Consider the following 222,602-nt stretch of genomic DNA (forward strand, 5'->3'; position numbering starts at 1 on the left):
GCAGGGGCTCACCCTCGCCTGGTACGGCAAGATGCTGGGCGACCCGTCCTACGTCTCGGCCTTCATGACCAGCACGCTGCTCGCGATCGCCGCGACCATCGTCGCGGTCGTGCTGGCGGTGCCCGCCGCGATCGCGATCGCTCGCTATCGCTTTCCCGGCCGCCGCCTGCTGTCGGAAATCCTGATGTCGCCGCTGATCCTGCCGCATGTCGTGCTCGGCGCGGCGCTGCTGCAATATGGCAGCGCGATCGGCCTGGTGCGCAGCTTCACGGCCCTGCTCGTCGGGCATGTCGTGATCATCATGCCCTTCGTCCTGCGCGCCGTGCTGCCGCAGCTCAGCGACGAGCAGCGCAGCCTGGAGGAGGCGTCGGCCGATCTCGGGGCTAGGCCGCTGACGACCTTCTTCCTGGTGACGCTGCCGCAGATCCGCAGCGGGCTCGTCAGCGGCGCGATCTTCGCTTTCATCGCCTCCTTCATCAATGTCGAGCTCAGCATCTTCAACACCACGGCCGAGCTGACCACGATCCCGGTCAAGCTGTTCAACTACGTCCAGTACACGATCGACCCGATGATCGCGGCGGTCTCCGGCCTGACGATCATCGTCGCCGCGATCGTGATCGTGCTGCTCGACCTCACCATCGGCCTCGACGTGCTCTCCGAGCGCCGCTGATCCCGTCCACCCCGTTTAGTCCCAAGGAGCCCGCACATGCGCCAGCAGAATGTCTTCGACGTCGTCTACACCCATACCGAGGGCGAGCCCCTCTGCATCATCCATAGCGGGATTCCCTATCCCGCCGGCTCGAACATCCTGGAGAAGCGCCGCTTCCTCGAGGAGAACTACGACTGGCTGCGCTGCGCGCTGATGCGCGAGCCGCGCGGGCACAAGGACATGTTCGGCGTGTTCCTGACGCCGCCGTCGAGCCCGGACTACGATGCCGGCCTGATCTATATCGACGGCACGCAGTACTCCCATATGTGCGGCCACGGCACGATCGCGGTCGGCATGGCGATGGTCGCGCTCGGGCTCGTCCGGCGCGGCGCCAATGGCGTCACGACGATCCGCTTCGAGACCACCGCCGGCCTGGTGACGGCCGAGGTCGCCAATGACGGGCCGGACGTGCTGTGGACCCGATTTGAGAACGTGCCGGCCTATGTCGCGGCGCAGGACGTGCCCTTCGACCTGCCGGGCATCGGCCAGCTCAAGGCCGACATCGTCTGGGGCGGCAATTATTTCGGCATCATCGACCTGCGCGGCACCTCGCTGCGGATCTCGCCGGAGAATGGCTCGGAGCTCTCCCGGCTCGGCATTATCGCCCGCGAGCAGCTGCGCCAGAAGGTTGCCATCCAGCACCCGGCGTCGAGCCACATCAACAATTTCAACTTCGTGACCTTCTGGCACGAGCCGACGATCGAGGGCGCTTTCTACAAGAACGTCCACGTCTTCTCCGCCGGCCAGCTCGACCGCTCGCCGGGCGGCACCGGCACGAGCGCGATGATGGCGATGTATGAGGCGCGCGGCCTGCTCGCGTTGCACCAGCCGATCCGCTCGGAAGGGCTGCTCGGGTCGGGAACCTTCGAAGGCTGCCTGATCGGCGAGGCGAACCTGAACGGCACGCGCGCCGTGCGCCCGACCGTGAAGGGCACCGCCGGGTTGCTCGGCACCGCACGCTGGACGATCAACCGCGACGATCCGGTCGACGCCGGCTTCCTCGTCGCCTGACCGGCATCGCGCCGGGACAGCCAGGCCAGGCCGTCCCGGCGCGACCGGCTTCATGGCTCCGCAAGGCCCCGGCCCGCGCCAGAGCCGCGCGCCCCTCGCCCGGCCCGAATGCGCAAAATGCCGGGCGAATGAGCCGAGGCGCCGCTGACCCGAGCGGTGCCGTGACCTGCACGTTTTTGTCGAAGCCAGCGCGACGTAAGCCTGCGAGACAGCGTGGACGGTAGCGGGCTTGGTGCATGGCAAGCCCCGTGCAACAAAGGCCAGAGCTTGCCAGCCGGGCCATGTCCCGGCAATCTTAGCTCAGGAAGACGCTCAGCGGGTGTATGCCCGAGTATTCTCTCGTCGGGCAGCAAGACATGGGAAGTCCAAAATCATGATCATGGACGGTGGCAATGCCGATGCCGGCAAGATGGACGAGATCGCTCTGATCGGGCGTCGCACGGGACTTATCAACCGCCGGTCGTTTCTGGTCGGTTCTGCCGCCGGCGTCGGCGCGCTCGGACTCGCCGGCTGCACGACCGACGGCATGAGCCTCGCCGAGGCGGCCAAGATCTACGGGCCGGTGCCCGAAGAGAAATTCCCGATCCCGGCTGTCGATGTCAGCAAGGTCGATCCGAAATATTATCGCCGGACCGTTCGCTACGAGACCAAGGAAGCGCCCGGTACGATTATCGTCGACCCCGGCAATTACTACGTTTACCGCGTCGAGGACGACGGATCGGCCACCCGCTATGGCGCCAATGTCGGCCGCGACGGGTTCCGGTGGAGCGGGGACGCCTATATCGGGCGCAAGGCGGAATGGGCGACCTGGACACCGCCCAAGGAGATGATCAAGCGCCAGCCCGAGGCGGCCAAATACGCCCGCGGCATGCCCGGCGGCCTCGAAAACCCGCTCGGCGCCCGCACGCTCTATCTCTATCAGAACGGCGCCTACACGCTCTACACGATCTACGCCTCCAGCGACCCCGAATCGATCGGGAACGGCATCACAAGCGGCTGTGTCGGCCTGCTCAGCCAGGACATGATGCACCTGTACTCGCGTACGCCGGTCAAGACGAAGGTCGTCGTCCTGCCGGCATAGCAACGGTCAGTCCCCGGTCCAGGCGCCGCCCGGCCCCGAGAACAGCGACGGCGCGCATTGGTGGAACTTACCTTCGCTGAAGGCTTCCACTGCCAGAAGAACTGAGCCCGTCGGCTCGCCGCCGCCTGTGAATGCATACGCCAGGTGCGGGCTCCAATCCGGAAGGAGGCGAGCATCGCACCAGGTTGCAGCCAGAGCGCCAGTTCTCCCACATTCGCGCCATCTGTCGCGGCGATGGCGCCGGACTCGGCCGCAGCAAATGGGTGCCGAGCCCATCGGGCCGCTCGGCGCCACACATGTCCCGTCGCTCGCATGTCTCCAATCCGACAGAGGCCGCCGTTGAAACTCGCCAGAGATCGGCCCTGACGGCGCACCACGTTCACCTTGGAACACCCGCGATCGCTGCCGCCTGCATTCAGCCGATTTCATCCTCCGTTCGCCCCTCGCCGAGCACGGCTCTGCGCCTCCCGGCAAGCCCTCGCGCCGGGGATCAATCGTCTCCGTCGATCATTACGTCGCCATGGTCGGCCTCGCGTCGTCAGCGTGCGAAGCCCAGCCAAGTCGCTGATCGTTCTTTCCACCACCTTCCTCCTCTCGATGGCGCTGGCCGCGATGGGGCTCGAGACCGATATCGCCAAGCTCAGGGCCAAATGCCTGCGCCCTCTCCTGCTCGGCCTTGCGGCCTTTCCTTTCATCGCGTCATTCAGTCTGATGCGGATGAAGCTCACGATGTGAAGGATCGCGATGACGCTCGAACAGCTCAGGATCTTCGTCGCGGTCGCCGAGCGCGAACATGTCACAAAAGCCGCGACCGAGCTGAACCTGACCCAGTCGGCGACGAGCGCCGCGGTCGCGGCCCTGGAAGCGCGCCATGCGGTCAAACTGTTCGATCGCATCGGCCGGCGCATCACGCTGACCGATGCCGGCCGGCTCTTCCTGGCCGAGGCGCGCGCCGTGCTCTCCCGCGCCGCCTCGGCCGAGGCCGTGCTGGCCGATCTCGCCGGGCTGAAGCGCGGCCGGCTCGCCTTCGCCGCGAGCCAGACCGTCGCCAATTACTGGCTGCCGCCGCTGCTGCACGCCTTTAGGGCGCGCCATCCCGGCATCGAAACGCCGCTGACGATCGGCAACACGCAAACTGTCGCTCAGGCCGTCCATGACGGGCTCGCCGATCTCGGCATCGTCGAGGGGGAGATCGACGACCCGCATCTGGCGATCTCGCCGGTGGCCGAAGACGAGATGGTGCTGGTCGTCGCCCGCGGGCATCGCTGGGCCGGCGCAGCCGCGCTCGCAAGCGCGGCCTTCGCCGAGGCGCCCTGGGTCCTGCGCGAGCCGGGCTCGGGCACGCGCCGGCTGTTCGAAGACCTGCTGGCACGCGACGGCCGGAGCCTCGCGGAACTCGACATCGCGCTTGAATTGCCCTCGAACGAAGCCGTCAGGGCGGCGGTGGAGGCCGGTGCCGGGGCGACCGTGGTCTCGCGCCTGGTGGTCGCGGCGGCGCTGCGGGCCGGGTCACTGGTTGCGGTCGCAGCGACCGTGCCGCGACGCCGCTTCTACGCCCTACAGCACAAGGAGCGCTATGTCGGCCGGGCCGCGCAGGCCTTTCTGTCGCTCCTGCGCGAGCAGGCCGGCGCGGCCGAACCTGGCAGCGGGCGCATCTGATCCCAGACCGCTCCCGGCCCGAACCGCTGCCGGCCCGGCGGCTCCATCCGAAGCGTCAGCGCTGGCGTGGCTGATTGTTGTCGACGACCTGCTGGTAGGCGACGAGGTCGAGGAACGCCTCGGCCTCGGCGACCTTGCCGTCCTTCATCCGGAACAACCAGGCGAACTGGTTGCGATAGGGATGTCCGCCAGTCGTCGTGGCCGTCGCGTCGAAGCGGACGATCACCCGGTCGCCGACGGCCCAGATGTGCCGGACCTGGGGAACGAGCGGGGTCGCGAGGCGGCTGACCAGCGGCACGGAGGCCCGCTCAATGAAATCCGTCATGCCGCGATAGGTGCCCGCGACGGAACCGGAGCCCGGAATCGTCCAGACGATGTCGGGGGCCAGCAGCTGCTGGAAGACATTGTCCCCGGCGGCCCAGCGCTGGAACGCGTCGCGCACGATGGTCTCGTTGCGTGCGGTGTCGGCCTGGGCCGGCGCGGCGATGGCCGGCGCGATGGCCAGGGCGACGATGGCCGCAAGCCCGATGCGCCGGGCGGCGGTCGCAGGTCGATTGAATGGGGCAGCAGAGTTCATTGAACGTCTCCTTCGCTTCAGGGTGGTTGGGAAAGCGGCCCGGGCGACCACCGCGCGGGCCGCCACTGCCGGAAATCCGGCTTACGGGGCCGTCGCGGAGGACGGCCGGACACGCCGGCGAAGAACCATGCCGGCATGGTGGAGGGTGTCGTTGTCGACGAAGTCGCCGTCGGCGGTGAAGCCGGTATCGTCCCAGTATTCGATGTGTCGGCCTGTCACTTCGTATCGCCCGCGATAGGCGCCCTCGCGGTTGCCGCGCGCCTCGACATAGCGGCCGTCCGGCAGGAGTTCGTGGCGGATCCGGTTGTCGTCGGTGACCCACATGTCGACAAAGGGATGAGTGGCCTGCGTCATGGGTTTCTCCGCGAAGGCAGCACCTGCAAGCGCCGCCACGACACCCGTCGCGACGGTAATGACCCCGGCCCGCATCAGTGCGGCGCCCTGGTCGAGCGGACGACGATCTCGTTGACGTCCACGTCCTCGGGCTGCTCCAGCGCGTAGCGGACGGCCCGACCGATGGCGTCAGGCTGGAGCGCAATGCTCCGGTAGGTCTTCATGGCTTCGGCCGCCGCGCGATCGGTGATCGTACCGGCGAGCTCGCTCTCGACGACGCCGGGATGGATGCAGGTGACCCTGATGTCGCTGCGCTCCTGGCGCAGGCCGTCCGAGATCGCCCGGACGGCATATTTCGTGGCGCAGTAGACGGCCGCCGTGGGCGAGACGCTGAGCGCACCGATCGAGGCGATGTTGACGATGTGGCCGGAGCCCCGGGACGTCATATCCGGCAGGACCGCGGCGATTCCGTAGAGGACGCCCTTGATGTTGACGTCGACCATGCGGTCCCACTCGTCGACCTTCAGGGAGGCCATCGGCGAGAGCGGCATCACGCCGGCATTGTTGACGATGACGTCGATCCGCCCGAACTGCTGACGGGCTGCGTCGGCGAAGCGCAGGACGTCGTCCTGCCGCGTCACATCCAGGCGGCGATAGTCGACCTTCGCGCCGCCCTGCCGAAGCTCTTCGGCGAGGGCATCGAGTCGCTCGACCCTGCGTGCGCCCAGCATCAGACGGGCTCCGGCGGCGGCGAGCTCGCGGGCGATGCCGACGCCGATGCCGCTTGATGCCCCGGTCACCAGAACGGTCTTGTCCATAGCCATGGTCCAACTCCTCTCGCTTGGTCCGCTGCGTGATGCGGAACCCGTGATCGAGGAGATAGGCGCCCGGCGCTGTCGCCGGTATCTAGCCAGGAGGCGACGCTATGGTTAGACTTTCTAACCAATGGCGACCGACCTCAACGCGCTCGCGACCTTCGTCCTGGTCGCCGAGGAACGAAGCTTCCGGGCAGCCGCGGACCGGCTAGGCGTGACGCGCTCGGCCGTCAGCCAGACGATCAGGCGGCTCGAGGACGCAATGGGCATTGCCCTCGTCCACCGCACCACCCGCAGCGTCGGCCTCACCGAAGCCGGCGAGCGTCTCCATGCCGACATCGCCCCGTCGCTGGCCGATATCCGCGCGGCGACCGAGGCTGCTCATCAACTCGGCTCCGGACCGCGCGGCCAGTTGCGGCTGGCGGTCTCCTCGATCGCGGAGAGTTTCCTGTCAGGCCCGCTTCTCACCAGTTTCGGGGTGGCATGCCCGGACGTGCAGCTGGACGTCCTGGTGACGGATGACGAGATCGACATCGTCGCCTACGGCTATGACGCGGGCGTGCGGCTCGGCGAGGTCATCGAGCAGGACATGATCGCCGTTCCCGTCTCCGCCCCGCAACGGCAACTCGCCGTCGGCGCTCCCGGCTACCTGGCGCGCCGGGGGACGCCGATCCATCCGCGCGAGCTCGCGGCGCATCGCTGCATCGGCTGGCGCCCGGCGCCACGAGCGGCTCCCTACCGGTGGGAGTTCACAGAGGCGGGCCAGGATTTCGCGGTTGACGTGAAGCCGGAGGCCACCACCAACGATATGGCGCTGATGATCCGCATGGCGGTCGCGGGCGGCGGCATCACCATCGGGCTGGAGGAAACATTTCGACCGTCCATCCAGCGCGGGGAGCTCGTTCCCGTGCTCGAAGAATTTTGCCCGTTCTTCCCGGGGTTCTTCCTGTATTATCCGAGCCGCCAGAACATGGCGCCGAAGCTGCGTGCCTTCGTCGATCACATCCGCAAGAGCCGAAGGCGCTGAAGCATCGGACCGAAAGGTGGAATCCGGTTTTCGGAAAAATCCGATGCTTGAACAAAGAGCTGGATCGCCGCTCCTGCGTCCGAACGGACGCACGGCGATCTAGCCCGCTTGGGGAGCGCATGGCTGGTATCAGCCGCGCCCTCGCTGTCGATCAAGCGCACCCTGCAATTGTTCGACGCGGATGGCCAATGCCTCCTTGGTCAGATTGATCCCTTCGGGTGCTCCATCAATCGACAAGAGCACGCCGCGCTCAGCCATTTCGAGCTGCTCCTGCGCAAGTTCCAGGTGCTTCTGCATGATCTGCGTGACGCGGTCCTTGGCCTCCTGGTCCGTATCCATAGGGCCCTCGCTTCTTCGCTCCTGATCAGGCGACGATCTCACAACCGGGGCGACGCGCCAAATAGTCTGCGGCTTCGCCATCCCGGTCCAAGCCAAGGGGACAGCGTGGCGCCGTGAGGAGGCCGTGGCCCATGTCCGGCCCGGTCCCCGGGGTGTCAGGCGGAATAATCGGCGGCCATCGTCTCGTCGGCCGCGATCGAATGGGCCTTCAACGCCCGGAAGAGCAAGGTCAGCACGACGGCGATGACGAGGTTCAGGACCAGCGTGTAGACGGCGGTGTAGCCCGGGAAGACATGCCCGCCAAAGCTGAGCGGAAAGGTCGGCGTCAGATTGGACGCGAAGGCCATCAGCGTGCCGGCGACGATCCCGGCCAGCCAGCCGATCACCAGCGCCCAGCCGTTGAACCAACGCGTATAGACGCCGAGCATCACCGCCGGCAGCGTCTGGATGATCCAGATGCCGCCGAGCAGCTGCAGCTGGATGGCATATTGCGTCGGCACGAACAGGATGAAGACGAGCGCACCCAGCTTGACGACCAGCGAAACCCATTTCGCCATCTGGGCCTCCTGCCGGTCGGTCGGGTTCCGGTTGATGAACTCCCGGTGGATGTTGCGGGTATAGAGATTGGCGGCCGCGATCGACATGATCGCCGCCGGAACCAGGGCGCCGATGCCGATGGCGGCGAAGGCGATGCCGACGAACCAGGCCGGGAAACTGTGCAGGAACAGGGCCGGCACCGCGAAATTATTGCCGAACTCGGCAAAGCCCGCCGCATATTCCGGCATGCTGCGGACGCCGGCGGCGATCGCGAAGAAGCCGAACAGCGCGAGAATGCCGAGTAGGAAGGAATAGGCCGGCAGCATGGCGGCGTTGCGCCGGATGGCCTTGCCGCCATTGGCGCTGAGAATGCCGGTGATGGAATGCGGATAGAGGAACAGCGCCAGCGCCGATCCGAGCGCCAGCGTCGCGTAGGTGCTGTAGGCCCCGGTCGAGCCGGGGGGCGGCGTTTCGAGCAGGACCTTCGTGTCCGGCACCGCGGCGAAGATCTTGGCAAAGCCGCCGAGCTGGATCGGGATGATGATGATCGCGGCAAAGGCGGTGACATAGATCAGGATGTCCTTGACGATCGCGATCGAGGCCGGCGCGCGCAGGCCGCTCGAATAGGTGAAAGCCGCCAGGACCAGGAAGGCGAAGATCAGCGGCAGGTCGGCGGCAAGGCCGGTCCCGGAAATGCCGAGCGCGCCAATGACCACCTGGATGCCGACGAGCTGCAGCGCGATATAGGGCATGGTCGCGAGGATGCCGGTGATGGTCACGGCGAGCGCCAGCCAGCGATTGCCGAAGCGGCCGCGGACGAAATCAGCGGCGGTGATGTAGCCGTGCCTGTGGCAGACATGCCAGAGCCTGGGAAAGACGAGGAACAGGATCGGGTAGATCACGATCGTGTAGGGCACGGCGAAGAACGCCACCGCCCCGGCGCCGAAGGCGAGAGCCGGCACGGCGATGAAGGTATAGGCGGTGTAGAGGTCGCCGCCGACCAGGAACCAGGTGATCCAGGTGCCGAATCTGCGGCCGCCGAGGCCCCATTCGTGCAGCTGGTCGAGATCTGCCTTGCGCCAGTTGGCGGCGGCGAAGCCGAGCCACGTGATGAAGCCGAACAACGCCACGAACACCGTGGTGGCGGTCCAGTTCACGTCATGCATGACACGCTCCTGTCGGAGCTCGTCGTCGTCAGGCACAGGGTCTGGTCGGGCGAGCTAGTCCTTGGTCCCGAAGTAGACGGTGGCGGTGAAGGCGGCTCCGATCAGCACCCAGAGCATCTGGTACCAATAGAAGAACGGAACGCCTGCCCAGACCGGGTCGAGCCGGTTGTAGAACGGCGGCCAGAGTACCGCGATGAACTGGACGATGAAGAGCAGGTACCACCAGCTCCATCCGCCCCGACGTTCCCCGGAGCCGTTCATTCCGAACCCTCCCGACATCGTGCCTTTGGGCCAGATTAGACAGTATGCTCCTCTCGGGCATTGTCTGGCAATCACTCCCCGAATACCTGCGACAACGAGAACAGATGCTTGCGGGCTTTGGAAACGAACAGCATCCGGGTCACGGCCTCTTGCTTGGGCATCGCCCCCGGAGGCTGGTATAAACGGGTCCTGCGCAAGCGACGGGTCGCGGAATACGGCCGCCAAGGACAGGTCCGTCGACGAACAGCATGTCCATGCGGGCCGAAACGGCAAGATCGAGGTCCCCGATGACGCGACATCAACCGGCCAAGCCGCAGCTTCTGTCCCGTGCCGAGCGCTACGCCGCCGGCAAGGCCCTGCGCGGCAAGGTTCCGCGCGAGAGCCATGCCGACTGGGCGCCCCGCTCCAGCAGCGACGCTGTCGCCATTCTCGCCGGGACCGATGACAGCCGCATTCCGGAGCTTCTGCCGATCCGCTACGAGCGCATGATGCTGAGCCCGTTCGCCTTTCTGCGCGGTGCGGCGGCCGTGATGGCGGAAGATCTGGCCGGCCTTCCATCGGCCGGCCTGCCGGTTCAGGCCTGCGGCGACTGTCATCTCATGAATTTCGGCGCCTTCACCACGCCGGAAGAGAACGTCCTGTTCGACATCAACGATTTCGACGAAACGCTGCCGGGCATCGACTTCGCCGTCGATCTCAAGCGCCTGGCCGCCAGTGTCGCTGTGGCAGCGCTCGACGCCGGATTTTCCAGGAGGACCGCCCGCCTCACCGTTGCAGCGACGGTGAGCGCCTATCGCCGCCGGCTGCGCAGGCTGGCTAAGCTCACGCCGCTGGAGGCCTGGCATGCGCGCACCGAGCTTGGAGAGGAACTGGAGCGGATCGACGATCCGGCGCTGCGCAAACATGTGCAAGGCCTGCTCACCAAGGCGTCGCGCAATTCGCAGCAGGACAGCAACTTTCCCCGCCTGCATGCCGGGGCGGACGGCTCCTGGGGCATCGAGGACCGGCCGCCGCTGATCTACCATCTGCCCGAGGAACGCGACAGCACGCGGTCGCTGCAGGCCCACAAGGTCTTCCATCACTATCGCGAGACCCTGCCGCCCGAGCGCCGCGTGCTGGTGACGCGCTACGGCCTGCGGGATCTCGCCTTCAAGGTCGTCGGCGTCGGCAGCGTCGGCACGTTCTGCGTCGTCGGCCTGTTCATGACGGCCGATGACGAGCCGTTGTTCCTGCAGGTCAAGGAAGCCCAGACCTCCGTCCTCGCCCGGCTGACGAAGAGCAAGAACCCGGGGCCACCGCATCAGGGACAGCGGGTGGTGGAAGGCCAGCGCATGCTGCAGGCGGCGAGCGACGTCTTCCTGGGCTGGGCTGATGACAGTGCCAGCGGGCGTCATTTCTACGTTCGGCAACTCAAGAACCGTCGCCTCGGATCGATCGCCGAAGTGGTGGAGGGCCAGGCCCTGACGGCCTATGCCGAACTCTGCGGCCGCACGCTTGCACGCGCGCATGTCCGCTCGGGCGATGCGGCGACCATCGCCGGCTACATGGGGGCGTCGGGGATCTTCGACGACGCCTTGACGAGTTTCGCGATGGCCTATGCCGCGCAGACCGCACTGGACCACGAGGCGCTCGTTGCAGCCAAGGGGCCCGTCAAGACAGCGCAGGAGCGAGCCAAAGCAGCATGAAGGGCCGCGCGGCCGGGAGCTTCGCTTCCGGCATGCCCTGACCTGACATGCCACATGGTGGCGGAATAGCTTGCCTCCACGATCTGGCGCCGGCCCGCCCGCCTGATCTCGTCGCGCATCCACGGAGCCCGTGCAGGTCATTGCCGGATCGACGACCGGCGCTCGATCACCCGTCCCAGCCATCCATGCCATCGCGGTCATGGCTCTTGCCTGCACCCGGGGCATTGCACCCTGACCACCTCATCTTGCCTCGGCGGGCCACCGACTGTGCAGGTCGTCGATGATGATGGAATGGGAATGGCGCGAACCATGCTCTGCAAGATGAGGATGTCCCGGTGGAAGCTCGGGATGGTCATGCGCAAGGGCATCCGCACTGCCAGCCGGCCAAAGCTGCGATGCGAAGAGCACTGCCGCCAGCGTCGCCAGCGCGAATAGGCCTGCCAGTGTCGCCAGTGGCAGTATCGCGCCGAGCCAGCCCGCAAGCGGATAGGTCACCAGCCAGCAGGCATGCGAGAGCGCGAACTGCGCGGCGAACACCGCCGGACGATCCTCGGCGTGAGTTGAGCGTCGCAGCAACCTGCCTGACGGTGTCTGTGTCGCGGAGTAACCGATGCCGAGCAGCGCCCAGGTGACCAGGAGCGCGGCCCAGCCCGTACCCGTCGCCGCCGGAGCGAGTGCCCAGCCGCTGGCCCAGAGGAGTGCAGCGAAGCCGCCAAGGACAGCAGCCAGAAAGGTCGCCGCCGTCAGCATCACCGTTCGATCTGCGACCCGTTCCAGCACACGCGGCAGCGTCAGCGCCGACAGCATGGACCCGCCGCCGAAACAGGCCAGCGCGAGCGCAACCGCGTTGTCGTCGAAGCCGAGGCGCCCCTTCACGATCACCACGGTATTTACGATGACGAGGGCGCCCCCCATCGCCACCGCCATGTTGAGCGCGAGCAGTCCGCGCAGCCTCGGCGTCGCGAGATAGATCCTGATCCCTCGCGTTGTCCGGCCGTAGATCCCGCCCTCGCGTTTCCTGGCTGGAGAGGCCGGCAATGTAAGGGAAAGGACGAGTGCTGCCGAGACGAGGAAGCCGATGACCGTGCCACCGAAGAGCCAGTGAAAGTTGATGACCGTGAGCAAGGCGGCCGCAAGCATCGGGCTGACGATGCTTTCGAGGTCAAAGGCCAGGCGCGAGAGCGAGAGGGCTTTGGTGTAGTCGTCCTCGTCCGGCAGCACGTCGGGAATCGTGGCCTGGAAGGTCGGCGTGAAGGCGGCTGAGGCCGACTGAAGCAGGAACACGGCCAGATAGACCTGCCAGATCTCGGTGATGAAGGGCAGCGTGAGCGCGATGGCCGCGCGCACCAGATCCATGGCGATCAGGAAGGCGCGGCGCGGCAGCTGTGCCGCAAACGCACCGACAATGGGCGCGACGGTGACATAGGCGATCATCTTGATCGCGAGCGCCGTACCGAGGACGCCGCCGGCCCTCTCGCCGGCGAGTGCGAAGGCGAGCAGGCCGAGCGCGACCGTGAGGAGACCGGTGCCGACCAGCGCGATGATCTGCGCAGCAAACAGGCGACCGTAGACGCGATTGGACAGGACCTTGAGCATTGTGAGCCTCAGAGGAACTTCGTGATCTGCTTGAATTCGTCGATCGGCCGGCGACGCTCGGTCGGCAGGTCGCCAAGGACCTCGTCGAGGCAGTGATCGAGATGATCCTGCACCAGCGTCCGCTTTGCCTGCCTGATGGCGCTCTCGACGGCCTGGAGCTGCGTCGCGATGTCGAGGCAGGAGCGTCCGGCCTCGATCATCTCGATGACCTTGGCAAGGTGACCACCAGCGCGCTTCAGCCGCTTGATGATCGCGGGATGGGATTCATGGATGTGAGGTTCCGACATCTTTTGCCTATATCCCCCTAGGGGGGATAAGGAAAGGCGTCCTCCATTTCGACGCGAGGTGTCGGAGTTTCGTCAAGAGTAGACCGCAGATTGCCTCTTCTCACGGCGCTTATCGGTCGTTTGCGGCGAAACCAGCCTCGCATCTCCCGCTTGAAGCACTGCCAATCCGATATCCCGAAGGGGTCAGATCGGCCTTGGACGCGAGCGCAAACGCCAGGCCTATCCTGGCCGACGGTGCAGGATCTTATCGATCGCCCTCCCCTGGGCGAGTTCATCGATGAGCTTGTCCAGGTAGCGGATCTCCCGCATCACCGGCTCGGCGATCTCTTCGACGCGGACGCCGCAGACCTTCCCCCTTATGTCGGCTCGCGCAGGATTGAGCGCGGGCGCCTGGGCGAAGAAGGTCTCGTAGTCCGTGTCCTTCGCCAGCTGACAGGCGAGTGCCTCCTGGCTGTAGCCGGTCAGCCAGTGGATGATCTGGTCGACCTCCGCCTTCGTGCGGCCCTTCCTCTCCGCCTTGGCGACCAAAAGCGGATAGACCTTGGCGAAGCTCATTGTGTAAATGCGGTGCTGGGTCATCACGTCCACTACCCCAGGTCGGCACCGGCGCTGGTGGCGCCCGAATGCTAGCCCAAGCGCCAACAGAGCAAACCTGACGCCATCGTTCAAGGTTCGGGGCGGCCAGAGCCGCCTCCAGCTCGCAGGCGTCCTGTCTGCGCAAGGATCAGCTTCGTCTGCAGGCACGCCCTACCGAAGGACCCGCATTCCGACGCCTTGCGGGAGCGGCTCTGGCCGCCGCGCACCTTGAACCATGGCGTCAGGTTTGCTCTCTTGACGCCTGGGCGCCCCTGGTGGCCGGCGGCAAAGGAACTGCGACCCCTCGGCGGCACCGTCTGAGCCATCCCTTCACCCTGACCAGCCCCCCAGCTCGGGAGAACTTGCATGCGCGCTCTTGGCGTCGGCCTCATCGGCACCGGCTATATGGGCAAATGCCACGCTTTGGCCTGGAATGCCGTTGCTCCGGTCTTCGGCGATGTCGCCCGCCCAAGGCTCGCCATGCTGTGCGAGGTGGACGATGCGCTGGCTGCAAGACGGGCGCGCGAGCTCGGCTTCGCCGGGTCCACCGCCGACTGGCGAGCGCTCGTCACCCATCCCGAGGTCGACATCGTCTCGATCACCGCGCCCAACGCCTTCCATGCCGAGATGGCGATTGCGGCGCTCGAGGCCGGCAAGCATGTCTGGTGCGAGAAGCCGATGGCAACGAGCCTCGCCGATGCGCAAGCGATGCTGGCTGCCGCCCGGGCGGCCGGAAAGGTCGCGGCGCTGGGCTACAACTACATCCAGAACCCGGCCATCCGGCTCGCGGCGCGGCTGATCGGCGAAGGCGCCATCGGGCCGGTCAACCATGTCCGCATCGAGATGGACGAGGATTTCATGGCCGATGCCGAAGCGCCTTTCTCCTGGAAGAGCGCGGCACAATCGGGCCATGGCGCGCTCGACGATTTCGGCGTGCACGCCTTCTCGCTGCTCAAGGTACTGGTCGGCGAGGTGGCGCAGGTCATGGCCGACATGGCCAGGCCCTATCCGACGCGTCCGCTGCAGGAGGGCGGCGCGCGGCCGGTCGAGACATACGACATCGCGACCCTCTTGCTGCGCTTCGCTTCGGGCGCGTCCGGGCTCGTCGCGCTCAATCGCTGCGCCTGGGGCCGCAAGGGCCGGATTTTCGTGCAGGTCTTCGGGGCGAAGGGAACGATCAGCTTCGACCAGGAAAAGATGAACGAGATCGAGCTCTACACCACTGAGGGACGCAGCGATCTGCAGGGCTTTCGCCGCATCCTGACGGCGCCTGTGCACGAGCCCTATGACCGCTTCATCCCTGCGCCCGGCCACGGGCTCGGCTTCAACGAGCTCAAGATCATCGAATGCCGCGAGCTCATGCGGACCATCGCCGGCGAGCCGGCTCATCTCATCGATTTCGAGACCGGCCTGCGCATCGAGCGCACGGTCGATGCCGCCGCCAGGAGCTTCCGCGAAGGAGGCTGGAGGGCGGTGTAGTTCCCCGGCCTCGGCGCCGCAATCGGCCGTCGGGTTTGCGGTGGGTCCAAGCCGCGAATTGACATGCAGGCATTTACCTGCATAACTTGCCCTCGCGGATTGAGTGAGGACGATGGACGCTGACGACGTGTTCAAGGCGCTGGGGGACCCGACGCGCAGAAAGCTGCTGGACCTGCTCTTTGAAAGGAACGGGCAGACGCTCGGCCAGCTCTGCGAGAACCTGGACATGGCCCGGCAATCCGCGACGCAGCATCTCGGCATCCTGGAGGCGGCCAATCTGGTGAGCACGGTCAGGCGCGGCCGGGAAAAGCTGCATTTCATCAATCCGGTGCCGATCCACGAGGTCTACGAACGGTGGGTCCGCAAGTTCGAACGTCACAGGCTCAGCCTGCTCCACGACCTGAAGAAAGACATCGAAGGAGACGAAGAATGACCACGGAAACGACCAGCTTTGTCTATGTGACCTATATTGTCGCGACGCCGGAGAAGGTGTTCGAAGCCATCACCAAACCCGAGGTCGCACGGCGCTATTGGGGCCATGAGAACGTCTCCGACTGGCAGGCCGGATCGGGCTGGCAGCATATCCGCGCCAATGACGCGCGGACCGTCGAGCTGGTCGGCAAGGTCGTCGAGGTCTCGCCGCCGTCACGCCTCGTCATCACCTGGGCGAGCCCCGCGCAGGCCGCCGATCCGGCGAGCCATAGCCGGGTCACCTTCGAGATCGACGATTATGACGGAATGACCCGGCTGACCGTCAGCCATGACGAGCTCCAGGCCGGCAGTAGCATGGCGAAGGGGATCAGCCAGGGATGGCCGGTGGTTCTTTCCAGCCTGAAATCCTTCCTGGAAACCGGCCGGGGGCTCGACGTCTTCGGCAAGAAGAAAGCGGCCTGAGCCCTTAAAGCATCGGCCCGAAAAGTGGATTCCGGTTTTCGGAAAAGCCGATGAAAACACAAAGAGTCAGAGCATCGGACCGAAGGGCGGAATCTGGTTCTCGGAAGAATCCGATGCTCGGACAAACATCTGGATCGCCCATCCCCGCGTCCGAACGGACGCGCGGCGATCCAGTGCCCATCGGCAACCTGGCAGCAGGAGAACGACGATGACCAGGCACTTTGCCGGCGGATGCGCCTGTGGCGCGATCCGTTACGAGACAAGCAGCGAACCCATCGTCGAGATCCACTGCCAGTGCAGGGATTGCCAGAAGCGAAGCGGCACGGGGCACAGTTCCTATCTGACCTTCGCCGGGCGCGCCGATGTGGCCATCGCAGGCGAAGCGAAGAGCTGGCGGGTGGCGGGCGACAGCGGGAACGACAAGATCCACGCCTTCTGTCCCACCTGCGGAACGCCCGTTTACCTGACATTCCAGGCCATGCCGGAGCTGATCGCGGTGCACGCGGCAAGCCTTGACGACCCCGGCCAGTTCAATCCGCACATGGTCGCCTATGGCATTCGCGGCCATGGCTGGGACAGGATCGACCCCGCGCTACGGGTCTTCGAGCGCATGCCGCCGGGGTGACCGGCGGCGGACGCGGAGCTTCGATGGACAGCCGGCGCCACCTTGTGAGGCGCATGGCGGCCGCCCAGCTGGACATATTACCGCCCGGACAGCGCCGCGGTCTCGGCAGCACAATCCGGCATCGGGTTCAAGCGCTTCACCTTCGCTGCCTTCACTTCCGCCTTCGCCGCCCTGAGGTCGGCAAGGAAGGCCGGATTGGTCTGCAGCCGCGCGACGGTCGCCGCCCCCATGATGCGCCCGGCATCGACATCGCTCTGCCAGTGGGCGTCGCAGATGACGCGGCTCTGCCCGAATTCGATGCCGCGCTTGAGCAATTCATTCGAGCGCTCGGGATTGATCTGCGCAAAGACCAGGGCCCATCCCCAGCCCGCGGCGGTGTGGCCGGACGGATAGGAGCCATCGGTCCTCAGAATCGCCTCCTGATCCGCCCTGCAGGTCGATTCGTTGTGAACGACGAAGGGCCGGATGCGGTTGTATTTGTTCTTCACGCCATAGGTGGAGAGGCCGAAATCGGACAGCATCTTCTGCGTCATCGCATAGAGGCGCGGGGTCTGCTTCTTGTCGATCCTGACACCCATCGCGCAGGAGAAATTGTCGGCTGCCTGCGGAAAGGCGAGATCGGCATCGGTAGAGGCGAGCTTCCAGCGGCTCGTGTTCCGCAGCGGGAGCGTCGCCTTGCGCGCTTCCTCGTCCCTGGCCAGCGCAGCCGAGTCCTTCTCGGGCGGCGGCCCCAGCAGGACCAGGCTGTCGGGCAGTTCGGACGGCTTGAGATAGCCCGGCGCGATCTTGAAATGCGGATCGGTGACCTTGGGCTGGGCTTCGCCCGCTTGCGCGAAGGCCTGCCCGCAGAGCGCGATGAGCGCAACCATCGAAACACCTGCGGCCCGAACCGCGCTCGCCGTCATAGACATATCCATTCCTTTCGCCATCGTCGAACTCATAGGCAGACCGGTCAGAACCGGTATGTTGCCGCAACCGCGGGACCGTGCTGCGTCACATCGTAGGAAAAACCGCCCCTGCGATAATCGACATGGAGCGCCCTGTAACCGGCCTTCAACGTCAGGCTCTCGCTCCAGGCGTAATTGACGCTGCCCAAGCCCTGCCAGGTCAGGTGCGAGCCGACGCCGAAGCCCCCGACATCGCCTGCAACCGTCACGCTCCATGGGCCACCGAGCTTGATTCCGAGCCGGGCGCCGAGGATGGGGTCGGCCCAGATCTCGGAGTCGCGGTGGTCGATCCGGAGATTGGCCGGGCCCGGCAGGACCTCCAGCTTATTGTTCAGGTTCCAGAACCGGACGCCGCCGCCCAGGTCCAGCGAAACGGCCGCGTCCTCATAGACGCGATAAAGGGCGGAGCCCTGCACGATCGTGCTCTGCGAGCGTAGCTTCAGCGCGGAGAAGAAGGGCCCGGGCAGGTTGCCGCCGGTCGTCACCTGCGAAAACTGGCCATCGACCAGGAAGCCCCAGCGGTCGATACGCATCTCTGCGGAGGCCATCATCGCGCCGTTCAATTCCTTCAGCACGTCGCGGAAGCGCAGGTGGATATCCGCGGCCGGCAGCGGCGGGAAGGTTGCGCTCTTTCCGTCGATCGCCGTCGCCCAGAGATAGCTCGTGATGGAGAAGCTTGGCCCTGAAGCAATGACAGGGGCTGGCGGCCGGGCTGGCTGCGGGAGATCGGACGCCCAGGCGGGCATGTATAATGCTGCCGACGTCAACGCGATGATGAGAGAGCGCACCGTTTCCCCTGACATTGATCTCTGGTCTCGTGGCCTGTCCGTGGCCTGTGTCGACCCGCCGCACGGGCGGAGCGACGGCGTTGCCGACCCTTCGTGCAGGCGGACCGTCCGCGGAAGCCGACGCCTCCGTGCCGCCGATCATGTCCCGACCGGCAGGCGAACTCCGTTCCCAGCATTTCGTGCATGGGCCGATCGCAGTCTTGCCATTTCGCGCCAATCGCGACCGGCTATTCTGCGCGTCGTTGGCGAATCCTGGGGTAGCCCTGCCCCAGGAAACGCGGCGCCCCGATGATCACGGCGAGATCCGATGGCTGATATCCCTTTGACGCGCGGCCAGTTCCTTCTGCCCTTCGTCGGAATTCTCGACGAGATGGGGGCGCCGACACATTCGCTCCTGGAGAAGTTCCGGCTTCCCTCGTCCCTGGAGGAGAAGAGCGACTTCTACCTGCCGCTCCTGCCGGTGCTGCGCTTCGCGGCAACCGCCGGGAGAACCCAGGGCATCGAGGATTTCGGCTTCCTCGCGACCCAGCGGCTGCATTTCCTGCATTTGAGAGAAAGGACCCGGGCGCTGATCGCGCACGCCCCGACACTGCTCGTTGCGCTCAGGCACGCCTGCCGCTGGGCGTCACGGGAGGATACGATCCTGAGCATGTGGATCGAACACCATGACGATCATGCGCGCGTCTGCAGCAGGCTCGCCGGGACAGATGGGCTGCTCAATCTGGAATACGCACAATGGATCCAGAATATTTTCCCGGTCTACATCATCCGGCAGTTTGCAGGGCCCGACTGGATGCCGGGAACGATCGCCTTCGAGACGAGGTACACGCCGGGTCCTGCGACGCGGGCCGCCTGGCCCAATGTGCAGTTCCTGTCAGGCCAGCACGCTGCCTGGATCAGCCTGCCGGTCTCCCACCTTGGTCTTTCCAACCGTTCGACCGACTCATTTGCCCCCCCGCACGATCACGCGGATGGTCCCTCGGCCTTTGACATCGTCGAACTGCTCAAGCTGATGTTGCCGGCCTATCTGGATGAGCGAACCCCGGCTCTGGCCGAGGTCGCGGAGATGGCAGGCGTCAGCGCCCGCAGCTTTCAGCGCAAGCTCGCCCATGTCGGCCTGACCTATTCGGACATCCTCGACACGGTCAGATATGAGAATGCGGCCAGGCTTTTGCGCGACACGGATTCCAGGATCATCGATGTCGCATTTTCGACCGGCTACACGGACCCGGCGCATTTCAGCCGCGCCTTCCGCCGCATTGCCGGCGTAACGCCGCGTCAGTTCCGTGAGCAATCGCGGCTGGGATGAGCGCGTTTCGAGGAGCCGATGGCGCGCCTTCGGCAATGCAGCATGGTTGCGATCCGGCCTGGATCGTCGCACCATCGCACCCGTCCTCACCGTCCGGATCGCATCTTGGCCCGCATCGACCTCCGCAACTCCTCGCGCTACTGGCACGACCCGCGGGTTCCGGGCCTGAGCTGCCTCGTTGCCGATTTCACCAGCCATGATTATGCGCCCCATAGCCATGACGGCTTCGTCGTCGCCGTCACCGAAGCCGGCGGCGCCGAATTCAAGAGCCGCGGACGCAGCGACGAGGCCAGGACCTCGAGCCTCTTGGTGTTCAACCCCGACGAGCCCCATTCCGGGCGGATGGGCTGGAGCCGGCGCTGGCTCTATCGCGGGTTCTACCTGACGCCACCGGCGATCGAGACGCTGAAGACCGCGCTGGGCCTGGATGAGACCGCCTATTTCAGCCGCAACACCGTCCACGACCCCGATCTGATCGAGGCTTTCCTCGGCCTGCACCGCATCCTCGACCAGGGCGACGATCCGCTTGAGGAGCGCGAGCTGCTGCTGCGCAGCTTCGGTGCCCTGATCCGGCGCCATGCCGCGGGCGAACCCCGGCTGGTGCTGCCGGCGCGGGACCGCGCCAAAGCCGCCCGCATCCGCGAGTTCATGCGGGAGCGTCATGCCGAGGACCTCACGCTGGAGCAGTTGGGGCTGGAGGTCGGTCTGACGCCGTTCCAGCTCATCGCCCTGTTCAAGCGCAGCACGGGGTTGACCCCGCATGCCTATCTCACGCAACTGCGCCTCAAGGCGGCGATCAGGGCGCTCGGGCGCGGCGCCACGATCGCCGCTGCTGCGCTCGACGCCGGCTTCTACGACCAGAGCGCGCTGACGCGGCATTTCAAGCGCAGCTACGGCATTACGCCGCTGCAATGGGTGCGCGCCGCGTCCGGCTGAAGCATCGGCAGGAAACGTGGATTGCGGTCTTCGGCAGAGCCGCCGCACACGGGCGATCTGATCGCGCTCTCAATTTTCGCCAATAGACACGCGCCGCGCCGCGCCACTCTCGCCTGCAGGCAAGCCCCTCGTCGGGGCTGCCCGCAAGGTGAGTTTCATGTCCCGCTATTACTGCCTCGATCATCCCGATGTCCTGACGCTGGCGACGGAGGTCGTAGAGACACGGCCAGGCCGGGTCGCGCTTTCAGAGAGCCCGTTCTATCCCGGCGGCGGCGGCCAATTGCCCGATCGCGGCACGCTCGCCTGGACTGGCGGCGAAGTCGCGATCGCGGGTTTCGAAAACGAGGGCGGCCGGCTCTGGCACATGCTGGCGGAACCGCTCGAACTGCCGGCGGCGCCCGTGGAAGCGAGGGTCGACGGGCCGTTCCGGCAGCTGATGCGGGCGCTGCACACCGATCTGCATATCGTGAATGCCGTGGTCTTCCAGGATTTCAATGGCGCGCTCGTCACCGGGGTGCAGATGAACGAGGACGGCACGGCGCGCATCGATTTCGACTTGCCCGAGGCGGATAACGAGCGCCTGCGCGCCATCGAAGGCACGGTCAACGATCTGATCCGGCGGGATTTTCCGGTGCGGCAAAGCCATGTCGCGGAAGCCGCGGCCTTCGCGGAGCCCGGCCTGATCCGCTCGCGCTCTGTCGCCCCGCCGCCGACGGCGGACGGGCAGGTCCGCATCGTCGAGATCGTCGGGCTCGACCGGCAGGCCTGCGGCGGCACGCATCTCGCGTCGACCGGGGCCTCGCCGCCGATCAGCATCCTGAAGATCGACAACAAGGGCCGGCATAACCGCCGGCTGCGCATCGGCCTCGCCGGCGTCGCGTAAGGCGCTCGCGATGTATCTCTTCCAGCGTCTCTGGTCGCAGCCCTTGCTGCTCCTGCCCCTGCCGCCGCTGTTCTGGGCCGGCAATCTCGTGCTCGGCCGGGCGCTCGCAGGATCCTTTCCGCCTGTCTCGCTGGCGGTCGGCCGCTGGCTCGTCGCGCTCGCCTGCCTGCTGCCCTTCGTTCTCGGCACGCTTCGTGCGCAGCGGCAGGCGCTCATCCGCGCGCGTGGCCTCGTCTTCGCCTGCGGCGCCTTCGGCATCGCCGGCTACAATGCGCTGGGCTATCTCGCCCTGCAAAGTGCACCGGCCGCGAGCGTCGCCTTCCTGAACTCGACCCTGCCGCTGATGGTGCCGCTCGCCGCCTTCATGCTCGGCGTCGAGCGTGTCTCGGCCCGCACGCTGGCCGGCATCGCCATCTCCTTCGTCGGCGTGAGCTGGATCGTCGCGCGCGGTGCGCCTTCGACGCTGTCGGGCTTGAGCCTCACCGGCGGCGAGCCGCTGGTTCTAATCGCGGTCGCCAATTACGCGGTCTATTCGGTGCTGCTGCGCCGCCGCCCGGCCGATCTCGACCCGCTCCTCTTCCTAGCCGCGACGATGGCGGCGGGGCTCCTGGTGCTGCTGCCGTTCTGGATCTGGGAGCTCGCCCAGGGCGCGACGATCCCGATATCGCCCGGCCCGATCGCGGCGGTTCTCTATATCGGCGTCTTCGCCTCGCTGCTCGCCTTCATCATCTGGAATCGCTGCGTCGGTGCGCTGGGGCCGAGCGTGACGGGCGCCTCCTTCCATCTCGTCGCCCTGTTCACCGCCGCCCTCGCCTTCCTGCTGCTCGGCGAGCCCGTGCAGCCGTTCCATCTCGTTGGCGCGGCCTTGATCCTCGGCGGCTTCGGCCTCGCCGCCGCTGGCGGCCGCCCGTCCGTATCCCGACGCCCCGGAGAAGCCAGATCATGACCGTGTTTGCGCAGGAGGATTTCGCCGATCACGAGCAGGTGGCGTGAACGGCGATGACTGCGACGATCGCCCTGCTCGCGGAACTGGTCGGCTTCGACACGACATCGAGCCGCTCGAACCTGGCGCTCGTCGAGCGCGTCGCCGACCGCCTCGACGGCATCGGCGCCCGTGTCCGGTTGAGCCATGACGAGGGTCGCGGCAAGGCCAATATCCTCGCGAGCTTCGGCCCCCGCGCGCCGGGCGGCGTCGTCCTCTCCGGGCATACCGACACTGTTCCGGTCGACGACCAGAGCTGGTCCTCCGACCCCTTTCGGCTGAGCGAGCGCGACGGCAGGCTCCATGGCCGCGGCGCCGCCGACATGAAGGGTTTCATCGCGGCCTGCCTTGCCGCGGCGGAGAGTTTTGCGGCCACCGATCTCGCGCGGCCGATCCATATCGCGCTGTCCTATGACGAGGAGGTCGGCTGTCTCGGCGTGCCCGACCTGATCGCCGATCTGCTCGCCCATGAGGAGATGCCGGAGCTCGCCATCATCGGCGAGCCGACCCTGATGCGGCTCGGCGACCGCCATCGCGGCTTTCTCGGGTTCCGTACCCGTTTCGAGGGCAAGGCCGCGCATTCGAGCGATCCGAGCGCGGGGGCGAGCGCGATCTATCCCGCGGCCGATTTCGCCGGCTTTCTCAGGGCGGTCGGGCACCGCGCCGGGGCGATAGACCGCACGACCGTCAATCTCGGCCGGATCGAGGGCGGCTCGGCGATCAACATCGTGCCCTCCGCCTGCGAGCTGCTCTGGGAATTCCGGCCGGTCACGCCTGAGGATGCCGAGGAGACCGAACGGCTGGTCGCCGCCTATCTCGCCCGCGCAACGCCGCCCGACATCCGCCAGTCGACGCGAAGGCATTTCCATGTTCCGCCTCTGGCGAGCGCCGGCGACGAGCCGGCGCTCGCTGTCGCCGCCGCGCTCGGCGGCATCGGCCCGCCCTTCGCGATGCCCTTCGGCACGGAGGCCGGTTTCTTCCAGGCCGCCGGCATCTCCGCGGTGGTGTGCGGGCCCGGCTCGATCGCGCAGGCGCACCAGCCCGACGAGTGGATCGCGCCCGCGCAGCTCGAGGCCGCCGACGCCTTCCTGGCCCGGCTCGCCGGCTGGGCCGGCCGCCGTCACTCCTGAAGGGCCGCGCCCACGATGCCGGTTTCGCCGGCGCAGGCGACCGGAGCCGGCGCGCTATTCGATCACGCGATCGGCGCGTTCGATCAGAGCTGGCTTGACCTCGATGCCGAGCGCATCCCAAGCGATCGTCATCTCAAGGTGGCGACACTTTGGGAAACGGATGCCGCGGCGGCCATGACGAGGGGCGCGAAGCGGGTTCTCGCCTCCTCCGGCGTGTAGCGCGTGCTCGACACGCTGATATTGAGGGCGCAAAGCGGCTGTGCCTTCGCATCGAGCACCGGGGCGGCGATCGAGAGATCGCCATGATAGAACTCCTCGAAGGCCGTCGCATAACCTTGCGCAGCCGAGATTTCGAGTTTCTCCAGCAAGGCTTCGAGAGTGCAGGTCGTGGAGGGCGTATAGGCCTTCAGGTCGCTCTGCTGCAGGATGGCCCTGGCTGCGGCCAGAGGCATGCGCGAGAGCATGGCGATGCCCGGCGCCGTGCAGAAGGCCGGCATGTTCGTGCCCACGCCCACGTCGCTCGCCAGGACATGCCGACTCAGGAACCGTGAAACGAAGGTGATGTCCGTGCCGTCCAGGACGGTGAGATTGATCGTCTCCTCGGTCTCCCGGCTGAGATGGAGCAGATACGGCATGGCTCGTTCGATCAAGGGGCTCGATCTGACGTAGTTGTTGCCGATGTTGAGCGTCTTCGAGGTCAACTCGAGATGCCGGTTCTTGTCGTTCTTCTTGAGATAGCCGAGCTTCGTCAGCGTATGCGCGAAACGCTGGGCGGCGCTCTTGTCGAGATCGGCGACGCTCGCGATCTCCGCCAGGCTCAGGCTCGGACGAGCCGGGCTGAATGCGGCCAGCACCCTGAACGCCTTTTCGACCGAGCGCACCATCAGCGGATCGGTCCGCTCCCCGGCCGCCGCCGCCCCTTCGCCCTTCGCATCCCCGTCTCTCGATCGCTCAACCATGGACCGCCTCCCCGACTCGATTGACACCTGGCATCGAAGCATAATACAATACGATGTATTAGATTGCAATACGAAAATACAGAGGTTTCGCCGTGACTGTGGGAGTTGTGGAAGAACGACGGGGAGAGATCGCGCTGATCACCCTCAACAAGCCCGAGATCCTCAACGCCTGGGACACGCCCATGAGGGCGCGCCTGCTCCAAGCATTTCGCAGCGCAGCGTCCGATCCGGAGGTGCGCGCCATCGTCCTGACCGGCACCGGCGAGCGCGCCTTCTGCGCGGGGCAGGATCTGCGCGAGGCCCGGAGCTTCGATGCCGACCGGGCGGAGAGCTGGATCGGGGAATGGGAGACGCTCTACGACACCATCCGCTCCCTGCCGAAGCCGCTCGTCGTCGCCCTCAACGGGCTTGCGGCCGGCTCGGCCTTCCAGGTCGCCCTGCTCGCCGATTTCCGCATCGGACATGCCGGGGTCCGGATGGGGCAGCCCGAGATCAATTCCGGCATCGCGAGCATCACCGGTCCCTGGATCATGCGCGAGATGCTCGGGCTAGCGCGGACGACGGATCTGACGCTGTCCGGGCGGATGATGGACGCTGAAGAGTGCCTCCGCATCGGCGTGATCAACCGCCTGGTGCCACGAGAAGCCGTGCTCGACGAGGCGCTGGCGCTGGCGAATGACCTCGGCGGGAAGGCCCCGCTGGCCATGCGCCTGGACAAGCACTGGCTTCGCGAGATGACCGAACCCGGCTTTCGCGCCTGCATCTCCGCCGCCGTTCGCTTCCATCGCGAATCCTACGGCTCCGGCGAGCCCGCGAAACGGATCGAGGGCTTCCTCAATCGCGGAGAGCAACGGTGAGGGCCGCTGCCTTGCATCTCTCCCGGGCCCTCCCCGGCATCGCCTTGCGGACTTTCCCATGACGGGCGAACTTCAGGGTTTCACCGCCCTCCTCCGCCAGCGGGCCGAAGCGGAGCCGGAGCGCATCTTTGCCCGCTTCGACGGCGTGGCGTTGACGTTCGGCGAACTCGAGCGCCAGTCGGCCTCATGTGCTGCCGCGCTACGGGGCTGCGGGTTGAATCCGGGCGAGCGCGTCGCCGTCATGATGCGCAACGCAGTTGCGGTCCTGCCGCTGCTCTTTGGCCTGGCCAGGGCGGGCGTGATCTGGGTTCCGGTCAATCCCCGCCAGCGCGGCGAGGGACTGAAATATCTCCTGGAAGACAGCGCGCCCCGGCTCGTCTTCGCGGATGCCGACCTCCTGCCCGAGATCCGGGCAAGCCGGGCGGAACTCGATGGCACCGCATTCGTCACGGACGCCGCTGTCGAAGGCGCCTTGCATCTCGGCGACATCCTGTCCACCGAAGCGACCTTCGCGGAAGAAGAGCCCGATCCCCTGGCGCCTTTCGCGCTCATGTACACCTCCGGCACCACCGGGCGGCCAAAGGGCCTGGAGGTTTCGCACTCCATGCTGCGCGTGGCGGGAGAGGCCGCCGCCATCGTCTCGGCCGTGCGCCGAGATGACGTCCTCTTCGTCTGGGAGCCTCTGTTCCATATCGGCGGCGCCCAGCTCCTCGTGCTGCCGCTCTTGCACGACGTCACGCTGGCAATGGTTCCGCGGTTCAGCGCGAGCCGCTTCTGGGACGAGATCCGCCACGCCAAGGCCACCCATGTCCACTATCTCGGCGGCATCCTGCAGATGTTGCTGAAGCAGCCTCCCGACAGTCGCGATCGCGACCACGGGGTCCGGATCGCCTGGGGTGGCGGCTGCCCGGCCGATATCTGGGTGGCCTTCCGGCAGCGCTTCGGCATCGAGATCCACGAATGCTATGGAATGACCGAGACCTCCAGCATCGCCACCTGCAATATCGCGGGGCCGGAAGGGGCGGTCGGCAAGCCCCTGCCCTGGTTCGACGTCGTCCTGATCGACGACAAGGGCCGCACCGTGACGGAGCCCGGGCAGCGCGGGGAGATCGCCGTTCGCTCGAAGCGACCGGGCGCACTCTTCACCGGCTATCTCAACAATGCCGAAGCGACGGCGGTGGCGTTCAGGAACGGCCTGTTTCACACCGGCGACGTCGGCAGCTGGGACGCGACAGGCCATCTGCATTTCCAGGGGCGCATCAGCGACAGTGTGCGCTGCAGGGGCGAGAACGTATCGGCCTGGGAAGTGGAGCATGTCGCCGCCCGGCACCCGGCCATCGAGGATTGCGCGATGATCGGCGTGCCGAGCGAATTCGGCGAGCAGGACATCAAGCTTTTCATCAAATCCAAGCCGGGCAGCGTGATCGATCCCGCCGCCCTTTCCCATTGGCTCGAAGCGCGCCTCGCGCCCTATCAGAACCCGCGTTTCATCGCGCAGGTCGATGACTTCGAGCGTACTCCCAGCGAGCGCATCATGAAGCACAGGTTGTCGAAGGCCACCACGGACTGCTGGGATCGCGGCACGCGCTCCGATGCAAAACAATACGCCAATATCGGTTCGGAGGTGCGCACGTGACCCGGTCCCAACTCCCAGAAATCCGCATCGGCGTCGATATCGGCGGCACGTTCACCGACCTCGTCGGGGTGCGCTCGGACGGCGTCCTGTTCGTCGAGAAGGTCCTCTCCTCGACCGACGACTATAGCCGCTCGATCGCCAAGGGCATCGCGATCATCCTGGAGCGGGCTCAGTTGCCCGCATCGGCGGTGACGGAGATCGTCCATGCGACGACGGTTGCGACCAATGCGATCCTCGAAGGACGCGGCGCCCGGACCGGCCTGATCACGACTGCGGGCTTTCGCGACGTGCTCGACATGCGCCGGCATCGCCGCCCCGACATGTACAATCTGGACTGGGTCAAGCCGCCGATCCTGGTGGAGCGCTACCTGCGCCGCGAGGTCGGCGAGCGCATCGATGCGCAGGGCAGCATCGTGCGCCCGCTCGACGAGCGCTCGGTCCATGCGGCGATCGACCGGCTCCTGGAGGAGAAGGTCGCGTCCTTCGCGGTCTGCCTCATCAACGCCTTCGCCAATCCGGTCCATGAGCAGCGCATCGGCCAGATCCTGCGTGAGCGCGTGCCCGGGGCCTCGATCTCGCTCTCGTCCGAGGTGCTTCCCGAGGTCAAGGAATACGAGCGGACGAGCACGACCTGCGTCAACGCCTATGTCCGGCCGGTGATGCAGCTCTACCTGGCGAGCCTCCAGGAACGCCTGGCGGAGATGGGCATCGTCGCGCCGCTGCTCACCATGCAGTCGAATGGCGGCATCATCAGCGCCAGGATCGCCGGGGAACGGCCGGTCAACATCATCGAATCCGGGCCGGCAGCCGGCGTGATCGGCGGCGTCTCCACTGCATTCAGGGCCGGAGAGCGCAAGGCGATCACCTTCGACATGGGCGGCACGACGGCGAAGGCCGCGCTGATCGAGAACGGCGAGGCGAGCCGTATCGGCTCGCTCGAGGTCGGCGCCGGCATATCGAGCTTCAGTCGCCTGACCACGGGTGGAGGCTACACCATCGGGACGCCGTCCATCGACGTCGCCGAAATCGGCGTCGGCGGCGGCAGCATCGCCTGGCTCGACGAGGGTCGTTCGATCCGTGTCGGCCCGCGCAGTGCGGGCTCGAATCCCGGCCCCGTCTGCTACGGGCTGGGCGGCACGGAGCCGACCGTGACGGACGCCAATCTGGTACTCGGCCATCTCAACCAGACCCACCTGGTCGGTGGAACCCTGCCGGTCGACCTCGAAGCCGCGCGCCGGGCGATCGCCCGCGTCATCGCCGAACCGCTCGGCATGAGCGTCGAGGACGCAGCCTACGGCATCGTGGCCGTAGCCAATGCCGGCATGATCCGCGTCATCCGCGCGATCTCGTCCGAGCGCGGCCAGGACCCGCGCGACGCGGCGCTGATCTGCTTCGGCGGCAACGGGCCGGTGCACGCCGTAGAGCTCGGGCGCCAGCTCGGGATGCGCAAGGTCGTCGTGGCCGTCACGCCCGGCGTCTTCAGCGCCTACGGGCTGCTGCATACGCCGATCGAGCACAGCTACTCAAAATCGACCTATTGCGCACTCGACGAGGCCTCCCGCGCCGGGGTCGCGTCCAAGCTGGCAGAACTCGTCGCCATGGCAAGCCGCGACATGACGGATGCCGGCTACGGCGAGATCCGCGTCAGCTATCGCGTCGAAGGCGACCTGCAATACCGCGGCCAGGGCTCCACGATCGCGACGCGGATCACCGACGGCGTCGCGGAGCTCGGCGATCTCGCGGAGGTGCTGGGCCGCTTCCATGACGAGCATCAGCGCATGTTCGGCTATTGCATGCGCTCGGAAGCCGTCGAGATCGTGACGCTGCGCCTCTCCGCGCGCATCGTCCAGGACGACCATGAGGCGCTCCACCGCTATACCGTCGACCGTCCGCACCAGGTCGCCGAAGGCGAGATGCGCCGGATCTATTGCGGTCCCACGGCCGGCTATCTCGATGCTCCCGTGACGACGCGCGAGGCTCTCGGCAGCGAGCCCCTGCCGGGGCCGGTGATCGTCGAGCAATACGACACCACCATCGTCGTGCCGCCCGGCGCCTCGATCAGCCGCGACGACACCAATACGCTGACGATCGATATCTGGACGGAGGCAAGCGCCTCCTTCGGCGACGAGCGTTTCGACGGCGTCACCCGGGAACTCGTGCGCCACGGCCTCGAGACCCTGGCCGACGAGATGGCGCTGACCTTGATCCGCACCTGCCGCTCGCATCACGTCAAGCATACCGGCGATTTCTCGACCGCCCTTGCCGACGCGCAGGGCCGGCTGCTCGCGCAGGGCATGACGATCCCGCTCCATCTTGGAGCGATGCCCGACGTCATCGAGGCGGTCATTGCCCGCCATGGCGGCGACATCCACGAGGGCGACGTCTTCATCATGAACGATCCGTTCGGCGGTGGCATGCACCTGCCGGACATCTTCCTGGTGAAGCCGGTCTTTGCGGAAGGCCAGCATGTCGCCTTTACCGCGGCGATCGTTCACCACCTCGACATCGGCGGCAACACGGCCGGCGGCAACTCGCCGCTGAACACCGAGACCTTCGCCGAGGGCCTGCGGATCCCCGTCCTCAAGCTGTTCCGGCAGGGTAAGCCCGATCCTGCAATCCTGCCCATCCTCCTTGCCAATGTGCGCGTGCCCGACAAGGTGCGCGGCGACATCGATGCCCAGCTCTCGGCATGCGAGCGCGGTGCGCATGACTATGCCGCCCTGGCCGCGCGCTACGGCGTCGCCAATCTCAAGCGCTACGAGAACCAGCTCCTCGAAGCCTCGGAAGCGGTCGCGCGGGATACGATCCGTGCGATTCCGGACGGAAGCTATTCCTTCGAGGATTTCCTGGACGATGACGGCATCACCGAGGATGCGATCCGTATCGCGCTGACGATTACGATCGACGGAGACGAAGCGCTGGTTGACTGCACCGGCAGTTCGCCCCAGGTGGCGGGCGCGCTCAACGCGACCCTGTCAGCGACGAAGAGCACCGCCTATCTCGCCTTCCGCTGCCTGATGCCGCCTCATGCGGCAACGAATTCGGGCTATATGCGGCCGATCACGGTCATCGCGCCGGAAGGGACCGTGCTCAACGGGGTCAGCCCGGCGGCGGGCGCGGCCCGGGCCATCACCACCTACCGGCTGATGGACGCGCTGTTCGGGGCGCTCAGCAAAGCCCTGCCGGGACGGATCATGGCGGCGGGCGATGGCGGATCGCTGCTTCACACCTTCTCGGGGCGTTCGCCGAACGGCAAGCCGTTCATCTTCGTCGACATGCTGCGCGGCTCCTGGGGTGCGCGGCCGGGCGCCGACGGCCTGGACGGCACCTCGCTCGCGCTGGCCAACGCATCCGCCGTCCCCGCCGAGGTCGTCGATCTCGAGGGCATCGTGCGGCTCGAGCATTGGAGCTACGTGCCCGATACCTGCGGCGCCGGACAGTTCCGCGGCGGCATGGGCGTGATGCGGGAATACCGTTTCCTCGCCGATGCAGGCAAACTGCAATACCGCTCCGAACGCCGGAAATTCCTGCCCTATGGCCTCGCCGGGGCGCATCCTGGCACCCCGTCCTTCGTACTGCTCGATCCTTATGGCGAACCGCAGCTCCTGCCCGGCAAGGGCGAGGTGCACCTGCGCAAGGGCATGGTGATCAGGGTCTGCCAGTCCGGCGGCGGCGGCTATGGCTCCCCGCTCGACAGGACGCCGGACGCGGTCGGGCGCGACATCCGTGACGAATTGCTCGGCGTCGAGGCTGCGCGCGAAATCTACGGCGTGGTCGCGACCTCGGCCGGCGCCGTCGATAGTGCTGCGACGACGGCGTTGCGCGCCCAGATGAGGCCGGCCAGGCCAAGCGTCGGCGAGGCGCGTGTCCTGCCCGCCGCTGATGCCGATCTATCGGCGATCGTCGAGAAGGCCGGCCGGCTGATGGAGCATTCGGCCCCGGTGATGCTGAGGAGGGCACGCGGATGACCGGTGCGACTGGCGCAAGGCCGCTCGCCGCACTCGGCGCCGGCGTGGAGATCAGAAACCTGAGCCTGGCCTATAGCGGCTTCAAGGCGGTGGACGACGTCTCGCTCGACATCGCCTCGGGCGAGTTCGTGACCCTGCTGGGGCCGAGCGGCTCCGGCAAGACGACGACGATGATGGCGATCGCCGGCTTCGTGGGCGGCTATTCCGGAACGATCTCGATCGGGGGCAACCCGGTCGACGATCTGCCGCCGCACCGGCGCAATCTCGGTGTCGTCTTCCAGCATCTCGCCCTGTTCCCGCACATGACCGTCGCGGACAACATCGCCTTTCCGCTGCTGATGCGCGGTGTTCCTAAGACGGAGATCGCGGGCCGTGTCCAACAGGCACTGGATCTCGTCCGGCTCAACACTCTGGGCGACAGGCTGCCTGCCCAGTTGAGCGGTGGCCAGCAACAGCGCGTGGCGATCGCCCGCGCGCTCGTCTTCTCGCCTCCGGTCCTGCTGCTCGACGAGCCTCTCGGTGCGCTCGACCGCAAGCTTCGGGATGCGCTGCAGCTCGAGCTGAAGGAACTCCATCGCGAGCTCGGCATCACGATCATCCTCGTCACGCATGATCAGGTCGAAGCCATCATCCTGTCTGACCGGGTCGCGGTGATGAATGCCGGCCGGATCGCCCAGATCGCCACGCCGAACGAGCTCTACTTTTCTCCGGTCAATCGCTTCGTGGCCGATTTCGTCGGCGAGTCCGTCTTCGTTCCCGCCGTCGTGCGCTCGGTCGAGGCGGGGCGCTGCGTCGTCGAGGCCATGGCCGGCCAGCACTTCCATGCCCGCCACATGCACGGGCCGGGCGTCGGCGAGGAGGTGCAGATGATGCTCCGGCCCGAACATATCCGCCTCTCGCCGCAGCCGGGTGACGAGAACGGGGTCGTTGGCACCGTGACCGGCAGCATCTTCCTCGGCGACCACACAAAGGTGCGGATCGCGCTTCCGGGCGGCAGCACGATCGCGGCTGTCGAAGACAATCGCGGTGCCCAGCGTGAACCGGGCGCCACGGTCCGCATCGGCTGGGGCGCGGCAGATGCGCTGGTTCTGCCTCCCGGCTAAATTCGTATCGAAATACAATACGAAGTAATTTATTGCAGTACCAAAGGCACTCACGTAGCCTGAGTGCTCAATCAAGAAAAAGCAGTGAGGGGATGAAGGAATGAGATTACCGAGTTTCACCAGGCGCGGGGTCCTCGGCAGCTTCGGTGCCATGGCCTTGACGACACCCTCGGCCCTGCTCGCGCAATCCGGCGAGCGGATCATCGTCGCCTCCTATGGCGGGCGCATGCAGGACAGCCAGCGCGCCGCCTATTTCGAGCCCTTCACGAAGGAGACCGGGATCGGGGTCACCGATGCGACCGGAATCACGCTCGCCAAGGTCCGGGCGATGGTCGCCAGCAGGAATGTCGAGTGGGACGCGTTCCTGGCGACGCATGAGGAGCTCGAGGCGCTCGCGGAAGCCGGGCTCCTGGAAAAGCTCGACTACAGCCTTCTCGACAAGGCGACCATGGCGGAAATCGACCCGCGCTTGCTGCATCCCTACGGCGTGGGCTCGCAATATTACGCCTCGGTGATCGCCTACAACACCAGGAAGTATACGGCTGACAATCATCCCCGGACCTGGGCCGATGTCTGGGACACGGCCAAGTTTCCCGGACCGCGCGTGTTCCCGGCCGGCAGCTACCAGCTGCGCCCGATCGAGCCTGCCCTCCTCGCGGGCGGAACCACGGCCGAGAAGCTCTATCCGCTGGATCTCGAAAAGGCCTATCGCAGCCTGGCCAAGATCCGGCCGAGCGTGATCAAATGGGTCAGTTCCGGCAACGCCGCGCCGCAGGCCCTGGTCGATGGCGAGGCCGATATCGCGATCGCCAATCATGGTCGCATTTCCCAGTTGCGCGACGAGGGCGCACCTGTCGACTACGTCTGGGACGGCGCCGTCGTGACCGCCTCGTTCTGGGCGATTCCGAAGGGCGCAAAAAACTACAAGAACACCCTGAAATTCATCGAGTTCGCCTCGCGCGCCGAGCGTCAGGCGGATTTCGCCAGCCGCATGCCCTATGGGCCCTCCAACATGAAGGCGTCTGCGGCACTGCCGGCAAAAATCGCAAGGGACAATCCCGTTTCGTCCGAGAACCTGCCGAAGGTGGTCTTCATGAACGCCCAGGCCTGGTCCGAGAAGACAGGCGGAAAATCCGCCCTTGAGCGCAATGTCGAGATGTGGAACCGCTTCATCCGCGAATGAACGCGCCTCTTGAAGCGACCGGCGGCTGAAGGCCGCCGGTCAAAGGACCCAGGCTGTCGCCTGGGACGCAAGGCAACAGCTTGAATGCGGACTGAACAATGAGTGTCGCTCGTTCCTCGTCATTTCACGTCCGGCTTTCGAAGCCCGGATTGCTCTTCGTCCCCGCGCTCGCCTTCCTGATCATCACCTATATCGTCCCGATCCTGGGCTTGCTGACGAAGAGCTTCGGCAGCGACGGCTGGACGGTCCGATATTATGCCGAGGTGCTGTCGGACACCCTGCTCTGGCGTGTCTTCGCCGACACGTTCATCCTGGCCCTGCAAGTGACGCTCATCTGCGCCGTGGTCGCCTATCCCCTCGCCTATGTGGTGCTACGCCTGTCCGAGCCCATGCAGAAATGCGTGCTGCTCCTGATGCTCATGCCGCTCTGGACGAGCGTTCTGGTGCGCGCCTATGCGTGGATCGTTCTGCTTGGCCGGCAAGGGATCGTGAACGACGCACTTCTCAAGATCGGGGCCGTGCCGGAGCCGCTGCAGATGCTCTACGGCCGCTTCGCGGTGGCGCTCGGCCTCGTCCATCTTCTGATCCCGTTCGTATTCTTCCCGCTTTTCGCGGTCATGCGCCGTTTCGACGGAAAGCTCCTCTCCGCAGCAGGAAGCCTCGGCGCCAACCCGTTCATCGCATTCCTGCTGATCTTTCTGCCCCTCACCCTGCCCGGGCTGCTGTCGGGCAGCCTGATCGTCTTCCTCCACGCCATCGGATATTTCGTGACGCCGGCCATCCTTGGCGGGTTGAAGGAGGTGACCTACGTGATGTTGATCGAGGAGCAGGTCAACAACCTGTTCAACTGGGAACAGGCCTCGGTCATGGCCGTCATCCTCCTGGTCGCGACGCTCGTCATCGTGCTCGTCTGTGCCCGCTCGCTGGGCCTGATCGAAGGCAGCGGCGACAAGCCGGCGAAGCGATCAAAAGCCTTTGCGCTGATGCTGCGCGGAGTGGGAGCCCTCCAAGCGCTTCATCGCCCGTCGCCCGGCCGAAAGCCGGGGCGCCGCCTCGCGCAGGGCTCCACTGTCGCAGCCGACCTACTCGGCAAGGGCTTTGCCGTGGTGACGCTGCTCTTCCTGCTCACCCCGATCTTCATCCTGCTGCCGCTGAGCTTCAGCGCCTCGCCATTCCTGCAATTCCCGCCCTCCGACTGGTCGCTGCGCTGGTATGCGACGTATTTTTCGCGGCAGGACTGGATCGGGCCGACCATCACCAGTTTCCAGGTCGCCTGCGTGACGGCGATCCTCGTCACGGCCCTGGGGCTCGCCGCCGCGATCGGCGTGACCCGCTCGCGTTCGCGCTGGGCCCCGATCGCCCTGGCGCTGATGCTTTCGCCGGCGATGATCCCGACGCTCATCATTGCCGTCGCGCTCTATTTCCAGATGTCGGCCATCGGGCTGGCCGGGACCAGGGCCGGGCTCGTCATCGCCCATCTGGTCATCGGCCTTCCCATCGTCGTGCTGATCCTGATCGGTGGATTGCGCCGTGCGGATCAACGCCCGGAAATGGCGGCGCGAAGCCTGGGCGCCTCTCCGGTCCGTGCTTTCATGAAGACGACCTTCGTGATGATCCGGCCCAGTATCGTAGCAGCCGGGCTCTTCGCCTTCCTCGCTTCCTTCGACGACGTGACGGTTGCCCTGTTCATCAGCGGCACCAGCGCGATGACGCTGCCGGTGAAGATGTGGGAGAGCGTGCGGCTGGAGCTTGATCCAACACTGGCCGCGGTATCGAGCGTCCTGGTCCTGATCTCGATCGCCTTGCTGTCGCTATCGGAAGTCGCGAAGCGGTGGGGGCCGAAACGGGTTTGAGCCCTGACCGGTTCGGCGGCAACGCGTTTGGAGTCGAGGATGCGCGGTATAGGAGCTTCAAGCCGTCTCGGACTGCTGACGCTGACATTTGCCGCGGCGCCAGGACTGGCGCCGGCCTCCGCTCAATCCATCCCCGAGCGGGCGAATTTCGACCCGATCGCCGTGGTCGATGGCATCAGGATCAGCCGGACCGAGTGCGCGGCGCTGGAAGCCAAGAATACCGCGATCTGGCTCGAAACCCAGGCGACATGCCTGCGATATTATGCGGCCGGGCTGAAACCTGGCTCCGGCACGATCCCCATCGCCGCGATCTGGCTGAACGGCGACGTACTGGGACCGAAGGGGGCGAATGCGGACAAGCGGCAAAGCGGCTTCGGCCCGACGGAGATGGTCGCGCTGCAGCAGAGGCTTTCGGCCCGCTTCGGCATCCCCTCGATCTTCCTGGGGCGGCCCGGAACCTATGGAAGCGCCGGCAAGCACTACACGATGCGCGGTCGCCCCATCGAAGCGCAGCTCATCTCGGCTGCGCTCGACGGTCTCAAGGCGCGGTATCACATCCAGTCATGGGCGCTCGGCGGGCATAGCGGTGGCGGCACGCTCGTCGCGGAGATGCTGGCGCAGCGCGACGATCTGCGCTGTGCGGTGATCTCCTCCGGCGCAGCCGCCTATCGCGCCTATCTGGAAGCACGCGGCCTCGTGAGGCCGGGGCAGAGATCGGAGCGTTTCGACCCCTCGGCTGCGCTCGACAAGGTGCCGACCGATCCCGCACGGCGCGTCTTCGTGATCGGTGATCCGCGCGAGACGAATGTGCCGTTCTCCTCCCAGAAGCTCTATTTCGAAGGCCTTGCGCGCCGCGGCCATGCGGCCTGGCTGATCCCGCTGGAGCGCGCCACGGATGCCCGCCACCATGATCTCGTCGATTTCGGCGAGACGGCGAACGCGCTCTGCGCGGCAGGCGCGGGCACCGACCGGATCGTCGGCACGCTCACCTCCATGCCGGCACAGGGACCTCGCTTGTCAAACTGAGCTGTTGCAAGTGCCAAGCGGTGGCTCAGATGGCGCGAGATTCCCGTTGGCCGCCTTGGTCGGGAGTTGACAGGTCGGCGCCAGACCCTGCCCTCGCCCTCAGATTGAGATTCATCCCTGTCCTCTATCGCATTGGAAAGACGAGGTTTCCAGAAGAGGGCAGGCGGTACCCGGAGATCGGCGACGCGCGATGCTGGAGCTCTTTCCCGAACGGGATGGCGAGCGGGCTACTCCAGATCGGGACACCGGTCGCGCGCGCTCCAGAAATCCTCCGTCGTCCCCAAAGCCACTCTGCCGAAGGACGCGTATTGCGACGCGAACGGCGGATGCTGCGCCTCGCCACCATGCGAGCTGGCCGAGATTGGGGCCGGGGCGTACCGGGCCCGGGCGCCCTCCCCGGCGATCCGGCCCCGGGCTGGCGAGCCTCGCAAAGTAGCTCCCGGATATGGCCGAGACTAATCTGGAAATTCTCCAGTCTATATCTGCCCATTTTCCAGACCGTCGGCACTCAGAGCGAACCACGACTCAGCGATCATCAATTCACCTATCGTCATCGCGGCATGCAATTGGGGCGTGCCCTCGGATAACGGCATATCGCGCCGCATCCGGCGGCCTATCCTCTTGCGTAAGACTTTTCGTCATCTCCAATATTGACGCTCGCGTTAGCCAAGCAAGCTTAGCGCTGCCCCAGCGTCTCTGCCGCGGAATCGACGCACCACCTCGACGCGAAACGATGTTGCACGACATTGGACGCTCGCATAACAATCGACCTGTCGAACAATGCTTTCGGCCCAGGATCCAGCGGATCGCTGGCCTTTACAGGGATGCACAATAACTCGGAGGAGACATCGATGACTCGACGTATTCGCTTCGTGTTGCCTTATACGTTACTGGCCTCATTCGCCCTATCCGGGGCGGCGACGGCCCAAAGCCCCGGCGGAACGCCCGGGCTCACCAGCACCACGGTGATGTCCGGACGCGAGCTGACCTGGGACATGGCCTTCCTGCCCGACGGCACGATGTTCTTCACCGAGAAATGCGGTGGGCTCTCGGTCCGGCTCCCCTCCGGCAAGATCAACGCCCTGCTCGGCATCAAGGATTCCAAGAACTACCCCCAGACCGCGTCCGACCTCTTCTGCAGCGGCCAGGCCGGCATGAGCGGCGTCGCGATCGACCCCGACTTCAACAACAACCGCTTCATCTACGTGTCCTCGGCGTCGAACATCACCGCGCCGGGAACCAATCGGGTGCTGCGGCTCGTGGTCAGCCCCGATCTGACCAAGGTCTCGAACCGGCAGGATATCGTCACCGACATCGCCTACAAGGCGGCGCCGAGCAACCATCCCTTCGGCGATGCCGGCGCGCATAATGGCGGACGCCTGCGCTTTGGCCCCGCGGACGGCTTCCTCTACGTGACGACGGGCGACACCCATAATGGCGAGGTGCCGCAGGGCCCGACCCGCATTGGGGGCAAAGTGCTGCGCATCGACCGGGACGGCAAGGCCGCGCCCGGCAACAACCCGCCACAGGGCTTCGATACGCGCGTCTTCACCTACGGCCACCGCAACCCGCAGGGCATCTGCTTCCGGCCCGGCACCAACCAGCCCTACACGGCGGAGAACGGCCCCTGGCATAGCGACGAGGTGACGGCGCTGACCGCCGGCGGCAACGCGGGCTGGGATCCGCGCCCGAACATCGCCGGGCGCGCCGACTGCCCCGACAATTATTGCGGATACTCGCCGAACCAGATGGGCGCAGTGGATCCGAAGGAGCGCTCGGCCTTCATGCCGATGACCGACACCAAGACCTATCCCAACGCGATGAAGCCGGCCTGGAACAACGACACGCTTTCGCAGGGCATGTCGTCATGCGTATTCCTGAACGGCCCGCAATGGAAGGACTGGAACGGCCGGATGGTCGTGACCTTCATGGGCATCGGCATCCACGGAACGCCGGTCGGCAACCGCCTCGACGTGCTCAACATCGCGCCCGATGGCGCGTCCGCCACGCGCAGCACGGTGTCCCTGCCGATGCCGGCCGGACGCTTCCGCTCCGTCGTGCAGGCGCCTGACGGCAGCATGTACGTGGCCACCGACCAGGGCGACGTCTACCAGCTCAAGCCCAACTGAGCCTGATGGGCAGCCGCGCCTGCCGCAGCGGCGGCGCGGCCGACCTTCCGTCTGCGGGCCCAGCCTGGCCGCGCCCGCAGACCTGACGCGATCAGCATTCGCAACCGCTTCGGACAGCGACCAGCACGAGACGATACGGACAGATGGAGCTTGGGCTTCTCGCCTGGCGGCGGACAAGTGCCGGCTCCGGCAGCGCTCGCGTTTCAGCGCATGTCCCGCAGATCATCGCGTGCCTGGCCGCCCCGACCGGAGAGCCGATGATGATCCTTGCGTTGGTGCTGTCCGCTTCGTTTCGACCACTGTTCCGCGATACCGACCGATCCGGATCGCGCATGATGGGAAGCCTGGTCCATGGTTGACTTTCGCCACCTCGCCGCAGCCGCTTTCGTCGCGCTTCTGGCATCCTCGCCCGCTTTCGCAAGCCCCGAACTGGCCAGGAGCAAGAACTGCGTCGCCTGCCATTCCATCGAACGCAAGATGATCGGTCCAGCCTACAAGGCCGTGGCCGAGCGTTATGCCAAGGACGAAGCCGCGCTCAAGACCTTGAGCGAGAAGATCATGAAGGGCGGGGGCGGCAATTGGGGTCAGATGCCGATGCCGCCTCAACCTGGCGTCTCGCCCGAGGAGGCCGAAGGTCTGGTGAAGTGGATTCTGTCCCAGCAATAGGGACCGTCGTCGGCGGCAGCGGCGGCCTCCGGCACCGGTGCCGCCAGGTACTGGAGCCGCTCAGCGGGTCACCCCCCCGTCGATTAGGACGACTTCTGCTTCCAGCCCAACTCTGACAATCTCGGCGGAGTGTCGCGACGTCGACAGCCGGTCTGCTGCGCGACCGACAGCGGAGAGGAATGCAAGTGATGAAGCGCATCTTCGTAGCCACGGCCCTTGCGGCAAGCTTCGCCGGGCCCGGCCTGCTTGCCGCCCAGGATCTCCCGCGGTCGATTGTGGAGCTCGGCTTGACCGACATTCAGACCCGCCCGAAGCCGCACATCGCCTATGGCAGATATGTCTACGGCACCCTGCCCGGCGGCGCTCGCATCAAGGTCGAACTGGAGCAGAACGGGGAAATCGATGAAATCGAAGCGCGGGGGCGCGGCCTCTTTCCCATTGACCAGATCCGCTCGCTGGTTCCAGCCCCGGCGCTGCAAAACCCGTCCTGGCCGGCCGGTGCTACGCTCGAAAGGATTGAGTTCGAGCGAGACGGACGCATCAAGATCGAAGGCCGCCTTGCCGACGGGATCAAGTTCGATGCCGAGTTTGCAGCCGATGGACAGCTGATCGATTTCGATAGGGACGGCTGAAGACGCGGCCAGCGCGCGCGAGTGGCCTCCTGCCAAAGGTCGATGCTACCAAGATGCAGGAATCGCCGCGCAGCCACACGCCGTCCGTGTCGCGAAGCATTTGCGACGTGAGACGCGCCAGCTTCTGTCATTCCGAGGCTATGCGGCCACCGTCCGTATCTGGGAAAGCTGCCCAAACAAAATGGGGCTCGGTTCCCTTTCGAACCGTCGGAAGCCTGAGGAGGGCTGATTGAAAGGCAGGGGGTTCTACGTATGGCTTACCGTCTTCGTCGTGGTCGTGGGCGTTCTGGTTTGGAGCCTCAGCCCCGGCCCTTCGGAACATCCATCGATCGGAGGGGGCGGTTATGACCTCTCCGGCCCAGTTTACACCTTGGTGCTTCTGGCATTCACGGGCCTCTGGACGCTTGCAACACTGCTGACCGGCCTGAACCACAGCGAGGCAGGGACCCGTCGTCGCGCGTTCATCCTGGCGGTCATCGGCCTCATCACCTTCTCGCTGTCGATCATGATCTGGGGCAACAACCTGAGTTAGCGGGCACGCGGGCGTGACACTGGAAACAGGCTATTCGCGAGGCGCRGGTCGATCGTCGATCCCACCGGCGTGCCTATCTCGAGTCGAGCAAATTGCGTCCCACGTCTGCGGGAAGCGAAGTGCGCCCCGATCCAGTCTGAGGCGCATCGCTCGACATGACCGATCGCTATCGTTGCATGTGATGCCCAAACGGTTGCAACTATAGCAGTTCGCGAACCTTCGCGCGGGCTGCTTCGCAGCAGCTCAACAACGGGCAGAGGTCTCGCGAGGATGAAGACCCTCATTGATTCCACCAATGCGCTGATCGGTGGAATGGCGGCGATACGCCGCCAATTCGGCGTGCCGGAGCAGTTTCCGCCCGCGGTTCTTGCAGCGGCGGAAACTGCTGCCCATCGCGCGCCGACCGCGCATGTCGACCGCACGGACCGGCCTTTCGTCACGCTCGACCCCGCGACATCGACGGATCTCGACCAGGCCTTCACGATCGAGCGCAGCGGCAACGACCTTTTGCTGCATTACGCCATCGCCGATGTCGCTTGGTTCGTCGACGATGGCGACGCGGTCGACCGGGAAGCGTGGCAGCGCGGCACGACGCTCTATCTGCCGGACGGCAAGGTCGGGCTGTATCCGCCGGTTCTCGCCGAGGGCGCCGCGAGCCTCCTGCCCACCGGACCTCGGCCGGCGGTGATCTTCACCACCCGGATCGACACCGATGGCAACGTCCATCTCGACAATGCAGAGCGGGCTGTCATCCGCAGCACCGCCAAGCTCGCCTATGACAGGGTCGGCGCGTCTGATCTGCCGCCCGATTTCGATGAACTGGCCCGCCGCATCGAGGCTGCCGAGAGCCGGCGCGGCGCAGCGCGCGTGGACCCACCTGAACAGGAGGTCGATGCTCTCGGCGACGGCCGCTACCAATTGATCTTCCGCCCGCGCCTGCGCGCCGAGGAGCAGAACGCCACCCTGTCCCTGGCCAGCAATATCGCGATCGCGGCTGCACTCCTGACAGCCCGGACCGGCCTGTTCAGGGTCATGCAGGAACCGGATCAGAAGGCCGTCCAGCGCCTGCGCCAGACCGCGCGCGCCCTGGGCCTGTCATGGCCGGAGATGGAGACGCTCGTCCAGTTCGAGAAGACGCTGAATCCCGCCGACAGCAGCCACGCGGCCTTCATGCTGGCGGTGCGGAGGGCTAGCGGCGGCGCGAGCTATGTTCCCTATCGCGAAGGCATCGTGCCGTGGCATGCGCCGATGGCGGCGACCTATGCGCATGCCACGGCACCGCTGCGCCGTCTCGCCGATCGCTATGTGGTGCGCGCCGCCCTGGCGGTGGCGAACGGCCAGCCGGTTCCGCCAGCGGTATCGGCCGCATTCGAACAACTGCCTGCGGTGATGGCGCGGGCCGATGCGCGCGACGGTCAAGTGGACCGGGACGTCATCGATCTGGCCGAAGCTCTTATGCTCCAGGGCAGCGAAGGAACCGCGTTCGAGGCGGTCGTGACCGACGCGGATGAGCACGGCCTGCGCATCCAGCTCTGCGAGCTGCCGGTGGTCGCGCGGGTTCGCGGGCAGGACAGCAAGCCGGGCGATAGGATCCGGGTCAGGCTGACATCTGCCGACCCCCTGCAGAACATGATCACCTTCGAACGAGCAGGTTGAGGGCGATGACGCTCCGAGAACCCGTCCTACAGCCGGTGCGGATCGCAGAGCTGCGGGGTACTGCGGAACGGTGCGCGACTACATGTCCGAGCGAAACTCCCGGGGTGTGCGGCCGGTCGCCTTCTGGAAGGCGCGCGCGAAATTGGCGGGAGAGGAATAGCCCATCTCCGCCGCAACACGGGTGATCGAGCCTTTCATGTGCCGAAGCAATTCGGTCGCGCGCTGGAGCCGTGCCGCGTTTGCCAGGCTGCGGAAATCGGTGCCGGCCCGGTTCAGCTCGCGCTGCAACGTCCGGACGCTGGTCCCCATCGGTCGCGCAGCCCGATCAATCGAGACGCTGCCGGTGAGAACCTGGGCCCGGACCTGTGCCATGACGACGTCGAGCAGATCGTGTGGCGCTCCGCCGGGCCGGTCTCGCGCCACGTCCTCGATGGTGACAATGGGCCATGACCCGCGGTTCGGAGCAGCCGACAAGAGATGGCGTTCGATGACGATCGTGACGGCCGGCGCGTTGAACAGGACCGGGCAGTGGAAGAGATCTTCGAACAGGCCGGTTTGGCGCGGCCTCTCGATATTGAGCTCGATGCGCAGCGGCCGCCAGTCGAACGGCAAATAGGCCCTGATGACGCTGAGCAGAACGCCGGCCGCCGCACCGGCGATCATCTCGTAGCCAGCGTGGCCGGCAAGCGCAAAGACATAGCTGTAGCGCGCCTCGTCGCCGGTGATCGCGAGCGACATCCGGTCGTGGGTGCTGTGATAGCCAAGGGCCGCAATCGCCCGCTCGATGGAGTGGCCGAGCGTCTCGGCTCCCAGGATATAGCGCCCGAAACAGCCATAGTTGCCGGCGTTCATCATCGGGGCGATCAGGAACCCGAGATTGGGCTCGCCGGCGACTCTCGCGGCGGCATTCACGAAGCCGAGCACTGCGGCATGCGGGATGAAGCAATTGCGGCCCTCGGTCAGCTCGATATCGAAGCCTGCCGCACGGTTCGCCCGCAGAAGCGCCCTCTCCCCGAGTTCATGCCGCAGGAATGCTGGCAGGCCGTGCAGGATATGGCTGGAGATGACGGGGATTTCAGACACGCGCTGGACACTCCGGAATACCGTAAAGTTGGCGCAAAATGAGTGGTCTCGAAATCCGATTGCTGTTTTGTCGCACAGTATAAGTGCCGCGGGCAAACGGGAAACCGGTTTTGGCCGTCGGCAGCTTTATTGTCGATGAAGGAATTTCCGGCCGTGAGCGCGAGGACGTTGTTCAGCTTAGCCAGACTGACACTCTTCGCGACCTTGTCGTGTTCGGGAGGAGCGCTGGCGGAGGCTTCGACGAACAGCACGGCCGATCTGGCCAAGGCGGCGCAGAACCCCGTTGCCGACATGATCAGCCTGCCCTTCCAGAACAACTTCAACTTCAATGTCGGGCCGCATARGCAGCTGCAGAACGTGCTCAACATCCAGCCCGTGATCCCGATCACGCTGAACAAGGACTGGAACCTGATCACGCGCTGGATCACGCCGGTGATCTCGCAACCGGCCCTGACGGTGAATGGCGAGCGCGAGTTCGGCCTCGGCGACATCAACCCGAGCTTCTTCTTCTCGCCGAAGCAGCCGACGCACGGCATCATCTGGGGCATCGGCCCGACCTTCGTATTCCCGACCGGCACCGACAAGACCCTGACCAGCGGCAAGTACTCGGCCGGCCCCGCCTTCGTCGCTCTGGCCATCGAAGGCCCCTGGGTCGTCGGCGTYCTCGTCAACAATGTCTGGTCCTTCGCGGGCAAGAGCAACCGCAGCGCGGTCAACGCGATGACGCTGCAGCCCTTCGTGAACTACAATTTCCACGGCGGCTGGTACCTGACCTCGTCCCCGATCATCACCGCCGACTGGGAGGCCGGCCATGGCGACCGCTGGACGGTGCCGATCGGCGGGGGCTTCGGACGGGTGTTCAAGATCGGCCATCAGCCGGTCAATGCGCAGCTTGCAGCCTATTACAATGTCGCAAAGCCCAGCGGAGCCGCCGATTGGCAACTCCGGGCCCAGCTCCAGTTCCTGTTCCCGAAATAGAGCCAGTAGACCGCACTAACGAATTCAAACGAAGGAAGTGCGCCATGCAAACCGCGCGAAATACAATCGCCCTATTCTTTCTTCATGCTGTCGCGGCTTCTGCCCTGACATTGATGTCCAACTCTGCATCAGCTCAGGCGACGCCGGCCGTTCCCCCGCATGTGCCGCTGCAGAAAGCGATCGGCACGCCCGCGAAGCCCGAACTCGTGCCGTCCTTATTTGTCCTGAGCGCGCGCGGCGCCACCTTGCAGGGCGGAAAGCTGGTGCTGAGCGGTCTGTCGCCGAACTCCATCGTCTTCGCCGACCGCCCGGTGAGGTCCGCTGGTCACGAACTCACGGCGCATATCCTTGAGGAGTGGCTGCCGGGCAACCTGAGCCCCGACAGCTTCTACAAGGACCCGCCGAACGCGACCGTGTCAGCTTTCACAAGGGATGGCTCGGGTATTCGCGACGCGGTTGTGGTCCTGAAAACACCAAAACTCGAAGGCGACCAGGTCACATTCGACGTCGACGTGATGGAGGGAGACCTTGCCGGCGGCGACGGCCCTGCGTCGATCTTTATCGACCTGATCGGCCGGCCATTTACGCCGTTGTCCTTCGCCGGCGTGGCGCGACGCAGCGCATTTCGGGGAGCCTATTACAGGGGCGCGGTCGCCGCCGGCGCGCTGGGTGCCGCAGCGTATTACGCCCCGTATGCCTATCGACCGGCCTGCGGATATTATCCGTACCCGCCCTGCTACTGACCCTCGGCTGTCGAATTCGATGTCCGCTCCAAGGATCGGTCATCCCTGCATTGTCAATCATCGCCGAGGTCGCGTAGCGTTCACCTGCGACCTACGCGCGCTTGACCACACGTTGCGAACCAAAAGGAAGCTCCTCACATGCTGACGAAACGCGATCTGCTTGGCTCTGCTGCGATGGCCGCATTCGCCGCCGCCACAGTGAGGTCCAGCCCCGTCTTTGCGCAGTCCAAGCCCGAATGGCCCAATGTGTTCGAGGCCAAGGACATCGCCGAGGAAGGCTTCATCTACGGCCTGCCGCTGGTGATGAACTATGCGGTCATGCAAGAGTTCGCCGTTGACAAGAACTCCGGCCAGTTCAAGGCACCGTTCAACCAAATCGAAAACCAGCACCACGTCGCCACCCCGGCGGACACGGCCGTCATCACGCCGAACAGCGACACCCCTTACTCGTTCATCTGGCTGGATTTGCGGGCTGAGCCGATGGTCGTTTCGGTGCCGGCGATCGAAAGGGAGCGCTACTACTCGGTCCAGCTCATCGACGGCAACACCTATAATTACGGCTATATCGGCACGCGCGCCACGGGCACGGAGCCCGGCGACTATCTCGTGGTCGGTCCCGACTGGAAAGGCGAAAAACCGGCCGGGATCAAACAGGTCTTCCGATCGACGACGCCGTTCACACTCGCACTGATCCGCACCCAGCTCTTCAACCCCGGCGACATGTCAAATGTCGAAAAGGTCCAGGCCGGCTACAAGGCGCGCCCGCTTTCGGCCTTCCTCAAGCAGCCCGCCCCGGCGGCTGCGCCGACTATCGCCTTCGTTCCCGCCACCACGGCCGGGATCAAGGACAACTTCTTCGAGTATCTCGACGCGGCCCTGCAATTCATCCCCGAGACGGCGCGCGACAAGGCGGTTCGTGCAAAACTTGCGAAGATCGGCATCGGTCCCGGCAAGACCTTCGCGTTCAAGGATCTCTCGCTCGAACACAAGGCCGCAATCCTGATCGCGATGAAGCAGGGCGACGACAAGGTCGACAAATGGCTGGCCAGCGGAAACAAGAACATCAACGGCTGGAATGTCGGCGCGTTCTTCGGCGACGAGGCCTTCTTCAACGGCGATTGGCTGATGCGGGCCGGCGCCGCCAAGGGCGGCCTTCTCGGCAACGATGCCGTCGAAGCCATGTACCCCTATACCCGGACAGATGCTGCCGGCGAGGCGCTCGACGGCAGCAAGCACAAATACACCATCACCTTCGCACCTGGCCAGTTGCCGCCAGTGAACGCGTTCTGGTCCGTGACGATGTATGACGGCAAGAGCCAGTTCCTGGTGAAGAACCCAATCAATCGCTACCTCATCAACTCTCCGATGCTTTCGGCGATGAAGAAGGACGCGGACGGCTCGCTGACGCTGTACCTCCAGAAGGACAGCCCCGGCGCCGACAAGGAAGCCAATTGGCTTCCGGCGCCGGATGACAAGATTTATCTCGTGATGCGCCTCTATTGGCCAAAGCCGACGCCGCCCTCGATCCTGCCGGCGGGCGCAGGGACATGGCAGCCGCCGGGAATCAAGCGGGTATCATGACGTAGAACGCATGCGCCGCGCCCGGCGCGGCGCACTGCCATCCGTATCCCTACGACCGACCGCCACAGCGGCGGCCATCGGCATCCTCAACGGATGCCGGGATGAAAAAGACGCGACCGCAGTGAGCAATGCGGTTGTGTGACCTTCTGAACGGACGAACTGCATCTTCATCGTTCTGACAAAGACGGGTATACGTCATGAAACTCCGCCAGAGTAAGCTTCCCGCAATTGCAGGCATCTTGGCCGCAACGCTCGCCGCCGATGCAGGGTCAGCTATCGCCCAGGCGCCGATACCGCCGTCGCTCAGCACGCCGGACAAGGCCGAAACGCGTCTCGGCCCGCTCGAATTCAATGACGGCGTGCCAAGCAAGGCCACGGCGGAGAAGCTCTACGACAACCTCGACTTCACCTACGCTTATCGTGCCTTCATGGACAACCTGCGGGGCGTCAGCATTCACGCGCTGCGCAAGGGCATGCACGACATCGGCGTGAAGGACAACGAGGTGCTCGTCTTCTCGCAGCTGATGGACGCCAAGTCGCTGTTCCTGACGGCCAACGCCGACACGATCTATGTCATGGGCTCGCTCGATCTGACAAAGGGCCCCGTGGTGATCGAGACGCCGCCCAAGTTTCTCGGCGCGGTGCAGGACGCCTGGTTCCGCTGGGTCGTCGACCTCGGAGTCCCTGGCCCCGATCGCGGAGAGGGCGGCAAGTACCTGATCGTGCCGCCGGACTACAAGGGTGAACTGCCGGAGGGCGGCTTCTTCATCTCGCGCGCACGCACAAACACCATCGTGTGGTTCGGCCGGTCGTTCCTGGAGAACCACGGTGATCCCAAGCCGGTGGTCGAAGGCATCCGGAAATCGACCAAGGTTTACGCCTACGAACCGGGCGGCGTCGGCACTCCGGTCGCCGAGTTCCTGGCGGGCAAGGCCCGGCTCGGTCGGGTCACGCCTCCGCCGCCGACCGTGTTCCACGAAGGCAGCGGCAAGGTGATGAACACCATTCCGCCGAACGACTGGACATTTTACGAAGTGCTCAACGAGATCGTGCAGCGGGAGCCGGCCACCTCGCTCGATCCGGAATTGATGGGACCGGTCGCCGCCATCGGCATTGTCAAAGGCAAGCCTTTCGCTCCCGACGCGCGCATGAAGAAGATCATGAGCGACGCGCTCGCGCTCGCCAACGCGACCTCCCGCACCCTGCTCATGAGTGCGCGCGATCCAAGCTGGTTCTACTATCCAAACTCGTCATGGCAGAACTATCTGTTCGAGACCGGCTACGAGTTCGAGACTCCCATTCCGTTGATCACGCCCGAGGGCGTCAAGCCCTTCCCGCCGACCGGCTATCGGACGATGGATGCGCGCGCGAACTTCTTCTACGGCGTGACCGGCATCACGCCCGGCATGGCGATGCGCCTGCCCGGCATCGGCTCGACCTATCTTTGGTCCATGCTGGATGCGAACAAGCAAAACCTCGACGGAGCCAAGACTTATACGGTGACACTGCCCAAGGGTATCCCGGAGGCGAACTTCTGGTCGTTCACCGTTTACGACAACATGACGCGGTCGATGCTGGACACGCCGCAGCGCTTCCCGCGCGCTGGCAGCCAAAGCTACCCGTCGCCGGCCGCAGAACCGAACGCCGACGGCTCGACAACTGTCTACTTCAGCCCGGCTCAGCCGGCCGGGGTGAAGCGCGGCAACTGGATCCAGACCATGCCCGGCAAGGGCTGGTTCACGGTCCTGCGCCTCTACAGCCCGCTCGAGCCGTTCTTCGCCAAGACCTGGCAGCCGAGCGAGATCGAGCTGGTGAAGTAGTCATTGCACCGGGAAATCGGTGGCACCTGTCCGCACCCCATACACTTCGAAATAGGAGATCATCATGTCCAGAATTCTTGCCGCCATGGCGGTATCGGTCGTCTGCGCAGCCTCGTCTGCGGCGACGGCCCAGGTTCCGCTCACCAGCTATGTCGATGCCAACGGCTTCATCGATGTTCAGGCCCTGACCTGCGCACAGCTGGCCGGAACCTTTCAGGAGGACGCCGATGCGCTCTCGGCCTGGTATAGCGGCTGGTATAACGGCCTCGCCAAGAAGCATTTCCTTGACCTGAAGAAGGGCAAGGTCGTCGAGCACGAGGTCATCGTGTACTGCAAGGCCAATCCCGGCAAGAAGATCATCGAGGCGCTTGCCGTCGTGTTCAAGGATGAGCGCGCCAAGCTGGGAATCGAGATGAAATAGGCGCCTGTTGGCGGGCGATCGGATCAGCAACGGGCGGGCGMTTGAATGGAGCGTCCCCCCTTGATGACATTGGCACATCTCCAGGCCCTCAATCGACAGGGAACGACATGAACACGCCTATCCTGGCTGGGATCGCAATATCGATTGGACTGATCCTGGCAGGCTGCCAGTCGTCGCAATCGCGGCAGGCACAGCTTGCCGCAATCTGTGCCGATCCCGCCAATCGGCAGCCCAAGACCTTCTACTGGTCGGAATGCCAGACACTGTATCCGTCGTCGGACCAGGCATTGCAGAAGGATTATCTGCTCGGCTCCGCCGTCGGCAACTAGATCATCGGACCGGATATCGTATCCAGTCCGATGATCTAACCCTTTGTCTTTGCATCGGCTTTGCCCCGAAAACCGCAATCCACTTTTCGAGCCGATGCTTTAAGTCCCGAACTCCTCCCTTCGCCGGTCAGACCTCCGACGCGCGCGGCGAATGCCGCTGCGTGCCGGCGTCAACACGCCGCCTAAGTCGAACCTATCTCTGGAGAATGTCATGACATCGCGCGTCGTCGCTGCGCTTGCAGTCTCGCTCGGGCTGGCCCTGGCCGGGTGCCAGTCCACGCCCCAGGCCGTGCAGCAGAAGGAATATCTGCTCTCGGCCGCCGGCTTCGTTCCACAGCCCGCAAACACCCCGCAGCGCCTTGCGGCCATGAAAAAGCTGCCCCCCAACAAGTTCGTTCAACAGGCGAAGAACGCTGAGATCGTCTACGTCTACGCCGATCCCATCGTCTGCCAGTGCGTCTACTTCGGCAGCCAGGCGGCTTACGCCCAATTTCGCCAGATGGTCTTCGCGCAGAAATTGGCCAACGAGCAACAGATGACAGCGGTGATGAACCAGGACGCCTTCGATTTCGGGCCCTGGGGTGGGCCAGGACCATTCATGTACTGAAAGCGCTGTCGAATCTGAACTGAATAGACCCGAACTCCACGAAAGCTGATCGCCCGCACCCATTTGCGGGCCGGTGCATGCAATCGATCCGATATTCACGAAGGGCGCGTTGACGATGTCTACCTCATCTACAGTATTCGGTGCCGGACTTGCTTTCGCACTGTTCTCGTTCGCCGCGCAGGCTGCCGACCTGCCGTCGCGGCGGATCGAGCCTGCCATTCCCATGCCGCCTGCCTTCACATGGACCGGTTTCTATGTCGGTGCCCAGGCCGGCTGGGCGCAGACCAGAACCGAACTGACGCCGGGCGCCGTGATCGCCGGTCGGGCCGCCGTTGCTTCATTGCCGAGCCTGAACAGGGACGGCGCTACGGTCGGTCTGCTGGCGGGCTACAACTACCAGATCGGCCAACTTGTCCTCGGTGGCGAGATCGACGGCGCAGCCCTCATCACCGGCAAGCAGCGCTTCACCGCGCTGACCGGCGATTTCATCACCGCCCATACCAACTGGGCCGGCTCGGCCAGGCTACGCGTCGGTTATGCCTTCGACCGGTTCATGATCTACGCAACCGGCGGCCTCGCCTTGGCCGACGCCCAGTCGACGGTGACGGGCACGGGTTACTCCTATGGCGCAGGCGACAGCACCCGTCTTGGCTGGACGCTCGGCGCCGGCGCCGAATACGCCATCACGAACAACTGGATCGCTGGCCTGGAGTATCGGTACTCACAATTCCAGGAGGATACCTACACCTATCCGGTTAGCGTCGGCGGGCTCGGGATCGTCGGTTTCAAGCAGCAATTGAGCACCAACCAGGTTGTCGGGCGGCTGCTCTACAAGTTCTGACTCTCTCGACGACTTCCTCCGGGGCAGGCTGCGTGCCGGCCGTCGGAGATCCGTCCTCCCTCCAGTTCCGAAACGGGGCTACGACATGAAATATGCCATTTTCGGCTTGGGCGCCCTGGCTCTGGCCGCCGCCCTCGCCCCGACAGAGGCCAGCGCCGTGGTTTGCGCACGCGGGGTCGTCCGGGCTGGTTGTGCCGGGCCCAATGGTGCGGTCGCGGTGCGACGCCCGGTTGCCCCGCGCGCCGTGGTCGTCACGCCGGCGCGCCGCGGCTGTACGATCATCAACGGCCGGCGCGTGTGTCGCTGATAGCGCGCTGCTGCATGGGCGAACGGCGCTCGCGCTAGCGGGCGATCCGGCTTCGACCGCGCCCTGCCTCACGGCGCCAGGCCATGCCAAGCCTGGAGCCTGAAGGACCACGGTGAGCCTCCGGTCGTCCGACGATCAGATCGTGGGTGCCATCACAGTTTCGGGGGAAGTCCAGCACGTTCGAAGACCGGCACCGACTCCGTCCTGCCGGCCAGCGAGCCCCCCGTCGGCACATCTTCGGCTGCTTGCCGGACGGCCTCTTCGGATTCCGTCAAGCCGTCCGGCGTGTCGTTGGCATCGCTGCCTTCGTCATGGATATTGGTGCGGTCGCTGACGCGACGGCCCGTGGTAGCCGGGTCCGCCTCGATCGGACTTTCGGTCGGAGCGAGCGTTGCGCGCTCGTCCTCGAGCAGCGCAGGGTTTTCGCGGGGCTTTTGCATGGTTTCCTCCTGTCGGGGAGGAAGCCGCCGGGGCGGGATTTGTTCCGGAATGGGCTCGGCGCGTGGAGCGCAAGCATCGCAATTGCCGATCGCGGAGCCGCCGGAGTCGGTGCTCGGGCATCGTGGCCAACGAAGCCGCCGACCGCCCTCGCCGCAACCTAGGCGGGAGTATTCCGCCGGAAAATACGGCGCGGTGACGCCATTCGGGGGTAGCGAACGGCCCCTCGACACTTAGTGTGGGGCGGGGTGCACCGTCCAACAAGCCGGAGCCTTGCAATGACCATCACCATCACCGCCTTTGAACGCTCCCCCGATCGCGGCAGAGGGCTGGCGCGTGACATGCGCGTTCGCTGGGCGCTCGAAGAAGTGGACCAGCGCTACGACGTTCGCCTGCTTTCCTTGCCCGCGATGAAGGAGCCCGCGCATCGTGCGCTTCATCCCTTCGGGCAGATCCCGACCTATCAAGACGGCGATCTCGTCCTGTTCGAGTCGGGAGCGATCGTTCTCCATATCGCGGAGAGTCACCCGGGCCTGCTGCCCGCCGATGCGAACGCCCGTGCGGGCGCGATCGCATGGATGTTCGCCGCGCTCGCCACGGTCGAGCCACCGATCGTCGAGCGCAGCATGGCGGTGCTCCTGGAACGCGACAAGCCCTGGTACGAGGCGCGCCTGCCTGGCCTCGAGGATCGGGTCCGTGTCCGGCTCGGCGAGCTTTCGCAGCGGCTTGGCGAGGCCGATTGGCTCGATGATGGGTTCAGCGCCGGCGACCTGATGATGGTGACGGTGCTGCGCCGGTTGCACGGCTCGGGCCTCCTCGAGGAATGTCCAAACCTCTCCGCCTATGTCGCCCGCGGCGAAGCCCGGCCCGCCTATCAGCGCGCCTTCGCGGATCAGCTGGCGGTCTTCACCGCCACCCAGCCGCCCGGCTGATCAAGACCCCGCGGCCGGTCGGTTCCCGCATTGGCCGCTCCGGGCGGGACATTGGTGGGCCGGCTTCGGCCCCGCCGAAGATGTTGCGCTGCGACGCCATGGGGATGACGCAGATGCTGCGCATCATCCGCCGTGGCGCGTTGCCCGGGATTACGGCTGGGCGCGCGTCGATGCTGCAATCAGACAGGAGACGACCATGAAGATCGTGACCAGCCTGAGCTTCCAGGGCCAGTGCCGCGAGGCGTTCGCATTCTATGCCAAGGTCCTGGGCGGAAAGATCACCGCCGCCATATCCTATGGCGACGCGCCTCCGGGCATGCCGATCGCGGACGAGAAGTTCAAGACCTGGTTGATGCATTGCTGGCTCGAGGTCGGCGACCAAGCCTTGATGGGCGCCGACATGGACGTCAAATGGGCTCCCAATATCGACAAGCCCAAGAACGGCTTCGACGTCACCCTGCACAGCGACGACAAGGCCAAGGCAAAGGGCTGGTTCGAGCAATTGTCGGAAGGCGGCAAGGCCGTCATGCCGTTCAGCGAGACCTTTTGGTCGCCCGGCTTCGGCTCGCTCGTCGACAAGTTCGGGGTGCCCTGGATGATCAACACCATTCCCTCGGCCGGCTGGAAGCCGCCGCAGGGCTGATCCTCCGGACGAAGCGACAGCAGGACAAGAGCGGAGACTTGGTGCCGGCCCGCGTCCGGGGACTTCCCCTGGTGCGGCCGGTGGTCATTTCATCTCTCTGACCCACTCCTCCAACACCCGTCTGATCGCCTGTTCCGCCGGCGCGTCACGCGTGAAGGCCCACCATGTATGCGCGCCTTGCCAGAGGCTCGCCATCTGCCACCCGAGGCGTTCGCCCCGCGTCCGGTCGCTCGAGAGGCGGCGGCCGAGGATTTCGGCGAGGCGACGGCCCCAGGCCGCGCCGCGGGTGCGCAGCGCGGGATTGCGGATGTCTTCCCTCAGCAGCAGCAGGCCGTTGGTGGCGTCGCGTTCCGCGGTTTCGGACGGCATCAGCCGGATCAGAAGCTCGATCGCGCCCTCAGGCGTCGGTGACTCTTCCGCGTCCGCTGCCTCGGTCTCCGCGTCGAGCCGATCCCAGGCGTGCAGGAGAATAGCCTGAACCAGGGCCTCGCGATTGCCATAGCGCTGCACCAGCGTCGCCGGTGAGAGGCCGCAGGCCTTCGCGGCGCGGGCGAAGGTGAGACCGTCGGGGCCCATCTCCAGCATCGTCCCGAGAAGTGTCTCGAGAACCTGCTCGTCAGGGATCGTTTTGCGTCTTGCCATGGATATATATAAACGTACGTTCATTTATTATTCAACGGAGAAGCCGCCATGGCCAGGATTCTGGGATATATCGCCGCCAGCCTCGATGGGCGGATCGCCGCCGAGGACGACAATCTCGACTGGCTGTTCAAATACGACGACATGAACCTCGGGGAGCACGACTACCGCAGCTTCCTCAAGCGCATGCGCACCGTGGTGATGGGGCGGAGCACCTATGATTTCGTAGCGGGAGACGCTTCCGCCTGGGCCTATGGGGACAAGCGCGTCATCGTCGTCACATCGCGGACGATCGACGATCCGAAGGGTCCGCTGGAGGTCCGCAGCGACGTCGATGCGCTGATCCACGAACTTCGCGGGCTGGACGACGGCGACGTCTGGATGCTGGGCGGCGGGCAGCTGCAGATGGCCTTCCTCGAGCGCGGCGCACTCGACGAGATCGAGATCTATGTCATCCCGGAAATGCTCGGTGGCGGCCGGCCGCTCTTTCCACTCACCGGCTTTCGGGCGAGCCCGACGCTCATCAGCGCGCAGGCGGTCGACAAGGGATGCGTGCGGCTGCACTACCGGTTCTAGACGCATCGCCGAGGCCAGATCGCAAGTTCCGATGCCCCTGCGGTCGGCCGGGAACCAGACGCTCTGGCAAGGGAGTCCGACGGCAGTCACAGCTGACACCGCTCCTTCTACATCGCCTTTCCGCAAAGGCGTTTTGCGCTGAATTGGCATGAGCGCGATCGTCCAACACGATGCAAATAGTGATGGAATCCTCGATGGCCATCTGATCGCGCTCTACAGAATAGGCCCCGGACAGAAGTCGGAGAGACCTGTCTAACCGCGTTCTGCGCGGGCTCGCGAAGTGCGCCGACACAGGCCGCAGCCTCGATCGAGACCCGCTATCATTCAAACGCATGATGAAGCGGTTCTAGTGGCATCCGATAAATGCCCCTAACCTTAGGCGGGGCTGGCCATGGTTTCGGAGTCATTTCAAGCACCGGCGTCAGGTCGAGAAAGCCGGAGTGATGCAAAGCGCGCCGGTGTTTCCATCGGGCAAAACGTCTCTGACTACACTTCGAATCGCGATTTTCTTCCTCTTCGTCAAGACGAACGCATGGGGAAGAACCCTGCCGGCGCGCCCGCGGTCGCCCCCCTGGGCAGCGTCACCGGGACGGATAACCCTCCCATCCTGTTCCTGCTCCCGGGGTCGGTCGGTTACGGCCCGAGCCTGGCGGCCTTCGCCGCGGCCATGGGCAAGGTCACCCGGGTGGTCCCGATCAAATACCCCGGTCTGCGGATGATATTGAGCGGACAGAACACGCTCGCCGCCATGGCGGCCGACGCGATCCAGCAGATCGGCCGGGCCCAGCCCTCGGGCGATGTTCGCCTTCTCGGCCATTCGCTTGGTGGCGCCGTTGCTTACGAGGTCGCGCAGCGGCTGCTCAGCGCCGGACGGTCGGTCAGGTTCCTGGGATTGCTGGACACGAGCCTCGAGGGCGAACGAAGCAAGTATCGGGAGATCATCACCCGCACGTTCCATCGAATACGGACCAATCGCGTGGCGGCCTCCCGGATGGCCTGCCGCGCCCTTGCGAAGGGGACGGCCGCGATGGGCCACGAAGCGCGCCTGGCGGGGATGCTCGACCGCTATACCAAGGAGCAGTTCAATGCGACCTGCTTCAGAATCCAGCTGGAGCTGCAGGAGGTCTTGCGGGCCCGCGCCTTCTTCGCGTGGCTGGCCGAGCCGAAGCAGCAGCTGCCCCTGGCAGGCACGCTGTTCCGCTGCAAGCGGGAGGGAATGACGAGGGAGCTCGGCTGGGACAGCGCCCTGGCGGGCGTGGAGGTCATCCCGATCGCAGGCGGCCATCTCGACCTCGTCATGGAGCCCCATCTCTCGGCGAACCGCCCCCTGATCGAGCAGGCCGTGGCGCTGAGCTATTCGCCAGCCGCGTCCCACCTGCACGAGCGGAGATTGCCGACGTGACCGCGCCAGCACGACCTCTGGCCGCCGCCGAAGGCCGACCGTCTCGGGCGGGGTCGCAACTCCTTCCCCAGCGCTTTGGATCACGCCGTCCGATCGCGGCGCATCCGCCCAAACAGCAGGTTCTGAATTGAGCACGAGGCCAATGATGATCATCGAGAAGACAAGCGATATTTACACGGGGGCCATTCGCGCATTCCTGGCGGCAAATTTCTTCCTGGACGATGCAGATGATCTGGAGGCCAGCGCCTCGCTCCTCGAGCATGGCATCATGGATTCGACCGGGGTGCTCGAGGTTGTCGGCTTCATCGAGCACACATTCGGGATTACCGTCGAGGATAGCGAAATCCTGCCCAGGAACCTCGATTCCATCCAGGCGATCGCACATTTCGTCACCCGCAAGAAGAACGGGCAGTCGGCACTGGAGCTTTGAGCCGGAGCTCGGGCCGCCGCACGGCAGGGCCAGAGCGAGCGACCTCGTGCGGCCAGTCGGCATGCTCCCCCCGGCGAACTGGCCCATCCATGCGAAGCCGAGCAAGATGCTGGGGGCGATCGCCAGCCCCCCTGCGAGGCGCGCCAGCATTCAAAGCGATCTTGCAGGTCCCGCGCAATGTCGGGCGGAGCCGATGAGGCCGGGCGGGCAAGGCACGGATCGGGCTCTTCAGGGCCCGATCCGTGCATTGCCCGCCCGCGCGGCCTCCACGACCTCGCGGATCGCATCGATCACGAGTTGCGGAGAATAGGCATAGATGTTGTGGCCGCTATTCGTGTTCGCGACGAGCCTGGCGTTGAGTGACGTTGCGAGCAAGGTCTGCGATGCCCTCCAGTCCGCGAAGGAGACGCCGCCGACCGGGTCGCGCTCCGGTGGGGAGGATGGCGGTTGCCATGGCTTGTCGCCGGCAAGCACGACGGCCGTCAGTTCCCGCAGTCGAGGGGCAGCCTCGATCTTGGCGAAGGCATCGAGGAGCATGATCGCTTCGGGAGCCGCCGGCGCGGACTGCCTGTTGAGCGCGTCCCATTTCGCCACATGCTTCGGGCTTGCCACCTCGCGCATCAGGGGTGTCGCAGCGTCGACCATGACGAGCCCGCTCACCTCATCGGGCCAAGTCCGTGCAAAAAGCGTGGCGATCAGACCTCCGTAGGAATGGGGCACGAGCACGTAAGGGCGCGGTTCGCCCGCTGCCGTCAGCAGCCGATGGAGATCGTCAGCCGCCTGGTCGGCCGGATGCGGCTGGGCGACTGGCGTGGACTGATCCGGTCCGTCGAGCCTCACCCCTGGCCGGTCATAGGCGCAGACGCGGGTGAAGCGGGACACCATCGGAAAGACCGCCGACCCGCCCCTGCGAAGATTGCCCTTCCCCCAGGCCACGGCGTCATAATCGGCCTGGTGGGCCGGGTCGGCGGGATCGAGTGTCTCGCTCCAGTCGGCAGCGCCATTCCCCTTGCCCGAGATCAGCACGACCGTCGGCGATCCGGCGCCAGTGCATTCGAGATAGATCTTGCGGCCAGCGCCGATCGCAACCGAGCCGGAGAAATCTTCGGCAACCGACGCGTCGGCCGCGATGAGGATGAGCGCCGCGGCCAGAGAAAGGCACGAGCGAGATCGTGCTGCAGTGGGCATGACGATCTCCGGTCACTTCAATAGCCCTGCTGGATCGCGACGACGACGGCCGCCACATCGGCCCGGGCGGCGGAATAGTCCTGCAGCGATGGGAAGGGGATGTTGTTGACCATCAGGCTATAGACAAGCCGGCGCCCGCTCCTGGCGTCGATATATCCGGTCTGGGTGGTGGCAAGCGCGACAAGTTGCCCGGCAGCACTTCCGGCGACCATGTCGCCATCCTTGATCCGGACATGCGCGGCCGCCGGCGACCCCGCGCCGTTCAGTGCCTGCGAGCCGTCGACCCCGAGCACGGCCATGCCATCATGAAAAGCGCTGCCCCAGGGCGTGGTCGTGATGTCCCTGAGGAAGGTCGCGAGATCCGACGGCGTCGTCCGGCTGTTATGGCTGCTTCCGGCACCGTCGAAGACATAGGTTCCGGTTGACGACACGCCATGCCGGGCGAGCAGCTTCAGCACCTCGGCCAGCCCATCGCCGCAATCGGGACTTCCGGCCTTCACCGCGGCAAGACAGACCATGAGGTCGGCGCCGCGGTTGTAGCTCACCTTCAGGATCACCTTGACGAACTCGGACAGCGGCGGCGAGACATATTCCGCCACCCGGTTGGCTTCGCGATAGCCGCCCGCGTCGGGCAGCGGCCTGGCGGGGCCGAGCGCAGGCGCGGCGACCTTGACCCCCGCCCGCATGAGCGCCTCGATGAAGACCGTGCGCGCGAAAGCGGCAGGATCGGCGATCTGGGACACCGTCAGGATCGGTGGTCCGTCCGAAGCGATCTTTCCGCTGACCCGAACCACCCCGGCGCCCCGTGTCGTCACCTCAAGCGGCCCGGCCGTGCCGGCAACCGTGGTGACGTCGTTCTCGACGGTGATGGCAGCGCTCTTGGGACGCCAGTCGAGCTTAGGTTTCTCGCCGGGCTTCGTCGGCGTCACCATGATGTCGATGACGTTCTCGTTGACCCAGATCGGAGCGATCGGCCCGGACGAGAACCCCCGATAGGTCTCGAAGAGACGATCGTCGATCATCACATCGCCGGTGATTTCGCGGATACCCGCAGCCTTGACCTGCGCGGCCAGGGCATCGAGCGCCGCGAGCGGATCGCTGTTCCCGACATAGGCGCCGCCCGGGAAGCCGGTAGAGGTGGTGTTGTGGTCGACCTCCGGCAGGCTGTTGAAGCCAAGCTTGTCGTTGGGCTGCTCGCGGAGCCCGAAACTGAAATCACCGGACGCGACGAGGACGAGATCTCCGTCGAGCACGTCGCCCTTGAGGTTGCCGAGCCTGTAGACCGGTGTCCGGAAACGGTAGTCGGCGCCATAGCGGTCAAGGGCGGTCGCAACGCTGTAGGTCTTCATGACCGAGGCTGGCAGCAGCGACTTATTCCCAGCCTGATCGATCAACGTCTTGCCGGTAGCGAGATCGGCGAGGTGGATGCCCCAGCTCATATGGGCAAAGATCGGCTTGGCTCGGAGGCGCTCTATGGCCTGGGCAACAGAGGCAGGAACCTCTCCGGCCCCCCCCGCGGCGGGATCAGCGGTCGCTCCGCCCCCCGCCGACAGCACCGCCAGGAGCGCGATCGCGACATGTCTGATCACGGTCATTGCCTGTCCCTGCCTCGCCAGCCGCGCTGTTGCTTCATCATCCGCTTCGGCACCACTTTCTGGCGGCGCCAGTCGTCCATCCCGCCGTCCCGCCGCATCCGATCGACATGCACCGGAACGACTGCAATCCTAGATCGCCGTGCGTCCGTTCGGACGCAGGAGCGGCGATCTAGCTCTTTGTTTAAGCATCGGATTTTCCGAAAACCGGATTCCACTTTCCGGTCCGATGCTCTAGCGCTTGGGGCAGCTCAGGGTTCGCCGTGGCTACAGCACCGCTTTCGGCGTCTGGATCAGTCGCGCCCATGCCTTCGCATGGGCCGCCGCAATAGCTTCGGCTCTTGAGAACAATGGGCATCTAGGGGGAAATCGCGGTCGATCGCCATGACCTCGCATCCCAATCTGATGACTGTCCGTCTACGACCGCCGGCTGCGCCGGCGAGCCCGTCCGCGATGCAACGCCGGATCGTCGTCTCGAACAACGCGCTCTGTCGGCCGATGAGCAGCGTCCGGATCATCAGCTCCCGATCGATCGAAGGCCGCCCCGTCTCGCTGTAGAACGGACGCAGAAGCGTGCGGAGATTGCCCTGGCGCCCCCGAAATCATGCGTCGGATCACATCAGCGGCGCGTGCTTTTTCGCCGCCAGCCATTCAGCAGTGCTGCGCAGGCCATCAAGCCAGGCGCGTCTGGGTCTCCAAGGCGTTTCCCGGGTGATCAGCGAGATATCGAGGATGTTGACGGGCACGTCCGCGGCTCGGCCGGCGCGATAGATCCTGGACCGGCCGGCAGTGCCGGTGATGGCCTCGATATCGCTCGCCACCTGATTGATGCTGAGCCCTGCCCCCGATCCAACATTCATGACGCGGTGAGGCCCGTCATAGGTCGCGGCCCAGAGAAAGGCCGAGACGACGTCGTCGATATGAATGAAATCGCGCACGATCTCGCCCGTGCCCCAGATTTCGAGCGGCTTGCCGGCGAGCGCGTGACTGAGCATCGCGGCGACGACGCCTTGGCGCTTCAGAGCCGATTGCAACGGGCCATAGGCGTTGGCGATGCGCAAGGCGAGATATTCGAGCCCGTAAAGGTGGTGATACAGGGCGAGGTATTTCTCGATCGCAAGCTTGCCGACACCATAGGCCGATATCGGATGGGTCGGCGCGGTTTCCGCGATCGGATGCCTGTCGGCCGGGCCATAGACGGTACCGCCAGACGAGGCGAAGACGACCCTTCTGACGGCGGCATCGTTGCAGATATCCAGGAAGCGCAACGTGCCCAGCACATTCGTCTCGAGATCGGAAACAGGCTTTTGCCCGGGGCTCCCCGGCACCGAACTGCTCAGGAGATGGAACACGATCTCCTGCCCCCGCGCGGCTTCGGTGATCGCCGCTTGATCCTCGAAATATCCGCTGCTCCAATGGACCCGCTCGTCCAGCGCCCGCCGATCGACCGGCGCGCGCCCGAAGGCCCGGACGACCGCGCCTTGACGGGCCAGAGCGTTGGCCAGGTTGATACCGAGAAATCCGCCGCCACCCATGATCAGGCAACGGGTGCCATCGAGCCTCGGAATATCAACAGTGGCAATTGGCATGTCTACTCGTTGGGTCAGGATAGAAAAAACGTAATCAATCAAGCAAATCGAAATCGATGCGGTTTTATTTCGAATTTACGAATGAATTTATCCGATATAAATAAGCAACAATCCCATGCCATGGCGCCATAAAACCTCATTTGTCGGGATTATCGAACGGAACAATCTAATATCCATGACAAATCTCAGGATTAATATGGCATGAATATGAGCAACGTGCCGGGTGAACCATGGCTCTTCCCGCCTGCAGGCGACCGGTTGCACGATCCGTCCAGCGATGGGGCCGATGTCAAAGTCGCCGTCATTGTCCCAGCTTATGGCCAACCCTCGCTGACAGCCGAGGCGCTGAATACGGCGTTGGCACAGGTCACTGATTTCAATTTCGCCATTGTCATTGTGAATGACGGATGTCCTCACCCTGAAACGGACGAGGTCTGCCAGACATTTGCTGCGACCTACCCGGGGCGGATCTTCTATTTGCACAAGCGCAATGGAGGTTTGAGCGCCGCACGCAACACTGGAATTGACTTCGCTCTGGCGGCCTTCCCGGATCCGGAGGCCGTCTACCTGCTCGACTGCGACAACCGCATCGGCCCCCATCTCCTGCAACGGCTTCTGGCCGCCTTGCGCAATGCCGATGCGAGCATCGGCTGGGCCTATCCGGATGTCGACAAGTTCGGCTTCGCCGAATTCGCCGATACCTCGGGACCCTATTCGCCGCTGGAGCATCTGTTCCGCAATTTCTGCGAGGCAGGCAGCATGGTCTCACGGCGCATGCTTGACGCCCCGATCCGTTTTGACACCGAGATGCGCCAGGGCGTCGAGGATTGGGAATTCTGGCTGCATGGCCTCGAGCGCGGCTTTCGCGGGGTCCACGTGGCCGATGCGGGTTTTGCTTACCGCCGCCGGGGAGAAAGCATGCTGGTGGCCGCAGAACGGGATTTCACCCCGATCCTCCGCTATATCCGCAACCGCCATCCGCTCCTGTTCGGTATTCGCAACGTCCTGGCATTTGAGACCGAGGCTCGGTCGCGTTATGCGATCTATCACCCCGATACAGGGCTGGTTCGGTGCTTCACCGGTGAAAACGACGTCACCACCCTGACGGTCAGTGACTATGTCATCCGTCTGCTGCGCGCCCGGCTGCGCCCTGCTTACGGTCACTGCCCCGGGCAGCTTGTCGTCATGAACAGCTCATTATGCGAAACGCTTGCCGCGCAATCGCTGCTGGCTGGCGTCTTGTGGACGCTCGAGCGCGGGCTTGCCCGATCGACCGTCGTTACGTGCTCAATGCGGGATCGATTGCACGATGATCGTCTTCTGGCCTGGAGCGAGGGGACGATTGTCCAGGAGCAGACGGACAGGTTCCGGCTGACATCTGATCGGACGCATATCCTGGCCGTCGAGGCATCCTTTCTCGTCGAGCACGCATCGCTGCGCGCGCTCGATCTGCATGCCCTGCCCCGACAGCCGGGCAAGCGTCAGCATGCTATCGAACTCGATCTGGCCGTGAGGGAAGCGCCGGCCGATCTCGCGCCAATCGATGAGGCCTTTACGCGGCTGTGCCGGGATATCGCCACTGCCGGAGACGGGGCCAACCCTGCCGATTGGAAGTCGGCGATGCCGAACACGTACCGGCTCCAGGCGGCGCTGCCGCGCGATCTGTACCCGGAACTCTTCAATCTCTCGTCGGCCTTCCCCGGCGGATCGTCCGATGCCAGGCCCCTTGCTGCCCTGGTGCTCGCCTCGGGGCAGCCCGAGAGCGTTGCGACCGCCGAAAGGCTGGCACTGACGCTCATCGAAGCGGGGTGGGAGGTTCATCTCGTGGGGATCGCGAGGGAATTCGCCCTCGCTCCCGGCCGCGCAAAATGCTTTTCGCAGATCATTGCATTGCCCCTGCCGGAGCTGCTGTCCCGCGCATGGACACGGAGCTATCAGGGGACGCCGATGCCCTGCTTCGAGCATCTGGATACCGATGACGCCATTTCCACATTGGCCGGCTATCACCGCGCCGTATCGGTGGATGGCGGGGTTTCACACACATTGATGGGCGCGTTGCGTCGACTGAAGGTGGAGACATGGGCGCTGCTCGGATACGCTGAAGGGGATCAAGCAACGAGCCAGGCCGTGAATGCATGCTCAGCGTTCGAGCAGGCTTACACGCATATTGTCGTGGGCAATGCGGAACTCCTGCGCCTGTGCCGGGCTTTCGGCATGCCAAGCACGAAGATGCGTTATTGGCCCGATCGAAGCACTGATCTGGAAGACTTCGGCATCAAACCGCTGTTCGAACCCGCAACGGCACCGAAATCCAGGCAGGCTGTATGATGGCACTTCAAACGACAAAAAACCTGCTGCGGCGCCTCTACTCCGCCGATCCCAAGGTCATCGTGCTGAGCGGCCCGGGAACATCGCCTGCGCGCGCCAGGCCGGCATCGGCTCTTCACTGGTATGGCTGCAAGCTGGTCGCGTGCGACCACTATGTCCTGACCGACTATGGACAGGCGGAAGACGCGTTGCCGTCAGCGCTGTGCAGTCTGGAGATCCCGCCCACGAATGTATGGGCCTTGTGGGCTCCCGATCCGATCGAAGAACGCTCTCTGCGTGCCTTGCAGGCGTGGTGGACCAAGACCGGGGGGTCAGAGACGCCTGTACCCTGCATTGTGGGGAACAGAGCAGAGCTCGATGCAGCCATACTCGAGCGCTCGCTGCGTGAGACAAGCCGATTGCAGCATAGCAACCAGCTACTGATGCGTGACCTGGCGGCCTTGCGGGAGAGCTGGACCCATCACGTTCGCATTCCCCCGGAACTCGAGGAATTGGTCGCCACCCTGCGAATGGGGCGTCCGCAGCTCATCTTCAACAGCCCCCTTCCCCGTTCGGATGTCGAAATTCCCGCCTCTCCCGAAGAGCCCGACGTCAGCGACACCGGGCCATGCCTCTCGCAGCGGCTACCCAGCTCCGCGAGGGGATGGCTCGGCATCGATCTGCATATCGCCGATCCCGGGCGGGGCGCCGGGCATCTGTGCGCGCAGATCGAGGCCTCCGATGCGGGGACGCTTCTGGCGCAGTGGCGCGTTCCCTTCGATGTGCTCTGCAGGGGCTGGCTTCCTCTGCGCCTGCCCAGCGCATCGACTTGCACGTCGCGTTCCCTGACACTCAAGCTCTGGGCCCGTGGCGGCGAGGTGGCGCCTCGTCTTTCGACCTGTTCGGCCGGTGTCATGCACGAATACCGGCTTGCCCCGCAAAGCCTGGCGCAGCCGGACGAGCGAAATGCTGCGACCATGCTGGCGATGAAATTATGGGGCGGACTGCCGGGAATCCGGTCTCTTTCATCCGAAGATGATGGCGAATTCCGACATGAAGCAGGAGCGATGATCCCGGTCCCCGACTCCGTCGTCGGCAAGGCGCATCTTACCAGGGAACAATCTGCTGCTTACCCGGTGTTTGGCTATATCGAGCAGGGAAAGGTCCTCCTGCGTCCCCTGAAGACAACGTCATCTGCGGCTGTCATCAACTTGCCTGCCACGCCGGGCCTGATCGAGATTTCATGCGAGGTCATGATCGACGACAAGCGCTGCCAGACACGCCGCCTCGGAGCCCGCCTGGTCGTCACTCCGCACGAGATCGGCCCAGACGATGCAGAAAGCGGCCAGAATGTCCTCGCGGCAACCGAATGGACGGAACTGAACGGGCCGCTTGCACCGTCGCGACTGGTTGCGCGGCTGCCCCTTGCACAGAACAGGCCGGTTGACGTTCATCTGTTCACGCGCTTGCCCGAACCGGGTCCAATCCCACCGCATGGCCGGGTGGTGTTTGGTCGGTTCGAAGCAGAGATTCATACCGCATCAGCCTGGGGCATGGCCGCTGTGCTGCCTGTCGCAGATGGTCGAACGGCCCTGCTATGAGGCGGCAAAGCTCCTCCGGGCTCCCGGTGCGAGCCCCCTGCACATCGCTTCGAGACAGCGCGATGATGCGACACAGCCACGTTCCCGGACGCGATCCGGAGGCGGGCAACTCACGCCGTCGCGTCCGCGCCCACCGGCATCAGCACGCCGCCTGACACGAACCGACACAGCCGGGCGAAGCGAACGCGGGACCGTGGCCGGCGCGGAGAACCTCCGCGCCGGGTCGAGCTCGATCCAGTCGCTGGTGCCATAGGCGAACAAGGCAGGCCTCATCGCAGCAACGGCCCCGCGGCCGGTTGGAAGCCGCCCAGAGCTGAGCCTTGCACCGGCGCGACAGCCGCGGATGCAACGATGCCGGCTGAAATCTCCAACTCGCGTGGTCGCCGCCGCCACGGCACGCCCTCCCCCTCGCCTTTCCCGCGATCGCCGTTCCACAGGCGGCTGCAAGGCCCGGCGTTGACGTCCGGCTCTGGTCATCGTATTGGTCTGACCAGAACAAAAAACAAGTGATCTTGGGATGGACGCTCAGGCTGCAGGAGACCCGAAAGGGTTCGAGAAGGTTTTTGCGTTTTTGCGCGAACAGCTTCTCGACGGCACACTCAAGCCCGGCGACAGGTTGATCGCCGAGCGCGAACTCGCCGTGCAACTCGGCGTCAGCCGGCCGATCGTGCGCGAGGCGCTGCGAGCCCTGCATATGCTGGGCATCGTCGAGATCCGCGATCGCATCGGCACGATCGTCAAGCGCCCCGACATCTCGATGCTGAAGGATTTCTTCGCGCTGGCGCTCGCTCAGCAGGCCGACCTGATCGACGACGTCATGGAGGCGCGCATCGCGATCGAGTGCCAGGCGATCCGCCTGGCCTGCGAGCGCGCGATGATCGCCGATTTCGAACGCCTGCAGCGCGCGCTCGTCCGCATCGTTGCGACGATCGACGAGGCCGRGGCCGGGAGCCTGGCCGATTACGATTTCCACCGGGCGATCGTGCTGGCCTCGCGCTCGCAGACGCTCGCCGTCCTGCACGATTCGATGTCGACCTTGCTCGCCCGCTCGCATCGCAGCCGGCGCGAGCTGGTGCAGATGTTCGGCTCGATGAAGACCTATCTGATCGACGACCATAAGAGGGTCTTCGACGCCATCGTCGCGCGCGATCCCGATCGCGCCGAAGTCACCTTGCGACGGCATTTCGCCATCGGCGACGAATACCGGCGCCGCGCGGCGCTTGGCGACGGGGACAGCAGCGAACCGGCCACCGGCTAGAGCCTTTCAGAAGAAGAGAAGCGCTATGGGACGAAACGACAAGGGGCGCGTCGGCTTCATCGGCCTCGGCACGATGGGGCGGGAGATGGCGTGCAATCTCCTGAAGGCCGGGCACAGCGTCACGGCCTTCGACATCGTCGGCAGCGCCGTCGAAGAGCTCGCCTCCGCCGGCGCGATCGCGGCGACAAGCCCGGCGCAGGCCGCCGTAAACGCGGATATCGCCATCACGATGCTGCCCGACACGCCGCAGGTCGAGGAGGTCGTCTACGGCGCGCAAGGACTGCTCGCCTCGCCGCCCGCCGGCCGCCTCGTCGTCGACATGAGCACGATCTCGCCGGTCGCCGTGCGGCGCATCCATGCCGACCTCAAGGCGACGGGCACCGATTTCATCGATGCGCCGGTATCGGGCGGGCCGATCGGCGCCAAGAACGCGGCCCTCTCGATCATGGCGGGCGGCGAGGCCGAGGCCTTTGCCCGTGCCGAGCCCTATTTCAGGGCCATGGGCACGACGATCACCCATGTCGGCGCGCCGGGAGCCGGCCAGGCGGTCAAGCTCTGCAATCAGCTGATCTGCGGCATCAATATCCAGGCGATTTGCGAGGCGATCGCGCTTGGCCGCGCCTCGGGCGTCGATCTCGAGCAGCTCCGGAATGTCCTGCTCGGCGGCTCGGCCGCGTCCTGGATGCTCGAAAAGCTCGGCCCGGCCATGATCTCCGGCAATGTCGGGGCCGGCTTCCGCATCGACCTGATGCTGAAGGACCTCAGGCTCGTCCAGGAGCAGGCCCAGGCCCTTTCGGTTCCCCTGCCCGGAACCGCGCTCGTCACCAGCCAGTACATCGAAGCGCGCGCCCATGGCGAAGGCGCCAATGGCAACCAGGCGCTCTTCCGCGTCTATGACCGCATGACGAACAGAGCCTGAGGCGGGCGGCGGCGATGGGCCTGAACCTCGACTTTTCCGTCGTTCTGGAGCGCTGGCCCCTGTTCTGGGACGGCGCGGTGATGACGCTGAAGCTCGCCGCTCTCGCGATCCTGTTCGGCGGCGCCATCGGCACCTTCTGCGCCGTCGGCCGCAACAGCGGAAACCGCCTGATCGCGCGGGCCTGCACGCTCTATGTCGAGGCGATCCGCAACACGCCGTTGCTCGTCCAGATCTTCCTTGTCTATTTCGGCCTCGCCAGCGTCGGCTTCAAGTTCTCGGCCTTTTCCGTCGCGGCCGCCGCGCTCGCGATCAATGTCGGCGCCTATACCGCGGAAATCATGCGCGCCGGCTTCGAATCCATCCCCGTCGGTCAGATCGAGGCGGCCGAGGGCCTGGCCCTATCGCGCTTCCAGATCTACTGGCATGTCATCCTGCTGCCGGCCACCGAGAAGGTCTATCCGGCACTGACCAGCCAGTTCGTGCTGTTGATGCTGGCCTCGTCCGTAACGTCGCAGATCTCGGCGGAAGAGCTGACCGCCGTCGCCAACTACATCCAGTCTGACACCTATCGCGCCTTCGAGACCTATATCCTGGTCGCGATCGCCTATGTCGTGCTCTCGCTCGTGCTGAGAGCCGGCTTCTGGGCGCTGGGGCTTGCGCTGTTTCCGCGCCGCCGGCGCCTCGGCACGGCGTTGTGACGGCGATGGGTGGGTCTCTCAACGCCAATCACCTGTTGTTCCTCGGCCATGGCGCACTGTGGACGATCGGCCTGTCCACGATCGCCCTGGTCGGCGGTGGTCTGCTCGGCTTCCTGATCGCGCTCGCGCGGGTGTCGCCGAGCCGCACGATACGCCTGCTCAGCGGCGGCTACGTCCAGCTGATCCAGGGAACACCGCTGCTGGTGATCATGTTCCTGGGCTATTTCGGCCTTTCGGCGCTGGGCTTCTCGATCTCGGCGCTGATGGCGGCCAGCGCCTCGCTGACGATCTATGTCGGCGCCTATTTCGGCGAGATCTGGCGGGGCTGCATCCAGTCCGTGCCGAAGCCGCAATGGGAAGCGGCCGAAGGCCTGGGCTTGAGCCGGACGCAGCGGATGATCAAGGTCATCCTGCCGCAGGCGATGCGGATCGCGACGCCGCCGACGGTCGGCTTCATGGTGCAGATCATCAAGAACACCTCGCTGGCCTCGGTCGTCGGCTTCGTCGAACTCGCCCGCGCCGGCCAGATCATCAACAACTCGCTGTTCGAGCCCTTCCTGATCTACGCGATCATCGCGGTGATCTATTTCGCCCTCTGTTTCCCGATCTCGGCGCTCAGCCGTCGCCTGGAGCGACGCATGGGCAATGGTCGCACGAAACTGATGCCGGCTTGACCAGGCAGGAGACGCAGATGACCCAGGACAGCCCGGTCGTTTCCCTCAGGGATGTTCACAAGAGCTTCGGCAGCCTCAAGGTGCTGGACGGCGTCGATTTTTCGGTGGCGCGCGGCGACGTGCTCGTCCTGATCGGCCGTTCCGGTTCCGGCAAGAGCACCGCACTGCGCTGCATCGACCGCTTCGAGACGATCGACAGCGGCGAGATCCATGTCTGCGGCCACCGTGTCGATGCCCCCGACATCGATCTGCGGGCGCTGCGCCAGGATGTCGGCATTGTCTTCCAGAGCTACAATCTCTTTCCGCATCTGACGATCGAGCAGAACATCACGCTGGCGCCGGTCTCGGTGAAGCGGATGGCCAAGGCCGAGGCCCGCGAACGCGCCCAGGCGGTGCTGGCGCAGGTCGGCCTAGCGGAAAAGCTCCATGCCTATCCCGAACAGCTCTCCGGCGGCCAGCAGCAGCGCGCGGCGATCGCGCGCTCGCTCGCCATGCAACCGAGGGTGATGCTGTTCGACGAAGTGACCTCGGCGCTCGACCCCGAACTGACCGGGGAAGTGCTGAAGGTCATCGAAGCGCTCGCTGCGGACGGCATGACCATGGTGATGGTCACGCACGAGATGGGATTTGCCAGGGGCATCGCCGACAAGGTGGTGTTCATGCATGCCGGCAAGGTTCACGAGACGGGAACAGCCTCGATCCTTGCCGCCCCGGCGACGCCGGAACTGGCCCAGTTCGTCGGAACGGGCTTTTAAAAAATCCAAGGCAAGGGAGATCCAGGGATGAAACGCAATGCAATCGCCACCATGCTGCTCGCGGCTGGGCTGGCAACGCTGTCCGGGCACGGCGCACGCGCCGATGTGCTCGACGACGTCATGAAGGCGAAGAAGATCCGGATCGCGACGGATCTGGCGATACCGCCGTCGGGCATGATGGACGGCACGATGAAGCCGACGGGCTCGGATGTCGAAACCGCCGAGCTTCTCGCCAAGGACTGGGGCCTGCAGCTCGAATTCGTGCAGACGACCGGCGCGACGCGCATTCCCAATGTGCAGACCAACAAGGCCGACATCATCATCTCGACGCTGTCGGTGACGCCCGAACGCGCCAAGGTGATCGACTTCTCGAAGCCCTATGCCGCCCTGCAATCGGTGGTCGGCTGCCTGAAGTCCGATCAGGTCAAGAGCTGGGACGATCTCAAGGGCAAGACGATCGGCGTCTCGCGCGGCACCACGCAGGACACCACGCTCACCAACATGAAGGAACGCGACCTCAAGCTCGCGCGCTATGACGACGATGCGACCATGGTCACGGCAGCGATCTCCGGGCAGGCCGACTGCATCGCGACTTCGGCGACGATCGTCAGCCAGATCGGCGTCAAGGCGCCGGCCCGCGCCTTCGAGCCGAAGGTCTCGATCACCAATTTCGATCTCGCCATCGGCGTGAAGAAGGGTGAGCCGAAGCTGCTCGAAAAGCTCGATGCCTGGGTTCAGGAGAACCTCAGGAACGGCAAGCTCAACGCCATCTACAAGAAGTTCCACGGCACCGAACTGCCCGAGAATATGCGGGGCTGACGTCAGACAGGCCGGCGGTGCGCACTTGCGGCCGCCGGCTCCCACTTCGAAACAAGGATACTACCCATGCGCCTCGTCATTGGTTCGGACCACGCCGGATGGTCTCTCAAGAAGCACGTCATCGACCACATCAGGACGCTCGGGCACGATGTGCTCGATGTCGGATCCTTCGATGACCAGCCGGTCGACTTCCCCGACATCGCACGCGAGGTGGCGCGCAAGGTCACGTCCGGCGAGGCCGAACGCGGCATCATGGTCTGCGGCACCGGTGTCGGCGCCTCGATCGCGGCCAACAAGATGAAGGGCATCCGCGCGGCCGTCTGCCATGACGTTCACTCGGCCCATCAGAGCGTCGAGCATGACGATGTCAACGTCATGTGCATCGGTGCCAAGATCATCGGCCCGTGGCTGGCGAGCGACCTCATCGACGCCTATCTGGCGGCAGAGTTCTCCACCGACGAGGACTTCCGCCGCCGCGTCGACAAGCTGCACGCGATGGACGCGGAAGGCTGAGCGAACCCGCCGATGATCCTGGTCTTTGGCTCCATCAATGTGGATCTGGTGGCAAGGGTCGCCACCATTGCGGGACCGGGCATGACGGCGCTCGCCCGCTCCCATGAGCAGCATTTCGGCGGCAAGGGCGCCAATCAGGCGGTGGCTGCGGCGCGCCTCTCGGCGCCCGGCACCTTGGTGATGGCGGCTTGCGTCGGTGCCGATGCCTTCGGGCGGGATTCGACCGAAAACCTCGGTCGCAACGGCGTATCGACGGAGCTGGTCCGTGTCTGCGACACCTCGACCGGCTGCGCCTTCATCTCGGTCGATGCGCAGGCGGAGAATGCGATCACCGTCGCGAGCGGCGCCAATGGCGCGTTGTCCGCGGGGGATGTGCCGGACGCCATGCTCAGGAGCGGCACCGTTCTCGTGCTGCAGATGGAAGTGCCCTTCCCGGCCTCGCTCGACGTGGCGCGCCGCACCCGCCAGGCCGGCGGCCGCGTCATCTGGAACTGCGCCCCGGTTCCTCCCGCGATGACAGGCGACGAGGCCACGGCTCTGCTGGAAGCGAGCGATATTCTCGTCGTGAACGAGCATGAGGCCAGCGACATCGCCCTGATCCTGGGCGTTGCCGCCGACGACATCGCGCAGCTCGCGACGCGCTCCGCCACGACCTGCATCGTCACGGCCGGTGCGCGAGGCGCCTTCGCCTATACGGCCGATGGACAGGTTTGCACGGCAACGACGCCAGCCATCGTGCCAGTCGACACCACGGGAGCCGGCGACACCTTCGTCGGCGCGATTGCGGTTGCCCTTCACGAAGGCTCCCCCCTCGCCGATGCCCTTCGTTTCGGCTGCAAGGCGGCCGCGCTCTCCTGCCTGTCGGCCGGCGCGCAAGGCGGAATGCCAGTCCGCGACGCGCTCCACGTGGTGCGCGCACTCTGAGCGCGCCCTCATGGCAATCGCTTACATCATTGGCTACCCAGCGGCTTCGCGGGAAGCTGCATCATCGTCGGCCGGAAGAGTTCGCCTTTCTTGATATCGTCGTCCTTTGCGGCAAACCCTTTGATAGGCCTGGCGCGCCCCGGTCCGTGTCGGAGATCTGCGGCTTCTCGAAGCGACCCAAGCGGCCCCGACTGCTTTCTGAAGTCAGGACAGCATGTAGAGGCCGATCGCTAGCGTGGCGATGGTCAGTGGCGCGCCGATCTTGAAATAGGTCCAGAAATCGATCGAGATGCCCTCCTTGGCAGCGCGCTCGGCGACGATGAGGTTGGCGACGGAGCCGAGGAGCGTGAAATTACCCGCGAGCGTCGAGGCCATCGCCACGACGAGCCAGGCGCGCTGCGGATCCTGCAACTGCTCGACGAAGGGCTTCAGCACCAGCACGGCCGGGACATTGCTGACGAGGTTGGACAGGACAGCGGTGACCCCGGTAAGCGCCGCGACATTGCCGAGGTCGAAATGCGCGGCCTGGGCCAGGACCTCCTTGGTCAGCACCGCGTGCTCCAGCCCGCGCACGACGACGAAGAGGCCTGCGAACATCAGCAGGAGCTGCCCGTCGATATCGCCATAGACTTTGCGCGGCTCGATGCGCCGCGTCAGCAGCAGCAAGGCCGCCGCGCAGATCGCGACCTTGGCGACCGGCTGGCCGAGGAAGAACAGCACGATCATTGCCAGGGAGATGAGCGCCGATTTGAGCGCCAACCAACTATGGAAATGGGCGGGGATCGAGACCGTCGGCAGCCTCTGGCGGGTGAAGTACTCGCGCGGGTTGAGGAGGAGCACGAGCAGGATCGTGACGATTAGTCCGAGTGCTGCCACCGGCGCCAACGCCGCAGTGAAGGCGCCGTAGGAGATCCCCGAGAGATTGCCGATGATCATGTTCTGGGGGTTACCGGTGATCGTCGCGGTCGAGCCTACGTTCGAGGCGAGCGCGACTGCGATGAGATAAGGCACCGGGTTGCGGTCGAGCGCGCGGGTCAGCGTGATGACGATGGGTGTCATCACCAGGCAGATCGCGTCGTTGACGAGAAACGCCGAGAGCACGCCGGTCGTCACCACGATGGCCGCGAGCAGCAGCGCCGGGTGGTACGCCTTGCCGACGGCCCAGCCGGCCACCATGCGAAAGAAGCCCGTTAACCGCAGATTGGCGACGACGATCATCATGCCGAGCAGGAGCGTGATGGTGTCGAGGTCGATCGCGCGATAGGCGTCCTCCAGCGAGAGCACGCCGCAGCCGACCATGAGCGCGGCCCCGACCAGCGCCCCCCCGGCCCGGTCGACGCGCAGGCCCGGCATCCGGCCGATGGCGATCGCGACATAGGTCGCGACGAAGATCGCGACCGCGAGGAACTGCGTCGCGTTGAGCCCCCAGCCCGTCATGAAGGTTACGCCGCTCTTTCGCCCGTCATCGCCGGCGCCGGAATGGCGCGGTGGTCGGTCGGCGGCTCATAGCCGCGGGTCTCCGGCATGGCAACGAGATAGAAGACGAGGCCGCAGGCGGGGAGCCTGACGAAGGCCGTTGAGTAACCGGCGTTGACGATGATCACGCCCGCCAGCGAAGCGGAGATCGAGGCGCCGACGCCCCAAGCCATTCGAAGCCCGAAGCAGACATGCCCCAAGCGGGAAATGGCTCCGGCTATCGGGCGCGTCGCCTTTCAACCTCAATAAGCGCATCCGATCGATTCCACGCCATTCCCTTGGCAGAAGGGAGCCGGGAGCTACCAAACGAGCGCAACCAGATCTGGTGGTTTTTGCGACCTGATGCCGGCCTCACGCCTCACTCGGCTGAACCTTCTGCCTCTTGCGCAGCGCCTGGAAGAGCGAGGCGCCCTTCACGGCAAGCAGCAAGGCGAAGGTCAGGATCATGATGATGAAGGCTGCGGCCGCGATCGCCGGGCTGATGTTCTCGCGGAGCGAGGAGAACATCTGACGGGCGAGCGTTGTCTGGTTGGGGCCCGCGACGAAGAGCGTGATCACCACCTCGTCGAGCGAGGTCGCGAAGGCAAAGACCGCGCCGGTCAGAATGCCGGGCATGGCCAGCGGCAGCGTCACGCCGCGGAAGACCTTGACCGGCGAGGCGCCGAGACTGGCTGCGGCACGCTCCAGCGCCGGGTCGATGCTGGCCAGCGAGCTCGCAACATTGACGAGCACGAAGGGCACGCAGAGCACCGCATGCGCAATGATGACGCCGAGATAGCTCGAGGCCAGCCCCATGCGGGCGTACAGGATCTGCATGCCGACGCCGAGCACGACCGCCGGCACCACCATCGGCAGCAGGAAGACCGAGCGCAACAATCCGGAAAACGGCAGGAGCTCGCGCCTGAGCCCAAGCGCGGCAAGCGTTCCGACCACCGTCGCGACGACGGTCGCGCCCGTGCCGATGATCAGCGAATTGACGATCGCACGGGTCCAGGCCTGGCTTTCGGCCAGCGCGCCGAACCAGCGCAGCGAGGGGCCGCTGATCGGATAGACCAGGAAGACGCTGTCGGTGAAGGCGAGCGGCAGGATCGCGACGAGCGGCAGTAGCAGGAAGGCGACGGCGAGCGCGGCGAAAGCGAGCCGCACGGCGTTGAAGGCCGCAGCGCCGGGGCGAGACACGCCGCTCATGTCTGCACCAGCGGCGTGCGCGAGAGCCGGCCGTAAAGGATGTAGAGCACGGTCGTCGGCACCAGCAGGAACAGGCCGAGCGCGCCCGCCATGCCCCAGTTCGCCGTTCCCGTCGCATAGAAGGCGATGACCGAGCTGATCATCTGGTCGCCGGCCCCGCCTGTCAAAGCCGGGGTGATGTAGTAGCCGAGCGCCACCATGAAGACGAGCAGCGAGCCCGAGAGCAGGCCCGGCATGGCGAGCGGTAGCAGGACATGGCGGAAGGCCTGCAGCGGGGCTGCGCCCAGCGCCGCGGCGGCCGGCATCAGGTTGCGCGGGATCGCGATCAGGCTGGCATAGATCGGCAGCACCATCAGCGGCAGCAGGACATGCGTCATGGCGATCAGCACGCCGGTGCGATTGTAGATCAACGAGAGCGGCGTCTCGATCAGCCCGAGCGCGCGCAGCGTCTGGTTGATCAGCCCGTTATCCTGCAGCAGGATCAGCCAGGCCGCCGTGCGCACCAAAAGCGATGTCCAGAGCGGCAGCAGCACGGCGATGAGCAGCGCATTGCGCTTCCAGCCCGACACGCTCGCCGCCAGCATCGCGAAGGGCAAGCCGATCGCCGCGCAAAGCAGCGTGACCTGGCCGGCAATGACGAAGGTGCGCAGCATGATCGCGCGGTTGACGGCGAAATCGGCTTCGACGGGCTCGATCCGCGCCTCGTCATTGCGCTTGAGGTCGACCGCCGCCAGCAGATTGGCATCCGTATAAGCCGGCATGCTGCGCTTCAGCGCCAGCCAATAGCCCTGCTCGCTCCAACGCGGGTCGAGGGCGACGAGATCGAACGCGTCCGCTTCGCCGGCCTCGCGCACGGCCCGCGCCGTGCGGGGGAGCAGCGTGCGGAAACCGGCCTGCTGGCTGTTCAGCGTGCGCACCGCATCGCCGAAGCGCTCCTGCGGCGTGTCGGTCCGCAAATCCCGGACGAGCGCCGCCTGCAGGGCAGCCGACGGCGGGCCTGCTCCATCCCAGTTCGCGATCGCGGTCGCCGTCTGTGGAAAGGCGAGGCGCACCGTGCCGCCCTGCACCGCCGTGGAGACCATCATCCAGAGCGGCCAGAGGAAGAACAGGCCGAGGAAGACGACCAGCGGCAGGACCAGGAGCAGAGCCTTGAGGCGCGCGCTCATGGCGCCACCAGCGAGCAATCGCCGGGCGCGAAGCTGGCGAAGGCCGTGCTGCCGACAGGTGGTGCCGCATCGCGCCGCCCGGCCCGTGCGACCAGACGGCTCTCCCCGAAGGCGAGATGCAGGCGGATATGATCGCCATGATAGACATGGTCCTCGACCGTCACCGGCAAGGCGTTCGCGGCAGCAGCGTCCTGCACGAGATGCAGCATTTCGGGACGAACCGAGACCATCACCTCGCTGTCGGGTTCAAACGACCCTGCCCTGTCGCAGGTCACGCTCCCACCGGATGCGAGCGCCACCGTCGTGGCCTCGCCCTGGCGCTGCGCGACGCGCCCCGCCAGCAGATTGGTCTCGCCGATGAATTCGGCGACGAAGCGCGTCCGCGGCCTGTCATAGAGGCCAGACGGCGTATCGAACTGCTCGATCTTGCCGCGGTTCAGCACCGCGACGCGGTCCGACATGGTCAGCGCCTCGCCCTGATCATGCGTCACGAAGATCACGGTGAGCCCGAGCTCGCGATGCAGCGCGCGGATCTCGAGCTGCATATGCTCGCGCAACTGCTTGTCGAGCGCGCTCAGCGGCTCGTCCATCAGCACGACCTTGGGCTCGTAGACCAGGGCGCGCGAGAGCGCGATGCGCTGCTGCTGGCCGCCGGAGAGCTGCGAGGGCCGGCGGTCGGCGAGATGGCTCAGGCGCACCAGATCGAGCGCGCGCTTCACCCTCGCCTCACGCTCCGCCCTGGCGACGCCGCGCATCTTGAGGGGAAAGCCGACATTCTCGGCGATCGTCATATGCGGGAAGAGCGCGTAATTCTGGAAGACGACGCCCATCTCGCGCTTGTGCGGCGGCAGATGCTCGACGCGCCGCCCGTCGACATGGATACGCCCGCCGGACGGCGCCTCGAAACCGGCGAGCATCATCAGGAGCGTCGTCTTGCCCGAGCCCGAGGGGCCGAGAAGGCTGACGAACTCGCCCCGCGCGACATGGAAGTCGAGCGCATCAACCACCGTGACCGTGCCGAATACCTTGCTGATGGCCTCGAAATGAATGAACGGATCCAGATCTGGCAAATGATCAATCTTCCCGTGAGGATGAGGCGAAGCCGTTGCGGCCGCGGCGAGGAACCGTTCGGAGACGGCGCCAGGCCGGGCGGCTGACGGGGGCGGCCCCGGGCACGATCTGGCGTGCCCGGGACGCGTCGCATGACGAGCGGCGATCCCAAGGCGGCGAACTGCCGCCCCAGTTGCAGCTCTGCTTGCCGGCTTACTTGCCGACCCAGGCGTTGAAGCGCTTGGTCAGGTCCTCGATATTGTCGTTCCAGTAGTCGACATCGATCGCGATCGCATTCTCGAGATTTTGCGGCGCGGTCGGCAGATCCACGGCGAGATCGGCCGGGACGGCGGCCGCGGCAGCCTTGTTGGGCAGGCCATAGGCGATGTCCTGCGGCAGCTTGGACTGGTTCTCCGGCAGGCTGGCGAAGGCGATGAAGTCCATCGCCTGGTCCTTGTTCGGGCTGCCCTTCAGGATCACCCAGCTGTCGACGGCGTAGATGGAGCCCGGCCAGACGGTCTTGAACTTGGTGCCCTCGGTCTTGTTGATGCCGCTGATGCGGCCGTTATAGGCAGAGGTCATCACGACCTGGCCGGATTTCAGCAGCTGCAGCGGCTGCGCGCCCGATTCCCACCAGACGATATCGGACTTGATCTCGTCGAGCTTCTTGAAGGCGCGGTCGACGCCGCCCTTCTCGCGCAGCGTTTTGTAGACGTCCTTCGGCGCGACGCCATCGGCCATCAGCGCGAATTCGAGCGCATATTTCGGGCCCCGGCGCAGGGCGCGCTTGCCCGGAAAGGTCTTGGTGTCCCAGAAGTCCTTCCAGGAGGTCGGCGCCGTCTTCAGCTTCTCGGAATCGTAGGAGAGCAGCGTCGACCAGACGATGGCCCCGACGCCGCAATCGCTCACCGCACTCGGCAGGAACTTGTCTTTGCCGCCGAGCTTGCTCCAGTCGAGCTTCTCGTAAAGGCCGTCGGCGCAACCGATGGCAAGTTCATCGGCCTCGACCTGCACGGCGTCCCAGTTCGGCGTACCGGCCTTCACCTTGGCCTGGACGACGCCGACGCCGCCGTCCCAGGATTCGTCGAGGACCGGCTTGCCGGTCTTTTCCGCGAAGGGCTTGAAGTAGATCTTGCGCTGCGCGTCCTGGTAGTTGCCGCCCCAGGATACGACGGTGAGATCGCGGGCCGACGCCGCGCCGAGGCCGGCGATGACAAGCCCCGCCGCGAGCGCGGTGCTGCCGAGTATGGACTTCAGAAACGTCATGGATCTTCTCCCTGCTTCTGCTGCAGCGATCCCCCCGCCCCTCGCGGTTGGGATCGTCGTTGCCCCTATTGGAGCCCCCTTTATCGCGGTGCGATAGAGGGGTTTCCGGAAAAACTTCGCGTCGATCAGGCTCCGATCTCTCGCAGCAGCTGTGCCGGCGCGAGCCGCAGCGCTGCCGCCCGCCGGTGGCCTTCCAGGCCCTCGCTGGCGCTCTGTCGCATGGCCGGCGGGGCGACTGCCGCGACGCCGCGCTCGTCGAGCCATTGATGCGTGCAGGTCTTGAGATAGGAGCCGACCCAGAGCCCGCCGGTATAGCGCCCGGCCGCCATGGTCGGCAGCGTGTGGTTCGTACCGCAGCACTTGTCGGAATAGACCACGCTGGCTGCGACCCCGATGAAGATCGAGCCGAAATTGCGCAGCTTTGCCGCCGTGGCATGCGCGTCGCGGGTATGCACCTCGAGATGCTCCGCAGCGATATGGTCGGAATAGGCCAGCATCGCGGTCTCGTCGGCGCAGACGACGATCTCGCCATAGTCGCGCCAGGCTGCGGCGGCGACCGGGGCGGTCGAAAGATTGCCGAGCTGCCGCTCGATCTCGACGAGCACTTCCTCCGCCAGGGCGCGGTCCGTGGTGATCAGGCCGACGCGGGTGCGCACGTCATGCTCGGCTTGCGCCAAGAGGTCGACCGCGATCGTCACGGCATCGCCGGTCTCGTCGGCGACGACGAAGATCTCGCTGGGACCGGCGAGCTGATCGATGCCGACCAGCCCAAAAACCTGGCGCTTGGCCTCGTTCACATAGGCATTGCCCGGGCCGACGATCTTGTCGACGGCCGGAATGCTCTCCGTGCCGAAGGCCATCGCGGCAATCGCCTGCGCGCCGCCGATGCGAAAGATGCGGTCGGCGCCGGAGAGATGGCAGCCGGCGATCATCGCGGGATGGGCGCCGGGCGGCAGGCAGGCGATGACCTCGTCACAGCCCGCGACCTTGGCCGGCACGATGGTCATGATCGGCGCTGAGAGCAGCGGATAGCGCCCGCCCGGGACATAGGCGCCGACGCGGGCGATCGGGATGATGCGGTGGCCGAGATGCAGGCCGGGCAGCGGCTCGATCTCCAGGGGCAGCAGGGTCTGGCGCTGGGCCTCGGCAAAGGCCCGCACGCGCTCGATCGCGAACTCGGTATCGGCCCGGGTCTGCGTCTCCAAGCCGTCCAGCGCGGCGGCACGCTCCGAGGGCGAGACTTCGAAGGCGTCGATCTCGAGCTTGTCGAACTCGCGGGAATAGTGCCGCAGGGCCGCGTCGCCATCCCGCCGCACCGCCTCCAGAACCGCCTTCACCGTGGTCTCGACAGGGGTGTTGTCGCTCCAGGCGCTGCGCTGGGGCGCCTTGATGCGCGTGATCCGGGCTTCCAGGGCGGGATCGGATTTGGACATGCAGACTGCTTCCGGTGAGCGGGATCGAGCTGGCCAAGCTTCTGCGCGGTGCGGCGACAAGGCAAGGAGGCCAGCAGGGGCGTTGAAGATATTCACCAGCTGGGCTCAGATGCGGCGCTCAGCTGAAGGAGGCCTTCCATGAAGATCGGCGACCGTTTGAGGGAGCTACGGCTCCGCCGCCAGCTCAGCGTCCGCGCCGTCGCCTTGCGTTCAGGGATTTCCCACTCGTCGATTTCGCTGATCGAGCGGGACCTGATCAGCCCTTCGCTTGATACTCTGCATGCCGTGCTCGACGCGCTCGGCACGACCATGTCGGGCTTCTTTCTGGATTTTCATGCCGCATCGCCGCCAAATCCCTTCTGCCCGGCCTCTGAAATGACGGAAATCGGCCGGGCCGACGCGATCTCCTACCGCGTCATCGGAACGGGCTTTCCCAACCGCTCGATGCTGATGCTGCACGAGACCTACGCCCCCGGCGCCGATACGGGCGAGGCCTTCTCCCATTCGGCCCAGGAAGGCGGCCTCGTCATCCGCGGCGCGGTCGAGGTCACCGTCGCGGGCCGGTCATCGGTCCTGCAGCCTGGCGATGGTTATTATTTCGACAGCCGGGAGCCGCACCGGTTCCGGAATGCCTCGGCGGAACCGAGCGAGATCATCAGCGCCATCACGCCCCCGACCTATTGATCCCTGGACGCTGCGGCTCGATACCCGGGCATGGTTCCGAGGCAGGCGCTCTTCATTGGGTGGGCCTGCTTCCGTTCTCGCCCCCTGGATCGTCTGACCGGATAGCGTATCCAGTCCGATGATCTAACACTTTGTCTTTGCATCGGCTTTGCCCCGAAAACCGCAATCCACTTTTCGGGCCGATGCTTTAGCTGCCCGTCCGTCCGCCTGTTCGCGACACTCCGGCGTTTGCGCAGAGGCGAAAGCCCAGATCGTCTATCCGGAAGGTGGGATGGCTTCGACGGCGATTGGTTGCCAGGCAACCTCTTTCGCCGTCTGCCCAACCGCCGCCACGGAAGATGCGGTAGGCGCCGTAGACCTGCGGGTCGTACTGGTCGGAGCACCACTCCCATACGTTGCCGAGCATATCGTAAAGACCCCAGGCATTGGATTGCTTGCCGCCAACGGGCTGGGGCCGCTCGCCCGAGTTATCGGCGAACCAGGCGATATCGCCGAGGTCGCCATAGCGAGGCCCGCGCGTTCCCGCACGGCAGGCGTGTTCCCACTCTGCCTCGGTGGGAAGGCGATATCCGTCGGCATCGGCGAGGAGATCCGCTCCTTGCGCGTCGTCGTGGATGACATAAGCCGCAGCGAGGCCCCGTCTTCCGGACAGTTGATTGCAGAACGCAACCGCGTCGAGCCAGGAGACGCTTTCTACAGGGCATCTGGCGTCCACATGGGAGGAAGGCCAACTCCCCGTGACCTCGGCGTAGAGTGCCTGCGTCACCGGGGCGGCTCCAATCCTGTAGGATTCCAGCGCGACATCCCAGCGCCGCTGGATGCGGTCGTCCCTCAGCGCCACGATGCCGGCCGGGATCGTGAGCATCCGAAGGCTTAGCGATTCCTGAAACTCGTCCACGATCTCTCGTCAGCAATTGCGGTACGCGGCAATCTGCTTGATGATCCGATCTTCCGCAAACCACCTCGAGCCTGTGTCCGCATCGGCTTTCCCCATATCCGCAATCCGCTTTTCCAGCAGATGCCCGAACCATCCTGCCAACCCCATGAAATCGGCGAGTGTCGGCCGCCCCTTCCACGCAGATGACGAATGCGAGCCGGAGCCCGATCAGCCGGTCGGTTGCTGGGCGGTGTTCACGACCCGTTGAGCCTCAAAGGCATGCCGATAGGCGGGCCGCGCTTCGCTGTTGGCCAGGTGGGCAGCCCGGCTATCCCTCCAGCAAAGCATTGTCCTGCCGGGCGCCGCCCCAGCCATACTCGGAATAGGCGACGGCCTGGCTGACGTTCAAAAGGGCCTGCCGGACATAGGGAATGGTCTCGGGCGGCAATGATTCGAACGGCCACCAGCCGAGATCGGCGTGCTTTCCGGTTTCCATCAGCCTGGGCGTGCCGTCCCATCGTGCTGCGGTGAAGACGTGACCGACCCAGTCCCGGCCCTCCGTCAGACTGTGAAATGTATGGACGTAGACGAGATCAGCAGGCGCGATGTGCACGCCGACTTCTTCCAGGGCTTCCCGGATCGCCGCCTGGGCGATCGTCTCGCCGGCCTCAAGCCCTCCAGCGGGAAGACTGAAGGCACCGTCCATCCACCCTGTCGCCGTCCTCCGCAGCAAGAGGACCTCGTCGCCCCTGCATAGGGCGACGAAGACGGAGGCTGAGAGGGTGTGACGATCGCGAGCGGACATGGCCAAGGCTACCTGACGGGGTGGACGGTCGCGGCACTCTGAGAATGCCGAGCGACAGCAGATGTCAGCGGCCTGTCATCGCCCCGCTTCGGAGGCGGCCTTCAGCTCGCGCAGCAATGTGGCGACGAGTTCGGCCGCCGGCATGGCGCGGGCGAGCGGAGCGCCCTGCCCGGCCCATTGGGCGCCGAAGCCGTGCTCGCCCTTGGCCTTTGCGGCGGCATGGAGGGCCTTTCCTGCGTCATAGGCGATCGGGTAATCCGGCGGCAGCCGGTCAGCCACGCTTTGATGGAGGTCCGTGAAGCGATTGGCGAGGCAGCGCGCCGGCCGGCCCGAGATCAGCGCTGTCAGCCGGGTGTGATAGGCGCCGGGGCCCGCGAGCGCCGCACGATAGGCATCATCAGCAGACGATTCCTGACAGGCGATGAACGCCGTGCCGAGCTGAGCGGCGACAGCACCGAGGTCGAGTGCGGCAGCAATGCCGGCCCCATCCATGATGCCGCCGGCTGCGATGACCGGCAGCGTGCTGTCCGCCACGAGAAGCCGTGTCAGGGCGACGGTTCCCAGGGCGTCATCCGAAGCCGCCGGATCGAACACGCCGCGATGCCCGCCGGCCTCGATGCCCTGTGCCACGATCGCATCGATTCCGGCGGCCTCGATCTGCCTTGCCTCTTCGAGATTGGTCGCCGTGGCGAAGAGTGTGGTGCCCGCCCCCTTCAAGCGCTGAATGGCTTGCGGCGACGGCAGGCCGAAATGGAAACTGACGACCGGCGGCCTCGCCTCGACGAGCATCGAAAGCATGTCGGCATCATCGGCAAAGCTCTTGTAGATCGTGCGCAGCGCCGCCGGAGGCACGGCGCCAAACTCCGAAAAGAGCGGCGACAGCCAGTGCAGCCACGCCGCCTCGCGCTCCGGATCCGGCTTTGCCGGGCCGTGCACGAAGACATTGACGTTGAACGCGCGCTCGGTCCGCGCCCTCAGATCCGCGATCATCGCGCGGGCGCCTGCGGCATCCGTCGCGCCAACACCGATCGAGCCGAGCCCGCCCGCATTGGACACGGCGGCAGCAAGGGCGGGGGTCGAAACACCCGCCATCGGCGCCTGCACGATCGGCACCTCAACGCCCAGCTTGCTCAACATCCCGGCCTCCCGCGCTCCGCAACATCGTTGACTTGAATTCTCGAAAAGAGAATACACATTCAAATTGATTTCTCAATGGAGAATTGAAATGGATTTCGCCGCGCTCGCGGTCTTCCGGACCGTCGCCAGGGAGCAGAGCATCACCCGCGCCGCGGAGCTGCTTGGGCGTGTGCCTTCGAATGTCACGACCCGCATCCAGCAGATCGAGGAGGCGGTCGGCGTGCCGCTGTTCCTGCGCGAGCGGAAGGGCATGACGCTGACCGCGGCAGGACGGACCTATCTCGATTACGCGGACCGGATACTGAATCTGGCCGATGAAGCCATTCAGGTCGTCAATCCGGCGGGGCCGGCCGGCGTGCTGCGCATCGGCTCGATGGAATGCACCGTCGCAAGCCGGCTGCCCGTGCCGCTGGCCCGCTTCAACCAACGCTGGCCCGAGGTCACGATCGATCTGTCGACGGCGCCGACCCGGCAGCTGATCGACTCTCTCCTCGCCCATCGCATCGATGCCGCACTGATCGCTGTCCCATCGGGCGAGTGGTGGCTCGGCCCGCAGGATCTCGACACGGTGCCGGTCTTCCGCGAGGACCTCGTGCTCGTGCTTCCGCCGGGGCATCCCGAGGTACGGCACGCAGCAGACCTCAAGCCCAAGGCGCTCGCCGCCTTTGCGCCGGGCTGCACCTACCGCATGCTCGCCGAGGAATGGCTGACCGGCTTCGGCACGGTGAAGGGGCGTTTCTCCATCCATGAGGTCCGCTCCTATCACGCCATGTTCGCCTGCACGGCCGCAGGCTCCTGCTTCAGCATCATGCCCCGCTCCGTGCTCGATCTCCTGCGCCATACAGGCGCCGTCGAGGAGAAGGCGCTGATGCGGGTCGATACCTATCTTGCCTGCCGGCCGGGATTTTCGACGCCCGCCTTCACCGCATTCCGCGACATGCTTGCCGCGTTCTCCGACATCGAGGTTGGGGCCATCGAGGTTCGGGCCGATGCCGAGAGCCCATGAACGAGAGGCCACGATCGCGGCCGCGCTCGTGCTCGTCATCGGCATGGGCTTTGGCCGGTTCGCCTTCACCGGCCTCTATCCGCTGATGATTTCCGATCACACCATCTCCGTACAGGCCGGCTCCTATGCAGCCGCAGCCAATTATGCCGGATATCTGGCCGGCGCATTGCTGAGCGCGGTCCTGACCGGCATCCCGAGCCGGAGGCTTTGCGCTCTCGCCGTCGTTTCAACCGTGGCCCTGCTCGGCGCGCTCGCCCTGCCATTGCAGGAATGGGCGATCGTCACCGTGCGCGGCCTTGCCGGCATCTCGAGCGCGTTTGCCATGGTGGCCGCCTCGCATTGGCTGATTCACGATCGCAAGCACCATCAGGGAGCGCCCGCCCTCTTCGCCGGCGTCGGCATCGGCATCGTGGTGTCGGCGGAGCTGATCGCCCTTGCGCATCTCAACGCGCTGTCGAGCCGGGCGATCTGGCTCACCCTTGCCGTCGCGGCAGCGGCTCTCGCAGCTGCTGCCCTGACCCTGCAGCGGCGCAGCGACCGGGCACCGGCGGTGGCGCCCCAGCCGCTGTCGGCGCATGGGCAAGCCCATAGCGCGCAGTTGCTCGCTCCCCTGCGGCTGATCGTGATCTATGGGCTGGCCGGGCTCGGCTACATCATCACCGCGACCTATCTCCCCCTTCTGGTCGGACAGGTGCTCACCACCACCGATCCCGTACATATCTGGGCGGTCTTCGGACTTGGCGCCGTGCCGTCCTGCTTCTTCTGGCATGCCATGCACGAGCGCTTCGGCACGCGTCGGAGCCTGGCGAGCAATCTGGTCGTTCAAGCGATCGGCGTCGCGCTGCCTGTGCTGCACACGCCCGCAGCCTACGTGCTGAGCGCATTGCTCGTCGGCGGCACCTTCATGGGCACGGCGACGATCGCCATGCCGGCCGCGCGCAAGGTGGCGGCGGCGGTCCGTTTCAATATGCTCGCGCTGATGACCGCCTCCTTCGGCATCGGGCAGATCATCGGCCCGCTCATGGCCAATACGATCTATGCCCGTACGCAGGCGTTCGACATCTCCCTGACCCTTGCTGCGGCGTCGCTGGTCGCCGGCGCCGTTTTGTGTGCAGATCTCCCCGGCAATAGGGCGCAATCGCATCCAGTCTGACTGCGCCGCCGGGGCGATCATCTCTCGGATCGCGTCACGGTCCCGACCCGGCTCTTGCGATCCCCGAGGGATCGAGAACAGGCATTCTTGCCGCTGCTTGACAAGCTGCATAACATGGTGATGCCGGCGAGGTCGTTCTGCTGATTGTCATGAGGCGCGGCGCATCCTCGATGGAGCACTCATCGGCAAGAAGACTCGGCAAGAATACGAGAAGCGATACGCACGCATCGCAAGCCCCGGCCGCCAGAAACGACGTTCTTCGATCCATCCGACCGGCTTAGTGTGCGCCATGACCAAAGGGCGGAACGCGACTATGCAAGCTTTATTGATCGCATTTCTCTGCGTGGCGACATCGGCGGCAAGCCTGGCGGCGGATACCCTGGCGCGGGCCCGCGAGACCGGGACATTGCGGCTTGGCTTCCGGGTCGATGCGCCCCCGTATTCCTATCGGACGACCAGCGGCKAACCCTCCGGCTATATCGTCGATCTCTGCCGCGAAGTCGCCGCCGGCGTGAAGAAGGCGCAGGGTTTGCCTGCGCTCAAGATCGACTATGTCGAGGTCTCGTCCACGGCTCGCCTGGAAGCGTTGCGCGACGGCAAGATCGATATTCTCTGCGATCCGACATCGATGACCATGTCGCGCCGCGCCATGGTCGATTTCTCGCTCCCGACCTTCATCGATGGCGCCGGCGTCCTGCATCGGACCAATGAACTGACGCGGCTCGAGGACCTGCGCGGCAAGAAGATCGGCGTGCTCCGGGGCACGACGACCGAGGAGGTTCTGAAGACGACTTTGACGCAACTCGGGATCGAAGCCGAGATCGTTCCGATGCTGGCTCATCCCGACGGGGTCCGCAGCCTGGCGGCGGGAAAGATCGACGCCTATTTCGCCGATCGCGGGATCCTGAGCTATCACCTGCTCAACAGCGAGAACCGCTCCGGCATGAAGCTCTCCGACCAGTATTTCACCTTCGAGACCTATGCGCTGGCTCTGCCGCGCGGCGATGAAAAGCTGCGCCTGCTTGTCGATGCCACGCTGGCGGAGCTCTATCGCACCGATCGCGTGAAGCAGATCTATGCCCGCAGTTTTGGAAGCTTCCCGCCGGATCAGTTCATCCGTGCCCTCTTCGTCATCAATGGCGTGCCGAAATGAGGGGATTGGGTGCCTGACCTGACAGGTCTCGAGGCTCCGACAAAAGTATTCGCCGGCGGAGACCGATCGCGAAGGAGGCCAGCTCCATGCAGGACTACACGCTCTATTACTGGTCGGTCCCGTTTCGCGGTCAGTTCGTGCGGGCGGTGCTGGCATGGGCCGGCAAGACCTGGCGCGAAGCCGGCGACGGCGAGATCGCAAAGCTCATGGACGAGCCGGTCGAGCTCGTGCCGGTCCCGTTCATGGGGCCGCCGCTGCTGATCGACAACGCGGACGGCTTCGCCATCGCGCAGATGCCCGCCATCATTCTCTATCTCGGCGAGACGCTCGGCCTCATGCCGGCCACGCCGCCCTTGCGGGCGTTGACCATGAAGATCGTCAACGACGCCAATGACGTCATCGACGAAATCACGCTGCAAGGCGGCCAGTCGATGTGGACGCAAGAGCGCTGGCGCGAATTCGTGCCGCGCCTCGAGAAGTGGATGTCGTTCTGGGAAGAGACCGGGCGTCGGCACGGGCTGACGGCAGAGGCTGGTTTTCTCCTCGGCGGCAAGGCGCCGGGCATCGCCGATGTCGTGACCGCAACCTTGTGGACGACGATGGCCGATCGCTTCCCGGTCCTCGCATCGATCCTCGAGGAGACCGCGCCGCTCACGAGCGGGCTCGCGCGCCGCGTCTCCGCCCTGCCCCCCTTGGCCGCATTGGCCGAGAAGGCCCGCAGGGACTATGGCGACGAAACCTATTGCGGCGGTCAGATCGGAATGGCTCTGCGCAAGGTCGCTGGCGAAACCGCGCATCGCTGAAGATGGCGGAGCCGTCTCCCCTCTCCGGAACAACGGCGAAGGCGCGCAAGCTCTCGGAATAGCCAAGGCAACGGCGCCTCAGGGAGCCCGCATTGACCTCGGAAGCCAGCGGCTGTCCGTCTCAGGTTTGCCGCTTGCGGAACAGATTCCGATTGGATCACGTCCTGGTCTTGAAGCGCGCCGCCTCTTCCGAACCATGGGTGGCGTCGCCGGCGCTATAAGAATGCGCGCCAGCGCCCGCGAGCTTGCCGCCATCGACGATCAGATATTCCTCCCGGATCGGCCGGCCTTCGAACCAGCATTCCAGGATTTCGCGCGTGCCTGCGGCGTAGCGGGCTTGGGCGGAGAGCGTAGATCCCGAGATATGCGGCGTCATGCCGTGATGCGACATTGATCGCCAAGGATGGTCCTGGGGGGCCGGCTGCGGGAACCAGACATCGCCAGCATAGCCGCCGAGCTGCCCGCCCTCCAGAGCGCGGGCCACAGCGTCACGATTGCAGATCTTGCCGCGCGCCGTGTTCACCAGATAGGCGCCGCGTTTCATCCTGGCGATCATCGCCTCGTCGAAGAGATTCTCTGTCTCCGGATGCAGAGGTGCATTGATCGTGACGACATCGCAAAAGCCAACCATGGATGCCGCGTCCGCGTGGAAGGTAACGCCAAGTTCCTGCTCGACCGCCAGCGGAAGACGGTGGCGGTCGGTGTAGTGCAGCTTCACGTCGAACGGCTTCAACCGGCGCAGCACGGCGCTGCCGATCCGGCCGGCACCGACGGTTCCGATCTGCATCCCCTCGACATCGTAAGAGCGCGCGACGCAATCGGCGATGTTCCAGCCCCCACGGAGCACCCACTGATAGGAGGGGATGTAGTTTCGCACGAGCGCCAGGATCATCATGACCACATGTTCAGAGACGCTGATCGAGTTGCAGTAGGTCACCTCGGCAACCGTTACACCACGATCCATCGCGGCTTGAAGGTCGACATGGTCTGATCCAATGCCGGCCGTGATCGCAAGCTTCAGTTTGCTCGCCTTGGCAATGCGCTCTTCGGTCAGATAGGCCGGCCAGAAGGGCTGCGAGATCACGATTTCGGCGTCGGGGAGCTCGCGTTCGAAAACGCTGCCGGGACCGTCTTTGTCCGAGGTCACAACCAGGCTGTGCCCGGCGCTTTCGAGAAATTTCCTCAGGCCGAGTTCGCCCGACACACTGCCGAGCAGAACCCCCGGTTCAAAGTCGATCGCCTTCGGCGTGGGAAGTGTCTGGCCGCCGGGGTAGCGGTCGAGTTCCGGCAGACCGTCCCGCGCATATCCTGCCGGGTAACCGTCGGCTGGATCGTCATAGAGGACGCAAACAACCTTTGCCATTTTATATCTTCCTTCGTCAGGCACGAAGAGGAAGACGCTTGATTGTCACTGCTGCCCGCCAAGACGATGATCATCGGCGGCCCGCTCTGAAGTGTCGGAGGCCAGCTGATCCTGGCGCTTCCTCGATCGGAAAGTTGCGCGCTAGTCCAAATAAGATGGAGAAGCCGGACATGGTTTCAAGACCGGAGGACAGTGGCCTGCCTCCCTGAAAAGTGGTCCTCCCGGAGGTATGGCTTTTGAGCCGACGGAGGACTGAAGAAATGGCCTGTCTCTCTTCTTCGGCATAATGGGCATCCTCCAAGGCTCAAAAAGCCTGGTGGATTGGTCGGGACGGAAGAGTCCTGGTTGGAATTCCCCGCGCCGCTGCAGCATGCGACATTGCGGGATGCATACCGGTATCAGCATCGACATTACGGCTTCGGACAGGGCTCGGCTTGAAGCGATCGTCGCTGGGGCCACAAAGCTGTCCCGGTAAATTTGGCGCGACTGTCATATTTCCAACAGGGCACTAGCGCTTCTTGCAAGGCGGGGGACTTCTAGAAGGAGGTCGTGACCATGAAACTCTGTTTTCCGATCGCACTCGCCGCTTCAACTATCGTTTTGGCAGGCCAAGTAATGGCGGCGGAAGTGGACATGTCGAAGCTCACTTGCAAGGAGGTTGGCGCTATGCCTGCCGCGCAGACTATTGGCGTCGCCATGTGGGTGAACGGCTATGTCCATGGCAAAGCCGGCAATGCCATGGTGGACGGTGACAAGGCGCATGCCAATGCCCAGAAGATCGCTGACTATTGCAAAGCGAATCCCGCTGCCACGCTGACGAGCGCGATAGAGGCGGTCGCCAAGTCGTAGCAGCATATTAAATGATGGCCAGCTGAGTGGCCCCATTCCGGGACCACTCTTCTACGATGGTCCGAGGACTGAAACTCTGAAACCCTCACCACCAAAGATCTCAATCTAGTGGATTGATCGGGACGGAAGAGTCCTGTTTGGGTTTCCCCGCGCCGCTGCGGCATGCGACATTGCGGGATGCGTACTGGTATCAGCATCGACATTACGGCTTCGGACAGGGCTCGGCTTGACGCGATCGTCGCTGCGCGCAGTTCGCCCCAGAAGCAACCAGGACCGCGACGCGTGCGCTGATGCCCTACAGGTGTTGGAGATTTACCAGCGCCTACCGTAGTACCCAACAACTGGTCGGTTATTGTAGTATGCGGCGCGGCGGATGCCCGCACGAACGACAGGCCGGCCATAATAGCCGCCGCCATAGTAGCTTCTCCCGTAGTATCCGCCGCCATAATAGCCGCTACCGCCGTAGTAAGTTGAGGCCGGTGTGTTGTAATAGACGGTCTGCGGATAGCCGCTCGCGATTCCCGGATCGCAATATGCACTGCCGGAATATGTGGTGACATAGGAAGCGTCGCCATAGCCGCCATAGGCATTATAGCCGTATGCTGCGGGAGCTGCGTAGCCATAGCCTGAACCGTAGCCATAGCCCGAACTGTAGCCGCTGCCGTAATAGGCAGCACCTGCTGCGAGACCGACGCCCGCTGCGAGCGCCCGACCACCGTAGTAACGGTTGCCGTAGTAACCGCCACGGTATGCCGCCCCACGGTAAGCTCCACGATATCCGGCACGGTACGCGCCACGATATCCAACGCGATAGCCACCGCCAATGGCAGTGCCTCGGTATCCACCGGCGCCGATACCACGGTGTTGGGCTTCGGCATCACGCGCGGTGAAGACGAGACTGCCGACGCCAATCAGAGCGACAACAGGGAGGGCAAGGAGCGTATTCATGACTTCACCTGCGCAAAGCCCACCACTGGATTGCAGACGCGGCTGGGCTTCTCCGCGAGGCAATTCGGTGAATTCCTTAACGGAACGATAACATGTTTGTTTCGATGAGTCCCAGAGGGGCCTCGCCGCGCCGGGCTGCCTTCCTGTGCTGCGACGCCAAGTCCGCAGCGCGCCCAGATCAGCGACGCCTGCGTCTGCGACTTTACCTAAGGGCATGCTGACAATATCCGGGCGTCCCCCGCACTTGATGGCCAAGGGCCGGGATGACGTGCCTCGCCATCAGCGAAGCTCCGAACCGCGCCCTCATGATTGGTTCTGATCGACGCAGCGCCACCCCGACGTCGCCACGATCAATGGCTCATCAAACAGCAGATCGACGCATGATCGAGGAGATCACGCGTGACGCCGCCGAATATCCACTCGCGCGTTCGGCTGTGACCATAGGCACCGGACACCAAGAGGTCCGCGCCTTCCTGCCGGGCCCGGTGTATCAGTTCGTCGGCGATGCGGGCTTCCCGTATCGCGCTGTCCTGGACAAGATCGGCGGTGATGCCGTGATGACGCAAATAGTCCCGCAGGTCTTGCGCGCTCGAACTCTCGGCGCCTTCTCCGGCGGTGACGACGAACACGCCTTCGGCAGTCTTCAGGAAGGGCAACGCATCGCAGACCGCGCGGCGCGCTTCACGCGTGTTCTTCCAGGCAATGACGATACGCTGCGCCGAAAGGCGGTCAGAGGTTGGCGGCACGAGCAGGACGGGGCGCCCGGCTTCCAACACGATCGCCCCGGGATCGACGGCGAAGCGCCAGTCCCGGTGGTCGCCGCTCCCCTGTCGGCCGACGATCAGGAGATCGGCCGCAGAGGCCTGCTCGAGAAGAAATGGTGCCGACTCGTCCATACCGGTTCGCAACGAGGTGCTTTCGCCGGACTTGGCGACCTTGATGAAATTGGCCTCGATCTGCTGCAATTCTTCCGCAGCGATCTCGCGCCATTGCTCGATCAGCGTCTGGGCGGAAAAACCGGCCTCCAAGGGGAGAGCGGGAATGATGCAGCGCGATGCCGAGCCGATCAAGCGCGCATGGAAGCGCTCTGCCAAGCCGACCGCAAGCGCAGTCCGGCTGGCCGCATGTGGGCCGAGATCCAGATTCACCATCAGGCTCGCGTAGGATGACATGACAACGCTCCTTGCAATCGATGTCGCTGTGCCACCACGGCCAAGACAGGTTTGCGTTGACCTACCGCAATAACGGCACGATTTTACTCGTCGGTCAGCTCTATGCGTAGACCTCCTGCCTGTATCGCGTTCCTGCGCGGCCAGCACTTGGCCGGCAGCAACAGACTTGGCGGAGAGAGGCTCAACATGACCCGACGGCGAGCAATCCGAGACGTCACGCGTCAAGCAGTGGCTTGCGGTGACATTGCTCTGTCGCAAAGCCGAGCAGCCACACGTGCAGTAGCATCAGTTGAGGATACCCCACTGTCGGACATTCTGAATCGCGGAGGCGGCAATGAAAACGACAATCAAGCACGGGCCGGAATCCTGCAGGTCGGACCCGCCTATGTTCACGATCGAGACTGTTGAAGATTATAAGATCGCAAGGCGGCGCCTCAAAGCGCTCACCGTGCAGGACGGCAGCAGCTACCGCGAATCGATAGCGCTCACGGAGGCTATTCGGATCTGGGAAGCGGACCACGCTAGCGTGACTGAGCCGCCGGCTCGGGCGCCTTGACCGCGCGGCAACGGAACTCCCTGCGTTCACCGAACCGCCGCGCCACGGCACCGCGAACGCGCCGTCGCCTTCCGGTCGCAGGTCCGCCAATTTTGATTCGTTTGACTCGTCAAGCCCCCATTCCGTCGCTAGCCTAGGAAGCGAGGATCTTGAACGGGAGGTGGCTATGCCGAACGTGACGATTGGCTCCCTGGAAGACCGCAAGGCTGCCGTCCTGAGGGCGGCCGCGCTGCTCCAAAGCGCGATGGGCTCCGACGAAGACCATGAATTCGAGATGCTGACCGAGGCCATCGCCGAGTTCGACATCCTCCAGGAGGCCCTGGCGCCGGTCGAGATTCCGCCCGCCTTCATGCCGTTCATCCGCGAAGTGGCGCGGCAGCGGGCTGCCAACCAGCGTTCCTAGGCACCTGCGCACTTTCGGCAGCGCGGGCCTTTGCGTAGCGCTGCGGCGATTGCCGCGAGAGCAGGCTGCTCCATGGCCGGGCGACGACGCACCCGACGCTTCGTGGGCCGCCGCTGCCCTGTTTCAAAAGCCGACCCCGAATGCCATGCTCGCATCCTTCGCGCCGGTCGCTGCCCTGCGGCAGGACGGGACGGCTGGGGGTTGGCGACACGACATGAATGATACCGGCCTATGAATGATACCGGCGTGGCGACGATCGATGTGGTTTCGCATGCGGCAACAGATCCACGATCGCTGCGTCGTTTCGAAGATGAGCGCTTCCTCACGGGTCGGGGTCAGTACCAGGACGACGAGCACGTGCCCGGCGCCCTGCACGCCGTGGTGCTGCGCTCACCCCATGCCCATGCCGACATCCTTGCAATCGATGCGCAAGCCGCGAAAAGCCTGCCTGGGGTCACAGCCATCTATACCGCAGCGGAGATCGAGGATCTCGGCCCACTGCCCTGCTCGCTCACGCTGAAGGCCGAGCCGCCGCTGATCGTGCCGCCGCGTTTCCCCCTGGCGCGCGGGCGCGTCCGCCATGTCGGGGACCCCGTCGCCTTCGTCGTGGCCGAAAGCGCGGACGCGGCGCGCCAGGCCTGCGAGCTGATTGCCGTCGACTACGAGATCCTGCCTGCGGTCACGGAGCTCGCCGCAGCAGCCGGGCCCGCCGCTCCAGAGATCTGGCCGCAAGCCGCGGGCAATCTCGCCCTGCGCTACCGCCTCGGCGATGACGATGCGGTCGCCGCCGCATTCCGCCGCGCCGCACATGTCGTGACCTGCCGGCTCGTGAACAACCGGATCACGGCTGCCGCCCTGGAGCCGCGGGCGGCGCTCGGGCGCTTCGACGCGGAGAGCGGCCGCTACAGGCTCTCGCTCAGCGGCGCCTCCGTTCACGACATCCGCCGCGAGCTTGGCCTCGTTCTCAAGGTCGGGCCCGAGCGGATCGATGTCGCCTGCCCCGATGTCGGCGGCGGCTTCGGCATGAAGAATGTCACCTATCCCGAATATGCGCTTGTGCTGATCGCGGCGCAGCGCCTGGGCCGGCCGGTGCGCTGGCTTGCCGAGCGGATCGAGGATTTCGCCGGCGGCGCCCATGCCCGCGACAACCTGACGACGGGCCGCCTCGCCCTCGATGCCAGAGGCCGTTTCCTGGCGCTGGCCGTGGAAACCATCGCCAATCTCGGCGCCTATGTCTCCTCGCTCGGGCCCGGCAGTTCGACGACCGCGCCGACGCCCGCCATGGGTGGGCTCTATGACATTCCGGCGATGAGCATGGATGTCCGCTGCGTCTTCACCAACACCGCGCCGGTCGACGCCTATCGCGGCGCCGGCAAGCCGGAGGCGAACTACCTGATCGAACGCCTGGCCGATGAGGCGGCGCATCTGCTGCGGATCGATCCGGCCGTGCTGCGCAAACGCAATTTCATCCGCAGCTTCCCCTATCGAAAGCCCTTTGGCGCTGTCCTCGACTGCGGTGCCTTCACGGGGAATCTCGAGCGCGTGCTGGCGGCGGCCGACCGCGCCGGCTTCCGCCGCCGCCGCGCCGTCTCGCGCCGGCGCGGACAATTGCGGGGCTTCGGCATCGGCTGCTTCCTGGAAACCGCGCGCGGCGGACCGAATGAGGATGCCTGGCTCAGCTTCCGCGCCGACGGCCGGGTCGAGATGGCGGTCGGCACCCAGTCGAACGGCCAGGGGCACGAGACGAGCTTTGCGCAGGTCCTGTCGCAACAGCTCGGCCTGCCGGCCGAGCATTTCCATCTCGTGCAGGGCGACACGGCGCGCGTCCCCACCGGCGGCGGCCATGGCGGCGCCCGCTCGCTGCATATGGGGGGCGGCGCCCTCTTCCTGGCGGCGCGTGCCTTGATCCGGGCCGCCAAACCCGCCGCCGCAGAGTTGCTCCAGGCCCCAACCGAGGCCGTGCTCTTCCAGGACGGCTGGTTCCGTGCGCCCGGCGCCGGCAACGTCGCTCTCGCGACGGTCGCGCGCCATATCGGGGAGACGACCGGCCGGGCGCTCTCAGGCCATGGCGCCCATCGCGACGCCCCCCTCACCTTCCCGAACGGCGCGCAGACGGCCGAGGTCGAGATCGATCCCGAGACCGGCGCAGTGACGCTGCTGCGCTATGTCGCCGTCGACGACTACGGCACCCTGATCAACCCGCTCCTGACAGAGGCCCAGGTCCATGGCGGCCTGGCGCAGGGCATCGGCCAGGCGCTGATGGAGGACATCCGCTACGATCCGGAAGGCGGCCAGCTGCTGAGCGCGACCTTCATGGACTACGCGCTGCCGCGCGCAGCCGACCTACCCTGTTTCGAGCTCTCGCTGGTCGAGCTGCCGACGACGGCCAACCCGCTCGGCGTCAAGGGCGCCGGGCAGGCCGGCTGCATCGGGGCGCCGCAGACGGTGATCCACGCGATCCTCGATGCGCTGCGCCCGCTCGGCGTCAGCCACATCGACATGCCGGCGACCCCGGCCCGGATCTGGCGCGCGATCCAGGAGGCCAGGACGCCCGTAGCGAATGAACCATGACGTCACGTGGGCCTGAGATTTCAGGCCCACGTGACGTCGTTACAGCGGACCGCCCTGCGCCAGGGGGCTCCATGCGTGTTCCCGGTCAGCCTCGGTGGAGAGGTCGATCGTCACCTGCGTACCCGTTCTGATACGCCGCTTCAGGATGTCGGTGCGGTCCGGACTCGTCCGAAGCGCGCCGCCCTCGTGAAGCGTTTGGAGCCGTGCACGCGAGACCCGCAGCTCGGACGCCAGCAGCCGGTCAAGGCGCGTGCTGGTCGGAAGCGTAACCTTCAGGTCGATTTCCAATGTCGTCCAATTCAGGGTGTCGCGCAGGACCTCCTTTTGGATATCAAACTCGGGGAATTCTTCGACGCGCTGCGCCTTGCGCCTCAATGCTTCGAGATTGAAGGTCTCTCTCCGGATCCATTGCGGATCGTTCGCGTGTAGCGCTTCCAGCACGGCAGGATCGATGTCGCGGACATTCTGCCGCTCGAAGATCGGTCGGTTCCATGTCTTATCGCAGCTCAGGCATTTGTAGATCAGCCACGCATCAAGCTTGCGACCGTTGGCGTTGAGCCGGATCTTGCCGCTGGATTGGAAGGCTCTCAAGCCCCCGCATCCGCTGCAGGCAATCCAAGGCTGGGGAGCAGTCTGGGGGATGATGGTCCATCGAACCCGAAATGCATTGCACATGACGTCTTGGTCTTCCGTTCGGAAGTCCACCAAGAGGGTGCATGAGACGACCCTTGCGGGCACGGTGTGGCGATGTTTCGGGCGGCTGAAGAGCTGAGACAGCGGCGCTGCTCATGGCACAAAATAACAATGCCAAACCGGTCTCTTGCCGCCACCCGATGAACACGATCATACGCGGACAGCGCGTTGCTATCCGACAGTACGGGTGAAACTGGATTGAGACCGGTGTTTACTTAGGCAAAGTCGACCTCGGTGCGCCAAAGCTCTTCACCCACAGCGATACCAAATCATCGGTCCGAGATGGAGTCCTCCGGCGCGCCGGGAATCCGAAAGCTGCCAGGTGCGGCTTCCATGCAACTTTGTGGTGCAGAGAGCCGAGATCGCCCTCGCTCGGTCGTCGATACGCGGCCTATCGGCTTGTCACAAGGGCCGGTGGGTCCGGCTTGATGATCGGGATGGCGAAATCCGAGGCACGCCTTCCCTCCAGCTGGCACGGCGCAGGCCGCCCCCGTCCGTCATTGAGCCGAGAGTCCGCGCCCCAGCTAAAGCGGCGGACCTGTCCTCGAGCGCCTTCCAGTTCCGCCCACGGACGGCAATAGCCCGAAGAAGGCCGATTTCACCCGATGCTGACCGGCAGTGCGCCGCAGGTTTGGCACCTCACTGAGAGCTGCGGTCATGGCGCGGGTGATATTCACCGCCCCAACTCCCGGCAAACAGCCCTGCCATGGCCGGTGGCGGCGACCACCGAAGCGCACTGCGTTGACCCTGCAATCAATTGGGCGTAGCAGTAATATGTTACGCCTTACGCCTTAGCGCCACTGCGACGGGAGATCCCGTTAAGGCATGGCGCCTCGCACAGCTTGAAGATTTCTGCCGTCAGGAGATTTCGCACATGCAGATCCGATTTTTGCGGCCGCTTTCCCATGTACTCGGCCTCGCGTTCCTTAGCGGAATCGCCGTCGCCGGCCTGATTAGCCCGTCTTATGCCCAGAACACCCTTGAGCGGATCAAGAGCCAGAAATCGGTCAGGGTCGGCTTCTCAAATTTCGCTCCGACGTCTTTCGTTGGGCCTGGGGGTGAGATCACTGGCTCCTCCCCCGAATTGGCGAAGGCGTTCTTCAAGAGCCTCGGCGTCGAAAAGGTCGAAGGAGTGGTCGGCGAATTCGGCTCACTGATCGGAGGCCTGCAGGCGCAGCGGTTCGACATGATCGCGGTCGCGATGCAAATCCAGCCGCGGCGCTGCGAGCAGATCGCCTTCGGTGACCCGGAGATGCAGTTGCTTCAAGGATTTGTCGTCAAGAAGGGCAACCCACTTGCGCTGAAGAGCTTCAAGGATGTGGCTGACAACAGGAACGCCCGGCTGGGAATGCTGACCGGCGCCGGGCAAATCCGTTTCGCTGACATTGCTGGGGTGACCAGGGATCAGCAGATTCTGTTCCCTGACTTCGACAAGTCGGTTGCAGGGCTGCAAGCAGGCCGCGTCGAGGCGGCGGCCGGTGCCAGCGTTGCACTGAAATACATTCTGTCGAAGATCAACAGCCCGGAGGTCGAGTTTGCCGAACTCTCCCAGCAACCCGTGGATGAAAAGGGCCAGTCGGTGACCGCCTATGCAGGCATGGGCTTCCGGCAAGGCGATACCGAGCTTCTGGGCGCATGGAACGCCTGGCTGCGCGCGGCCCGGCAATCAGGAGAGGCGCTGAGGATCATGGCGCCATTCGGCCTTGGCGAGAATGACATCGCCCCGGTCAGCGTGACCGCGCAGTCGCTCTGCCAGAACCGATAGGGTCGGGCCTGCCATTTCGCGGGAATGGCAGGCGCACATCAAACCTGAGGCCACGGGGATACCTGGGCTCGTCTTCCCGTGAGGTTGATTTCGATGACGCTCACCTATGCCGCTGCCGAAGGCCTGTCTGGGGTCAGCCTTCGACAGCAGGCGATCCAGATTCTTCGCACCCAGATCCTGATTGGCGCGCTTGCGCCCGGCCGCCTCTATTCGATCGGAGAGATTGCCGAACAGCTCAAGGTGTCGCCGACTCCAGTGCGGGAAGCCCTGCTCCATCTCGCCGGCGAGCGCCTGATCGTCATGGTCCGGAATCGAGGCTTTTCGGTTCGCGAGATCGATGACCACGACCTCGATGAACTGGCCGAATGTCGGCATTATCTCGAAGTGCCGGCAATCGTGAGCCTCACGCAGAAATCCAGGCTCGCCGGACGTGCCCTCCTCGTCGACTTGGCGTCGCAGACCGAGAAAGCGGCAGCCGAGGGCGACCTTCTCTCGTTTCTCACCGCTGACCGGCAATTTCACGTGCTCTTGCTCTCAGAGACGGGCAATTCCCGGTTGGTGGAGATGGTTGCGACCCTGAGAGATCAGACACGCCTCCACGGCCTGACGCGCTTGCGAGGCTCGCACGAACTGCTGTCCTCGGCGAAGGAGCACCGCGCGCTGATCGATCTCATCGAGGCTGGCGATGTCCCGGCAGCCCGGGAGCTCATGGCGCGGCACCTTCGGCATACCCGCGGCCTCTGGGCCGGAACAGCCAGCATTCCCGCGGAACAGAGCGTCGATCGCTGTTGACTTACAGTATGTAACCGGTAACATATTACTAAGATCAAAGCCCGTTGGAGGCTTGCAATCTCGGCCATGGAGAGCAGCTTGTCTGAGCAGAATAGACTTAAGGTCGCCGAGGCGGCCAAAGCGTTGCGCGCAGAAGCGCTCGTGATGCTGAAAGACATGACGGCCATTCCGGCCGATGCGACGACGGGGACCGGCTACCCCGAAACAGTTGCCTATCTGAAGAAGCAGCTCGCCACCTTTGCTCCCACCGAAGAGATCGACGTTCCACAAAGCTATCTCGATGACCATTGGGGAAGCGATCTGTCGCTTTCACGCGAGTATCTGCCGGTGTACCGCGCTGCTCCGCGCGTGCTTGTCACGGCGATGCTGCCGGGTCGAAGCGACGAGATCGGCATCCATCTGAACAACAACTACGATCTTTACTGGGGACCGCGAAAGGAACGCGCCGGCTCGATCGCCCAAATTCTGGCGCTCAAGGCCATCGCCAAGAGCGGTGTGAAGCTCGACAAATCGGCTTTCCTCTCTGCCACGCCCGACGCTTATATCGGCGGGGAGACCGGCGCGGGCTATCTGGTGCAGCAGGGCATGGGTCGCAGCCCGGTCGTTCTGGCCAGCAGCCTGGGCGGCCCGGATATCGTCACGGCCGGCTATAAAGGCCACTTCTGGGCGAAGATCACCGCTTTCGGCAAGGCAACGCATGGTTCGCGGCCAACGGAAGGCGTGAATGCCATCGAAGGCATGATGGCGGTACAGGACAGAGTTCGGAAACTCGCTCAGGAATTTACGGCGATCAAGACGCCCCTGGAGATCGTTCCGGCGCATGCCAACACGCCGACGATCGTCATGTGCCGCATCGCGGCCAACCTGGACGTGACGTTCATCCCGGACGAATGCGCACTCTATGTCGATCGGCGCATGAATCCCGAGGAGAAGCTGGACGATGCGATGGCGGTGCTGAGGGAACTCGTCGCTGACGCTTCGCGCGAGACCGGAATGCGAATGGAGGTCTCCTTCCCCCACACTGTTTCGAGTTCGTACACGCCACCTGAGCATCCCTTGCACAAGGCGCTGAGCGACAACCTGAAGGCCGTCACCGGACGCGAGCCCCGTTCGATCGTCTGGTCGCATTATCTTGGACTTCACTATTTCACGGCGGGCTGGGGCAGCGCGGCCGTCGCATACACCCCCGGCGCCGTCGACCACGGCAAGGTCGTGATCGAGGCGGGCGATCCCACGGTCTCGGATGACGAGCTGATGGCCGCGATCGAAGTGATCGCGCTGACGATCTACGATTTGACCACATCCGGCGCTGTCGACGCCTGACATCGATATCGGCCAAGGAGGCGGATATGCCATCTCTTCAGAAGGTAGCGCTCGTTACGGGCGCCGGATCCGGCATCGGCCGCGCCACGGCGGTAGCGTTTCTCAAGAGCGGCTATCACGTGGTGCTGACTGGCCGCAGGCTCGATGCCTTGCAGGAAACGGCCGATCTCGGCGGGTCGCCCGGGAACGCCTTGTGCGTCTCGTGCGACGTCACGCGGCCTGAGGCCGTGAGGGATCTGTTCGCTCAATGCAAACAGCGCTTTGGCCGGCTTGATGTGCTCTTCAACAATGCTGGCGTCACCCGCGGAGGATCGATCGAGGATATCGCCTACGAGGATTGGATGACGACGGTCTCGACCAATCTCACCGGCCCGTTCCTCTGCACCCAGGAGGCGTTCAGGCTGATGAAGAGCCAGACGCCTCAGGGTGGCCGGATCATCAACAACGGCTCGCTGTCCGCGCATGTTCCGCGGCCAGCCACGGCTCCCTACAGCGCCACAAAACACGCGATAAGCGGCTTGACCAAGACGACCGCGCTGGACGGCCGCCCGTACAACATCGCCTGCGGTCAGATCGACGTCGGCAACGCGTTGACCGAGATCGCGCGTGATATGATCGAGCGCTCCAAGGCAGCAGGCACCTACGCCCAGGCCGAGCCTGTCATGGATGTCGAGCACGTTGCCCAGTCAGTGCTCCACATGGCGAACCTGCCGCTCGAGGCCAATATCCTGTCGATGACTGTCATGGCGACCAAAATGCCATTCGTGGGTCGGGGATAGGAGGAGCCTCAGCCGGCCTCGGACCAACGAGTCTTCGTGGATTCGACGTGGTTGGTGATGATCTTGTGGAGCAGCGCCTCATCCCTCGCCAGGGCAGCATCGACGAGCGCGATATGTTCCTTCGATGCCGCCACGATCTCGCGACTTCCCAATCTGGCCCGCAATCCCCTCAGCCGAGCGCGATCGCGATAGTTCATGATGAGCTCGGTGAGATGCGGCATGGCCAACGGGGCCAGGAAGGCCTGGTGGAAGCGGCGGTCGCCTTCGACATAGCTGACCAGGTCGTTCGACTGCGCGGCCTGAACAGTGGCCTCGGCGATCGCCCGGGTTTCTTGCGCGTGCTCCTCCCCCATCTTCAGTCCGGCCTCGACCGTGGAGGGAACCTCGAGCAGGAGCCGGATCTTGTGGAGCTCCTCGAGCTCTTCCGGTGTGGTCGCAGGAACGGAGAATCCGCGGTTCTTGTGGATGACGAGGAGATCCTTGCTCGCCAGATCCAGGACCGCTTCGCGAATGGGCGTCGGAGATACATCGAGACCTGCCGCCAGTTGTGCGACCGAATAGATCTCTTCGGGAACGAACTCGCCCGACATGATCTGGGCCAGCAAAAGCTGCCGGACGCGTTCACGCAGGCTGACCGTCTGCGGAATTGAGAATTGGCTTAGACGTAGCTGGGACATCGACAGTCGCCCTTGTGACGGCACGACGCTTGTAGAGACGGGGCTCCGGCGGGTCGAGAAAAATGTTGACGGCTACAGGTAATATGTTACACCTCAGCTGCATCGGACGTGATGTCTGACGCTCTCTTGCTCTCCTTACAAAGGCTTAGGCACATGCGTGAAGCAATCACCCTGCCAGGGCAGCACGCCAAGTATTATTCCGATATCGTGAAGGCGAAGGGGACGCTCGTGTTCCTCGCCGGGCAGGTCGGCTGGGACGAGAACGGCACGTGGGCGCCTGATTTCGCGAGCCAGCTGGAACTTTCCCTCGAGAATATGAAGACCGCTCTGCATGCGGCAGGCGCGACGATCGACGATGTCGTCAAAGTCAACGCCTATCTCGTCGACGTTCGGTACGGCGACGAATTCAACGAGGTCTACGCGCGTTATTTCAAGACCGACCGGCCGGTACGGACCCGTGTCCAGGCGGCGATGCTTGCGCGCGATTGCCTGGTCGAAATCGACGTCATCGCGGTGATCGACGACGCTTGAACGCGATCCATCAGAGGGGCAACGGCAATGGGATTGAAAAACTCGGATCATCTCTCGCGGCGCCTGCTCCTTTGCGGCGCGCTGGCGAGCTGGGCGGTGGTGGGAGCGTCAGCAGCGCTGTCTCAGCCGCAGGACGACAGCCTGGCGCGCATCAAGTCTCAGGGCAAAGTCCGGATTGGCTTCGCCAATATCAATCCCTACGGCTACGTGATGCCCGATGGACGGGTCACCGGGCAGGCTCCCGAACTCATCCGCGCCTTCTTCGCGGATATGGGCGTGTCCTCCCTTGAGCCCGTCGTGACGGATTTCGGTTCGCTGATCGGAGGGCTTGTAGCCAAACGCTTCGATATCGTCGCAACGGGCATGCTGATCCAGCCCGAGCGCTGCAAGATCGTGTCCTTTGGCGACCCCGAATATCAGATCAACCGCGCCTTCGCGGTCAAGAAGGGAAACCCCAAGGGCGTGACGAGCTTCGTCAGCCTGGCAAGGCACGCCGACGCGAAGATCGGCTTGTTGACGGGCGCCGGCGAGATCCGCTTTTCGGAGCTGGCCGGCATCCCCCAGGAACGCCGCCTCCTCTTCCCCGATCTTTCAGCGGCAATCGCGGGTCTTCAGGCCGGCCGGGTTGATGCCGTGGTGGCGTCGACCGTTACGATCCGCGGAGCGCTTTCGCGGGCGAATGATCCGCGCCTGGATTTCGCCGCCCTGTCCGAGCAACCCCGCGACGAATCCGGCAATGAATCGATCGGATACGGCGGCATGGCCTTTCGCAAGGACGACATTTCACTCCGTGAGGCCTGGAATACCTGGCTCGCCAAGGCCCTGAAGAGCGGCCGCGTCACGTCGATCATCGAGCCGTTCGGCTTCGGGCCGGAGACGTTGCCGAAGGAAGGCACCACTGCCGAATACGCCTGCGCGGAACGCAAATAACCGCTCGCCAAGACAAGGGGGAACACCATGAAGATCACGTCCCGGACGGCCCGTGTCGCGAATGCGCTCGCAAGCGCCCTGATCGTCAGCGCTGCGCTGTCGTTCCCGACGATTGCCCATGCCGACAGCCTGTCTTCGATCAAGAGCGAAGGCTATGCGCGGGTCGGCTTCTCGAATTTCACCCCGTGGGGCTATGTCGACGACAAGGGAGAGCTTTCAGGGGTCGAGCCGACGCTCGTCCGAGCGTTTCTCAAGTCGATCAGCGTAGACAAGATGGACGGCGTAGTCACGCAGTTCGTCTCGATCATCCCCGCACTAGATGCCAAGCGACTGGATTTCATCGGCGCCGGCATGCAAATCCGGCCCGGTCGCTGCCAGCAGATCGCTTTCGGCGAGCCGGAATGGGTCAGCACGCAGGGTTTCGTTACAAAGGCCGGCAATCCGTCCAAACTGACAAGCTTGGATGATGTGAAGAGCAATGCCGCCACCCGTCTTGCTGTTGTCGCCGGTGGCACCGAGCGGGAGTACGCCAGGATCAACGGCATCCCTGATGCTCAGGTCGTCATCTTCCCAGATCTGCCCACCGCGGCGTCTGGCATCAAGGCGGGCCGGGTCGACGCCATGATGCAGACCTCGATCACCATCCGCGGCTTGCTGGCGGGCGACAAGCATCCTGAGCTCGCCTATGTCGCAATGTCGAAGCCGCCCCTCGACAAGGATGGCAATCCGGTCATCGGATATGGGGCAGTTGGTTTCCGCAAATCGGATCCGGAGCTTCTCGCCGCCTGGAATGCCTGGCTCAAAGGAGCCAAGCAGTCGGGTGAAATTGTGCGACTGCTGGAGCCGTTCGGCTTCACGGCGGCAGATATCGCACCTGACACGATCAAGACGGCAGATCTCTGCGCCGCAAAGAACTGACCGTCGCATGCTCCAGGATGAATCGTGAACCTCCTGCTTGAAATCAGTCCGGTGTTGCTGCGGGGAGCATACACAACCGTGTTGCTCACGTTGGTATCTGGGACCTGCGCGCTCCTGGTGGGCTTCGCGGTTGGGCTCGCTCGCCTGGCCCGGACCCGGTGGCTGTCCATTCCGCTGGCGATCTACATCGAGGTATTTCGCAACACGTCCTCGCTGGTCCAAATCTTCTACTTCTTCTTCGTGCTCCCTCTCATTGGGATTCGGCTCGAGGCATTCACGACAGGATGCCTCGTGCTGGCACTGAATTTCGGGGCTTATATTTCCGAGGTTGTGCGCTCAGCCATTCTTTCGATTGACCGCGGACAGCACGACGCCACCATCGCCCTGAATATGCCCACCAGCCTGAGCTACCGGCGGATCATCATCCCCCAGGCCATTCCGGTCATGCTTCCTGCCTTTGGGAATTACGCACTGGAATTGTTGAAGGCCACCTCGCTGGTTTCGCTCATAACAATCACGGAGCTGACGTTTTCCGGGGCTCAACTTGTCCAGTATTACGGGCACCCCACCCTCATCTACATGTCGATCTTCGTGATCTACCTGCTTCTGGCCTTGCCTCTAGTTGCTCTCAACAAGGCTCTTGAGCGGCACTCCGGAGGCCAGTGGAAGCCAAAGGTGCCGACGACATGAATTTCAGCCCTCAAATCACGGCGGAACTCCTCCCGGCACTGCTCAGAGGGACTGTCGTCACTCTGTACGCTACGGCCGCTGGCATGGCTGTCGCATTGGCCGTCGGGCTCTTGATCGCCGTCGCCCGCCGTGGCGGCAATCCTGTCGCCGTCCTGATCATCGACAGCTTCGTCACCGTCGTACGCAGCACGCCTCTCCTGATTCAGCTGTATCTGCTTTTCTATGTGCTTCCACTTTACGGGCCGTCGTTCAACCCCTTGTTTACGGGCATCCTGGGCCTGGGGTTGCATTACAGCAGCTACATCTCCGAGGTCTTCAGGGCTGGCATCGATGCTGTCCCCCGCGGGCAGTGGGAAGCCTGCATCGCCCTTCAATTCTCGCGTGTAAAAACCTGGACGAGAATAATCCTACCGCAGGCTTTTCGCATCGTCCTGCCGCAAATCGGCAACTACCTCATCTCAATGTATAAGCATGCGTCCCTTCTCGCCACGATCACAGTGGTCGAGCTTCTCGGAGCGGCATTGAACTTTGCCGGTGAAACGTTCCGATACTTCGAAGCCTTCACGCTTGTCGGCATCATATACTTCGTGATCGGCTTCGCATTTTCACGTCTTGTCCGTTACCTGGAGCAGAGAACGACTTACGGCCGGGCCTGAGTGCAAAGGTCGTTTGTATGCTTCCTGCTCCTTATCGAGTGCTGAGAATGGACCATCAGAGCGCAACTGCCTCCCAAACGCCGCTGGCGGCTGAATTCGTCAATGTCTCGAAGTCGTTCGGTGCATTCACGATCATCGACGATCTGAACCTGCAGATCAGGCCGTCAGAGCGCGTCTCGCTGATCGGCCCGAGCGGCTCCGGGAAAACCACGATCCTGCGTCTTCTGATGACCTTGGAGCGACCCAACGAGGGTGAGATCAAGGTGTTTGGAGACATCCTTTCGGCCGGCGGCGAAGGATCTGCGAAAGCTCGACCGGATCGGGAATTCAGAGCGATCCGCGGCAAGATCGGCATGGTGTTCCAGCAGTTCAACCTGTTCCCGCACATGACCGCGCTCGAAAACGTCATGGAAGCGCCGGTGCAGGTGCTCGGAATGCAACGCCAGGAGGCCCGAGACCTTGCCGAGAGTCTCTTGAAACGGGTCGGCCTGGCCGAAAAGGGCGCCTCCTATCCATCGCAACTGTCAGGTGGCCAGCAGCAGCGCGTCGCGATCGCGCGGGCCTTGGCCATGAAGCCCCAGATCATGTTGTTCGACGAGATCACGTCTGCGCTTGATCCCGAGGTCATCGGTGAGGTCCTCGAGGTTGTCCATAATCTCGCCCACGAGACCAAGATGGCGATGTTGGTTGTGACGCATGAAATGGGCTTCGCCCGTGACATTGCTGATCGCGTGATCTTCATGGAACGAGGAAAGATCGTCGAAGACGGCTCTCCGGGCGAGATCTTCAACGCTCCAAGAAACGACAGAACCAAGGCGTTTCTGAACGCAATCAAGCGATAGCCGACAAAGACATCACAGCAAAACCGGCCTGATTGGACTCATGCAGTCGGGCGACGGCCGTGCATTGCCGCGAGCAAGGGAGATCACAATGTCCTCACCTACGATAATCGGAGCCCCCGAGACCGCTTCGGCTCTCGCCTACCGTCCTCTCATAGATGCATTGGCAACCGGTTTTGCGGCGGGATGTCAGGCGCCGCTGCGCCATCACCACGCGATCGATCAGGCCGGGCAGCCGCAAGCCACGCTGCTCCTGATGCCGGCGTGGAGCCATGATGGCGACGCAGACAGCCTTCTCGGCGTCAAGATCGTGACCGTATACCCCGGCAACGCCGCGAAGGGACTGCCGGGACTCGCCTCGACCTATGTGCTCTATGATGGCTCGACGGGCCAGCAACTGGCGATCATTGACGGGAACACCATTACAGCCCGCCGAACCGTCGCGACAGCGGCGCTGGGCGCCCGGTTCCTGTCGCGTGAGAACGCACGAAGCCTACTGCTGCTCGGCTCCGGTCGGGTTGCCAGCCTCGTCCCCGGAGCGATGCGAGCCGTTCGACCGATCGACAAGGTCGCGGTCTGGGACATCGATGGCGTCGGCGCGCGCCGTCTGGCAGACAACCTCACCGCCAATGGTTTTCAAGCAACCGTCGTCGACAATCTCGAGCATGCGGTCGGCGAGGCCGACATTATTTCGGCAGCGACGTTGTCGACGCACCCTCTCCTTCGCGGTGATTGGGTTCGCCCGGGTACGCATGTGGATCTGATCGGCAGCTTCACGCCGACAATGCGTGAAGCGGACGATCGTCTGATGGCGGCTGCGATGATCTATGTCGATACAAGCGACGCGCTGCACGAGTCCGGCGATCTCATTCAGCCGATTGATGCGGGGGTCATCACCGCTTCCGACGTGCGGGCAACACTGACGGAACTGTGCAGGGGCTCCGCTTTCGGGCGCCAATCCGCCGAGCAGACGACCGTGTTCAAGGCCGTCGGATCGTCATTGGCCGATCTTGTCGCGGCCCGCCTTGTCTACCGTACCTTGAAGGCTCCCGAGCAGCAGATGCGCCTGAACACCGCCTCCTAATGGGTCGCGCGGCCCCATCGGGGCGACCTGGTGAGAAACCCTGTGATCTTCCGAGGAATCCCATGCAAAGCAACCGCGTTATTCATGTTGTCAGTTGTCATGCCGAGGGCGAGGTCGGCGACGTCATCGTGGGCGGCGTTCTGCCGCCGCCGGGCGAGACGATCTGGGAGCAGGCGCAGTTCATCGCCCGCGATCAGGGATTGCGGAACTTTGTGCTCAACGAGCCTCGAGGCGGCGTATTCCGCCATGTCAATCTCCTGGTGCCCCCCAAGGACCCCAGAGCCCATACCGGCTGGATCATCATGGAACCCGGCGATACCCCACCGATGTCCGGCTCAAACTCGATCTGCGTTTCGACCGTCCTGCTCAACAGCGGCATCGTCCCGATGCAGGAACCAATCACACGCCTCATCCTTGAACCTCCGGGAGGGCTGATCGAAGTCGAGGCCGAATGCAGGGACGGCAAGGCCGAGCGCATCCGGGTCCGGAACCATCCCTCCTTCGTGGACAAGCTCGATGCGCAACTCGAGATCCCTGGCATCGGCACGATGGCGGTCGACATTGCCTGGGGCGGCGACAGCTTCGTCATCATCGATGCGCCGTCGCTCGGGCTCGCAATCCGGCCGGACCAAGCCCGTGACATTGCCGAGATTGGCGTACGCGTCACGAATGCAGCCAACGAACAGCTGGGTTTCTCTCATCCGACCAACGGCTGGGACCATATCTCCTTTTGCCAGATGACCGAGCCGGTGACACGAAGGGACGGCGTCATGCACGGCACAAGCGCCGTGGCGATCCAGCCGGGCAAGATCGATCGATCGCCGTGCGGAACGGGGTGTTCGGCGCGGATGGCGGTCCTTAACGCACGCGGCGAATTGGCTGTTGGCGAACGGTTTGTCGGGCGGTCGATTGTCGATACCGAGTTCGATTGCCTGCTGGAATCGGAAGCGGGCCTGGGCGGCAAGCGAGCGATTGTCCCGGTGATTTCGGGCCGTGCCTGGATCACCGGCATCCATCAGCACATGCTCGACCCCACGGACCCATTCCCGGCCGGCTATCGGCTGTCCGATACCTGGCCAATGCAAAAACTGCAGAGATAGCGGAGCGAGCTCTTGCCCGGGGCTTTCTTGAATCCAATCGTAAAGCATTACGCGTAGCACCTTAGTTGCCCGCAAATGGGCATTCCGCGAACCTATGAACAGAGGATACCGAACATGCGCGAGTCGATTACCCTGCCCGGCCATCCCGAAAAATGGCCCTGCTTCTCCGATGTCGTGAAGGCGAAGGGGACACTGGTCTTCCTGGCGGGCCAGGTCGGCTGGGACGACCATGGCGTTTGGGCCGAAGGCTTTGAGAAACAGGCCGAACTTGCGCTCCAGAACATGGAGAGGGCTCTGGCAGCGGCCGGCGCCACGATCGACGACGTCGTCAAGGTCGTCGTCTTTGTGGCCGATGCCCGGAACGGCGACGCGGACTATCGCACCGGCAACAATTTCAACGAGATCTACTCCCGGTTCTTCAAGCGCAACTTTCCGGTTCGCACGCGGGTGCAGACCGGCATGCTCGCGAGAGATTGCCTCGTGGAGATCGATGTCATCGCTGTCATCAGCGACGATTGAACGATGGGCGGCCGATCCAACGCCGCCCACAAGCGTGCGAAAGGGAAGGCAGAGGTCTCCCCTTTCGCCCCAGTTTTGCTTGGACGGCCTTTGCCAAACATGGGCAATAGCGACTAGGCCCTGCTTGCTTCGCCTTGTGGCAGCGAGACTTCCCGACAGTTGGAAAGGGGAAGTCGCGAGAGGCGAAAACTGCGCGAAGCCTGTGTGCCAGACGCGAGACCCCGGACGTGGAAGCCTTGGTGCGCCCCCCTCTGTCCAGCCATGAGGCGTGTGGCCACCTTCATGTGTCCAGCCGGGACGTGGCTGCCCATTCCAGCCTCCTGGACGGGCCAGATACCCGTTGCGGCCGGCGCCCCAAGCGTCGCATCAAGGCCTTGCGCTCGCCCCCCAGATGCGATCGAGGAACCGGTCGGCATAGGGCTGCCAGAGTGCGCGGCCCTCCGGCGTCGGAAACAGCCTGTGCCCGTCTTCGCCGAATGCGCCCAGGAGATGATATTCGGCATCGCCGCCGGCGGAGCGATAGGCCCCTGCCATGCGGGCGGTCAGGGCGCTGTCGAAGAAGCGGTCGTTCCGGGTATAGATCCACAGGGTCGGGATCTTCGATGAACGGCCGAAGGTCGCCGCCGCGTCGACAAGGCTGTCCGGCGCGCAATTGTTGTTCGGCCGGCCGCCGGCATAGCCACCGCGGCCACCGGCGAAATTGATGACGGCGCGCACGCTCTCGGGGCCGCGGCTCGCTGCGGCCAGCGAGCCCCAGCCCCCGGCCGACTGGCCCACGAGCAGGATGCGGTCGGCCCGGATCGTGGGAAGGGTCGCGAAATAGCGCGCGACATTCTGGATATCATCCGCAGTCGCCAGCCCGCCGCGAACGTAGTCCGGCTGGCTGCACGGTCCGTAGGCCTCGGCCCATTCGCCTCCGCGCGGGCCATATCCGCGACGCAGCGGCAACACGACCATGAAGCCACGCGAGACCAGCCACTCCGCCCCCGCCCGGTATTCGGGCGGCGCCATGGTCTTGCGCGCAGCCGCATTCGCGGGCGAGCCGTGGCTGACGACCGCGAGCGGGAACGGGCCGGGCCCGACCGGACTGAACACGCGCGCCGGCAGCAGGATCTCGGCCCCCTGCGCATCCCGGCCCACCGGGACGAACCAGGCCTGCTCGCCGGGGCGCTCCAGATCGGCCGGCAACCGGCCCGGCCGGGGATGCTCGACCGCCTCCCAGGGGTTTGACGGCTGCGCCTGAGCCGGAGGGGCAAGCCCCAGCGCCAGGGTCGACGCCGCAACGGCACATTTCAACGGCAGCATCCAATCCCCGACAGAGGCGACGCTCGATGCAAACAGAGACATATTCGCGTTCCATCCCTAGATAATTTTCCAAACTGAAGTATCTTGCAGTATGATAGTCAAGCGATATCGCAAATATGCGGGGTGTATCGAATACTTATTGCAATGTATTCGAAAATGTATTGAGTTTATGCAATTAACTCATAACTGTTATCTTGATACCGCTCGTCTTTTCAAACATCCTGCCCTCAAGAATATCGTGATCGAGGCGGCCCTTCCGCTGATGTCGATCCGCATGGGGAGCGTTCGCTATGTTACGCAGATTGACCCGAGCCGCTCTCGCGGGCTCGTTCCTGCTCGGCCTTGCCGTGGCTCCGGGACAGGCCGCGACGCCCAAGGACGTATTCGTCATGGCGAGCGACCTCACCACCTTCATCACGTTCGATCCGGCTGCAGCCAACGAGTCGTTTCCCAACGAATTGTTGCGGCAGATGTGCACGCCGCTGCTCTCGCTGGATCACAAGGATCCTTCGAAAGTCGTCGCCGGTATCGCCGAGACATGGTCGAGCTCCCCGGACGGGAAGACCTGGACGTTCGCGCTGCGGCGCGGCATGGTTTTCCCGTCTGGCAATGCGGTCACCTCGTCGAGCATCGCCTGGGCCATGCGCCGGTCGATCAAGCTCAACCTGGTCAGCGCGAGCCTGATGCGCGACTGGGGGCTCACCTCGCCGGATCAGATCGCAACACCGGACGACCACACGCTCGTCATCACCCTCGCCAAGGATCTGGCGCCCTCGGTGACGCCCTTTGCCTTCACCAACCACCGCATGGGGTCGGCCCTCGACCGCGACACGATCATGGCGCGCGAGAAGGACGGCGATCTCGGCGCCGGCTGGCTGAACACGAATGTCGCCTGCTACGGCCCCTACCGCCTGAACACGCTGCGCGCCCAGGAAGTCGCGATCCTGGAAGCCAATCCGACCTACTGGAAGGGCGCGCCGGCGATGAAGCGGATCATCGTGCGGCATGTCCCGGAACCGGGCGCGCAGAGGCTCCTGCTCGAAAAGAACGACATCGACTACGCCAAGTCGGTCGAAGCCTCGTCACTGGCGGCCATGGTGGCCAATCCGGAACTGCGCTTTCAGTTTCAGCCGCGACTCGACAGTGTCTATCTCGCGCTGAACCAGAAGGACCCGATCCTCAGCAACCCGAAGGTCATCGAGGCCTTTCGCTACCTGATCGATTATCAGGGGCTGAAGGAGACCGTGCAGAAGGGGCGCGCCGAAATCCGCCAGAGCTTCGTGCCGGCCGGCGTGTTCGGGGCGCTGCCGAAGGGCGAGGACCCCTATCGGCTGGACATCGCCAAGGCAAAGGCCCTCCTCACCGAGGCAGGCTATGGCGACGGCTTCAAGAAGACCGTCCTGACGATGACGAATTACCCGTTTCCGGATCTCGCGCAGAACTTCCAGCAGAATGCCGCGAAGGTCGGCGTGACGCTGGATATTCGCACCATGGCGACGGCGCAGCTCTACACCCTGATGCGCAGCCGCGACTTCCAGATGCTGATGGCGGTCTATGATTACGATTATCCCGATGCCAACGATATGGCGCTGCGGATGGCGTATAACCCCGACAACAGCGATGCCGCGAAGGCGACGAATTTCCTGGCCTGGCGTGCCGCATGGGCGCCCGACGCCTGGTTCAAGCAGCAGGTCGAGGCCGCGCAGGTGGAGCGCGACCCCGCCAAGCGCACCGCGCTCTATGCCGAGCTGCAGCGCCGCCACATGCGCGAGGCGCCGATCATCGGCATCTTCCAGCGGCTGGGCGCGATGGCCCTGCACAAGCGGGTCAAGCGCTTCGAATATAACGGCTCGGAGTTCTTTTACGACACGATCGAGAAGGAGTGAGGCGTGAGCTCCCTGACCGGTCTCGCGCCGCGCCGAAACGCCCGCCTGCGCCTGCCGCGCTGGGCAGCGCCGGCCCTGCGCGGCGGGCTTTCCGTCGCGCTCACCCTGCTTGGCCTGCTGGCCCTGACCTTCTTCATCGGGCGCGTGCTGCCGTTCGACCCGATCGCCGCGGTCGTCGGCGAGAAGGCCGATGCCAGCGTCTACGAGAACGTGCGCATCAAGCTCGGGCTCGACCAGCCGCTCTACATCCAGTTCGTCATGTTCCTGCGCGACATGCTGAGCGGCAATTTCGGGCGGGCGATCTTCACCGGCAATCCCGTCGCCGACGATCTCAGACATGTCATTCCCGCGACGGTCGAGCTTGCCACCGTCGCCATCGTGATCGGCAGCGGGCTCGGCATCCCCTTCGGCGTCGCCGCTGCGGTCTATCGGGGAAAACCGATCGACCACGCCGTGCGGCTCCTGTCGCTGATCGGCCATTCCGTCCCGATCTTCTGGCTCGGCCTGATGGGGCTGATCGTCTTCTATGCCTGGCTCGGCTGGGTCGGCGGCTCCGGCCGGGTGGATATCTTCTATCTCGACGCCGTGCCGAAGCGGACGGGGCTGCTGCTCGTCGATTCAGCACTGGCGGGCGACTGGGACGTGTTCGTCAGCGCCGCGCGGCACATCATCCTGCCGGCTCTCCTGCTCGGCTATTCCTCGATGGCCTATATCAGCCGCATGACCCGGAGCTTCATGCTCGATCAGCTGAGCCAGGAATACATCACCACGGCGCGGGTCAAAGGGCTCTCGCGGCGGCGCGTGGTCTGGGGTCATGCCTTCCGCAACGTGCTGGTCCAGCTCGCTACGGTCATTGCGATTTCCTATGGCGGGCTGCTCGAAGGAGCGGTGCTCACCGAAACGGTCTTCGCCTGGCCCGGCTTCGGTCAGTACCTGACGACCGCCCTGATGATCGGCGACATGAACGCCGTTCTCGCCTGCACATTGATCGTGGGTCTGGTCTTCATCTGCCTGAACCTGATCACCGATCTCCTTTACCGCTTCCTGGATCCGCGCACCCGATGACGGCTCATTCCTTCGAGCGCAACGCTTCGTTGCGATCCTGGCTTCTCGCCGAGGCACCGCAATCGGGCTTCCAGGCCTGGATGCAGAGCTTCTACCTCGCCTGGCTGCGCCTGGCCGCGAACCCCCTCGCCGTCATCGGCGTGGTCGTCCTGCTGGTGATCGGGCTGGTCGCGCTGATGGCGCCGTGGATCGCCACCCACTCGCCCTTCGACCAGGTCCTGGCCGAACGGCTTCAGCGCCCGAGCGCCGCGCATTGGCTCGGAACGGACGAGCTCGGCCGGGATGTCTTCAGCCGCATCGTCTATGGCGCCCGCACCACGCTCTACATCGTCGGCCTCGTTGCCGTGATCGTCGGGCCGATCGGCCTGTGCATCGGCGCGACGGCCGGTTATCTCGGAGGCTGGGTCGAAGCGCTGCTGATGCGGATCACCGACATCTTCCTGTCCTTCCCGAGCCTGATCCTGGCGCTGGCCTTCGTCTCCGCCCTGGGCCCGAGCCTGGACAATGCGATCATCGCCATCGCGCTGTCCTCCTGGCCGGGGATCGCCCGTCTCGCCAGGGCGGAAACCCTGACGATCCGCTCCAGCGACTATGTCGATGCCGTCCGCGTCATGGGGGCCTCGACACCGCGGATCATCTTCAAGCACGTCATGCCGATGTGCCTGCCCTCGGTCGTCGTGCGGGTGACGCTGAGCATGGCCAGCGTCGCGTTGACCGCAGCCGGCCTCGGCTTCCTCGGCCTGGGCGCCCAGCCCCCGACGCCGGAATGGGGCGCCATGCTCTCGACGGCGAGACAATACCTGCTCGAGCACTGGTATCTCGCCGCCATGCCCGGCCTGGCCATCCTGACCGTCAGCCTCGCCTTCAACCTGTTCGGAGACGGGTTGCGCGACATGCTCAACCCGCGCTCGTGAGGGAGGGGACGATGTCCGGGACCACAAAGAGCCCCATCCTCACGGTCGAGGACCTGCGCGTCGGCTTTCCCGGCCCGCGCGGCCTGGTGGAGGCCGTGCGCGGCATCAGCTTCGAGGTCGGCCGGAACAAGGTCGGCATCGTCGGCGAGTCCGGCTCCGGCAAGTCGATGACCGGGCGGGCGATCCTCAACCTGTTGCCGTCGGGAGCGACCTCCACCGTCAAGTCCATGAAACTGGGCGAGACCGAGCTCGCAGGACTGAGCGAAAACGAGATGCTCGGCATCCGCGGCAAGCGCGTCTCGATGATCCTGCAGGATCCGAAATACTCGCTCAATCCGGTCATGCGGGTGGGGCATCAGATCGCCGAAGCCTTTCGCGTGCATCATCGCGCCTCCCGCGCCGAGGCGAACGAGCGGGCGCTGGAGATGCTGGCGGCGGTCCGCATTCGCGATCCCAAGCGCGTCTTCGCGCTCTACCCGCACGAGGTCTCGGGCGGRATGGGCCAGCGCATCATGATCGCCATGATGCTCATTCCCGAGCCCGAGCTGATCATCGCGGATGAGCCGACCTCGGCGCTCGACGTCACCGTCCGGCTCCAGGTCCTGGCCATTCTCGACGAGCTCGTCACCACCCGCGGCATCGGCCTGATGTTCATCAGCCATGACCTCAACCTGGTCTCGACCTTCTGCGACGAGGTCTTGATCATGTATGCCGGGCGCATCGTGGAGCGATGCCCCGCCGCGGACCTTCACCAGGCGAAACATCCCTATACGCGCGGGCTGCTGGCCTCACTGCCCCGGCTCGAGGACGGCCACAAGCGCCTGCGGGTGCTGGAGCGCGACCCGTCCTGGCGCAACGAACCCATTCCGGCGGAAGCATGATCGAAGTCAGCCATTTGCGCGTCGCCTTCGGCGCGGGTGAAAACCAGTCCGTCGCCGTCGACGACGTCTCCTTCTCGATTCCCGAAGCGACCGTCTACGGGCTGGTGGGCGAGTCCGGCTGCGGCAAGACGACGATCCTGCGGTGCCTTGCCGGCCTCAACCGGCAATGGTCGGGGACCATCAGGATCGCCGGCAAGACCGTGGGACCGGTGCGCGATCTCGCGTTCTACCGGATGGCCCAGATGGTGTTCCAGGATCCCTATGGCTCCCTGCACCCACGGCACACCGTCAACACCATTCTCTCGGAGCCGCTGGTGGTGCACGGCATCGCCGGCATCGGCCCGCGCGTCTCCCGCGTGCTTGCCCAGGTCGGTCTTGGCGAGAGCTACCGCTACCGCTACCCGCACCAGCTCTCCGGCGGCCAGCGCCAGCGCGTGGCGATCGCGCGGGCTCTCATCCTCGAGCCCCGCATCCTGTTTCTCGACGAACCGACCTCGGCTCTCGACGTCTCCGTCCAGGCCGAGGTTCTCAACCTGCTCCGCGACATCCAGGTCGAACAGGGCCTCACCTGCGTCCTCGTCAGCCACGACCTGCCCGTCGTCGCCAATCTGTGCAACCGGCTCGCCGTGATGAACCAGGGCAAGCTGATCGAGGAGCTCGGCGTCGCCGACCTGATGTCGGCGCGCGCCCATAGCGGCTACACGCAGAGGCTCATCGCAGCCAGTGCCGGCTATGATCGTGCGCTGGTCGGCCTCGATGCGGACTAGCCCGGCCGTGGGGCGGACGGAGGTGGATGTCGACGCGGCATCGCCCTGGACGCGGCCGGGCGCTGCGACCCTGTCGCGTTAGGGAGGACGCCATGGAGGTCAAATGGTTGGAGGATTTCCTCAGCCTTGCGAGCACGGCAAGCTTCTCCCGTTCCGCTGCCGAACGCCATGTCACCCAGTCCGCCTTCAGCCGCCGCATCAGGCAACTCGAGGATTGGGTCGGCTTGCCCCTCGTCGATCGGGCCTCCTATCCGGTCCGGCTGACCTCGGCAGGCGAGAATTTCCGCGGGACCGCGCAGGAGCTGTTGCAGGACCTGTATCGCGCCAGGGACAAGCTGCGGGAGAAGCAGGGCCTGCGTGCAAACACCCTGTCCTTCGCGGCGCTCCACACGCTGTCGCTGACCTTTTTCCCGCAATGGCTGCGGCGCATCGAGCCCCGCTTCGGCGGGCTGCGGACGAGAGTGAGCGCGGACAATAACGGGATCGATTCCCTCGTGACCTCGCTGCGGGAAGGCGGCAGCGATTTTCTGCTGATCTACTCGCATAGCGCGGTGCCGGTTTTCATCGGGGACAGCGACATCATCCATATGCGATTGGGCGACGAGCGCGTCGTCCCGGTTTCGGCCCCCGACGCCAGCGGTCGCCCGCTTCACCGGATCGAGCCGGGAGCGACCCCGGCGCGGCACCTCGCCTATGGCGCCGGATCGTTCTTCCATCACGTGCTGGCGGATCTCTTCGCGAGACGAGCGCTCGAACGCATCACGATCCACGAGAACACGATGTCGGAAGGCCTGAAGGCGATGGCTCTGGCCGGTTGGGGGCTGGCCTGGATACCGGAGAGCATCGTGCGGCTCGATCTTGCCAGCGGGCAACTCGTGCGCGCCGCCGATGCCAGCTGGGACCTGACGGTCGATATCCGGCTCTATCGGTCCTTGTCGAATTCCCGTCCGGTCGTTGAGCAATTCTGGCGCACCGTCAGCGAGGACGAGCAGGACGCGGTCAGTGCAAAGCCGCAACTGGTCCGCTGCTAACGGGTAAAGGCAGCCGCTTGCCCATGCCCGTCAGATCTCGATCTCGGTTCCGAGCTCGACCACCTGCTTGGTCGGCACGCCGAAAAACGCAGCCGAGCGCTCGGCATTGCGCTGCAGGAAGGCGAACAGCGTTTCCCGCCAGACCGCCATGCCGGCGATCTGCTTGGTCGGGATGATCGTCTCGCGGCTGATGAAATAGGTGATCTGGGTGGGGTCCACTCCGGGCAGCCTGCCCTGTTCGCAGGCCATACGAAGTCCGTCGGCGATGCTCGGATACTGCATGAAGCCGAAATGCAGGATGATCCGGGTGATGCTCTCATGGAGTTCGATCACCTCGACGCGGCCATCCTCCTCGACGCGGGGGACCTCTGCGATGACGACCGTGACCAGCAGGATGCGCTCATGCAGGACGCGGTTGTGCTTGACGAACTGCGTCAGCGCGAGCGGCACGCCATGGGGAGCCGAGGCCATGAAGACGGCGGTTCCGGGCAGCCGCGAGCAGCAGGTCGCGACCGCGCTCTCGATCAGCTCCTCCTCCGGCTGGCGCAGATTGCGGCGGGCGCGCTCGACCAGTTTGACGCCGCTGCGCCAGGTCAGCATCACGAAGGCGGCCGCGGCCGCAAGCAGGAGCGGGAACCAGCCGCCTTCGAACAGCTTGGTCGTGTTCGCGGCGAAGAAGATGCAGTCGATGACGAGGAAGAAGCCGTTGACCGCAATCACGATCAGCGGCGGGTAGCCCCAGTGCAGCGCAACGAGCGCGGCCAACAGGGTGGTGATGGCCATCAGCAGGGAGACGGCGATGCCATAGGCGCCTGCCAGCGCATCGGACGAGCCGAAGCCGATCACCGCGCCGAGCGTCGCCGCCGCCAGCAGCCAGTTCACCAGCGGCACATAGATCTGGCCGATCTCGTGGCTTGCCGTGTGCTCGATATGCATGCGGGGCAGGAAGCCGAGCTGGATCGCCTGCTGCGTCAGCGAGAACACCCCGGAAATGATGGCTTGCGAGGCGATCACGGTCGCCACTGTGGCAAGGGCGACCAGCGGGTAATGCGCCCAGTCCGGCGCCAGCTGGTAGAATGGATTATCCAGCGCGGCGCTGTCGGTGATCAGGAGTCCGGCCTGACCGAAATAGTTCAGCACGAGCGCCGGCAGGGCAATGCCGAACCAGGCGAGCCTGATCGGCAGGCGGCCGAAATGTCCCATGTCGGCATACATGGCTTCGCCGCCGGTGACGGCCAGGAATGCCGCGCCGAGAATGGCGAAGCTGACATGGAAGTCCTGGTGGATCAGGAAATTGACGGCGTAGAGCGGGCTCAGCGCCACAAGCACGCCGGGCGCCTGGGCGATGCCGTGGAGGCCAAGCAGCGCGATGATGATGAACCAGCCAAGCATGACCGGACCGAAGATCGCGCCGATGAAGCCTGTGCCCTTCTTCTGGACGGCAAACAGGCCGATCAGGATGACCACGGTCAATGGCACCACGACATGCTGCAGCGCCGGCGCGTCGAGCTTCAGGCCTTCGACGGCGCTCAGCACCGAGATGGCCGGGGTGATGGCGCCGTCGCCGTAAAGCAGCGCCGCACCGATCAGGCCGACGATCAGGAGATAGGCGCGCCAGCTCCCCGGCTCGGCGTTGCGGGCCGAGAGCAGGGCCAGCATGGCGACGATGCCGCCCTCGCCGCGATTATCGGCACGCAGGATCAGCAGCGCGTATTTCATGGAGATGATCAGGATCAGCGCCCACAGGATGAGCGAGACGATGCCGAGCACCGCATCCTGACTGAGGCTGCCGCCCTGGGTCGCCGCCCTCGCCGCTTCCCGCAAGGCATAGAGCGGACTTGTTCCGATATCGCCATAGACGACGCCGAGAGCGCCGAGCGTGGCGGCGACCGGCAGGGCAGCGGGCGGTCTCGTTACCTGAGCGCTGTGGGCAGTCATGGTTCGATCCCAGCTGCAACCCAGTACATAATCTGCGAGCATTGGGGGCAAATTGCTAGGGGGCGAGGATGCCGGTCGCGCGGGTCGGAAGGACCATCGTCGTCCCGCAGGTCAGGCGCCCGTCCAAAGGGCTGCGCTTCCTCGCCGTGCGGGATGCCGTGCGCCCCTGGTCTGATCCTCACGATCGGCCAGAACGGAGGTCAAGTTGGACCAGAACCATGGGGCCGCGTCTGAGTCACCCAAACGCCTTCAGGGGCCCTGGCCGGTTCAGGTGAAGACCGACGATTGCGGTTCGCGATCAGGCAGGACGAGCTCCGCAAGGCGCGGAGGCCGCGCCCCCTCAGTGACGGGGAGGCAACAGGGCCGAGGGCGTCACCAAGTCCTCCAGAGCCAGGCCACGTTCCTTCAGCAGGGCTTCGAGCAACGGGCGCAGCTCGCCGAGGCTTTCCGCGACGGTGTCCCGCACCGTGTCGACAACCACCTGAGTCCCCCGTTCGATCTCGACATTGACCGCGTCACCCTCTCGCTTGGCGTCGAGATTCGTCACCCGGCGCGTCTCGGGGATAAGCCAGATCTCGAACCAGCCCTCGGCCTTGTTGCACTCCGAGACCGTCAGGCTGCATCCGTTGATGGCGATGTAGCCTTTCGGGAAGATGTACCGCTCGAAGGGCCGAGGGATGGAGAACCGGATGGCCTTGTTGCCTCCGTATTCCTTGATGAGGTCGATCCGCGCTGCGAAGTCGATATGGCCCGAGAGAGGGTGCCCACCGATCTCTGCGCCATCCTTCGCCGCCCGTTCGACATTGACCATGCTGCCCGGCCCACAATCCCCCAGCGTGGTGACCGCGAGGCTCTGGAGCATGACGTCGAAGAGCACCCGCTCAGTGGACATGATCGTCGTTGCCGTCAGGCAGACGCCATCCACGGCGACGCTGGCCCCGATGCCGAGCCCATCGGTAAACCCTGCGGGGAAATCGAGCGTGAAGGTCCGGATGCCATTGTCGTCCTCAATGGCTGCAACCCGCGCTACGGATTGAACAATGCCGGTGAACATCGCTGTCCTCATCCTCTCGAGCCGCGCCTTATAGCGCTCGCCGGATGCGGCAGGCCAGTCGATCAGGGCAAGGCCTGCGAGCGTCCGCGATGGGTCGGAGTTGGCTGTCGGCCGCTTTGACCAGGACAGCCCGGATGAACGGGCGCAGGGGCGATGGACCATGCCGGTCCGAAGGCTCAGCGCCGCCGCGCTGGGAGCGAGCGGGCAACGTAGCCCAGAGCAAACGTCACCATGGCGACCGCGAGCCCGGAGCAGATCAAGCCAGCCGGAGTGATCCGCGCCCGTCCCTGCAGGGTGATGTGCTTGCCGACACGCAGGTCGAACTCGGATCTGATTTCCTCGGGATGAGTCGGAGCCTCGTCGGCAACGGGGTTCCCGGCGCTGGCATTGGTCATCAGGCGCTCCACGTCTGAATGGCAAGGCTCGGATCGTGCCATGAAGCCCGATGACATCGCCAGCCCGGAGACTGGAAGGCCGAGGTCGGGCCGCCATGGCGAAGGCTCCTTCGGGCGCTTGACCTCGCCCCAAGGGCTGACTCTAGAGATGGATTCATGAGCGATTCCTATCTTCTTGCCGGACGTTTCGGCGCCGCCACGCGGCTGTCACCGAAGGCCTTGCGGCTCTATGCCGAACAGGGCCTGCTCGTGCCGGCCCATGTCGATCCGCAGACCGGGTACCGCTATTACGCCCCCGAGCAGGCGCCACGGGCGCGGCTGATCGCCAGGCTGCGGCGGCTCGGTCTGCCGGTAGCGCGCGTCGGGCAGCTTGTCGCGCTTGCGCCCGAGGCGCGCGCCGTCGAGTTGCAGACATGGCTCAGCGCGCAGAACGAGCTTCTGGCAGAGCAGACCGAGGGTGTTCGGGCGCTTGCCCGACACGCCGACGGTGGTGAACCCGCCTTGGCCACGGCGATAAGCTTGCGCGAGATCGAGGCCAGCAAGGTCGTGTCCCGCCAGCGCCACGTCGGCGTCGAGGCCCTCGACGATTTCGTCGCCAGCGCCGAGGCCGATATCCGCGCCCATCTGCGGGGCTCGGGCCTGCCGGGCGACGGGCCGATGAGCGTGCATTGCCACAGCCTCGTCAGCCGCGACAGCGAAGGTCTGGTCGAGGTCGCCATCGCCTATGAGGGCAGCCTGGAACCTGCCGGCGACCTGCGCCTATGGCTGCAGCCGGCGCGGCGCGAGGCCTATCTGCCGGTGCCCAGGGCTTATGAAGATTTCCCGCTCGTCCTGCGCGTCTATGACGCGATCGAGGCGTGGCTCGACGCACGAAGCGATCTGAGCTGCAGCGACAGCCCCTGCGAAACCTATCCCGGAACCGGCGGCGCACGTTTCGATGTCGCCTATCCGATCACCCTGTAAGCGAGCCCGCCATGACGCATTTTTCCTATACGGGCTCCGGCCCCTATTGCTACGCCAATTCCTTCGCGATGATGTTCGGGGCCGACGCGCCCTCCACCGCGGTGATCGAGATCGCCATCGGCAGTCCGTTCGGCATGCAGTTGATCGGCGGCACGCTGCCATTCTTCGATCCCTATGGCTGGGACCCGGAGAAGGGCTTTGAGGACGCGCTTTCGTCGCTCGGCTGGACATCGACGGTCACGCAGGGCGGCGAGGCCGAGGAGGCCCTCGCCCGGCTCAAGGCGGCGCTGGCTGGCGGACCGGTCTGGATCGGCCCGGTCGAGATGGGGCATCTGCGGCACCAGCCGGGCATGCGTGGACCGATCGAGGCCGACCACTACGTCGTCGTCCTTGAAGCGGATAATGAGCGCGTGGTGATGCATGATCCGCAAGGCTATCCCTATGCCACCCTGCCGGTCGCCGATTTCATGGCCGCCTGGAGCGCCAGCACGCTGATCTATGGCGCGCCCTACACCATGCGAACCGCCTTCAGGCGCGTCGCAGAGGTCAGCGAGGTGGAGACGATCCGTGCGTCCGTCCCGGCGGCGATCCGCTGGCTGTCGATGGACGGCGATCTCGGCATGCCGGCCGGAAGCCTCGGCAATGGCGAAGCAGCCGAAGCCCTGGCGGCACGGATCGAGGCGCGATGCGACGAGGCGCTGCGCGGCCATATGGTCCATTTCGTGGTCAGGGTCGGCGCCCGCCGCGCGGTCGATGCCGCAGCCTGCCTGGCGCGCGCCGGCTATGCCGAGGCCGCGCGGATTGCCGACAGGCAGGCGCGCCTGATCGGCGCGATGCAATATCCGCTGGTTGTCGGCAACGACGCCGTTGCGGCGACCGCCCTTCGTGACCTGGCGCCCACCTACGACATGCTGCGGACGGCCTTGGAAAACCAAAGCTGAATGCCTGCCTGGGAGTGGACGCGCCTGGACGTTTGGCCGCTTATCCCGGCGATTTGCAGCTACCCTCAGCGAATCCCGGCGGCGCTGTCATGCACCGGGACCTCGCTTGACCGCGCCCGGAGGACAATACCGAATGGCGAATGATGATCGCACCAGGTTCATTCCCAGGAGAACGCCGGAATCGGCGGCGATGTCGGCAAACGTCAAGCGGGCGATGACGATCACCGCCACCCTCAACCGTTTGACCTATAACGATGCCGATGAAGTCCGGGCCTTGTTCAGCGATCTCATCGGCAAGAGGGTCGACGACAGTTTCGTGTTGATACCGCCGTTCTATACGGAAAATGGGGTCAATATCCGTGTCGGGCGCAATGTCTTCGTCAATCAGAACTGCACCTTCTATGATCTCGGCGGGCTCGATATTGCCGACGACGTGCTGATCGGGCCGAATGTGAGCATCATCACGACCGGCCGCCCCCTTGAGCCGTCCCAACGGCGCGCCCGCGTCACCGCAAAGCCCATCGCGATCGGGAGAAATGTCTGGATCGCAGCCGGTGCGACCATCATCGGTGGCGTGACGATCGGAGAGAATTCGGTCGTCGCGGCGGCTTCGGTCGTCACCAGAGACGTTCCTTCGAACACCCTTGTCGGTGGCAATCCGGCGCGGGTCATTCGTTCGATCGCCGACTGAAGAACCGCCCGTATAATGGGCAGTCAAATGCTCCTTCGCCCGCGATCCCCTGGCGAATGCCGGGCCGGTTAAAGTTTACGCGGCACGGCCGGTCCATCGGCATTGCGTCAGCGCCATTGGTGGCGCAGAGGAAACGAGCGGGCTGCAGGTCACATGTGTCACCTGGCTCTTGAGAACTCTCCCATGTCTATCGCCCGTCTCTGCCTTGCGGCTTTCGCCGCCGCGCTTCTGTGCGTCGTGCCTGCCGCCGCCAAGAATTTCGCGGTTCCCGACAAGAACCCGGCCATTACGCTGACCGTTCCGAACAACTGGAAGACGCAGGAGATCGAGTTCGGCTACTCCGCGCGCCCGCAGGACGAGGCGATCTTCTTCTCGGTCGAGTTCGCGCATGCCCGCGAGATCGACAAGATGATGGCCACGAACGAATCCTGGATGAAGGAAAACAAGATCAAGCAGGTGAAGCCGATCCAGGCAGAAGTCCCGATCAACGGGATTTCCTCGACCGTCTTCCAGTTCCGCACCACTGACGCGAACGGCCCGACGACAGTCGATTTCATCCTGATGCCGGCCGGCAGCGGCCGGATGATCATGATCACCGTCTGGGGCAATGACGAAGAGCGCGAGACGCACGCCAAGGCGCTCGACGATATCTTCGGCAGCATCAAGTCGATCAACTGAGAAGACCCGGCGCGTATCGGACCTTCCGATACGCGTCTCTCCGCAACGGCCGCACGACGGACGGTGCAGCACGTGTCGGCAATTGCCGCGCAGCGCGACAAGGCGCTAGTCATTGTCCGGGATTTCCGCGTGATCCGCGCTCTCTCCGCATCGGACGCCTATCTCCGCAGCGCTCTACCCGACATCCTCTGCCTGCAGGAAGTCGTGCATACGCCTTCGTCGTCAAAGGACTGGCTGACCTACCGCGACGGCGATCATGTTCTTCCCCAGCGTGCAAACTTTTTCCGCGATATTGGCGCGGCTCTGCCCGACCATACCGCGATGTTCTTCCCGGCGGCGCAGGGCGTTCTCTGGGACGACGGCAAACCCGTGCCCTCGCAATGGGGCCTGGCGACATTCGTGCGATCTGCCTATCCGATCATCGGGCAGGCACAAGGCTTCGTGCACAGGGCGTTCTCCTGGGATGGCTACGGAGACCATCCCAGGTCGCGCAATGCTCATGTCATCCGACTTTTCGATTTCGAACGGGGGTGGCCGATCACCATCGCGCATATGCACGGGCTTCGCGACCTCGCGGGCAAGCAGGACACACAAGAGCGCCTGGAGCAGGCGACGCGCTTCGCGCGCTTGATCGCGAATGTCGCGCCGCCCGGGGAGCGCCTGGTCGTCTGCGGCGATTTCAATGTCGAACCTGGCAGCCGGACGTTCGACATCCTGGCCGAGATCGGCCTGCACGACCTCGTCACGGCGACCGGATGCACCGACACCCGAACCTCGCACTACAAGAAGGCGGGTCGCTACGCCGACTATATGCTCGTGCGCAGCAGCATCGACGTGATCGAATTCACGGTGGTCGAGCATCCCGAGGTCTCGGACCATCGACCGCTTCTTCTCACGATATGACAGACGCCGCCGGAAATCCGCGACATGCTGCGGGAGCGCTTGTCGGAAGCGGATGGCGCGCCGCGTCGCCCCCATTGCCGGCTTCGATCCTTGGCGCACAAATTCCATTCTGCGATGGTGCTGGAATCGCGGACAAGACTGTCGCGTTCATCGGAAGTTCGCGACAGGACATAGATCTGGCCATGACAACTGCAAGCCGCCCGGACTTGAGCGACATCCATCAGGGCGATTGGGTCGATCGCCGGCTGCCGGCCGCATGGCGGCCCTATACGCGGCTGGCGCGGCTCGATCGCCCCGTGGGCATATGGCTCACGCTGTTCCCCTGTTGGGCCGCCCTGATTCAGGCCTCCGATGGCGTTCCCGACCTCGGGCTCCTGGCCATCTTCTCTCTCGGTGCGTTGCTGATGCGAAGCGCCGGCTCCACCATCAACGATATCGCCGATCGGAACTTTGACGGCCATGTCGAGCGAACCCGCTTCAGGCCGTTGGCAAGCGGGCAGATCGGCACGCGACAAGCTTTCGTCTTTCTGGGCGTGCAGCTTGCGCTGGCGGCTGCGCTGCTGCTTGTCCTTGCCCCATACACAGCTCTGGTCGCGCTGTGCGTACTCCCACTCGTGTTCATCTACCCGCTTTGCAAGCGTTTCACCCATTGGCCGCAGGCCGTCCTGGGCGCGGCCTTCAATTGGGGGATGCTCATGGCATGGGCCGAGGTCGCGGGGCATATCCCGCCCGGCGCGGTGCTGATGTGGGCCGGGGCCATCGCCTGGCAGATCGGCTACGATACCGTCTATGCCTATGTCGACGTGAAGGATGATAGCCGCCTCGGCCTGAAATCGACGGCGATCCTGTTCGGGCGGCACGGCAAGGCGTGGATTGGGCTGTTCTATGCCCTGACGCTTTCAGCCTGGTCGCTCGGCGGTTGGCTGCTGGGCATGTCGCCGCCTTACGCCATCGGCATGCTGCTGATCGCCGCGCATCTGGCCTGGCAGACCTGGCGGATAGACCTTGCCCGCCCGGACGTGAATTTTGGCTTGTTCCTGGCGAACATCCTGACCGGGGCGCTGCTGGCAGCTGCAGCCTTGCTGGGGACGATGTGAGGCCAGGCGCGGTCTGTCGTGAAACTCGCTCGCTAAAGCCCGCGGTTCCCGACTGACGTGCATCCTCATGCCCCTCGATCTCCGCCCTCGCCAGCAGCTGCCCCCCTTAAGCGGACGTTCGACCCGCTTAATTTGCTCCTGCCGGCGGTGAGCTCAATGCAATAGGACAGCGCTTTGAAACGTCTCCAGCTCCGGCGTGCGAGGCCGGGCGAGCGTCGCGGCCGCGGGACCTTCCTCCCAGATCAGGCCCTGGTGCATGAACGCCACGCGGTTGGCGACCTTGCAGGCAAAGCCGATGTCGTGGGTCACCAGCATGATGGTCATGCCGTCGCGCACCATCTCCTCCAGCAGTTTCGGCACCTCGCCGACCAGCTCCGGATCGTCGAACAGGATGAGTTGCGGCGACATCGCCAGCGAACGCGCGATGGCCAGACATTGCTGCTGACCGCCGGAGAGCTGATCGGGATAGACGTCGATCTTCTCGGCCAGTCCCACCTTTCGCAGCACGGTTTCAGCCAGGTGCCGTGCCTCGGCCAGCGGCACCCCCTTCACCACATTGGGCGCGAGCGTGATGTTCTCCTCGGCGCTGAGATGCGGGAAGAGATTGAAGCTCTGGAACACGATGCCGACATGCTGGCGCAGCTTGCGCAGATCCGTGCCGGGATCGTTGACCACGGTGCCGTTGAAGGAGATGGTGCCGCCCTGGATAGGCTCCAGCCCGTTCACGCAGCGCAGCAAGGTGCTCTTGCCCGAGCCTGAGCGGCCGATGACGGCGACGATCTCCCCCTTCGCGACGGTGAGCGACACGCCATTCAAGACCGTGTGCTGGCCGTAGCGCTTGACCACGTCATTCAGATCAAGGAGCGACATGCAGCCTCCGCTCGAGCCGCCGGCTCCATTGCGTCAGGTCGAAGCAATGCGCGAAGTCAATGATAGTGATCATGACATAGATGGGGATGAGCCGGAAGGTGGTACAGGCGCCACCTCCAGTGTCTCCGAACACCCCGTCCCGGTCTCCACGAAACCGGCGGCGCGCGCGGGGCGGCGTCGCTGCTGGCCTGGAGGCCAGGGCGATGACGTCCCCAACCCCAGACCATCGGCGACGCCTCTCTATTTCTTGAGAGCCGGGCAGGCGCCGTCTGCGAGCGAGCGGAAGGCCTGGTCTCCGGGGATGGTCGCGACGAGGTTGTAGAAGTCCCAGTCGCCCTTCGACTCTTCCGGCTTCTTCACCTGGAAGACGTAGAAGTCATGGACCATGCGTCCGTCCTCGCGCAGCTTCGCGCTGCGCACGACATCGTCCTCGATCGGGATCTCGCGCATCTTGGCGATGACGGTCTTGGCGTCGTCGGATTTCGCGGCTGCGACCGCCTTGAGATAATGCCGGACCGCCGAATAGATTCCGGCATGGATGGCCGAGGGAACGGTGCCGTTCTTCGCCTTGAAGCGCTCGGAGAAGGCGCGCGTCCGATCATCCAGGTTCCAGTAGAAGCCTTCCGTCAGCACGGTGCCCTGCGCGCCCTGGAGGCCGACGCTCTTCACATCCATCACGGTCATGAAGAAGGCGACCAGCTTCTGGGCGCCCTGGCCGACGCCAAAGTCCCGAGCCGTCTTGATCCCGGCGATCGTGTCGCCACCGGCATTGGCCAGCGCGATGATGTCGGCGCCCGAGCCTTGCGCGGTCAGGAGCTGCGACGATAATTCGGTTGCGGGAAAGGCATGCCGGACCGAGCCGAGATAGTTCCCGCCCTTGGCCGTCACCAGGGTCTTGGTATCGGCTTCGAGCTGGTGTCCCAGCGCATAATTCGCCGTCACCAGATACCATTTCGAGCCGGGCTTCGTCAGCGCATTCGCGACCCCGGAGACCTGGACATAGGTGTCCCACATCCATTGCACGATATGATCGGGCTGGCAGGCGTCACCGGTCAGCCGCGCCGTGCCGCCCGGAAACAGGCCGACCCGGTTCTTCTCCTTCAGCAGCGGCGGCAAGGCGAGCTGGAGCGAGGCGTTCGACATGTCGGCGAGGACATCGACCTTCTGCTGGTCGATCCATTCGCGCGCGATCACGGAGGCGACATCGGCCTTGTTCTGATGATCGGCCGAGACGGTTTCGATCGTCATGCCGGCGCATTCGGCCGCAAGGCAATCATCGATCGCCATCCGGGTCGCCAGCACCGATCCCTTGCCGGTGATGTCGGAATAGACGCCGGACATGTCGGTGAGGACGCCGATCTTGACGACTCCGTCGGAGACCTCCGCCTTGGCCGCGAGACCCGGCCACCCGAGCGCCAGCGCGACCGTCGCTGCTACGAACTTGATCCGCATTCCAAATCCTCCCAATCCGTCGACCGTCAGGCGGGTCGATCGTTCCCGTGCCAATGAGCCAGCGGCAATCCGGCAACAGGTGACCGGAATGTCGGAATGCGCGTGCCCCTCAGGCTGCCGATATAGGCGGTGCGCAGATCGGGACCGCCAAAGGTGATGCTGGCGAACCAGGGGGCGATGCTGCCGCCACAGGCGAGCATCAGCTCGGGCGTCGCCTCGTCGCGGGCGAAGGCCGCCATCAGCGCCCTGCCCGCCGCGCTGCCGCGATCATCGTCGAGCAGGATGCGCAGGTCGCCGTCGGGCGTGATCGCAAAAATGCGGTCGGTCATGACATGGGTGCCCCAGAGATTGCCGTGGGCGTCGAAGGCGATGCCGTCGATGAAGGCGCCATGATCGCTGGGGCCGAATGTCTCTCGCTGCGAAAGGCTGCCATCCCCGCCGACACGCAGCCGCGTCACGCGGCGGCCGCAGGTCTCGACGACATAGAGCCACTCCTCGGCGGCATCGAGCCTGATCTCGTTGGTGAAATGGAAGCCGTCGGCGACGACGCGCAGGCGCCCGCCATCATAGAGCGCGACATAGCCGTCCCGGATCGCGGGGCTCATCGCCTTCATCCAGTTCTTCGTCCGGGTCGAGATCGTCAACCAGATCCGGTCCCGGCTGTCGCGCAGCACGAAATTGACCTTGCCGATCGGCTCGCCGTCGATGTTGTCGATCAGGACGCGCGTCTGCCCGTCCCGGGTCATGATCTCGAGCCGGTCGGTCCCGAAATTCGAGATCAGGATGTCGCCATTGCGGGCAAAGGCCAGCCCGTTCGGCAAGGTGCCGGCGACGAAGCGGTCCTCGTCGTTTCCGGCCTCGGCAAAGCCGCGGCTCGCCTGCTGCACGATCAGCCGCTGGCGCCCGTTCGGGACGATGCGCACGACACCGCCGCGCGCATCGGCTGACCAGAGCGTGCCGTCCGGCTCGGCCAGGATGCATTCCGGGCGCTGCAGGCACTCGCCGACATAGCTGATCGCCGCTGGATCGACCGTGAAGCCGTCGATCGGATTGGGTGTCCCCGCCATGGCGCGCCTCAGAAGTTCACCTGGTCGCCGCCCTTCAGCCCGAGCGTGGCGCGTGCTTCCGCCGGCGTCGCGATCTCCATTCCGAGTTCCTCGACAATGCGCCGGATCTTGGCGACCTGCTCGGCATTGCTGCGGGCGAGCTGCCCGCGGCCGATGAACAGGCTGTCCTCGAGGCCGACGCGGACATTGCCGCCCATCATCGCAGCCTGCGTGCAGAACGGCATCTGGTGGCGGCCCGCGGCCAGGACGGACCACTGATAGTCCTTGCCGAACAGCTTGTCGGCCGTGCGCTTCATGAACATCAGATTGTCCATGTCGGCGCCGATGCCGCCGAGAATCCCAAAGATCAGCTGCAGGAAGACCGGAGGCTTGAACCAGCCCTGATCGAGGCAATGGGCGAGGTTGTAGAGATGGCCCACATCGTAGCATTCATGCTCGAACTTGGTGCCGTGCCCCTCGCCGAGCAGCTTATAGATCCGCTCGATATCGGCAAAGGTGTTGCGGAAGATGAAATCCTTCGTGCCGGAGAGATAGGGCTCTTCCCAGCCATGCTTCCAGTTGCTGTAGCGCTTGGCGAGCGGATGCAGCGCGAAGTTCATCGAGCCCATGTTGAGCGAGCACATCTCGGGCGCGGCCTGAAGCGGCGCGGCAAGACGCTCCTCGACGGTCATGTTGAGACCGCCGCCCGTGGTGATGTTGATCACCGCATCGGTCGCCTGCTTGATCCGCGGCAGGAACTCCATGAACACGGCCGGATTGGGCGTCGGCCGCCCATCCCTGGGATCGCGCGCATGCAGATGCAGGATGGCGGCGCCGGCCTCCGCCGCCTCGATCGCCTGCTGGGCGATCTCGCCCGGCGTGATCGGCAGGTGCTCGGACATGGTCGGCGTATGAATGCCGCCCGTGACCGCACAGGTGATGATGACCTTGCCCATATGCCCCTCCCCGGGATCGGCCGTTGTGTTTCGACCTATGCCTGCGATGTCATGCGTTCAGAATGGCGACAGCCCGGGTCCAGCCGGCCGAGCCGCCCTTCACCTTCACCGGCAGGCAGGAGATGGTGAACCCCGTCGGCGGCAGCGCTTCCAGATTGTGCAGCTTCTCGATCTGGCAATAGCCCGCCTCCCGGCCGGCCTTGTGGCCTTCCCAGATCAGCGAGGCGTCCCCGGTCTCGGCGAAGCGGCGCGCGGTATGGCTGAACGGGGCATCCCAGCTCCAGCCATCGGTGCCGACGACGCGGATGCCCTGCCGGACGAGATGCAGCGTGGCCGCCCGCCCAAAACCGCAGCCGGAATGGATATAGTCGGACTCGCCATAGCGCTGGCCGGCGCGGGTGTTGGCGACGACGATCTCGAAGGGCTGCAGGCGATGGCCGATGCGCCGGAGCTCGGCGTCGATTTCGTCGGGTGTCACGACATGCCCGTCCGGCATATCGCGGAAATCGAGCTTCACGCCCGGCCTGATGAACCAGTCGAGCGGCAATTCATCGATCGTCGCGGCACGCACGCCGCCATCCATCGTGGGATGATAATGCCAGGGGGCATCGACATGGGTGCCGTTATGGGTCGAGATATTGACCTGCTCGACCGCCCAGCCCTGGCCGTCCGGAAGCTGTTCGGGGCGCAGACCCGGAAAGGCAGCGGCGATTTCCGTCGCCGTCTCACCGTGATGGCGGTAGTCGATCCTGACCTTCTGGAAGGGCGGATCGGCCGGGACGTCGTTTTCCAGGGGAATGGACAGATCGATCAGGTTCATCGCCGCCAGCCGCATGCCGGGCTTGCCGGCGTCGGGAATGGGATAGGATATCTTGGACGATCGTACAAGATCATCGACGAGGAGTGCTGATGGAGGGGGCGGCATGACCGGACCGGTCGAGGCAAAACGTTCGCGGAAGGCCGAGGCGGCGCAAGATCGGCGGCTCGCGATCCTCAGCGCGGCCGAGGCCCTGTTCGCCGAACGTGGCTATTCCGGCGTTTCGGTCCGCGACATCGCGGGCGCGGCCAAGGTGCCGCTTGCCCTTGTCGGCTATCACTTTGGGCGCAAGGAGGACCTGTTCTCCGCGGTCTTCGCGCATCGCAGCGGCTACGTCACCGAGCGCATCGACAGGATTGCCGCGGTCGATATCTCCGGCACCAATCCCCATGCGGTCGAGGATCTGGTCCGGGCCTGGGCCGAGCCGGTCATTCGCCTGCGGGAAGCCGGCGCAGACGCATTCTCGCTGCTCGTGGCCCGCACCGCCTGGGATCCGGGACCGGAGGCGAGCGCGATCATCGAACGCGTCTACGACCGCCTGGCCCATAGTCTGATCGATGCGATGATGCAGGCCCTGCCCGGCCGATCACGGGAGACGATGGTCTGGGGCTATGAATATGCGCTCGGAGCGCTCCTGATGCATGTCGCCGACCGCCGGGTCGAACGGCTCTCCGAGGGCCGTGCGCAATCGGGCGATCCGCGCATGTGCGATTTCTTCGTCCACATGATCGCGGCCCTGTTCCGCGCGCTTCCCGTTGCGAGTGACGAAGCCGCGTTGCGCGAGGGTAAGGCGCCATCGGGACTGAGAGCGTGACTGGTCGCGTGCGACGCAAGATCCATCGGAGCGAGCTTGAACCTCAGCAGGATCCGATGCCGGAACCCATGGGAGTCGCCATGCCGAACCAGACCAAGCTCCAGGACCGAATGTTGCGCCTTCGCGAGGCTTTGGAGGCGTCCTGGGACGGACGAACCTCGTACAAGGCGGCTGTGAAGCCCGGCAATCCCGCCCTTGGTCAGTGTTACCCAACCTCACGGGTCGTGCAGCACTATTACCCGCAAACGGAAATCATCAAGGGAATGGTGTGGACGGGCGAAAGTGACGAAACCCATTTCTGGAACGGCCTGCCGGTCGGCGAGGATTGGTATCACATTGACCTCAGCTGGCAGCAATTCCCGCCGGGATCGATGATCAGGGAGTTCGCGGTGCTCGACCGCGAGAACCTTGGAGACACGGAAGCAACGCTCCAACGCTGCGCGCTGTTGCTGAGCCGGGTCGAAGACTATCTTAAAACATCAGCCCGCTGACCGGCGCATGGCGCAGACACAAGGGGGAATGTCCGGGCGAGCCAGTCGGACGCGTCGTGAGCAGCCGAGATCAGATGGATTCCTGATCCCTCTTCTTTTGGACGGAAACTGCCTCCCTTGCTACGCAAGGGTCGGACCGGATGCGAGATCCGGTCCGGTGAACTGGTTGCCGGATGGTCTTCTACTGCTTGAAGCCGATCAGCACGCCATCTGCGCCGAGCGAAAGCTGAAGCCCTTGCCGGCGCGTCGCCAATCGCAGGGTCACGCCCTTGTCGTTGCGCAGATAGACATTGCCGCCGCCCTGCCTGCCAACCGCCCAGCCTTCCTTCAGCTGGACATAAGCGCCGGCGAAATCAGACACTTTGCGCAGCCCGTAGACCGTCCCGGTTGCGACCGTGCGCGATGCGCCGATGGAGCCGATGCCAAGGCCGCCGACCGAGATCGGATAGGAGCGGCCCTGAAAGCGCAAGGTGCCGCCGCCCGCCTCGCCCGAGGCGATGAAACCGGCGGAAACCTGCTCGATGCGAACAGTGCCGGTCGAAGGCCCGAGCGGCGGCGACTGCGCCAAGGCGGGTGATGCCAGCATCAGAAGGGCCGCGAAAGAAACGGCTGTCTGCCTCATCGTCGTCATCGTCTACTCCTCGCGCTCGCTTGGTGGCGCAGAGGTTTAACGCGCGAAGGGCGATTTCGATCCCGATGCAGCGATAAGTTGTGTCGGAGCCCCCTAGCGATCGCCCCGTCCCCTTTGACAGCGGCGGGGAGCGGCCTCCACCCTTGCTGGTTCAGGGGGCTGTCGGCCCCGGCGATTCGGTGAGACGCAATGACCGACGAACACCCCACCCGGCATTGGCGGACCAGGCTCGTGCACCCCCGGGTCGCCGCATCGCAGGATTTTCGCGCCCTCGTCCCCGCCATTCATCGCGGCCCGACCGTGCTGTTCGAGCGCGTCGCCGAGGCTCGCGACGACTGGCGGGGCGAAGGCTACTCCTACGGCCTCTACGGTACGCCGACGACGCGGGAACTCGCGCTGCGCATCGCCGACCTCGAAGGCGCGCGCGCGGGCTTCGTCGTGCCGGGCGGCCAGGCGGCGATCGCGCTGATCTATCTCGCCTTCTGCCGTGCGGGCGATCACGCCCTCCTGCCCGAGACCGCCTATGGGCCCAACCGCGAACTCGCCGATGAGCTGCTGGCCGGGCTCGGCATCACGGTCGAGACCTATGATCCGCTGATCGGCTCCGGCATCGCTGCGCTGATCCGGCGAAACACGCGGCTGATCTGGTGCGAGAGCCCCGGCACGATCACCATGGAGGTGCAGGACGTGCCGGCCATCGTCGCCACAGCGCATGCGGCGGGCGTACCTGTCGCGCTCGACAACACCTATGCGGCGGGCGTGTTGTTCGATGCCTTCGCGCTTGGGGTCGATGTCAGCATGCAGGCGCTGACCAAATATGTCGGCGGCCATAGCGACATCCTGCTCGGCACCGTCTCGGTCGGGACGGCGGAGGCGCAGGAGCGGATCGGCGCGACACACCGCCTGCTCGGCATGGCGGTGTCGCCGGACGATTGCGCGCTTGCCCTGCGCGGGCTGGAGACGCTGGCTGTTCGCCTCGACCGCCTGGAAAAGACGACGCTGGAGGTCGCCCACTGGCTCAAGGCGCGCCCCGAGGTCGCGCTCGTGCTCCACCCGGCCCTGCCGGACTGTCCGGGGCACGAGATCTGGCGGCGCGATTTCACCGGCTCGGCGAGCGTGTTCTCGGTGGTGTTCGAGCCGGGCTGGGATACGCAGCGCGTCACAGATTTCGTCGAGGCGCTGCGCCTGTTCCGGCTGGGCTTCAGCTGGGGCGGCACGCATAGCCTGGCGATGGCCTACCCGCCGTTGCCGCGGAACGCAGCGCGGCTATGATGGCCGGATCGTCCGGCTGAATGTCGGCCTGGAGGAGCCCGCCGACCTCATCGCCGACCTGGAGCAGGCCCTGAAGCAGGTCGCGTAGCGTGACGTGAATTTGTCTTACCTGGACGCGCACGGCCATCCACACGGCCTCCGTGCACGTCATCTCTGGCGACAAAGCCATGGCGATCCCCCTCTGGCGATCGCCCCTCTTGGCGATTACTTGCCAGACGAGGCACTGTTTCGCACGCGATCGGCTGAAGAAGGAGAAGAGCAATGACTGGCGCAACTGAACGGGCCGTGCTGGCCGGTGGCTGCTTTTGGGGCATGCAGGATCTGATCCGGCGTCGCCCGGGCGTCATCTCCACACGGGTCGGCTATTCCGGCGGCGACGTGCCGAATGCGACCTATCGCAATCATGGCACCCACGCCGAGGCGATCGAGATCGTCTTCGACCCGGAGAAGACGAGTTTCAGGGATATGCTCGAATTCTTCTTCCAGATTCACGACCCGACCACGAAGAACCGGCAGGGCAACGACATCGGCCTGAGCTATCGCTCGATGATCCTCTACGGGTCCGAAGAGCAAAGGAAAGTGGCGGAGGAGACGATCGCCGATGTCGATGCCTCGGGCCTGTGGCCGGGAAAAGTCGTCACCGAACTGGTGCCGGTCTCCGACTTCTGGGAGGCCGAGCCGGAACACCAGGATTATCTCGAGCGCCAGCCCGGGGGGTACACCTGCCATTTCGCCCGCCCGGACTGGAAGCTGCCGCGCCGCAGCCACGCCGCCTGACGATCGCAGGCAGGGGCATGGAGAAGGGCTCGGCGCGACGAGCCCTTCGGCGGGTTGGCGGATCAGTTCCAGAGCCTGGCACTGCCTGAGGCCGTGTCGATGACCATGCCGGGGCCGAGTGCAGGACCAGGCCGTCGGCTTTGGCCGGCCGCAGAGACGCCTTCGCGCCCGGCCTGATCACGATCCCTCTCCTCGGCAGCCCGGGAATGGCGTTCGCTTCGGGCCCGTTCCCGGCGTCCTGGTCCTGGTCGGGACGATAGCGACGGTCCGCACGCGCCCCGGCGCAGACCCGCCCCAATGACAGCCACGCGCCGATGCCTTGGTCGTGAACGCACGCGCCGGGTCCTAGCGCGAGCCGACGATCACCCTTGCAGTCGACATCAGGCCCAGTTTGCCGTCCCGGATGGACTGGCGCGCCAGGTCGAGGACTTCGCTGCGGATCCGCTCCGCCGTCTCAGCATCGGCCTTGGCGAGCCCGGCAACGACCGGGGCGGCGATGTCGTTCATGAACTGCCAGTATTGCTCCGGCGTCTCGTGAACCATCTCGGCCGACACCTCCTCTTCGGTGATGTCGTGCAAGCCCGCTGCGGCAAAGGCGGAACGCATCAGGCCCTCCGGCGCGCAGCGAAACAGGCCTGGCGAACCCGGTGGCGGCGGCGGCATCTCAACATCGCGCGCAATCGTGCCCATGATGGTCGTTGCCCAGGGATTCTTCTCCGGGGCGCCCCACACGGCGGCGCAAATGCGAGCGTTCGGCTTTGCCACGCGTGCGAACTCGCGCACTGCCGCATCGATGTCGGGGAAGAACATGAAGCCAAAGCGGCAGAGTACGGCGTCGAAGCTCGCATCGTCGAAGGGCAATGCACCGGCATCGCACGGTCTGGTGTCGAAATTCCGCAGGCCGCGACGCGCAGCGTTCTCTGCCGCCACCGCCAGCATGGCTTGCGAGAGGTCGGTCACGGTCACGCGACCACGCGGGACCAACGCCGCCGCCGTGAGCCCCGGCTCGCCGGTGCCGGCAGCCACATCCAGGACATGGGAATCGTCATGGAGATCGGCCTGTCTGATCATCGCCGCACCGAAGGGAGCAAGCCAACTCAGGACCAGGCGATCCCATGTCTTCCAGCCGGCGGAAAAACGATCCCAGGTGTCGCGCTGCTGGTCGCGGATCTGATCGAGGTTCGTGGACATGCACGTTTTCCTTCCGTGATGCACTTCCGACCCGAAAACTGAGACCAGCATGGACCGACTGCGGCAGGTTTCAACCCGTTTCGCCGTGCAACGGTGCTCGCGGGGGCGAGACGTTGACCTCAGCGCCTCAGGCTGCCTGCTCTGCCATGCCCGTTCGAAGGGCCAGCACGGCGGTGACGAGCTGGTCCAGATCCTCCAGCCTCGTCCTGTGATTGCAGATCGCCACGCGCAGGCAGTGCCGCCCCCGGAGCGTCGTGTCGGACAGGGCAGCAATGCCGGTCTCCTGGAGGCGAAGCATGATCTCGACATTGATCTGCTTGACGCGCTCCTCGTCACGGCCCTCCGGAGCGACACGAAAGCAGACGATATTGATCTCCGGCTGGGCAACCAGCTCCAGGGCCGGCTGCGACCGGATCAACTCGGCGAGATAGGCGGCCTGCGCGAGGTTCTGGTCGATCAGGCGGCCGAATTTCGCAACGCCGTGCTCCATCAGCGCCATCCAGACCTTGAGGGCGCTGAAACCGCGCGTCGTCTGCAGCCCGTATTCGTATAGCCAGTCCCCAGACGCGATGCCCCGCGCAGTGGTCTGCAGATATTCCGGGGAGACGGCAAAGCTGTTTCTGTGGCTTCCCCGGTCACGGATCAGGGCGCAGCCGACCTCGAACGGAGCGTGGAGCCATTTGTGCGGATCGAGCGCCACGGAATCGGCGCGCTCGATGCCCCTCACCCGCCAGGCGTTCTTCGGTGCGATCGTCAGCAGGGCGCCGATGCAGCCGTCGACATGGAACCAGATGTTTTCATCGGCCGCGATGTCGGCGAGCGCCGCCAGATCGTCGACAGCCCCGGAATTGACGGTGCCGGCCGTGCCGATGATGCAGGCGGGATGAAAGCCCTCGGCCCGGTCCTGCGCGATCGCGGCCTGCAGCGCATCCAGGTTGATCCGGCAGCTGGGGCCGGTCGGAATCCGGCGCAAGGCCTTGTTGCCGAGCCCCAGCGCCTCGACGGCCTTGCGGTGGCAGGAATGGACCTGATCGGAGGCATAATAGCGCAACGGCAGATCCAGCGCGGCGACCCCGTGCTCGCGCAGATCGATCCCCGCCGCCGTGTTGCGCGCGACGGTCAGCCCGATCAGGTTCGCCACCGAGCCGCCGCTGACAAGAGTGCCGCTGGCCGAAGACGGCAGGCCGACCATATCGCGCAGCCAGCCGACGACCTGCTGGTCGAGCCGGGCAGCGGCATGGCTCCCGCCGCCCAGATTCGAGCCCTGAACGGCGGCGATGAAGTCGCCGAGCGCACCGGAGAAATTGCCCGCCCCCATGAACCACGACCAGAAGCGGGGATGGATATTGCCCATCGGATAGGCCAGCACGCTGTCGTGCACCAGGCCGTAGACCTGCTCGATCGGCATGGGCTGATCGGGCACGGGGGCGCGGAACAGCGCCTCGACATCCCCCGGCATCGGCCGCCAGACCGGCCGTTCGCGCAGATCCCTGAGATGGCGGACCGCGTCGTCGACGACGCGATGCGACAGTTCGGCAACCGCGTCCCAATCCTGCGGATCGAGCGTTTCCTCCCCGCCATATCCGTCGGGATCCGTCTGCATCGATGGGAACACGCGCGCGTCCATGGCTGTCTCCTCAGCGCTATTCGGCCGCGATCTGGAAACCGGGCGTCGATTGCGACAATGCCAGCTCCTCCGCATCCATCCCGGGCTGGATCGCGTCGAACATCGGGGTCGAGAGGTAGCGCTCGCCGGTGTCGGGCAGCATGCACAGGATGACGGAGCCCGCCGGCGCCGTAGCAGCGACCTCCCGGGCGACGCCAAAACTCGCTCCCCCCGAGATCCCGGTGAAGATCCCTTCCTTCTGCGCCAGCAGCCGGGCCCACTCGATCGCCTGCGGTCCGGCAATCGGAACCACGTCGTCATAGTAATGCTCGTCGATCGCCTCCTGCAGCACGTCGGGGATGAAATCCGGCGTCCAGCCTTGGATCGGATGCGGCTCGAAGGCGGGATGGCTGACCGATGGCGCGCCTCCCGCACCACGCTGCTGGCTCTGGCCGCTGCCGATCAGCTGCGCATTCGCCGGCTCGCTCAGTATGATCTTCGTCTCCGGACGCTCCCGCCTGAGCACGCGCGAGACGCCGACCACCGTACCGCCGGTGCCATAGCCGGTGACGAAATAGTCGAGGCGCGAGCCGGCGAAATCGCCGACGATCTCGCGGCCCGTGGTGGCCTCGTGGATGGCGGCATTGGCCTTGGTCTCGAACTGCCGGGCAAGGAACCAGCCATTCTTCTCGGCCAGTTCGACGGCCTTCAGATACATGCCGAACCCCTTTTGCGCCCGCGGCGTCAGCACGACCTTCGCGCCGAGCATCCGCATCAGCAGCCGACGTTCGACCGAAAAACTATCCGCCATGGTGACGACGAGCGGATAGCCCTTCTGCGCACAGACCATGGCGAGGCCGATGCCGGTATTGCCGCTGGTCGCCTCGACGACCGTCTGCCCGGGCCGCAAGGCGCCGCTGCGCTCGGCCTCCTCGATGACGGCCACCGCCAGCCTGTCCTTGACCGAGGCGGCCGGATTGAAGAATTCGGCCTTCACATAGATCGTGGCGTGATCGACGCCGAGATTGTTGATGCGGATGGCCGGGGTGTCGCCAATCGTGTCGAGCACGGTTTCGAACAGGCGGCCCCGACCTTGCGTCGTCCTCGAAATGTCCATCGAAGGCATGGTTTCCCTCCTTCATGACTGACTTCCGGCGGTGGCCATCCCGGCCGCCGCAGCTTCCGGCTGTGCGGATAGTCAGGGGATGCTAGGATGGCGGTGGGGTACTCCGCGTGGGAGCCACCGTTGGAGTGCGCATGGAATCGCAGGGTTCCGATGCCGATTTTTCAAGGCCCGGGCTCGAGCTCCGGCTCCTCGGTCCGCTGAAGCTCCTGCGCGCCGGTGCGGCCGAGACGCTTCCGCCCTCGCGCAAGGTGCGGGCGCTGCTTGCCTATCTCGCGCTGGCTTCGCGTCCGGTTCCCCGCGAGCGCCTCTGCAGCCTGTTATGGCAGGTCCCCGACGATCCGCGCGGCGAGCTGAGATGGTGCCTCAGCAAGCTGCGAGCGCTGCTCGACGACCCCGCTCATCGTCGCGTCTTAGCCTGCGATGACGGCATCGCGCTCGATCTCGCGGGCTGCGATGTCGATGTCCTGCGCCTGCTTGCGGCTGCCGAAGCCGGCTTCGGGCGGCTTGGCGACACGGAGCTGCAGTCGCTCACTGCCGCGGCGGAGCAAGAATTCCTGGAAGGCACCGAGCTCGCCCAGAGCATCGAGTTCGAACACTGGGTGGCGAGCCGCCGGAGCGAGTTCCGCTCGTGCGAAATCGCATTGGTGGCCGAGACGGCGCGCAGGACAGCGAGGGGAACGCCAGCAGGCTGGGCCGCGGCCCGCAGATGGATCGAGCTTTCGCCGTTCGATATCGGCGCGCACGCCCGGTTCCTGGCCGAACTCTACGATCGGCGCCTGATCGACGACTGCACCCGGCACCTCGAGAGGACCGCCAGGAGTTTCGCGGCCGACGGCATCGATTTCGCCCCCATCGCAGCCGCCTGGAGGGAGTTGAGGACGACGCCCGCGTCCGCCGCCGCCGCCGAGGCCGCCGGCCATGAGACGACAGAGCCTTCGGCGCAGCACCGGATTTCCGTTGCGATCATGCCGCTTCAGGAAGTGAGCCCGGACGGCATCGGCCCCAGCGATCTCGGCAACGCTCTGACACATGACGTGATCAGTCGCCTGGCGCGTCTGCGTGGGCTCTTCGTCATCGCGCGCGGCTCGGTCTTCGCGATTGCGCCGGAGCAGCTGGGATATCGCGAGATCGGCGAGCGGCTGGGCGTCCGCTATGTCGTCACCGGGCTGCTGGAGCGGCACGAGAGCGCCACCACCGCCGTCATCGAAGTCGTCGAGGCGGCGAGTGCGCATATCGTCTGGACGGACCGGTTCGAGGCCTCTTCGCTCGATCGGCTCGCCGTGCTCGACGAGATCGGCAACGGCATCGTTTCGGCGATCGCTTCCGAAATCGAGACCGCGGAGCGCAATCGCGCGATCCTGAGACCTCCGGAGTCGCTCGACGCGTGGGAAGCCTATCATCGCGGGCTCTGGCACATGTACCGCTTCACCGCCGCGGAAAATGAGCAGGCCGCGGCGTTCTTCCGCCGCTCGGCGCAGCTCGACCCGACCTTTTCGCGCGCCCAGGCCGGCCTGTCCTTCACGCATTGGCAAAGGGCCTTCCAGCGCTGGGGCGAACGGAATGACGAAGTCCGACGGGCCATCGAAACCGCCGAACAGAGCCTGTTGATCGACGAGCAGAATCCCGCCGCCCATTGGTCGATGGGACGAGCCATGTGGCTCGTCGGCGATCAAGCCGAAGCCATCGGCGCGCTGGAACGGTCCGTGGCGCTCAGCCCGAATTTCGCGCTCGGGCATTACGCTCTCGCCTTCGTCCACTGCCAGGCGGGGGATCCCGAGACCGCGATCGCGGCGTCCGACCACTCCCGTCTGCTGAGCCCGCATGATCCCTTGCTGTTTGGCATTCTGGGCACGCGTGCGATGGCGCTGGTCAGGCTGGGCGCCTTCGCGGAGGCGGCGCATTGGGGCGTGAAGGCGGCCGCGCGCCCCAATGCGCATGTGCACATCCTGGCCATCGCCGCGCATTGCCTCGCGCTTGCCGGCCGTATCGAGGAGGCGCGCACCCACGTCGCACGCATCCATGCCCTCAACCCGGGTTACCGGCTCGACGATTTCCTGACTACGTTCAGGTTCGAAGCGGATACCCAGATGCGCTACCGCAAGGCTGCGGCAGCCATCGGCCTGGCCCCGTGAAAGCGCGAGGTGCAGACAGTCGCGCTCAGCCCCAAAATCCGGAAATGCCGTCCCACAGCAATTTCAGCGCCGTCACGACAAGAAGCGCGTAGCAGGCGCGATAGATCTGGCGCTGGTCGAGCGCGCCGTGCAGCCGCCAGCCCAGCCCGACGCCCATGGGAATGGCGAGCAGGCAAAGCGCCATCAAGGTCCAGACATGGGCGCTCGGCTTCACCAGCAGCAGCCACGGCACCAGCTTGGTCGCGTTGCCGACCGTGAAGAACAGGCTCGTGGTGCCCGCATAGATCTCCTTGCCGAGGCCGAGCGGCAGCAGATACATCGCCAGCGGCGGCCCGCCGGAATGGGCGACCATGGTCGTGACACCCGAGGCGAGACCAGCCGTGATCGCCTTCGGCGTCGAACGCGGCCGGATCGTCACCTCAGCGCCTCCGACAAGCCAGAGGCCGACGAAGATCAGGGTGATCACCCCCATCGCGAGCGTGACAGTCCGGTGGTCGAGAGAGCGGAACAGCAGAAAGCCCGCCCCGATGCCGATCACGAGCCCCGGCAGGAGCAGCACGAGATCCGGCTTCGACCAGGTCGAGGGCTTGAAGTAGCGCAGCGCATAGAGATCCATCGCGATGAACAGGGGCGCGAGCAGCCCGCCGGCAGTGACCGGGTCCATCACGAGGGACAACAGCGGAATGCCGATGATGGCGAAGCCGCCGCCAAAAGCTCCCCGCATGAAGCCAATCAGAAAGACGCCGGCAAAGGCGACCAGGATCGTGGCCCAGGTCAGGTCCATGTGGCGGCCTCCATGGAGGACGCGTGCCGGTCTCCGCCTGCGCAAGGGCCCATCGCGGCCGAGGAGGCCATCATCCCCTCCTCGCTCCACCGGAAGGGCTGACGAGGCCGCGGACCGCGCCTTCGATCTCGCTCCGCGCCAGGCCGATATCCCGCAATGCCGCGTCATCACATTCGCGAAGCCATGCAATCGCGTCGCGGCGGACGAAATAGCCCGCGATCCAGCGGTAACAGGCGCCGAGCAGCCGGAACGGTGCGCCGGGCGTCCCTGCGACCGCAGGCCGGGCGAAGGTTGCAGGAATGGGCGTCACGGAAGGTGAGATTGAAGGAATTGCAGACATGTCCTGTCTCCCAATGCTCGATCCGGGCAAGGCGACACCACAGCCGCAAGCGCTCGCCGAGCGGGCCACCTGCTGCTTTGAGTCCCGAAGACGTCGCGGCTCCCGGTTCAATCACGTTGATGCGGACAAAATGATCCGACATAATGCTCCGAGCAATCGAAACATTGACCTCGGTGCAATAATGTCGAAATCCGATTATCTGAAGCTCGCCGACGCGATCGCCGCGGAGATCGCCGACGGCACGCTCAAGCCGGGCGACCGCCTGCCGCCGCAGCGCAGCTTCGCCTATGACCGCGCGATCGCCGTCTCGACGGCGAGCCGCGTCTATGCCGAGCTGTTGCGCCGCGGCCTCGTCGTCGGCGAAGTCGGCAGGGGCACCTTCATCTCAGGCGATGCCAGGCGTGGCGTGGCGGCGCCAGGCGAGCCGCATGGCAGCCGGATCGACCTCGAGTTCAATTACCCGATCCTTCCCGACCAGACCGTGATGATCGCCAAGAGCCTGGGCGGCCTGGACAATCCTGCCGCGCTGGATGCCGCGTTGCGACAGGCGACCAGCATCGGGACGCCGGCCGTGAGAGGCGTCGCGGCCGCGTATCTGTCGCAGGGCGCATGGTCCCCCTCGCCCGAACAGCTCGTGTTCACCGGCAATGGCCGCCAGAGCCTTGCCGCAGCGCTCGCTGCGGTCGTTCCAGCGGGCGGTCGCTGCGGCGTGGAGGCCTTGACCTACCCTTTCATCAAGAGCATCGCCGCCCGGCTCGGGATTTCGCTGGTGCCGCTGGCGATGGACGAAGACGGCCTGCGGCCCGACGCGGTGCAAAGGGCGCATCGCGAGGCTCAGCTCTCGGCCATCTATGTTCAGCCAGCGGTCCAGAATCCGCTGGGCGTGACGATGAATGCGGCGCGCAGAGCCGATCTCCTGCGCGTTGTCGAGGAACTCGCGCTTCCGGTCATCGAGGACAATGTCTACGGCTTCCTCGACGATCAGCCACCGCTTGCCGCGTTGGCGCCCGCGTCCTGCATCGTCATCGACAGCCTCTCCAAGAAGGTCGCGCCCGGCCTGACGCTTGGCTTCATCGCGTCGCCCCCGCGCCTGCGGGAAAGCGTGGCGGCCTCGGTGCGCGCGGGCGGCTGGACCGCCTCGGGATTTGCGTTTGCGGCGGCGCAGCGGATGCTGGGCGACGGCACCGTTGCCGCGCTTGCGAGACTGAAGCGCCTCGACGCGCGGGCGCGCCAGAGATTGGCGGCCGACCGTCTCTCCGGCTTCGACATCCGGACCAACGGAAAATGCTATCATCTCTGGCTGACCTTGCCGGCGCATTGGCGCTCGCAGGCCTTCGTCGCGGCGGCAGCCAGGCGCGACATCGCGTTGACGCCGTCCTCGACCTTCGCCGTCAGCCCCGGCCATGCGCCCAACGCCGTCAGGCTGGCGCTGGCCTCCCCGACGATGGATCAGCTCGATACCGGCCTGCGCACACTGGCCGCGATGCTGAATGGCGGGGAGGACGACTTCGACTCGACGGAATGAGCGACGCGCGGCCGCTCATACGCACTCCGTGTCCAGGGACCGGCGGGCAGGCCCGGCCAAGCCCCCCTCTCCGTCAGATCTCGGCGCCTCACATCCTGCAGCCGTTATAGAACACCTCGGCGCATTGCCGGGCGCGAAGTGCGATCTCGTCGCGATGCGGTGCGGCGCGCTGCCCCATCATCGCGGTGCGCTGCGGCTCCATGATCATCATGCCGCGCAGCATGCCCGACGCGATATGGACATCGTCGATGCGAAGCGTGCCCTTGTCCTTCTGCTGCGTCAGCCAGGCCTCGATGACGCCGTTCACCGGCACGATCGCCAGTTGGTAGAACGCGCGCGCGACCTCGGGGAAGCGCCCGCATTCGCCGATGACGAGCCGGTTGATGGCGATCGTCTCGGCGCTCAGCGTCAGCACGCCGAAGGCGAACAGGATGCGTTCCAGCGCCTCGCGCGGGTCGAGCTCCTCGCCGACCTCGTCGTCCAGATCGAGCAGGAAGCGGCTGATGCGAAGACGGATCGTCGCCTCGAAGAGCCCGGCCTTGGTCGGCACGAGCTTGTAGAGCGTCTTGGTCGAGACGCCGGCCCGGTCGGCCACCGCCTTGATATTCGTGCCGGCATAGCCGTTCGACTGGAACTCACGGTCCGCAGCCTCGACGATCAGGCGCATCGTCTCGTCGTCGGGCCGGGTCTGTGGCCGTCCGCGGCAGCGTTTCACTGTTTCGTGAATTTGTACCATGACGGTTTTCCAAATTATCGTTGACACAGGAAAGATAGATACTATTTTAGAAAACATCAAGTTTCCATATTGCAGGAACGGCTGATCGCCCAACCCTGCAGGAGATGAAGCGATGAGCACCCATCAGGATCGGATTTCCGCCGAACGCGCCATCCCCGCCAACGAGGCAGTGCCGGGGATCGTCGCGGAGAAGCTGGCCGAAGCGGCTGCCTCCCCCGCAGCCCCCGTTCAGCCGAAGCGCAGGCTGCGCCAGGCGGCGCTTGCTGGCGTCGCGCTGGCCGCACTGCTTGGCGCCGGTTTCTGGGGCCATGATTACTGGACAACCGGCCGTTTCGAGGTCTCGACCGACGACGCCTATGTCAAGGCGGACAGCACCACGATCGCCCCCAAGATCTCGGGCTATATCGGAGCGGTGCTGGTGCGCGACAACGAGCCGGTGAAGGCCGGCCAGGTCCTCGCCCGGATCGACGACCGCGACCTCCGCGTCGCGCTGGACCAGGCCAAGGCCGAGGTCGCGGCTGCCCACGCCGCCGTCGCCAGCAAGCAGGCCCAGCTCGACGCCCAGCAATCGCTGATCGACACCGCCCGGGCGACCGTCGAGGTCGACAAGGCCAACCAGACCTTCGCCGAGCAGGACAATGACCGCTACACGAACCTGGCCAGGACCGGCTACGGCTCGGTGCAGAACGCGCAGGCCGCCGTTGCCAAGATCGCGGCTGCCCGCGCCGCAACCGACCGCGACACGGCAGCGCTCGCCGCAGCGCAGAAGCAGGTAGACCTGATCAAGGCCGATCTCGCCCAGGCACGGGCGACCGTCGCGCGTGACGAGGCCGTGCAGCGCCAGGCCGAACTCAACCTGTCCTATGCCGAGATCACCGCCCCGGTCGACGGCGTCGTCGGCAACCGCACGCTGCGCATCGGCCAGTACGTGCAGGCCGGCACGCAGCTCATGGCGGTCGTGCCGCTCGCCGGCACCTATATCGTCGCGAACTTCAAGGAGACGCAGCTCACCGGGGTGAAGCCCGGCCAGGCGGTCGAGGTCGAGGTCGACATGTTCCCGGGCGTCAAGGTCGAGGGCCATGTCGACAGCATCGCGCCGGCCAGCGGCCAGGAATTCGCCCTGCTGCCCCCGGACAACGCGACCGGCAACTTCACCAAGGTCGTCCAGCGCGTTCCGGTTAAGATCGTGCTCGACGCCGGCCATGGCCTGGCGGGTGATCTGCGCCCGGGCATGTCGGTCGTGCCGACGATCAACACCAAGGTCTCGAACGCCGATGTCGTGGCAGACGCGCGCTAGCCGATCCTGAGCATGTCGCAAGGCCGCGCCCCGGTCTTGCGGAGCATGCTTCCGGGACGCGCGCCTGGCTTGCAAGGAGCTGGGTCATGCCGAACCAAACGCCGACTGCCGCCCTCCCCCCGCAGGCTCTTCCCGCGCAGGACAAGGCCAGCCTCTCCACCTGGATCGCGATCATCGCCGGCGCGATCGGCGCCTTCATGGCGATCCTCAACATACAGATCACCAATGCCTCGCTGCTCGACATCGAGGGCGGCATCGGGACCGGCGTCGACAACGGCGCCTGGATCTCGACCTCCTATCTGATCGGCGAGATCATCGTCATCCCGCTGACGAGCTTTCTCAGCCGGGTGTTCTCGTTCAAGCGCTACATGATCTGGAGCACGGTCGCCTTCGCGCTGTTCTCCATGGCCTGCGCCTTCGCCACCACACTTGGCCAGATGATCGCGCTGCGCGGACTGCAGGGTTTTGCCGGCGGCGTCCTGATCCCCATGGCCTTCACCATGGTGGTGACGCGCCTGCCGAAGTCGCAGCAGCCGATGGGCCTGGCGATGTTCGCGCTGGCCGTGACCTTCGCGCCCGCCATCGGCCCGACCATCGGCGGCTACCTGACCGAGAATTACGGCTGGCAGACCATCTTCTTCATCAACACCATCCCGAGCATCGCGATGGTGTTCGCCCTCGCCTTCACGCTGGAAAACCAGCCCATGCAGCTCGGGCTATTGCGCGAAGGCGACTGGGCGGGCATCGCCACGATGGCGATCGGCCTGTCGGCGCTGCAGACCCTGCTCGAGGAAGGCAACAAGGAGGACTGGTTCCAGTCGAGTTTCATCATCCGCCTCACCGCGATCGCGGTCGTGTTCCTGGCGGCCTTCATCTGGATCGAGCTCCGGGTGAAGAAGCCCCTCGTCGACCTCTCCTTGCTGAAGAACCGCAATTTCACCGTCGGCACGATCGCCAATGTCCTCGTCGGCTTCGGCCTGTTCGGCTCGGTCTATGTGCTGCCGCAATATCTCGGCCAGGTGCAGGGCTATAATGCCGAGCAGATCGGCAAGGTGCTGGCCTGGACCGGCCTGCCGCAGCTCCTGCTGATCCCGCTCGTCCCGATGCTGATGAAGCGTTTCGACGTGCGCTACATCACCTTCGTCGGCATCTCGCTGTTTGCGGCCTCCTGCTTCATGAACATCCACATGTCGCTCGACTATTCCGGCGACCAGCTGTTCTGGCCCAATGTCGTGCGCGCCGTCGGCCAGTCCATGGTGATCACGCCGCTGACGGCGATCGCGATGATGAGCATCCAGCCGAAGGACGCCGCCAATGCGTCGGGCTTGTTCAACATGCTGCGCAATCTCGGTGGCGCGGTCGGCACCGCGGTGCTCGGCACGATCATCACCAAACGCGAGCAGTTCCACTCCAACATTATCGGCCAGGCGGTCACGCCCTTCCGCGAGGAGGTCCGCACCCGCCTCGACCAGATGACGAACTACTTCATGGCGCATGGCATCTCCGACCATGCGGCGGCGCAGCAGCAGGCGATCATCGCGCTCGGCAAGACGGTCAAGCGCCAGGCCCTGGTGCTCGGCTTCAGCGACACCTTCGCCGTCATCGGCATCATCCTGGTCCTCGCCGCGATCGTGGTCCTGTTCGCCAGGAAGGGCCAAGGCGGCGGTGCAGCGGCCGCGCATTGAAACGCCCTGCCCCGAAGCAGTGGATGCCGACGCCCATCTCCCTCTCGTCCTCGGCGCGTGTGAAGCTCGGGCTCGGCCGCCTCGCTCAGCTGCGCAGTGCCATGCCCTGGCTGTCGAAGACGTGGCAGATCGACGGGTCGATGCGCAGCGGCACGTTCTCGCCGTGCCGGACCCGCAATTGCCCGGCGGCCGAGATCGTCAGATTCTCGCCTCCCGCCGTGGTGGCGTAAAGCACGGTCCCGCCGCCGAGATGCTCGACGAGCTGGACCTTGACCTCTCCGAGCACTTCGCCCGCCTCGCCGCCGACCGCGATATGCTCGGGGCGGACGCCGAAGGTCAGCGGCTCGTCCTGGCGCACGGCCAAAGCCGCATCGAGGGAGACATTGCGGCCGGCGACCTCGATCATGTTGGCCGCAGCGCTGGCGCGCGCCGCCAGGAAGTTCATCTTCGGCGAGCCGATGAAACCGGCGACGAACTGGTTGGCCGGCCGGTTATAGAGTTCGAGCGGCGCGCCGGCCTGCATCACGATGCCGTCGCGCAGCACCACGATCTTGTCGGCCATGGTCATGGCCTCGACCTGGTCATGGGTGACGTAGATCATCGTGTTGCCGAGGTCCTGGTGCAGCTTGGCGATCTCGACACGCATCTGCACGCGCAGCTCGGCGTCGAGATTGGAAAGCGGCTCGTCGAACAGGAAGATCTTGGGCTCGCGCACGATCGCCCGGCCGATGGCGACGCGCTGGCGCTGGCCGCCGGACAGGGCGCGGGGACGGCGCTGCAGATAGCTCTCGATCTTCAGGATCCTGGCGACACGCTGCACGCGCTCGTCGATCTCGGCCTTCCTGTAGCCGGCCGTCTCCAGGCCAAAGGCCAGGTTCTTGTAGACGGTCATGTGCGGGTAGAGCGCATAGGACTGGAACACCATGGCGATGCCGCGCTGCGAGGCCGGGACATCGTTCATGCGCTCACCGTCGATCAGGAGGTCGCCGCCGGTGATCTTCTCCAGCCCGGCGATCATCCGCAGCAAGGTCGACTTGCCGCATCCCGAGGGACCGACGAAGACGACGAACTCGCCCGGATCGATCGCAAGGTCGATGCCGTGGATGACCTCGACTGCGCCGTAGCGCTTCACCACCTTGTTGAGCTTGATGCTCGTCGCCATCTCGTCCTCCCCATCTTGCCGATCGCCCCGCCGTTCCGGCCGTGTGACAGCGATCGGTCCTGGTGTTCTTGTCCCGGTTCAGTGCCCGTTCGGGCGCCAGCTCGTGTATTTCGGGTGATCCGGCCCGATCGGCAGTGAGACATCCGCGCCGGTCTGCGCCGACTGGTAGAAGGCCGTCGCCAGTTCCAGCGCCCGGCGCGCATCGGCGATCGTCACCGGAACCGGCGCCCGCCCGTTCAAGGCCTCGTGGAACGCATCCATCTGGCCGAGGAAGCGCCGTCCGACCGGCTGGTAGTCGGCCAGCAGCCCCTCGATCCGGGCCGCCACGGCGTCATTCGCCGGCAGGACCGTCCAGGGATCGTCGCCGGGCGAATAGCAGCCGCCGCCGCTCTCGAAGGTCACGTTCTCGAAGCAGAGCCGGAAGCGGCTGATCTCGTTTTGCGCGCCCAGCGTCGCGCTGGCCGCGACCAGGGCGCCGCTCTGCATCTCCAGCGAGGCGGCGACGCAATCCTCGACCTCGATCGCGTTGACCCGCGTCACGGCGCGGGCGAACAGCTTCGCCACCGGCCCCATAAGATAGGTCAGCATGTCGTGGATATGGATGGCGTGGGTCATCAGCACGCCGCCGAGCTCGGTCTCCCATTTACCGCGCCATGGCACGTCGTAATAGGCGGCCGTGCGCTTCCAATGGGTCTCGACCGTGCCGAGATAGGGTGTGCCGGCGATGCCGGAATCGATGATGCGCTTGGCCTTCTGCACCCCGTCGCCATAGCGGTACTGGAAGACCGGCATCAGGATGCGCCCGCTCTGCGCCTCCGCCGTAAGCAGGCGGTCGGCGTCGAAGAGCGAACCGACCAGCGGCTTTTCGCAGACGACATGCTTGCCGGCGGCGAGCGCCCTCGTAACGAGCTCGAGATGGGTCGCCGGCGGGGTCGCGATATCGATGACGTCGATATCGTCGCGGCCGAGCAGCTCGTCGAAATGCTGCGTACGGCTTTCGACTGAGAACTCGTCGGCGACCTTGTCGAGCCGCTCCTGATTGAGGTCGCAGACCGCGGCAAGGCGCCAGCGCTCGGGCCGTGGCGCATAGCCTTCGAGGATATGCGAGCGGCCGATATTGCAGCCGACCACCGCGACGGATTTCACTTCACTCATCAGGCAGCCTCTTGGGACGATGCGCTCGGCAGCCTGCCGGTCTCGGCAAGGTGCTGAGCCTTGAGGGCGATCTCCATCGCCTTGAAGCAGCGCGCCTGCGGCATCGCCGTCTCGGTCCGGTCCAAGACGTCGGCTACGAGCTGGCGGCCATAGGGCAGCTCCACAGCCGAGCAGTCGATATGCTGCATGCCGCTGCGGTCGACGAGGAAAAGATGGTCCTTGCCCGGACGGCCGGCGATGTCGACATACTTGCGCAGCTCGATCGTGCCCTGCGTGCCGATGATGGTCAGCCTGCCATCGCCCCAGGTCGGCAGCCCGTCGGGCGTGAACCAGTCGACGCGGATATAGCCGGTGACGCCATTTTGCGTGCGCAGGTGCATGTCGCCGACATCCTGCAGGCCAGGCCGGTCGGCATTGGCGCGGTTGCCGACCGAGGCGGAGAGGATCTCGGCGTCGTCGGCTGCGGCGAAGAACAGGAACTGCTCGCATTGATGCGAGGCGATGTCGGTCAGGATGCCGCCATAGCGCTCGCGCTCGAAGAACCAGCCCGGGCGCTCGGGCTTGCGCAGCCGGTGCGGGCCCATGCCGATCAGGTTGACGACCTCGCCGATCGCGCCTGCCGCCACCAGCTCGCCGGCCCTCACCGTCGCCGCCACCTCGAAATGCTCAGAATACATGATCGAGACGATCCGCCTGGTCTCGGCCTGCACCGCCTTGACCTCATGCAGCTGGGCCAGACTGGTCACCCCCGGCTTGTCCAGCATCACGTCCTTGCCGTGGCGCATCGCGGTGATCGCGATCGCGGCGCGGTCGGCGGGAACAGCAGCGCTCACGACCAGGTCGATCGCCCGGTCCTCATAGAGCCGGGCCGCCTCAGTGACACGCGGGATCTCCGGGTACCTGGCCATGAACGCGGCCGCGAGATCGTCCTCGGCCGCGTAGAAGCCGGCGCAGGTGGCACCGGTGCGCCGGAGCGCGCCGATCTGACCATGGATGTGGTCGTGGTTGATGCCGATCACGGCGAAGTTCAGCACTCTCATCGCAGGCATCCTCAGCGCTTCATGCCGGTGGTGGCGATGCCTTCGATCAGCAACCGCTGGAAGAACAGGAAGATCAGGAAGATCGGGATCAGCGACAGCACCGACATCGCAAACAGCGCTCCCCAGTCCGAGGTGCCGCTCGAGTCGATCAGCGAGCGCAGGCCGATCTGCACGGTGTAGCTGTGAATGTCGCCGAGATAGATCAGCGGCCCGAAGAAATCCTCCCAGGTCCAGATGAAGGAGAAGATCGCGGCGGTTGCCAGAACCGGCAGCGAGAGCGGCAGCACGATCTTCCAGTAGATCCGCCAGGCGCTGCAGCCATCCATCATCGCCGCCTCGTCAAGTTCACGCGGCAGGCCACGGAAGAACTGGACCATCAGAAAGATGAAGAAGGCGTCGACCGCGAAATATTTCGGAACGACCAGAGGCAGCCAGGTGTTCACCCAGTCCATCTTCAGGAAGAGGACATATTGCGGGATCAGGGTCACGTGATAGGGCAGCATCAGCGTGCCCAGCATCAACGCGAACCAGAAGTTCTTGCCGAAGAACTCGAGCCGCGAGAAGGCAAAGGCCGTGACCGAGGCGGCCATGACGTTGCCGATCGTCGCCAGCACCGAAATGGCCAGCGAGTTCAGGAAAAACGTGCCGAAGCTGACCTGCAGGCCGAACCAGCCGGTCTTGTAGGCCTGCAGCGTCACCTGCGACGGGATCAGCGAGGTCTGCCCGCCGAACATGTCGTCGGCCGGACGCACCGAGCCCGATACCATCCAGAGCAGCGGATAGAGCATCAGGAACGAGACGCCGATCAGCAGCGAGTGGATCAGCACGGATTGGAGGATGGACCGCTCCGGCGTATCGCCGGGCGGGGCGGCATGCGCGGCGTCATTCATCATAGTGCACCCAGTAGCGCGCCGACAGGAACGAGAAGGTCGTGAAGACGGCGATGATCAGCACCAGCACCCAGGCGAGCGCCGAGGCATAGCCCATGCGGAAGAAGCCGAAGGCCTCCTGATAGAGGTAGAGCGTGTAGAACAGCGTCGAGTTGATCGGCCCACCCGTGCCGGCCGAGATGATGAATGACGGCGTGAAGGCCTTGAACGCGTCGATCGTCTGGATGACGAAGTTGAAGAAGATCACCGGCGTCAGCAGCGGCAAGGTGATCCTGAAGAACTGCCGCGCCTTCGAGGCGCCGTCCATATTCGCCGCCTCGTACATGTCCTGCGGAATCTGGCGCAGGCCGGCGAGGAAGATGATCATCGGCGAGCCGAACTGCCAGACCGAGAGCACGACCAGCGTGTAGAGCGAGTAGTTCGGGTTGGAGATCCAGCTCGGACCGTCGATGCCGAAGACCGAGAGCACCGAGTTCACCAGGCCGTCGGCAGCGAAAAGCTGGCGCCAGAGCACCGCGATCGCGACCGAACCGCCCAGCAGCGACGGCAGATAGAACACCGCGCGGTAGAATGGCAGGCCCTTGATGCCGCGGTTGAATGCCATGGCCAGCGCCAGAGCGAAGATCAGCTTCAGCGGCACGGAAAGGATGACATAGATGAAGGTCACCTTCATCGCCGCCGCGAATTTCGCGTCCCCCGTGGCCATGCGGACATAGTTGTCCATGCCGACGAATTTGGGCGACTGCAGCAGGTCGTAGTCGGTGAAGGACAAGTAGAGCGAGGCCAGCGCCGGGCCGAGGGTCAGGCCGAGGAAGCCGATCAGCCAGGGCGCGAGGAACATGTAGCCCGCGCCGTTGCCGGCGAAAAAGAAGCGGCTGAGACGCCCGGGCTTCGCCGGGCGCCTTTCTACCGCGTCACCTGCGGTAAAGGACACCATCGCGTCACCCGCGCTTGAGGATCGATGCGGCCTCGGTGACGAACTTCTTGCCGCCCTCTTCCGGTGAGACACCGAAGGCGACTTCCTGGCTGACCCGCTCCAGGACGAAGGCGACTTCGCCGGCACCCTTGGGTGGAGATGGCGGCAGCTTGGCCGTGTAGGGGCCGAGCTTGCCGATATAATCGACGACCTTCTTGCTGACCTCGTCCAGGTCCGGTCCGAGGAGTTCGCGCATTCCGGAGGATGCCGGCACGCCGCGCTCGACGCCCAGGATCTTTGCGCCGCCCGCCTCCGCCACGGTGAAGTTCGCCAGTTTGACCGCGATCTCGGGGTTCTTCGAATCCGAGGCGATCGACCACATCTGCGACGGCTTCAGATACTGCCCCGGCTTGCCGCCCGCCGTGACCGGGAAGGCGGTGATGTCGAGCTTGGCCTTGTTGAGCTGCTGGAGGCCGACGAATTGGTTGGAATGCGGGAACGCGGTCGCGGCATAGCCGAGCGTCAGGGTCGAGGTGTCGAGCGTCGACTTGTCGAGGGCCTGGACATCCGGCGGTACGCAGCCGCCCGATTTGCGCAGTTCGGCCCAGAGCTTGAACCAGTTGCCCGCGTCCTTTTCGTCGAAGGCGAGCTTTCCATCCTCGCCATAGAGCGCCTTGCCGTTCTGCACGAGCCAGAGCTCGAAGCCCGGCTCATGGCCGCTGGCATCCATGGTGGCGTAGAATTTCTTGCGCTTGTTGCCCTTTGCGAAGGCCGCGCATTTGCTGACGAACTCGTCCCAGCTGTTGCCGAACGCCAGTGGCGCGACGCCAGCCGCCTCCCAGGCAGCCGGATCGAACACGGCGCAGGACGAGTTCACGCCGAGATTGATGCCGAAGAGCTTGCCGTCGACACTGCAGGATTCGAGATTGGCCTTGCCGAAATCCTCGATCTTCAGCGCGTTGCCCATGTACTGGTCCAGCGGCACGATCGCGCCGCGGCGGGCGTATTCGAACATGTACCGGTAGTCCATCTGGAGCAGATCCGGCGCATTGCGCCCGGCGACCCGTGTGGCGAGGCGCGGCCAGTAATCGCTCCAGCCGGCGAACTCGGTCTTGGCTTCGATGCCGGCATTCGCCTTCTTGTAGGCATCGACGGCCCGGTTGGTACGGTCGGCACGCTCCTGCGAGCCCCACCAGAACACCCTGATGTCCTTTTGCTGCGCAGCTGCGGGCTTGAGGCCCAGCAGCGAAGCAGCAGCGATACCGGCGCCGGCGCCAAGCAACCCTCGACGGCTAACAGAATAGGCGCTCATCGACTTTCTCCCTCGATTGGTGCGTTTCCAGATTTTGTTTTTGTTTGAACTTATTGTTCTTGGCGCGCCGGTGCGCGCGGAAGTCTTCGGACGTCAAACCTACTTCGGGCGTCAAAGATACTTCAGGCATCAAAGCGTCTGCAGTCGTCGGAGCTGGTGTCAGGCGGCGAGCTGTATCCGCCCATGCTTGCACGAGCGCGGCCCCGATCCCAGCCCGCAAGTGCAGCGAACCCTGCCCCGTCATGCCCAACAGACGGATGAGCGCGGACGGGCATGCGCTTCGAGCGGTAGCGAGCTGGTTTTGTGGCGTTCCAACCAAGCGCCTTCCTTTGAGCCTTGATAAACTGATACACTAAGATACTAGTATGTCAAAACCGCCTTGAGCGGTGCTGCACAGGCCGAACAGGCGAGAGCGATGGAACGCCAGGGCGAGCATGAAACGGCGGAGGGGCCCGTCCCGCGGGGGCGGTCGGCGAAGTCCGGCCTTCGTCCGCCGCAGCGACGCGTCACCACGGCGACGGTGATCTACGACGAGCTCTACGAGGCCATCGTCAACATGCACCTGGCCCCCGGGACCCCCCTGCAGGAGAAGGCGCTGACCCAGCAATTCGGGGTCAGCAAGACGCCGGTGCGCGAGGCGCTGATCCGCCTCTCGGAGGACGGACTCGTCGACATCTTCCCGCAATCGGGCACCTTCGTCTCGCATGTGCCGCTCAGCGCAATCCCCGAGGCGCAGGTCATCCGGCTGGCCCTTGAAGACACGGCGATCAAGCGCACGGCCGAGATCGCGACCGTCGCCGACATCGCCCAGCTCGACGCCAAGCTGGCGAACCAGCGGATGCTGGCCGAGATCGGCGACATGGACGCCTTCCACGCGGCGGACGAAGCCTTCCACGAGGCGATCGCGCTGATCGCCGGCTATCCCAGCATCTGGAAGCTGCTGCGCCAGGTGAAGGTCCAGATCAACCGGGCGCGCCGGCTGACCCTGCCGGTCCCCGGCCGCATGCACCAGGTCATCGGCGAGCACGAGGTCATCCGCGACGCCATCGCGCGGCATGACGTCGAGGCCGCGCGGGAGGCCATGCAGACCCATCTCAACGTGGTCATCCCCGACCTGGCCCGGCTGCGCGTCGCCCATCCCGACTATTTCGTCTGACGGCCGGTCATTGCAGCCGGCGATCAAGCCCGGCGCGGTGATCCGGAGGGTTTCAAAAAACAAGAGACTGACGAGGAAATGCAGACATGACGGATGCGGCGATGACCTTGAGTGACGAACGCCATCGCGTGGCCCTGGTCGGCACCGGCCACCGCGGCGCCGGCATGTGGGGGCGCGAGCTCCTCGCCGGCTGGCGCGATTGCACCGAGTTCGTCGCGATCTGCGATATCAACGAACGACGCGCCAGCCATGCCCGCCAGGAGATCGGCACCAATGCGCCGATCTATACCGATGTCGACACGATGCTCGCCGTGGCAAAGCCCGAGATCGTCATCGTCTGCAGCCGCGACGACACCCATGACGACATCATCATCAAGGCGCTGGAGGCCGGCTGCCGGGTCATCACGGAAAAGCCGATGACCACGACGCCGGAGAAATGCCGCCGCATCCTCGAGGCCGAGATCCGCACCGGACGGCAGATCGACGTGACCTTCAACTATCGCTTCGCGCCGACTGCCGCCCGGATCAAGCAGCTGCTGCTCGAGAACGCCATCGGCACCGTCACCTCGGTCGATTTCCACTGGTATCTCGATACCAAGCACGGCGCCGACTACTTCCGGCGCTGGCACGCCTATGAGAAGAATTCCGGCAGCCTGTTCGTGCACAAGTCGACCCATCATTTCGACCTGCTGAACTGGTACCTGGACTCGACGGCGCTCGAGGTTTCCGCCTTCGGCACGCAGCGCCATTACGGCCGCAATGGCCCGTTCCGCGGCGAGCGCTGCCAGACTTGCGCGCATGCTGGCGCATGCGACTTCTATCTCGACATCCGCAAGGACCCCTGGCTGACGGCGCTCTATGACGAGCCCGCCGAGGTCGATGGCTATTTCCGCGATGGCTGCGTCTATCGCGAGGATATCGACATCCCCGACACGATGACGGCGATGCTGCGCTACGAGAACGGCGTGATCGCCTCCTACTCGCTCAACACCTTCATGCCGATCGAGGGGCACCACCTCGCCTTCAACGGCACCAAGGGCCGCATCGAGATCCGCCAGTACGAGCGCCAGGCCTTCGAGGTGCCCGACCACGACGAGATCATGCTGATGCGGAATTTCGGCAAGGCCGAGCGCATCCGCGTGCCGCATGCCAGCGGCGGCCATTTCGGTGGCGACGACCGCCTGCGCGACATGCTGTTGCGCCCCGGCCTCAAGGACCCGCTCGGGCAGCGCGCCGGGGCACTGGCCGGCGCCATGTCGATGCTGTGCGGCGCGGCCGCGATGGCCAGCGTCAAGCAGGGCCGGCCGATCACGCTCAAGGAACTGGGCGGATTGCCGGACGGCATCCAGATCTGATCCGCGCGAGGTTGGGCAGACTGCCGGGCCGTGCGCCGCAACCGGACATCGGGCCTCCCAGCGATGGCCGGCATGCGGAGCGGTGCGGCGCCTACCCCCAGCGGAGCGCGGCCGTATGGACGGGCGCGTCCCAGAGCTGGATCAGGCTGTCGTCCAACGCCGTCACCGTCAGCGAACAGCCCGCCATGTCCAATGAGGTGACGTAAGAGCCTACCAACCCGCGCGCGATCGAGAGACCCCGCCCCGCCATGACGCGCCTTGCAGCATTGGCCATCAGATAGAGCTCCATGGCAGGAGTCCCGCCGAAGCCGTTGACGAGCAGCAGGCAGGGCGTGCCGCTCTTCAGGGAGAGATCGTCGAGGATCGCGCCCATCATCTCGTCGGCAATGGCATCCGCGGTTGCCAGCTTCACGCGCCGCCGGCCCGGTTCGCCGTGGATGCCGACGCCCATCTCCATCTCGTCCTCGGCGAGTGTGAAGGTCGGCTTGCCGGCTGCGGGCACGGTGCAGGAGGTCAGCGCCACGCCCATCGAGCGGGTGCGCCGGTTGACCTCGTCGCCGAGCGACTTCAGCGCGTTCAGATCACGGCCCTGCTCGGCGGCCGCGCCGACCATCTTCTCGACGATCAGCGTGCCGGCGACGCCACGCCGGCCGGTGGAATAGGTCGAGGCCGGGACCGCAACGTCGTCATCGGTGATGACCGTCGCAACCGGGGTCTCGGCCATCTCGGCGGCCATCTCGAAATTCATCACGTCGCCTTCATAGTTCTTGACGATGAAGAGCGAGCCCGCCGAGGTGGCGACGGCGTTGACGGCCGCAAGCATCTGGTCTGGCGTCGGAGAGGTGAAGACCTGGCCCGGGCAGGCGGCATCGAGCATGCCGGTGCCGACGAAGCCGGCATGCAGGGGTTCATGGCCCGAGCCCCCGCCCGAGATCAGCGCGACCTTGCCCGGCATCAGTGCCTTGCGCCGAACGAACTTCTCCTCTTCGCCAAGCATGAGGATATCGCCGTGGATGGCGGCAAGTCCCTGGAGGCTCTCCGACAGGATGCTGTCGACCGCGTTGATCAGCTTCTTCATGGGCTCTCCCCCCGCATCTCGGCTTCGTCGTCATCGGCCCCGACCGGAATCAGCGAGACCAGGCCGCGCGCGACCCCCAGCACGATATGGTCGGCCCGGGCATTCAGGTCGGCGCTGCCGAAATCCGGCAATTCGACCACGAGCCGGCGCATCGGCCGGGCGGTGTCGACCACCTCGAGACGCCCGGGATGGGCGGCCCGGTAAGCATTCAGGAAGGCCTCGCGTTCCGGGGGCGCGAAATGGCAGACATGGAAGATCGTCTCCAGATGCTGGACCGGCACGGGCGTGACATAGGCCGGGTTGACGATCTGCGAGATGAAGCTGCGGTTCTTGCCGAGGGCTTCCGCCAGTCGCTGCCGTGTGCCGGAAGGACGGTTCTCGATGACCGCGCGCAGGATCGCCTTGTACTCGGCCAAGGGCGAAGGCACGCTGGCAAGGGTTTCCAAGCCTGTCATGCGTCCGCCCCTGGCTGCGAGAGATCGACCGCGCGGATCGCTTCCTTTGCCAGCGCCAGCTGCCCGGGAGAGACCGATACAGCCCGGACGCCGGCCCGCAGCAAGGCGGCGATGGCGCGCGGATCGCCTCCCGCGTCGCCGCAGAGGCTGACCTCCCGACCCTGCTCCACACCATGGCGCGCGACATGCGCGATCATCGCGAGCACGCCGGGATGCAGAACATCGGCATAGGCCGCGACCTCCGCCCCATCGCGCGCGGCAGCAGTCGCGTATTGCGTCAGATCGTTCGAGCCGATCGAGAAAAACGCGGCGTCGAAGCTCGCGACCGCCACGGCGGCCGCGGGAATCTCGACCATGATGCCGAGTGCGGGCGCGCCATGCGGCACGCCGTCGGCCGCAAGTTCCGAGAGAACGCCGTCCAGCAGCCCCCTCGCCTCCTCCAGTTCCCGCGCTGCCGTCACCATGGGCAGCATGATCTTGAGCGGGCCGAGGCTCGCCGCCCGGGCCAATGCGCGCAACTGGACGCGAAAAATTCCGGGATGGCGCAGCGACAGCCTGATGCCGCGCAGGCCGAGAAAGGGATTGGTCTCGCCATCGAGCGTGTAGCCGGCGATGGGCTTGTCGCCGCCGGCATCGAGCGTGCGGATCGTCACCGGCCGGCCGGCCGCCCAGTGCAGCAACCCGGCATAGGCCTCGAACTGGCGCGCCTCATCCTGCAACGCCTGCTCGACCAGAAACTCCGTGCGGGTCAGGCCGATGCCGTCGCAGGCGTCGGCCGGGAAGCCGGCGACATCGGCCATCCCCGCGACATTGACCATCACGGTAATCGGGGTCCCGTCGCGGGTCAGCGCAGGCTCGCGCTTGCGGGTTTCCGCCTGGGTCCGCACTTGGCCGAGTTCGTCTGCCCGCTGCCGCGCCGCGTCGATGCTCGCACGCGACGGTCCGGTCAGGACGAGGCCCGCCATGCCGTCGACGACGACCGTGCCGGAGACCGCCTCCCAGTCGGAGCCGATGCCGACCACCATCGGCACGCCACGCCCGCGCGCCAGCATGGCGACATGGCTGGTCGGGCTGCCGGCCCCGAGCACGATGCCGCCACCTTGCGACCAATCGATGCCGAGGAAGGCGGAGGGCGGCAGGTCCTGAGCCAGGATGACGGCGCCGGGCGGCGCATCCGTCAGCTCGGGCAAGCCGAAAAGCTGGCGCAGAACCCGGTCCCGGATATCTGCCAGATCTGCGGCGCGGGCGCGGAAATAGGCGTCGTCGGCCGCCTCATAGCCTGCGATCTCGTCCGCCAGCGCCTGGCGCCAGGCCGCGTCGGCCGGCACACCACTCTCGATTGCGGCAAAGGCCCCCTCGGTCAGGGCATCGTCCTCAAGCAGCGCCACCTGGAAGCCCACGATATCGGCGGCCTCGCCGTGAAGGCTGGCAGCCAAACCCGTGACCGCCTGGAGGGAGGCGGCAACCGCATCCGCCAGGGCCTGTCGCTCGCTTGCGACCGGCCCCGTCTTGCGCTGCATCTCGCCGACGGCGCGAAAGACCACCGCCGGGCCGAAGGCGATCCCGGTCGATGCGGCGAGGCCGGAAAGGCGGCGTTCCATCACGCCTCACTCCTCGTCGAACTTGCGTGCGACGATATCGACGAGCGCGGCCAGCGCCGCGGACGCATCGTCGCCGCTGGCCTTGAAATGCAGCACTTCACCCTTGGCCGCCTTGACGCGCATGATCTTCACCGGGCTCTTGGCATCGGTCCACGGGCCGGCCGCGCTGGTGGCCACCTCGATACGGGAGCCGAAGCGCTTGGCGGTCTGGGTAAGCTTCACCGAGGGCCGGGCATGAAGCCCGATCTTGTTGGTGAGCAGGGCGCTGGCCGTCACCTCCTGCATCCCTTCATTCCTCTCGCTACCTTGCCTCTGGCTGGCATTGGCCGACATCTCGTTCATGCCGACATCAATTCCTCGGCGGTCGCCTGCACGACTGCCAGCGTCGAGCCGCCGGACGCTTCGGTCGCGGCCATCACGGCGCCTTCCACAATGGGTGCATTACAGATGACGATGCGCTCGCGCCGCTCCTCCGGCATCATTTCCACCGCCATCTCGCTATTGGTCTCGGCCCCGCCAAGATCGACCAGGATGGCGACGCCCGCCTCCGACCATGCCTTGTCGATCGCTGCCATGATGGCGGCGACATCGGTGCCGAGGCCGCCTTCGGCATTGCCCCCGGCCGCGGCGAGCGGGACATTGTCGCCGACCATCTGGCGGACCATGTCGGCGGCGCCTTCGGCGACCTTGGCCGAGTGCGACACGATGACGATGCCGACATTCTTGCTGGCTGGCATGGTTTCAGGCTCCGATGGTATTGCAGATTGCGGTGGCGAGCAGCGCCGATGAGCGTGCCCCGGGGTCCATATGGCCGACCGAACGCTCGCCCAGAAACGAGGCGCGTCCGCGAATGGCCCTGAGCGGAACCGTCGCCTCGGCCGCGTCCTTCACGACCTCGGGAAGGCGCTTCGTGAGATCGGCGCCGCCCTGAGCGAGGGCGACCTGGAGCGGCGCCAGCACGTCGAGCATGGTCTTCTGGCCGAAATCGGACTTGCCGCGTGCCTTCACGGCCTCGATCGCCGCGGCCAGCGCTCGCGCCAGATCCGCAACCGTCGGCTCTGACGGCAGCTCCTTGCCCAGCGCCATGAACAATGTGCCGTAGAGAGGCCCCGAGGCGCCGCCGACCTTCATCACCAATGTCGTGCCGATAGCCTTCAGGGCGTCGGGCAAGGGCTTTGCCGCGATCGGATCCATGTCCGCCAGCACGGCCTCGAAACCGCGCTTCATGTTCAGGCCGTGGTCACCGTCGCCAATAGCCTGATCGAGCGCCGTCAATTCATCGGCATGGCCGACGATCGCCCCGGTCATGGCCTCGATCAGCCTCTTCTTCAGCGCGCCATCCATGGTTCACCTCACCCTCTGGCCGTCGGCATCGAAGAACAGCGGCCTGAGCAGGCTCACGCTGACCTCGTCGCTGACATCCAGTCCTTCATCGGGATCGACCAGGCTGACGATCTGCTGCTGGTTCACCGCGATATGCAGGTGGTTCTGGTCGCCGAGCCGCTCGATCCAGTTGACCTTGCCCGTCACCGCGCCGTTGCCCGCCTTGGCGATGGCGAGATGCTCGGTGCGCACGCCGATCGTGGTCGTGCTCGCCGGCGCCTCCAGATTGGGAAAGAGTGCGCGCGGCAGCAGGTTGATGCCGGGGCTGCCGAGCCGGGTGGCGACATAGATGTCGGCCGGGTCCTCATAGATGCTGCGCGGCGTGCCGATCTGCACGAGGCGGCCCTGGTTGATCACGCCGATCCGCGAAGCCAGCGTCATCGCTTCGGTCTGGTCATGCGTGACGTAGAGGATGGTCGCGCCCAGGTCCTGCTGGATATGCTTCAGCTCGATGCGCAATTCCGCGCGCAGCTTGGCATCGAGCGAGGAGAGCGGCTCGTCCATCAGGTAGATGGACGGGCTGCGCACCAGGGCGCGGCCGATCGCGACGCGCTGCATCTGGCCGCCGGAGAGTTGTGTCGCGCGGTTCTGCAGCTTGTCCTCGATCCTGAGCAGCTTTGCGACATGGCCGACCGCGCGCCGGATCTCGTCCTCCGGCGTGCGCCGTGTCGGCGAACGCAAGGGGAAGGCGAGATTGTCGAAGACGCTCAGATGCGGATAGAGCGAATATTGCTGGAACACGAAAGTGACGTCGCGCGCCGCCGGCGGCAGCGCGGTGACGTCGACGCCGCCGATGAAGATCCGGCCGTCATCCGGGGTTTCCAGCCCGGCGACGAGGCGCAAGACTGTCGTCTTGCCAGCGCCTGTCGGCCCCAGCAGCACCACGAACTCGCCATCGGCGATGGTAAGCGACAGGTCGCTCGCGGCCTGCACCGCGCCGAACCGCTTCGAGACCTGCGTCAGCGTGACTTCAGCCATGGGTGCGCCTCGTCGTGCCGGCCTCATGCAAGGCGGAGCGGATCGCCTTCCCCGTCGCCGCATCGAACAGCGACAGCCGCTCCGGCCTGAACGAGAGGCTGACGCGCTCGCCGGCGACAACCGGCATATGGGCGGGCAAGCGCGCCTTGAGCTTGCCGCGCGGGGTCGCGACCGTCACGATCTGGGTCGTGCCGAGATATTCGGTGCCGAAGATCTCGCCCGGAAGGGCGCTGCCTTGCCGGCCGGGATCGCCGATGACGATCTGCTCCGGCCGCACCCCCAGCGCCAGCGGCCCGGGCGCGTGGCTCTCGCGCAGTTCCGGCAAGGTCACGGAGGCGGCATCGATGCTGACCGAGGTCGAGCCCGCAATCGCTGCGCCGTCGAAACGAACGAAGTTCATCGCTGGCGAGCCGATGAAATCCCCGACGAACATCGAGTTCGGCCGGTCATAGATCTCCTGCGGCGAGCCGAGCTGCTCGATCACGCCATCATTCATCACCGCGATCTTGTCGGCCATCGACATGGCCTCGAGCTGGTCGTGGGTGACGTAAACCGTCGTCGCCTTCAGCCGGTCGTGTAGGGCGCGCAGCTCGCCGCACATCAGATGGCGGAACTCGGCGTCGAGCGCGCCCAATGGCTCGTCCATCATGAAGGCCTTCGGCTCGCGCACGATGGCGCGGCCGAGCGCGACCCGCTGCCGGTCGCCGCCGGAAAGGCCGGATATCGATTTGTCGAGCAGATGCTCGATGCGCAGCACGCGCGCCGCTTCCTCGACGCGCCGTCTCGTCTCGTCCCTGGGCACGCCCATCGAGACCAGCGGAAAACTGATGTTCTTGCGCACGTTCATATGCGGGTAGAGCGCAAAGAGCTGGAACACCATGGCGATGTCGCGTTCGCGCGCCCGCTTGAAGGTGACGTCCTCGCCGTCGAGCTGGATGCTGCCGGAGGATGGCAGTTCCAACCCCGCAACCATCCGCAATGTCGTGGTCTTGCCACAGCCCGACGGACCCAGCAGGCAGAAGAAATCGCCATCCTCGACCGTGAAGCTGGTATCGCGCACCGCCATGAAGGCGCCGAACCGTTTCACCAGATTGTCGACCCGGATCTCGGCCATGGCTCACTCCGGGAACTTGGTGACGAAGGTGAACATGACGACGCCGATCAGGGTCGTGACGAAGGAATAGCCGTAGAGCGCAAGCGAGAAGGGCTGCAGCAGCATCAGCACGCCGGCCGAGATCAGCACCGTTGCCAGTGTTTCCATCGGTCCGCGTCGCAGCGCCTTCGGCCAGCGCGACGCGGCCGCGCCTTCGCGCTCCCGGGGATGGCTCAGATGCCGGTTCATTTGCAGGTTCATTTGCGCACCGCCCCGAAGGTGATGCCGCGCAGGAGGTGCTTGCGCAGCAGCACGGTGAAAACCAGGATCGGTATCAGGAACAGCGTCGTTCCGGCCGCCACGGCCGGCCAATCCTGCCCGCCCTCCCCGATGATGATCGGGATAAAGGGCGGCGCGGTCTGCGCCGTGCCCGAGGTAAGCAGAACGGCGAAGGCATATTCGTTCCAGGCGAAGATCAGGCAGAAGATCGCGGTCGCGACGATGCCGGTCGTGGCCTGAGGCAGCACGACCTTGCGGAAGGCCTGCAGCCGCGTATAGCCGTCGATCATCGCCGCTTCCTCGTATTCGCGCGGGATCTCGTCGATGAAGCCCTTGAGCAGCCAGACGGCCAGCGAGACATTGACCGAGGTGTAGAGCAGGATCATTCCCAGCCGCGTGTCGGAAAGGCCGAGTTCGCGATACATCAGGAAGATCGGGATCGCGACGGCGATCGGCGGCATCATCCGTGTCGACAGGATGAAGAACAGCAGGTCGTCCTTCAGCGGCACCTTGAAACGCGAGAAGGCATAGGCCGCGCAGGTACCCAGGCCGACCGAGAGCAGCGTCGAGCCGAAGGCGATGATCAGCGAATTGACGAAGCGCGGCACGTAGTTCGACGGGCCGACGACCACCATGCTGCGCGAACGGGTGATCTCCTCGCAGGCGGAATTCGCAGGCGGGAGCGAGGCAAGGTAGTCCGCCGTCTGGCGCGAGCGCGTGTTGAACAGGTTGCAATAGCCTTCGATCGAAGGCTCGAAATGCAGGAAGGGCACGACCTTGGGTGGGTAGGAGATCGAATCGGGCGGCGTCTTGATGCTGGTCAGACCGATCCAGAGCAGCGGCACGATCGCCACCAGCGCGTAGAGGGCGACGATGGTGCCGGCCAGCAGCTTGACGCGACCGCTCGGCGCGACGACGGAATGGGCCGTGGAGAGAGCGCCGCTCATCGTGCCTTCACCTTGTTCAGCGCCTTCACATAGATGTTCGCCAGCCCGAACACGGCGACGAACAGGATAATTGCGAAGGCGGAGGAATAGCCGGTGCGCCAGGCCTCGAAGGCGGCGCGCTTCAGCGTGATCGAGGCGAGTTCAGTGGTCGAGCCCGGTCCGCCGGAGGTCAGAAGATTGACCATGTCGAACATCTTGAAGTTCTCGATACCGCGGAAGAGTACGGCCAGCATGATGAAGGGCAGGCACATCGGCAGCGTGATCGAGATGAATTGCCGCCAGTTGCTGGCCCGGTCGACCTCCGCTGCCTCGTAGATGTAGTCCGGGATAGAGCGCAGGCCTGCGAGGCAGATCAGCATCACGTAGGGCGTCCACATCCAGGTATCGACGATGATGATCGCCCAGGGACTCAGGGTCACATCGCCGAGCATCTGGAAGGAGGACGGCGGAATGCCGGAGAAGAACGAGACCACGTAATTGAACAGGCCGATCTGCGGCTGGTACAGGAAGGTCCAGAAATTGCCGACCACCGCCGGCGAGAGCATCATCGGGATCAGGATCAGCGTGGTCCAGAAGCCATGGCCGCGGAACTTGCGGTCGATCAGATAGGCCAGCGCGAAGCCGATGACCATCTGCAGCAGGATCGTCCAGAACACGAAATGCGCCGTCGCCTGCATGCGCTGCCAGATTTCGGGATCCGACAGGATCGTCTGGTAGTGCTCGATCCCGACATTGCGCAGCGGCGCATTGGGGCGATTGGCGCGGTAATTGGTGAAGGAGAGCTGGATCGTCCAGATCAGCGGAAACAGGTTGATCACGAGCAGGAGGATCATCGTCGGCGCGATGAAGATCCAGGCGATCGCCCTGTCGCTGAGGCCCCGGACCCGGTGGGCGATCGGGGGATAGGCTGCGCGCATCGCTGCCGCGCTCCTGATGCCGGTGACGTCGCTCGCATTCATGACTCAGCACCGTTCAAAGGCAAGGTCGGGAACTGGCTGCGCCGCCTGTGAGAGGCGCAGCCCCGGTTCGGCTGGGGGGAAAGCCCCGCTTGCGTCAGAACTTGCCGTCTTCCTTGAAGACCTTGGTCCAATCCTGGATCAGCAGGTCGAGCGCCTGTTTGGCTGTGCCCTTCTCCGCCACGACATAGTCGTGGATGCGCGCCTGCTCCGCCTGCATCAGCTGCGCGTAGGAGGGCTCGGCCCAGAAATCGACGACCTGGCCCATGGCGACGAGGAAATCGGCCGCGAAGGGCGCAGATTTGGCGAAGCCGGGATCGTTCAGCACGCCCTTGTGGCAGGTATAGCCGCCGAGCTCCCACCACTTCTTCTGCACATCGAGCGAGGCGAACCATTTGACATAGGACAGCGCCTCGGCCTGGTTCGGCGAGTAGGCGACGACCGAGAGGCCCTGCCCGCCGAGCTGCGAGCCCTTCTCCTTCTCCGGCGGATTGACGAAGAAGCCGATCTTGTCGCCGCCGACATTCGGATCCTTGTACAGGCCGGGGAAGAAGGCGAACCAGTTCATCTGCAAGGCCGCCTGCCCGGATTTGAAAGCGTCCAGACCCTCCTGCATATAGGCGTTGGAGTAGCCCGGCGGGGTGCAGCACTTGTACAGGGACTTGTAGAACTCCAGGCCCTTCACGGCGTCCTCGGAGTTGACGAAGCCGGCCATGGCGTAGGGCTTCTTCGGGTCCTCATATTTGAAGCCGAACGGATAGAGCGCGTTGGCGACGCCCATCGTGATGCCTTCCGAGCCACGCTCGGTGAAGATGGCCGCGCCATAGACCTTCTTGCCGTCGATGTCGCGGCCCTGGAAGAACTCGGCGATCTGCTTCAGCTCGGTCTGGGACTTCGGCGCCGCGAGCTCGCGGTTGTACTTCGCCTTGAATTCGGCCTGCAGCTCGGGCCTGGAGAACCAGTCCTTGCGGTAGGTCCAGCCGAGCGCATCGCCCATGGCCGGCAACGCCCAGTAGTTTGGCGTGTTCTTCGGCCATTCGGCATAGCCGGTGACTGTCGCCGGCATGAAGTCGTCGATCTTGATGCCTTCCTTGGCGAAGAAATCGTTCAGCTTCACATAGTGCTTGTTCTCGGCGGAGCCGCCGATCCACTGCGAGTCACCGATGATCAGGTCACAGAGCTTGCCCTTTGAATTGAGCTCGTTGAGCATGCGGTCGGCGAAATTCGGCCAGGGCACGAACTCGAACTTCATCGCGATATTGGTCTTGGCGGTGAAGTCCTTGGAGAGTTCGACCAGCGCATTGGCCGGATCCCAGGCCGCCCAGCAGAGCGTCAGCGACTTGCCCTGTGCCTGGGCCCCGGGGGCAGCAAGTGCCGCGCTCCCGGCAATGGTCGCGGCCAGCATCCATGTCCTGAATTGTGTCATGTGCTTCCCTCCCTTGGCGTGCCGTCACCAGCCGTCATTGGGGTGACGGGCGAACCTGCGCGACCGCGAAGGGCACAGCCGCAAGATAGGGCACAGCCGACGCGGGATGTTTCCTCACGCCGCCCCGGAACGAGCCGTCCAAGTTCAGCGATTTGTTTAGTGAACTCTCAATCACTAAACATGTCAAGCAACGACGACCCCGGACAACATATTGCAATGCAACCGTTTTTATTGCGATGCACAAGTTCAGTGAACTGTTGGGCATGGCCGATTCGAGGCCGCGCTGGACAATCTCGGCGGCGCGGTCGGTGCCGCCGTGCTTGGCACGATCATCATCAGGCGCGAGCAGTTCCACTCCAACATCATCGGCCAGGCGGTCATCGCGCGCGGCAAGACCGCGAAGCGCCAGGCCCTGGTGCTCGGCGACAGCCTCGCCATCATCGGCATCATGCTGGTCCTCGCCGCGATCGTGGTCCTGTTCGCCAGGAAGGGCCCAGGCGGCGGCGCAGCGGCCGCGCATTGAAAGGCTCGGCCCTGCCGGTTGCGATTGCGGCCAGGGTGAGAGCCTTCAGTCGGCCGCGTGGCCGGAGCCGGATTGCCGGATCGCCGCCTGCAGGGCGTCCGGCGCGACGGGCTTGTGCAGCACGCGGTATCCGGTCGCGTTCAGCTCCCGCAGCCGCTCCGGCATGGTGTCGCCGGTGACGATCAGCGCCCGGGCACGATATCCCAGTTTTTCCGCCAGGCGTTCGACGGCCTCGCTGCCGGTCAGCCCGGCCTTGAGCCGATAATCCGCGATGATCAGGTCCACCCTGCCTGCGCCCACCTTGGCATGGCGCCGGCAAAGCTCCTCGACGTCCGTCCCGGCGATGGCCTCGTGGCCCCAGGCCGTCAACAGGCTGACATTGGCGTCAAGCACCTGAGGATCATCGTCCAGGACCATGATGCGAAGACCGGGCGGGAAGGCCTGCGCCCGCGCCGGCGCCAGCCCCGAGGCCGGCGGATCGATCCGCGGAATCCGCACGGAGAATGTCGAGCCCTTGCCGGCTGTGGAGCGCAACCCGATGGGATGCTCGAGCAATGCCCCCAGGCGCCGAACGATGGCGAGACCGAGGCCAAGTCCCTGCTCGCGGTCGCGTTCCGGATTGCCGAGCTGGGTGAACTCCTCGAACACGGCCTGATGCTGCTCCTGGGGAATGCCCGGCCCGGTATCGACCACGAGAATCTCGATCGCCTCCCCGCGACGGCGACTGCCGATCAGCACGCGGCTGTCGGGGGCGTGGCGGAGCGCGTTCGACAGGAGATTGTCGAGGATGCGCCTGAGCAGTTCCGGATCGCTATCGCCCCAGGCATCGCCCGGCACCGCGCGCAGATCGATGCCGCGCTGGCGCGCCTGGGGTGCGAAGACCTCCTGCAGGTCCGCCAGCATCCTGCCGAGATGAACCGGCTGCCGTCGCACCGGAACGAGGCCGGCATCGAGTTGCGAAACGTCGATGAGGCCGTTCAGCAGCCCGCCGAGCGAGCCAATGGCCGCGTCCAGCTTGTCGGCGATCCCACTGGCTTCATGGCTTCCGACAGCGCCGCGCCGGGCGAGCGTTCCGAGCGTCGCCGCAAACAAGGCGAGCGCGTGGACCGGCTGCCGCAGGTCGTGGCTCGCCGCCGCGAGGAAACGCGTCTTGGCCTTGTCGGCAGCCGTGGCGCGGTCCCGCTCGCGCTCGAGCCCGCGCACCAGCGCCAGATTCTCGAAGCGCAGGGCGACGGTCTCCTTCAGGGTGCGGTAGGTGACCCGGCAGCAAAAGAGATAGGCCCCGATCAGGAAGAGCTGGAACAGGGCATAGACCGAATAGATCGACCCTTCCTGCATGAGACAGCGCAGGGCGAAAGGCAGGTGCATGGCGATCAGCAGGCCGATATAGGCCGGCGGATAGGCCGAGAGGGACGGCACCGCTCCGCCCGACAAGCCGGTCAGCACGATGCAGACGAAGGCGATCAGATGCGGCTGGGTCGGTTCGAAGCCGAACCAGCCGAGCGCTCCCCAGAGCAGGCTCGACAGGATCGACAGGACCGTGAAACGTCGGGCCCAGTTCGTCGCCTCGGCCTCGCCGTCAGCCCGGGCGAAATAGCGCCGCGACAGCAGCAGGCGGGCTCCGGTGAGGAGATAGGTCGCGCCGATCCAGCCGATCAGCAGGCCGACCGGCACCACCTCGCGCATCACATAGGCGACGGGCCAGGGGATCACGAGATTGGCGAGCAGGATCGAGCCGGACTGGCGATAGAGGAGTTCGACCAGAGCCGCACGCAGATGGGTGCTGGTGTCAGGCGTCAGCGCCGGGGCCCGCATGATTGCTCCTTCCTGCGCCGGCAAGCGCTCACCGCGCAGGGGTGATGCCGCAGGGCCCGTAGCCAGTGACGCGCGCCCAAGGAATAGTCACGCATCATGATTCCTCGCCACACGTCCAGGACGCCGGCCGCTCCAGCCGAAGAAACCGCCTGCCGCATCATTCTGGCCGACGACCATGCCCTGATCCGCGAAGGGCTGAAGCTTCTGATCGCGACGCAGCAGGACCGTACCGTCGTGGGCGAGGCCGCGGACGGCGCAAGTCTTGCCGCATTGCTGAAGGACAGGCCGGCCGAGCTTCTCGTGCTCGACCTGGGCATGCCCGGGCTGACGGGCCTGCGCTCCATCGGCGAGCTGCGCCAGGCCTATCCGCGCCTGAAGATCCTGATCCTGACGGCGAACACCGATCCGCAGATGGCCCAGGCGGCGCTGGCGGCGGGGGCCGACGGTTATGTCGTGAAGGGCAGCGATCTCGACGAGCTGTTCGACGCCCTCGCCGCCCTGCAACGGGGCCATCCCTATGTCAGCCTCCCGCTGCGTGACGCCAAGCTCCAACAAGGGGTGGGCACGCCGGGCGGCATCCCGTTCGATGCGACCACATCTGTTGCGCTGACGCGGAGGGAAAGTGAATTGCTGGTCCTGATCGCCGGTGGCGCCACGACCCGCGCCGTCGCCGCACGTCTTGGCATCAGCCCCCACACTGCCCGCAAGCACCGGGAGAACCTCATGCGCAAGCTCGATCTGCACAGCGCTACGGAACTTGCAGCCTATGCGGTGCGCGTCGGCCTGCCTGTCGGTTGACGCGGCACCGGACCGCCGCCAACGCTGCCGCGGTCCCCAAGCTCCCTGCCCGCCTGCCCTAGCGGGCATAGCCCGGCCGTCGCCGCGCGGGCTGTGACGGCTGCGTAGCCGGGGCCTCGTCAGCAGCAAGGCGGCAACAGAACGGCTTGAACGGACAAGGGCGACCTCGGGCGGGACCAGAAACCCTCCTGGCGAAGGATCGGGCCCCGCACTGTCACGACTCCGCAGGCGGCGTTCAATACGGCAGATGCCGTATTTCATCTCTTCGGCGCTGCTGCCGCGACCTGGAAGGCGGCCGATGCGCCGCCTCGACCGGCTTCGTCAGCGCAAGCCTCGCGCATGGTCGGCAAACGATCGCCCTCGCGCGGCGCCGAAATACGGCATCCGCCGTATTTCTCCGAGGCCTCGCCATCCATACAGTCCCGGCTTTCGGCGACGGCATTGGCGGCAAGCCGCAGGCTTCCGGGATCGCACGAGAACCTCATGATTGGCGGACAGAGTGATCGACCATTTGCAGCGTGCCTTGTCCCGGACCACGGCCCTTGTCGGACCGCAGTTCGCAATTGCCGTGGCGTTTTCGGCCGCCCTGTCGATCCCAATGGCCCGGGCCGACGGGGGCCAGGGCGGAGGTATGAACAGAAGCCCAGGCGGCGGGGACAGCTATAGCGGACCAGGCGGGAACGGAGGCGATTCCGGCGCCGGCGCAGGTGGCGGCGGGGCAGGCTGGAGCGGCGGCAACGGTGGAGCGGGCGACGGTGTGCCAGGGTCCGGCGGAGCCGGCGGCGTGGGCGCAGGAGCATCGGGACAAGCGGGACGCAACGGGGCCAATGGCGGCGGCGGCGGTGGCGGTGCGCACGGTTTTCTCGATGCGGGGGCGAGCTTGCCCGGCAATGCGGTTTCCGGTGGCGACGGCGGCGCTGGTGGTGCTGGCTATTCCCCCAACGGTGGGAACGATGGCGGCGGCTTCGGTGCAGTGCTTGGCGCCGCGACCGGCGCGATCAATGCCGCGACGACGGGCGGTACTGGCGGCGCAGGAGGATCGGGCCACAATGATTGGACCTACTTTTACGGCCATGGCGGCAATGGTGGCTCCGGCGGCATCGGCCTGGTGTTCCTGAGCAGCGGAAGCTTCGTCCTCAATGCCGCAGCGACCGGTGGCATGGGTGGAGTCGGTGGTACGGCTACCGGGTTGAACGGTCCTATTGGTGGGCACGGCGGCGCAGGCGGGGTGGGGCTGCAGTTCCTGACCGGCGGCCATGCCGAGATCAATGCGTCGGTCGTTGGCGGCAATGGCGGAGCCGGCGGTACGGGGAGCAGCGGCGCCGGCGGCATCGGCATTGTCGGTTCCAGTCTCGACCTGATCCTCGGCAGCGGCGCGACGGTGGCGGGCGGTCTCTCTGGCGACGGAGCGAGGCGCGCCGATGCGATCCATCTGACGGGTCCCAATAACCGGGTCGAGCTGCAGGCTGGCGCGACCGTGACGGGCAATGTCGTGGCCGGCGGCATCGCCGGCAATGTGTTCGCGTTGGGTGGCTCGGGCAATGGCGGCTTCGACGTCTCCTCGATCGGCGCGAGCGCGCAGTTTCGCGGCTTTACCGCTTTCGAAAAGCTCGGCACGAGCATCTGGACACTCACCGGATCCGGCAACCAATCCTGGTCAATCCAGGCCGGCACTTTGCGGGCTGGCGCATCGGGCGTTTTCGGTGCGTCCTCGCAGATCACGGTGGCGTCGGCTGCGACACTCGATCTCGGTGGCTTCAACCAATCGATCGACACGCTTGCGGGCGCGGGGATGGTGACGCTGGGCGCAGGAACCTTGAACGCGGGCTCCGGCAACGGCGGTTCGACCTTTGACGGCGTCATCTCGGGGACCGGTGGTCTGATCAAGGCCGGAACGGGAACGCTGACCCTTTCGGATGCCAATACCTATACGGGCGCGACCTCGGTCACCTCAGGTTCCCTGATCGTCAACGGCTCGATCACGGCATCGTCGGGGGTGACGGTCGCAGCAGGCGCGACCCTCGGCGGCTCCGGCACGCTGCCGACGACGGTGATCAACGGCGGCACGCTGTCGCCGGGCAATTCGCCTGGCACGCTGACGGTCAACGGCAATCTGACGCTGAACCCCGGCTCGACCTATATCGCCGAGGTGCAGGGCGCGTCGCCGATCGGGTCAACGTCACCGGCACGGCCGCGCTGGCCGGCGCGCTGCGGATCGTGCCGCTCGGCGGCGCCTATCGGCTCAACAGCCCCTACACGCTCCTTTCGGCGACGGGCGGTCGAGCCGGCAGCTTCAGTCCGGTCGACACGACCGGCAGCTTCGGCGACGGCGTCACCACGGGGGTGAGCTACACCAGCACCGATGTGCTGCTGACGCTCACCCCGAAGCCGCTGGCTCCGATCGTGAACCCTATCGACCCTGTCGCGCCCACACCTGCACGCCCGCGCCTTGCCCTCGGTCGTCCGGCCAATGCCCTTGCAATCGCCTCGGCCATCGATGGCGCGGTGGCCGCTGGTGGCGACCCATCCTCGCTGTTCGGGATCTACAACCAGCCGGCGGTTGCGATCCCGGCCGCGGTGAACAGCCTGTCCGGCGAGATCCATACGGCCGCAGCGGCAACGGCGGAGGTTGCCGCCGACCAGTTCCTGCGGGCGATGCTCGATCCCTCGGCAGCAGGGCGGCTCGGCGCTGTCCTACCCGGCCCCGGCGCAGCCGCCTTCTCCGGCACGGTGCGCAAGGGCGCCGACCAGCCTGCTGGACCCTCACGGCTCGAGGCGCCGACCTATTCGGTCTGGGGCTCGGCCTTCGGCTCCTATGGTCGCACCGATGGCAACGCGGCGGTGGGCTCGAGCCGCCGCAAGATCGACGATGCCCATCTCGCGACGGGTGTCGATCTCCGGCTGATGCCCGGCACGGTCGCAGGCTTCGCCGTCTCTGCCGGCAGCGCGCGGGCCTCGCTGCCCGGTCTGCTCGGGAAGATCGATGCCGATGTCTTCCAGGCCGGTCTCTATGGCGTCACCCAGCTCGGCCCGGTCAGGCTCGGCGCGGCGGCGAGCTATGCCCGGCTCGACAATGAGGTCAGCCGCGGCATCCCGGCGCTCGGCAGCAGCCTGTCCTCGTCTTACGACACGACGGCCTGGAGCGGGCGCCTGCAGGCGAGCGCCACTCTGCTGAACTGGAACGGCTTTGGTCTCTCGCCGCTGGCCGCGCTCCAGGCGACGCGGGCGCAAAGCCCGGCCGTGCGCGAGAGCAACTGGGCCGGCGCCACTGCCGGCGCGCTGGCTTTGGCCAGGCGCAACGACGTCACGAGCCGCAGCGAACTCGGCCTGCAGCTCGACGCCGACACGATCCTCAATGGGGTTCCCGTCACCGGCTATGTCCGGGCGGTCTGGGCGCATTCCTTTCAGCGCGATGCCGACCTGACCGCGAGCCTGGCGGGTTTTCCGGGCGCGGCCTTCAGCGCGACGGGCGCGCAAGCCGATCGCAACAGCGCGCTCGTCGCCGCCGGCCTCAACGCCAGGCTCAGCGAGCGCATCACGCTCGGCCTCAACCTCGACAGCGAACTTTCCGCGGGCAGCAGCCGCCTCGGTGGTTCCGCGCAGCTCAGGGTCGGCTTCTGAGGCCAGGCTGCGCCGTACGGCGCTCCGTCCGCTTCGGACCCGGCGTCGATTCCATGTGAGTGGAGCAGATGCAGCGGATGTTGCGCCATGAGTGCCGCTCGGGCCGCGGCCGGCATGGCCCAGCCGCGACCTGCAGCCCAAGGATCGGCCCGATTTTGCCGGAACCTCAGCGCCGCAGCCTCGTTGGTTCAGCAAGCCCCCACTGTCAGGGAGACCAACAGATGATGAAGACACTTGCATTCGCTGCGGCGCTCGCCGTACTGCCCGCCTCCGTTTTCGCCCAGAGCAGCGGGCCGGTCATTCCCGACCCGGCCGGCGGCACGACCCGCGATCCGGCGCTCGGCGTCGGGACGGTCGAGGTTCCGCTGAGGCGCGATCCTGCCGGCGGCACGATGATCGACGACTCGCCGCGCTTCCGGACCTATGTGATCGAGCAGCGCCTGCCGTCCTATAGCTATGGCCGCCCGGTCGTGGTGGGAACGATCCTGCCGGATGAGGGCATCGTCTATCGCGAGGTTCCGGCCGAATATGGCGCGCCGGGCTATCGCTACACCGTGGTGAACGAGCGCGCCGTCGTGGTCGAGCCGCGCACGCGCCGCATCATTCAGGTGATCGACTGACCCTCCGCGGAGTCGCGAAGCCTGACACCCCAGACTCCGCTGAACCGAGGCCCGCTCCGGCAAGGGGCGGGGCCGATCCATGAGCCCCTCCCGCGAGACGATCTCAAAGTCACGCAGAGAGGCTGAACAAAAATCGCAAGGCGCGGCGAACAAAGCCGCGCCCGATGCGTTGTGGCTGGGAACAGCCGGAGCCCAGTCGTGAGAAAATGCGTTCTCGTCGTCGAAGATGACACTTTCATTCGTATGGATACCGTCGATACCGTCGAGGATGCCGGCTTCGAAGCGATCGAGGCCGCAAATGCCGACGAGGCCATCAGCCAGATCGAAGCCAATCCGGCGATCGAGATCATGATCACCGATATCGAGATGCCCGGCTCGATGAATGGCGTCCGGCTTGCACATGCGGTCAGGGACCGCTGGCCGCCGGTCGAGATCATCGTGGTGTCCGGACAAGTGATGCCGGGTCGAGGCGCATTGCCCGAGCGCGCGCGCTTCATCGCTAAGCCATTCCGGCCAAGCCAGATCGAGGCAGCGTTGCGCGCTGCTGCGTAGATCACCGGACCGGGTTCGTATCCGGTCGGATGATGCGACGTCTGGGTTAGGGCCGGCTTTGCACCGAAAACCGCAATCCAGTTTTGAGGCCAACTTTCCAGGGGGCGGGATAGCCAACCGCATGGAGATGGAAGACGACAACGCGCACAGGCAGCGACCGCATATGTCGCGGCCACCGAAATCGTGTCGGGATGGAGACAACCGGGCGGCTCCGCTATGGCGGTCAGCCAGGTCTTGCTGGCTGATGAGAGCATAAATGAAACGAAGCCACCTGCCCGGGGCCTCCAGGCGAACTTTGGGCCTCGAGCCTGTCGTCGCGCTCGGCCTTGCCGGCGCGATCGCATTTTTCCTGATCAGCGGAATCGTAGCCTTTCTCAATCTGCAGGCCCTGCGCAACGGGAGCGAACGGGTCATTCAGACCCATCAGGTCATCGTCGCGCTCGAGCGATTGATGTCCCAGGCGCAAGACGCCGAAACAGGCCAGCGCGGCTTCCTCCTGACAGGCGATGAACGCTATCTCGCCCCCTACAATGCCGCCGTATCGGCGATTCCAGCCCAGCTCGACGAGATCTCGGAGCGAACCCGCGAAAATCCGTCACAGGGCCCGCGGATCGCTGCGCTGAGACGACAGGTCGGCAGCAAACTCGCAGAACTCAAGGAAACGATCGAGCTGCGGCGAGTCCAAGGGATCGACGCCGCGATGGCCGTCGTCAGCTCGGACCGCGGAAAACTGGCCATGGACGCCATCCGCTCGCAGATTGCCGCGATCTCCCAGGAAGAGGGAGAAACGCGCGCGAAGCGCCTCGTTGAAATGGCCGACGCCCAGAAGACCGCGCTGGTGAGCGGCCTCCTTTCAGGGCTGCTCGGGTTACTCCTGACGCTGACCATCGGCTTTCTGGTCCGCAGGGCAACGCTCGCCCGCAGGCAGGAGGAGTGGCTTCAATCAGGCCAGGTCGGCCTGGCCGCCGCCATGATGGGCGATCCGCAGGCCGAGCAGCTCGGAAACAGCATTCTCGCATTTCTGGCGCAGTATCTCGGCGCAGTCGCAGGAGCGCTCTTCGTCGTCGATCGCACGGTTTTCCGGCGCGCAGCGACCTATGGCATTCCCGAGGACGCCCCGATTGTCACGCAGTTCAAGCTGAGGGAAGGCTTGCTGGGCCAGGCGGCGAGCGAGAAGCGGCCCATGCTGATCGGCGAGGTTCCCGACGGCTACCTCGCCTTCGGCTCCGCCCTGGGACAGGACAAGCCGAAACATCTCGTCATCCTGCCCGCCACCGTCGACGGAACCGTCAATGCCGTGATCGAGCTTGGGTTCCTGCGCCCGGTCGACGACGGAGTCATGAAGCTGCTGCAGTTCGCCTCCAACGCGGTGGCGATCGCAGTCCGTTCGGCCAAGTATCGCGGCGAGCTCCAGGACCTGCTCGAGGAGACGCAGCGCCAATCGGAGGAATTGCAGACCCAGAGCGAGGAATTGCGCGTCTCGAACGAGGAACTGGAGGAGCAAGGCCGGGCGCTCAAGGAGTCGCAGATGCGGCTTGAGCAGCAGCAGGCCGAGCTCGAACAGACCAATTCGCAGCTGGAGGAGCAGACCCAGCAGCTGGAGACGCAGCGCGACGATCTGGAACAGGTCAATGCGGCCATGCAGGTCAAGGCGCGGGAGGTGGAGCAGGCGAGCCGCTACAAGTCGGACTTTCTTGCCAACATGTCGCACGAGCTGCGCACGCCGCTCAATTCATCGCTGATCCTGGCCAAGCTCCTGGCGGATAATCCCGACGAGAACCTGAGCGAGGAGCAGGTCAAATATGCCCAGACGATCCAGTCCTCCGGCAATGACCTGCTGAACCTGATCAACGACATCCTCGATCTTTCGAAGATCGAGGCCGGCCATGTGGAGATCAGGCCCGAAACCGTTTCCCTGGAGCGGTTGACCGGCAATCTTCGGCAGCTGTTTCAGCCCGTCGCCCAGGGCAAGACGCTGGATTTTCTGGTCGACGTGGCGGCGGACTGCCCCGCGAGCATCGAAACCGATCCGCAACGGCTGGAACAGGTTCTGAAAAATCTCCTGTCCAACGCCTTCAAGTTCACGGAACGCGGACAGGTCCGCGTCTCGATCCAGCGGGCCGGCGAAGGGCAGATCGCCCTCTCCGTATCGGACACCGGCATCGGCATCGCCGAGGAGCAGCAGCGCAGCGTCTTCGAAGCGTTTCATCAGGCCGATGGCACCATCAGCCGCAAATATGGGGGCACCGGCCTCGGCCTTTCGATCTCGCGACAGCTCGCCCACCTGCTCGGCGGCTCGATCACGCTCAAGAGCCGCGAAAGACAGGGAAGCACCTTCACCATCACCATTCCCGAAATCTATGACCCGGCGAAGGTCGGCCCCCGGGTGGCGCGCGAAACCATTCGCGCCGTGCCCACGCTCGTGAATGCGGAGGCGCCCCGGGCCGCGGTGCAGCCACGCAGGCACAAGGTGGAGGACGACCGCGACGCGCCATCCGATGCCAAGCGCGTCCTGCTCGTGATCGAGGACGACGATTCCTTCGCCGCCATCCTGCGCGATCTCACGCGCGAAATGGGATTCCGTTCGCTGGTCGCGGGAACCGCCGCGGAGGCCCTGGGGCTGGCCCGGGAGTTCATGCCGAGCGCAATCATCCTCGATGTCGGCCTGCCCGACCAGTCCGGCCTTTCCGTGCTGGACCGGCTCAAGAGCGACGTCCAGACCCGCCATATTCCGATTCACATCGTCTCGGCTGGAGATCACGCCGAAACCGCGCTCGCGCTGGGCGCGGTCGGATATGTGCTCAAGCCGGTCAAGCGCGAGCAGCTGGTCGAGGTTTTCGAGAAGCTAGAGAACAAGCTGTCCCCGCGGGTGCATCGCGTCCTCATCGTCGAGGACGACCTGGTGCAACGCGAGGCGGTCGCAAAGCTGCTGACCTCCCATGATGTCGAGACCGTGACCGCAGGGACCGCAGCCGAATGCCTCAAGCTCCTCAAGGAAGAGACATTCGATTGCATGGTGCTCGACCTGTCGCTGCCCGATGCGTCCGGCTATTCGCTGCTGGAGACGCTGAGCCAGGAGAGCGCCTACGCCTTTCCACCGGTCATCGTCTATACCGGCCGGGACCTCTCGGCGGATGACGAGCAGCGGCTCCGCCGCTACTCGAAATCGATCATCATCAAGGGTGCGAAATCGCCCGAGCGCCTGCTCGACGAGGTCAGCCTCTTCCTTCACCAGGTGGTCTCCCAACTGCCGGCCGAGCAGCAGAAGATGATCCGCAAGGCGCGAAGCAGGGATGCCCTGCTCGAGGGGCGGCGCATCCTTGTCGTCGAGGACGACGTGCGCAACGTCTATGCGCTGACCAACATCCTCGAACCCCGGGGGGCGATCGTCGAGATCGCCCGCAACGGCCGCGAGGCCCTGGAGGCGCTCGAACGATCCGAGAAGCAATCCGGCCCCAGGATCGAGCTCGTCCTCATGGACGTGATGATGCCGGTCATGGACGGGCTCACCGCCACGCGCGAGATCCGCAAGAACCCGGACCTGGTCAAGCTGCCGGTCATCGCGCTGACGGCAAAGGCCATGCCCGACGATCAGCAGCGCTGCATCGAGGCAGGGGCCAATGACTACATGGCCAAGCCCCTGGATGTCGAAAAGCTCCTGTCGCTCGTGCGGGTCTGGATGCCGCGATGAAGGAGGCGCTCGCATCCGAGGCGATCGAAGCGATTGAGATACGACTTCTCCTCGAGGCGCTATACTCGCGGTATCATTATGATTTCCGCAATTACGCGATGGCTTCGATCAAGCGCCGCCTCAAGCAGGCGCGGGACCAGCTCGGCTTCGCCAGTTTTTCGGCGTTGCAGGAGAGCCTGCTGCATGACGCGGCCGTTCTGCCGCGGCTTCTCGGATACCTGACGGTTCAGGTCAGCGAGATGTTCCGCGATCCGACCTATTTTCGCGCGATCCGGGAAAAGGTCGTGCCGCATCTGCGGACCTATCCCTCGCTCAAGGTCTGGATCGCCGGCTGCAGCGGCGGCGAGGAGCTCTATTCCCTGGTCATCCTGTTCCGGGAAGAAGGCCTGGAGGACCGCACGCTGTTCTATGCCACCGACATCAACCAGGAGGCGCTCCGTTCGGCCGAGGCTGGCGTCTTCGCCATGGAGCGGGTGCCGCTGTTCACTGAAAATCATCGCCAGTCCGGGGGAAAATCATCCCTGTCCGACTATTATCATGCCGCCTATGGCAGGGTTTCGTTCGACAAGAGTCTGCGCCGCAATGTCGTGTTTTCCGACCATAGCCTGGTGACGGACGCGGTCTTCGCCGAGATGCAGCTGATCTCGTGCCGTAACGTCCTGATCTATTTCGATCGCACCTTCCAGGACCGGGCGCTGGGCCTGTTCAAGGACTCGCTCGCACGAAAGGGCTTCCTCGGGCTCGGCGCCAAGGAGAGCCTGCGCTTCTCCGAGCATGCGGGGGCCTTCACGGATTTCGTACGCGAGGACAAGATCTATCAGAGGCGCGGCGAATGAGCGCGGACCGAGCCGAGGCCGTGGTGATCGGCGCCTCCGCAGGGGCGCTGGAGGCGCTGTCCGTGATCCTTCCCGCACTGCCTGCCGGATTTCGATTGCCGGTGATCGTGGTCGTCCATGTGCCGCCGAACCGGCGCAGCATGCTGGCCGAGCTGTTCGACGCCAAGTGCCGGATTCCTGTTCGCGAGGCCGAAGACAAGGAACCGATCGCGGCCGGCACGATCTATTTCGCCCCGCCCGACTACCATCTCCTGGTCGAGATGGATCGGTGCCTGTCGCTGTCCAGCGACGAACCCGTGCTGTTTTCGCGCCCCTCGATCGATGTCCTGTTCGAAAGCGCGGCCGATGCCTACGGCCCTGCCCTGATCGCCATCGTACTGACTGGCGCCAATCAGGATGGTGCGAACGGGATGCAGGCCATTGTCAAAGCGGGCGGCACCGCGCTCGTTCAAAACCCGACCGGCGCCTTTGCAGCTGCGATGCCCGAAGCGGCCATCGCAGCCTGCCCCAGCGCACACATCATGACACTCGACGCCATCGCGGCGCATTTACAGGAGATTTGAGTTCGATCATGGGTCCTGTCTCATTCCTGCTGGTCGACGACCTCGAGGACAACCTCGTCTCCCTGGAAGGCCTTTTGCGGCGCGAAGGCCTCGTGCTGCTGAAGGCGCGGTCGGGCGACGAGGCGCTTGAACTGCTGCTCGAGAACGACGTCGCGTTGGCACTCGTGGACGTCCAGATGCCGGGCCTGAATGGTTTCGAACTGGCCGAACTGATGCGCGGCAACGAGCGAACCCGACGCATCCCGATCATCTTCGTCACCGCCGGCACCGCCGATGGTCGCCGCCGCTTTCGCGGCTACGAGGCCGGCGCGGTCGATTTCATCCAAAAACCGATCGAGCCCGACATCCTGCGCAGCAAGGCCGAGGTCTTCTTCGAACTGTACCGGCAGCGGCAACAGATCGCGGTACAGCGAGACGAACTGGCGGCGCAGGCCAAGGCCCTAGAAGAGGCCGGGCATCGCAAGGACGCGTTCCTGCTCACCCTGACGCAGGATATCAGCCTGCATGAGCATGCGCGGGCGCAGCAGGACGTGCTTCTGCGCGAGGTCAATCACCGCATCAAGAATCTCTTCAGCCTGACGGCAGGACTGATCTCCCTCAGTGCGAGATCGTCCAGGAACGTCCAGGAACTCGCCGCCGATCTGACATCGCGACTGCAGGCGCTCGGTCGTGCCCACGACCTCACCCTGCCCGACCTGAGCCAGAATGGCGTCTGCGAAGCCGGGACGACGGTTCTCGCCCTGACGCGGGCGATCCTGGCGCCTCACGAGCACAGTCAGGACTCGCGCATCACGGTGACCGGTGCCGACGTGGAGCTCTCCGGTAATGTATTGTCGTCGCTGGCCCTATTGCTGCACGAGTTGACGACGAACGCCGCGAAATATGGCGCCCTGTCCACCCCTGGGGGGCGATTGACCATCGATATCAGCGCCACCGACGGCCTTCTCCATGTGAAATGGGACGAGTGCGGAGCCTCTCCCCAGGCCAGATCCGGGTTGCACGAGGGCTTCGGAGCAACGCTTGAAAAGGCACTGCTGAGGGGCATGAGCGGGGTGATTTCGCGAGAGTGGAAAGACGATGGGCTTTCCCTTTCCCTGCGAATTCCGCTGGCCAAGCTCGCGAGCTGAGGCCCCAGACGCCGAACCGATCGTCCGGGGCGCAGCGCGGATCGCTTTCAGATTGGCTCGGCCTGAAGCGTCTCGGACCAATGGCCCAGCCGATCCTTCAGAACACGATCCAGGCCGGAGACAAGTTTCTCGATATCCACCCGCTCGACGATCTCGAAGGTGAAGCTGTCGGCGCCGTGCTCCCGCCATGCCGCCTGGAGGGAGCGATGCGTGTTGGCTCCCTGGCGAAGCGTGAACGACAGGCGGTTCCAGATCGTGGCGAGATCTGGCGCGCTGCCCGCCCATTGCTGGCCGGTTGTCGCGCAGGCCACGACATAGATGCCGGGAACCGCCTTGCGCAGCTTATAGGCCGCGACGGCTGCTTTCCGCTCCTCAGATTTCACGACCCACTCTCCCCGTTGCGCCAGCTCTCCGGCTATCGCCTGGCCATCGGCACAATTTATATCCGGATTATATTTTCATCAAGATATTTATCCGGGTAATATAAACTCATCATCAGAGAGCCCGTCATCAGTGATTTTCTGTCCAAGTCCTGCACCGCCTTCCAGGGAACGAGCCGCATCGCCGCTGGCCCGCTGATCGATGTCGCGCTGGCCGTGAAGGCGGCGATGGAAGCCGATCCCGCTTCGGCCTTTCTCACCTTCGACGATGCGACCGGCGCCGTGGTCGACCTCAATCTGCGCGGCGAAACCGCGGAGATCGTGGCGCGCCTGGCTGAGCGCGCCGAGGCGGCGGATCGCGCCGCGCGAGCGGTCCCCCGGTCCGAGGCGAGCGACGGGACGCCGGCGCGGGGCCGCGGCCGGCCGAAACTCGGCGTCGTCGCCCGGGAGGTGACATTACTGCCCCCGGCACTGGGACTGGCTGGCGATGCAGCCCGGCGGCGCGTCGCAGGCCTTGCGCAGGCTTGTGGACGACGCGAGACGCGGCGATGGCGGCCGAAGCGAAGCCCGCGCCGCGCAGACGGCGACCTACAGCTTCATCGCGGCAATGGCCGGCGACCTTCCGGGTTTCGAGGAGGCGACGCGCGCCCTGTTCGCCGGGGGATCACGCGCGCTTTGCCGAGCAGAACCGGGCCTGGCCACCGGATATCCGCTCCTATGCGGAAAGCCTGATGAAGACCGGAACTGCGAGGCCGCAACAAGAGGCGCCTGGCGATGCAACCCCATCTTGAACCCAGCCAGGAGGCGGGGCGTGCCTGATCAGGCGATTTCGCGACTGGCTGTCGCGGCAGGGATATAGGGAGATGGCGTCGCTGAGGCTGGCGCGTGGGGATGAGGCAGTGGCGGGTATGTCGGAGGAGATCGAAATGGAGAGCCCGGTTTGCGAGATCACGGCGCTTTCAACCCGCGTCGTCTACCAGAACCGGTGGATGACCGTCAGGGAAGACAAGATCCAACGCAGCGACGGCTCCACGGGCATCTATGGCGTCGTCGAGAAGAGCGACTTCGCACTGGTCATCCCCGTCAATGCCGATGGCTCGCTCTGCCTTGTCGAACAGTACCGATACCCGGTGAAGGGCCGGTTCTGGGAGTTCCCGCAAGGCTCCTGGGAGGGCGTCGCCACGGCCGATCCTCTCGATCTGGCGCGCGGCGAACTCGAGGAGGAGACCGGCCTCCTGGCCAGGGAGATGCACTATGTCGGGCATCTCTTCGAGTGTTACGGCTATTCGACGCAAGGCTGCCATATCTTCATCGCGCGCGATCTGCAGGCGACGGAAACGAAGCTCGATCCCGAGGAGCAGGGGCTGATCAGCCAGGCCTTTGCCCTTGAAGCCGTCATCGCCATGGTGGGAGATGGCCGGATCAAGGACGCGATGAGCATCGCAGCCCTTGGCCTCTGCCGCCTGAAGGGGCTGCTCTGACCCCGGGGCGCCGAGGCGCCATCCGCCGGAGACGCAGCCTGCCGGGCCGCGGCTGCGAGCAGCCGAAGTCGCGACATGGCGCGGCGTCCTATCCGCCACGCTGCCGAGCATCGACCTCGGGATAGTATTGCGGGGCCTCGCGCCGGTCGAACATGCCGTAGTCGCGCACGACACGCACATGGCGCAGCCTCTGTGCTCCGAGCGAGGCCTTGTCCTCAAAGCGCTTCGCCGCCATCTCGTCGCGCCAGGACAGCAGCAGGATCAGGTCTCCCGGCGTCAGCACCGCGTCGAACACATCCCATGACAGCAGGCCATCGGCTTGCGGGAGCAGGCCGAGAGACGCCGCGCACTCGGCCGCGCCGGCCCCCTCGCCGCAATTCCCCGGCCTGGGGCCCGTCACCAGCGTAACGGTCGTCCCCTCGCCGACTTGCGTCTCGTCGAGGCGCTGCTGCCGAAGCGTCTGGCCTTCCGGGATCTGCGTGTCCCGCGTGATCTCGCCGACACGCAGGTGGTAGTCGAGGAAGATGCCGGACCGACCCTTCTCCTGCGCGAAGTGGTGGCGCATCGTCGTGCGCCAGCGCACCACTGCCTTCTCGTCACGCCAGCCCGAGAGCGAGAGCAGCCAGCCCTCGCGGGTCATGCTGCGATAGCGGATATTGTCGACGAACCCGTCCACCGCCTCCAGTTCGGGCCGCAGCGATCTGGCCACGCCGAGATAGGCATCCCATTGCTCCGGCGTAGGATGCACTTCGAAGATCACAGAGAACATCGGCTTCTCCTGGGACCCCGCTCCTGGGACCGCGCTCCTCGCATCACACGGCGGCGATGCAATCCATCTCGATATCGAAGCCGCCATTCCAGGCCGGGACGTTGATGAAGATGCGGGCTGGCGGATCCTTGGGGAAGAAGCGGCGATAGACCTCGTTGACCGCCGGGAACATCTCGACCGAGGTGACGTAGACATTGACCTTCAGGACGTCGTCGAGGGAGGAGCCCGCCGTCTCGACGCAGAGCTTCATCTGCTCCAGGACAAGCTCCGTCTGGCGCTCGATCCCGCCCGTATAGATCTCGCCTGTCTCCGGATCGAATGGCGGCGCGCCGGATACATAGATCGTATCGCCGTGCCTGGTGACCGTCGATGTCGGCGCCTTGTACCTTTCAAGATAGCTCGCGAGGGGCTCGACACGGATGATCTGTCTCTTCACGGCCGCCACTCCCGTTGCGCTATCCGATCGAAAGCGCCGCGGCGGGCATAGGAGGCGCCGGGCACCCCCTATCTCTACTCCCAGGCGACTGCGGCCGTCATTCAGCAGCGCTACGGCCGCGGCCGAAGCGTTGCGGCTTCCTCGCGCGTCGCATCGGAGTGGCATGCGACACAGAAGAAGGAGCGCATCTATTCGGCGCCGCCAATGGCAGTCTTCTCGCCCGGCTTCGGATCCGGTTTGTCGGCAGACCCCGTATCCCTGACCTCTGGATTGATCGAGACCTTGTTCAGGGACTCCTTGTCCGGCGCGCCCTGGATCGACTTCACTTTCTGTTGTTCTTCCGGCGACAGCTTGTTTCCGCGTCCATCACGCATGACGACCTCCTGTTGCTTCTCGCCGGAGAACCGCCGGGAGAGCTGGAGGTTCCTCGTAAACGGACTCCTCGCGGCAAAGAGATTGGCCGGTCGAGCGCGTCATCGGGCCGGCGTCACCTCCCAAACGACCCGATACTCATCCGACAGGGCTGGCGTCCGCCCACCGCTCACGAGATCATCGCGAGCGCTCGATCGTCCCGGCACCGCAAGGCCCGCTTCAATGCTGGATCATCGGCCCTCCCGAAAACCGCAATCCACTGCTCTGGCCGCTGCTCAGCGCGCCCAATAGGCCACCATCTTCTGGCGCTCGGCGCCCGATTGTTTCAGCTCCTCGGACTGGGCGCGCAATGTCCTGACGACGGTTTTCTCGGCCGCAGCCCAGAGATAGGTCCGTCCGTCGTCGAGCGGCTCCGAGGCCAGCAGGTCGGTGAGGCGGCTGCGATCCGTGTCACCATGGGGACAATGGAACCAGGTCGTTGTCGCCAGGGGATGGTCCGGCAAGGGCTGCTCGTGGGTTTCATCCGCCACCTCGATGAAGACCCGGCTCGCGACATGCTCCGGCGTCTGTTCGAGAATCCGCGCGACCGCCGGCAGGCCGGTGGCATCCGAGATCAGGATCTGCCGGTCCAGCGCGTCCGGCCGGGCATAGAGCCCGCGCGGATTGTTGATCACGATCCGCTCGCCGATCTCGGCATCGCGAGCCCAGTCGCTGGCCTTGCCGCCATCATGAACCACGAGGTCGATCTCGAGTTCGCAGCGCGCGCTATCGAAGCTCCGGACCGTATAGGTGGAATAGCGGACGCGCTGGCGCTCTTCCGGGAAGACCCAGCGCCCCTCGGCATCGATCGTCGGCAGGACGAGTTCGCCGGTGCCGGGATCGGGAAAGAACAGGCGGATATATTCGTCCGGGATCCCGGTCGAGCGAAAGCGCGTCAGGCCGCCGCCGGAAAAGGTCAGCCTGATCATGCCAGGCGTCAGGTAGCGGCGCGCGACCAGCGTCGCCTCGTGGAACGGATTTTCCGTCATGGACTCAACTCACCCCGGCGCATCGGACAACCAGCACCGGCGCCTCTTCCACGGAGCGACGCAGCTCGCAAGTGGCTTAGTCTTTGATTTATTTAGACTATCTCTAAACCAGCATGGTTATGGAGCCAGGGTCCGGCAGCCCTGCCGCTATGCCTGGCGGCGCCTGCGGACCCCGCATTGCCATGACCTATGCCGTCGCCGACAGTCGGGGAGCCACGACGCTCATGGCTTGGCTCCAGGCAAGATGGGCTTGATCTCGAGCCAATCGAAATGCGTCACGCTGTCGGCCTTTGTCCAAAGCGCAACGCGCCCCGGCGCACTGATCGAACCGTCGCGAACGTCGATCAGTTGCTTTCCATCGAACGAAACCTGGAAGCGGTTGCCCTCGGCATGCAGGGTCAGGGTGTGCCAGTTCGAAGACGAGACCTTGACCATTGCACCGCGCAACTCCTCGCGCCGGCCATTCAAGACCCGGTAGAAGCGCACATTGTGCTCCAGGGCGTTCGCACGGGCGACATAGTAGTTATCGGCATCGCGGAGCCGGACTGCGATGCCGGCCGCCCGATCGACCGCACCGGATACAGCCCGGAAACGGATCGCGACTTCGACATCCCCAAGGACAACGGGCATGTAGATGGCGAGTGGGAAACGATAGTCCGTCTTGTCCTGGCTGAGTTGCGCCAGAGCTCGGTCGCCCTCGGCGGAAGCATCCATCACGACCGCCCAAGTGCCGGTCGCTCCTCCCCCCGTCCGGGCCGATGTGAACTGCGCAGGCAAGGGTCCCGGCGGCAGGGATCCGAAAGTGATCGTTTCCGCCGAGCCTTGAGCCGATGCCATCGCGAGCGGAATGGCGAGTACCAGACTGCGATAGGACCTCATGGGAGGGCTCCTTCCCAATACCCCCCTTGCGCGCGCTATGCTGCCGTCGGCTTCATCGCCGGCGGCCAACTATGCGTTTCCGCCTTCCGACGCGAAGCCCAGGCATAGAGCGCGTCATAGATGACGAAGCCGTGCTTGAGCACTTCGTGGTCGTCGGGCGTCACGTCCCGTAATCCCATGGAGATCGCCAGCAACCCCGCGGATTGAGGGGTGAGATGGTGCCGATCGGTATCCGCGCCGCGCACGATCGCGGCTATCGTCACGATGGCCGGATCGCGATCGAGGCCGTGCTTAGAGACGAAGGTGTCGAAGCTGCACCCGTCGCCGACATGCGTGTATTCCACACCCGGCACATCATAGGGCGTTGCGCCCGTCTGGGCGGCCACGCTCTTCACTTGATCGGGAGCCACGAACAAGAATTCTGGCTCCTTGTCGATGAAGCGGGCGATCAGCCAGGGGCAGGCAATCCGGTCGATAACCGGGCGTTCGCGAGTGACCCATTTCATGACCTCATCTCCTTCTGGTTCAGCGTGAGAGCAACGGTGGGCGCGCCAATGGCGTGCCATGCGGCGATGCCACCGGAGAGAGTGCTGGCGTCGATGCCGCGCCGTCGCAGTTCGGCGACGGCGTCGCCACTGACCTGGAACCCGTAGACGCAATAGACGACCACCGGCTTGTCCTTCGGCAGCTCCTCGGCCCAGTCGGCAATCGCCTCTGGTGCCCGGATCAGAGCGCCCGGCACCATGTCGCTGCGCTTCGCCAGATCCTCGGCGAGGCAGACGTCGAGCACGACAAGATCGTCGCCGCGGGCGATGCGGCCCCGCAGATCTTCCGGAGCGACGGCATGAGCTTTGGTTGAGACCGGCCTCGCCCAGCCCGCCTGTTGGGCGACGATGCGCCCATGACGGGCAGCAACCCGCTCCCAATGGATGTTCTTCATGAATGCGTCGACATAGGCGCCGGCCCTCGCGCCGAAATCGAGGTGATAGGCGTGCTCGTACATGTCGAGCGCCAGGATGGGCACGCCGCCGGCAAGACAGTTCGTGTGGTCAGCCGCCCATTGGATCGTCAGCCGATCATGGCGTTCCGACCAGGTGAGCAGAGTCCAGCCCGAGCCGCCGGCCTGTGCCTTGGCGCAGGCCGTGAACTGGGCCCGCCACGCGCTGACGCTTCCGAAGTCGCGTTCCAGCGCAGCGGCAAGACCGCCGCCGGCATCGCCCGAACCTCCGAGTCCGTCGAAATAGATCTCGTGCAGGATCGCCGAGTTGGCGGCGACCAACTCCTCCCGCTTCAACCCATTGATGTCGAAGACCGGCGCTGCGCCCCAATCGAGCGCATCAAGCCGGCTCTCGATCGCATTCAGGCGGCGAACCGCGCCGCCGTAGTTGTTCTCATAGTGGCTCGCGAGCAGGCGCTCCGACAGGCCTTCGAGCCGGGGCGGTTTGAATGGCAGCGGCATGATGTGATGCGGCATGGCGTCCTCGTTCGGCAGCACGGCGCGTCCGTGAGAGGCCGAAGGCTACGCTTGAATGAAAATTGATACAACTGTTGCATTTAATAATTCCGATGATACGGTACGCTCATGAATGATGGGGAGTCTGGGGCAGAGCATTGCTGGTTGGCCTGATTCATCTGCCGGCGGCCGTTTCCCGAGGAAACCCGGCGTCAGCAGAAGGCATCGGAGCGGTCGCGGACAAGCTTGAAGCGTCCCCAGAGGACGTGTGCCCCGGAGGAAACGAGAGGGAAAATGGCGATGCCTGGAGTGGCAGTGGTCTGGCGCGGTGACCGCGAGGGGCGACGCGCGGCGACATCCCAGAACAACCGCTTTCATCGCGTGTTCGAGGAACTCGCCGCGATTGGCATTCACGCGGAACCGGCGGTCTTCGATGAGGAATTCGCGGACGAGGTCCGCGATCAACTCCTGAGGGTGGACGGCGTGCTCGTTTGGGTCGATCCGATCCATGACGGGAGGACACGCGCAGTGCTCGACCCGATACTGCGCGACGTCGCAACACGCGGCCCCTGGGTGAGTGCGCATCCCGACGTCATTCTCAAAATGGGTGTGAAGCAGGTCCTGCATCGCACGAAGCATCTCGGATGGGGCACCGACACCCATCTCTACGGATCCTACGCGGCGTTTCGCGAGGCATTCCCTGAGCAGCTGCGAACGGCCGGTCCGCGGGTGCTGAAGCAGAATCGCGGCAACGGGGGCCAGGGTGTGTGGAAGGTCGAACGGATCGATCCGCTTCCCGGTGCAGCGGCGGCGGTTCGGGTGTTGCATGCGCGACGCGGCAGCGTGCCGGAAGAGCTCCCGTTGGAGGACTTCATGGCGCGTTGCGAGGCGTATTTCGCGCCCGGTGGCTGCATCGTGGATCAGCCGTTCCAACCCCGGCTGCCGGACGGCATGATCCGTTGCTACATGGGTGGCGACAAGGTCGTGGGCTTCGGCCACCAGTTCATCAAGGCGCTGATCCCACCCCCGCCCGAAGGACCGGACTCAGAAGCGGCACAGCCAGGTCCCCGGATCATGCATCCCGCCTCGGCAGAGCCGTTTCAGACCCTGAGGATCAGGATGGAGGCTGACTGGACGCCGCAGATGATGGCGGTGCTCGGTATCGAGCCCGGTTCCTTGCCGATCATCTGGGATGCCGACTTCCTCTATGGACCGCGCACGGCGTCGGGAGAAGACAGCTATGTGCTCTGCGAGATCAATGTGAGCTCCGTCTTCGCCATCCCGGACCAGGCACCGGCTGAAATTGCCCGCCTCGTTGCTGCGCGATTATCGATCAGCTCCAACCCGAGCGTCCGGCAGAGCCCAGGAGCTGCGCTGACGGTGAATTCATGAGCGACGATGAAACCGGGACAGAGCAGCGCTGGCTGCTTCTGATCCATCAACTGCCGACCAAGCCAGCCTATTTTCGGGTGAAAATCTGGCGGCGGCTGCAAGGTATCGGTGCGGTCGCGGTCAAGAGCACAGTCTATGCGCTGCCGGCCAATGCCGAGACGCAGGAGGATTTCGAGTGGCTCTTGAAGGAGATCATCGACGGCGGCGGCGAAGCGATGGTGTGCGAGGCGCGCCTCATCGATGGCCTGTCGGACGCACAGGTCAGAGCCTTGTTCGATGCTGCGCGTGACAGCGACTACGCGGACATCGCCAAGGACGCCCGCGATCTCAGCGCTGGCCTCGACGCCGAAGCGAGTGCGGAGAAGCGCGCGGACGCTCGCACGCAGCTCGGTCGCATGCGCAAGCGCCTCGCCGAACTCGTATCGATCGACTTCTTCGGTGCCACCGGCCGCCTTGCCGTCGAAGGATTGCTCGCCGAGCTCGAAGCCCGGGTCACGGAGGAGAAGGTCATGAGCAAGCACCCACCAAAGGGGGCAGACCCCATTGCCGAGCTCAAGGGGCGAACCTGGGTGACGCGCCGCGACGTGTATGTCGATCGCATCGCCTGCAGTTGGCTGATCCGTCGCTTCATCGACCCCGATGCCGTCATCCGCTTCGTGGCGGGCAAGGGCTATGTCCCAAAACCGGGCGAGCTGCGCTTTGACATGTTCGAAGGCGAGATCACTCATGAGGGCGATCGCTGCAGCTTCGAAGTGCTGCTGACCCGTGCCGGCATAGCCGATCCGGCACTGCAGGCCATCGCCGAGATCGTCCACGATATCGATCTCAAGGACAGCAAGTTCGGCCGCGAGGAAACGACAGGCATATCCAGCCTGATCGCCGGCGTCGCCATGGCGAACGCGGGCGATGAGGAGCGGATCGCGCAGGGCGCTGCCGTCTTCGACAACCTCTACCAGTATTTCCGCTCCAAACGCGGATGATCGGAAGGACCGGGCCATGGCCAATCTGGACAGCTATGTCGCGACGCCGGCCTCGAAGAGCGACAGGCCGGATCATGGCATTTCCTTCGGGGAAGCGGTGCGGGTCTGGGTGCGTGTGGCCGCCTTGAGTTTTGGCGGCCCGGCCGGGCAGATCGCGGTGATGCACCGGATCCTTGTCGAGGAGAAGCGCTGGATCGGCGAGACCCGGTTCCTGCATGCGCTCAACTATTGCACGCTGCTGCCCGGCCCCGAGGCGCAGCAATTGGCGATCTATATCGGCTGGCTCCTGCACAAGACCAAGGGCGGGCTGGTCGCCGGAATCCTGTTCGTGTTGCCGGGTGCGATCGCCATCATGGCGCTGAGCTGGATCTACGCGATCTTCGGCAATGTCGGAGCGGTCCAGGCGCTTTTCTTCGGCCTGAAGGCGGCGGTCCTCGCCATCGTGCTCGAGGCGGTCTCCCGGATCGGGCGACGCGCGCTCAAGAACAACGTCCTGATCGGGCTCGCCGCCGCGGCCTTTGTCGCGCTCTTCTTCTTTCAAGCGCCGTTTCCACTGGTCATTCTGGCCGCAGGGCTGATTGGCTATATCGGCGGACGCGCAGGCTTCATAGCGTTCCTGACGGGCAACGGGCACGGCAAGCTCGGCGGCACGCAGGTCGCGGATGCCGATACGGCGCTCGGCGACGAGGTTCCGGCTCACGCTCGCCCGCCACTCAGCTGGTCGCTGAAGGTCGCCGGGGTTGGTCTGCTTCTGTGGATTCTGCCGGTTCTCGGACTGCTGGCCCTATTGGGGCCAGGCAATGTCTTCGCTGACATTGCGGTCTTCTTTTCCAAGATGGCGATGGTGACATTCGGCGGCGCCTACGCAGTGCTCGCCTATGTCGCGCAGCAGGCAGTCGAGCACTTTGGCTGGCTGAAGCCAGGCGAAATGTTGGACGGGCTCGGCATGGCCGAGACGACACCCGGTCCGCTGATCATGGTCACCCAGTTTGTGGGCTTCATGGGGGCCTATCGGGCACCGGGTTCGCTTCATCCCCTCCTTGCCGGCACGCTCGGGGGCCTGCTCACCACCTGGGTGACCTTCGTCCCCTGCTTTCTCTGGATCTTCCTCGGCGCGCCCTTCATGGAGACGATGCGCAGCAACAAAGCCCTGTCCGCCGCCTTGTCGGCGATCACCGCGGCTGTCGTGGGCGTCATTCTCAATCTCGCGATCTGGTTTGCGCTCCACGTGCTGTTTTCAGAGCTGCGCGAGGTTCATGGGCTTGGCGTGACACTCGACGTGCCTGTGCTCAGCTCCGTCAACATCCCGTCTCTGATTCTGACAATTGGCGCGCTGTTGGCGGTGTTTCGCTTCAAGGTCGGCATGATCGGGGTGCTGGCGGCATGCTCCGTCCTTGGGGTCCTCTTTGGATTCGTCACGGGATCGATCTAGCGGGCGGCCACGCACCTGTTCGCGGCCGACGCGGTCCTGGCGTTTGGAGCCTAGGCTGCAGGCGGCCGGCAGCTCACGCGCCACCGGAGATCTTGAAGCGCATGAGAAGATGGGCCCTCCCCCTGTTCGCACTGGCAGCCGCCGGACAGATCTCGACGACATGGGCGCAGCATCGCCCCGAGCTGAAAGGCTTCAGGCGCATTCACGGCACAGCGATCGAGCGCTTGATGTCGGGGAAGGAATTCAGTGACGGCGTGCACTGGCGTTACAGCTTCCAGCCCGGCGGCAACCTCACGGAATACGCGATGAGCCGCCGGCAGGATCTCCGCTGGTTCGTCAAGGGCGACGCGCTCTGCTGGCAATCAGCGCGGGGCGAGGACTGCTTCGAAGCCTGGACATCGAGCACAACATTGCAGCTTCAACCGCAAGGGCTGGGTGTGCCCTATGAGGGCAGGCTGTCGCGGCAAACGCGATAGGTCCGCTACTGGGATGAGGTTCCCCTGCCCCCGGCTCAGAAGCGCTTGCTCGACAGGACGTCGAAGGTCTTGCCGATCGTCGCCAGGGCCTTGTCGTAATCGGCGAGCGACACACAGGCGATCAGCGCGTCGATGATGGCAAGCTGTGCGATCCGGCTCGTCATCGCCTCGGTGCGGAACTGCGTTTCGCGCGCCATCGTGTGCAGCACGATATCGGCATGGGCGAGCAGCGGCGACTTGCCGAAATTGGTGATGCAGATCGTCGTCGCGCCGGCTTCCTTGGCAAGTTTCGTGGCTGCAACCGTCTCGAGCGTGCTGCCGGAATGGGAGATGGTGATCACCGCCACGTCAGGCCCGGTCAACGAGGCGCTGATGGCCTGGACATGGGAATCGACCACGACCTTCGCCTCGATGCCGATGCGCAGCAGGCGGTAATTGGCATCCTCGGCGATCGGGGCCGCGCTGCCGATGCCGTAGAGCTCGACGCGGCGCGCCTTCAGGATCGCGGCGACCGCGGCCTCCATCGCCGTGGTGTCGAGCACCTTCATGGTGTCGTGCAGGGCCTGGAGATCGCTGCGGAAGATCTTTTCGATCACCGCACCGGTGTCGTCGGAACGGGCCAGATCCTCGTGGATGAACTGAACCGGTTGCACCAGATCGCGCGCCAGCGCGATCTTGACCTGCTGGAAGCCCCGCGCGCCGAGCTGCTGGCAGAGCGAGATGACGCTGCCTTCGCTCGCGCCGGTGCGCTCGGCCACTTCGGTGACCGACATATGCACCACCTCGGCGGCATGGGTCATGAAGAAATCGGCGATGCGGGCAGCTTTGGGCGGCAGGTTGGCGCGCAGCGCCTGCAGGCGTTCGAGCGCCCCCTCGAGACCGGGCGTGCCGGTGCCCTTGCGCCTTTCGGTGCCTGGTTCGCCGGGGGCGGCCTCGGCCGATCCGGGATTGCGATTCGACGCCGTCATGCCGGGAAGGCCAGCATGTCGGCCGAGACACGACAAGGCGCATTCGCCGCGATGGCGGGGAAGACCCCGTCGCGAAGCTCGAAATAGCGCAGGCCGAGGCGCCGTGCGCCCTCACCATCGGTCGCCGGGTTGTCGCCAACCATCAGCACCGCATTCCTGGACAGCCCGAGCAGCGCCAGGCCGGCCTCGAACAAGGCGGGTTCCGGCTTGCCGATGATGCGGTACGGCACGGGGCCAGTGCAGGCGAGCAGCGCCGCCAGCAATGCACCGGTCTCCGGCACCACCGCGCCATCCGGGCCGGGATGGACGAGATCGGGATTGGCAGCGACGAGCTCGGCGCCGCCGCGTACCGCATTGGCTGCAAGCATCAGGCGTTCATAGGAAAAATGCCGGTCGCGTCCGAGAAAGACGATGTCCGGCCGCTCCTGCACCGGGACAAGGCCGCGGTCGCGGGCATGGATCATCAGGCTCTTGCTGGCCATCATGGAGATGCGGGCCCGGGGCTGCCGGCGCGCGATTTCGTCAAGCGCGGTCGAGCCGGCGAGAACGATCCGGCGCGGCGCGATGGTCAGGCCGAGACGCTTCAGGGCACGCGACAATTCGAGCGGCGTATGCTCGGCATCGTTGGAGACGATGACGAAACGGCCGTCCAGGCTTTCGAGAAAGGCATTTGCGCCGGGAAGCATCTGCCGGCCGCGCACCAGGGTGCCGTCGAGATCGACGAGACACCCCTGAATGCCGTGAAACGACCCCATCGCGCGAATCCAAACCCTGTCAGCAAGTGAGGCTCGTCCATGAACTGAGATAAACTCAGTGTCAAATTCAATATCGAATGAGATTATTTCATCATCCTGTCATGAAGCACAGCCTAGAACGAGCCCGTCGCAGCACGGGCCACGACTGAGCCGGCATGCAGGGCGACGTCCGGCGGCTCCAGGGGGGAAGACATGCTTGAATTCCTCGCAGGCCGGCTGCTGCGCATGGGCATCACGCTTTGGGTGATCACCTCGGTCGTCTTCCTCGCCACGCGCCTGACGGGCAACCCGATCGACTTCCTGATGCCGGAAGGGCTGGATGCCGCCTCGCGCCGCGAGATGATTGCCTATTGGGGGCTCGATCGTTCCGTCGCCGAGCAGTACTGGCTGTTCTGGCGCTCGCTTCTTTCAGGCGATTTCGGCCTCGGACTGATGGAGCGCCGGCCGGTCGCGACGATCTTCACCGAACGGCTCTGGCAGAGCGCCTCGCTCCTGGTCGCGACCCTGGCGCTGACGATCTGCATCGGCGTGCCGGCCGGTATCCTGGCTGCCGTCTGGCGCGGCCAGGGGCGCGGCAGCGCCGTGCTCTTCACGGCCTTTTTCGGCTACGCCATCCCGAATTTCGTGCTCGCCATCCTGCTGCTGCTGGTCTTCTCCTACACGCTGCACTGGCTGCCCAGCGCCGGCTCGGCCACACTCGCGCATTACGTCATGCCGACGGTCGCGCTCTCGGCCTATTTCGTCGCGGCGCTGGTCCGCTACACCCGCAACGCCATGCTCGACGTCCTCTCGCAGGACTATATGCGCACGGCCCGGGCCAAGGGGCTCGCCGAGAGCAGCATCATTCTCCATCACGGCCTGCGCAACGCGTTGATCCCGGTCATCACGGTGCTCGGCCTGCAGATCACCACGCTCGTCTCGGGAGCGGTGGTGGTCGAGACCGTCTTCGCCTGGAACGGCGTCGGCGACCTGCTGGTCGGCGCGACGCTGCGCCGCGACTATCCCGTCCTGCAATTCGGCGTCCTCGTCGTCGCCTCCGCCGTCATCGTCGTCAACCTGCTGGTCGATCTCGCCTATGCGCTGGTCGATCCGCGCGTGCGCCTGGCTGGAGCCTGAGCGGTCATGACCGATACCCTCGACGTCAAGATCGTGCTTGCCCCGCAGCACAAGCCGCGCCGGCGCTTCGCGCGTCCGGCCGGCATGAACGCCCTGGTCGTCGCGGCCGCGCTTCTGGCGCTCGTGCTCGTCCTCCTGGCGGTGCTCGCGCCCGTGCTTGCGCCCTTCGACCCCGACCAGCAGAAACTGCTGGCGCGGCTGCGGCCCCCGCTCGGTTTCGAGCGCGCCAATCCGGCGCATTGGCTCGGCACCGATCAACTCGGCCGCGATCTGCTCTCGCGCTGTCTGTACGGCCTCAGGCTGACGCTGGCGCTCGCGCTGTTTGGAACGCTGATCGGGCTCGTCATCGGCGTCGCGCTCGGGCTCGTCGCCGGGCAACTCGGAGGCCGGGTCGATGCGCTGGTCATGGGGCTCGTCGACATCAAGCTGTCACTGCCCTTCACGCTCGTCGCGCTGCTCGTGGTTGCGCTGGCGGGAACCGATGTCGCGGTGCTGATCGGCGTGCTCGGCATCGCCTATTGGGCCCATTTCACCAGGCTTGTGCGCGCCCAGGTCCTCGGCCTGCGGGAAATGCCCTTCATCGAGGCGGCCCGAGCCGCCGGAGCGACCCGCTGGCACATCGCGACCGTCCACATGATCCCCAATATCGTCTCGCCGGTCGTGGTGATGGCGAGCCTGAACTTCTCGAACCTGATCCTGCTGGAATCCGCCCTCTCCTTCCTCGGGCTCGGCGTCCAGCCCCCCACTGCCACGCTCGGCTCCATGGTCGGCCAGGGGCGCGACTACATGGCCTCCGCACCCTGGATCGTGGTGGTGCCGGCTGCGGCGATCGTGCTCGTGAGCCTCGCCGCCATGCTGCTCGGCGATTTCCTGCGCGACCATTTCGACGTGCGCCTGCGCGAACGCTGACGCGCCGCCTCCACCTTGCCTGCCGAACCACCTTCGCTCGAACCGAAAGGGCTGAACTGATGCTCAAGACCTTGCTGAAGACCGCGCTCGCCGCCGCGCTCGCGACAACCGCCCTGACCGGGCTTGCTCGCGCCCAGGAGCTCAAGGTCGGCGTGCAGAACATGGCGCCCTGGCTCGATCCCGGCCGCGATTTCTCCAATGTCGGCTCGCAGTTCTATTTCAACGCCTTCGACCCGCTGATCGGCAAGGACGCCACCCGCGCCGAGAGCGTCTGGCAGCCGGGCATCGCCACGAGTTGGAAGCAGGTTTCTCCGACCGAAATCGAACTCAAGATCCGCCAGGGCGTGACCTTCCACAACGGCGCTCCGATGACGGTCGAGGATGTGGTCTTCTCCTTCGACCGCATCATCAACGCGAGTTTTGCGCCCTATAGCGTGCGCAAGCGCGACACGCTGCCCAACATGGCCAAGGTCGAGGCGGTCGATGCCGAGACCGTGCGGATCACCGCGACGAAGCCCGAACCGCTGTTCGAGACCCTGCTCAATGTGCAGCAGGGCATGATCGTACCTAAGAAATACATCATGGCCCTGACGGGCGATCCGAACGTCGCCGAGCCGGCCGATTTCGAGGCCTTCGCGCTGAAGCCCGTCGGCACCGGCCCCTACAAGATCACCGAATTCGTGCCGAACCAGCGCCTCGTCTATGAGCGCTTCGAAGGTTTCTGGGGCGAGAAGGCGCCGTTCCAGAAGGTCACGGTGCAACGCATCCCGGAACTCTCGGGCCGGCTGACGGCCTTGAAGAATTCCGAGGTCGACCTGATCACCAATGTCCCGCCGGACCAGCTCGAGCCGATCGACTCGGACGCGAAGCTCAAGGTCGAGGGCATGCAGACGCCGCTCTTCCACGTCGTCATCTTCAATACGCAGAACCCGAAGATGGCCCATCCGAAGCTGCGCCAGGCGCTCTCCTACGCCATCGACCGCAAGACGCTGAACGAGGCGCTCTGGTTCGGCAAGGCGAAGGTGCCGACGAGCCATAGCTTCCAGCAGTTCGGCCAGCTCTACATGCCCGAGCTCGCCACCTTCGAGTACGATCCCGCCAAGGCCAAGGCCCTGCTCAAGGAAGCCGGCTATGACGGCACCCCGATCCGCTACGACGTTCAGGCCGCCTACTACACCAATGGCCTGCTCGCCGCGCAGGCGATCCAGGAGATGTGGGCCGCCGTCGGCGTCAAGACCCAGCTCAACGTCACCGAGCAATGGACCGGCTCCGATCCGACCATGATGGCGCGCGCCTGGTCGAACCCGATGTATTTCCCGGATCCCGCGGGCGCTTTCGGCATCATGTGGGCTCCGACCGGCAATTCCGCCTCGGAAGGTCGCTTCAAGGCCGACGACGCTTATGTCGCGCTGTGGGAGCGGTTCCGCTTCTCGACCGACCTCGGCGAGCGCAAGAAGGCCTATGCCGATCTGATGCAGGCGATCAAGAACGACCCGCCGGTGCTGCCGCTCTATCAGCCCTACGAGTCATACGGCATGAAGCGCTCGCTCGCCTGGCGGCCCCTGCCCGGGCACATCCCCTATGTCCTCGACTTCCGTGCGGGCCGCGTGACGCTCGCCGCCCGCTGAACCAACCGGGAGGGGTCGGCCCGCGCCGGCCCCTCCGTTTTCGCCCTCGTCCTTCGCATCGTGAGCCCAGCCATGGCCAAGCCCCTTCGCCCAGCCCCCCTTCGCCTCGCAATCGTCGCCGATATCCATCACGGTGAGAACAGCTTCACCAAGATGGGCAGCCAGGCCCTGCCGCTCATGGCCGAATTCCGCCGCTTCGTTGAGGACGCGAAACCCGATGCCGTCATCGATCTCGGCGACCGCATCTCGGACCGCGACCATGCGACCGACCTGCGACTGGAGCAGGAGGTAGCGGATGCATTTTCTGCCATCGCCGCGCCGCGCTTCCATCTCTGCGGCAATCATGACCGCGATCATCTGAGCGTCGCCGAGAACGAGGCCATCCTGCGCCAGCCGCTCGGCCATCGGACCATCGATCTGGGCGATTGGCGCCTCGTGCTCTGGGCGGCGGATTCACGGATCCACCGCCCGGGCGGCTTCATCCTGACCGAGGCCGACCTGCTCTGGCTCGCCGCCACCGTCAACGCCGCCGATCGCCCGCTCGCGATCATGAGCCATGTCCCGCTTTCCGGCCACGCCCAGACCGGCAACTACTATTTCGAGCGTAATCCCGAATTCTCGACCTATCCCGGTGCCGAGCGCGCACGCGCCGTGCTGCGTCAGGCCCGGGTTCCGGTCGTCTGCCTCGCCGGACATGTCCACTGGAACACGCTGACGATCGTCGACGGCATCCCGCATCTGACGCTGCAATCGCTGACCGAAAGCTTCACCACCCTGCCGCAGCCAGCGGGCGCCTGGGGGCTGCTGGAGCTCAGCGCGACGATCGCCTGGACGGTCCATGGCAATGACCCCTTCGTCGCGAAACTCGATGCCGCCGACACGCTTCGGCGCTGGATGACGCCGTTGCAGCCCTTTTCGGAGCATCCGGAACTGCGCCGCCGCCATCCTTCGCTGGCGGCGGAGTGACCGACGATACGATCGTGCCGACAAGCGACAGGCCAGACTGACTGCGCCTGTGCTAGAGAGCGGCATGGGAGCGGCCATGGCACAGATTGCGAATGATACGCGCTTTTGGAACCGGGCCGCGCGGAAGTACGCCGCCGGTCCGATCGCGGACATGGCAGGCTACGAGCGCACGCTGGAGCGCACGCGGCATTATCTTGGGGGCAGCGATACGGTCCTCGAATTCGGCTGCGGCACGGGCACCACGGCGCTGAGGCTCGCGCCTCATGTCGGGCGCATCGTGGCGACGGATATCTCCGGCGAGATGATCGCGATCGCCCGGGGCAAGGCCGAGGCCGCAGCTTGCGGCAATGTCGCGTTCGAGGTCGCGACGCCGGCTGCGATCTCGGAGCCTGACGCGACATTCGACGTCGCGCTGGGGTTCAATGTCCTGCATCTGATCACGGCGCGGGAGGCTGCCCTGGCCGGCGTCCATCGGCTGCTGAAGCCGGGCGGGATCTTCATCTCCAAGACGCCATGCCTGTCTGAGATGAACCTGCTCCTGCGCCTCGTCGTGCCCCTGATGCAGCGCCTCGGCAAGGCGCCCTCAGTCAGCTTTCTCAGCACGGACGAGCTCGAACGCGAGATCGCGGCCGCGGGGTTCGAGATGATCGGGCGCGAGCACCACGCCTCGCGCGGCCGGGATGCCCGGCCGTTCCTCGTGGCACGGAAGCGCTGACGCCCCGCGGAACGAAGGCCGGTCGGAACCCGGCCGCTTTCACATCTGCGGAGTTCGAGCGCCTGCCCCAGCGCGACCATCCGCAGCGGCCGACGAGCATGAGCTTCAGGTGCAGATTATAGCCGGGTCCCCCTCCCGGCCGAGCGCATCCGCGCCGCTTCAAACCTGTCGACCGCAGCCTCGCTTGCCTGGATTCGGTCGTTGGATTCTCCGGGCGTCCCGGCAGCGCGCAGGACACCGTGCCGACAACAAAACTTCTGCGCCATCCGATAATCGGAGAGGATCTCTGTCGATATCGCCGTGCATTTGAAGACCTTTTCCGGATAGCGCACGCTAATTTGGCGCCATCCCAATGTTCTCGAAGGCAAAGGCGTTGCTTCCATGAGTCTGTTCGCTTTGATCCGCTGGCCGGTCTTGGCCATGTCGGCAGCGTTGATCTTTGCAGGTCCTCAGAAATCAGCCGCAGCCGAAACGCTGACCATCGCGCAAGGAAACGACATCCTTTCGCTCGACCCGGCCAATCACGGCAATAACAGCACCGAGTCGGCGCTGGTGAACATCTACGATTACCTGGTCAACAAGGATTTCAGCCAGGGACAACTGCGCTTCACCCCGCGTCTCGCCATCTCCTGGAGCAGCGATGACAATATCCATTGGACGGTGAAGCTGCGCGACGACGTCTACTGGCACAACGGCGACAAATTCACCGCGCAGGACGTCAAGTTCACAATCGAGCGGTCGCAGCAGGACAAGAAGCTGATCAGTTCCGGCAAGTTCCGCCGGATCAAAGCGGTCGAAGCCCCCGACGACACGACCCTGCGGATCGAAACCGACGGGCCCGATACGCTGCTGCTGCACGCCTTCGTCGGCAACGGCGCCGGCATCCTGCCCAAGGCGGCGTTCGAGAAGGCGGGCAAGGACGAGTTCTTCAAGCAGCCGGTCGGCACCGGGCCCTATGTCTTCAAGCAATGGGTCAAATCCGACCGCGTCGTCCTGGCGAAGAACCCGCGCTGGTGGGGCGGCACGCCGAAATGGGATGGCGTCGTCATCCGCTCGATTCCCGAAACCACGACGCGCGTGGCCGAGCTCCTGACCGGCGGCGTCGATATCGCCGTGAACGTTCCGCCGGAAGACATCGCGCGCCTGAACGACAACAAGGGCACGCGCGCCATCACCTTCGACATCGCGCGCAACCTCGCTTTGCATGTCCGCACCGGCAAGGACCGCGTCACGGGCGATCCGCGCGTCCGCGAGGCGATCGACCTCGCCATCGACCGCAATGCCATCGTGCAGCAGGTGCTGGAAGGGCATGGCGGGGCGACGCGCGGCTTCTTCCCGCCGGCGATCCCGGGCTTCGCCCCGGAGCTGAGCCGCGACATCCGCTTCGATCCGGAACGCGCGAAGGCGCTGCTGCGCGAGGCGGGCTACAGCGACCGCAAGCGTCCCGCCATCAAGATCAGCACGCCGAGCGGCCGCTATGTGAAGGATCGCGAGATCGTCGAGGCGGTCGCCGGCTATCTCGAGGATGCCGGCTTCCGGGCGCAGGTCGAGGTGCTCGACTGGACCGTCTACAACAACAAGGTCGTCGGCGACGGTTTTGGCGAGCTCTATCTCTGGGGCATGGGCTCCTACACCGATGCCTCGACCCTCTTCGTCGACAATTTCAAGCGTCACTACGACTGGTCGGACGAGAGTTTCGAGAAGCTCGCCGCCTCCGTTCGCCAGGCGAAGAGCGAGGCCGACCGCATCGCCATCTCGCAGCAGGGCCAGCAGATCGTCGCCGAACAGCGCGTCCGCATCGGCCTGCTCTTCCCGCAATCGATCTACGGCGTCAGCGATCGCATCATCTATACCGGGCGCTTCGACGAAATGATCGCGGCCGAGGACGTCTCGCGCCCATGAGCGGACGCTCTCCCCTCAAGGCGCTGCTGCAATTCGTGCCGGTGCTCTACATCGTCTCGCTGATCGTCTTCGTGCTGGTCTATCTGACGGGCGATCCTTCGGCCCTGCTGATCCCGGAGGATGCAAGCGAAGACGATCGCCTCACGCTGGTCGCGGCGTGGGGGCTCGATCGGCCCTGGTATGTCCAATATCTCCGCTACATGGGCAATATCCTGACCGGGGATTTCGGCGTCTCCTATCGCTACGGCACCGATGCCCTGCCGGTCGTGCTCGAACGCATTCCCGCAACCCTGACGCTGACGGCGGGCGGCCTCGTCGTCGCGATCCTCATCGCCCTGCCGACCGGCATCTTCGCTGCGCTCAAGCGCAACAGCATGCCGGATTTCGCGATCTCCGCCGTGACGATCCTCGGCAAGGCGATGCCGAATTTCTGGGTCGGCATCATGCTGATCCTCGTCTTCGGCGTCTGGCTCCGGCTGGTTCCGGTCTCCGGCAGCGGCAGCTTCGCGCATCTGATCCTGCCGGCGCTGACGCTGGGCACCGGCTTTGCCGCCGAGCTGACGAAACTGATCCGGTCCAGCCTGCTGGAAGTCATGGGCCAGGACTATATCCGGACCGCCCGGGCCAAGGGCGTGCCGGAGTTCCTCGTCATCCTCCGCCATGGCCTGCGCAATGCGCTGATCCCGGCCCTGACCATGACCTCGCTCCATGCCATCGCGCTGCTTGGCGGGGCTCTGGTCACGGAAACGGTGTTCTCCTGGCCGGGTCTCGGCCAGCTCGTCGTGCAGGCGGTCTACACCAAGGACATGGCGGTCATCCAGATCGCGGTGTTCGTCATCACCATCATGGCTCTGACGATCAACCTGACGACGGACGCCCTCTACCGACTGATCGATCCCCGCCTGCGGCATTGATCGGCCCGAGATGAAAACGATGCAGATATCCCTCCCGCTTCCCCGTATCCCGCGCCTGCCGCGCGTGCTGCGCTCGCTCCTGTCGAACAAGGCGGGCCTCGCCGGCCTTGCCATCGTCGCCGCCATCGCCGTCACCGCGCTGCTGGCCGACCATCTCGCGCCGCTCGACCCGCTGCGGCGGAATCTTTCGCTGAAGTTGCTCCCGCCGGCCTGGCTCGAGGGCGGCAATCCGCGACATCTGCTGGGAACCGACAGCCAAGGGCGGGACCTGCTCAGCCGCATCATCTTCGGGGCGCGCACCTCGCTGACGGTCGGCGTCGCCGCCGTCGCCCTCTCCAGCCTGATCGGCCTTTCGCTCGGCCTGCTCGCGGGCATGGCGGGCGGCAGGGTCGATGCGCTGGTCATGCGCGTGATCGACGCGATGCTGGCGATCCCGACGATGCTGTTCATGCTTGTCGTCGCCCTCGTCGCGGGAACCGGGCTGGTGCCACTTATCGTCGTCATCGCTGCGACCAACTGGGTCGGCTGCGCCCGGATCGTCAGGGCCGACGTCCTCAGCGTGAAGGAAATGGACTATATCGCGGCGGCGCGGTCGATCGGCGCGCGCCCGCTCGGCCTCATCCTGCGGCACATCCTGCCCAATATCCTGTCCTCCTTCGTGGTCGTCTCGACCATGAATGTCGGCACCGTCATCCTGGCGGAATCCTCCCTCAGCTTCCTCGGCTTCGGCATCCAGCCGCCCGAGATCTCCTGGGGGCAGATGCTGAGCGAGGGACGCCAGTACCTGGCGACCAGCTGGTGGGTTGCGACCTTCCCCGGCATCGCGATCACGCTGACCGTGCTCGGAGTCATACTGCTCGGCGACTGGCTGCGCGACCATCTCGATCCGCGCCTCGATTGAGCGCGGCCCCCTCCGTTCACTTGCCTGAGAACTCCATGACCATCGTCGACCAGAACGCACGCAAGCCCCGCAGGCTCCATCTCGGCCTGTTCCACCAGCCGATCGGCCGGCATCCGGCGGCGTGGCGGCAAGACACCGCGCAGGGCCATCCCGAGGATATCGACTGGGCGATCCGGATCGCCCGCAAGGCCGAGGAAGGACTGTTCGACATGTTCTTCGTGGCGGACAACCTGGCTGGCCCGGAGCCCGGCGCGCAGGGCAAGGCCGGTGGGCTCGAGCCCCTGACCCTTCTCTCGGCGCTGGCGGTTGCGACCTCGAAGATCGGCCTCGTCGGCACGATCTCGACCAGCTTCGCCGAGCCTTACAACGTGGCGCGGCAGCTCGCATCGCTCGACCATATCAGCCATGGCCGCGCCGGCTGGAACGTCGTCACCACCCAATCGGACCGGGCGGCCGAGAATTTCAGCCTCACTGCCCTGCCCGATCACGCCGCCCGCTATGAGCGCGCAGGGGAGTTCGTGCAGGTCGTACGCGGCCTCTGGGACAGCTGGGCCAATGATGCCCTCATCATGGACCGGAAATCCGGCACGTTCCTCGATACGCAGCGGGTGCGCCTGCTTGCGCATAAGGGCGCGCATTTTTCCGTCCGCGGGCCGCTCAACATCTCGCGGCCGCCACAGGGCCACCCCGTCATCATCCAGGCCGGCTCCTCGCGCGACGGCATCGGGCTCGCGGCCGCCGAGGCGGATCTCGCCTTCACGGCACAGGACACGATCGCCGACTCCCACGTCTATCGCGAGGCGCTGAGCGAGGCAGCGAAAGCCGCCGGACGCAAGGCACCCAGCCTCCCGATCCTACCCGGAATCATGCCGATCGTCGGGCGGACCGATGCCGAGGCGCGCGAGAAATTCGCGGCGATGCAGGAGCATACCGACATCGCCGCCGGCATCCGCCAGCTGTCAGGGCGCTGGGGTTATGACCTGTCCGGCCATCCGCTCGCCGAGCCCGTGCCGGAGCCGGGCGAACGCATCCATGGYGAGAGCCGGGTGCGCCTGCTCCTGAACAAGGCGCGCGCCGAGAATTACACGCTGCGCGAACTCGCAGCGCTCGCCATCGCCTCCCATGGCCATCGCATCATCATCGGCTCGCCCCAGACGATCGCCGACGACCTGCAATCATGGTTCGAGCAGGGCGCTGCAGACGGCTTCAACCTGATCCCAGCTTCGATGCCCGACGGGCTCGACGATTTCGTCGATCTGGTGATCCCGGTCCTGCAGGAACGGGGATTGTTCCGCCGACATTACGAGGAAACCAGCCTGCGCGAGCGCTTTGGCCTCGACCTCCCCCGGCTCGCCGCATTCACGAACTGAGCGGCCGGCGCCGAGGCGCGCTGATCGCGAGGCGGATAAATTCCTTCCGTCTCGCCCGCTCATTGGGGAACCATAGATTTCCAAATCACCCTCAGTATAGCCAAATATACTTATTGTACTGACAGCATTGATTGCACAAACGGTTCAGATACGAATGCCGTGGGCGCTTATTCCCGCTCAACGCCAAATTCCGGAACCGTGCCATGACTGACTTGATCGTGCGTTCGTCTCCCTTCGATGGGAAAGCAGAGGTTTTGATCGAAGGGCTTGTTGCCGAGTACGACGGCCGATACGGGGCCAATAGCAGGCCAGGCGGCGCGCGCACCGAGATCCTGCGCTACCCTCCAGAGGCCTTCGCCCCGCCTTTGGGAGATTTCCTGCTCCTGCGGCGCGGCGACGAGACCATCGCGGGCGGCGCCTTCATGAGCCATGACGACGAGACAGCCGAGCTCAAGCGCATCTGGACGCGGGACGATCTGCGGCGGCAGGGGCTGGCACGGCAGATCGTGCTCGCGCTCGAAGAGGCGGCGGCCGAGCTCGGCTACACCCGGGCCTATCTCACCACCGGGTTCCGGCAGCCGGAAGCGACGGGCCTGTATCTGTCGCTCGGCTATCGGCCGCTCTTCGACACGACAGTCGACCCGACGCTCTATCGCTCCCTGCCCTTTGAAAAACATATCGGGGCGAAGGCCGGCACCGCCGGCAGCACAGCGATCTATCCCCCGGCCGCATCGCTCGACGAAGCGACGGCCCGCGTCGCCATCGTCAAGGCCGAGCAGGAGGCGAAGATTGCGGCCAGGCTGGCGGCTCATCGCGCGGCGACGACACAGGTAGCAGCGGCTTGAGCGGCGCAGACGCAGTCTCGCCGGCAGCATGACGCTGCACGCCGCAGCGCCCGCCAATCAGGGGCAAGCGGCTGCCGAACATTTGCGACCGGCCATCGCGCCGGTCTTCGGTGGCATGCGCCACCTCTCCTGGGAGTGAGAGCATCATGGGAACGCAGAACGACCACTTTGCAGCGCTGGTCGGCAACACGCCGCTGCTGGAGCTGCGGCGCTTTGCGGAAAGGCTGGAGATCGCCTCCCGCGTCTTCGCGAAGATCGAGTATCTGAACCCGGCCGGCAGCATCAAGGACCGCACGGCCTGGGGCATCATTCGCGAGGCCGAGGAGAAGGGGGCGCTGAAGCCCGGACAGCTCATCGTCGATCTCACCAGCGGCAATACCGGCATCGGCCTCGCCGCCTTGGCAGCGGCCCGCGGCTACCGCTCGAAATTCTACCTCCGCAACACGATCAGCGAAGACAAGATCAGGCTGCTTCACCAATACGGCGCCGAAACCGTCCTGATCGACAACAGCGTATTCCTCGAAACCGGCGCCATCCACGCGATCATCGACCGCGTCCGCCGCGAGAATCCCGATGCGTATTACACCAATCAGCGGGGAAACCCGGCAAACCCTCGCGTTCACTACGAAACGACCGGGCCGGAGATCTGGCGCGAGACCAAGGGCGAGGTCGACATCTTCGTGGCCGCGGTCGGTACCGGCGGCACGATCTCCGGTACCGGCCGCTTCCTGAAGGCGCAGAAGCCCGGCGTGAAGGTCGTCGTCGTCGAGCCCGGCGCGGCCTCGATCCCCTCGGCCGAGACGCCCTACCCCGACAGCATCGAGGGCGTCCATAAGGTGACCGATGTCGAGGTCGCGTACCTGCCCGAGAATTTTGACGCTGCCGTCGTCGACGAGGTCATCGTGACCGACACGGCGCAGGCCCGCGAGTTCGCCCGGGCGCTGGCACAGGAGGAAGGCATCCTGGCGGGCACGTCGTCGGGAGCGGTGCTGTTTGCCGCCGCCACACTCGGCCGGCGCCCCGAAAACGCCGGCAAGACGATCGTCGCCATCGTTGCCGATAGCGGCGAACGCTATCTCAGCCCGCCCAAGCTCGGCCCCACCGTCGCGCAGACGGAAACGGCGAGCCCGCCCTCGCTCCCGGTCGCCGCTGCAGCCTACTAGGATTCGGGGCGGCGGGATTTGAGGAACCTGATTTTCGTCACCACAGCCCCGAACAGGAACAAATCATCGCCTTTCCGCAATCAAAACGCACAGTTTGTTTCATTGATACAAATAATCATCTGAGCAATAATCTTGAACGTGAAGAGTAATCCTAACGTCTTCACCGCGGGATTTGCTGGAGTAGCTTGCGCCGCGTCAACAACGCTAAAAGCACCACGATCGCTCGTGGGCTCCTCTCTTGCTTTGGAGACGCGAATGCCCTTCCCGCTTGAACTGACAACGATCGGCCGGCAGCCCCCTTGCCGTCGAAGGCTATGATTTCGGAATTTTAGGCGGGCGCTCGTCGCTGCCGCGGACAGAACCGCGACAGCGGTCTCCCGATGCATCGGCCCTTGAAGCGGGACGCGGTCTTGCCGCTGCCCGAACGACCTCCCCCTGGATTTCGTGATGTCTCCGATGCGCCGTTCTCCAGCGGCGCAGCGGCCGGGCGAACGCGCGAAATCGAGGCAAGCCCCTCTCCCCAGCCCTTTCCCATCCGCGAGCCGCCAACCATGTCCGACCTCACCGAATACCTCGCCCAGAAGCGCGACGCCCTGTTGCGCCGCAAGGCTCATGCCCGCACGCCGGAGGCCCGGCCGCAGCGGCTGCAAGCCCGGGCCACGGCCGAAGGGCGCAGCGGCGTCCGGCGCATCCGGATCCGCGACTTCCAGGTCGTCAGCGACAGCCCGCCGGATTTCGCCGGCTACGATCTCGGCCCGAGCTCGCCGGAACTGCTGCTCGGCGCGCTGTCCAGCTGCCTGACTCACACCTACCTGATCCAGGCCGCCGACCAGCAGATCGATCTGCGGGATGTTTCCGTCGAGGTGCAGGGCCAGCTCGATCCCCGCGCCGGCACGCCCGGTTTCGAGACGGTGCCAGTTTACCCGCACGACCTCTCCTACACGGTGCGGCTGACCACCGATGCAACCGATCTGGACGCCCTCAACGCCGCAGTCGAGCGCTTCTGCCCGATCCTGAACCTGCTCCGGCGCGGCACGGATGTGCATGGAACCGTCGAACGCGTCCCGGCCAGCCGCGCCGCCGCCTGATCTTCTCGCCCCCCCGGCACGTAGCCGCTCACCGCAGCGGCAAAGGAGCGAATATGAGCCTTGTCACCAGCCAGCCCACCCGCCGCGCGCTCCTGCGCGGAGCCGCCGCACTCGCCGCCGCACCGCTTGCCGGTCTCGCCGGGCATCACGCCTTCGCCCAGGCCGCACCGCTGGCGCAGCGCCAGACGATCAAGCTCGCCTGGGGCCAGACGGCCGTCTGCCAGTCGCCGATCTCGGTCGCGCTGAAGCAGGGCCTGTTCGAGAAATACAACATCGCGGTCGAACCGGTGAATTTCAGCGGGCCGACAGATGCCCTGCTCCAGGCGATCGCCACCGGCCATGCCGATGGCGGCATCGGCATGGCGCTGCGCTGGCTGAAGCCCCTCGAACAAGGCTTCGATGTCGGCCTGACCGTCGGCACCCATGGCGGCTGCATGCGACTGCTCGTCGCCGAGAATGCCGGCATCGGCAGCCTGAAGGACCTGAAGGGCAAATCCGTCGCCGTCACCGACCCGGCAAGCCCGGTGCGCAACTTCTTCGCCATCCGCCTCGCCGAGATCGGCCTCGATCCGGAGAAGGATGTCAGCTGGGTGCAGTACCCGCAGGACCTGTTCGGCGAAGCGCTGAAAAAGGGCGAGGTCCAGGCGCTGGCCGGCGACGACCCGCATCTCTATCTCATCCGCGAGCGCGACAAGCTCGTCGAACTCGCCACCAATCTCGAGGGCCAATACGCCAAGTCGACCTGCTGCGTGCTCGGCCTGCGCGGCGCCCTGATCCGCGACCAGCCCCAGGTCGCAGCTGCGGTCTCCCGCGCCATCGTCGAGGCCCAGGCCTGGACCGCGGCCAATCCCGACAAGACGGCCGAGATCTTCGCCCCCTTCGTCCCGGCAAAGGTGACGCCCGAGACGGTGGCCGCGATCCTGCGCAGCCACACGCATGACCACCACTCCACCGGAGCGGCGCTGCGCGACGATGTCGCGCTGTTCACCGAACAGTTGAAGCTCGTCAACGTGATCCGCAAGAGCACCGACGCCAAGGCCTTCGCGCAGAAGATCGTGCCCAATGTCGCCGTTTGAACAGACAGGCTCCGCGGCAACCTTCGACCGGCCGCCCCTGCAGGTCGATGGCTGGGTGCTGGCGCGGGGCGCCCTTGCCGCACTGGCCTGGACCGCTGTCGCCGCGTCCGTCACCCTGCTCGCGAACAGGAAGGTCGGCTTCGCCGAACCGCTCTATGTCGACCAGACCAATCTCGGCCTCGTCGCATGGGCGGTCCTGCTGGCGATCGCCACGACGATCGGCGCCGTCTGGCCGCCGCTCGGCTCGCGGCTCGGCCGGGCTGCGCCCTGGCTCGTCGTGCTCGCGCTCTTCGTCGGAATCTGGGACCTGCTGACGGCCAAGCTCGGCCTGCTTCCGGTGCCCTTCTTCGCGCCGCCCTCCGCGCTGGTCGAGGTCTATGCCGAGGACTGGCCGCGTCTGGGCGAAAGCGTGCTGCATTCGCTGCGGCTGCTCGCGCTCGGCTTCGCGTTCGGCACGCTCTCCGGCTTCGTCACCGGCGTCGCGATCGGCTGGTCGCGCGGGCTCGGCTATTGGGTCCACCCGGTGCTGCGCTTCCTCGGGCCGATCCCGTCGACCGCGCTGCTGCCGATGTCCTTCTTCTTCTTTCCCTCGAGCTTTTCGGCGGCGATCTTCCTGATCGCGCTCGCCACCTGGTTCCCGGTCACGGTGCTGACCTGGTCCGGCGTCGCCAGCGTCGACAAGGCCTATTACGACGTCGCCCGCACGCTCGGCGCCCGCCGCTCGTTCCTGATCTTCAAGGTCGCGATCCCGGCCGCCCTGCCGCATGTCTTCGTCGGCCTGTTCATGGGGCTGGGCGCCTCCTTCTCGGTGCTGGTGGCGGCCGAGATGATGGGCGTCAAATCGGGCCTCGGCTACTACCTGCAATGGGCCCAGGGCTGGGCCGCCTATGCCAACATGTATGGCGCGCTGATCGTCATGGCGCTGATCTTCTCGAGCCTGATCACGCTGCTCTTCGCCGCGCGTGACCGGCTGCTCGGCTGGCAGAAGGACGTGGTGAAATGGTAGCCGCTCCACTCACATTCGCTGCCGATCGCACCGCGCCGACCGCGCGGGGAGCCGATCTCGCGATCGCCGGTGTCTCGCATGCCTTCGATCTCGAAGGCCGGCCGCTGCCGGTGCTCGACGATATCGACCTCGACGTTCGGGCCGGCGAATTCGTCGCCCTGCTCGGCCCGAGCGGTTGCGGGAAGTCGACGCTGCTGCGGCTGGTCGCCGGGCTCGAACAGCCCTCGCGGGGCCGGATCTCAGCCGCGGGAGAGTTGATCACGGCGCCCGACCCGTCCCGCGTCGTCGTCTTCCAGGACCCGACGCTCTATCCATGGCGCACCGTCTGGAGGAATGTCGCCCTCGGGCTGGAGGCGCGCGGCCTGCTCGCCGCACAGAAGAGCCGCGTCGACGATGCGCTGCGGACGGTCGGTCTCGCCGGGTTCGAACGGGCCTTTCCGCGCCAGCTCTCCGGCGGCATGGCGCAGCGCGCAGCTCTGGCGCGGGCGCTCGTCAATGATCCCAGCGTGCTGATCCTCGACGAGCCGCTGGGGAAGCTCGACTCTCTGACGCGGATCGCGATGCAGACCGAGATCGCAGAGCTCTGGCGCCAGCGCGGCTTCACCACGCTGCTCGTCACGCATGACGTGGAAGAGGCGCTGTTCCTGGCCCAGCGCGTCATCGTGCTGAGCGAGCGCCCCGCCCGGATCAAGGCCGAGATCGTCAACGACCTCCCCTATCCCCGCCATCGCGGCGACCCGCGCCTTGCAGAACTGCGCGGCCAGGCTCTCGCCCATCTCGGGCTCGACGCCAGCTGGTGATCGCCAGGCGAAAGCCCTCTCTCCATCACAGGACCCTGTTCATGTCTCGCGTCACCGGGCTCACGCTCGCCCTCTCTCTTGCGGCCTCGACCTTCGCCGCCTCGCCAGCCTTCGCCCATGCCCATCTCAGGACCGCCTCGCCGGCCGAGGGCGCGACGGTCGCCGCCCCGGCCGAGATCGTGCTCGGCTTCACCGAGGCCCTCGAGATCAAGCTCAGCAGCATCACCGTGCGCGACGCGCAGGGCCACGAGGTCCAGCTCGCGCCGGCGGAAGCCGTGGCGGGCGACGGCAAGGCGCTGAAAATCCGCCTGAAGGCGACGGCGCCGGGCCCGTACACGGTCGAATGGGCGGCGACCTCCGTCGATACCCATCGCGTCGCCGGGCAGTACCGGTTCACCGTCAGGCCCTGATGTGACTGCCTTCATCGAGGCGGCACTGCCGGCGATCCGCTGGCTCCATCTCGCCGCCTTGCTGTCCAGCCTCGGCACCGAAGCCTTTCGCCTGCTGGCGTGGGGACGACTGGGCGCCGCGCCCGAGGCTACCTCGTTGCTGCGAAGGCTGGCCCGGTTCAGCCGGGCCGGCGTCGTGCTGTCCCTTGTCAGCGGCGGCGCCTGGCTCTGGTTCCAGGGCAGCGCCATGCTGGGGAACGCCGTCGCGAGCCGGGAGGCGGCGCTCGCCATCCTCCAGACCCTCTTCGGCGGGACCTTGCTGCTGCGCCTCGCCCTGCTGGTCGTCTCGCTGTGGATGCTGCACAGCGAGGGACGCGGCCGCTGGCTCGCCCTGCCCCTTCTCGCTGCCGCCGCCTTCCTGCAAGGCGGGCTCGGCCATGGCGCAGCGACTGAGGGCTGGGTCACGATCGCCCTTGGCCTGCATGTCGTGGCTGCCGGGCTCTGGCTCGGCGCGCTGCTGCCGCTGCTCGCGACGTGTTTTCTCCTGCCCTCGCAGGCGGCTGCCATCGCACGCCGCTTCACGCCACTCGGCCTCGCCTGCGTGCTGACGCTCGCCCTCACCTCGCTGATGCAGGTGCAGGCGCTTCTCGGCACGCTGGCGGCGACGCTCGGCACGAACTACGGGCGGCTCGCCTTGCTCAAGCTCGTCCTGTTCGCGGTTCTGCTCGGGATCGCGAGCGCCAACCGCTTCCGTTTCGTACCGCAGGCGGAGGCCGGCGGGTCGATACGCGGGTTGCGTCGCTCTCTCGCCCTTGAGGCGGGGGTCGGGCTTGCCATGGTCGCGGCTGCCGCCGCGCTCGCAAGCCAGCCGCCGGGTATCCACGAACAGCCGGATTGGCCCTTGCCGCTGCGACCTATTCCGGGCCTGTGGGACGATGCCTATCTGCGCGACGGGCTCCTGCGCCTGCTCGGCCCGATCGCCATCACGGCCGCGCTCTTCATCCTAGCCGTCGTGCTGCGCAAGCTGCGCTGGCCGGCGCTCGCGGCTGGAGCCGCAGCACTGGTCTATATCCAGGTGCCGCCATGGCGCCCCTATGTCGTCGCCGCGGTGCCGACGAGCTTTCAGCTCTCACCGACCGGCTATTCCGCGCGCTCGATAGCGGCCGGTCGCGCGCTGTTCCAGCGCGACTGCACGAGCTGCCATGGCCTCGACGCGCGCGGCCGCGGGCCGGTCGCGGTCGCGCAGGCGGTCTGGCCTCCGGACCTCTCGGCGCCGCTGATCGCGGGCCGCCCGGGCGGGGAGCTGTTCTGGTCGATCCGCCACGGCGCCGGGCCGATGCCGGCGGCAACCGGGCTCGGCGATGCCGAGATCTGGGCCTTGATCGATTTCATCCGGCTGCGCGCCGGCGCACGCATCTATGACCGCTCCGAGATGCGCTTTGCCGGGGCCGCCCGCATGCCAGGTTTCGTCGCCGGCTGCCAAGAGGGCGTCATCCTGGCTCCGGGCGATGGTCGGGTCCTGCGCCTGTGGATCGAGGGCACGACCGCGCAGGTCCAGGCTGACGGCGCGGCGGCCCGCTGTCCGGTCGAGGACCCGGAGCCGCTGGCCACTGCGCTCGCGGAACTGACCGGCGGCGGAGAGCCGCCCGCGCAGGTTCTGATCGACGCCAATGGCTGGCTGCGGCGGGCCTTCGGGACCGATGCCAACGCGTCACCCGATATCCTCGCCACCGAACTGAAGCTCATTCGGGAGCAGCCCTACGATGGCTCCAGCCATCACTAGCGCGTGGGCGTGGGCGCCACGCGAATGCGCGGAATGCTGGCGCACCAGCCAGGGAGCGCAGCAGAACGCAACGGATCCACCAAGAGCGCCCGTACGCGACAAGCCCGACTTTCTCCGGGCAGAAGCCGCCGGTACACGGCCGGGTTGCTTGACTCCCCAATCGCAGAATGTTCCATCTTTGTTCTCATTGAGAGAATGAAATATGCCAGACGATCAGGGGACCATCACGGTCATCACCGATCAGGATATCGACGCGGTGCTCTGCGAGGCCAAGGGCGACGCGCGCGAGGCGATCCGCATGCTCCTGCATGATCTCGCAGTCCTGGCCGCCGACGCCGAGCGGCTGGTCTCGAAGGGTTTTGTGCGCCGTCGCGCGCCGTGGAAGAGGATCGGATGATGGTGACGCGCACACAGAGGCATTTCTCGCCCTATGACGCGGAGAAACTCCTCGCCCTGGTCGAGAGCGCCCGGCGCGAGATAGGGCAGTATCAGGCGACGGTACCGCTCAACTCAGCGATACACACGGCACTGAAGGCTTTCAGGGATGCCGCGACCTTGCTCGCGGTGAAGGCCGACCCAAAGTTTTGCACCTAGCAGCCAAAGTTTTGTTCGAGCGATGGCTGCTCCGCCTGTGAGAAGTAAGCACACGAATAAGTTGTGCTTCCGCCGCTGATGCAGCGGGACCCTAGACCGCACGCTCCCCCCGAGCGTGCGGATGTCGCGCAAGGAACAAACCGGGATCATTTCCCTGCGAGTAGGAAACCTTCGCCCCGAATGAGCGCTCTCTCCTCTTCCAGGATCGCCGAACCACAAGACTGGCAAGCCTTCGAGCGGGCGTCCGAGGTTCTATGGACCGAGGCGCTCGGAAGCGAGGTGACCATGCTCGGAATCTCCGGACAGGAGCAGCATGGAATCGACCTGACCGGATACCCGGCATCCCTGCACCAAGGAGTGGGCGCCGTGTTCGTCGGCGCCGGCGTATCCATGGCTGCTGGGTATCCATCCTGGGCTTCGCTGTTGCGAGAGATTGGCGAAGAGCTCGGCATTAGGTCGAGTGACGTCCACGACTTGGCCGCCCTCGCCCAATGGCACATCAGCGAAAGCGGAGGAGCCACGCGCGTAAGAAACGTGATCAAGCTAGAGATCGGAAAGGATCTTCCGGTGCCAGAAACGGCCGAGATTCTGGCCCGCCTGCCAGTTCGACACATCTGGACAACCAACTACGATCGCTTGAGCGAACGAGCTTTTGCCGCGATAAATCGCCCGCTTGATACAGTGTCGGGCGCGAACGATCTGAGCCTGAAGGCAACTCCAGGCGCGGCTCGCCTCTACAAGATGCACGGCTCGGTCGATCGCCTGGACGAGATCGTCATATCGACCGACGACTATGAGCTGTACCGCTCCAAACGAGGCGCGTTCCTTCCTCTTTTGCAGGCACATCTCAGCAGCATGTCCATGCTGTTCGTCGGACTCAGCCTGACGGATCCGAACGTCCGGCACGTGCTCTCGCTGATCCGGGAGAGCTTTACGGAGGCGCTGCCTGAGCACTTTGCGATCGTTCGGCCTCCCAAGCGCAGCGACTTCGATACTCCGGAGAAATACGACGCCCGGGCAGCCCAGCATCGGCTCTGGGCCAAAGATCTGAGCCGATACGGTCTGATTGCTGTCGAGATCGACGATTATGAAGAAGTGCCTGGCCTGCTTCGCGAGATCGAACGCAGAGTCGCGGCCCTTCGGGTCTGGATCAGCGGGAGTTGGCCGCTCGAGGGCAGCGCCGTTCCTACTGATATTTATCACCTGGCAGAACGCGTCGGGCACCTGATCGCCACCACCGGCCGCGACTTGGTAACAGGCTCGGGGCTGTTAGTCGGACCGGCCTCCATCGCAGGCTTTCTGGACGCTCTTCGCGACGGAGGTGGATGGGACATCGATCGGCGGCTCATTGTTCGCGCATTTCCGCAACCTGTCAGCGGAGGCACTGATCACGTACGGTGGTCCGCTCTCCGCGCCGAACTAGCCAGGCAAGCTGGCATCGTCATTTTCCTAGGCGGCGCGAAGATGCGTGATGGGAAAGTCACTGTGGCAGATGGTGTTCTCGAAGAATACGAGCTTGCCAAAGTAGCAGGCGCCTTTTTGCTTCCAATTGGCGCGACAGGCGGCGCGGCCGCGCAGATCGCTGAGACGATACGGGGCTCGGCACTTCCCGCAACTGGTTCTGCGCCACGCCGACCGACCGATGAGGAGATTCAAGCACTCGCGGACCCAAGCGCCACTCCGGCGCAACTTCTTTCAGTGGTGACTGCCGTGTTGAAACGGCTGGGGCGCTGCAACTGAAACTCTTGAGGAACCGGAATGGTCCCATTCGTAACACGCGATGAACTGAGATCGTTCGCTTCGAAGAGATCGCTTGCAACATTCGCGGTGCACTGTCCGATGGTCGAGGTGTGACCCAAGGCGGACATTGAGCGCGTCCGCTTCCGGGCAGGCAGCTTGCCGCAGCCGAAACGGCTCGGCTTCGGCGAAAGCGTTAGGCGATAGGATCATTCTTCTATCGTCGCCTCTTTGGTCTCAGGCTCAAGGCTCGTGGTGTCCTCCATTGCGGGATGCAACGTTTGATGCATCTTGCGGCTCCAGCCAGAGCATTCGACCCTGCCCATTCTAAACGTCCGGCCGGGCTTACGCCCCCACCTGAGGATCTCATCGAGTACGGCCCGTTTCGTATGTCGAAGCGGCACTCCGGCATTCTGCATCGGCAACGTTGAGATCCAGTCGATCCAGCGTCCGGCGATACTATCGGTCGAGGCCAGTGCTACTGGGACCTCTACCCATGGTTGAGGTTGCGACTCAGGTTGAAAGCTGCTTAGTGGTGGCAACGACTTGCGGATAGATTTTGCTATGATGTGTTCGTCATAGTTGAAGCCATTGCGGGATTATCAGCTCCTCAAGAGATGATATGACCCCACTAAGGAAATCCCCAATAACGCCAAACAGCGTAGGAGTATCCGCAAGTCGTACCATGCCTATCGTTTCACTGGAATTGCTGCGCCTGAAAGAGGCAAAGGATCTTGCGGGGGTTGCCCGCGTACTGGGGCTGAAGCCGCCCCATCTGTCGTATATTTTGTATGTGCTTCGACCGGACGAGAAGTATGAGACCTTCTCGATACCCAAGAAACGCGGCGGCTTTCGGGAAATCAGCGCTCCTGATGACGGTCTCAAGGACATCCAGCGACGCCTGGCCGACGTACTGCTCCGGATTGAGTTCGAGCAGGAGGCGGACCATCGCAAACGAGGCGCGGTGATTTCTCACGGCTTCAAGACCGGCCTGTCGATCGTTACCAACGCCACGAAGCATCGGAACAAGCGGTTCGTTTTCAATCTCGACTTGAAGGACTTCTTCCCCTCGATCAATTTCGGTCGGGTGCGAGGGTTCTTCATTGGGAACAAGAACTTTGCCCTGACGCCGGAAGCGAGCACCGTCGTGGCGCAGATCGCGTGCCACAATAACGTCCTGCCTCAGGGCAGCCCCTGTTCGCCCCCGATATCGAACCTCATCGCGAACATTCTGGACATCCGGCTCAACCGGCTGGCGCGAGAATGCCGCTGCACTTACACGCGCTACGCCGACGACATCACCTTCTCGACGAATGAGCGAGAATTTCCGAGCCGAATTGCCGTTTCGAGCGGTGAGGCTGGCAAGTGGGAAGCGAGCGATGAGCTCGTTCAGCGGATTGCCAAGGCCGGGTTTCAGATCAATCCCGGCAAGACCCGGATGCAGTATCGCCGGTCGCGTCAGGACGCGACGGGGCTGGTGGTGAACAAGAAGGTCAACGTACCGGTCGATTTCTATAAAGAAACGCGCGCCATGTGCGATCGCTTGTTCTGGGGTAAGGAGGCGTTCCGGGAGGACGGAAGCGGCACCGTCGCCATGAACGAACACAGGGTCCGCGGGCGCCTGGCTCACATCTACAGTATCAGGCGCCTCTCCGAGCCGGCAGATTCCGGAGGTGGCAACGGTGAAAGGCGGCCGGCCTATGAGCGTCTGTATGCCCGGTTCCTGAACTACGCGTCATTCTGGGCTTTGTCGAAGCCCTTGATCGTCTGCGAAGGCAAGACGGACAACATCTACATTCGCAGCGCAATGAAGGGATTGCGAGCGAAGTTCCCTGATTTTATCGAGGGGAGTGGGGACAACGAGAGGTTCATGGTGAACTTCTTCAAGTACGGTAAGCTGAGCAAATCCGTTCAGGATCTGTCGGGTGGCAGCGGGCAGCTGAAAAACCTGGCCTATCAATACGATGATCGAACGAATGGGTTCAGAGCGGATCCCAAGCACCCCGTGATTATTGTGTCGGATGCCGACAAGGCTGCCGACAAACTGTTCGAGGCATGCAGGAAAAAGACCAAATACAAGCTGCTTGGCTCGGAGAAGTGGTTCTATCTCGGTCGAAATCTGTACGTCGTGCCGATCCCGCATACAGCCGGGGTATATTCCGAGATCGAGGACTTGTTCCAGGACGACCTGCTGGCGAGGAAAATCGGCGAGAAAACGTTCGATCGCAGCAATAAGGAGGAGGACGGCGAGACCTTCTATTCGAAGTACACGTTCGCAACGGAGATCGTCGCTCCGAAGGTCGAAAGCATCAATTTCGAGCGCTTTGAGGGGCTGTTGCAGGCAATCCTGGACGTCATGGACGACTATTCGAGAATGGCCTCGGCCGCGCCGGCGTTGGAAAGCTCCGCGGCCTGAAGCTCCATCGCCAGCTACGGCAAAGGGCGCCTTTTGGCGCCCGGCTTCTCACCAGCCCTCATTTTCGGCGATCGAAGTCGCCAATCTGCTCTGTGGTTTGGAATGTCGGCTTCCGGACAGCGCCTATTTGACTTTCAGACCTCGGCTGAAAGAACTAGGGCTGTCTTCCTGGTTGGATGCGCCCCGGTGCTCCCGCCCTGGTAGTATGCTGGCGGACGAAATTAATGGGTTGGGGCATGAGCATCTTGAACTTTCTGGGCCTTGGTGAAGAGGAGCCTCCGCCGAGCATCAATGCAGTGTTTCAGCAGATCACGCGGCGCGCCGAGAGATTGGACCCGCAGCAGCAGGCGCAAACCTTTGTTTCACTAGGCGGAATCGAGAACACGCTGCTCAATGCTGACAACCGGGTAATCTTCGGTCGACGCGGCACGGGTAAGACTCACGTCCTCGCCCACGTTGCGGAGGCTGCGCGGAAGGGCGGCAACCTGCCGATCATGATCGACCTGAGGACGATAGGGTCCAACAGCTATCTTTACGCAGACGAGAGCCAGCCAATCGCGTACCGGGCCACGCTTCTGCTCCGTGACCTCATTACTGCCATCCACGACAGCCTGCTGGACGCCGCCACGGCGCCGGGCAGCGTCGTGGACGTGCGCAGGATTTCGCCTTTCATCGATAAGCTTGGCGGCGCAATCAAGGAGGTCGTCGTTCGCGACACCGTCGAGCGGAAAAGCGGTGACAAAGACGGAAGTGAGACGGTGTTTGCCGGCGAGGTCGCCCTAAAGGCGTCTTCGCTCGGGGGCGAAGGCTCAAGCAAGATTTCGGGCTCGCGGAAGGTCTCGGGAGACCATTCGACAGAGGTGGTCGAAAAAGGCCATACGCGCCTTTCCGTGAACGTTGGAAGCTTGCATCGAACGTTAGCCGATATCGTGGAGCGGGCGGGCTGCCGGATCTGGATTTTGATCGACGAGTGGAGCGTCATCCCAGAGACGCTTCAGCCCTACCTGGCGGACTTCATCAAGAGGACGCTCTTCACACACCGGTCCTACACAGTGCACATTGCGGCGATTGAGCAGCGCGCCAATTTCCGGCTCGGCGCCGGTGCCGGATCTATCGGTATCGAGCTTGGATCGGACGCCTTTGCGGACGTCAACTTGGACGACCATCTGGTCTTCGAGAACGATCCGCAGAGATCGGTCAAGTTCTTTCGTGACTTGATGTATCGGCATTTCCAGCTCATGGGCGCTAAGTCGTTTTCGAAAATTCGAAGCGCAGAGGAGCTGGTCATCCTCGCGTTCACTCAGGATTCCACGTTTCGCGAGGTTGTCCGGGCCTGCGAAGGCGTTCCCAGAGACTTGATCAACATCCTGCAAATCGCGGCCTCTAAGGCACAGAACGCAAAGATCTCGATCCCGCACATCCGCGACTCGGCTAAGGACTGGTACGACCGGGACAAGGCGAGCTACGTCAACACGAATCCCGAGGCCGAAGCCCTACTCCTCTGGATCATCCACTCAGTAATTGGAGAGCGGAAAGCGAAAGCGTTTCTCGTCCGGAGTGATACAAAAAACGAGATCCTCGACCGTCTATTTGACGAGCGGATTATGCACATTGCGCGTCGGTCCTATTCGACGAAGGAGGAGCCGGGCGTCCGGTACAAGGTCTGGAAGCTGGATTACGGCTGTTACGTCGACTTGATCAATACCTCGAAGGCGCCTACCGGCTTCCTCACCGAGAACGTGGACGTGATCGAGGACAGCTTCGCGGTACCGGAGGACGACTTACGGGCCATTCGCCGTGCGGTGCTGCACCTCGACGAATTCGAGGCCAGCAGGATCCAAGCTCTGGCAGCAACCGAGGCCTCCTCCCAGCCCCTGCTGATCACGGATAAGGCTAAAGGCGAGCCCTCCGATTTGCTGTCCCGATAACCAAATCCAAGAGCTAAATCGGGTTTCAACGCCGATTTTTATTGGAGGGGCGCGTCAGAGCCACGCGGGGTCTTGAAGCGAAAGCTGCCGAGAGACTTGCTTGAGTCCGCTTGCCGGCAGGCACCCGATGTCTGCATTGGCGCGATCCGGGCAAGTTCGGTGTTGGCGACCAAGGACTGCAATCCACCCTTCTCAGACGTTGGTGGCGAGCCGCAGCACTTCCGGAATCGGACCCATTGCTGACTCTTCGGCCCCGTGCGAGTGCAGAGCCCGGATGTTGGAACGAATGAAGCACTGGGCACGCCGACTAAAGCGTGATGTCGTCGCGCCATGGATTGCTGCCCGCGATCCGCGAACACCGTGGCTTGCGAAGGCGGTTGCGGCAGCAGTGGCGGCCTACGCCCTGAGCCCGATCGACCTGGTTCCTGACTTCATTCCGATACTCGGCTATCTGGACGACTTGCTGATCGTACCGGCTGGAATTGCACTGGCCGTCCACATGATCCCTTCGGCAATCATGGCCGACTTCCGGAAGCAGGCGGACGAGCGCGCGCATCGTCCGCGCAGCGTCGTAGCGGCTGCGGTCATTGTTTTCGTCTGGGTGTTGGGCCTAGCGGCAGTTGGCCTTTGGGCTGCACGGCATTTCCCCTAACCACCCTGTTGCAACCTTCGTAGGTCTGCAAATGGAGGGGCTGATGATCCACGGGAACCTACCGGGGGCGTCCACGCGTCATCGAAACTCTTGGGTCGAGCAGCCCTAAACCTCTCGGTCTCAGGCACTTACGGTACCCTCAGTGGCCTTTGCTACCTAATGCCGGAATGTCCCCTCAGCCTTTCGGCTGCGCCCTGCGAGTACATCGGATTCTCTGCTTGCCGCTCCATCTATATATCCACTAGACTGGATATACGGAATCCGTATCAACCATACTGGCGCTCGCCGCCTTAGCGCAGCAGACCCGCCTCGACGTGTTTAAGGAGCCGAAGCAGCGACCGATTCGCGCCGACGGTCGCCGATGGCTATTCCCCTACCTCGACCGCTGGATACGCGATCATTTCATCCCGCCTGCCCTCTTGGAAGCCGAAAGCGAAGGCGTCCGCCTGCCGGGACCTGGAGGGTGCGGTCGGTCAGGCCTCGACCGCCGGCGCTCGTAGAAAATCTGGAGGCAACAACACCAGGCGCCGGGGGGACCCTTGACTGCCCTGCAAGGGCCAGTCTCGCCCCGTCAGGCGGTCTGCCGGGAAGGTATGAACCGGATGGCAAGTGGGCCTGCGCGCCGATGCCGAGATTGAATAAACACGGGGGGCAACGTTATCAGGCCACATGATGGGCCGCCATTGCTACGCGGCCCATCACACCCATTGTAAGAATTAAGCACGTCGCCTTTCAACGGCAGCCTCTCTCGGCTCCGAGCGGAGATGAAGGCCAAATCCCGACGTATTCGGGTCCTCCAGTTCAGGACGGAGATGCAAGCTCGGGATGAAATAGTCCCCCGCATTTTGAGACCGATACGGAATTGGCTCGACCGTCTCCAAGGACCGCATTCTCTCGCGCAGGGCAAAGCTGATCTCCTCGAACCCCCGTGCGTCAAGCTTGTCCACCCGGTAGGTGACAAAGGAAGGAAGGACATCGTAGCCAGGATAGTAGAGAATACCGTGATTGATTGGGAACAATAGATCGTCGATGGGTCCGTTGATCCCACGCGGGGAATAGTGTTCCTCCCATCCGCCCGTGGTGACGATCAACATCGCGCGTTTGCCTGCAAATGTTCCTTCCCCGAAACGATCCCCCCAATGCTTGTCGCTGTGTTCCCCGACGCCATAGGCGAAACCATAGGCATAGACGCGATCGACCCAGCCCTTGAGGATCGCCGGCATCGAATACCACCACAACGGAAACTGGAGGATCAACGTGTCAGCCCAGAGGAGTTTCTCCTGCTCGGCTTTGACATCCTCTGTGAGGGATTGAGCCTCGAAGGCTTCACCGGAGGCCTGGGCAACGCGCAATCGATCGTTCGCGGCAAGCAACGGGAAGTCAGAGCGGTCAACTTCTGATCTCCAGCGCATCGCATAGAGGTCAGAAACCTTTACCTCATGACCGGCTGCTTCGAGCTCGCGAATTGCCACATCGCGCAGCGACGCAGCGAGAGATTGAGGTTCAGGATGTGCGAAAACGAGAAGAATTTTCATGGGCTTCCATCCGATTGGATTTGAGAACAATCGGAAGAGTAGATGTCCCAGGAGTGATCCGGTATGTGTGGGTAATGGATATGATATTGCCAGAAAATGGATAGAACAGATATCACGCTCGAACGGATGCGCACTTTCATCCGTATTGCGGAGAGAGGAAGTCTGTCGGCAGTAGCCCGCGAGATGGGAACGGGCCAATCGACCGTCACACGGCATTTGCAGGAACTGGAAGGAGCCGTAGGTGCGCCGCTACTCAACCGGACCACTCGTCGCGTTGCACTGACAGATGAAGGCAGCCGCTACTACGCCCACTGCATGCAGATTCTTCGCATGGTTGAGCAGGCCACTGAGGAAATCCGCGAACTGCGCAGAACACCGGCGGGGACCATTCGCGTATCATGCACCGCCGCGCTTGGTGTCCTTCACATCACGCGCCTGATCTTTTCATTTCAGGAGCGCTACCCACAGATTCGCGTCGACCTAAGCCTTACTGATGAGCGGATCGATCTGGTCAAGGAAGGGGTCGACATCGCTCTGCGCCTTGGTCCCTTGGCTGACAGTTCGATGAAGCTCCGGCATCTGGGCAGCAGCAGCCGCCTCTTGGTTGCCGCGCCAAGTTATCTTGCGGCCCACGGGCGACCTGCGGTTCCGGAAGACCTCGCAACGCACAATGTCATCCGCATGTCGAACATTGCGGGAAGCGAGGTAATCGCCCTCCGGCGCCTGGACGGCCGGCACCACTCTGTTGCTGTCGATGGCCGCCTGCGTGTGGATCATGGCCTTGCAGCGCGGGAAGCCTTCTTGAACGGGCAAGGCATCGGCCCGGCTCATCGCTGGCTAGTCAACGACCTGATCGAGAGCGGTCAGCTCGAGGTTCTCCTTCCCGACTATGATCTGTCGCCTGTTCCCTTCAACATGCTGATTGTTCCCGAACGCTCCGACGTCTCGCGGATCCGTCTGCTGATTGAGTTCGTTGCTGGCGAGGCGACGCGCCTGCCAGGCATGAAGACAACTGTGGCGACATGGTCATGACCGATCAGAACGTTGGGAAATCTAGCCGCCAGGGCCTCTGATTTACCGGGGTTCGATCGAGGACTTGTCCAAAAAAGCACCCAGTTTCGAATCCTGGGTGCTTTTTTGGACAAGCAGGCCATCCGCGGCGGCCGCAAGAAATTCGGCGAGTTGCCTCTCTCGAACGACGACGTGGTCGCCTTGGCCGCCCGAACGCGGTGCCGATGCGCGGTGTGATGAGACTGGACAGGTTCAAGCTCCACGAGGAGCGCCCGCCGGTCCGCTGATTGGCGGTCTCCGACTTCCGGCCCCACGACAATTGTCACACTCCCTGCAAGCGGCTGGTGACGGACAACGCGGTGGTCGAGGATACGCCACTGCTCCACAAGGCCGCGGACATTGGAGCTCCAATCTCGGTCGAGGCAGCGTTCAACAATTCGACCACGACATTTTCACCTTCGTCGACGCTCCGGAATATGTGGGTGTCTCCTGCGGAGACTGCTGGAATTTTACGGTGGCGCGCCGTGGAGTGTATCGAACCTGCGATTCGTGCGGGTGGACAGTCAGCGATTAGCCACATGAACTCGCCGAGTTTGGTGTGAGCGTGCCGACAGTGAAGGCGTCTTCAGCTCCCGGTCCCGTTTGGCTCCCATTGGAGGACTGCATGCGTTCGTCCGCGGGTAGGGACACCGTAGAGCGGCCGCGCGGCCTTGCCGTGCGGTCCCGGCTAATCGTTACAACGCGTGCGCCTGAACGTTTCCACGACGAACCGCTTGTCGTCGGCGTACTTCCAGCGAACGATGAAGGAGAGGCGAACAGGGGATGGAGCTCGTATTGGGTGAAAGCCGCTATTTGTCCTCCGAACGGACCGCTTCACAGCACCGGTTTACCGCCGGCCTGGACTGCTACGCATCGGTGATCCTGGAGTTGATCGGGGAGTGGAGGCGCGTGGCCATGCCGAGGCCTTGCGAGCGCCCAATTTACGATCGCGTCGCCGCGAACTTCCTTCGGCTAGCGCGCGAGTGCGTGGGCAATGACAACAACCGTAACCTTCGTCGACTCGGCGCACTTCGAGCTGGCGAACTCCGACTGGTGTGCGCACTGGGGCTGTTCACCGGCGGGCTCCTGAAGGGAGAGGCTGCCTCTATCATTACAGACCGCGTTTTCGGAGAAGCACTGGCTCGCTCGGATGCCGCCCACGTAAAAGCGCTTCCGACCAGCTACGAGCTCGGACAGTTCCTGAGCGGGATCGGCATCGCGGCAGCCGATGTGGCTGACGCAAAACGAAGGCACCGAGCGGGTCGAGATGCCCTGGATGTAGGCCTACCTGGAAGGTAGGAGCCCTTGCGCAGTTTGGGGATGCGCAACTCGGCCGTGTCGGCTCGCGTCTCCCAGTCGCGTTCGCGATAGCCGTTTCGCTGCGACGGCCGCCGACCCCAAGTTCCACCTGACGCAGGCGGAAAAGCCGATCACCTCGTGCAGAAGATCGGCGTTGGCTCCAGCAGCCCACGCCACACCTCATTCAACAAAGCCTGAAAGGCTTGTCTCCTGACCTGAAGAGGGACTCGATCTTTCACATTTTGAGAAGTCTACGGTATCCGTCGTTCAACTCCACAATGATAGCGTTCGCCATCCGCTAGGCGGCGGCTGCGACCGCGGCGCGCATAAGCATGCCGAAGAGGTCACGCGGATCATCCGGATCGGCGATCAGATCCAACTCGTCGAAGATGCCAGTCTCGCGGATGCAACCATGCACGTAGCGAAGCGCCGAGAAGTCCTCGATGGCGAAGCCAACCGAGTCGAACAGGGTGATCTGGCGATCGCCCCGCCTTCCGGGAGCAGTACCTGCGATAACGCGCCAGAGCTCTTCGACTGGATGGTTAGGGGGCAGTTGCTGGATGTCACCTTCGATCCGAGTTTGTGGGGGATACTCCACGAAAACATCCGAACGCAGCAGCACCTCACGCTGGACTTCTGTCTTGCCCGGGCAGTCGCCGCCAACGGCGTTTATGTGGACCCCTGCCCCAACCATATTGTCCGAAAGGACCGTGGCGAGCTGTTTGTCCGCGGTTACGGTCGTAATGATTTGCGCGCCCTCAACCGCTTCCATTGCGCTCCGACAGGCCGTTATCGAGAAGCCATGTTTCGAGAGGTTGGCGGCGCATTTGCGCGTAGCAGCCTCATCAGTGTCGTACAGCCGAATGTTGCGGATACCGAGCAATGCCTTGAAGGCTAAGGCCTGGAATTCCGACTGAGCGCCATTCCCAATCATTGCCATGCAGGTCGCGTTTTGCGGAGCCAAATATTTAGCCGCCACAGCGGACATAGCCGCCGTACGCAACGCCGTCAGGATGGTCATCTCGCTGAGCAGGATCGGGTAACCCGTCGATACATCCGAGAGCAGCCCGAACGCGGTGACCGTCTGCAATCCATCACGGGTATTTTTCGGGTGGCCGTTGACGTACTTAAAGCCGTAGTGGAGGCCATCGCTCGTCGGCATCAACTCGATGACGCCATCGAGACTGTGCGAAGCGATCCGCGGCGTCTTGTCAAAAGTCTCCCACCGTCGAAAGTCCTCCTCAATGTAGGTCGCGAGTTCGGTGAGGAAGCGTTCGACGCCGATCCGATGGACCAGAGTCATCATTCGATCGACGCTGACGAAAGGAACGATGTTGAGTTTTGCTGTCATGGCTTTCACGCGGCTTTAGTCGAACGGCTCAGAATGCGGCGGCCGCATAGGCTGGCGACGAGATCGACCATCAAGTGGGCAGTCTGCCCGCTTTGGTCGAGATTGGGATTGAGTTCGACCACGTCGAGGCTGGTGACCAGGCCGCTCTCGTGAAGGAGTTCCATGACCAGATGAGCTTCACGGAATGTGGCACCGCCCGGGACTGTAGTTCCCACCGCGGGTGCGATGCTCGGATCGAGAAAATCCACGTCGAGGCTGACGTGGAGCAGGCCCTTCTCCGCCCGAACGCGCTCTAGAAATTCATTGAGCGGTGGGACCACGCCATGCCGGTCAATCATGCTCATGTCGCAGGCGAAAACGCCCGCATCGGTCAGAGCGAGCCGCTCCGCGTCGTCCACGCTTCGCAGGCCGAATGCACAGACGCGGCTCGGGCTTATGCTAACCGGCAGGTCGGGAAGATATCCATCGAACCCTGGCAAGCCGCAGAGA

The 222,602-nt window shown here is 65.0% G+C and carries 212 protein-coding genes and 6 pseudogenes (2 of these 218 cut by a window edge); 135 read left to right on the top strand and 83 right to left on the bottom strand.

Annotated features, from left to right (window positions below; all coding sequences use genetic code 11):
- From AC1DW9_RS04315 to AC1DW9_RS04335, 5 genes and pseudogenes are all read left to right on the top strand, one after another.
- Nucleotides 1-670: the 3' portion of an ABC transporter permease gene (locus tag AC1DW9_RS04315; protein ID WP_441507337.1), read on the top strand. 116 nt of this gene lie to the left of the window's left edge; only the last 670 of its 786 coding nucleotides appear in the window; its start codon lies off the left edge, out of view; its stop codon occupies nucleotides 668-670.
- Nucleotides 671-706: 36 nt separating this feature from the next.
- On the top strand, nucleotides 707-1,720 hold the full coding sequence (locus AC1DW9_RS04320; RefSeq protein ID WP_441491283.1) for a proline racemase family protein: 1,014 nt from the start codon (nucleotides 707-709) through the stop codon (nucleotides 1,718-1,720).
- 373 nt (nucleotides 1,721-2,093) lie between these two features.
- Nucleotides 2,094-2,801 carry a L,D-transpeptidase family protein gene (locus AC1DW9_RS04325; protein ID WP_441507335.1) on the top strand — a complete coding sequence of 236 codons (708 nt, stop codon included), beginning with the start codon at nucleotides 2,094-2,096 and terminating at the stop codon, nucleotides 2,799-2,801.
- 555 nt (nucleotides 2,802-3,356) lie between these two features.
- Nucleotides 3,357-3,536: pseudogene (locus AC1DW9_RS04330) on the top strand (YeiH family putative sulfate export transporter); the annotation flags it as partial.
- 9 nt (nucleotides 3,537-3,545) lie between these two features.
- On the top strand, nucleotides 3,546-4,460 hold the full coding sequence (locus AC1DW9_RS04335; protein ID WP_441507334.1) for a LysR family transcriptional regulator: 915 nt from the start codon (nucleotides 3,546-3,548) through the stop codon (nucleotides 4,458-4,460).
- A 55-nt stretch (nucleotides 4,461-4,515) separates the two neighbouring features.
- Here AC1DW9_RS04335 and AC1DW9_RS04340 read toward each other — a convergent pair whose 3' ends face one another.
- The 3 genes from AC1DW9_RS04340 to AC1DW9_RS04350 form a co-directional block, all read right to left on the bottom strand.
- Nucleotides 4,516-5,037 (bottom strand): nuclear transport factor 2 family protein, encoded by a 522-nt coding sequence (locus AC1DW9_RS04340; RefSeq protein ID WP_476776003.1) that lies wholly within the window; start codon nucleotides 5,035-5,037, stop codon nucleotides 4,516-4,518.
- 81 nt (nucleotides 5,038-5,118) lie between these two features.
- Entirely contained in the window at nucleotides 5,119-5,466 is a 348-nt protein-coding gene (locus AC1DW9_RS04345; RefSeq protein WP_441507332.1) for an Atu4866 domain-containing protein, read from the bottom strand.
- A complete protein-coding gene (locus tag AC1DW9_RS04350; protein ID WP_476776004.1) occupies nucleotides 5,466-6,194 on the bottom strand; it encodes an SDR family oxidoreductase in 729 nt (242 codons plus the stop codon). Before AC1DW9_RS04350 ends, AC1DW9_RS04345 begins: the two co-directional genes overlap by 1 nt.
- Before the next feature lie 121 nt (nucleotides 6,195-6,315).
- On the opposite strand from AC1DW9_RS04350, the gene AC1DW9_RS04355 reads away from it, so the two are divergent.
- Nucleotides 6,316-7,212 (top strand): LysR family transcriptional regulator, encoded by an 897-nt coding sequence (locus AC1DW9_RS04355; protein WP_476776005.1) that lies wholly within the window; start codon nucleotides 6,316-6,318, stop codon nucleotides 7,210-7,212.
- A 129-nt stretch (nucleotides 7,213-7,341) separates the two neighbouring features.
- Here AC1DW9_RS04355 and AC1DW9_RS04360 read toward each other — a convergent pair whose 3' ends face one another.
- From AC1DW9_RS04360 to AC1DW9_RS04370, 3 genes are all read right to left on the bottom strand, one after another.
- On the bottom strand, nucleotides 7,342-7,551 hold the full coding sequence (locus tag AC1DW9_RS04360) for a hypothetical protein (RefSeq protein WP_441491276.1): 210 nt from the start codon (nucleotides 7,549-7,551) through the stop codon (nucleotides 7,342-7,344).
- Nucleotides 7,552-7,706: 155 nt separating this feature from the next.
- Nucleotides 7,707-9,254: a monocarboxylate uptake permease MctP gene (gene mctP / locus AC1DW9_RS04365; protein WP_476776006.1), complete on the bottom strand. Its 1,548-nt coding sequence runs from the start codon at nucleotides 9,252-9,254 to the stop codon at nucleotides 7,707-7,709.
- A gap of 54 nt (nucleotides 9,255-9,308) precedes the next feature.
- Nucleotides 9,309-9,515 (bottom strand): DUF3311 domain-containing protein, encoded by a 207-nt coding sequence (locus AC1DW9_RS04370; protein ID WP_476776007.1) that lies wholly within the window; start codon nucleotides 9,513-9,515, stop codon nucleotides 9,309-9,311.
- Nucleotides 9,516-9,802: 287 nt separating this feature from the next.
- Between AC1DW9_RS04370 and AC1DW9_RS04375 the strand changes: the two genes are divergently transcribed.
- Entirely contained in the window at nucleotides 9,803-11,200 is a 1,398-nt protein-coding gene (locus AC1DW9_RS04375; RefSeq protein WP_476776008.1) for a DUF2252 domain-containing protein, read from the top strand.
- A gap of 240 nt (nucleotides 11,201-11,440) precedes the next feature.
- Here AC1DW9_RS04375 and AC1DW9_RS04380 read toward each other — a convergent pair whose 3' ends face one another.
- From AC1DW9_RS04380 to AC1DW9_RS04390, 3 genes are all read right to left on the bottom strand, one after another.
- Complete coding sequence (locus tag AC1DW9_RS04380) at nucleotides 11,441-12,796, bottom strand: MFS transporter (protein ID WP_476776009.1); 1,356 nt, start codon at nucleotides 12,794-12,796, stop codon at nucleotides 11,441-11,443.
- Nucleotides 12,797-12,804: 8 nt separating this feature from the next.
- On the bottom strand, nucleotides 12,805-13,083 hold the full coding sequence (locus AC1DW9_RS04385; protein WP_476776010.1) for a metal-sensing transcriptional repressor: 279 nt from the start codon (nucleotides 13,081-13,083) through the stop codon (nucleotides 12,805-12,807).
- Between the two features lie 219 nt (nucleotides 13,084-13,302).
- Nucleotides 13,303-13,662, bottom strand: a complete 360-nt coding sequence (locus AC1DW9_RS04390) for a DUF2200 domain-containing protein (protein WP_476776011.1) — start codon at nucleotides 13,660-13,662, stop codon at nucleotides 13,303-13,305.
- Nucleotides 13,663-14,025: 363 nt separating this feature from the next.
- Between AC1DW9_RS04390 and AC1DW9_RS04395 the strand changes: the two genes are divergently transcribed.
- From AC1DW9_RS04395 to AC1DW9_RS04410, 4 genes are all read left to right on the top strand, one after another.
- On the top strand, nucleotides 14,026-15,138 hold the full coding sequence (locus AC1DW9_RS04395; protein ID WP_476776012.1) for a Gfo/Idh/MocA family protein: 1,113 nt from the start codon (nucleotides 14,026-14,028) through the stop codon (nucleotides 15,136-15,138).
- A gap of 112 nt (nucleotides 15,139-15,250) precedes the next feature.
- The gene (locus tag AC1DW9_RS04400; RefSeq protein ID WP_441491268.1) at nucleotides 15,251-15,571 is read left to right on the top strand and encodes an ArsR/SmtB family transcription factor; all 321 of its coding nucleotides are present in this window, start codon (nucleotides 15,251-15,253) and stop codon (nucleotides 15,569-15,571) included.
- The gene (locus tag AC1DW9_RS04405) at nucleotides 15,568-16,032 is read left to right on the top strand and encodes an SRPBCC family protein (RefSeq protein WP_441491267.1); all 465 of its coding nucleotides are present in this window, start codon (nucleotides 15,568-15,570) and stop codon (nucleotides 16,030-16,032) included. Before AC1DW9_RS04400 ends, AC1DW9_RS04405 begins: the two co-directional genes overlap by 4 nt.
- 208 nt (nucleotides 16,033-16,240) lie before the next feature.
- Nucleotides 16,241-16,657 carry a GFA family protein gene (locus AC1DW9_RS04410; protein WP_441507319.1) on the top strand — a complete coding sequence of 139 codons (417 nt, stop codon included), beginning with the start codon at nucleotides 16,241-16,243 and terminating at the stop codon, nucleotides 16,655-16,657.
- Between the two features lie 77 nt (nucleotides 16,658-16,734).
- On the opposite strand, the gene AC1DW9_RS04415 is transcribed toward AC1DW9_RS04410, so the two are convergent.
- Together AC1DW9_RS04415 and AC1DW9_RS04420 are read right to left on the bottom strand one after the other, a co-directional pair.
- Nucleotides 16,735-17,562 (bottom strand): acid phosphatase, encoded by an 828-nt coding sequence (locus tag AC1DW9_RS04415; protein WP_476855035.1) that lies wholly within the window; start codon nucleotides 17,560-17,562, stop codon nucleotides 16,735-16,737.
- 47 nt (nucleotides 17,563-17,609) lie between these two features.
- Nucleotides 17,610-18,350 (bottom strand): porin family protein, encoded by a 741-nt coding sequence (locus AC1DW9_RS04420; protein ID WP_476776014.1) that lies wholly within the window; start codon nucleotides 18,348-18,350, stop codon nucleotides 17,610-17,612.
- Nucleotides 18,351-18,699: 349 nt separating this feature from the next.
- Here AC1DW9_RS04420 and AC1DW9_RS04425 point away from each other — a divergent pair, with 349 nt between their 5' ends.
- From AC1DW9_RS04425 to argE, 5 genes are all read left to right on the top strand, one after another.
- Entirely contained in the window at nucleotides 18,700-19,701 is a 1,002-nt protein-coding gene (locus AC1DW9_RS04425) for a helix-turn-helix transcriptional regulator (RefSeq protein ID WP_441491263.1), read from the top strand.
- A gap of 105 nt (nucleotides 19,702-19,806) precedes the next feature.
- Nucleotides 19,807-20,637 carry an AraC family transcriptional regulator gene (locus AC1DW9_RS04430; RefSeq protein ID WP_441507316.1) on the top strand — a complete coding sequence of 277 codons (831 nt, stop codon included), beginning with the start codon at nucleotides 19,807-19,809 and terminating at the stop codon, nucleotides 20,635-20,637.
- A 157-nt stretch (nucleotides 20,638-20,794) separates the two neighbouring features.
- Nucleotides 20,795-21,520, top strand: a complete 726-nt coding sequence (locus AC1DW9_RS04435) for an alanyl-tRNA editing protein (protein WP_476768642.1) — start codon at nucleotides 20,795-20,797, stop codon at nucleotides 21,518-21,520.
- A gap of 10 nt (nucleotides 21,521-21,530) precedes the next feature.
- Nucleotides 21,531-22,466: a DMT family transporter gene (locus AC1DW9_RS04440; protein ID WP_441491260.1), complete on the top strand. Its 936-nt coding sequence runs from the start codon at nucleotides 21,531-21,533 to the stop codon at nucleotides 22,464-22,466.
- Nucleotides 22,467-22,519: 53 nt separating this feature from the next.
- Complete coding sequence (argE, locus tag AC1DW9_RS04445; RefSeq protein ID WP_476776015.1) at nucleotides 22,520-23,632, top strand: acetylornithine deacetylase; 1,113 nt, start codon at nucleotides 22,520-22,522, stop codon at nucleotides 23,630-23,632.
- A 128-nt stretch (nucleotides 23,633-23,760) separates the two neighbouring features.
- Here the strand turns inward: argE and AC1DW9_RS04450 are convergent, their stop codons facing one another.
- Nucleotides 23,761-24,591: an IclR family transcriptional regulator gene (locus AC1DW9_RS04450; RefSeq protein WP_476776016.1), complete on the bottom strand. Its 831-nt coding sequence runs from the start codon at nucleotides 24,589-24,591 to the stop codon at nucleotides 23,761-23,763.
- Between the two features lie 92 nt (nucleotides 24,592-24,683).
- Here AC1DW9_RS04450 and AC1DW9_RS04455 point away from each other — a divergent pair, with 92 nt between their 5' ends.
- From AC1DW9_RS04455 to AC1DW9_RS04510, 12 genes are all read left to right on the top strand, one after another.
- A complete protein-coding gene (locus AC1DW9_RS04455; protein WP_476776017.1) occupies nucleotides 24,684-25,448 on the top strand; it encodes an enoyl-CoA hydratase/isomerase family protein in 765 nt (254 codons plus the stop codon).
- Between the two features lie 58 nt (nucleotides 25,449-25,506).
- The gene (locus AC1DW9_RS04460) at nucleotides 25,507-27,084 is read left to right on the top strand and encodes an AMP-binding protein (RefSeq protein ID WP_476776018.1); all 1,578 of its coding nucleotides are present in this window, start codon (nucleotides 25,507-25,509) and stop codon (nucleotides 27,082-27,084) included.
- On the top strand, nucleotides 27,081-31,052 hold the full coding sequence (locus AC1DW9_RS04465) for a hydantoinase B/oxoprolinase family protein (protein WP_476776019.1): 3,972 nt from the start codon (nucleotides 27,081-27,083) through the stop codon (nucleotides 31,050-31,052). Before AC1DW9_RS04460 ends, AC1DW9_RS04465 begins: the two co-directional genes overlap by 4 nt.
- Nucleotides 31,049-32,155: an ABC transporter ATP-binding protein gene (locus AC1DW9_RS04470; protein ID WP_476776020.1), complete on the top strand. Its 1,107-nt coding sequence runs from the start codon at nucleotides 31,049-31,051 to the stop codon at nucleotides 32,153-32,155. Before AC1DW9_RS04465 ends, AC1DW9_RS04470 begins: the two co-directional genes overlap by 4 nt.
- A 100-nt stretch (nucleotides 32,156-32,255) precedes the next feature.
- Nucleotides 32,256-33,338: an ABC transporter substrate-binding protein gene (locus tag AC1DW9_RS04475; RefSeq protein ID WP_476776021.1), complete on the top strand. Its 1,083-nt coding sequence runs from the start codon at nucleotides 32,256-32,258 to the stop codon at nucleotides 33,336-33,338.
- A 98-nt stretch (nucleotides 33,339-33,436) separates the two neighbouring features.
- Nucleotides 33,437-35,191, top strand: coding sequence for an ABC transporter permease subunit (locus AC1DW9_RS04480; RefSeq protein ID WP_476776022.1), 1,755 nt, complete (start codon nucleotides 33,437-33,439; stop codon nucleotides 35,189-35,191).
- Nucleotides 35,192-35,230: 39 nt separating this feature from the next.
- The gene (locus tag AC1DW9_RS04485; RefSeq protein WP_441507311.1) at nucleotides 35,231-36,217 is read left to right on the top strand and encodes an alpha/beta hydrolase family protein; all 987 of its coding nucleotides are present in this window, start codon (nucleotides 35,231-35,233) and stop codon (nucleotides 36,215-36,217) included.
- A gap of 851 nt (nucleotides 36,218-37,068) precedes the next feature.
- Nucleotides 37,069-38,346 (top strand): PQQ-dependent sugar dehydrogenase, encoded by a 1,278-nt coding sequence (locus AC1DW9_RS04490; protein WP_476776023.1) that lies wholly within the window; start codon nucleotides 37,069-37,071, stop codon nucleotides 38,344-38,346.
- Between the two features lie 351 nt (nucleotides 38,347-38,697).
- The gene (locus tag AC1DW9_RS04495) at nucleotides 38,698-39,012 is read left to right on the top strand and encodes a c-type cytochrome (RefSeq protein ID WP_441507309.1); all 315 of its coding nucleotides are present in this window, start codon (nucleotides 38,698-38,700) and stop codon (nucleotides 39,010-39,012) included.
- A gap of 188 nt (nucleotides 39,013-39,200) precedes the next feature.
- Nucleotides 39,201-39,644: a hypothetical protein gene (locus AC1DW9_RS04500; RefSeq protein ID WP_476776024.1), complete on the top strand. Its 444-nt coding sequence runs from the start codon at nucleotides 39,201-39,203 to the stop codon at nucleotides 39,642-39,644.
- 229 nt (nucleotides 39,645-39,873) lie between these two features.
- Nucleotides 39,874-40,176 (top strand): hypothetical protein, encoded by a 303-nt coding sequence (locus AC1DW9_RS04505; protein ID WP_476776025.1) that lies wholly within the window; start codon nucleotides 39,874-39,876, stop codon nucleotides 40,174-40,176.
- Nucleotides 40,177-40,446: 270 nt separating this feature from the next.
- Nucleotides 40,447-41,832: an RNB domain-containing ribonuclease gene (locus AC1DW9_RS04510; RefSeq protein WP_441507306.1), complete on the top strand. Its 1,386-nt coding sequence runs from the start codon at nucleotides 40,447-40,449 to the stop codon at nucleotides 41,830-41,832.
- 78 nt (nucleotides 41,833-41,910) lie between these two features.
- On the opposite strand, the gene AC1DW9_RS04515 is transcribed toward AC1DW9_RS04510, so the two are convergent.
- Nucleotides 41,911-42,915, bottom strand: a complete 1,005-nt coding sequence (locus tag AC1DW9_RS04515; RefSeq protein ID WP_476776026.1) for a helix-turn-helix transcriptional regulator — start codon at nucleotides 42,913-42,915, stop codon at nucleotides 41,911-41,913.
- A 204-nt stretch (nucleotides 42,916-43,119) separates the two neighbouring features.
- Between AC1DW9_RS04515 and AC1DW9_RS04520 the strand changes: the two genes are divergently transcribed.
- The 9 genes from AC1DW9_RS04520 to AC1DW9_RS04560 all read left to right on the top strand — a co-directional run bounded on the left by AC1DW9_RS04520 (nucleotide 43,120) and on the right by AC1DW9_RS04560 (nucleotide 50,542).
- Nucleotides 43,120-43,893, top strand: a complete 774-nt coding sequence (locus tag AC1DW9_RS04520; protein WP_476855036.1) for a hypothetical protein — start codon at nucleotides 43,120-43,122, stop codon at nucleotides 43,891-43,893.
- A gap of 44 nt (nucleotides 43,894-43,937) precedes the next feature.
- Nucleotides 43,938-44,636: a hypothetical protein gene (locus tag AC1DW9_RS04525; protein ID WP_476776120.1), complete on the top strand. Its 699-nt coding sequence runs from the start codon at nucleotides 43,938-43,940 to the stop codon at nucleotides 44,634-44,636.
- A gap of 138 nt (nucleotides 44,637-44,774) precedes the next feature.
- On the top strand, nucleotides 44,775-46,217 hold the full coding sequence (locus AC1DW9_RS04530; protein WP_476776121.1) for a DUF1254 domain-containing protein: 1,443 nt from the start codon (nucleotides 44,775-44,777) through the stop codon (nucleotides 46,215-46,217).
- 197 nt (nucleotides 46,218-46,414) lie between these two features.
- Nucleotides 46,415-48,037, top strand: coding sequence for a DUF1254 domain-containing protein (locus tag AC1DW9_RS04535; RefSeq protein ID WP_476776122.1), 1,623 nt, complete (start codon nucleotides 46,415-46,417; stop codon nucleotides 48,035-48,037).
- Between the two features lie 64 nt (nucleotides 48,038-48,101).
- On the top strand, nucleotides 48,102-48,458 hold the full coding sequence (locus AC1DW9_RS04540) for an HdeA/HdeB family chaperone (RefSeq protein ID WP_441491246.1): 357 nt from the start codon (nucleotides 48,102-48,104) through the stop codon (nucleotides 48,456-48,458).
- 107 nt (nucleotides 48,459-48,565) lie between these two features.
- Nucleotides 48,566-48,787 (top strand): hypothetical protein, encoded by a 222-nt coding sequence (locus tag AC1DW9_RS04545; RefSeq protein WP_441506799.1) that lies wholly within the window; start codon nucleotides 48,566-48,568, stop codon nucleotides 48,785-48,787.
- Between the two features lie 151 nt (nucleotides 48,788-48,938).
- Nucleotides 48,939-49,394 (top strand): hypothetical protein, encoded by a 456-nt coding sequence (locus tag AC1DW9_RS04550; protein WP_476776123.1) that lies wholly within the window; start codon nucleotides 48,939-48,941, stop codon nucleotides 49,392-49,394.
- 115 nt (nucleotides 49,395-49,509) lie between these two features.
- Nucleotides 49,510-50,235 (top strand): outer membrane protein, encoded by a 726-nt coding sequence (locus AC1DW9_RS04555; protein WP_441506798.1) that lies wholly within the window; start codon nucleotides 49,510-49,512, stop codon nucleotides 50,233-50,235.
- Between the two features lie 85 nt (nucleotides 50,236-50,320).
- The gene (locus AC1DW9_RS04560) at nucleotides 50,321-50,542 is read left to right on the top strand and encodes a hypothetical protein (RefSeq protein ID WP_074471640.1); all 222 of its coding nucleotides are present in this window, start codon (nucleotides 50,321-50,323) and stop codon (nucleotides 50,540-50,542) included.
- Nucleotides 50,543-50,694: 152 nt separating this feature from the next.
- Here the strand turns inward: AC1DW9_RS04560 and AC1DW9_RS04565 are convergent, their stop codons facing one another.
- The gene (locus tag AC1DW9_RS04565) at nucleotides 50,695-50,982 is read right to left on the bottom strand and encodes a hypothetical protein (protein WP_441506796.1); all 288 of its coding nucleotides are present in this window, start codon (nucleotides 50,980-50,982) and stop codon (nucleotides 50,695-50,697) included.
- A gap of 276 nt (nucleotides 50,983-51,258) precedes the next feature.
- On the opposite strand from AC1DW9_RS04565, the gene AC1DW9_RS04570 reads away from it, so the two are divergent.
- Nucleotides 51,259-51,912 (top strand): glutathione S-transferase family protein, encoded by a 654-nt coding sequence (locus AC1DW9_RS04570; RefSeq protein WP_476776124.1) that lies wholly within the window; start codon nucleotides 51,259-51,261, stop codon nucleotides 51,910-51,912.
- A gap of 196 nt (nucleotides 51,913-52,108) precedes the next feature.
- Nucleotides 52,109-52,555: a VOC family protein gene (locus tag AC1DW9_RS04575; protein WP_476776125.1), complete on the top strand. Its 447-nt coding sequence runs from the start codon at nucleotides 52,109-52,111 to the stop codon at nucleotides 52,553-52,555.
- Between the two features lie 84 nt (nucleotides 52,556-52,639).
- Here the strand turns inward: AC1DW9_RS04575 and AC1DW9_RS04580 are convergent, their stop codons facing one another.
- A complete protein-coding gene (locus AC1DW9_RS04580) occupies nucleotides 52,640-53,197 on the bottom strand; it encodes a TetR/AcrR family transcriptional regulator (protein WP_476776126.1) in 558 nt (185 codons plus the stop codon).
- Between the two features lie 48 nt (nucleotides 53,198-53,245).
- On the opposite strand from AC1DW9_RS04580, the gene AC1DW9_RS04585 reads away from it, so the two are divergent.
- The 3 genes from AC1DW9_RS04585 to AC1DW9_RS04595 all read left to right on the top strand — a co-directional run bounded on the left by AC1DW9_RS04585 (nucleotide 53,246) and on the right by AC1DW9_RS04595 (nucleotide 55,602).
- Complete coding sequence (locus AC1DW9_RS04585; RefSeq protein WP_476776127.1) at nucleotides 53,246-53,770, top strand: dihydrofolate reductase family protein; 525 nt, start codon at nucleotides 53,246-53,248, stop codon at nucleotides 53,768-53,770.
- 532 nt (nucleotides 53,771-54,302) lie between these two features.
- Nucleotides 54,303-55,172 (top strand): thioesterase domain-containing protein, encoded by an 870-nt coding sequence (locus tag AC1DW9_RS04590; protein ID WP_476776128.1) that lies wholly within the window; start codon nucleotides 54,303-54,305, stop codon nucleotides 55,170-55,172.
- A 145-nt stretch (nucleotides 55,173-55,317) separates the two neighbouring features.
- Nucleotides 55,318-55,602: an acyl carrier protein gene (locus tag AC1DW9_RS04595; protein WP_441506791.1), complete on the top strand. Its 285-nt coding sequence runs from the start codon at nucleotides 55,318-55,320 to the stop codon at nucleotides 55,600-55,602.
- 228 nt (nucleotides 55,603-55,830) lie between these two features.
- Here AC1DW9_RS04595 and AC1DW9_RS04600 read toward each other — a convergent pair whose 3' ends face one another.
- The 4 genes and pseudogenes from AC1DW9_RS04600 to AC1DW9_RS04615 all read right to left on the bottom strand — a co-directional run bounded on the left by AC1DW9_RS04600 (nucleotide 55,831) and on the right by AC1DW9_RS04615 (nucleotide 59,971).
- Nucleotides 55,831-56,790 (bottom strand): alpha/beta fold hydrolase, encoded by a 960-nt coding sequence (locus AC1DW9_RS04600; RefSeq protein WP_476776129.1) that lies wholly within the window; start codon nucleotides 56,788-56,790, stop codon nucleotides 55,831-55,833.
- A 17-nt stretch (nucleotides 56,791-56,807) separates the two neighbouring features.
- Entirely contained in the window at nucleotides 56,808-58,385 is a 1,578-nt protein-coding gene (gene dacB, locus AC1DW9_RS04605; protein WP_476776130.1) for a D-alanyl-D-alanine carboxypeptidase/D-alanyl-D-alanine endopeptidase, read from the bottom strand.
- 422 nt (nucleotides 58,386-58,807) lie between these two features.
- Nucleotides 58,808-58,963 (bottom strand): annotated as a pseudogene (locus AC1DW9_RS04610) (transposase); the annotation flags it as partial.
- A gap of 33 nt (nucleotides 58,964-58,996) precedes the next feature.
- Entirely contained in the window at nucleotides 58,997-59,971 is a 975-nt protein-coding gene (locus AC1DW9_RS04615; RefSeq protein ID WP_476776131.1) for an NAD-dependent epimerase/dehydratase family protein, read from the bottom strand.
- A gap of 207 nt (nucleotides 59,972-60,178) precedes the next feature.
- Here AC1DW9_RS04615 and AC1DW9_RS04620 point away from each other — a divergent pair, with 207 nt between their 5' ends.
- The 10 genes from AC1DW9_RS04620 to AC1DW9_RS04665 all read left to right on the top strand — a co-directional run bounded on the left by AC1DW9_RS04620 (nucleotide 60,179) and on the right by AC1DW9_RS04665 (nucleotide 70,439).
- A complete protein-coding gene (locus AC1DW9_RS04620; protein WP_476855037.1) occupies nucleotides 60,179-62,299 on the top strand; it encodes a glycosyltransferase family 2 protein in 2,121 nt (706 codons plus the stop codon).
- A gap of 188 nt (nucleotides 62,300-62,487) precedes the next feature.
- Nucleotides 62,488-63,879 (top strand): DUF6212 domain-containing protein, encoded by a 1,392-nt coding sequence (locus tag AC1DW9_RS04625; RefSeq protein ID WP_476776133.1) that lies wholly within the window; start codon nucleotides 62,488-62,490, stop codon nucleotides 63,877-63,879.
- A gap of 517 nt (nucleotides 63,880-64,396) precedes the next feature.
- Nucleotides 64,397-65,137, top strand: a complete 741-nt coding sequence (locus AC1DW9_RS04630) for a FadR/GntR family transcriptional regulator (RefSeq protein WP_476855038.1) — start codon at nucleotides 64,397-64,399, stop codon at nucleotides 65,135-65,137.
- Nucleotides 65,100-66,056 carry an NAD(P)-dependent oxidoreductase gene (locus AC1DW9_RS04635; protein WP_476776135.1) on the top strand — a complete coding sequence of 319 codons (957 nt, stop codon included), beginning with the start codon at nucleotides 65,100-65,102 and terminating at the stop codon, nucleotides 66,054-66,056. The genes AC1DW9_RS04630 and AC1DW9_RS04635 overlap by 38 nt, the downstream gene beginning before the upstream one ends.
- A 14-nt stretch (nucleotides 66,057-66,070) precedes the next feature.
- Nucleotides 66,071-66,754 (top strand): amino acid ABC transporter permease, encoded by a 684-nt coding sequence (locus AC1DW9_RS04640; RefSeq protein ID WP_476776136.1) that lies wholly within the window; start codon nucleotides 66,071-66,073, stop codon nucleotides 66,752-66,754.
- 5 nt (nucleotides 66,755-66,759) lie between these two features.
- Entirely contained in the window at nucleotides 66,760-67,428 is a 669-nt protein-coding gene (locus AC1DW9_RS04645; RefSeq protein ID WP_441506784.1) for an amino acid ABC transporter permease, read from the top strand.
- Between the two features lie 17 nt (nucleotides 67,429-67,445).
- The gene (locus tag AC1DW9_RS04650; RefSeq protein ID WP_476776137.1) at nucleotides 67,446-68,183 is read left to right on the top strand and encodes an amino acid ABC transporter ATP-binding protein; all 738 of its coding nucleotides are present in this window, start codon (nucleotides 67,446-67,448) and stop codon (nucleotides 68,181-68,183) included.
- A gap of 51 nt (nucleotides 68,184-68,234) precedes the next feature.
- On the top strand, nucleotides 68,235-69,002 hold the full coding sequence (locus AC1DW9_RS04655) for a transporter substrate-binding domain-containing protein (RefSeq protein WP_476776228.1): 768 nt from the start codon (nucleotides 68,235-68,237) through the stop codon (nucleotides 69,000-69,002).
- A gap of 66 nt (nucleotides 69,003-69,068) precedes the next feature.
- The gene (rpiB, locus tag AC1DW9_RS04660; RefSeq protein ID WP_069881807.1) at nucleotides 69,069-69,515 is read left to right on the top strand and encodes a ribose 5-phosphate isomerase B; all 447 of its coding nucleotides are present in this window, start codon (nucleotides 69,069-69,071) and stop codon (nucleotides 69,513-69,515) included.
- 12 nt (nucleotides 69,516-69,527) lie between these two features.
- Complete coding sequence (locus tag AC1DW9_RS04665; RefSeq protein ID WP_476776138.1) at nucleotides 69,528-70,439, top strand: ribokinase; 912 nt, start codon at nucleotides 69,528-69,530, stop codon at nucleotides 70,437-70,439.
- Between the two features lie 204 nt (nucleotides 70,440-70,643).
- Here the strand turns inward: AC1DW9_RS04665 and AC1DW9_RS04670 are convergent, their stop codons facing one another.
- The 7 genes from AC1DW9_RS04670 to hisD all read right to left on the bottom strand — a co-directional run bounded on the left by AC1DW9_RS04670 (nucleotide 70,644) and on the right by hisD (nucleotide 78,018).
- Nucleotides 70,644-71,876, bottom strand: coding sequence for an anion transporter (locus AC1DW9_RS04670; RefSeq protein WP_476776139.1), 1,233 nt, complete (start codon nucleotides 71,874-71,876; stop codon nucleotides 70,644-70,646).
- A 5-nt stretch (nucleotides 71,877-71,881) separates the two neighbouring features.
- The gene (locus AC1DW9_RS04675; protein WP_441491223.1) at nucleotides 71,882-72,088 is read right to left on the bottom strand and encodes a hypothetical protein; all 207 of its coding nucleotides are present in this window, start codon (nucleotides 72,086-72,088) and stop codon (nucleotides 71,882-71,884) included.
- 178 nt (nucleotides 72,089-72,266) lie between these two features.
- The gene (locus AC1DW9_RS04680) at nucleotides 72,267-73,103 is read right to left on the bottom strand and encodes an ABC transporter permease (RefSeq protein ID WP_441491222.1); all 837 of its coding nucleotides are present in this window, start codon (nucleotides 73,101-73,103) and stop codon (nucleotides 72,267-72,269) included.
- The gene (locus AC1DW9_RS04685; RefSeq protein ID WP_476776141.1) at nucleotides 73,100-74,269 is read right to left on the bottom strand and encodes an ABC transporter permease; all 1,170 of its coding nucleotides are present in this window, start codon (nucleotides 74,267-74,269) and stop codon (nucleotides 73,100-73,102) included. The genes AC1DW9_RS04680 and AC1DW9_RS04685 overlap by 4 nt, the downstream gene beginning before the upstream one ends.
- On the bottom strand, nucleotides 74,266-75,330 hold the full coding sequence (locus AC1DW9_RS04690) for an ABC transporter ATP-binding protein (RefSeq protein WP_441491367.1): 1,065 nt from the start codon (nucleotides 75,328-75,330) through the stop codon (nucleotides 74,266-74,268). The genes AC1DW9_RS04685 and AC1DW9_RS04690 overlap by 4 nt, the downstream gene beginning before the upstream one ends.
- 202 nt (nucleotides 75,331-75,532) lie before the next feature.
- Nucleotides 75,533-76,585 (bottom strand): ABC transporter substrate-binding protein, encoded by a 1,053-nt coding sequence (locus AC1DW9_RS04695; RefSeq protein WP_441506777.1) that lies wholly within the window; start codon nucleotides 76,583-76,585, stop codon nucleotides 75,533-75,535.
- Nucleotides 76,586-76,710: 125 nt separating this feature from the next.
- Nucleotides 76,711-78,018, bottom strand: coding sequence for a histidinol dehydrogenase (gene hisD, locus AC1DW9_RS04700; RefSeq protein ID WP_476776142.1), 1,308 nt, complete (start codon nucleotides 78,016-78,018; stop codon nucleotides 76,711-76,713).
- Between the two features lie 138 nt (nucleotides 78,019-78,156).
- On the opposite strand from hisD, the gene AC1DW9_RS04705 reads away from it, so the two are divergent.
- Nucleotides 78,157-78,702, top strand: a complete 546-nt coding sequence (locus AC1DW9_RS04705) for a cupin domain-containing protein (RefSeq protein ID WP_441491218.1) — start codon at nucleotides 78,157-78,159, stop codon at nucleotides 78,700-78,702.
- A 187-nt stretch (nucleotides 78,703-78,889) separates the two neighbouring features.
- Here the strand turns inward: AC1DW9_RS04705 and AC1DW9_RS04710 are convergent, their stop codons facing one another.
- The 3 genes from AC1DW9_RS04710 to AC1DW9_RS04720 all read right to left on the bottom strand — a co-directional run bounded on the left by AC1DW9_RS04710 (nucleotide 78,890) and on the right by AC1DW9_RS04720 (nucleotide 81,521).
- The gene (locus AC1DW9_RS04710; RefSeq protein WP_476776143.1) at nucleotides 78,890-79,600 is read right to left on the bottom strand and encodes a formylglycine-generating enzyme family protein; all 711 of its coding nucleotides are present in this window, start codon (nucleotides 79,598-79,600) and stop codon (nucleotides 78,890-78,892) included.
- 307 nt (nucleotides 79,601-79,907) lie between these two features.
- Nucleotides 79,908-80,384, bottom strand: coding sequence for an NUDIX hydrolase (locus tag AC1DW9_RS04715; protein WP_441491216.1), 477 nt, complete (start codon nucleotides 80,382-80,384; stop codon nucleotides 79,908-79,910).
- Between the two features lie 75 nt (nucleotides 80,385-80,459).
- Nucleotides 80,460-81,521, bottom strand: coding sequence for an NAD(P)H-dependent flavin oxidoreductase (locus AC1DW9_RS04720; protein WP_476776144.1), 1,062 nt, complete (start codon nucleotides 81,519-81,521; stop codon nucleotides 80,460-80,462).
- A gap of 88 nt (nucleotides 81,522-81,609) precedes the next feature.
- Between AC1DW9_RS04720 and AC1DW9_RS04725 the strand changes: the two genes are divergently transcribed.
- The 4 genes from AC1DW9_RS04725 (at nucleotide 81,610) to AC1DW9_RS04740 (ending at nucleotide 85,636) form a co-directional block, all read left to right on the top strand.
- Nucleotides 81,610-82,527, top strand: coding sequence for a LysR family transcriptional regulator (locus AC1DW9_RS04725; RefSeq protein WP_476776145.1), 918 nt, complete (start codon nucleotides 81,610-81,612; stop codon nucleotides 82,525-82,527).
- Complete coding sequence (locus tag AC1DW9_RS04730; RefSeq protein WP_476776146.1) at nucleotides 82,511-83,680, top strand: YbfB/YjiJ family MFS transporter; 1,170 nt, start codon at nucleotides 82,511-82,513, stop codon at nucleotides 83,678-83,680. Before AC1DW9_RS04725 ends, AC1DW9_RS04730 begins: the two co-directional genes overlap by 17 nt.
- 313 nt (nucleotides 83,681-83,993) lie before the next feature.
- Nucleotides 83,994-84,833 carry an amino acid ABC transporter substrate-binding protein gene (locus tag AC1DW9_RS04735; RefSeq protein ID WP_476855039.1) on the top strand — a complete coding sequence of 280 codons (840 nt, stop codon included), beginning with the start codon at nucleotides 83,994-83,996 and terminating at the stop codon, nucleotides 84,831-84,833.
- A gap of 86 nt (nucleotides 84,834-84,919) precedes the next feature.
- On the top strand, nucleotides 84,920-85,636 hold the full coding sequence (locus AC1DW9_RS04740) for a glutathione S-transferase (RefSeq protein WP_441506769.1): 717 nt from the start codon (nucleotides 84,920-84,922) through the stop codon (nucleotides 85,634-85,636).
- 157 nt (nucleotides 85,637-85,793) lie between these two features.
- On the opposite strand, the gene AC1DW9_RS04745 is transcribed toward AC1DW9_RS04740, so the two are convergent.
- Nucleotides 85,794-86,999: an NAD-dependent formate dehydrogenase gene (locus AC1DW9_RS04745; protein WP_441506768.1), complete on the bottom strand. Its 1,206-nt coding sequence runs from the start codon at nucleotides 86,997-86,999 to the stop codon at nucleotides 85,794-85,796.
- Between the two features lie 555 nt (nucleotides 87,000-87,554).
- On the opposite strand from AC1DW9_RS04745, the gene AC1DW9_RS04750 reads away from it, so the two are divergent.
- A complete protein-coding gene (locus AC1DW9_RS04750; protein WP_476776229.1) occupies nucleotides 87,555-87,848 on the top strand; it encodes an HdeA/HdeB family chaperone in 294 nt (97 codons plus the stop codon).
- A 312-nt stretch (nucleotides 87,849-88,160) separates the two neighbouring features.
- Here the strand turns inward: AC1DW9_RS04750 and AC1DW9_RS04755 are convergent, their stop codons facing one another.
- Nucleotides 88,161-88,796 carry a hypothetical protein gene (locus AC1DW9_RS04755; RefSeq protein WP_476776147.1) on the bottom strand — a complete coding sequence of 212 codons (636 nt, stop codon included), beginning with the start codon at nucleotides 88,794-88,796 and terminating at the stop codon, nucleotides 88,161-88,163.
- Nucleotides 88,797-89,146: 350 nt separating this feature from the next.
- On the bottom strand, nucleotides 89,147-90,193 hold the full coding sequence (locus tag AC1DW9_RS04760; protein WP_476855040.1) for a universal stress protein: 1,047 nt from the start codon (nucleotides 90,191-90,193) through the stop codon (nucleotides 89,147-89,149).
- 497 nt (nucleotides 90,194-90,690) lie between these two features.
- Between AC1DW9_RS04760 and AC1DW9_RS04765 the strand changes: the two genes are divergently transcribed.
- Both AC1DW9_RS04765 and AC1DW9_RS04770 read left to right on the top strand, forming a co-directional pair.
- Nucleotides 90,691-90,927 (top strand): hypothetical protein, encoded by a 237-nt coding sequence (locus AC1DW9_RS04765; RefSeq protein WP_476776149.1) that lies wholly within the window; start codon nucleotides 90,691-90,693, stop codon nucleotides 90,925-90,927.
- A 231-nt stretch (nucleotides 90,928-91,158) separates the two neighbouring features.
- Nucleotides 91,159-93,498, top strand: coding sequence for a xanthine dehydrogenase family protein molybdopterin-binding subunit (locus AC1DW9_RS04770; protein ID WP_476776150.1), 2,340 nt, complete (start codon nucleotides 91,159-91,161; stop codon nucleotides 93,496-93,498).
- Nucleotides 93,499-93,537: 39 nt separating this feature from the next.
- Here the strand turns inward: AC1DW9_RS04770 and AC1DW9_RS04775 are convergent, their stop codons facing one another.
- The gene (locus AC1DW9_RS04775) at nucleotides 93,538-94,173 is read right to left on the bottom strand and encodes a DUF1062 domain-containing protein (RefSeq protein ID WP_476776230.1); all 636 of its coding nucleotides are present in this window, start codon (nucleotides 94,171-94,173) and stop codon (nucleotides 93,538-93,540) included.
- Nucleotides 94,174-95,065: 892 nt separating this feature from the next.
- Between AC1DW9_RS04775 and ehuB (AC1DW9_RS04780) the strand changes: the two genes are divergently transcribed.
- The 4 genes from ehuB (AC1DW9_RS04780) (at nucleotide 95,066) to AC1DW9_RS04795 (ending at nucleotide 98,850) form a co-directional block, all read left to right on the top strand.
- The gene (gene ehuB / locus AC1DW9_RS04780) at nucleotides 95,066-95,956 is read left to right on the top strand and encodes an ectoine/hydroxyectoine ABC transporter substrate-binding protein EhuB (RefSeq protein ID WP_476776151.1); all 891 of its coding nucleotides are present in this window, start codon (nucleotides 95,066-95,068) and stop codon (nucleotides 95,954-95,956) included.
- 93 nt (nucleotides 95,957-96,049) lie between these two features.
- Nucleotides 96,050-96,748 (top strand): GntR family transcriptional regulator, encoded by a 699-nt coding sequence (locus tag AC1DW9_RS04785; protein ID WP_441491202.1) that lies wholly within the window; start codon nucleotides 96,050-96,052, stop codon nucleotides 96,746-96,748.
- Nucleotides 96,749-96,826: 78 nt separating this feature from the next.
- Entirely contained in the window at nucleotides 96,827-98,071 is a 1,245-nt protein-coding gene (locus tag AC1DW9_RS04790) for a peptidase dimerization domain-containing protein (protein ID WP_476776152.1), read from the top strand.
- Between the two features lie 26 nt (nucleotides 98,072-98,097).
- Nucleotides 98,098-98,850, top strand: a complete 753-nt coding sequence (locus AC1DW9_RS04795; protein ID WP_476776153.1) for an SDR family oxidoreductase — start codon at nucleotides 98,098-98,100, stop codon at nucleotides 98,848-98,850.
- An 8-nt stretch (nucleotides 98,851-98,858) separates the two neighbouring features.
- Here AC1DW9_RS04795 and AC1DW9_RS04800 read toward each other — a convergent pair whose 3' ends face one another.
- Nucleotides 98,859-99,527, bottom strand: a complete 669-nt coding sequence (locus AC1DW9_RS04800; RefSeq protein ID WP_476776154.1) for a GntR family transcriptional regulator — start codon at nucleotides 99,525-99,527, stop codon at nucleotides 98,859-98,861.
- Between the two features lie 153 nt (nucleotides 99,528-99,680).
- Between AC1DW9_RS04800 and AC1DW9_RS04805 the strand changes: the two genes are divergently transcribed.
- The 9 genes from AC1DW9_RS04805 to AC1DW9_RS04845 all read left to right on the top strand — a co-directional run bounded on the left by AC1DW9_RS04805 (nucleotide 99,681) and on the right by AC1DW9_RS04845 (nucleotide 106,794).
- Entirely contained in the window at nucleotides 99,681-100,058 is a 378-nt protein-coding gene (locus tag AC1DW9_RS04805; RefSeq protein WP_441491198.1) for a RidA family protein, read from the top strand.
- Between the two features lie 27 nt (nucleotides 100,059-100,085).
- Nucleotides 100,086-100,988: an ectoine/hydroxyectoine ABC transporter substrate-binding protein EhuB gene (gene ehuB / locus AC1DW9_RS04810; RefSeq protein WP_476776155.1), complete on the top strand. Its 903-nt coding sequence runs from the start codon at nucleotides 100,086-100,088 to the stop codon at nucleotides 100,986-100,988.
- A gap of 27 nt (nucleotides 100,989-101,015) precedes the next feature.
- On the top strand, nucleotides 101,016-101,906 hold the full coding sequence (gene ehuB / locus AC1DW9_RS04815; RefSeq protein ID WP_476776156.1) for an ectoine/hydroxyectoine ABC transporter substrate-binding protein EhuB: 891 nt from the start codon (nucleotides 101,016-101,018) through the stop codon (nucleotides 101,904-101,906).
- Nucleotides 101,907-101,930: 24 nt separating this feature from the next.
- Complete coding sequence (locus AC1DW9_RS04820; RefSeq protein WP_162768001.1) at nucleotides 101,931-102,596, top strand: amino acid ABC transporter permease; 666 nt, start codon at nucleotides 101,931-101,933, stop codon at nucleotides 102,594-102,596.
- A complete protein-coding gene (gene ehuD, locus AC1DW9_RS04825) occupies nucleotides 102,593-103,252 on the top strand; it encodes an ectoine/hydroxyectoine ABC transporter permease subunit EhuD (protein WP_476855041.1) in 660 nt (219 codons plus the stop codon). Before AC1DW9_RS04820 ends, ehuD begins: the two co-directional genes overlap by 4 nt.
- 47 nt (nucleotides 103,253-103,299) lie before the next feature.
- Nucleotides 103,300-104,094: an ectoine/hydroxyectoine ABC transporter ATP-binding protein EhuA gene (gene ehuA / locus AC1DW9_RS04830; protein ID WP_441506755.1), complete on the top strand. Its 795-nt coding sequence runs from the start codon at nucleotides 103,300-103,302 to the stop codon at nucleotides 104,092-104,094.
- 82 nt (nucleotides 104,095-104,176) lie between these two features.
- Nucleotides 104,177-105,175: a bifunctional Delta(1)-pyrroline-2-carboxylate/Delta(1)-piperideine-2-carboxylate reductase gene (lhpI, locus tag AC1DW9_RS04835; RefSeq protein WP_441491366.1), complete on the top strand. Its 999-nt coding sequence runs from the start codon at nucleotides 104,177-104,179 to the stop codon at nucleotides 105,173-105,175.
- Nucleotides 105,176-105,237: 62 nt separating this feature from the next.
- Nucleotides 105,238-106,275: a trans-3-hydroxy-L-proline dehydratase gene (locus tag AC1DW9_RS04840; RefSeq protein ID WP_476776231.1), complete on the top strand. Its 1,038-nt coding sequence runs from the start codon at nucleotides 105,238-105,240 to the stop codon at nucleotides 106,273-106,275.
- Between the two features lie 114 nt (nucleotides 106,276-106,389).
- The gene (locus AC1DW9_RS04845) at nucleotides 106,390-106,794 is read left to right on the top strand and encodes a RidA family protein (RefSeq protein WP_441506753.1); all 405 of its coding nucleotides are present in this window, start codon (nucleotides 106,390-106,392) and stop codon (nucleotides 106,792-106,794) included.
- 366 nt (nucleotides 106,795-107,160) lie between these two features.
- Here the strand turns inward: AC1DW9_RS04845 and AC1DW9_RS04850 are convergent, their stop codons facing one another.
- Nucleotides 107,161-108,141, bottom strand: coding sequence for an alpha/beta hydrolase family protein (locus AC1DW9_RS04850; protein WP_476776158.1), 981 nt, complete (start codon nucleotides 108,139-108,141; stop codon nucleotides 107,161-107,163).
- Between the two features lie 248 nt (nucleotides 108,142-108,389).
- On the opposite strand from AC1DW9_RS04850, the gene AC1DW9_RS04855 reads away from it, so the two are divergent.
- From AC1DW9_RS04855 to AC1DW9_RS04880, 6 genes are all read left to right on the top strand, one after another.
- Nucleotides 108,390-109,985: an ABC transporter substrate-binding protein gene (locus tag AC1DW9_RS04855; RefSeq protein WP_441491189.1), complete on the top strand. Its 1,596-nt coding sequence runs from the start codon at nucleotides 108,390-108,392 to the stop codon at nucleotides 109,983-109,985.
- A gap of 45 nt (nucleotides 109,986-110,030) precedes the next feature.
- Nucleotides 110,031-111,050 (top strand): ABC transporter permease, encoded by a 1,020-nt coding sequence (locus AC1DW9_RS04860; protein WP_441491365.1) that lies wholly within the window; start codon nucleotides 110,031-110,033, stop codon nucleotides 111,048-111,050.
- Nucleotides 111,047-111,964: a nickel transporter permease gene (nikC, locus tag AC1DW9_RS04865; protein ID WP_441506750.1), complete on the top strand. Its 918-nt coding sequence runs from the start codon at nucleotides 111,047-111,049 to the stop codon at nucleotides 111,962-111,964. Before AC1DW9_RS04860 ends, nikC begins: the two co-directional genes overlap by 4 nt.
- A gap of 11 nt (nucleotides 111,965-111,975) precedes the next feature.
- A complete protein-coding gene (locus AC1DW9_RS04870) occupies nucleotides 111,976-112,845 on the top strand; it encodes an ABC transporter ATP-binding protein (RefSeq protein ID WP_441491187.1) in 870 nt (289 codons plus the stop codon).
- Nucleotides 112,842-113,612 carry an ABC transporter ATP-binding protein gene (locus tag AC1DW9_RS04875; RefSeq protein ID WP_441491186.1) on the top strand — a complete coding sequence of 257 codons (771 nt, stop codon included), beginning with the start codon at nucleotides 112,842-112,844 and terminating at the stop codon, nucleotides 113,610-113,612. The genes AC1DW9_RS04870 and AC1DW9_RS04875 overlap by 4 nt, the downstream gene beginning before the upstream one ends.
- 92 nt (nucleotides 113,613-113,704) lie before the next feature.
- On the top strand, nucleotides 113,705-114,643 hold the full coding sequence (locus AC1DW9_RS04880; RefSeq protein WP_476776159.1) for a LysR substrate-binding domain-containing protein: 939 nt from the start codon (nucleotides 113,705-113,707) through the stop codon (nucleotides 114,641-114,643).
- Nucleotides 114,644-114,673: 30 nt separating this feature from the next.
- On the opposite strand, the gene AC1DW9_RS04885 is transcribed toward AC1DW9_RS04880, so the two are convergent.
- From AC1DW9_RS04885 to AC1DW9_RS04895, 3 genes are all read right to left on the bottom strand, one after another.
- Nucleotides 114,674-116,581, bottom strand: coding sequence for a potassium transporter Kup (locus AC1DW9_RS04885; RefSeq protein ID WP_441506747.1), 1,908 nt, complete (start codon nucleotides 116,579-116,581; stop codon nucleotides 114,674-114,676).
- Between the two features lie 340 nt (nucleotides 116,582-116,921).
- Nucleotides 116,922-117,635: a riboflavin synthase subunit alpha gene (locus tag AC1DW9_RS04890; protein WP_441506746.1), complete on the bottom strand. Its 714-nt coding sequence runs from the start codon at nucleotides 117,633-117,635 to the stop codon at nucleotides 116,922-116,924.
- A 176-nt stretch (nucleotides 117,636-117,811) separates the two neighbouring features.
- On the bottom strand, nucleotides 117,812-118,030 hold the full coding sequence (locus AC1DW9_RS04895) for a hypothetical protein (RefSeq protein ID WP_441491182.1): 219 nt from the start codon (nucleotides 118,028-118,030) through the stop codon (nucleotides 117,812-117,814).
- Nucleotides 118,031-118,186: 156 nt separating this feature from the next.
- Between AC1DW9_RS04895 and AC1DW9_RS04900 the strand changes: the two genes are divergently transcribed.
- The 6 genes from AC1DW9_RS04900 (at nucleotide 118,187) to ubiA (ending at nucleotide 123,303) form a co-directional block, all read left to right on the top strand.
- The gene (locus tag AC1DW9_RS04900; RefSeq protein WP_441491181.1) at nucleotides 118,187-118,993 is read left to right on the top strand and encodes a MerR family transcriptional regulator; all 807 of its coding nucleotides are present in this window, start codon (nucleotides 118,187-118,189) and stop codon (nucleotides 118,991-118,993) included.
- A gap of 11 nt (nucleotides 118,994-119,004) precedes the next feature.
- Complete coding sequence (locus AC1DW9_RS04905; RefSeq protein ID WP_476776161.1) at nucleotides 119,005-119,934, top strand: hypothetical protein; 930 nt, start codon at nucleotides 119,005-119,007, stop codon at nucleotides 119,932-119,934.
- 190 nt (nucleotides 119,935-120,124) lie between these two features.
- On the top strand, nucleotides 120,125-120,625 hold the full coding sequence (locus AC1DW9_RS04910; protein WP_441491179.1) for a sugar O-acetyltransferase: 501 nt from the start codon (nucleotides 120,125-120,127) through the stop codon (nucleotides 120,623-120,625).
- A gap of 183 nt (nucleotides 120,626-120,808) precedes the next feature.
- Nucleotides 120,809-121,303 carry a hypothetical protein gene (locus AC1DW9_RS04915; RefSeq protein WP_441506743.1) on the top strand — a complete coding sequence of 165 codons (495 nt, stop codon included), beginning with the start codon at nucleotides 120,809-120,811 and terminating at the stop codon, nucleotides 121,301-121,303.
- A gap of 111 nt (nucleotides 121,304-121,414) precedes the next feature.
- Nucleotides 121,415-122,206: an endonuclease/exonuclease/phosphatase family protein gene (locus AC1DW9_RS04920; protein ID WP_441491364.1), complete on the top strand. Its 792-nt coding sequence runs from the start codon at nucleotides 121,415-121,417 to the stop codon at nucleotides 122,204-122,206.
- Between the two features lie 182 nt (nucleotides 122,207-122,388).
- Nucleotides 122,389-123,303, top strand: coding sequence for a 4-hydroxybenzoate octaprenyltransferase (ubiA, locus tag AC1DW9_RS04925; protein WP_441506742.1), 915 nt, complete (start codon nucleotides 122,389-122,391; stop codon nucleotides 123,301-123,303).
- Between the two features lie 153 nt (nucleotides 123,304-123,456).
- Here ubiA and AC1DW9_RS04930 read toward each other — a convergent pair whose 3' ends face one another.
- The 5 genes from AC1DW9_RS04930 to AC1DW9_RS04950 form a co-directional block, all read right to left on the bottom strand.
- Entirely contained in the window at nucleotides 123,457-124,173 is a 717-nt protein-coding gene (locus tag AC1DW9_RS04930) for an amino acid ABC transporter ATP-binding protein (protein ID WP_441506741.1), read from the bottom strand.
- A gap of 240 nt (nucleotides 124,174-124,413) precedes the next feature.
- The gene (locus AC1DW9_RS04935; protein ID WP_441491175.1) at nucleotides 124,414-125,625 is read right to left on the bottom strand and encodes an ABC transporter substrate-binding protein; all 1,212 of its coding nucleotides are present in this window, start codon (nucleotides 125,623-125,625) and stop codon (nucleotides 124,414-124,416) included.
- Between the two features lie 26 nt (nucleotides 125,626-125,651).
- On the bottom strand, nucleotides 125,652-126,692 hold the full coding sequence (locus AC1DW9_RS04940; protein WP_441506740.1) for an SMP-30/gluconolactonase/LRE family protein: 1,041 nt from the start codon (nucleotides 126,690-126,692) through the stop codon (nucleotides 125,652-125,654).
- Between the two features lie 8 nt (nucleotides 126,693-126,700).
- Nucleotides 126,701-127,627, bottom strand: coding sequence for a 3,5-dioxohexanoate:acetyl-CoA acetone transferase (gene kce / locus AC1DW9_RS04945; protein ID WP_441491173.1), 927 nt, complete (start codon nucleotides 127,625-127,627; stop codon nucleotides 126,701-126,703).
- A gap of 49 nt (nucleotides 127,628-127,676) precedes the next feature.
- Nucleotides 127,677-128,462 carry a cyclase family protein gene (locus tag AC1DW9_RS04950; RefSeq protein WP_441491363.1) on the bottom strand — a complete coding sequence of 262 codons (786 nt, stop codon included), beginning with the start codon at nucleotides 128,460-128,462 and terminating at the stop codon, nucleotides 127,677-127,679.
- 88 nt (nucleotides 128,463-128,550) lie between these two features.
- Between AC1DW9_RS04950 and AC1DW9_RS04955 the strand changes: the two genes are divergently transcribed.
- Together AC1DW9_RS04955 and AC1DW9_RS04960 are read left to right on the top strand one after the other, a co-directional pair.
- Nucleotides 128,551-129,258: a TetR family transcriptional regulator gene (locus AC1DW9_RS04955; protein ID WP_441506739.1), complete on the top strand. Its 708-nt coding sequence runs from the start codon at nucleotides 128,551-128,553 to the stop codon at nucleotides 129,256-129,258.
- An 80-nt stretch (nucleotides 129,259-129,338) separates the two neighbouring features.
- Nucleotides 129,339-129,749, top strand: a complete 411-nt coding sequence (locus AC1DW9_RS04960) for a YunG family protein (RefSeq protein ID WP_441506738.1) — start codon at nucleotides 129,339-129,341, stop codon at nucleotides 129,747-129,749.
- Between the two features lie 181 nt (nucleotides 129,750-129,930).
- On the opposite strand, the gene AC1DW9_RS04965 is transcribed toward AC1DW9_RS04960, so the two are convergent.
- Nucleotides 129,931-130,380 carry a hypothetical protein gene (locus AC1DW9_RS04965; protein WP_441491170.1) on the bottom strand — a complete coding sequence of 150 codons (450 nt, stop codon included), beginning with the start codon at nucleotides 130,378-130,380 and terminating at the stop codon, nucleotides 129,931-129,933.
- A gap of 189 nt (nucleotides 130,381-130,569) precedes the next feature.
- Between AC1DW9_RS04965 and AC1DW9_RS04970 the strand changes: the two genes are divergently transcribed.
- Together AC1DW9_RS04970 and msrA are read left to right on the top strand one after the other, a co-directional pair.
- Complete coding sequence (locus AC1DW9_RS04970) at nucleotides 130,570-131,652, top strand: cystathionine beta-lyase (RefSeq protein ID WP_476776162.1); 1,083 nt, start codon at nucleotides 130,570-130,572, stop codon at nucleotides 131,650-131,652.
- 261 nt (nucleotides 131,653-131,913) lie between these two features.
- A complete protein-coding gene (gene msrA, locus AC1DW9_RS04975) occupies nucleotides 131,914-132,429 on the top strand; it encodes a peptide-methionine (S)-S-oxide reductase MsrA (RefSeq protein WP_441491168.1) in 516 nt (171 codons plus the stop codon).
- Nucleotides 132,430-132,774: 345 nt separating this feature from the next.
- Here the strand turns inward: msrA and AC1DW9_RS04980 are convergent, their stop codons facing one another.
- From AC1DW9_RS04980 to AC1DW9_RS04990, 3 genes are all read right to left on the bottom strand, one after another.
- Complete coding sequence (locus AC1DW9_RS04980) at nucleotides 132,775-133,620, bottom strand: class I SAM-dependent methyltransferase (protein ID WP_441506736.1); 846 nt, start codon at nucleotides 133,618-133,620, stop codon at nucleotides 132,775-132,777.
- A gap of 127 nt (nucleotides 133,621-133,747) precedes the next feature.
- Entirely contained in the window at nucleotides 133,748-135,247 is a 1,500-nt protein-coding gene (locus AC1DW9_RS04985) for a pyridoxal phosphate-dependent decarboxylase family protein (protein WP_441506735.1), read from the bottom strand.
- A gap of 16 nt (nucleotides 135,248-135,263) precedes the next feature.
- Nucleotides 135,264-136,352 (bottom strand): PLP-dependent cysteine synthase family protein, encoded by a 1,089-nt coding sequence (locus tag AC1DW9_RS04990; protein WP_441491165.1) that lies wholly within the window; start codon nucleotides 136,350-136,352, stop codon nucleotides 135,264-135,266.
- Nucleotides 136,353-136,483: 131 nt separating this feature from the next.
- On the opposite strand from AC1DW9_RS04990, the gene AC1DW9_RS04995 reads away from it, so the two are divergent.
- Entirely contained in the window at nucleotides 136,484-138,484 is a 2,001-nt protein-coding gene (locus AC1DW9_RS04995; protein ID WP_476776163.1) for a transcriptional regulator, read from the top strand.
- A 25-nt stretch (nucleotides 138,485-138,509) separates the two neighbouring features.
- On the opposite strand, the gene AC1DW9_RS05000 is transcribed toward AC1DW9_RS04995, so the two are convergent.
- Entirely contained in the window at nucleotides 138,510-139,268 is a 759-nt protein-coding gene (locus tag AC1DW9_RS05000; RefSeq protein WP_441491163.1) for a sulfite exporter TauE/SafE family protein, read from the bottom strand.
- Between the two features lie 70 nt (nucleotides 139,269-139,338).
- The gene (locus AC1DW9_RS05005) at nucleotides 139,339-139,608 is read right to left on the bottom strand and encodes a DUF1127 domain-containing protein (protein WP_441506733.1); all 270 of its coding nucleotides are present in this window, start codon (nucleotides 139,606-139,608) and stop codon (nucleotides 139,339-139,341) included.
- A 181-nt stretch (nucleotides 139,609-139,789) separates the two neighbouring features.
- Between AC1DW9_RS05005 and AC1DW9_RS05010 the strand changes: the two genes are divergently transcribed.
- Complete coding sequence (locus AC1DW9_RS05010; RefSeq protein WP_441506732.1) at nucleotides 139,790-141,133, top strand: aminotransferase-like domain-containing protein; 1,344 nt, start codon at nucleotides 139,790-139,792, stop codon at nucleotides 141,131-141,133.
- An 88-nt stretch (nucleotides 141,134-141,221) separates the two neighbouring features.
- On the opposite strand, the gene AC1DW9_RS05015 is transcribed toward AC1DW9_RS05010, so the two are convergent.
- A complete protein-coding gene (locus AC1DW9_RS05015; protein WP_441506731.1) occupies nucleotides 141,222-141,869 on the bottom strand; it encodes a TetR/AcrR family transcriptional regulator in 648 nt (215 codons plus the stop codon).
- Between the two features lie 112 nt (nucleotides 141,870-141,981).
- Between AC1DW9_RS05015 and AC1DW9_RS05020 the strand changes: the two genes are divergently transcribed.
- Both AC1DW9_RS05020 and AC1DW9_RS05025 read left to right on the top strand, forming a co-directional pair.
- Nucleotides 141,982-143,166: an HlyD family secretion protein gene (locus tag AC1DW9_RS05020; protein WP_441491159.1), complete on the top strand. Its 1,185-nt coding sequence runs from the start codon at nucleotides 141,982-141,984 to the stop codon at nucleotides 143,164-143,166.
- An 86-nt stretch (nucleotides 143,167-143,252) separates the two neighbouring features.
- Entirely contained in the window at nucleotides 143,253-144,851 is a 1,599-nt protein-coding gene (locus AC1DW9_RS05025) for an MDR family MFS transporter (protein ID WP_441506730.1), read from the top strand.
- A gap of 85 nt (nucleotides 144,852-144,936) precedes the next feature.
- Here the strand turns inward: AC1DW9_RS05025 and AC1DW9_RS05030 are convergent, their stop codons facing one another.
- The 6 genes from AC1DW9_RS05030 to AC1DW9_RS05055 all read right to left on the bottom strand — a co-directional run bounded on the left by AC1DW9_RS05030 (nucleotide 144,937) and on the right by AC1DW9_RS05055 (nucleotide 151,326).
- Nucleotides 144,937-146,013: an ABC transporter ATP-binding protein gene (locus AC1DW9_RS05030; protein ID WP_441491157.1), complete on the bottom strand. Its 1,077-nt coding sequence runs from the start codon at nucleotides 146,011-146,013 to the stop codon at nucleotides 144,937-144,939.
- A 78-nt stretch (nucleotides 146,014-146,091) separates the two neighbouring features.
- A complete protein-coding gene (locus tag AC1DW9_RS05035; RefSeq protein ID WP_476776164.1) occupies nucleotides 146,092-147,168 on the bottom strand; it encodes a Gfo/Idh/MocA family protein in 1,077 nt (358 codons plus the stop codon).
- Nucleotides 147,168-148,208, bottom strand: a complete 1,041-nt coding sequence (locus tag AC1DW9_RS05040; RefSeq protein ID WP_441491155.1) for a Gfo/Idh/MocA family protein — start codon at nucleotides 148,206-148,208, stop codon at nucleotides 147,168-147,170. The genes AC1DW9_RS05035 and AC1DW9_RS05040 overlap by 1 nt, the downstream gene beginning before the upstream one ends.
- An 11-nt stretch (nucleotides 148,209-148,219) precedes the next feature.
- Complete coding sequence (locus AC1DW9_RS05045; protein ID WP_441506728.1) at nucleotides 148,220-149,098, bottom strand: carbohydrate ABC transporter permease; 879 nt, start codon at nucleotides 149,096-149,098, stop codon at nucleotides 148,220-148,222.
- A complete protein-coding gene (locus AC1DW9_RS05050) occupies nucleotides 149,091-149,939 on the bottom strand; it encodes a carbohydrate ABC transporter permease (protein ID WP_244523698.1) in 849 nt (282 codons plus the stop codon). The genes AC1DW9_RS05045 and AC1DW9_RS05050 overlap by 8 nt, the downstream gene beginning before the upstream one ends.
- 100 nt (nucleotides 149,940-150,039) lie before the next feature.
- Nucleotides 150,040-151,326, bottom strand: a complete 1,287-nt coding sequence (locus AC1DW9_RS05055; protein ID WP_441506727.1) for an ABC transporter substrate-binding protein — start codon at nucleotides 151,324-151,326, stop codon at nucleotides 150,040-150,042.
- Between the two features lie 415 nt (nucleotides 151,327-151,741).
- Here AC1DW9_RS05055 and AC1DW9_RS05060 point away from each other — a divergent pair, with 415 nt between their 5' ends.
- Nucleotides 151,742-152,482, top strand: a complete 741-nt coding sequence (locus AC1DW9_RS05060) for a GntR family transcriptional regulator (RefSeq protein WP_441506726.1) — start codon at nucleotides 151,742-151,744, stop codon at nucleotides 152,480-152,482.
- Nucleotides 152,483-152,568: 86 nt separating this feature from the next.
- Nucleotides 152,569-153,837, top strand: coding sequence for a Gfo/Idh/MocA family protein (locus AC1DW9_RS05065; RefSeq protein ID WP_441506725.1), 1,269 nt, complete (start codon nucleotides 152,569-152,571; stop codon nucleotides 153,835-153,837).
- Between the two features lie 91 nt (nucleotides 153,838-153,928).
- On the opposite strand, the gene dhaK is transcribed toward AC1DW9_RS05065, so the two are convergent.
- From dhaK to AC1DW9_RS05125, 12 genes are all read right to left on the bottom strand, one after another.
- Entirely contained in the window at nucleotides 153,929-154,915 is a 987-nt protein-coding gene (gene dhaK / locus AC1DW9_RS05070; RefSeq protein ID WP_441506724.1) for a dihydroxyacetone kinase subunit DhaK, read from the bottom strand.
- On the bottom strand, nucleotides 154,912-155,370 hold the full coding sequence (locus AC1DW9_RS05075) for a hypothetical protein (RefSeq protein ID WP_441491149.1): 459 nt from the start codon (nucleotides 155,368-155,370) through the stop codon (nucleotides 154,912-154,914). Before AC1DW9_RS05075 ends, dhaK begins: the two co-directional genes overlap by 4 nt.
- Nucleotides 155,367-156,971 carry a phosphoenolpyruvate--protein phosphotransferase gene (gene ptsP, locus AC1DW9_RS05080; RefSeq protein ID WP_441506723.1) on the bottom strand — a complete coding sequence of 535 codons (1,605 nt, stop codon included), beginning with the start codon at nucleotides 156,969-156,971 and terminating at the stop codon, nucleotides 155,367-155,369. The genes AC1DW9_RS05075 and ptsP overlap by 4 nt, the downstream gene beginning before the upstream one ends.
- 6 nt (nucleotides 156,972-156,977) lie before the next feature.
- A complete protein-coding gene (locus AC1DW9_RS05085) occupies nucleotides 156,978-157,256 on the bottom strand; it encodes an HPr family phosphocarrier protein (RefSeq protein ID WP_441491362.1) in 279 nt (92 codons plus the stop codon).
- A 53-nt stretch (nucleotides 157,257-157,309) separates the two neighbouring features.
- Nucleotides 157,310-157,708, bottom strand: a complete 399-nt coding sequence (gene dhaM / locus AC1DW9_RS05090; protein WP_441491147.1) for a dihydroxyacetone kinase phosphoryl donor subunit DhaM — start codon at nucleotides 157,706-157,708, stop codon at nucleotides 157,310-157,312.
- A 4-nt stretch (nucleotides 157,709-157,712) separates the two neighbouring features.
- Nucleotides 157,713-158,315 carry a dihydroxyacetone kinase subunit DhaL gene (dhaL, locus tag AC1DW9_RS05095; RefSeq protein ID WP_441491146.1) on the bottom strand — a complete coding sequence of 201 codons (603 nt, stop codon included), beginning with the start codon at nucleotides 158,313-158,315 and terminating at the stop codon, nucleotides 157,713-157,715.
- 3 nt (nucleotides 158,316-158,318) lie between these two features.
- On the bottom strand, nucleotides 158,319-159,332 hold the full coding sequence (locus tag AC1DW9_RS05100; RefSeq protein ID WP_441506722.1) for an ABC transporter ATP-binding protein: 1,014 nt from the start codon (nucleotides 159,330-159,332) through the stop codon (nucleotides 158,319-158,321).
- Nucleotides 159,325-160,446: an ABC transporter ATP-binding protein gene (locus tag AC1DW9_RS05105; protein WP_441491144.1), complete on the bottom strand. Its 1,122-nt coding sequence runs from the start codon at nucleotides 160,444-160,446 to the stop codon at nucleotides 159,325-159,327. Before AC1DW9_RS05105 ends, AC1DW9_RS05100 begins: the two co-directional genes overlap by 8 nt.
- Before the next feature lie 3 nt (nucleotides 160,447-160,449).
- Complete coding sequence (locus tag AC1DW9_RS05110; protein ID WP_441491143.1) at nucleotides 160,450-160,674, bottom strand: hypothetical protein; 225 nt, start codon at nucleotides 160,672-160,674, stop codon at nucleotides 160,450-160,452.
- Between the two features lie 8 nt (nucleotides 160,675-160,682).
- Entirely contained in the window at nucleotides 160,683-161,651 is a 969-nt protein-coding gene (locus AC1DW9_RS05115; protein WP_441491142.1) for a carbohydrate ABC transporter permease, read from the bottom strand.
- The gene (locus tag AC1DW9_RS05120) at nucleotides 161,648-162,568 is read right to left on the bottom strand and encodes a carbohydrate ABC transporter permease (protein ID WP_441491361.1); all 921 of its coding nucleotides are present in this window, start codon (nucleotides 162,566-162,568) and stop codon (nucleotides 161,648-161,650) included. Before AC1DW9_RS05120 ends, AC1DW9_RS05115 begins: the two co-directional genes overlap by 4 nt.
- Before the next feature lie 136 nt (nucleotides 162,569-162,704).
- A complete protein-coding gene (locus AC1DW9_RS05125) occupies nucleotides 162,705-164,012 on the bottom strand; it encodes an ABC transporter substrate-binding protein (protein WP_441491360.1) in 1,308 nt (435 codons plus the stop codon).
- A 304-nt stretch (nucleotides 164,013-164,316) separates the two neighbouring features.
- On the opposite strand from AC1DW9_RS05125, the pseudogene AC1DW9_RS05130 reads away from it, so the two are divergent.
- Nucleotides 164,317-164,556 (top strand): annotated as a pseudogene (locus AC1DW9_RS05130) (EmrB/QacA family drug resistance transporter); the annotation flags it as partial.
- A gap of 45 nt (nucleotides 164,557-164,601) precedes the next feature.
- Here AC1DW9_RS05130 and AC1DW9_RS05135 read toward each other — a convergent pair.
- Nucleotides 164,602-166,371, bottom strand: a complete 1,770-nt coding sequence (locus AC1DW9_RS05135) for a hybrid sensor histidine kinase/response regulator (RefSeq protein WP_441506721.1) — start codon at nucleotides 166,369-166,371, stop codon at nucleotides 164,602-164,604.
- 96 nt (nucleotides 166,372-166,467) lie between these two features.
- On the opposite strand from AC1DW9_RS05135, the gene AC1DW9_RS05140 reads away from it, so the two are divergent.
- The 9 genes and pseudogenes from AC1DW9_RS05140 to AC1DW9_RS05180 all read left to right on the top strand — a co-directional run bounded on the left by AC1DW9_RS05140 (nucleotide 166,468) and on the right by AC1DW9_RS05180 (nucleotide 178,179).
- On the top strand, nucleotides 166,468-167,169 hold the full coding sequence (locus AC1DW9_RS05140; RefSeq protein ID WP_441506720.1) for a response regulator: 702 nt from the start codon (nucleotides 166,468-166,470) through the stop codon (nucleotides 167,167-167,169).
- A gap of 1,792 nt (nucleotides 167,170-168,961) precedes the next feature.
- Nucleotides 168,962-169,126, top strand: a pseudogene (locus AC1DW9_RS05145) (autotransporter-associated beta strand repeat-containing protein); the annotation flags it as partial.
- A gap of 260 nt (nucleotides 169,127-169,386) precedes the next feature.
- Nucleotides 169,387-170,790, top strand: coding sequence for an autotransporter outer membrane beta-barrel domain-containing protein (locus tag AC1DW9_RS05150; RefSeq protein WP_441506719.1), 1,404 nt, complete (start codon nucleotides 169,387-169,389; stop codon nucleotides 170,788-170,790).
- Nucleotides 170,791-171,011: 221 nt separating this feature from the next.
- Complete coding sequence (locus AC1DW9_RS05155; RefSeq protein WP_441506718.1) at nucleotides 171,012-171,410, top strand: DUF1236 domain-containing protein; 399 nt, start codon at nucleotides 171,012-171,014, stop codon at nucleotides 171,408-171,410.
- Nucleotides 171,411-171,608: 198 nt separating this feature from the next.
- Nucleotides 171,609-171,962, top strand: a complete 354-nt coding sequence (locus AC1DW9_RS05160) for a response regulator (RefSeq protein ID WP_441506717.1) — start codon at nucleotides 171,609-171,611, stop codon at nucleotides 171,960-171,962.
- Between the two features lie 256 nt (nucleotides 171,963-172,218).
- Nucleotides 172,219-175,653 (top strand): response regulator, encoded by a 3,435-nt coding sequence (locus AC1DW9_RS05165; RefSeq protein ID WP_476776166.1) that lies wholly within the window; start codon nucleotides 172,219-172,221, stop codon nucleotides 175,651-175,653.
- Entirely contained in the window at nucleotides 175,650-176,489 is an 840-nt protein-coding gene (locus tag AC1DW9_RS05170; RefSeq protein ID WP_441506715.1) for a CheR family methyltransferase, read from the top strand. The genes AC1DW9_RS05165 and AC1DW9_RS05170 overlap by 4 nt, the downstream gene beginning before the upstream one ends.
- The gene (locus AC1DW9_RS05175) at nucleotides 176,486-177,052 is read left to right on the top strand and encodes a chemotaxis protein CheB (RefSeq protein WP_441506714.1); all 567 of its coding nucleotides are present in this window, start codon (nucleotides 176,486-176,488) and stop codon (nucleotides 177,050-177,052) included. The genes AC1DW9_RS05170 and AC1DW9_RS05175 overlap by 4 nt, the downstream gene beginning before the upstream one ends.
- An 8-nt stretch (nucleotides 177,053-177,060) precedes the next feature.
- Nucleotides 177,061-178,179 (top strand): response regulator, encoded by a 1,119-nt coding sequence (locus AC1DW9_RS05180; RefSeq protein WP_441506713.1) that lies wholly within the window; start codon nucleotides 177,061-177,063, stop codon nucleotides 178,177-178,179.
- A gap of 47 nt (nucleotides 178,180-178,226) precedes the next feature.
- Here AC1DW9_RS05180 and AC1DW9_RS05185 read toward each other — a convergent pair whose 3' ends face one another.
- On the bottom strand, nucleotides 178,227-178,562 hold the full coding sequence (locus tag AC1DW9_RS05185) for a GIY-YIG nuclease family protein (protein ID WP_441506712.1): 336 nt from the start codon (nucleotides 178,560-178,562) through the stop codon (nucleotides 178,227-178,229).
- A 126-nt stretch (nucleotides 178,563-178,688) separates the two neighbouring features.
- Between AC1DW9_RS05185 and AC1DW9_RS05190 the strand changes: the two are divergent.
- Nucleotides 178,689-179,350, top strand: a pseudogene (locus AC1DW9_RS05190) (DUF2239 family protein).
- A gap of 72 nt (nucleotides 179,351-179,422) precedes the next feature.
- Nucleotides 179,423-180,040, top strand: coding sequence for an NUDIX domain-containing protein (locus AC1DW9_RS05195; RefSeq protein WP_441506711.1), 618 nt, complete (start codon nucleotides 179,423-179,425; stop codon nucleotides 180,038-180,040).
- An 88-nt stretch (nucleotides 180,041-180,128) separates the two neighbouring features.
- Here AC1DW9_RS05195 and AC1DW9_RS05200 read toward each other — a convergent pair whose 3' ends face one another.
- From AC1DW9_RS05200 to AC1DW9_RS05230, 7 genes are all read right to left on the bottom strand, one after another.
- Nucleotides 180,129-180,809 (bottom strand): antibiotic biosynthesis monooxygenase family protein, encoded by a 681-nt coding sequence (locus AC1DW9_RS05200; protein ID WP_441506710.1) that lies wholly within the window; start codon nucleotides 180,807-180,809, stop codon nucleotides 180,129-180,131.
- Nucleotides 180,810-180,852: 43 nt separating this feature from the next.
- Nucleotides 180,853-181,245, bottom strand: coding sequence for a RidA family protein (locus tag AC1DW9_RS05205; RefSeq protein WP_441506709.1), 393 nt, complete (start codon nucleotides 181,243-181,245; stop codon nucleotides 180,853-180,855).
- Between the two features lie 188 nt (nucleotides 181,246-181,433).
- Nucleotides 181,434-181,619, bottom strand: coding sequence for a hypothetical protein (locus tag AC1DW9_RS05210; protein ID WP_162767949.1), 186 nt, complete (start codon nucleotides 181,617-181,619; stop codon nucleotides 181,434-181,436).
- 273 nt (nucleotides 181,620-181,892) lie between these two features.
- Nucleotides 181,893-182,645 (bottom strand): siderophore-interacting protein, encoded by a 753-nt coding sequence (locus AC1DW9_RS05215; RefSeq protein WP_441506708.1) that lies wholly within the window; start codon nucleotides 182,643-182,645, stop codon nucleotides 181,893-181,895.
- 222 nt (nucleotides 182,646-182,867) lie between these two features.
- The gene (locus AC1DW9_RS05220) at nucleotides 182,868-183,524 is read right to left on the bottom strand and encodes a hypothetical protein (RefSeq protein WP_441506707.1); all 657 of its coding nucleotides are present in this window, start codon (nucleotides 183,522-183,524) and stop codon (nucleotides 182,868-182,870) included.
- Between the two features lie 35 nt (nucleotides 183,525-183,559).
- Nucleotides 183,560-184,030 carry a chromate resistance protein ChrB domain-containing protein gene (locus tag AC1DW9_RS05225; RefSeq protein ID WP_441506706.1) on the bottom strand — a complete coding sequence of 157 codons (471 nt, stop codon included), beginning with the start codon at nucleotides 184,028-184,030 and terminating at the stop codon, nucleotides 183,560-183,562.
- Complete coding sequence (locus AC1DW9_RS05230; RefSeq protein WP_441506705.1) at nucleotides 184,027-184,998, bottom strand: Fe-Mn family superoxide dismutase; 972 nt, start codon at nucleotides 184,996-184,998, stop codon at nucleotides 184,027-184,029. The genes AC1DW9_RS05225 and AC1DW9_RS05230 overlap by 4 nt, the downstream gene beginning before the upstream one ends.
- Nucleotides 184,999-185,277: 279 nt before the next feature.
- On the opposite strand from AC1DW9_RS05230, the gene AC1DW9_RS05235 reads away from it, so the two are divergent.
- From AC1DW9_RS05235 to AC1DW9_RS05250, 4 genes are all read left to right on the top strand, one after another.
- Nucleotides 185,278-186,369 carry a Cj0069 family protein gene (locus tag AC1DW9_RS05235; protein ID WP_476776167.1) on the top strand — a complete coding sequence of 364 codons (1,092 nt, stop codon included), beginning with the start codon at nucleotides 185,278-185,280 and terminating at the stop codon, nucleotides 186,367-186,369.
- Nucleotides 186,366-187,349 (top strand): chromate resistance protein ChrB domain-containing protein, encoded by a 984-nt coding sequence (locus AC1DW9_RS05240; protein ID WP_441506703.1) that lies wholly within the window; start codon nucleotides 186,366-186,368, stop codon nucleotides 187,347-187,349. Before AC1DW9_RS05235 ends, AC1DW9_RS05240 begins: the two co-directional genes overlap by 4 nt.
- A gap of 16 nt (nucleotides 187,350-187,365) precedes the next feature.
- Nucleotides 187,366-188,781: a chromate efflux transporter gene (gene chrA / locus AC1DW9_RS05245; protein WP_441506702.1), complete on the top strand. Its 1,416-nt coding sequence runs from the start codon at nucleotides 187,366-187,368 to the stop codon at nucleotides 188,779-188,781.
- A gap of 101 nt (nucleotides 188,782-188,882) precedes the next feature.
- Nucleotides 188,883-189,257, top strand: a complete 375-nt coding sequence (locus tag AC1DW9_RS05250) for a hypothetical protein (protein WP_441506701.1) — start codon at nucleotides 188,883-188,885, stop codon at nucleotides 189,255-189,257.
- A gap of 35 nt (nucleotides 189,258-189,292) precedes the next feature.
- Here the strand turns inward: AC1DW9_RS05250 and AC1DW9_RS05255 are convergent, their stop codons facing one another.
- The gene (locus AC1DW9_RS05255; RefSeq protein WP_441506700.1) at nucleotides 189,293-190,225 is read right to left on the bottom strand and encodes a MurR/RpiR family transcriptional regulator; all 933 of its coding nucleotides are present in this window, start codon (nucleotides 190,223-190,225) and stop codon (nucleotides 189,293-189,295) included.
- Nucleotides 190,222-190,980, bottom strand: a complete 759-nt coding sequence (locus tag AC1DW9_RS05260; protein ID WP_441506699.1) for an HAD-IIA family hydrolase — start codon at nucleotides 190,978-190,980, stop codon at nucleotides 190,222-190,224. Before AC1DW9_RS05260 ends, AC1DW9_RS05255 begins: the two co-directional genes overlap by 4 nt.
- Nucleotides 190,981-191,172: 192 nt before the next feature.
- Between AC1DW9_RS05260 and AC1DW9_RS05265 the strand changes: the two genes are divergently transcribed.
- From AC1DW9_RS05265 to AC1DW9_RS05375, 23 genes are all read left to right on the top strand, one after another.
- Nucleotides 191,173-192,096 (top strand): ABC transporter permease, encoded by a 924-nt coding sequence (locus AC1DW9_RS05265; RefSeq protein ID WP_441506698.1) that lies wholly within the window; start codon nucleotides 191,173-191,175, stop codon nucleotides 192,094-192,096.
- Nucleotides 192,097-192,102: 6 nt separating this feature from the next.
- The gene (locus tag AC1DW9_RS05270) at nucleotides 192,103-193,005 is read left to right on the top strand and encodes an ABC transporter permease (protein WP_441506697.1); all 903 of its coding nucleotides are present in this window, start codon (nucleotides 192,103-192,105) and stop codon (nucleotides 193,003-193,005) included.
- A 59-nt stretch (nucleotides 193,006-193,064) separates the two neighbouring features.
- The gene (locus tag AC1DW9_RS05275; RefSeq protein WP_441506696.1) at nucleotides 193,065-194,633 is read left to right on the top strand and encodes an ABC transporter substrate-binding protein; all 1,569 of its coding nucleotides are present in this window, start codon (nucleotides 193,065-193,067) and stop codon (nucleotides 194,631-194,633) included.
- A gap of 72 nt (nucleotides 194,634-194,705) precedes the next feature.
- Nucleotides 194,706-195,599 carry a metallophosphoesterase family protein gene (locus tag AC1DW9_RS05280; RefSeq protein ID WP_441506695.1) on the top strand — a complete coding sequence of 298 codons (894 nt, stop codon included), beginning with the start codon at nucleotides 194,706-194,708 and terminating at the stop codon, nucleotides 195,597-195,599.
- A 76-nt stretch (nucleotides 195,600-195,675) separates the two neighbouring features.
- Complete coding sequence (locus AC1DW9_RS05285) at nucleotides 195,676-196,314, top strand: class I SAM-dependent methyltransferase (RefSeq protein ID WP_441506694.1); 639 nt, start codon at nucleotides 195,676-195,678, stop codon at nucleotides 196,312-196,314.
- A gap of 381 nt (nucleotides 196,315-196,695) precedes the next feature.
- Entirely contained in the window at nucleotides 196,696-198,216 is a 1,521-nt protein-coding gene (locus tag AC1DW9_RS05290; RefSeq protein ID WP_441506693.1) for an ABC transporter substrate-binding protein, read from the top strand.
- The gene (locus AC1DW9_RS05295) at nucleotides 198,213-199,130 is read left to right on the top strand and encodes an ABC transporter permease (protein WP_441506692.1); all 918 of its coding nucleotides are present in this window, start codon (nucleotides 198,213-198,215) and stop codon (nucleotides 199,128-199,130) included. The genes AC1DW9_RS05290 and AC1DW9_RS05295 overlap by 4 nt, the downstream gene beginning before the upstream one ends.
- 19 nt (nucleotides 199,131-199,149) lie before the next feature.
- A complete protein-coding gene (locus tag AC1DW9_RS05300; protein WP_441506691.1) occupies nucleotides 199,150-200,031 on the top strand; it encodes an ABC transporter permease in 882 nt (293 codons plus the stop codon).
- 35 nt (nucleotides 200,032-200,066) lie between these two features.
- Complete coding sequence (locus tag AC1DW9_RS05305; RefSeq protein WP_441506690.1) at nucleotides 200,067-201,401, top strand: LLM class flavin-dependent oxidoreductase; 1,335 nt, start codon at nucleotides 200,067-200,069, stop codon at nucleotides 201,399-201,401.
- A gap of 203 nt (nucleotides 201,402-201,604) precedes the next feature.
- Nucleotides 201,605-202,246, top strand: a complete 642-nt coding sequence (locus AC1DW9_RS05310; RefSeq protein ID WP_441506689.1) for a GNAT family N-acetyltransferase — start codon at nucleotides 201,605-201,607, stop codon at nucleotides 202,244-202,246.
- Nucleotides 202,247-202,392: 146 nt separating this feature from the next.
- The gene (locus AC1DW9_RS05315; protein WP_441491108.1) at nucleotides 202,393-203,409 is read left to right on the top strand and encodes a PLP-dependent cysteine synthase family protein; all 1,017 of its coding nucleotides are present in this window, start codon (nucleotides 202,393-202,395) and stop codon (nucleotides 203,407-203,409) included.
- A gap of 410 nt (nucleotides 203,410-203,819) precedes the next feature.
- Entirely contained in the window at nucleotides 203,820-204,497 is a 678-nt protein-coding gene (locus AC1DW9_RS05320) for an OsmC family protein (RefSeq protein WP_476853756.1), read from the top strand.
- A 53-nt stretch (nucleotides 204,498-204,550) separates the two neighbouring features.
- Nucleotides 204,551-205,573, top strand: coding sequence for an ABC transporter substrate-binding protein (locus tag AC1DW9_RS05325; protein ID WP_441506688.1), 1,023 nt, complete (start codon nucleotides 204,551-204,553; stop codon nucleotides 205,571-205,573).
- Nucleotides 205,560-206,579, top strand: a complete 1,020-nt coding sequence (locus AC1DW9_RS05330) for an ABC transporter permease (RefSeq protein WP_441506687.1) — start codon at nucleotides 205,560-205,562, stop codon at nucleotides 206,577-206,579. The genes AC1DW9_RS05325 and AC1DW9_RS05330 overlap by 14 nt, the downstream gene beginning before the upstream one ends.
- The gene (locus AC1DW9_RS05335) at nucleotides 206,573-207,379 is read left to right on the top strand and encodes an ABC transporter ATP-binding protein (RefSeq protein WP_441506686.1); all 807 of its coding nucleotides are present in this window, start codon (nucleotides 206,573-206,575) and stop codon (nucleotides 207,377-207,379) included. Before AC1DW9_RS05330 ends, AC1DW9_RS05335 begins: the two co-directional genes overlap by 7 nt.
- Before the next feature lie 41 nt (nucleotides 207,380-207,420).
- Entirely contained in the window at nucleotides 207,421-207,789 is a 369-nt protein-coding gene (gene copC, locus AC1DW9_RS05340) for a copper homeostasis periplasmic binding protein CopC (RefSeq protein WP_441506685.1), read from the top strand.
- A gap of 1 nt (nucleotide 207,790) precedes the next feature.
- Nucleotides 207,791-209,551 carry a CopD family protein gene (locus AC1DW9_RS05345; protein WP_441506684.1) on the top strand — a complete coding sequence of 587 codons (1,761 nt, stop codon included), beginning with the start codon at nucleotides 207,791-207,793 and terminating at the stop codon, nucleotides 209,549-209,551.
- 202 nt (nucleotides 209,552-209,753) lie between these two features.
- Nucleotides 209,754-209,948: a hypothetical protein gene (locus AC1DW9_RS05350; protein ID WP_441491101.1), complete on the top strand. Its 195-nt coding sequence runs from the start codon at nucleotides 209,754-209,756 to the stop codon at nucleotides 209,946-209,948.
- Nucleotides 209,948-210,145, top strand: coding sequence for a hypothetical protein (locus AC1DW9_RS05355; RefSeq protein ID WP_476776169.1), 198 nt, complete (start codon nucleotides 209,948-209,950; stop codon nucleotides 210,143-210,145). Before AC1DW9_RS05350 ends, AC1DW9_RS05355 begins: the two co-directional genes overlap by 1 nt.
- A 180-nt stretch (nucleotides 210,146-210,325) precedes the next feature.
- A complete protein-coding gene (locus tag AC1DW9_RS05360) occupies nucleotides 210,326-211,885 on the top strand; it encodes an SIR2 family protein (RefSeq protein ID WP_476776170.1) in 1,560 nt (519 codons plus the stop codon).
- Nucleotides 211,886-212,567: 682 nt separating this feature from the next.
- Entirely contained in the window at nucleotides 212,568-214,298 is a 1,731-nt protein-coding gene (locus tag AC1DW9_RS05365) for a retron Ec67 family RNA-directed DNA polymerase/endonuclease (RefSeq protein ID WP_476776171.1), read from the top strand.
- 236 nt (nucleotides 214,299-214,534) lie between these two features.
- On the top strand, nucleotides 214,535-216,226 hold the full coding sequence (locus AC1DW9_RS05370; RefSeq protein ID WP_476776172.1) for a hypothetical protein: 1,692 nt from the start codon (nucleotides 214,535-214,537) through the stop codon (nucleotides 216,224-216,226).
- Between the two features lie 286 nt (nucleotides 216,227-216,512).
- Entirely contained in the window at nucleotides 216,513-216,878 is a 366-nt protein-coding gene (locus tag AC1DW9_RS05375) for a YkvA family protein (RefSeq protein ID WP_476776173.1), read from the top strand.
- Nucleotides 216,879-217,594: 716 nt separating this feature from the next.
- Here the strand turns inward: AC1DW9_RS05375 and AC1DW9_RS05380 are convergent.
- Nucleotides 217,595-218,413: an NAD(P)H-dependent oxidoreductase gene (locus AC1DW9_RS05380; protein WP_476776174.1), complete on the bottom strand. Its 819-nt coding sequence runs from the start codon at nucleotides 218,411-218,413 to the stop codon at nucleotides 217,595-217,597.
- A gap of 96 nt (nucleotides 218,414-218,509) precedes the next feature.
- Between AC1DW9_RS05380 and AC1DW9_RS05385 the strand changes: the two genes are divergently transcribed.
- Entirely contained in the window at nucleotides 218,510-219,445 is a 936-nt protein-coding gene (locus AC1DW9_RS05385; RefSeq protein WP_441493456.1) for a LysR family transcriptional regulator, read from the top strand.
- Between the two features lie 1,307 nt (nucleotides 219,446-220,752).
- Here the strand turns inward: AC1DW9_RS05385 and AC1DW9_RS05390 are convergent.
- From AC1DW9_RS05390 to rocF, 3 genes and pseudogenes are all read right to left on the bottom strand, one after another.
- Nucleotides 220,753-220,906 (bottom strand): annotated as a pseudogene (locus tag AC1DW9_RS05390) (transposase); the annotation flags it as partial.
- A 154-nt stretch (nucleotides 220,907-221,060) separates the two neighbouring features.
- The gene (locus AC1DW9_RS05395) at nucleotides 221,061-222,113 is read right to left on the bottom strand and encodes an ornithine cyclodeaminase (RefSeq protein WP_476776175.1); all 1,053 of its coding nucleotides are present in this window, start codon (nucleotides 222,111-222,113) and stop codon (nucleotides 221,061-221,063) included.
- A 5-nt stretch (nucleotides 222,114-222,118) separates the two neighbouring features.
- A protein-coding gene (gene rocF / locus AC1DW9_RS05400) for an arginase (RefSeq protein WP_476776232.1) crosses the window boundary here: on the bottom strand, nucleotides 222,119-222,602 show its 3' portion. The gene runs 437 nt beyond the window's last position; only the last 484 of its 921 coding nucleotides appear in the window; its start codon lies off the right edge, out of view — the gene reads right to left on this strand; it ends in the stop codon at nucleotides 222,119-222,121.

This window comes from Allobosea sp. P4_E12, assembly GCF_056401655.1.

What these genes read in the sequence shown, in the direction of transcription:
- AC1DW9_RS04545 (WP_441506799.1), top strand. Translation starts at nt 48,566, where the DNA reads ATGAACACGCCTATCCTGGCTGGGATCGCAATATCGATTGGACTGATC.
- AC1DW9_RS04580 (WP_476776126.1), bottom strand. Translation starts at nt 53,197, where the DNA reads ATGGCAAGACGCAAAACGATCCCTGACGAGCAGGTTCTCGAGACACTT.
- AC1DW9_RS04405 (WP_441491267.1), top strand. Translation starts at nt 15,568, where the DNA reads ATGACCACGGAAACGACCAGCTTTGTCTATGTGACCTATATTGTCGCG.
- AC1DW9_RS05220 (WP_441506707.1), bottom strand. Translation starts at nt 183,524, where the DNA reads ATGAGGTCCTATCGCAGTCTGGTACTCGCCATTCCGCTCGCGATGGCA.
- AC1DW9_RS05300 (WP_441506691.1), top strand. Translation starts at nt 199,150, where the DNA reads ATGCAGATATCCCTCCCGCTTCCCCGTATCCCGCGCCTGCCGCGCGTG.
- AC1DW9_RS04900 (WP_441491181.1), top strand. Translation starts at nt 118,187, where the DNA reads ATGAGCGATTCCTATCTTCTTGCCGGACGTTTCGGCGCCGCCACGCGG.
- AC1DW9_RS05370 (WP_476776172.1), top strand. Translation starts at nt 214,535, where the DNA reads ATGAGCATCTTGAACTTTCTGGGCCTTGGTGAAGAGGAGCCTCCGCCG.
- AC1DW9_RS05085 (WP_441491362.1), bottom strand. Translation starts at nt 157,256, where the DNA reads ATGCAGGAGGTGACGGCCAGCGCCCTGCTCACCAACAAGATCGGGCTT.
- kce (WP_441491173.1), bottom strand. Translation starts at nt 127,627, where the DNA reads ATGGGCAAGGTCATCATCACCTGTGCGGTCACGGGCGGCATTCATACG.
- AC1DW9_RS05110 (WP_441491143.1), bottom strand. Translation starts at nt 160,674, where the DNA reads ATGAACCGGCATCTGAGCCATCCCCGGGAGCGCGAAGGCGCGGCCGCG.
- AC1DW9_RS04960 (WP_441506738.1), top strand. Translation starts at nt 129,339, where the DNA reads ATGCCGAACCAGACCAAGCTCCAGGACCGAATGTTGCGCCTTCGCGAG.
- AC1DW9_RS05335 (WP_441506686.1), top strand. Translation starts at nt 206,573, where the DNA reads ATGGTAGCCGCTCCACTCACATTCGCTGCCGATCGCACCGCGCCGACC.
- AC1DW9_RS05005 (WP_441506733.1), bottom strand. Translation starts at nt 139,608, where the DNA reads ATGTCTGCAATTCCTTCAATCTCACCTTCCGTGACGCCCATTCCTGCA.
- AC1DW9_RS05115 (WP_441491142.1), bottom strand. Translation starts at nt 161,651, where the DNA reads ATGAGCGGCGCTCTCTCCACGGCCCATTCCGTCGTCGCGCCGAGCGGT.
- AC1DW9_RS04840 (WP_476776231.1), top strand. Translation starts at nt 105,238, where the DNA reads ATGCAAAGCAACCGCGTTATTCATGTTGTCAGTTGTCATGCCGAGGGC.
- AC1DW9_RS04805 (WP_441491198.1), top strand. Translation starts at nt 99,681, where the DNA reads ATGCGTGAAGCAATCACCCTGCCAGGGCAGCACGCCAAGTATTATTCC.
- ehuA (WP_441506755.1), top strand. Translation starts at nt 103,300, where the DNA reads ATGGACCATCAGAGCGCAACTGCCTCCCAAACGCCGCTGGCGGCTGAA.
- AC1DW9_RS04485 (WP_441507311.1), top strand. Translation starts at nt 35,231, where the DNA reads ATGCGCGGTATAGGAGCTTCAAGCCGTCTCGGACTGCTGACGCTGACA.
- AC1DW9_RS04885 (WP_441506747.1), bottom strand. Translation starts at nt 116,581, where the DNA reads ATGACTGCCCACAGCGCTCAGGTAACGAGACCGCCCGCTGCCCTGCCG.
- AC1DW9_RS04620 (WP_476855037.1), top strand. Translation starts at nt 60,179, where the DNA reads ATGAGCAACGTGCCGGGTGAACCATGGCTCTTCCCGCCTGCAGGCGAC.
- dhaK (WP_441506724.1), bottom strand. Translation starts at nt 154,915, where the DNA reads ATGAAGAAGCTGATCAACGCGGTCGACAGCATCCTGTCGGAGAGCCTC.
- AC1DW9_RS04695 (WP_441506777.1), bottom strand. Translation starts at nt 76,585, where the DNA reads ATGACGTTTCTGAAGTCCATACTCGGCAGCACCGCGCTCGCGGCGGGG.
- AC1DW9_RS04910 (WP_441491179.1), top strand. Translation starts at nt 120,125, where the DNA reads ATGTCGGCAAACGTCAAGCGGGCGATGACGATCACCGCCACCCTCAAC.
- AC1DW9_RS04705 (WP_441491218.1), top strand. Translation starts at nt 78,157, where the DNA reads ATGAAGATCGGCGACCGTTTGAGGGAGCTACGGCTCCGCCGCCAGCTC.
- AC1DW9_RS04380 (WP_476776009.1), bottom strand. Translation starts at nt 12,796, where the DNA reads ATGCTCAAGGTCCTGTCCAATCGCGTCTACGGTCGCCTGTTTGCTGCG.
- AC1DW9_RS04650 (WP_476776137.1), top strand. Translation starts at nt 67,446, where the DNA reads ATGACCCAGGACAGCCCGGTCGTTTCCCTCAGGGATGTTCACAAGAGC.
- hisD (WP_476776142.1), bottom strand. Translation starts at nt 78,018, where the DNA reads ATGTCCAAATCCGATCCCGCCCTGGAAGCCCGGATCACGCGCATCAAG.
- AC1DW9_RS05075 (WP_441491149.1), bottom strand. Translation starts at nt 155,370, where the DNA reads ATGACAGGCTTGGAAACCCTTGCCAGCGTGCCTTCGCCCTTGGCCGAG.
- AC1DW9_RS05065 (WP_441506725.1), top strand. Translation starts at nt 152,569, where the DNA reads ATGACGGATGCGGCGATGACCTTGAGTGACGAACGCCATCGCGTGGCC.
- AC1DW9_RS05230 (WP_441506705.1), bottom strand. Translation starts at nt 184,998, where the DNA reads ATGCCGCATCACATCATGCCGCTGCCATTCAAACCGCCCCGGCTCGAA.
- AC1DW9_RS04935 (WP_441491175.1), bottom strand. Translation starts at nt 125,625, where the DNA reads ATGCGGATCAAGTTCGTAGCAGCGACGGTCGCGCTGGCGCTCGGGTGG.
- AC1DW9_RS05000 (WP_441491163.1), bottom strand. Translation starts at nt 139,268, where the DNA reads ATGGACCTGACCTGGGCCACGATCCTGGTCGCCTTTGCCGGCGTCTTT.
- AC1DW9_RS04345 (WP_441507332.1), bottom strand. Translation starts at nt 5,466, where the DNA reads ATGCGGGCCGGGGTCATTACCGTCGCGACGGGTGTCGTGGCGGCGCTT.
- AC1DW9_RS04750 (WP_476776229.1), top strand. Translation starts at nt 87,555, where the DNA reads ATGAAACTCTGTTTTCCGATCGCACTCGCCGCTTCAACTATCGTTTTG.
- AC1DW9_RS04880 (WP_476776159.1), top strand. Translation starts at nt 113,705, where the DNA reads ATGGAGGTCAAATGGTTGGAGGATTTCCTCAGCCTTGCGAGCACGGCA.
- AC1DW9_RS04855 (WP_441491189.1), top strand. Translation starts at nt 108,390, where the DNA reads ATGTTACGCAGATTGACCCGAGCCGCTCTCGCGGGCTCGTTCCTGCTC.
- AC1DW9_RS05045 (WP_441506728.1), bottom strand. Translation starts at nt 149,098, where the DNA reads ATGAATGACGCCGCGCATGCCGCCCCGCCCGGCGATACGCCGGAGCGG.
- AC1DW9_RS04655 (WP_476776228.1), top strand. Translation starts at nt 68,235, where the DNA reads ATGCTGCTCGCGGCTGGGCTGGCAACGCTGTCCGGGCACGGCGCACGC.
- AC1DW9_RS04460 (WP_476776018.1), top strand. Translation starts at nt 25,507, where the DNA reads ATGACGGGCGAACTTCAGGGTTTCACCGCCCTCCTCCGCCAGCGGGCC.
- dacB (WP_476776130.1), bottom strand. Translation starts at nt 58,385, where the DNA reads ATGACCGTGATCAGACATGTCGCGATCGCGCTCCTGGCGGTGCTGTCG.
- AC1DW9_RS05170 (WP_441506715.1), top strand. Translation starts at nt 175,650, where the DNA reads ATGAAGGAGGCGCTCGCATCCGAGGCGATCGAAGCGATTGAGATACGA.
- AC1DW9_RS05350 (WP_441491101.1), top strand. Translation starts at nt 209,754, where the DNA reads ATGCCAGACGATCAGGGGACCATCACGGTCATCACCGATCAGGATATC.
- AC1DW9_RS05135 (WP_441506721.1), bottom strand. Translation starts at nt 166,371, where the DNA reads ATGCGGGCCCCGGCGCTGACGCCTGACACCAGCACCCATCTGCGTGCG.
- msrA (WP_441491168.1), top strand. Translation starts at nt 131,914, where the DNA reads ATGACTGGCGCAACTGAACGGGCCGTGCTGGCCGGTGGCTGCTTTTGG.
- AC1DW9_RS04740 (WP_441506769.1), top strand. Translation starts at nt 84,920, where the DNA reads ATGCAGGACTACACGCTCTATTACTGGTCGGTCCCGTTTCGCGGTCAG.
- AC1DW9_RS05050 (WP_244523698.1), bottom strand. Translation starts at nt 149,939, where the DNA reads ATGTTCCTCGCGCCCTGGCTGATCGGCTTCCTCGGCCTGACCCTCGGC.
- AC1DW9_RS05195 (WP_441506711.1), top strand. Translation starts at nt 179,423, where the DNA reads ATGGCGTCGCTGAGGCTGGCGCGTGGGGATGAGGCAGTGGCGGGTATG.
- AC1DW9_RS04550 (WP_476776123.1), top strand. Translation starts at nt 48,939, where the DNA reads ATGCCGCTGCGTGCCGGCGTCAACACGCCGCCTAAGTCGAACCTATCT.
- AC1DW9_RS04590 (WP_476776128.1), top strand. Translation starts at nt 54,303, where the DNA reads ATGGGGAAGAACCCTGCCGGCGCGCCCGCGGTCGCCCCCCTGGGCAGC.
- dhaL (WP_441491146.1), bottom strand. Translation starts at nt 158,315, where the DNA reads ATGGATGGCGCGCTGAAGAAGAGGCTGATCGAGGCCATGACCGGGGCG.
- AC1DW9_RS04410 (WP_441507319.1), top strand. Translation starts at nt 16,241, where the DNA reads ATGACCAGGCACTTTGCCGGCGGATGCGCCTGTGGCGCGATCCGTTAC.
- AC1DW9_RS04470 (WP_476776020.1), top strand. Translation starts at nt 31,049, where the DNA reads ATGACCGGTGCGACTGGCGCAAGGCCGCTCGCCGCACTCGGCGCCGGC.
- AC1DW9_RS05265 (WP_441506698.1), top strand. Translation starts at nt 191,173, where the DNA reads ATGCTTGAATTCCTCGCAGGCCGGCTGCTGCGCATGGGCATCACGCTT.
- AC1DW9_RS05125 (WP_441491360.1), bottom strand. Translation starts at nt 164,012, where the DNA reads ATGCTGGCCGCGACCATTGCCGGGAGCGCGGCACTTGCTGCCCCCGGG.
- AC1DW9_RS04845 (WP_441506753.1), top strand. Translation starts at nt 106,390, where the DNA reads ATGCGCGAGTCGATTACCCTGCCCGGCCATCCCGAAAAATGGCCCTGC.
- AC1DW9_RS05100 (WP_441506722.1), bottom strand. Translation starts at nt 159,332, where the DNA reads ATGGCTGAAGTCACGCTGACGCAGGTCTCGAAGCGGTTCGGCGCGGTG.
- AC1DW9_RS05010 (WP_441506732.1), top strand. Translation starts at nt 139,790, where the DNA reads ATGTCGAAATCCGATTATCTGAAGCTCGCCGACGCGATCGCCGCGGAG.
- AC1DW9_RS04895 (WP_441491182.1), bottom strand. Translation starts at nt 118,030, where the DNA reads ATGACCAATGCCAGCGCCGGGAACCCCGTTGCCGACGAGGCTCCGACT.
- AC1DW9_RS04595 (WP_441506791.1), top strand. Translation starts at nt 55,318, where the DNA reads ATGATCATCGAGAAGACAAGCGATATTTACACGGGGGCCATTCGCGCA.
- AC1DW9_RS05060 (WP_441506726.1), top strand. Translation starts at nt 151,742, where the DNA reads ATGGAACGCCAGGGCGAGCATGAAACGGCGGAGGGGCCCGTCCCGCGG.
- AC1DW9_RS04340 (WP_476776003.1), bottom strand. Translation starts at nt 5,037, where the DNA reads ATGAACTCTGCTGCCCCATTCAATCGACCTGCGACCGCCGCCCGGCGC.
- AC1DW9_RS04850 (WP_476776158.1), bottom strand. Translation starts at nt 108,141, where the DNA reads ATGTCTCTGTTTGCATCGAGCGTCGCCTCTGTCGGGGATTGGATGCTG.
- AC1DW9_RS04940 (WP_441506740.1), bottom strand. Translation starts at nt 126,692, where the DNA reads ATGGCGGGGACACCCAATCCGATCGACGGCTTCACGGTCGATCCAGCG.
- AC1DW9_RS04755 (WP_476776147.1), bottom strand. Translation starts at nt 88,796, where the DNA reads ATGAATACGCTCCTTGCCCTCCCTGTTGTCGCTCTGATTGGCGTCGGC.
- AC1DW9_RS04450 (WP_476776016.1), bottom strand. Translation starts at nt 24,591, where the DNA reads ATGGTTGAGCGATCGAGAGACGGGGATGCGAAGGGCGAAGGGGCGGCG.
- mctP (WP_476776006.1), bottom strand. Translation starts at nt 9,254, where the DNA reads ATGCATGACGTGAACTGGACCGCCACCACGGTGTTCGTGGCGTTGTTC.
- AC1DW9_RS04570 (WP_476776124.1), top strand. Translation starts at nt 51,259, where the DNA reads ATGACCATCACCATCACCGCCTTTGAACGCTCCCCCGATCGCGGCAGA.
- AC1DW9_RS04510 (WP_441507306.1), top strand. Translation starts at nt 40,447, where the DNA reads ATGAAGACCCTCATTGATTCCACCAATGCGCTGATCGGTGGAATGGCG.
- AC1DW9_RS05200 (WP_441506710.1), bottom strand. Translation starts at nt 180,809, where the DNA reads ATGTTCTCTGTGATCTTCGAAGTGCATCCTACGCCGGAGCAATGGGAT.
- AC1DW9_RS05250 (WP_441506701.1), top strand. Translation starts at nt 188,883, where the DNA reads ATGAGAAGATGGGCCCTCCCCCTGTTCGCACTGGCAGCCGCCGGACAG.
- AC1DW9_RS04480 (WP_476776022.1), top strand. Translation starts at nt 33,437, where the DNA reads ATGAGTGTCGCTCGTTCCTCGTCATTTCACGTCCGGCTTTCGAAGCCC.
- AC1DW9_RS05225 (WP_441506706.1), bottom strand. Translation starts at nt 184,030, where the DNA reads ATGAAATGGGTCACTCGCGAACGCCCGGTTATCGACCGGATTGCCTGC.
- argE (WP_476776015.1), top strand. Translation starts at nt 22,520, where the DNA reads ATGACTGCGACGATCGCCCTGCTCGCGGAACTGGTCGGCTTCGACACG.
- AC1DW9_RS04675 (WP_441491223.1), bottom strand. Translation starts at nt 72,088, where the DNA reads ATGGCTTGGGGCGTCGGCGCCTCGATCTCCGCTTCGCTGGCGGGCGTG.
- AC1DW9_RS04680 (WP_441491222.1), bottom strand. Translation starts at nt 73,103, where the DNA reads ATGAGCGGCGTGTCTCGCCCCGGCGCTGCGGCCTTCAACGCCGTGCGG.
- AC1DW9_RS04970 (WP_476776162.1), top strand. Translation starts at nt 130,570, where the DNA reads ATGACCGACGAACACCCCACCCGGCATTGGCGGACCAGGCTCGTGCAC.
- AC1DW9_RS04585 (WP_476776127.1), top strand. Translation starts at nt 53,246, where the DNA reads ATGGCCAGGATTCTGGGATATATCGCCGCCAGCCTCGATGGGCGGATC.
- AC1DW9_RS04475 (WP_476776021.1), top strand. Translation starts at nt 32,256, where the DNA reads ATGAGATTACCGAGTTTCACCAGGCGCGGGGTCCTCGGCAGCTTCGGT.
- AC1DW9_RS05040 (WP_441491155.1), bottom strand. Translation starts at nt 148,208, where the DNA reads ATGAGAGTGCTGAACTTCGCCGTGATCGGCATCAACCACGACCACATC.
- AC1DW9_RS04640 (WP_476776136.1), top strand. Translation starts at nt 66,071, where the DNA reads ATGGGCCTGAACCTCGACTTTTCCGTCGTTCTGGAGCGCTGGCCCCTG.
- chrA (WP_441506702.1), top strand. Translation starts at nt 187,366, where the DNA reads ATGGCCAATCTGGACAGCTATGTCGCGACGCCGGCCTCGAAGAGCGAC.
- AC1DW9_RS05105 (WP_441491144.1), bottom strand. Translation starts at nt 160,446, where the DNA reads ATGGCCGAGATCCGGGTCGACAATCTGGTGAAACGGTTCGGCGCCTTC.
- nikC (WP_441506750.1), top strand. Translation starts at nt 111,047, where the DNA reads ATGACGGCTCATTCCTTCGAGCGCAACGCTTCGTTGCGATCCTGGCTT.
- AC1DW9_RS04500 (WP_476776024.1), top strand. Translation starts at nt 39,201, where the DNA reads ATGAAGCGCATCTTCGTAGCCACGGCCCTTGCGGCAAGCTTCGCCGGG.
- AC1DW9_RS04560 (WP_074471640.1), top strand. Translation starts at nt 50,321, where the DNA reads ATGAAATATGCCATTTTCGGCTTGGGCGCCCTGGCTCTGGCCGCCGCC.
- dhaM (WP_441491147.1), bottom strand. Translation starts at nt 157,708, where the DNA reads ATGCCAGCCAGCAAGAATGTCGGCATCGTCATCGTGTCGCACTCGGCC.
- AC1DW9_RS05255 (WP_441506700.1), bottom strand. Translation starts at nt 190,225, where the DNA reads ATGACGGCGTCGAATCGCAATCCCGGATCGGCCGAGGCCGCCCCCGGC.
- AC1DW9_RS04540 (WP_441491246.1), top strand. Translation starts at nt 48,102, where the DNA reads ATGTCCAGAATTCTTGCCGCCATGGCGGTATCGGTCGTCTGCGCAGCC.
- AC1DW9_RS05325 (WP_441506688.1), top strand. Translation starts at nt 204,551, where the DNA reads ATGAGCCTTGTCACCAGCCAGCCCACCCGCCGCGCGCTCCTGCGCGGA.
- copC (WP_441506685.1), top strand. Translation starts at nt 207,421, where the DNA reads ATGTCTCGCGTCACCGGGCTCACGCTCGCCCTCTCTCTTGCGGCCTCG.
- AC1DW9_RS04890 (WP_441506746.1), bottom strand. Translation starts at nt 117,635, where the DNA reads ATGTTCACCGGCATTGTTCAATCCGTAGCGCGGGTTGCAGCCATTGAG.
- AC1DW9_RS04685 (WP_476776141.1), bottom strand. Translation starts at nt 74,269, where the DNA reads ATGAGCGCGCGCCTCAAGGCTCTGCTCCTGGTCCTGCCGCTGGTCGTC.
- AC1DW9_RS05120 (WP_441491361.1), bottom strand. Translation starts at nt 162,568, where the DNA reads ATGCGCGCAGCCTATCCCCCGATCGCCCACCGGGTCCGGGGCCTCAGC.
- AC1DW9_RS04670 (WP_476776139.1), bottom strand. Translation starts at nt 71,876, where the DNA reads ATGACGGGCTGGGGGCTCAACGCGACGCAGTTCCTCGCGGTCGCGATC.
- AC1DW9_RS04425 (WP_441491263.1), top strand. Translation starts at nt 18,700, where the DNA reads ATGGCTGATATCCCTTTGACGCGCGGCCAGTTCCTTCTGCCCTTCGTC.
- AC1DW9_RS04800 (WP_476776154.1), bottom strand. Translation starts at nt 99,527, where the DNA reads ATGTCCCAGCTACGTCTAAGCCAATTCTCAATTCCGCAGACGGTCAGC.
- AC1DW9_RS05275 (WP_441506696.1), top strand. Translation starts at nt 193,065, where the DNA reads ATGCTCAAGACCTTGCTGAAGACCGCGCTCGCCGCCGCGCTCGCGACA.
- AC1DW9_RS04555 (WP_441506798.1), top strand. Translation starts at nt 49,510, where the DNA reads ATGTCTACCTCATCTACAGTATTCGGTGCCGGACTTGCTTTCGCACTG.
- AC1DW9_RS04435 (WP_476768642.1), top strand. Translation starts at nt 20,795, where the DNA reads ATGTCCCGCTATTACTGCCTCGATCATCCCGATGTCCTGACGCTGGCG.
- AC1DW9_RS04930 (WP_441506741.1), bottom strand. Translation starts at nt 124,173, where the DNA reads ATGTCGCTCCTTGATCTGAATGACGTGGTCAAGCGCTACGGCCAGCAC.
- AC1DW9_RS04745 (WP_441506768.1), bottom strand. Translation starts at nt 86,999, where the DNA reads ATGGCAAAGGTTGTTTGCGTCCTCTATGACGATCCAGCCGACGGTTAC.
- AC1DW9_RS04985 (WP_441506735.1), bottom strand. Translation starts at nt 135,247, where the DNA reads ATGGACGCGCGCGTGTTCCCATCGATGCAGACGGATCCCGACGGATAT.
- ptsP (WP_441506723.1), bottom strand. Translation starts at nt 156,971, where the DNA reads ATGGAACGCCGCCTTTCCGGCCTCGCCGCATCGACCGGGATCGCCTTC.
- AC1DW9_RS04350 (WP_476776004.1), bottom strand. Translation starts at nt 6,194, where the DNA reads ATGGCTATGGACAAGACCGTTCTGGTGACCGGGGCATCAAGCGGCATC.
- AC1DW9_RS05260 (WP_441506699.1), bottom strand. Translation starts at nt 190,980, where the DNA reads ATGGGGTCGTTTCACGGCATTCAGGGGTGTCTCGTCGATCTCGACGGC.
- AC1DW9_RS05270 (WP_441506697.1), top strand. Translation starts at nt 192,103, where the DNA reads ATGACCGATACCCTCGACGTCAAGATCGTGCTTGCCCCGCAGCACAAG.
- AC1DW9_RS04645 (WP_441506784.1), top strand. Translation starts at nt 66,760, where the DNA reads ATGGGTGGGTCTCTCAACGCCAATCACCTGTTGTTCCTCGGCCATGGC.
- AC1DW9_RS04965 (WP_441491170.1), bottom strand. Translation starts at nt 130,380, where the DNA reads ATGACGACGATGAGGCAGACAGCCGTTTCTTTCGCGGCCCTTCTGATG.
- AC1DW9_RS04320 (WP_441491283.1), top strand. Translation starts at nt 707, where the DNA reads ATGCGCCAGCAGAATGTCTTCGACGTCGTCTACACCCATACCGAGGGC.
- AC1DW9_RS04565 (WP_441506796.1), bottom strand. Translation starts at nt 50,982, where the DNA reads ATGCAAAAGCCCCGCGAAAACCCTGCGCTGCTCGAGGACGAGCGCGCA.
- AC1DW9_RS05355 (WP_476776169.1), top strand. Translation starts at nt 209,948, where the DNA reads ATGGTGACGCGCACACAGAGGCATTTCTCGCCCTATGACGCGGAGAAA.
- AC1DW9_RS05330 (WP_441506687.1), top strand. Translation starts at nt 205,560, where the DNA reads ATGTCGCCGTTTGAACAGACAGGCTCCGCGGCAACCTTCGACCGGCCG.
- AC1DW9_RS04390 (WP_476776011.1), bottom strand. Translation starts at nt 13,662, where the DNA reads ATGACCCAGCACCGCATTTACACAATGAGCTTCGCCAAGGTCTATCCG.
- AC1DW9_RS05375 (WP_476776173.1), top strand. Translation starts at nt 216,513, where the DNA reads ATGAAGCACTGGGCACGCCGACTAAAGCGTGATGTCGTCGCGCCATGG.
- AC1DW9_RS05055 (WP_441506727.1), bottom strand. Translation starts at nt 151,326, where the DNA reads ATGAGCGCCTATTCTGTTAGCCGTCGAGGGTTGCTTGGCGCCGGCGCC.
- AC1DW9_RS04440 (WP_441491260.1), top strand. Translation starts at nt 21,531, where the DNA reads ATGTATCTCTTCCAGCGTCTCTGGTCGCAGCCCTTGCTGCTCCTGCCC.
- AC1DW9_RS04775 (WP_476776230.1), bottom strand. Translation starts at nt 94,173, where the DNA reads ATGTGCAATGCATTTCGGGTTCGATGGACCATCATCCCCCAGACTGCT.
- AC1DW9_RS04785 (WP_441491202.1), top strand. Translation starts at nt 96,050, where the DNA reads ATGACGCTCACCTATGCCGCTGCCGAAGGCCTGTCTGGGGTCAGCCTT.
- AC1DW9_RS05295 (WP_441506692.1), top strand. Translation starts at nt 198,213, where the DNA reads ATGAGCGGACGCTCTCCCCTCAAGGCGCTGCTGCAATTCGTGCCGGTG.
- AC1DW9_RS05210 (WP_162767949.1), bottom strand. Translation starts at nt 181,619, where the DNA reads ATGCGTGATGGACGCGGAAACAAGCTGTCGCCGGAAGAACAACAGAAA.
- AC1DW9_RS05175 (WP_441506714.1), top strand. Translation starts at nt 176,486, where the DNA reads ATGAGCGCGGACCGAGCCGAGGCCGTGGTGATCGGCGCCTCCGCAGGG.
- ehuB (WP_476776155.1), top strand. Translation starts at nt 100,086, where the DNA reads ATGGGATTGAAAAACTCGGATCATCTCTCGCGGCGCCTGCTCCTTTGC.
- AC1DW9_RS04795 (WP_476776153.1), top strand. Translation starts at nt 98,098, where the DNA reads ATGCCATCTCTTCAGAAGGTAGCGCTCGTTACGGGCGCCGGATCCGGC.
- AC1DW9_RS05155 (WP_441506718.1), top strand. Translation starts at nt 171,012, where the DNA reads ATGATGAAGACACTTGCATTCGCTGCGGCGCTCGCCGTACTGCCCGCC.
- AC1DW9_RS04530 (WP_476776121.1), top strand. Translation starts at nt 44,775, where the DNA reads ATGCTGACGAAACGCGATCTGCTTGGCTCTGCTGCGATGGCCGCATTC.
- AC1DW9_RS04665 (WP_476776138.1), top strand. Translation starts at nt 69,528, where the DNA reads ATGATCCTGGTCTTTGGCTCCATCAATGTGGATCTGGTGGCAAGGGTC.
- AC1DW9_RS05310 (WP_441506689.1), top strand. Translation starts at nt 201,605, where the DNA reads ATGACTGACTTGATCGTGCGTTCGTCTCCCTTCGATGGGAAAGCAGAG.
- AC1DW9_RS05165 (WP_476776166.1), top strand. Translation starts at nt 172,219, where the DNA reads ATGAAACGAAGCCACCTGCCCGGGGCCTCCAGGCGAACTTTGGGCCTC.
- AC1DW9_RS04575 (WP_476776125.1), top strand. Translation starts at nt 52,109, where the DNA reads ATGAAGATCGTGACCAGCCTGAGCTTCCAGGGCCAGTGCCGCGAGGCG.
- AC1DW9_RS05280 (WP_441506695.1), top strand. Translation starts at nt 194,706, where the DNA reads ATGGCCAAGCCCCTTCGCCCAGCCCCCCTTCGCCTCGCAATCGTCGCC.
- AC1DW9_RS05365 (WP_476776171.1), top strand. Translation starts at nt 212,568, where the DNA reads ATGCCTATCGTTTCACTGGAATTGCTGCGCCTGAAAGAGGCAAAGGAT.
- AC1DW9_RS04495 (WP_441507309.1), top strand. Translation starts at nt 38,698, where the DNA reads ATGGTTGACTTTCGCCACCTCGCCGCAGCCGCTTTCGTCGCGCTTCTG.
- AC1DW9_RS05240 (WP_441506703.1), top strand. Translation starts at nt 186,366, where the DNA reads ATGAGCGACGATGAAACCGGGACAGAGCAGCGCTGGCTGCTTCTGATC.
- AC1DW9_RS04995 (WP_476776163.1), top strand. Translation starts at nt 136,484, where the DNA reads ATGGAATCGCAGGGTTCCGATGCCGATTTTTCAAGGCCCGGGCTCGAG.
- rpiB (WP_069881807.1), top strand. Translation starts at nt 69,069, where the DNA reads ATGCGCCTCGTCATTGGTTCGGACCACGCCGGATGGTCTCTCAAGAAG.
- AC1DW9_RS04950 (WP_441491363.1), bottom strand. Translation starts at nt 128,462, where the DNA reads ATGCGGCTGGCGGCGATGAACCTGATCGATCTGTCCATTCCCCTGGAA.
- AC1DW9_RS05215 (WP_441506708.1), bottom strand. Translation starts at nt 182,645, where the DNA reads ATGACGGAAAATCCGTTCCACGAGGCGACGCTGGTCGCGCGCCGCTAC.
- AC1DW9_RS05025 (WP_441506730.1), top strand. Translation starts at nt 143,253, where the DNA reads ATGCCGAACCAAACGCCGACTGCCGCCCTCCCCCCGCAGGCTCTTCCC.
- ubiA (WP_441506742.1), top strand. Translation starts at nt 122,389, where the DNA reads ATGACAACTGCAAGCCGCCCGGACTTGAGCGACATCCATCAGGGCGAT.
- AC1DW9_RS04420 (WP_476776014.1), bottom strand. Translation starts at nt 18,350, where the DNA reads ATGCCCGCCTGGGCGTCCGATCTCCCGCAGCCAGCCCGGCCGCCAGCC.
- AC1DW9_RS04490 (WP_476776023.1), top strand. Translation starts at nt 37,069, where the DNA reads ATGACTCGACGTATTCGCTTCGTGTTGCCTTATACGTTACTGGCCTCA.
- AC1DW9_RS04955 (WP_441506739.1), top strand. Translation starts at nt 128,551, where the DNA reads ATGACCGGACCGGTCGAGGCAAAACGTTCGCGGAAGGCCGAGGCGGCG.
- AC1DW9_RS04980 (WP_441506736.1), bottom strand. Translation starts at nt 133,620, where the DNA reads ATGTCCACGAACCTCGATCAGATCCGCGACCAGCAGCGCGACACCTGG.
- AC1DW9_RS04765 (WP_476776149.1), top strand. Translation starts at nt 90,691, where the DNA reads ATGCCGAACGTGACGATTGGCTCCCTGGAAGACCGCAAGGCTGCCGTC.
- AC1DW9_RS04770 (WP_476776150.1), top strand. Translation starts at nt 91,159, where the DNA reads ATGAATGATACCGGCGTGGCGACGATCGATGTGGTTTCGCATGCGGCA.
- AC1DW9_RS04355 (WP_476776005.1), top strand. Translation starts at nt 6,316, where the DNA reads ATGGCGACCGACCTCAACGCGCTCGCGACCTTCGTCCTGGTCGCCGAG.
- ehuD (WP_476855041.1), top strand. Translation starts at nt 102,593, where the DNA reads ATGAATTTCAGCCCTCAAATCACGGCGGAACTCCTCCCGGCACTGCTC.
- AC1DW9_RS04395 (WP_476776012.1), top strand. Translation starts at nt 14,026, where the DNA reads ATGCGCGCTCTTGGCGTCGGCCTCATCGGCACCGGCTATATGGGCAAA.
- AC1DW9_RS05140 (WP_441506720.1), top strand. Translation starts at nt 166,468, where the DNA reads ATGATTCCTCGCCACACGTCCAGGACGCCGGCCGCTCCAGCCGAAGAA.
- ehuB (WP_476776151.1), top strand. Translation starts at nt 95,066, where the DNA reads ATGCAGATCCGATTTTTGCGGCCGCTTTCCCATGTACTCGGCCTCGCG.
- AC1DW9_RS05015 (WP_441506731.1), bottom strand. Translation starts at nt 141,869, where the DNA reads ATGGTACAAATTCACGAAACAGTGAAACGCTGCCGCGGACGGCCACAG.
- AC1DW9_RS05030 (WP_441491157.1), bottom strand. Translation starts at nt 146,013, where the DNA reads ATGGCGACGAGCATCAAGCTCAACAAGGTGGTGAAGCGCTACGGCGCA.
- AC1DW9_RS05235 (WP_476776167.1), top strand. Translation starts at nt 185,278, where the DNA reads ATGCCTGGAGTGGCAGTGGTCTGGCGCGGTGACCGCGAGGGGCGACGC.
- AC1DW9_RS04730 (WP_476776146.1), top strand. Translation starts at nt 82,511, where the DNA reads ATGCCGAGAGCCCATGAACGAGAGGCCACGATCGCGGCCGCGCTCGTG.
- AC1DW9_RS04715 (WP_441491216.1), bottom strand. Translation starts at nt 80,384, where the DNA reads ATGTCCGCTCGCGATCGTCACACCCTCTCAGCCTCCGTCTTCGTCGCC.
- AC1DW9_RS04725 (WP_476776145.1), top strand. Translation starts at nt 81,610, where the DNA reads ATGGATTTCGCCGCGCTCGCGGTCTTCCGGACCGTCGCCAGGGAGCAG.
- AC1DW9_RS04905 (WP_476776161.1), top strand. Translation starts at nt 119,005, where the DNA reads ATGACGCATTTTTCCTATACGGGCTCCGGCCCCTATTGCTACGCCAAT.
- AC1DW9_RS05315 (WP_441491108.1), top strand. Translation starts at nt 202,393, where the DNA reads ATGGGAACGCAGAACGACCACTTTGCAGCGCTGGTCGGCAACACGCCG.
- AC1DW9_RS05395 (WP_476776175.1), bottom strand. Translation starts at nt 222,113, where the DNA reads ATGACAGCAAAACTCAACATCGTTCCTTTCGTCAGCGTCGATCGAATG.
- AC1DW9_RS04375 (WP_476776008.1), top strand. Translation starts at nt 9,803, where the DNA reads ATGACGCGACATCAACCGGCCAAGCCGCAGCTTCTGTCCCGTGCCGAG.
- AC1DW9_RS04400 (WP_441491268.1), top strand. Translation starts at nt 15,251, where the DNA reads ATGGACGCTGACGACGTGTTCAAGGCGCTGGGGGACCCGACGCGCAGA.
- AC1DW9_RS04875 (WP_441491186.1), top strand. Translation starts at nt 112,842, where the DNA reads ATGATCGAAGTCAGCCATTTGCGCGTCGCCTTCGGCGCGGGTGAAAAC.
- AC1DW9_RS04385 (WP_476776010.1), bottom strand. Translation starts at nt 13,083, where the DNA reads ATGTCGGAACCTCACATCCATGAATCCCATCCCGCGATCATCAAGCGG.
- AC1DW9_RS05385 (WP_441493456.1), top strand. Translation starts at nt 218,510, where the DNA reads ATGGATAGAACAGATATCACGCTCGAACGGATGCGCACTTTCATCCGT.
- AC1DW9_RS04370 (WP_476776007.1), bottom strand. Translation starts at nt 9,515, where the DNA reads ATGAACGGCTCCGGGGAACGTCGGGGCGGATGGAGCTGGTGGTACCTG.
- AC1DW9_RS04415 (WP_476855035.1), bottom strand. Translation starts at nt 17,562, where the DNA reads ATGACGGCGAGCGCGGTTCGGGCCGCAGGTGTTTCGATGGTTGCGCTC.
- ehuB (WP_476776156.1), top strand. Translation starts at nt 101,016, where the DNA reads ATGAAGATCACGTCCCGGACGGCCCGTGTCGCGAATGCGCTCGCAAGC.
- AC1DW9_RS04615 (WP_476776131.1), bottom strand. Translation starts at nt 59,971, where the DNA reads ATGCCAATTGCCACTGTTGATATTCCGAGGCTCGATGGCACCCGTTGC.
- AC1DW9_RS04535 (WP_476776122.1), top strand. Translation starts at nt 46,415, where the DNA reads ATGAAACTCCGCCAGAGTAAGCTTCCCGCAATTGCAGGCATCTTGGCC.
- AC1DW9_RS05380 (WP_476776174.1), bottom strand. Translation starts at nt 218,413, where the DNA reads ATGAAAATTCTTCTCGTTTTCGCACATCCTGAACCTCAATCTCTCGCT.
- AC1DW9_RS05180 (WP_441506713.1), top strand. Translation starts at nt 177,061, where the DNA reads ATGGGTCCTGTCTCATTCCTGCTGGTCGACGACCTCGAGGACAACCTC.
- AC1DW9_RS04915 (WP_441506743.1), top strand. Translation starts at nt 120,809, where the DNA reads ATGTCTATCGCCCGTCTCTGCCTTGCGGCTTTCGCCGCCGCGCTTCTG.
- AC1DW9_RS04335 (WP_441507334.1), top strand. Translation starts at nt 3,546, where the DNA reads ATGACGCTCGAACAGCTCAGGATCTTCGTCGCGGTCGCCGAGCGCGAA.
- AC1DW9_RS04325 (WP_441507335.1), top strand. Translation starts at nt 2,094, where the DNA reads ATGATCATGGACGGTGGCAATGCCGATGCCGGCAAGATGGACGAGATC.
- AC1DW9_RS05035 (WP_476776164.1), bottom strand. Translation starts at nt 147,168, where the DNA reads ATGAGTGAAGTGAAATCCGTCGCGGTGGTCGGCTGCAATATCGGCCGC.
- AC1DW9_RS05360 (WP_476776170.1), top strand. Translation starts at nt 210,326, where the DNA reads ATGAGCGCTCTCTCCTCTTCCAGGATCGCCGAACCACAAGACTGGCAA.
- AC1DW9_RS04525 (WP_476776120.1), top strand. Translation starts at nt 43,938, where the DNA reads ATGCAAACCGCGCGAAATACAATCGCCCTATTCTTTCTTCATGCTGTC.
- AC1DW9_RS04360 (WP_441491276.1), bottom strand. Translation starts at nt 7,551, where the DNA reads ATGGATACGGACCAGGAGGCCAAGGACCGCGTCACGCAGATCATGCAG.
- AC1DW9_RS05020 (WP_441491159.1), top strand. Translation starts at nt 141,982, where the DNA reads ATGAGCACCCATCAGGATCGGATTTCCGCCGAACGCGCCATCCCCGCC.
- AC1DW9_RS05290 (WP_441506693.1), top strand. Translation starts at nt 196,696, where the DNA reads ATGAGTCTGTTCGCTTTGATCCGCTGGCCGGTCTTGGCCATGTCGGCA.
- AC1DW9_RS04720 (WP_476776144.1), bottom strand. Translation starts at nt 81,521, where the DNA reads ATGTTGAGCAAGCTGGGCGTTGAGGTGCCGATCGTGCAGGCGCCGATG.
- AC1DW9_RS05285 (WP_441506694.1), top strand. Translation starts at nt 195,676, where the DNA reads ATGGCACAGATTGCGAATGATACGCGCTTTTGGAACCGGGCCGCGCGG.
- AC1DW9_RS04600 (WP_476776129.1), bottom strand. Translation starts at nt 56,790, where the DNA reads ATGCCCACTGCAGCACGATCTCGCTCGTGCCTTTCTCTGGCCGCGGCG.
- AC1DW9_RS04990 (WP_441491165.1), bottom strand. Translation starts at nt 136,352, where the DNA reads ATGCCTTCGATGGACATTTCGAGGACGACGCAAGGTCGGGGCCGCCTG.